This window comes from Kribbella sp. NPDC056951 (assembly GCF_042674205.1).
Lineage (GTDB): Bacteria > Actinomycetota > Actinomycetes > Propionibacteriales > Kribbellaceae > Kribbella > Kribbella yunnanensis.
In genome coordinates this window covers 1-230217 of sequence record NZ_JBHUQZ010000013.1, presented here as the reverse complement: position 1 = coordinate 230217, position 230217 = coordinate 1, and the positions used below count along the sequence as shown (strand labels likewise).

Genomic DNA, 230217 nt, shown 5'->3' with positions numbered 1-230217 from the left:
AACAAGCAAAAATCAACCGCACCACCTACAAAGCCACCATCACCATCGACATCCTTGACACACCACCCTGACCACTAACTAACCGGCCTTGGGGTGAACCCACCAACTGAGCCCACCTCCCCAGAATCCGATCGACCATCCCACAATCCCGGTAGGCGAGCCCCAAAGCCGTTTGCTAACGCTCGCCTCTGCGGCATCCGGCTCCCCGCTGCCGCAACGTCCGAAGGACCCACAGGCGTGGTCTCCGGATCGTCGGACGTTCCGGCGGCTGAGGTTGCGTCGGTCGGCAACTTTGGGGCGCTATCCCTCGAAAAAAGTACCGCCCAACGCATCACCGCACTGCCCACACGACGAGGCCCGGCCCGGTTTGGTGAGGCGCGGTTTGGTGAGGCGCGGGGCGGTGAGGCGCGGTTTGGTCAGCGCGCGGCGCGGATTGGCCAGGCGCGCGGTGGTGAGCGCGCGGTTTGGCGAGGCGCGGCGCGGTTTGGTCAGGCGCGGGGTGGTGAAGGCGCGGTTTGGTGAGGCGCGGCGCGGTCCAACTGTCAGCAGGCCTCTCTCGCACGGCAACCACAGCCCGGTAACCCCAGGCGACGTGAAGCCGCGGTCGCCGACCTCGCCATCCACCTGAGCCACCGCGGCGCTCAGCCACGCTGTCTTTTTGGTCGGCCGGGAGTGGCGATCAGCCACAGCGGACGTCCCCGGCCGAGTCCTTTCGGGCCTGTACCTCGACTCGACCGCCGACGGCGGCCGACAGAAACCAGAGGGCGGGCCACGTGTGTGGCTGGGCTGGTTGGCGAGGCCGGCGACCGCGGCTCCACGTCGTCTAGGGCTGACGGGCTGTGGCTGAGGTGCGTGATGCTCGAGTCTTGCGTTAGTCGGAACTTCTTCGGGTCCAGGCGCCGATTGCGTTCCGACTAACGCGCCAGAAACCCCCGAGAACCCCGAGAACGCGAGCCGGTAATCACCTTGAGCACCCACCAACCACCTGCCCGCCACCGAGGCGGTTGAACCGTGCTCAAGGTCCGGGTGGCGGGGGTTATTGGGGTTGGGTTTGTTGGTGCATGCGGGCGAATTCGGAGCGGAACTGGGGGCGGTCGGTGATTGGTTCGGACCAGGGGATGCGGACTTCTACCGGGCGGCCGGCTACCTGGGCTGTGAAGACGGCGGCGGTCGGGTCTAGGGCGGTGAGCTCTGCGGCGGTGGCGTCGGGCTGGTTGCCTAGGATCTGGACGATCTCCAGGGAGTGGCCGCCGTGGTCGGCGTTCATGTGCTTGAGCACTGCCTCGACGATCTCTGGGGTGAATGGGTGCGTCATGCCTGCTTCCTTCGGGTGGCGAGGGTGAGGAGCAGACCGGCTAGCAGCAGTACGCCGCCTCCGATCGGGAGCCAGATGCCCGCACCACCGGTGTTGGCGAGGGAGCCTGTCGGCTTGGTTGGTGTGTCGGTGACCGGCGGCTGCGTCGTGGTCGGCGCGACCGTGGGCGTCGGGGTTGGCGTGGGTGTGGGTGTCGGCGTGGCTGCCGAGGAGACCGAGAAGTTTGCTGAGGCGGTTAGTCCCGCAGGACCTGTCAGCGTTAGGACGTGTTTGCCGACGGGGAAGTCGGTCGGTACCTTCCAGGCGAAGCGGACCTTGCCGGCCGCGTCCGCCTCCTGCTCGCCCACGGTCGTACCAACGGCCGCAGCCGTGGCCGCGCCGAACTCCAACGGCACCCGTACGTCGAACGCCCGGTTCGCCGTCGATCGGTGATCCGCGCGCAGGTACAGCACGCAGCCGCGCGCGGTCTTCGTGCAGTCGGTCAAGTCGTCCTTCGAGGCCACCGTGACAGTCGTTCGAGCGACCAGATCGGTCCCGATTCGTACGACGATGTTCTCGGAACCGGCGTACGGATAGTTGGTGATCCACGCGGACTGCCCGCTCTTGCCGGTCATGTCGGCACCACCGATCGCGGGCGATGCGGTCTGTCCAGCACCGTTGTCGACCGCCGTCATCACGTAGAACCCGTTCGGCGCCGCGGCCGTGTTCTCGCGACTGTTCCGCAACCCGCTGACCTTGATCGCGAGCTGGGCACCGGAAGTCAGCACGAGCTTGCCACCGGCAACCGATAGCGCCTTGCCGTTCGCCGAGCTGACGGTCACCGTCTGGCCGTTCGCGTTGCTGAAGCTCAATTCCGGCGCATCCGTCGCGGCATCCACCGCAGCCGACACCTTCTGCCCCGCCGGGAATCCGCTGCCCTCGGCAACCAATTCACTGCCCTGCTTCACAGCCGATGTCACCGCAACATGAGGATCAGCCCCAGCCACCGTCAGCACAGCAGCGGCCGACGTCGCCGACCCGGCTGCATTGCTGAACACCGCCCGGAACCGCGCCCCATTGTCAGCAGCCTGTACGGCGTCCAGCTTCAACGCGGTCGTCACCGCAGACGGCGACGCGATCGGCGTCCAAGTCTTCCCCTCGTCACCGCTACGCTCCCACTGCACAGTCGGAACCGGCGTACCGGTCGCCGCCGCCGTGAACTCAACGTTGCCGCCAGCAACGACAACCAAACCCTTAGGCTGACTCGTCACAACCGGCAGCACCGGCTGCGGTCCAGGGGTCTTGAAGGTGATCGTGCGGAAGACGTCCTGCGTCCGATCCCCGCGCAGGTCGATCACTTCGTTGTCCGAGGCAAGCGGTGAGTTGAAGCTCGCGAGGTAGCAAGCCACCGCCTTGCAGTCGATCTTCACGCCCTCATTGGTGAACGTCACAGCCGTCTGCACGGAGGTCTCGAACGTCCCCGCCGCCGTCGTCACCACCCGCTGCGCCCCGGAGAACGGCGAGGGGTTCGACGAACCTGACGTCCCTCGTGGCGTCTGAGCGACGTACAGCGCACGGTTCGGCGCGTAGCCCGCGCCCTTGACCCGGACGGTCTGCTCGTCACTCAAATCAGCATGCGGCTCGACGGTGAGCACAGCCGTGCCGCCACCGAAGACGATCGGCTTGAGCAGTTCCTGCGACGCATTCGGGGCAGCACCACCGGCCGCGTACGTCGCGATGCCGTACGTGCCCGATGCGGTGTCAGCCGGCTTCACGTTCAGCTTGGCCTCGAAAGTGCCGTCCGGGTTCAGCGTCACGAACGCGGGATCCGCCCCTGGGCGGGACGCATCCGGCAGTGCCCACTTCTGATCGAGCACGCGGCGCGCGCCAGCCGGCGCCCCCTCGGACGGTCGCCAGATCTTGTCGAAGCTGCCGAACACCACATACACACCAGCAGGCTTGCCAGGCGTCACCGGCGGCCGGGTCGACAGGTTCGACGCCGGGTCGAAGCCGCTGCCCCGAACCGTCGCCACCACACCAGCCGCCGGAACCGTACCCAGCGGCTTGCCGTCCGGTCCCAGTACGTCGACCTTCGGCTGCCAGGTCGGCGTCGTACTCAGCCGAACCGTGAAGCTGACCGGATCGAGCGCCGTACCAGCCGCGTAGAAGCCGGCGAACGCGGGAACACCAGCCGAAGTCAGCGTCGCCGGCGCACCGACGACCGTGGCGACGCCGTCCTTGATCTCCACCGGCGTGGTCGCGAAGTCGAGCGCCGCGAGCTCCACGTCGTCGTACGTCGTCGGCTGCCCAGTCTCCAGGCTCTTGCTGACCACGTCGGCGATGATCTTCCCGGTACTCCCGTTGAGCGCGATCCGCAGGTCGCGCACGGTCACTTCAAGCAGCGGATTCCCCGCCTGCGCCTCGTGCCCCTTGAAATACACCCCACCTTCGAAGCCCACCTTGTCCGCCGTACCGGTCCCATTCGCAAACCGGAACGACCCGTCGGTACGACGACTCGCGGGCGCCTGCACGGCGATCGACCCATGCGCGATCGGTCCCTCGACGTACGTGCGGAACGATGCCTTGAGCCCCCAATCGAGCGAACCGACCGGCGGTGGCGGGGTGGTCGGCGGGGTGTCCCCCGCAAACGTCACCTTCACGCCAAGCTCGTGCGCCGCGTTAACCGCACCGCCGCCCGGATACGTGTAAACGCCGTAGTTGCGCGGATTCTCCGCGACCTTCTTCGTCTTCACCGTCAACTCGAACGTGCCATCCGGGTTCAGCAAAACCATCCGCGGCTTCTGCGCCGGAAAGTCCGTCGAAACCTGGTCGTACGACGGCTGCGGCACCGCCCACTTCGTGTCGAGCAACGTCCGAGTCGTCGCATCCGCCCCAGTCGAAGGCTGCCAGTTCTCGGCGAACGACCCGAACACCACATACACGCCAGCCGGTTGCCCAACAGTCACCGGCGGCCGCAACGAGACATTCGCCGCCGGATCAAACCCAGACCCCTTCACCACCAGTTCCTCACCCGGTGTGATGTCAGCCGTCTTAGACACCTCGATCTTCGGAGTGAACACCTGCGCGCCCGGCGCCGGTGCGGGGGTGGTCGTCGCGGGAGCGGGGGTGGTCGTCGCGGGCGTGTCGGCGGAGGCGTCGTCCGACGCGGGTGCTGCGAACGCGCTCGGCGCGAGGGCCGCGAGGGTGAGGCCCGAGGCAGCGATCACGACTGCGGCACGGCGGCGCCGAACACCCCGCGACGTTGCGAAACCGAGGCTCGAGGTTGCGCGGTCGGGGCGGCGGGTCATGCCGGGGTCTCCTTCTTGGCGGTCTTGCGGCGGGTGGCCAGGACGAGGGCGGCGCCACCGCCGAGCAGTACGACGGCAGCGATGGCGAAGCCGATGGCCAGGCCGCCGGTGTTCGCGAGACTGCCGGTCGGCTTGTCGTCCTTGCCGCCGCTGGTGTTGTTGTTCGAGTTCGTTGGACTGCTAGTGGTGGGCTGACCAGACGGTTGGGTGCTACCCGCACCGATGAAGGTGACTGGGATGAGGACGTCGGCGCTTCGGTCCGCCGTTCGCGTGTGGTCGGCTCGGGTGCCGATGGCACAGCCGAGCGGAGCCGCCTTCTTGTCGAGGCAGTTGGTGAACTGGTCCCTGGCCTTCACGGTCAACTGCACCTCGAACGAACCCTTGCCACCCGACTGCGTGAACGGCCGCGCCAGCCCCTCGCCGTACGACGGTGGGTTCGACGAGATCCACACCGACGAACCGGACTCGCCCTTCATGTCCACCCCACCGAGACACGGTGAAGGTAGTTGCCCTGGGCCCTTGTTTACGCAGAAGGCGACGTAGATGCCCTTGGACAGGTCGAATCCACTGCCGCGCACGGTCACCTTGGTGCCGGCCGGGTTCAGCCCGGTCGTCACCGATGCGGTCACGGTCTGCCCGTTCGGTCCGCTCGCCGCCTGCGCGGTCAGCGGCGAAAGAACGACCGCCCCCACGACGGCCAGCAACAGCCCCACCCGGAATCTCACACCGAACTCCTCACCTAATTCAGTTTGGTTAGGCTAACCTAACTCAGGTGACCCCACAATCGGGCCCGTCGGCCACCGCTCAGCCGCCGTTCTCGCAACGCTTCCGGGAACGCAGTCAGCTCATGCACCGCGACACCGGTGCGAGCGCCTACCTCGCTGCCCTGACCAAGGGGCACCTCGACCTGAGCGGGTACGCCGCTCTGGTCGCCCAGCACGCGGTGATCTACCGCGCCCTCGAGGAGCTCGGCGAACAACTCGCCGACGACCCGATCGCCGGCCGTTTCGTCTTCCCGGACCTGTACCGCCGCGAGTGGTTGCAGGCCGACCTCGAGCACCTCAAGGCTCGCGGTCTCCCGATCCCAGAGCCGACACCGCAGACAATCCGCTACGCCGAGCGGCTCAGAGAGCTCGCCACCTGGCCCGGCGGCTTCATCGCGCACCACTACGTCCGCTACCTCGGCGACATCGCCGGCGGCCAGTCGATCGGCCGCCAGGTCGCGACGCACTACGGTCTGGTGCCCGGTGGGGACGGCGTACGGTTCTACGTCTTCGACAAGATCTCCCCGAAGCCGTTCCGCGAGAACTACCGGCGATTGCTGGACGAGACGCCGTTCGACGAGACCGAACAGCAGCAGGTCCTGGACGAGGTACTGGTTGCCTACCGCTACAACATCGACGTACTGACCGAGCTCGCCGAACAGGTCCTCCCCCACTACCCTCAGGTCGCGTCGTGACACTCGACCTGTCCCGCGTCTCCCGTACGGCGATCCTCGTCGTACTGCTACTGCTCGTCGCCGTCGGATGCGCCGGACCGGCCGCCTCGGCTGAGCAGCCGACCGCTGTCGATGCCTGCCGCCCACCAGTCAAGGGTTTCGCCGTCACCACGGATGGCGACGGCAAGCCATTGCCCAAGGCAACCACAGCATCGGCTACCGGCGCGGACCCGCACACACTGACCGGGCCGGCCACGGCGACGCTGACCGACCACGCGATCCACCCGGTTGCGTCGACGGCCCAGCCGAAGCTGCCGGTGGACGTGAAGTCGTGTGACGGCAAGCAGGTGCAGGTCAAGGACGCCAGCCGGATCATCGCGGTCGACCTCTACGGCACCCTGGCCGAGATCGTGTTCAGCCTCGGGCTGGGCGACAAGGTCGTCGGCCGGGACACGTCGACCGGGTTCCCCGAAGCGGCTCATTTGCCCAAGGTCACGCCGAGCGCCCACGACCTGAACGCGGAGGCGATCCTGTCGCTGGACCCGACCGTCGTACTGACCGACAAGAGCATCGGGCCGCCCGAAGTGATCGAGCAGTTGCGAGCATCCGGCGTACCGGTGATCTTCTTCTCCGACGCCCGGACCATGGACGGGATGCCGAGTCAGATCCGCGCGGTCGCGGGCGCGCTCGGCGTACCGGAGCGTGGTGAGGAGCTGGTCAAGCGGACGTCGGCCGAGATCACGTCTGCCCTGGCTTTGGCGCCAAGTGGTGGACTCGGACATCAAAGGAAGGCGCTGCGGATGACGTTCCTGTACATCCGCGGTACGGCGGGGGTGTATCTGATGAGCGGTCCGGGTTCCGGCGCGGACGCGATGATCAAGGCGATCGGCGGGATCGACACCGGGACGGATATCGGGCTGGACAAGTCGTTCGTGCCGCTGACGAGCGAGGCGCTGATCCGGGCGCAACCCGAGGTGATCATCGTGATGACCGAGGGGCTGAAGTCGGTGAAGGGGGTTGACGGGCTGCTCAAACTGCCCGGGCTCGGTCAGACACCGGCCGGTCAGCACCGCCGGATCATCGACATGAACGACACCGAACTCCTCGGCTTCGGCCCGCGCACCGGCCGGACCGTCGCCGCCCTCGCCAAGGCGGTCTACACGCCTTGAGCCGGTTACGTTCGGTTGGCCTGCTCGGCTTACTGACCGTTGCGTTGGTCGTGCTGGTGATCGTGGCCGCGGGAATCGGGCAGCTCCGGATCCCGCCGGCCGAGATCATCGGTTCACTACTGCACCGAATAGGTCTGGATGTTGGTCCGATGCCCAGTCATCCGCAGGGGGACAACGCGCTGTGGAAGGTGCGGTTCCCGCGGGTCGCGCTCGCCGTACTGGTCGGTGCCTCGCTGGCGACCGCGGGCGCATTGATGCAGGGCGTCTTCGGGAACCCGTTGGCCGAGCCGTCGGTGGTCGGGGTGTCGTCGGGAGCTGCGGTCGGGGCCTCGCTCGTCATCGTGACCGGGGTGACGTACCTCGGCAACTGGACGATCGCGACGGCTGCGTTCATCACCGGCCTCGGTACGACGTTGCTCGTGCACTCGTTGTCGCGAGCCGCCGGGCGTACCGAGGTGGTCACGCTCGTGCTGACCGGGATCGCGGTGAACTCGTTGGCCTTCACGCTGATCTCGTTCGCCACCTTCATCGCGAACACGAGCGCCCGCGAGCAACTCGTCTTCTGGCAACTCGGCAGCCTGAACGGCGCCACCTGGCCGGCCGTGAGCGCGGTTCTGCCGTTCACCATCGCCGGGCTGATCGCATCCGTCGTACTGGCTCGGCGCTTGGACCTGCTGTCACTGGGTGATCGGTCGGCGGGACACCTCGGCGTGGACGTCGAGCGCCTGCGGCTGACCGTGATCGTCGTCGTCGCCCTGCTGGTCGGGGCGAGCGTCGCGTTCTCGGGAATCATCGGCTTCGTCGGTCTGGTCGTACCGCACCTGATCCGAATGGTCGCCGGCCCAGGGCACCGCCTGCTGCTCCCAGCCAGTGCGCTGGGCGGTGCCGTGCTGGTGATCGTCGCGGATCTGCTGGCCCGAACGTTGATACGCAACGCTGATCTGCCGATCGGCATGATCACCTCACTCGTCGGCGCCCCGTTCTTCTTCTGGCTCCTGCGCCGCACCCGCACCCGCCAAGGAGGCTGGGGATGAGGCGCCGACTCCCGTGCCGCCTGCCAACCGGTACGACGATCGCCGAGGCGCTCGACGTGTCGCTCACCCTCGGCGGTACCCGCATCCTCGACGGGGTCAGCCTGTCCATCCGCACCGGCGAGGTACTCGCGTTGGTAGGTCCCAACGGCGCCGGCAAGTCCACCCTCCTCAGCGTCCTCTCCGGCGACCACACCCCCGACGCGGGAACAGTCCACCTGGCCGGCCAACCCCTCACCCACTGGTCCCCCGTCGAAACCGCGATGCGCCGAGCCGTGATGTTGCAGCAAGCAACCATCTCCTTCCCCTTCACCGTCGCCGACCTGGTCGCCATGGGCCGCGCCCCCTGGTACGGGACCACCCGAGCGGACGACGACGAACCCGCCGTACAAGCTGCCTTGGAGACCGCCGACATCACCGAGTTCCGCGACCGAGTGTTCAGCTCCCTCTCCGGCGGCGAACGAGCCCGAGTCTCCCTAGCCCGAGCCCTCGCCCAACAGGCGCAACTGCTGCTCCTCGACGAACCAACTGCCGCGTTGGACCTCCACCACCAAGAAGCAGTCCTCCAACTAGCGCGAACTCGCGCCGCCCACGCCGATGCGATTGGCGAGGGCGGTGTCGCGGGGAGTGCTGGACCCAAGGGCAGCGCGTCGGCTGATGCGGTTGAGGGTGGCTGCGTCGCAGGAAGTGGTCGCCCCGAACGCGGCGCGTCGGCTGATGCGGTTGACGGAGGTGTCGAGAGCCCGCCCACTTGCGCTTCCCAGTCCAGCTCACGTCACGTGCCTCCACCTCCCGCACACACCTCCGGCGCCGCGGGCACGTCCGCCGGCGCAGGCGAGCTCAGCGGCACAGACTCGCTTGGCGGCGACTCCTACTCCGCGCCGAACCACGTGCCTCGACCGCCGGCGACTGCGCCTCATCACACTGCCTCCCCCGACCACGCGGGTGGTGGCGGGGATGCGGTGGTGGTTGTTGTGCATGACCTGAATTTGGCGGCTGGTTATGCGGATCGGGTGGTGGTGCTTTCGGGTGGGAAGGTTGTTGCGGATGGGCCGCCGGGGGTGGTGTTGACGGCTGAGTTGCTTAGTGAGGTTTATCGGCATCCGGTGGAGGTGTGGGCGCATCCGGGGACTGGCGGTCCGGTGATTTTGCCGCGGCGCTGACGATGGGGTCGGTTTCGTCGTCGAACTCGCCGATGACCTGTTCCAGCAAGTCTTCCAGGGCTACTACGCCTAGCGGCTCAGCGCCGGTGCAGACGACGGCCAACTGAGAGCGGTGGTCTCGCATGGTGCGGATGGCGGTGGCTACGGGGGTGTCGGGGGCCAGGTCGAGGGGGGCCGTCATCAGGTCGGCGGCTCGGAGCGTCGTACCGCCTGTGGTGGTGGCTCGGGCGGCGTCTCGGACGTGGACGATGCCGCAGATCGTCGTACCGGTCATGACGGCTAGGCGGGAGCGGCCTTCGCGGCGGCTGGTTAGTTCTACGTCGCGGGCCGAGGCGGTGGAGACGACGGTGGCTAGGCGATTCATTGGGACCATGACCTGGGCGATGGTGATGTTTTGCAGGGCGAGCATCGCGGTCAGGAGGTCGTGTTCCGGGGCCTCCAACGTGCCGTGGTCGCGGGACGACTCGATCAGCAAGCGGAGTTCGTCGGGGCCGTGGGCGCTGGCTAATTCGTTCTGCGGGGTGACGCCGACGAGGCGGACGCACAGGTTGGCGATCCAGTTGAGCGCGAGCAGGAGCGGGCGAACGACGTACGTGAAACCGCGGAAGGGCAGCGCCAGCGCCTGAGCCGCCCGCTCGGGGTTGCTGATCGCCCACGACTTCGGCGCCATCTCACCGAGCAGCACATGCAGCAGACCGATCCCGCCGACCGCGATGATCAGCGCGATCACATGACCCACGCCCTCGGGGATGTGCGCCAGCTCGAACAACGGATGCAGCAGATGCGCGACCGCCGGCTCACTCAGCGAGCCCAGCCCCAGCGTGCACAACGTGATCCCGAGCTGCGCACCCGCGAGCATCAGCGACAACTCACTGATCCCCGCGATCGCAGCCCGCGCCGACCGGCTCCCCGACGCGGCGACCTCCTCGAGCCGATGCCGTTTGGACGCGACCAGCGCGAACTCGGCCGCCACGAAGAACCCGTTCAGCGCCAGCAATCCGACCGAGATGATGAGAGCGAGCGTCGTACTCATGCCACCCGCTCCATCCCGACGAGACCGGGCACCCGGCGTTCCAACGTCTGTACGACGAGCCTGACGAACTCCACCGGAATCGGCCGCCCCTCGTGGTCGAACCGGTGTGGGAGCTCCACGATGATCTCGTCACCGACCACCGGGATCCGGCCGAGTCGCGCCATCACCAGTCCGGACACGGTCTCGTAATCGTCGGACGAAGGCAGCGCCACCCCGGTCGCCTCCTCGACCTCGTCGAGCCGCCACCGCGCGGGCAGTACCCACGAACCTTCACCGCCCTGGACCGGCGAGGTCTCCGGCAGATCGTCCTCATCCCGAATCGCGCCAACCAACTCCTCGGCGATGTCCTCCAGCGTGACGATGCCCGCGAAACCGCCGTACTCGTCGACCACGATCGCGAGCTGGCGGTGCGCCGTCCGGAGCCGTTCCAGTACGACGGGAACTGGAAGCGTGGACGGTACGACGACCGGCGGCGAAGCGAGTGAGCCGACGGTCACGTGCGCGCGGTCGGCCGGTTCGACCTCGACGACGTCGCCGATCGCGATCACGCCGACCACCTCGTCGACCGAACCCGCGATCACCGGGAACCGGCTGTGCCCGGTGTCCTGCAGCTCGACCACGCGCGTCAGCGGCTCATCCTGGTGCACGGTGATCACGTCGACCCGCGGCCGCATCGCCTCGTCGGCGATCCGCCCACGGAAGTCCAGACCGCGGTCGAGCAACCGCATCGTGTCCTCGTCGAGCAACCCCTGCTCGTACGACGAGACGATGATCCGGTCCAGCTCCTGCGCGGTCGCACCCTGCGGCAGTTCCTCGACCGGTTCGATCCCGACCCGGCGCAGAATCCGGTTCGAGGCGGCGTCGAACACGCGGATGATCGGCCCGGCGACGGTCAGGTACAGCAGGGTCGACCGCGACAACCGCAGCGCGATCGCCTCCGCCTTCGCGATCGCCAGGTTCTTCGGCGCCAGCTCACCCAGCACCATCTGGATCACCGTCGCCAGCAGTAGCGCGGCGATCACCGACACCGAAACACTCACGGCCTCCGGAACCCCGGCCGACCCGAGCACCCCCTCGAGCCCCTCGCCCAGATACGGCTCCGCGAAGTACCCGGCCAGCAACGCCGTCACCGTGATCCCGACCTGTGACCCCGACAACACGAACGACAACCGGGACGTCACCTTCAACGCCCGCACCGCCGCCGCATCACCGCCGTCCGCCAACGTCTGCAGCCGGTTCCGGTCCACCGCCACGAACGAGAACTCCTGCGCCACGAAGTAGCCGGTGGCAACAGTCAGCACGAGGATCAACCCCAGGCCGCCAAGAATCAGCATGCCTCGACCCTAGGTGATCACCCCACCGGGCCGACTTGGCGACACCACCGACAGGAGGTGTGGGGCCGCGCCGCGAGCCCGCCCGCTCACGGCGCGGCCGCCAACCTCTCGGCGGGCCGACACATCCTGTCGTTAGGGCCGGCTCTCCGACTTCTGCGCAGCCTCGATGGCCGGATCCTGCTCGTCCTCGTTCTGGACCTTCTTGAACTCCTTGAGCGCCTGGGCGGCGCCGCGGGTGAGTTCGGGGAGCTTGTTCGCACCGAACAGCAGCACCACGACGATCAGGATCACGACCCATTCGCCGCCCGCGGGCATCTCCAACTGCGGAACCATGACCAGCCTTCTTTCGATTAGTCCCCTCTCAAGCTACGTCGGGATCCGGACCGTAGGCTGGGCCATATGTCACAGGTTCTGCCCGAGGTTTTCGCCGCTGCGGTCCGCCGGGACGGCGCCGGTCCGCTGCTGACCTACTACGACGACGAGACGGGTGAGCGGATCGAGCTCAGCGCGCTGACGACGGCGAACTGGGTGGCCAAGACCGCCAACCTGCTCGTCGACGAGTACGACCTGGAGGCGGGTGAGACTGTCGCGATCGGACTGCCGCCGCACTGGCTCGGGGTGGTCTGGGCGCTCGCGACCTGGTCGGCCGGGGCCTCGTTGACGTCGAAGACCGGCACGCTCGCGATCACCGGCCCCGATTTCACCGCCACCGGCGAGCGCGAGACGATCGCTTCCGCGTTGCTCCCCCTCGGTGGGCGGTTCCGCGAACCGCTGCCGGCCGGCGTCCACGACTACGGGGCCGAGGTCTACAACCACCCCGACGTGTTCGTCCCGTTCGACTCCCCGACCGCTGACTCTTCGGCGTACGACGAACTCACCCACGCCGACCTGATCAGTACGGCGGAGCCGATCGCCGACCGGATTCTGACCACTCGGGAGCTGACGACCCGCGACGGACTTAGGGTCTTGATCGGGGTCATCACCGGTGGCGGCTCGATCGTCTTGTGCCGCAACCTGGACCCCACGAAGCTCGACCGCCGGGTGGCGGACGAGAAGGTCGATCGAGTGCTGGAGGACTAGGTGCGGTTCGAGGGGCGGGTGGCACTCGTCACGGCGGGTGCGCAGGGAATCGGGGCCGCGGTGGTGCGGCGGTTCGTGGCCGAGGGCGGTTCGGTGGTGATCACCGATCTGCAGGAGGACAAGATCGGGGAGCTCGCGGCCGAGCTCGGCGACCGGGCGATCGGGGTACGCACCGATGTGACGAAGCGCGAGGATGTCGATGCCGCGGTGGCCGCAGCGGTCGAGCGATTCGGCCGGCTCGATGTCGTGGTCAACAACGCCGGCGGCTGCATCGTCACGAGCGTTCCCGAGGACACGACCGACGAGGACTGGTTCCGCCAGCTCGACCTGACGCTGGTCGGCGCCTCGCGCTGCATCCAGGCAGCCCTGCCCCACCTGGTGGAGACGCGCGGCAACGTGGTCACCATCAGCTCGGTCAACGGGCTGGCCGCCTTCGGCAATATCGAGTACTCGGCGGCCAAGGCCGGTCAGATCGCGATGACGCTGAACTACGCCGCCCGCTACGGCAAGCTCGGCGTCCGCTTCAATGTCGTTGCCCCCGGCACCATTCGGACGCCGAACTGGGACAACCAGCAGGAGACGCTGGAGAAGTTCAAGCAGCTCTACCCGCTGGGCCGGATCGGCGAGCCCGAGGACATCGCGGCCGCAGTCGCGTTCCTCGCCTCCGACGACGCCTCCTGGATCACCGGCCACACCTTGCCGGTCGAGGGTGGCGTGCTGGCCGGCCCGAACATGGTCGACCTCAGCACGTCGGGTCCGTTCAAGAAGGAGTACTGACCCGCCGCAACGCATGCTCCTGCTCGAACCGGTTCCCGAACGTCCCCCAGCTCGCGGCAGCCTGCGCAAACCCGTCGGCCGCGGACTCCCCGGCGTACTCGGCAAGGAGCGCCTGCGCGGTCAGTACGGCGTACTCCCGCATCGGCAGCAACGGCACCAGTACGTCGGTCAGCGCCGCGGCCTCAGCCGGCAGATCCACCGCCAAAGCCGCGCGCACGAGAGTCGGCACCCGAGCGGGAAGCTCATGACTCCCCGGCAACTCGGTCAGTCCAATCAGCCGGTCGAGGATCTCGCGGACACCTTCCTGGTCCCCGTCCAGCGCCCGACCAGTGGCCGCGGGAGCAGCCGCGACCGCGATGATGTCCGGCCACCCCGCCGCGACGGCCAGTTCATACGCTTCCTCGGCCGACGACCGCCCCGCGGCAACCCCGGTCTCCAGCTCAGCGTGTGCCAGCGCGGCCAGTACCTCGATCCGCCGCAGCGTGATGAACGCCGGCCCCGGGTGATCGAGCTGATCCCGACAGCGCCGCAGTACCTCGTCCGTCTGGCCGGTCTCCATGAGCAGCTCCAGGACCGTGCAGTTCATCAGCTGTTCCGGCTCGGCCAGCCCGCGCCGTACGGCGAACTCCTGCGCCTCCGCCAGTGTCGCGAGCGCGACCTCCGGCCCTTCGATCTGCCACAGCACGAACCCGTAGTTGAGCCACGTCACCGCCGCATCCCGCCCGTTACCGCCGTCGAGCAGCGCGGCCAGCGCATCCTTCATGTCGACCAGACCGCCGGTGTCGCCCTCCCCGACTCGCGCCAGGCCGCGTGACTCAAGGGCTCGCAGCGGTACGGCGTATCCGTGCTCGCGGGCCATCCGTAGTGCCCGGTTCGCCGTGTCGATCGAGTCGCCCCGGCGGCTGGCCACCATCTTGATACTGGCTTGTCCGGCCAGCGCACCGACCAGGTCCTCGCTCGGCCCGAGCTCGGTCAGCATCGCGACTACCCGGTCGATCGTCGCCATGCTCTCGGCCATGTTGCTCATCACGTACGTCGACGCTCGCAACGCGCGCGCCGTACCGGCGATGTCGCCCGTCGCCTCGAACCCGGCGACCGCGGCGTCGTAAGCGGCCCGCGCATCCTCGAGCCGGCCGGCCAGGAAGGCCGCCCAGCCCCAGCGGGTCAGCACCTCAGGCCGCTCCGGGTCGTCGGCCGGGGTCAGCGCGAGCGCACGATCGAGGAGGGTCAGCGCCTGCGCGGTGTCGAAGTTCATCGCGAGCTCGGCGGCCCGGCGTTGATAGCTGCGCGCTCTCGGCGTGATCGTCGCGATCTGGCCCTGATCGTGACGTGCCACGGCGAGGTCGAGGGCGGTCGTCAGGTGATGCGCGACCGAGCTGCTGGTGTCGGCGTGCACCGCACCGCATCGCTCCTCCAGCCAGTCCGCCGCGGCGAGATGGCGCGCGGACCGCCCAGCTCGGGGCAGTTGGCTGTAGGCGACATCGCGGGTCAGCGCATGCCAGAACTGGTATTCGTGCTGCCCGGACATCGACGACTGCCGGACCGGGCGGACGAGCTCCTTGCGAACCAGCTCCTGCAACGAGCGGATGACCTGCTCAACCGGCTGACCCGACAACGCCGCCACCGCCTCGGCCCAGAAGGCCCGACCGATGACGGCCGCATCCGCGAGCAGGGCCTTGCGATCCGGGTCCAGGGAGTCCAGCCGGGCAGCGATGATCGCGGCAATCCCGGTCGGCAGGCTGCTGGCGCAGGGCAACTCCGGGCCGCATTCGTTCATCATCCGAGCGAGTTCTTCGGCGTACAGCGGGTTGCCGTCGGCACGCCGGACCAGGAGGTCGCGGGTCTCGGGCGGGATCGTCCGGCCGGCGAGCATCCGGTCGAGTACCTGCTCGGTCTCGGCGACCGTCAGCGGCGAGACACCGATCGTCAACGCGTTGCGCGTCCAGCCTGGGCCGCGTTCGAGGAGCTCGGGACGGGCGGTGACGATGATCAGCAACGGGAGGTCGCTCAGCCACTCGGCCAGATGATCCAGGAACGCGAGCAGCGCGTCGGACGCCCAATGCAGATCTTCAAACACCAGTACGGCGGGGCCGTGGTCTGCGAACGTTTCGAGCACCTGCCGCCAGGCGGCGAAAGACTCCTCCGGACTGACCGAATCGTTGCTCTCGGCACCGATTAGCGGACCGACCCGGGACCGCAGCCAGGCCCGGTCCGCATCACCGGGCAGGATCGCGTCCAGCTTGTTCGCAACCTCGGTGAGCGGGTCGGTGTCGAGAATGCCGGCCTGGGCCTTGATGATCTCGGCCACCGGCCAGAACGGCGTTTCGCCGTACGGCAGGCAACGCCCTTCGCGCCAGGTGACGAGCTGATCGTCGACGGCACGCGCGAGCTCGGCGACCAGGCGGGACTTGCCGATACCTGGTTCGCCGAGGAGCGTGATGAACTGCGGTTGCCGCTCGGCCACGGTCTTCTCGAACGTGGTGCGCACGAGGGTGAGATCACGCTCGCGGCCGACCATCGGCGTACTGAGGTCACGAAGGACATCGGCACCGAAGCGGGCTCGCGGCGGACCGGCCTGCCAGCGGTCGACCGGGTGACTGATGCCCTTGGCAACGACTGGTTCGAGTTCGCGGTAGCCGAAGACGCGGCTGGTCGCGGCGTGCGCGCCCGGGCCGACGACTACGGTGCCGATCGGGGCCGAGGTTTGGAGGCGGGCGGCCAGGTTCACCACCAGGCCGGTGACGAACGGCTCGCCGAGCTCCGGGCGGGCATTTAGCTGAACCAGCGCCTCGCCGGTCTCGATGCCGATCCGAACCTCGAGTGCGAGTTTCGCGACCGCGTCGAGGACGGCGAGACCCGCGCGGACGGCACGCTCGGTGTCGTCCTCGCGGGACCGCGGTGCGCCGAAGACCGCCAGGATCGCATCACCGGCGAACTTCTCGACAGTCCCGCCGTACCGCTCGACGGTGTCGCGCAGGGTCGAGTGGTACGGCGCGAGCCAGCCGCGGACGTCCTCCGGATCGGCGGACTCCGACGCGCTGGTGAAGCCGACAAGGTCGCAGAACAGCACCGAGACGACCTTGCGCTCCTCGGCTGGAGGCATGGTGGTCCCGGCCCGCCTCAGCCCTGGGCTTCGAGGCTGCGGATCCGCGCGGTCAGCGCCTTCAGCAGCGCCTGCGCGACATCGCCGTTCGCCTTCACGACCGGCGCGAACGCCAGCGCGGACAGGGCGAACGTGGTCAGCCCATCCGGACCCGAGACCACGGTCGCCGACCGCGGCTGACCGTCGATCAGCGAGATCTCACCGAAGTAGTCGCCCGGTCCGAGCGGCTCGCGCTCGACCCCGTTGACCGACACCACGGCCGAACCCTCCAGCACGACCTGCAGACCGGCGTCGTTCGCACCCTGCTCAACCACGTGCCGCCCGGCCGGGACCTGCAGGTTCGTGCCCCGCTCGATCAGCTCGGACAGCGTCTCCTTGGACAGCCCCTCGAAGAGATCGACCTTCGCCAGGAACTGCGGCAAACTCTCGTGACTCATGGATCGCACCCCTCGATCGTTGCCCGCCCCCGCGGACAGCACTGTGAACTGCGGCACACAGTACAACCGCGAGGGAGCGTCCGGGAGGTTTTGGTCTGGATCAGAAGTTGAACCAGTACGCCACCCGCAGCGGCAGCCCCGAGACCGCGATCCCGAACCACGCTCCGCGCCGTACCAGGCACCAACCGTGGTGCCCACGCCTCGCCTGCACCACGATCGCGCCGACCACGAGTAGCCCCAGTACGGCGAGCACCGCGCTGCCGAAGACGGTCCAGCCACCGATAAGGGACCCGACGCCCAGGGCCACCCACACCAGGCCACCGATGAACGACGCCGGGCTGTACGCCGAATCCCGCGTCCGCCACGGTTGCCGGGGCGCCTCCGGCCGCAGGTACGCCGGCATGTCGTCGAACGCATCGGCCATGGCTCGGACTGTAGCCCCGCCCGGGATCAGCGGTTGGCCGGCCAGGCCTTCCAGGCCGAGGCGAACATCTCGTCCACGGTGTGGGTGTTCTTCCAGCCGAGGTCACGAGCAGCCAGCTCGCCCTGCGCGACCACGCGCGACGGATCGCCGGGACGACGCGGACCCTCGGTCGGCGTGAAGTCGATCCCGGTGACCCGGCGAGCGGCGTCCATGATCTGGCGGACCGACGTACCGGTCCCACTCCCCAGGTTGTAGACGGGCTCCAACGCCGTACCGGCCTCGAGAGCACGCGCCGCGGCCACGTGTGCACGGGCGAGATCGGCGACATCGACGTAGTCCTTGACCGACGTACCGTCCGGGGTCGGGTGGTCAGTGCCGTAGATCTGCGGCACCTTCCCCTGCGACAGCAGGTTGCAGACGATCGGGAACAGGTTGTACGGACTCGCGTCGTACACGGTCGGGTCCCCGGAGCCGACCACGTTGAAGTACCGCAACGAGGTGTGCTTCAGCTCAGCCGCGTTGGCCTGGTCGCGCAGCAACCACTCCCCGATCAGCTTCGTCTCCCCGTACGGCGACTCCGGCGCCGGCTCGGTCGCCTCAGTCACCGTCTCGACCTTCGGCGTCCCGTAAACCCCGGCGCTCGACGAGAACACGATGTTCTGCACACCCGTCTCGTCCATCGCCTCCAGCAACGAAACCATCGCCGTCACGTTCTGCGTATACGTGTGCAACGGCCGCTCCACCGACACCCCGGCGTACTTGAACCCGGCCAGGTGCACGACCCCACTCACCCCCACCAGCGCCCCGCGCACCGCCTCAATATCCAGCAAGTTCGCCTGCACGAACGGCACCCCGTCCGGCACGAACTCCGCCTTCCCACTGGACAGGTCATCGACCACCACCACATCGATGCCATCAGCAAGGAACGCCCGCACCACATGCGCCCCGATATACCCAGCCCCGCCACTAACCAGCCATGTCATACAACGATCTTCGCACCCACATCCCAACCTCTTCCCGGAAACGGGCCGATCCCGTACCACTCCTGTCTTGTACGGCGGGGCGGCTGGGGTTTCGCTCATCTGCGGCCGGGATCGTAGGTGCCGGGTACTCGCCGCTGCGGCCGGCTTACAAAGGAGGTGTGGCTGGCCGAGCCTGCGGCTGAGCTGCTTGGCGAGGCCGCGCCCGGGTCCCCGTCGCCTGGGGCCGACGGCCTGTGGCTGAGGCCCCACCGGCCGAATCGAGCCAGCTCACGTGGGCGAAAACACCACGCCGTGGCCTTGAACAAGCCATGCCCTGTCCCAGCCCACCATCTCCTGTTCAAGCCCCCCGGACGGAAACCGCAGATCCACGGAAACCGGCAGAAGCCACCGCGACCCGTCACCTTGCACCCCGCCTCCCCCTCGGCAGCAACCCCACGCAACGTGCACCCGGTCGCGACCGCGTCGCCAACCGCAACCAAAGCCCGCCAGCCCCAGGCAACGTCCACCTCGGTCACCGACCTCGTCTCTCAACCGCAACCCAAACCCGTCCGCCCCAGGCCACGTGCACGCGATCGCCTACCTCGCCAACCGGCCCAGCCACAGGCGACCCCGCCACACCCCCTCTGCAAGCCGGCCGCCGCGGCGACCAGCCACCGCCGTACACCCCCGGCCGCATCCAAGCGACACGTCACCGCCCCAGCTCACTAGTCGGTAATTTTTGGGTGCTATTTGCCCATTTCTTTCCGACTAACGAGCGACGGCAGGAGGCCTCGCGGGGTCGCGAGGTCCTCCTGCCGTTTCGCAGGTCCCAGACAGCTACGTTCCGATGGCTGTTTTGGATTTGGGGCGGAGTAGGAAGGCGCCTAGGTAGAGGACTGCGGCGATGATCAGGAGGCCGTGGAAGCCGATGATCAGGGCGGCGTACTCGAGGCAGCCGCCGAGCATGGCGCCTAGGAGGTTGGCGCCGAACGACGCGGTGCCGTCTTCGGTGTCGGTGAAGCGTTTGGCGAAGATGACGTTGGCGGCGAAGATCGGCGTGAAGGCGATGATCACGGCGACCAGGGCGCGGAGGCCGACGGGCATCGAGAGTAGCCAGTCGTCGGGGAAGATCCAGGACAGGACGAGGCCGCCGAACAGGATCGCGAACATCACCTTCGTGGGTGGTGTTCGGAACCGTCTGGTGACTTCGACGGCGGCGAGCACCGCCACGAGTACTCCGGCGAAGACGATCGCGTTGACGACCCACGTCGTACCGAAGAGCAGGGCGAAGCCGGTGATGCTCTTGGTTTCGAGGAGCATGAAGCCGGCGCCGAGCAGGAAGAGGTCGGTGTAGGGGCGCATGCGCTTGTACGACGATCCGCCGCCGGCGATGCCGACCCCGACCACGCCTGCGACCAGGATCAGCCCGAGGGTGACCAGGTAGAGGGACGGGATGCGGTCGGTGAACAGGTACAGGAACGGGCGGTTGTCGGTGGCCGGCGGCGGGGTGACCGACGAAGCGCCGGCCCATTCGCCCTGGCAGTTCTGGTCGTTGGCGGTGAGGCCGACGGTGACGACGGCCTGCTGCAGGGAGTCGCCGACCTTGTCGACGCAGGGCTTGTGGCCGAACGCCTTCTCGGCGGTCAGGGCGAGGCGGTCGATCAGCCAGGTCTCGCGGTAGTAGTTGTACATCGCGAACGCGCCACCCGGGTTCAGGTGATCACGCGCCGACTCGAACGCCTGCTGGGTGAACAGGTAGCTCTCCAGGCGCAGCGAGCTCGCGCCGTTGACCAGGGTCAGCGAGTCGGGCAGTGCCAGCAGGATCAGGTCGTACTTCTTGTCGGTCCGGGACAGGAACGCCCGCCCGTCGTCGATGTGCGACGACACCCGCGGGTCCTGGTACGGCCGGTCCGGGTGCAGTGCCTTGCCGATGTCGCGGATCTCCGGGTCGATCTCGACCGCGTCCACATGGGTCGCGCCCTTCTTCAGCGCGATCGCGACATCCGAACCGGAACCGGCCCCGATGATCAGGACGTTCTTCGGCGCCTTACCGACGTTCGCCCGCGCATAGGGCAGTCCGTACTGCGGCTCCCACTGCAACCGGGCATCCGCCGGGATCGCCTGCTGGTGCGGTACGCCGTTCACCGTGATCGTCAGCAGCGGCACACCCTCGAACGAGGTCTTGGCCGTCTGCACCTTGTAGTACGGCGACCAACTGTTCTCCGACTTGGTCGACTCGTTGAACAGCACCCCGACCATCACCAGCAACGGCGCGAGCACCAGCGCAGCACTCAGTACGGCGGCCACCAGCGGCTGCGGGGCGATCCCGCGCGACCGCGGAATCATCAACCCGGCAAAGACGACTGTGACGATCAGTCCCCACCAGATCGGCGGCGCACCCAGGAACGACAGCCCGGTGAAGGCGATGATCCCGATCAGCGAACCGACCAGATCAAACCGGTACGCCGTCAGTCGCGGCAGCTCGGTGAAGCATCGGCCGACGAGTTCCGCGGGACCGGCGAGCACCACGGCCGCGGCGATGAAGACGATCGGCAGGATCACCCAGACCGGCGGACCCGACGTACTGAGACTGGTGAAGTAGATGACGCTCGACGACGAACCGCGGTTGACGGTGACGGGTTTCCACGCGATCACCAGAATCAGCAGGCCGAGCATCACCGGCGAGTAGTACGGCAGCCGTTTGGCCCGGCCGGAGCGCAGGATGCCGATCCCGATTCCGAGGAAGGAACCGAGCAGCACGAAGTTCGAGAAGTAGCTGAGGTGGACGACGTTCGAGCCGGTCCAGCGAATCAGCGCGAGCTCGGTGAACAGCATCAGCGCGCTGGCCGCCACCAGCCGGGTCCGGACCCCGAAGGGGCTCGGCCAGTTCGTTGTCGTGACCTGTTCCGTGGAGGAGTCGACTGCCATGTGGCGCGACGTTACCCGAATCACAGTGTGCTACGTCACCCCAGTCCCGCCTCCGGTGGAGTGACCACCGGAGGCGGGCAGCGGTTGCGCCTACTTGGCGAGCAGACAGCCCGCCTTGTTCAGGTCGATGGTGCGGGTGGCGGACAGGCAGGTGTAGAACCACCAGGTCTGCTGGCCGTACGCCGCTCCTTGGTCGACCGTGATGTTGCCGGCAGCGTCGACCTCGCACGGGTTGTTCAGCGTGCAGCGGCCACCGTCTTCGTTACCGGTGTTGTTGACGCCGATGACCTGGCCGGACGAGGTGCTCACGATCGGCGAACCCGACGTACCGCCGATGGTCTCGCAGCCCGGCTGGCGGTACTTGATCGAGCTCTCCATCGTCCAGCTGGCCTCGCGCAGCTTGTAGATCGTCGACTGCACCGAGCAGGTGTAGATGCGCTTCCAGTAACCGGAGACGACGGCCATCCCGGCGCCGGCAGCCGGCGCGGACTGGGAGAGCGTCAGCGCCGGAACGCCAAGCCGGGACTGGATCGCGGCGTACGTCTCGGTGAGGCGGTACAGCGTGACGTCGGTCTTGGTCATCGTCGCGTACAGGACCCGGTTGGCCCGGACGGTACCGGCGTTGCTCCCGCTCGGGCGCAGCAGCGTGAACGAGCGGCTGGACGCGCGGTCCTTGATGACGACGCCAGCGCCGGGCATCCCGCCTTCGTAGCAGTGGCCGTTGGTCAGAATGAGCGCCGGATCGGTCGACACCGAGGACGCGAACCGGACCAGCGATCCGGAGCAGTTACTGAGCGCGGCGATCCCGGTGAAATCGCCACCAGGGGCCCGGACCGCAGCGGGCGCAGGGGCGGGGGCGGGCGCCGCCTGCGCGGCGCTGAGGCCGGTCAGGGTGATGGCCGTGGCCGCGGCGACGGCAAAAAGAGGACGGAACAGTTTCATGGGGGGCGGATCCTCACTGTCGATTTGGGCAGCTACCAGATAACCGATCTCAGCCCCCGAACACCATCACAACCGTGTGAAACCACCTGATCACCGGGTGTACGCAGGGGTTTTCCTGCGCTCCGTGGCCGAACTGCTACCCTTCGTTTTCGGACCCGCTCCGGCTCGAACCATCCCGTCCTCCGGCACGTCGTACCAGGTGACCGTGGGGACGGCGCGGTACGGTCGGCAACAGCCCGCCCGAGCCGAGAACGGAAGGACCTCATGCCGCAGGAGAAAGCAGACCTGCGCAACCTCAGCGAGCCGGTGCGGTTCAAGCGGGCCCTGGCACTGCTGTTGATGACCCTGGTGCTGCCGGGGTCGGCGCAGATCGTGGCAGGCAGCAAACGCGCCGGGCGCTGGGCCTGGCGAATCATCGCGGGTCTGCTCGCGATCGTCATCTTCCTGGTCGTCCTGGGGCTGATCTGGCGCTCCGGGACCATCAACCTGATGGCCCGCCCGGGCACCCTGCGGATCATCCAGGTGCTGCTGATCCTGCTGGCGATCGGCTGGGCCGCGTTGTTCGTGGACGCGTACCGGATCGCCCAGCCGATGACGCTGGAACGCAACCACCGGCTCGCGACGAGCATCCTGGACGCCGTACTGGTGTTCGTGGTCGCCGGTGCGCTGATCTGGGCCAGCGCGTTCGTGAACACGCAGCGCGACTTCGTCGCCAGCGTCTTCGGCAACGGGCAGAAGTCCAAGGCCGAGCACGGCCGCTACAACGTGCTGCTGATGGGCGGCGACTCCGGCGCGGACCGGATCGGCACCCGGCCGGACAGCATGACCGTGGCCAGTATCGACGCCGACACCGGCCGGACCGTCCTGATCGGCCTGCCGCGCAACCTGGCCAAGGTCCCGTTCCCCGCCGGTACGCCGATGGCCAAGCAGTTCCCGAACGGTTTCCAGTGGAGCAAGTGTGCCGCCGAGTGTCTGCTGAACGCGGTCTACACCTACGCGGCCGGCCACAAGAACCTGTTCCCCGGCGACCCCAACCCCGGTGAGACCGCGACCACCCAGGCGGTGTCGGCGGTCACCGGGCTGAAGATCAACTACTACGTGCTGATCGACCTGGCCGGCTTCCGCGACCTGCTGAACGCGGTCGGCGGGATCACCCTGGACATCGGCAAACGGGTCCCGATCGGTGGCGGCAGTTCGCCGATCAAGGGGTATATCGAGGCCGGTAAGAATCAGCACCTGGACGGGTACCACGCGCTCTGGTTCGCCCGGTCCCGGGCCGAGTCGTCGGACTACGAGCGGATGACGCGGCAGAAGTGCGTGATGTCTGCGATGCTGAACCAGCTGTCACCGCAGACCGTGCTGACCAAGTTCCAGGGCATCGCGGCGGCCAGCAAACAAGTGGTCAAGACCAGCATCCCGGCCGGTGAGCTGGGGACCTTCACCGACCTCGCGCTGGACGCGAAGAAGCTGCCGGTGTCAAGCTTCTCCGCGGTCCCCCCGTTGATCCACACCGGCAACCCGGACTTCGACCTGATCCGTACCAAGGTCGCCCAGGCGATCCAGAAATCCGAAGCGCTGGACAAGGCCGCCTCCGAAGGAGACGGTAAGACCACCGAACCGCCGAAGAGCACGTCCACCAAGAAGCCGAGTACGCCGGCGAAGAAGCCGACGACCTCACCGACCAAACCCGCCAACGACGTCGACGACGTCGCTTCGATCTGTAAGGCCTGACCTGATATGCCGTTGTCCCAGTGGCCGCCCGTTTCCGTCGTGATGCCCGTGCTGAACGAGGAACGTCACCTCGAAGAGGCAGTAGGGCGCGTGCTCGACCAGAACTATCCCGGTGAGCTCGAGGTCGTGCTCGCCATCGGCCCGAGCAAGGACCGGACCCAGGAGATCGCCGACAAACTGGCCGACCGGGACCGGCGGATCAGCATCGTCGAGAACCCGACCGGCAAGACCCCGGCCGCCCTGAACGTCGGAATCGCGCACGCGCGGCACGACATCCTGGTCCGGGTCGACGGCCACGGCGCCCTCACCGACGGCTACATCACCCGCGCGGTCGAGGTCCTGGACGAGAGCGGCGCGGACAACGTCGGCGGCGTCATGGCAGCCGAGGGCCGGACCCCGACCGAAATGGCGGTCGCCTGCGCGTACCGCTCCCGGCTGGGCCTGGGCGCCTCGACGTTCCATCAGGGCGGCAAGGCAGGCCCGGCCGACACCGTGTACCTCGGCGTCTTCCGCCGAGCGGCGCTCGAGCGGGTCGGCGGCTTCGACGAGACCATGCACCGCGCCCAGGACTGGGAGCTGAACTACCGCATCCGCAAAACCGGCGGCCTGATCTGGTTCAGCCCAGACCTGTCAGTCACCTACCGCCCGCGCTCCTCGCTGTCCGCGGTAGCCAAGCAGTTCTTCCACACCGGCCAGTGGCGCCGCGAGGTAATCCGCCGCCACCCCGAAACGGCCAGCAAGCGCTACCTAGCCCCGCCGGTCGCCGTCATCAGCATCGTCCTCGGCACCCTCCTAGGCATCATCGGCCTGATCACCGGCAACCCCTGGCTGGACCTAGGCTTCCTAGCCCCCCTCGGCTACGGCCTCCTACTCCTCTTCGGCTCAGCCGTAGAAGGCCGCTACCTCCCCTGGAAGGCCCTGGCCCAGATGCCCCTCATCTGCGCCACCATGCATATGTCCTGGGGCCTAGGCTTCCTGGTCGGCCTCCGCGAAAAGCCGAGAACTGTCTAGTCCAGCAGTCGGTGGCGGAGGCGGTTCAGGTCTTCCGTTGTGAGGCCTCCATGGCGTAGGTACGCCTCAGGGCCTCCGTAGGCCTCGTCGACGTGGTTGAGGATTGCGACCAGGGATTCGGCTCGGGTGTCGCGGAACTCGATCATCTCGGGGTGCTTGGAGGTGTCGGGTTCGGCGGCTAGTTGCTCCTCTAGCCAGGGGGCCAGGCGGGACTGGGTTAGGTAGTAGTCGGCGATGATCTCGTCGCGTGGGACGCCGGCGATGCTCAAAGCCAGTGCTACGACCATGCCGGTTCGGTCCTTGCCGCCGTGGCAGTGGACGACGACTGCTCCAGAGGGTTCGTCTGCGATCGCCTTCACCGCGGCGGCGAACAGCGTCGGCCGTCGGTCCAGCATCCAGGTGCAGGCGGCGATGATCGTGGGCTGACCGTGTTCCGGATCGGCCGGATCCACCAGCAGTTGCCGGACCGCGATCGGCAACCCCGTGAACGGCGTCGGCGCCTCCCCGACTTCACGGTCGCTGCGCAGATCGAGGATCCGGCTGACACCAGACCGGCGTACCGCCTCGACACCATCCGGCGTCAGATACTGCAGACTCTCGGAGCGGATCAGTACGCCGTACCGGATCGTGCGGCCGTCCGCCGTAGGCAATCCACCGACATCGCGAACGTTGCGGCACCCGGGCCAGTCGAGATCCATACCCCCCATCCAAACAGACGCCCGCATGGCCGTCTCGGCGATTATCGTGCGGCCTATGCCACTTCGACGTCAGCTCGCCCTGGCCGCAGCAACCCTCACGATGGCGGCCGGGCTGTCCGCGCCGGCCGCGCACGCAGTGATCGGCGGCACGCCGACCGACCCGCCGCCATGGATGGTCGCCGTGTCGAGCCCGGGGATGCTGACGCGTCCGTCGGGTCAGTTCTGCGGCGGCACGCTGGTCCGGCCGGACAAGGTCGTGACGGCGGCACACTGCGTCAACCTGCTCAAGCTCACCCCCTGGCTGGTCCGCGGCATCTTCGGCCGTGCCGACCTGAAGGGCAAAGACGGCGAAACCGTGTCGGTCAAGAAGATCTGGGTGCATCCCGGTTTCAAGGAGACCAAATTCGGCGACGACAGTGTCCAGCACAACGACGTCGCCGTTCTCACCCTGAGCCGTGCGGTGAACCGCGCGACGCTGCCGATCATCGAGCATGGTGCCGCGTATCCGGCGGGTGCGGCGGCCGAGGCCCTCGGGTGGGGCGGAACCACCGAGACCAGCACGGCCAACACGGTCCTGCGCAAGGCGACGCTGCCGATCGCGGCCGACGCCACCTGCGCGACGGCGTACGGATCGTCCTTCGACGCCGGGAACATGGTGTGTGCAGGGTCGCCGCAGGCCGACACCTGCGAGTACGACAGTGGTGGTCCGCTGATCGTCGACGGCAAGCTGGCCGGACTGACCTCGTGGGCGCGCGGCTGCGCGCGCGAAGGCTTCCCCGGCGTCTACACGCGACTGTCGGCCTTCACGTTGCCCTTGTGATCAGCGGTCCTGTGGGCGGTCAGGGTTCGGACCCGGCACGTACGGCGGCGGTGCCGGGTGCGGGTGGTTCGGTGGCGCGGGTGTTCCGGGCGGTGGCGCGTAGCCGGGGACTCGGCCGACCGGCTTCCGGCGGTTCCGAATCAGGCCGACCGTCACCAGGACAGCTCCGAGCGCTCCGAACACCAGGACCGAACCGATCGCACCGAAGATCGACAGCACGAATGCCACCACCGAACTCCGCGGTCCGACGGCATAGGTCGCGCTGGTCTCCTTGTCGGTGCAGGTCACCACGTAATCCCCGGCCGGGACCGCGTCCTGCGTCCGCGCCACGACGTACCAGCTGTCGCCGTTGACGGTGATCTGCTCGGTGTTGCGCGACTGCACGATCGCCACGTCGCCGGCTTGCGCGTCCTTGACCCGGCACGGCACCTCGAGCACCGGGATCGACGAGTAGATCGTCAGCCCCTTCTCCTCCAGCGTCACCGGCGTCTGACTCTCACCGACCGGTTGCGGCGAGGCCGGTGCGGTCGTGACGATCCGCACGACGAAGAACGCCGTGAGTGCCACGCCGACGACAAAACACCCGATCCCGATCCAGATCAGCGTTCGTCGCGGCGCAGCCGATTGGGCGGATGAGCTGCTCATGGTGAGCACGTTATCCGTTTTACGGAACGCCGAGGAGTCTCAGTCCAGCAGCAGTTGCGGCCGCGGCCACCACGATCAGGACGAAGGGTGCTTTACGCCAGGCGAGGATGCCCCCGACCAGTACGCCGGCCGGTCGGGCGATCCCGGCTGGACCAGTACCGTCGGTAAGCGCGGCAGTCGCGACCAGCGCGGTCAGCAGCACGATCGCGGCAGCCGCGAGCAGGCCCTGAACCCGCTCCGGGATCTCGAACCGACTGCGCAACGCGGGTCCCGCGAACCGCAGCGAGAAGGTGCCGACAGCAAGGATCGCAATAGCTGCCAACAGCAACGGAGTGTTATTCATCGGACCGGCTCCAAAGCGGGGGTTCGGTAGAACAGCAAGCCGGTCAAGGCGAACAGGACCGGCAGGCCGGCGGGCAGGAACGGCGTTGTGGCCAAGGCGACGACGACTCCGACCAGGGCCGCCGTACGAGTCGAGCGATCACGCAGCGCCGGAAGAACGAGCGCGAGCAACACCGCGGGGAAGGCCGCATCCAGGCCGAAGACGTCGGTGTCGGTGATCACCGAGCCGGCTCCGGAACCGACCAGCACGCCGAGGTTCCAGCAGATGAAGATGCCGATCCCACCGGCCCAGTACGCCGCGCGCCGCTGCCGCGGGTCGTCCTGACCGATGGCGAAGGCAACGTTTTCGTCGGTCATCAGGTGGCTTCCGGGCCAGCGCCGCCAGCCGGACCCGATCACGTCGCTGACGGCCAGGCCGAAGGCGACATGACGGGTGTTCACCAGCAGACCGGCGATCATCGCCGCGATCGGACTCCCGCCGGCGACCACGATCCCGACGAACAGGAACTGCGAGGCACCTGCGAAGACGACGATCGACAGCAGCACCGGCACCCACCACGGGAGACCGCCGCCGACGCTGATCGCGCCGTACGAAAGGCCGACGACGCCGTCGGCCAGGCAGACCAGCCCGATATCGCGGGCCAGCCGAGGATTGAGTGTTCGCCAAATCGAACGCATGGACATTATGATGAACACAACGCCGCCCGTTCGTCAATTCGAACGACTGGACCGATGGAGCGAACACCGATGGACAGCAAGGCACCACTGGACGTGATCGCAGCCTCGCTGCGCCGGCACCGAGCGCGAGCCGGCCTCTCGCTCAGCGAGGTGGCCAAGCGGGCCGGCGTTGCGAAGTCGACGCTCTCCCAACTGGAGTCGGCGACCGGCAACCCAAGCGTCGAGACCCTGTGGGCGCTGGCGGTCGCCCTCGACACCCCGTTCGCCACCCTGCTCGACCCACCACGACCGAAGGTCCAGATCATCCGGGCGGGCGAGGGCCCGGTGCTGTACTCCGAGAACCCCGAGTACAGCGCGACTCTGGTCGCGTCGAGTCCGCCGTACGCGCGGCGTGACATCTACCGGATCGAGGTCAGCCCCGGCCCCGGACGCAGGTCGGACCCGCACAACCCGGGTGTCGTCGAGCACGTCATCCTCGGCACCGGGCGCGCCCTGATCGGCCCGGCCGACGAGCCGATCGAACTCCACCCCGGCGACTACATCTCCTACCCGGGCGATCTCCCGCACGTCTTCATCGGCCTGGAGGAACGCACGATCGCCACGCTCATTTCCGAGCACGTGTAACGTTAACTGCTCACCTCTGGACAAATCTGCGCACTTCCGCGCATCATCAACCTCGAGCGCTCCAGCACCGAAGTCCGCCCACTTCGCCTTGGAGGTCCGATGAAACTCAAGTCCCTACTGCTCTGCGCCCTGCTCACCCTCGGCGCCGCCCTCACCCCCACCCAGGCGCACGCGATCGGCGTCACCCCCGGCACCTACGTGAACTACACGTTCGACACCGCCTCGCTGTCCCAGGCCGAGTTCCGGATGACGATCGACGCGTCACCGGGGAAGGCGAACGTCTACTGGGCCAACCAGTTCGGCTTCACCGCCCGCGACGTCGGCGGCTACACCGGCATGCAGACCCACCGCGACGGCGTCGGCATGTTCATCTACTCGCTCTGGAACTCGACCGACTGGCGCGCCGGCGACTCCGGCACCTACTGCATCAAGTTCCAGGAAGACGGCACCGGAGGCAGTTGCCGCCTCGACCGAACCCCCATCGCCGGTCACACCTACGCCTTCGCGATCGCCGACGAAGGCAGCGGCTGGTATGGCGTCACCGTTCGCGACCTGACCGCCGGTACGGCGTTCAAACTCGGCAGCCTGCAAACCGGCGACGGCAACCGGATCAGTACGTCGGGCATGGTCAGCTGGACCGAGTACTTCGACTGGAACAACAGCAAGGCCACCTGCGACGACGAGCCGTACGCCAAACTCACGATGCCGCTACCGACCAGCAACGGCGGTACGGCGCGCTTCACCGGCAGCTCGGAGAGCAGTGGCTGCGCGGCCGACAGCCAGGTGACCATCTCCGGGACAACCGCCGTACAGGAGAACGGGATCGGCAACTCGTCGTCCGGGGAGATCCGTGGCAGCGGTGGTTGCCTGGACATCTCCGGCACCGACAGTACGACGGTCCTGCTCTACAGCTGCACCGGCGGGAACAACCAGAACTGGGTCCACGCGGAGAACAACACGCTGCATGCCATGTTCAGCTGTCTCGACGCCAGCGCAACTCAGGCCGGAACCGTGATCGCCTACAGCTGTCACGGCGGCACCAACCAGCAATGGACAGCGGCAGGCGAGCTAAGGGTCAACGGCAAGTGCCTGACCGCACCCGCGACTCTCGGCAACCCAGTAACCGTTGCCACATGCAACAACTCGGCCAGTCAGCGCTGGACGCTACCGGCCTAGAACGCGAGGCGCCCCGGGACAAATCGAGTCCCGGGGCACTTCGACGTACAGGTCAGAGCTTGCGGCCGACGGCGCCGACGATGCACTCCTCGACCTGGTTCAGCGGCTTGAGCCGCGGGCCGTCCGGCCACCAGTCGTCGCAGAGCACCAGGCCCGGGGCGACCAGCTCCTGGCCGGGGAAGAACTCCATCAGTTCCTTGCGGGTGCGGAACCGGCCGCTGCCCATCGGGCTGTGGATGAACTTGTCCTCCATCTTCTGGGCGACCTCGGTGTGCTCCGGAGTCTCCGGGTCGTAGAAGTGCGAGATCACCGTGTACGACCCGGGGACCACCGCGTCGACGTACTTCTGCATGATCTCCGCACCTTCGGAGCCGATGTAGTGGTGCAGCGTGCCGGCCTGCATCACCGCGATCGGCTGGCTGAAGTCGAGGAAGTCACGCACCTCGGGCGTGCTCAGCACCTCTTCCGGCTCGAAGATGTCGGCGCTGACGAACAGCGTGTTCTCGTTCTCCTCGAGCAGCGCGCGGCCGTGCGCGAGCACCACCGGGTCGTTGTCGATGTAGAGCACCTTGGCGTCGGGCTGGATCCGCTGCACGACCTGGTGGGTGTTCTCGGCGGTCGGCAGACCGGATCCGCAGTCGAGGTACTGCGTGATTCCGGCCTGGCCCGCAAGGAACCGGCACGAGCGGATCAGGAAGTTCCGGTTCGACCAGGCGAGGTCCTGGGCCTGCGGCGCGGCGGCCTGGACCCCGCGCAGTACCTCGCGGTCGACCTCGAAGTTGTCCTTGCCGCCCAAGAAGGCGTCGTACACCCGGGCGATACTGGCCCTGGTGGTGTCCACCCCGACCGGAACCGAACTGGGAGCCTTGCTGGAGTCGGGCATACGAACCTCATCACTGTCTGTCGGGAGCTTTGAAGGAACTCTACTGACAGTAGGGCCCGGTGAACACGTCGTGCACGCGGGTCGCCCTGGACCTCGTCGCGCTCTGTTGTGAAATGATCGCTGACGACCCAAAGATCTCGGGAGGCGAGGCGTGACGGAACCGGCGTACGGCGGGCCTACCGCCCTGCGCATCATGCTGGGTACACACCTGCGCCGGTTGCGTGAGGAAGCCGGGATCAGCCGCACCGACGCGGGCTGGGCGATCCGCGGTTCGGAGTCGAAGATCAGCCGGCTGGAGCTCGGCCGGGTCGGCTTCAAGGTGCGCGACGTCGAGGATCTGCTCACGCTCTACAAACTCGAGGACGAGGTCGAGCGGGACCGGCTGCTGAGCCTGGCCCGGCAGGCGAACAACCCCGGCTGGTGGCAGCGGTACGACGACCTGACGCCGAACTGGTTCCATTCCTATCTCGGCCTGGAGATGGCGGCCGACCTGATCCGGACCTTCGAGCTCCAGTTCGTCCCTGGTCTGTTGCAGACGCCGGAGTATGCACGAGCCGTGGTTGCGCTCGGCCGGCTGGACGAGCCGCTGCCGCGCGCCGAGCAGGACCGCCTGGTCACCCTGCGGATGCGCCGCCAGGAGGTGCTGACGCGGCAGCGACCGGCCCGCTTGTGGGTGATCATCGACGAGGCCGTACTGCGCCGGCCGATCGGCGGCAAGACGATCCTGCGCAACCAGCTCGAGTTCCTGATCGAGCAGTCCCGGCGGCACAACGTGACGCTGCAGATCATCCCGTTCGGCAAGGGCGGCTACACCGCGACCGGCGGCGCGTTCACCCTGCTGCGCTTCAACGAAGCAGAGCTGAACGACATCGTCTACATCGAGCACCTGACCAGTGCGGTCTACCTGGACAAGCGCGAGGACCTCGACGCGTACATCGTCACGATGGACGCCCTGTCCATCGCCGCCGCGCAGCCGCGGGACACCGAGCGGCTGATCCGCGCAGCGCTCGACGAGATCTAGCTCGCCTCGCGCAAGACGGCGCCCGGGCCGGCGAGGATCGCGACCTGGCGCGGCTCCGGCTCATGCCCGGCCTCACATCGCAGTACGACGCTCACGTGCTCACCGCACTCGCGGTGTCGCGGCTCGATCGGCGGACCGCCTGCGGTCGCGAGGTACTGGTCGCCCCACTGGATCATCGCGACCAGGACCGGATAGAGGTCGAGACCGGCCTGGGTCAGGCGGTATTCGTACCGCTCGCGCTGGCCGGGTTCGCGGTACGGGTGCCGGCGCAGCACGCCGCGCTCGATCAGCGCGGCCAGCCGATCGGTCAGCACCTGCCGCGGGATGCCGGACCGGGTCCGGATGTCCTCGAACCGGCGGACGCCGACGAACAGCTCCCGCAACACGTGGAAGGTCCACTTGTCGCCGAGGATCTCCATCGTCCGGGAGATCGTGCAGTTCTCCGTCGAGAAGGCCATCGCCTCCGGTACCCGCATGGTCATGGTTCGAGGATAAGTCTGCTTGACAGACTTAGCCAAGTACAGTCAGGCTGAATCCGTGAATCAGACTCAGCTCGTGAGGTCTCCCGCCGTTCGTCGCGCGGGGGAAGCCGACCTGGATGCGCTCTCCCTGATGCTGACCGGACTCTCCGACCTCAGCCTCTACTTCCGCTTCCAAGCAGGGGTCGGCCGACCACCCCGGCCGGCCCTGCTGCTGCGGATGCTCTGCCCGAACGGCGCCTCCTGGGTCGCCGACCGCGACGACGAGGTCGTCGGCCACGCGATGTGGGCGTGGGTCGCCGGCTCCCCCGGGACGGCGGAATTGGCCGCCGTGATCAGCGACGCCGAGCAGCATCGCGGCCTAGGCGTCCGGATGCTCGCCATCGCCGCCGCCGACGCGATCGCGGCCGGCGCGACCCACTTCCTGTTTGTCGTCAGCTCCGCGAACGACGCGAGCCTCCGAATGGTCCGCCGCCGCTGGCCCGACGCCACCGTCGAACGCGACGGCGCCCTCCTGATGTTCCACGCCCCGGCCCGAGTCCCAGCTCAGATGAGCCAGGCACGCTCGATGGCAGTCACCAGTACGTCGGCCGCGGCAGCCGTGTCATAGGCCGGATCAGTCAGCGACTCGGCCACGATCGCGTCGATCCCGCCGCCGATCACCAGCGCCGCCGTACGCCGATCGAACGGTCCTTTGATCCCGCGCGCCGCCCGAGCCTGATCGAGCAGGTCGGCGACCGCGGTCCAGCGGTCGGCCGATGCGGCTTCCGGTACGACGTTGATCATCGCCTCGATGATCATCCGGACGTGCCGCGGATGCTCCCGCAGATGCCCGACCATCGAACGCACGTACGCCGCCGGTCCGTCGACCGGTGCAGCCGCGGCAACCGCCGTACCGACTACCGTGACGAGTCCCGTCAGGACGTGTGCGTAGGCCGCTTCGACCAGCGCATTCTTCGACGGGAAGTGGTAAAGCACCGCTGCCTTGGTGATGCCCGCGCTCTCCGCGATCCGGGCCAGCGACGTCGCCGGATAGCCGTGCTCGGCGACCAACTCGATCGTGACGTCGATCAGCTGAGTACGCCGGGCCTGCTCGGTGAAGGTCCGTTCGCGCATGACCTCAACTTACCCTATGGTGGAATTACTTACCAAGTGGTTAGGAGAGGTCACCATGGTGCGGAGTGAGATTGCGAAGCCGAAGCGACGTCGCCGGCTGCTGATCGCGCTCGGAGTTGTCGGCGCTCTGCTGGTCGCGGGCGTGTTCGTGCTGCGCACGCCGTCGCCGGTCGGCCACTGGAACAGTGCGGCCGGGTACGAGGACTACCTGGCCAAGTACGGCCGGTCGATGCAGGACATGCCGAAGCCGGCCGCGACCCTCGACGTCCGCACCGACTACGGCCTGGTCCGGGTCTATCGGTTCGCTGGTTCACCGAAGAACCTCCGCCCCCTGGTACTGCTGCCGGGCACGATGTCCGGTACGCCGGTCTGGGCGGACAACATGCCGTCGTTGCTCAAGCTCGGCGATGTCTACACCCTCGACCTGCTCGGCGAGCCCGGCATGAGCATCCAGAACCGGCCGATCACCAACGCCGACGACAAGGCCGCCTGGCTCGATCAGACGCTGGCCGCGCTCCCGGACAAGCAGTTCAACGTGCTCGGCCTGTCGATCGGCGGCTGGACCGCCACCAACCTCGCCGTACGGCGTCCTGATCGGATCGCGACGCTGTCACTCCTCGAACCGGGTCTCGTCTTCGGCAACATCCCAGCCGAGACTGCCATTCGGGCACTCCCGGCGAGCGTGAAGTGGTTGCCGCGGTCCTGGCGCGACAGCTTCAACTCCTACACGGCGGGTGGTGCGCCGGTGGAGCACGTGCCGGTCGCCGACATGATCGAGTCCGCGATGAAGAACTACACGATCCGCCAGCCGCAACCTGGACGGATTACCGAGCAGCAGTTGGCGGACCTCAAGATGCCGGTGCTAGCGATCATCGCGGGAAAGTCGGTGATGCACGACCCGATCAAGGCTCGCGAGGTCGCCGAGCGTGTGCTCAAGAACAAGACGGTGAAGTTCTACCCGGACGCCTCACATGCGATCAACGGCGAGTACCCCGACCAGCTCGCCGCCGATCTGCAGGCCTTCCTCACAACCCACGGAAGAACGTCCTGATGTCGTCCACCAGCAGATCCGGAGCCTCTAACGCTGCGAAGTGACCGCCGCGGCTGAACTCGGACCAGTGCACGATCCGGTGCCGGCGATCGAGCACTCGGCGGATCGCCGGATCGGTCGGGAACACGGCCACCCCGGTCGGCACCTCGGTCCGCGGCGGCGCGGGTTCGCCGCGACCTTCGTAGTACAGGTTCGCGGAGCTCGCGCTGGTGTTGGTGAACCAGTAGATCGACGCGTCGGTCAGCAGGTGGTCGAGCTCGACGGCATCCTCGGGGAGCGCGCGGGCCGGATCGGTCCACTCCCAGAACTTCTCCAGGATCCAGGCCAACTGGCCGACCGGTGAGTCGCTGAGCGCGAACGAGACCGTCTGCGGCCGCGTCCCCTGCAGTTCGGCGTACCCGGTCCCGACGGCACGCAACCGCTCAGCCGCCGCGAGCCGCTCCCTCTCGATCTCGTTGAGGTGCGCGAGATCATCGGGCTGTACGTCGGGAAACGCCAGCCCACCGTTGATGTGTACGCCGATCACGTGCTCGGGGTCGACCGCGCCGAGCCACGGGGACACGACTGAACCGGTGTCGCCGCCTTGAGCGCCGTACCGGTCGTAGCCGAGTCGGCGCATCAGCTCGGCCCAGCCGCGCGCGATCCGCTCGTGGTTCCAGCCGGACTCCAGCGGGATCGAGAACCCGTGACCCGGGACCGACGGTACGACGAGATGGAACGCGTCGCGCGGATCGCCGCCGTACGCGGCCGGGTTGGTCAGCGGGCCGATGACCGGGAGGAATTCGGCGACGGAACCCGGCCAGCCGTGGGTGAGGATCAGCGGTACGGCGTCGCGTTCGGGGGAACGGACATGCAGGAAGTGGATCGTTTGGTCGTCGATCCTTGTCGTGTACTGCGGATACTCGTTGAGGCGGGCTTCCCAGGTGCGCCAGTCGTAGGACTGCCAGCGCTCGACGACCTTTTGCAGGTAGTCGACCGGCACGCCGCGGTCCCATCCGAGGCCGGGGAGTTGCCGGGGCCAGCGCACCCCGCGCAACCGCTCGGCGAGGTCCTGCACGGCCTGGTCCGGGATCTCGATCCTGAACGGGTCCATACAAGGAACCTACGCCGAGCAGGGGGCGGACCTAGTCCTCGACGACGATCGCGAGCGCCGGGCAGACGGCGGCGGCCTGGTGGACGTCGGCGGCGAGGGATTCCGGCGGGTTGTCGGTGAGCAGGACGACGATGCCGTCCTCGTCCCGCTGGTCGAACACATCCATGGCCGCGGTCACGCATTGCCCCGAGGCCACGCACTTGTCCTGATCGACGATGATCTTCATCAGCTACTTCTTTCTCTCGTGGGCCCGCGGGTTACCAGGTGACGGGCAGGGAGTAGACGCCGTACACGGCGCCGTCGTGCTTGAACGGGACGTCGTCGAGCTCGATGGCCCGGCGCAGCGTCGGGATCCGGCGGTAGAGGGTGCCGTAGACGACCTGCAGCTCGAGCCGCGCGAGTGGTTGCCCAAGGCACTGATGAACACCGAAGCCGAACGCGACATGCCGGCGGGCGTCCCGGGTCACGTCCAGCGTGTCCGGGTCCGGGAACATCTCCGGGTCCCGGTTCGCGATGTCGTTGGGGAAGATCAGCCCTTCGCCGGCCTTCAGGAGCTGCCCGTCGAACTCGATGTCCTCGAGGATCGCCCGCCGACGGCCGTTGTGGGTGATGTTCAGGTACCGCAACAGCTCCTCGACCGCACCGGCGATCAGCTTCGGGTCGTCGGTGTCGCGCAGCTTCGCGAGCTGGTCGGGGTGCTCGAGCAGCGCAAGGGTGCCGAGGGCAATCATATTCGCCGTCGTCTCGTGACCGGCGATCAGCAGCAGGACACCGATCCCGGCGGCGTCCTTGCGACTCAGCTCACCGGCGTTGACCCGCTCGGCCAGCCCGGACAGGAGATCGTCCTTCGGGTTCTCCAGCTTGTCGCCCATCAGCTCGTGCAGGTAGCCGCCGATGTTGCCGCGCGCCTTGTTCCGCTCCTCGATCGAGGCCGTCGTGCGCAGCAGGATGCTGCTGTTGACCTGGAAGAAGTCGTGATCCTCGTACGGAACACCGAGCAGTTGGCAGATCACCAGCGACGGGATCGGCAACGCGAACGCCTGGACCAGATCGACCGGCTTCGGGCCGGCCAGCAGGTCGTCGATCAGGTCGTCGACGATCTTCTGCACCTGCGGACGCATCGCCTCGACCCGCTTGATCATGAACGGCGCAGTCACCATCCGGCGCAACCGGGCGTGCTCGGGATCGTCCATCAGGATGAACCCGATCCCGGGCCCGTCCTCGTCGCGCGGCAACTGCACCGGCGCCGAGTTCGGATAGCCCGGTTTGGTGACATCGGAGCTGAGCCGCGGATCGGACATCAGCCGGCGCTGGTCGTCGTACCGGGTGACCAGCCAGACGGACTGACCGAAGACGTCCACCTTCACCAGCGGCGCCTCTTCCTGCAGCTCCCGCAGTTTCGGCGGCGGATCGAACGGACAGCCGGCCGCCCGGGCCATCGGATACTCCGGAGCTTGCTGTGTTGCTGTCATCGCATTCCCTTCCCCAGCGAGGGTTTACGTGTGCACCAGGTGTGCCCGGTGCAGGCGCGTTTGTTTGGGCATGTTCCAGCCGAGTACGGCGACTGTGCGGCCGTCGCGGCGGTAATGGGTGACGAACCGGCGCTCGTCGATCGCCCCTTCGGCGACGGTGATCTCGGCGTCGGCGCTCGGTAGGCCGTGGACCTGGATCTTGGTGCTGAACTGGTCGGTCCAGAAGTACGGAATCGGTGTGTAGCAACGGTTCTCGCCGAGAATGTTCGCGGCGACACAAGCGGCCTGCTCGGTGGCGTTGGTCCGATTCTCCAAGCGCAGCAAGGTATCCAGGCCGTCATGCCGCCACCGCGCGACATCGCCGGCGGCGTAAATCCCCTCCGCCGCCCGACACCGCGAGTCGCACACCACCCCGTTGTCCAGCGTGAGCCCGCTATCCACCAGCCACTCCGTAGCCGGCGTCGCTCCAAGCGCCACCACCACAACATCAGCCGGCAGCAGCTCCCCGTTAGCCAGCTGCACCCCAGTCACCCGACCACCAGCCGACGTGAGCCCACTAACCGCCGTACCCAGCCGAAGCTCAACCCCCTCAGCCACATGCAGCTGACCCAGCAACCCACCCACCACAGCCCCGAACTGACTCTCCAACGGAGCCGCCTGCGGCCCAGCCATAGTCACCGAACACCCAAGCTTCCGAGCAGTAGCAGCAACCTCAGCCCCGAGAACCCCGTCCCCCACAACAACCAACCGTTTGGTTGGTTCACCTGCCAGGTCTCGGCGTAGGGCGTCGGCGTCGCCTAGAGTGCGGAGGACGTGGACGCCGGCTAGACCTTCCTGGCCGGGTAGGCGGCGGGCGCGAAGGCCTGTTGCGATGACTATTGAGTCGGCTGCGAGCTCACGACCCGACTCGGTGCTCACCACTCGCCGTTCGACGTCCAGGGCGGTTGCCGGGTCGCCTAGGACGAAGTCGGCGCCTAGTTTGGCGAGCATCTCCTCCGGGCGTAAGCGGGTTCGAGCCTCGTCCCAGTCGCCGCACAGGTACTGCTTCGACAGCGGCGGGCGGTCGTACGGGAGGTGGGTTTCGGCGCCGAGTACCGTGATCGGGTCCTGGTATCCCTGCCTACGAAGGGCTTCCAGCGTGGACAGCCCAGCCGCAGAAGCACCAACGATCAACACGCTCACTGCGTCACCGGAGCGTTCCAGACCCCGACGATGCCGTCGATCAGCCCAGTCGCCATGTCGTGCCACGACGCGCGGTTGGTCGGCTCACCAACCGCGAGCGCGCGCTCATACTCCGCGCACATCTGCAGGATCAGTAGCCGCGTCATACTCCCGCGCTCCATCCGCACCTCCAGCGGAAGGTCGGCGAGAATCACGTCGAGCCGTTCGATGATCCACTGCATCGACCGCGACGTCAGTAGGTCGTCAACCATCGGCCCACGCAGTACCGGATCATTCATCAACTGCGCGTTGAACCGCGCCAGCCAACTCGGGATCCCGAGAGTCGCCATGTAGTCGGTACTCGGCCGCACCAGACACCCGACCCACACCCGCAGGTCCGAACTGTCCCCAGCCTCGGCGATCAACTCAGCACGACGCTGCTCAACATGCACCGCATGCTTCTGCAGGATCGCCTTGATCAGATCGGTCTTCGTCCCGAAGTGATACCCGACCGCAGTGTTGTTCCCCTGCCCAGCAGCTTCGCTGATCTGCCGGTTGGACACCTCATGCAACCCACGCTCGGCGAACATCCGCTCAGCCGTGACCAGGATCAGCTCCCGGGTCGCGTTCACCCGCTCGGTCCGAACTGTCTTCGCCATCATCACCAGACCACCGGCACCTTCTGCAGACCCCCGACAAGCAACCCCTCGACCGGCGGCAACTCCCCCACCGGTACGCCGAGAGCCAGCGTCGGCAGTCGCCGCAACAGAACCTCCAGCACGACCTGCAACTCGGTCCGCGCCAGCGATTGCCCAACACACGAATGCGGTCCGACACCGAACGACATATGGACATTCGGACTGCGCGACAGATCGAACTCGGCCGCATCCGGGAACACCGACTCATCGCGGTTCGCCGAACCGAGGCTGCAGATCGCCGTCGTACCGGCGGTCAAGGTCCCACCCGGCAGTTCGACATCCTCGTCGACGTACCGAGTCAGCCCGAAGCCGGCGTTCGCGTCGTACCGCAAGGTCTCCTCGACGGCAGTGCGCACCAGCGTCGGATCGGCCAGCAACTGCTCCCAATGAGTGCGATCGGCGAGCAGCATCGCCATCATCTTGCCGATCATGTTCGTGGTCGTCTCGTGCCCGGCGATCAGCAACCCCTTGCCCGTGGCAACGAGCGCGTCATCGCTCAGATACTCCCCGGCGGCATCGGCGCGGGTGATCAGATCGCCGAGCAGGTCCTCACCAGGAGCGGCGCGCTTGGCCGCGACATGACCTGCCATGTACGCCGTGAACTCGGCCTGCGCAGCGTCGATCTCCGACTGGCTGTACCGGCTGACGCTCAGGAACGTGTCGGACCAGTGCGAGAAGCGATCGCGATCCTCATTGGGCACGCCCAGCAGATGGCAGATCACCCAGACCGGGAGCGGGAAACCGAAGCTTGCCCGAAGGTCGGCCGGCTGACCACCCGCGACCATCTCGTCGACGAGCTGCTCGGCCATTGCCTCGATCTGCGGACGCAGAGCGGCCATCCGCTTGGTGGTGAACCACTTGGTCAGCATCCGCCGCCACCGCTGGTGACCTTCACCGAGCCGCGGGATCGGCGACTCCTGCTGGCTCAGCATCGAGATCCGGGCCGCGTCCTTCTCGCTCGAGTTGCGCGCGAAACGCGGATCCCCGATCAGTTGCCGGATGTCGTCGTACCGGGTCAGTAGGGCCGCCTGGTCGCCACTCGGCAGCCGGACGTGGGCCACCGGACACTGCTCCCGCAGCTCCGCCCACTCGGCCGGGGGCTCGATGGCAGCGATGGGTGCCAATGGATAGTCGATCGCTTCACGTTCGGTCACGAGACATCACCTCCGCGTTGATCTCTCCTCCCACCTTGCCTCGCGATCTTGCTTAAGTCAACTGACTGACTTAATGTTTGGTTGCAGAAACCAACTATTTCCTCTCCCGGAGGCTTCCGATGTCCGCAGTTCCCGCCGGCTCGCCGGTGCGCACTGGTGCAGTCGTCCCAGTGCTCGCGTCGGCCGGTATCACGGTCGCGCTGATGCAGACCCTGGTCATCCCGGTCATCCCCGAACTGCCGCGGCTGCTGAACGCCTCGGCCGGCGCGACCGCGTGGGCCATCACCGCCACCCTGCTCGCGGCCGCGGTCGCGACCCCGATCATGGGGCGGCTCGGTGACATGTACGGCAAGCGCCGGATGCTGCTGATCAGCATCGGTCTGCTGGTCGCCGGTTCGATCGTCGCCGCGCTCAGCAGCTCACTTGTCCCGCTAATCGTCGGCCGCGCGCTGCAGGGCTTCGCAGCCGGCGTGATCCCGCTCGGGATCAGCATCATGCGCGACGAACTGCCGTCCGATCGACTCGGTACGGCGACCGCGCAGATGAGCGCGTCCCTCGGGGTCGGCGGGGCACTCGGGTTGCCCGCCGCGGCTTTGCTGGCCGAGAACATCAGCTGGCACGCGCTGTTCTGGGTATCGGCCGGACTCGGCGTAATCATCCTCGGGCTGGTACTGCGCTTCGTCCCCGAATCCTCGGTTCGCTCCGGCGGGCGCTTCGACGTACTGGGTGGTGTCGGTCTCTCGTTCGGCCTGATTTCGTTGCTACTGGCAATCTCTCAGGGCGCCGACTGGGGATGGACGAGCGCTCCGACACTGGGCCTGTTCGCGGTGGCAGTCGTCACTATTCTCGCGTGGGGCTGGTGGGAACGCCGTACCAGCGAGCCGTTGGTCGACCTGCGGACGACCGCGCGACCGCAGGTGCTGCTGACGAACCTGGCGTCGATGGTCTTCGGGTTCGCCATGTTCGCGATGTCCCTCGTCGTACCGCAACTGCTGCAGATGCCTAAGGCAACCGGTTTCGGACTCGGCCAGTCGATGCTCGCATCCGGTCTCGTGATGGGCCCGTCCGGCCTGGTCATGCTGCTCACCGCACCGCTGTCCGCCAAGATCTCCGCCGCCCGCGGCCCCAAGGCCACGCTGATGCTCGGCGCCATCGTGGTCGCCGCCGGGTACGGCGTCGGCAGCATCCTGATGGGCTCGGTCTGGGAGATCGTCCTGGTCTCACTGCTCATCGGCGCCGGCATCGGCCTCGCCTACGGCGCCATGCCCGCCCTCATCATGTCCGCCGTCCCCGTCTCCGAGACCGCCGCCGCGAACAGCTTCAACACCCTGATGCGCTCCATCGGCACCTCGGTCTCCAGCGCAGTAGCCGGCGTAATCCTCGCCAACCTGACCATCAACCTAGGCACCCACACCCTCCCCTCCCAAACCGGCTTCCGCACAGTCCTCATCATCGGCGCCGCCGCAGCCCTCGTAGCCCTAGCCATCGCCGCCTGCATCCCCACCCGCTCCCCAACCCCCACACCCCCAGCAACCCCGGCCTCCGCCGAAGCCCCAGCCACCGCCTAACCACACCCTCACCGAACCCCGCCCCGCCGAAGCCGCCCCTCGCCGAAGCCCCGGCCACCCGAACCCATTTGCCTGGCTAGGCACCCATATCGGGGGTTCGGCACCCATAACCACGGTGCTTAACCCCCAACGGCGGTGGCTAGGCAGCCAAATGGGAATGGGTCAGGCGAACTTGGCGAGGAAGGCTAGGGCGCGTTCGGTGAGGAGTTTGGCGGCGGCCTCGTTGTAGTCGGTGAGGGACGAGTCGGCGAAGAGGTGGGTCTTGCCGGGGTAGAGGAAGAGTTCGGCCTCGGCGGGGTTCGCGGCTACCAGGGCTTGGGCGGCGGTCAGGTCACCGTCTTCTTCGGTGAACCAGGGGTCTTCGTCCATCGCATGGATCTGGACGGGGACCCCGGCCGGCCAGGTCTCGCTGAACTCGCTGACCGGGAGGAACGAGTAGCAGAAGAGACCGCCGAGCGCGCCGGGGCGGGTCTGGGTGAGCTGCTGGGCAGGCATGACACCCATCGAAAACCCTGCGTACACGACGTCTTCGGGCAGGTCCTGGGCATAGGCCACGCCCTGCTCGAGCAGCTTGCCGAAGCCGATGCTCTTGGCGTAGGCCATGCCCTCGTCGATGGTGTCGAACGTGTTGCCGTCGTAGAAGTCCGGCGAGTGGACGGTGTGCCCGGCCTGCCGCAGCTCCTCGGCGAAGGCTTTCACCCCATCGGTGCGGCCCTGCGAGTGGTGAAAGAGAACGACCTCGGTCATCTTCAGCTCCAATGATCCAAATATCTCGAACAATCGGGAATGCTAGTCTGTTCGACCGTGACAGGCAACAACCCCGCGGTCCCGGACTACGAACTCGCGGAGACTCTCGAGCTGACGACCGCCGAGCAGGTGCGGGCGATCGCCGACCCACTCCGTACGACGATCCTCGGCCTCCTGCACGAACGTGCCGCGACCGTCACCGAGCTGGCCACCGCGGTCAAACGACCGAAGAGCACAGTCGCCCATCACGTGAAGGTGCTCGCCGACGCCGGCATCCTGCGCGTCGTCCGGACCCGGAAGGTGCGCGCGATCGAGGAGCGGTTCTACGGTCGCGCCGCCCGCTCGTTCTACGTCGGCCTCGGCCGCCAGGGCGGCAAGCTGCCGGAGGACTTCAACGACTTCGAGGTCGCCGCCGAGGAGTCCAGGACCGCGTACGACGAAGGCCAGCTCCGCTCGTTCATCCGCCATGCCCGGATCCCCGAGGAACGCGCGGGCGAGTTCTGGCGCGGGGTCCACGAGCTGATCGACACGTTCGACAAACTCCCGCGCGCCGGCGACACGACGTACGGGTTCACTGTCGGTCTCTACCCGATCGTCGACTACCCGACGCTGCCGCCGACCGCGGATGAAGGCTAGGGTCGACATTTGTGACGACAATTGACTTGGGTGGAACCGGGACCGCGGCTTCGCAGGTCGTTCTTGGGCTGATGCGGATCAAGGAAAAGTCCGACGAGGAGATCCGCACGCTCGTCGGGACCGCGCGCGATGCCGGGGTGACGATGTTCGACCACGCGGACATCTACGGCGGTTCGCACGGGTGCGAGCAGCGGTACGGCGAAGCGCAGCCGGTGCCGGAGTCCGAGCGGGACCAGATCCTGCTGCAGTCGAAGGTCGGGATCCGCTCGGGGTTCTTCGACTCGTCCCGCGAGCACATCCTGTCGGGTGTCGAGCAGTCGCTGACCGCGCTACGGACCGACTATCTCGACGTACTGCTGATCCACCGTCCTGACACCCTGGTCGAGCCGGACGAGGTCGCGGCCGCGTTCGACGAGCTGCACACCAGCGGCAAGGTCCGCGCGTTCGGCGTCTCGAACCACACGCCTGGTCAGATCGAGCTGCTCAAGAAGTCGGTCCGTCAGCCGCTGGTCGCCAACCAGCTCCAGTTCAGCATCACGAACGCCGCGCTGGTCGCACAGGGCCTGGCCGCGAACATCATGGGCCTCGAGCAGTCGGCCGACCGCGACCTCGGCATCCTCGACTACAGCCGGCTGCACGACATGACCATCCAGACCTGGGGTTCGGTGCAGTCCCCCGAGGGCGGTGGCGTCTTCATCGGCGACCGGTCGAACTATCCCGAGCTGAACGACGCTCTGGACGAGCTGGCGAACGCGCACGGCACCTCCCCCGACGCGATCGCCATCGCGTGGTTGGCGCGGCATCCCGCCAAAATGCAGATCGTCATCGGCACCACCACGCCGAGCCGAGTCCAGGACGCCGCCACCGGCGCCGCGATCCGACTCACCCGCGAAGAGTGGTACCGCCTCTACACCGCCGCCGGCAACACCCTGCCCTAGCGATGAACGTACGACGTACTGCGACGCGGCTGCTGATCGGCGGAGCTTTGGCCGCGGTGGTCGGCTTGGTGGGCGCAATGGTCACCGACTCGGCCACCAAGCTGAGCTATCAGGTCATGGTCACCGAGCCTGCCGCGTCCGGACGTCTACCCGACTGCAAACCAACCCTGCTGATGCTCGACCAGGGCACCGGCGCCGAGCTCCCCTGCTCCGGCACACCTGAGGGCGGCTTCACCACGGCCGAGCGTCAGGAGATCCTCAAACTCGCGACCACGATGGCCGCCGACGGCAGACTCGACACGGTCGACCAATTCAAACTGAGCGAACTAGCCGCCGAGATCGGCCGCCGCCACGACGACCCCACCAACAGCGCCGCCACCTGGGCCTTCGGGATCGTCGGCACTCTCGGCGGCGCTGCCTTCCTGACCGGTATCGCCCTCAGGATCGTCGCGAACGCGCGACGTACAGTCCCGCGAGGTTGAGCGCGAGCCCCCACAACGCCAGCATCACCAGGAACGGCGGCCAGTCCGAACCACCGAACTCACCCTTCCACCACGGCTGGGCCGACCCGTACGGCGTCAGCCACGGCCGTGCATCTGGTGCGGCCGCGGACAGTACGCCGTACAGGCCGAGTGGGATCACGATGGTGAGCACGGCCGCAATCCACCCACGCCCAATCAGCCTTCCCAGCCCGATGCCGACCAACTGCGCAACAACCTGCGTGACGAACGCCCCAACGATCAGCACCACCGCATGCTGCCAACGATCACCAGCCGTCGACGGCACCAACCACGCAACGAGAATCGACGCAACCAACCCCACCGCCGCCAACCCCACGGCGTACCCAAGAGCCAACCGAAACACCGACCGCTCCCGCCGAGCCGCCGCCACCGCACCAATGAACGGCACCCCGACCGAGATCAAACTCTGCGCAACCCCAGAAGCCGACGCAAAAGTCCGATCCGCCTCAGCAGCCCCAACCTGACTCAGCACCGCCCCGAGAACTCCCACAACCCCAGTGACACCGGCTATAACGCGATAAGTCCGCATCGAGCACCCCCAGCTCTAGTCGATGCCCGATTATCCCATGCAACGGGTTCCCGCATATTCGACGACTGCTTTGCGCATGGTTACTGCGCCGGGTGGGGCGCCTTCGGGGGTGAGGGTGTAGCCGGCTTGGCGGTAGAGGGTTTGGGGGCCGGTACTGCGAACGCCGGTGTGCAACGCGATTGTCGCCGTACCGGCTGGGGCGTGAGATTCGGCGTGGGCGAGAAGTTGTTGCCCTAGGCCCTGATGTCGGTAGTCGGGGGCAACCATCAACCGCCCGATCAGCCAGGCCTCGCCGTCCCGACGAGCACGCACGGACGCGATCAATCGACCGCCGGAGCGGATGACCCAGACCTGCCAGTCTGCGAGCGCCGCCTCGACCTGAGCCGCGGTTTCAGTCAGCGCAGGTAGGTCGAGCGTCTGGTTCGCGATCGCCTCGTCGACCCAGCAGGCGCGCTGCAGCACGACCAGTTCCGGCACATCCCCTGTGCGCGCCGGCACGATCCGCCCGTCCTGGTCACGCAACGGACGCAGTACGGCGGCCGCCCGCGCCAGCTGGGTCAACCCACCGCGGGCATACCCCTCCCTCCGCTCGTTCGCGACCACCTCACCCTCGAACACGTCGTCGGCGATCCGCAGATACACGTCACCGCCAATCGAGAGCATCCGCATCGTCGCCGCCACTCCGCGCGCCATCTGGACCGCCCGCGAACCTGCCGACGTATTGCCGTAGCCGACGAAGAGGCACGGCTTCCAGGCCCACTCGCGACTCAGGAAGTCGAAGGCGTTCTTCAGTGTGGCCGGCATCGCGAAGTTGTACTCGGCCGTCACGAACACGAACGCATCGGCCGCATCCACTCGACTACTCCAGGCCCGGGTGTGCGCATGCACGTAAACCCCGGTCGACGGATGCTCCGGCTCATCGAGGAACGGCAGCCCGATCTCGGCGAGATCCGCCACGTCGATCTCAATCTCCAGCTCAGCCGCAGTCGCGGCCGTCGCCCGGACGAACCACTCCGCGATCGCCGGCCCAAGCCGCCCAGGCCGAGTGCTGGCAACGACCACCATGATTTTCATTGACATGTCAAAGACGATAGCAAGCTTCTATGACATGTCAAAGAAAGCTAGGATCACCCTATGACTCAGTGGCTGACCACCGACGAGGAGCGCGCCTGGCGCGCGGTACGGCGACTGCTGACCGTGCTGCCGTCGCGGCTCGGCCGCGATCTCACCCAGCTCGGCGTCTCCACCGCGGACTACGAAGTGCTCAGCACGCTGTCCGAGAAGCCCGATCGCCGCTGGGGTCTCAAGGACTTCGCCGAGAAGATGCAGTGGTCCCGCAGCCGGCTGTCACATCACGCGGCGCGAATGGAGGCTCGCGGCCTGATCGAGCGCGAACCGGATCCGGCCGACGCCCGCGGTTCGATCTACCACCTGACCGACGCCGGCTTCGCCGTACTGGCCGAGGCTGCACCCGGCCATCTCGAGTCGGTCCGGGCCCGCTTCCTCGACCACCTCAGCCCCGAAGAGGTCGCCGTACTCGAGCGCGTCGCCGACCGGATCGCCGACCTGCCCGACTGATCGCTCACTCGTCCGACCAGCGCTCCAGTACGTCGGCAACCCGGGCGAGGACGTCGCGAGCAACGGCGTACTCATCGGGGCCGAACTCTTCGGCGAAGCGTGCTTCCAGATCATGGAGGCGCAGGTAGCCGTCGGTCGCGACGCGGATGCCCAGCTCGCTGTAGGTGACGAGTTTGGCGCGACCATCCTCCGGATCGGGGCGCATCTCGAGGATGCCCAGGGCTACCATCTCGCGGATGAGTTCACCCATGGACTGGCGCGTCATTCCGGCCCGGACCGCCATGTCGGCCGAGCGGGATCCCTCCGATTGGAGCGTGCCGAAGACGGCATTGTGGGCCTGTTTGACCTTCGGATGACCGCGCTTGTGCATCTCGCGGACCATGTCGACCTGGAGCGCGCGGTTGGCGCGGTCGACCAGGGCGATGAACGGTTTGCGGTCGAGTCGGGGCAGCTTGGCGCTTGACACTCGTAAGGATTCCTTCCATTATTTCGACAGGAATCCTTACAGTATCAGGAGCGACCATGAATCAGAAGGAACTGCAGCCGCTGGTGGCGAACCTGTTTGCGCGGGGTCGGCGCCGGACCGTCCGGGTCGCGGTCGAGCAGGAGTTCCTGGTCGCCGACGCCACCACGGGAGCCGCCGTACCGATCGAGCGGGTACGACGCGCGGCGGCCGGCGCGGTCGCGGCGCCGTACCTGAGCTTCGAGCCGGGCGGTCAGCTGGAACTCAGCCTGCCGTGCAGCCTCGACCCGGTCGGCCAGCTGCGCACGATGGTCGCGGACCTCACCCACCGCCTGACCGCCGCGCACATCACCACCTACGCGCTGCCGGTCGACCCGCGCCCCGAGCACGAGGTCCCGCTGCAACTGACGAGCCCGCGGTACGTCGCCATGCATCGACACTTCGATTCGATCGGACCGGCCGGTCGGCGGATGATGCGGCGTACCGCGTCCACGCAGCTCTGCCTCGACTGGTGGCCGGGGCAGGCGGGTCTCGAACAGTGGCGCGTCCTCAACCTCGCCGGTCCTTATCTCGCCGCGACCTTCGCCCGAAGCTCAGGCCCGCACGGGCGGCTCACCACTTGGCTGGAGACCGACCCTGCGCGGACCGGGTTCGACGACCGGCTGCTCGTTGGCGATCCAGTTGCGGCGTACAAGGCCTTCGCTGTTGGCGCCACGGCCTTTGTTGGTACGGCGGCCGAGCACCTCACCACGATGTTCCCGCCGGTCCGGCCGCGGTCGACGTACCTGGAGGTCCGTTTCCTCGATGCGCAAGAGCCGTCCGCGATCGGTCCCGTGGTCAGTGCTTTGACCAGCCTGATGTACGACGACAACCACCGCCGCAGTGTGTTGCGGCGACTGGAAGTGGATCGGGCTGACCTGGGTGAGCACTGGCTCGCCGCGGCCGCCGGGGATCTCGATCTGGAGTTGGTCGCATGAGCGCCATCCTGTTCGTCACCGATCCGCTGGTCGGACTGCAAGCCGATATCGACGCGACCATCGGCCTGATGGCGGCGTCGCAGGACCTCGACCACGACGTCTGGTGTTGTCAGCCGGAGGAACTCGCGGTCATCGACGGCCGCCTGTACGCCCGCGCCCACCGCATCCGCCTCCGCCCTCGCCGCCCCGGCCACGACCACCGGTGGATCGTCGACCCCACCTGGTACGACGAACTCGACACCGCGCTGCTCGATGTCGCCGGCTTCGAGGTCGCGCACCTCCGGATCGATCCGCCGGTCGACGAGCGGTACCTGCACACGACGTACCTGCTCGACCTCGCGGGCACCCGCGTCATCAATCGGCCGGACGGGGTCCGCGCCGTACACGAGAAGCTGATCGCGCTGCGGTTCCCATCGTTGTGCCCATCAACCTACGTCGGTACGTCGGTCGCCGACCTCCGCTCGTTTGTTGCTCGGACCGGAACCGCGATCGTCAAGCCTGTCGACGGATTCGCCGGACTCGACGTCTGGTTGGTCCACGACGACCACGCGGCACTGTCCCTGCTGGAATCGGCCACCCGCGGCGGTCGGCGGCAGGTGATCGCCCAGGAATACCTGCCAGCTGTTGCGCATGGCAACAAACGGCTCTTCCTGCTCGACGGCGAGATCGTCGGTGCCGTCCTCCGCCGACCGGACGCGTCCGACTTCCGCATCGGCCCACCGGTCGCCGTCGCCCCGATCGACGCCGTCGACCTCACGATCGCCGACGCACTACGCCCCGTGCTGATCCAGCACGGCCTCACCATCGCCGGCGCCGACGTGATCGGCGGCCGCCTGATCGAGGTCAACGTCACCTGCCCCGGCGGCATGCACAAAACCGACGCCCTCCTGGGTACCACCCTCAGCCAATCGATCGTCCAGCACCTCACCGCACGCGAAGGAGTACTGACATGAGCACTATCACCATCATCTGCATGGCCCTCTTAGGCATCCTGCTCTTCCTCCTAGGCGCCAACGTCACCCGCCACCGAGCCATGCGAGGCGGTGGCAACCAAGCCCCCACCGACCCCGCCGACCCACTCCTCATCGCTGTCCGCGCCCACGGGAACGCGGCCGAGTACATCCCCACCCTGCTGGTCCTACTCCTAGTCTGCTCATTCCTCTCGAACAGCTGGGTAGTAGAAGCCCTAGCCATCGCCGCCCTCGTAGTCCGCACCACCCACGCCGTCGGCATGCTCACCGCCAAAACCCTCGCCGCCCACGGCCCCCTCCGCGACATCGGTGCCCTAGGCACCTACCTGGTAGGCATCGCCACCGGCATCACCGCCATCGCAACCCTCTAACAACAGGACGTATCCCCCCCACCATCCGTCCCTCCCACGTTCACCACCACCCGGCACAGCCGCCGAACGGAGGTATACGTCCTGTCCGTCCGCAGATTCCACCGCAGAGCCCACTCGACCGCTGAAGCGGCCGACAAAGCAAGAGGGTGGGCTGGGTAGATGGCTGGGCCGGATGGCGAGGTCGGCTACCGCGGTTCACCTTGCCTGGGGCTGACGGGCTGTGGCTGGGGTTCGTGATGGGGGTTGGTTCAGTTGGTCGGAAGATTTTCGGGTGTGGGCGCCGAAAAAGTACCGGCTAACGGGTGGGCCAGCCGGTGTAGGACTCGGCTAGGTAGGTGGCGGCGGCTTCGGAGGTGGTGATGGAGGTCAGTTCGCCTTGTTGGCGGCGGAGGTCGAAGGCGTTGGCGTTGGGGTGGGTGTGGAGCATGCTGGTCATCCAGTAGGAGAAGTGCTGGGCCTTCCAGACGCGGTCGAGGGCGCGGGGGCCGTATTCGTCGAGGGCGTCTTGGCCGTGGAGGGTGCGGTCGAGGACTTCGGCTAGAACTCGTACGTCGGCCAGGGCGAGGTTGAGGCCTTTGGCGCCGGTGGGTGGGACGGTGTGGGCGGCGTCGCCGGCGAGGAGGAGGCGACCGTGGCGCATGGGTTCGGCGACGAAGCTGCGGAAGCGGAGGACGGTCTTGCCGGAGATCGGGCCCTCATTCAGGGTGAGGCCGTCGGGGCCGGCCACGCGGGACTGGAGTTCGGACCAGATGCGGTCGTCGGACCAGGCGTCGACGTCTTCGTCGGGGTCGCATTGGAAGTACATGCGTTGCAGGGTGTCGGTGCGTTGGCTGATCAGCGCGAACCCTCGGGGTGAATGCGTGTAGATCAGTTCCGGCGCACTCTTCGGCGCCTCGGCCAGAATCCCGAACCAGGCGAACGGGTACTCGCGCACGTAATGCCGCCGTACCGACTCCGGCACCTCCAACCGGCACATCGAATGCGACCCGTCCGCACCGACCAGGTAGTCGCACCGCACCTCGTGCTCGCGCCCGTCCGCCCCGGTGAAGAGGATGCCGGGCAGATCCGAGGTCACATCGACAACCCGAGTCTGAGCAACCCCGAATCGCACATCACCACCATCACGAGCCCGCGCATCGGCCAGGTCGACGAACACGTCGGTCTGCGGATACAACCACGACGCCGCCCCGACCAGCCCTTTGAAGTCGATCCGGTGGCTGGTCCCGCCGTACCGCAGCACGATGCCGTCGTGCGCGATCCCCTCCCGGCGTACTCGGTCGGACACGCCGGTCTCGACGAGCAGCCGGACGCTGTCCTCCTCGAGGATGCCGGCGCGGACGGTGTTCTCGATCTCCTCACGTGTACGGCGATCGACGACGACCGAGTCGATTCCCGCCAACGCCAGCAGGTGGGAGAGCATCAGACCGGCGGGTCCGCCACCGACGATCCCGACTTGGGTGCGTGTCAGTTCAGTCATTGAGCACGTCCTGCGCGATCGCGAAAGCGTGGTTGGCGGCGGGCACCCCGCAGTACACGGCCGCCTGCAACAGCACCTCGGTGATCTCCGCATCACTCAACCCGTTGCGACGCGCGGCCCGCAGATGCATCGGCAGTTCGGTCCAGTGCCCGTGCGCGATCAGCGCGGTGATGGTGATCGCGCTCCGCGTCCGGCGGTCGAGCCCCGGCCGCGTCCAGACCGAACCCCAGGCATAGCGAGTGATCAGTTCCTGGAAGTCCGCAGTGAGCGGTGTCTTCGCGGCCTCGGCGCGGTCGACGTGCTCATCCCCCAGCACCTCTCGACGGACCTGCATCCCGGCCTCGTACGTCGGATCGCTCATCGCACCCCTCGTTGGAAGAAGTCGGTCAGGACTCCAGCGACCGCAGCGGGCTCCTCGGCCGGCGGCAGATGCGCACTACCTTCGAACACGTACGACGTTGCTCCCGGCAACCGATCTGCCGAATCCCTCGCCAGCTCAATCGGTACGACGCGATCGTGCCGACCCGCAGCCACCAGTACCGGCACAGTCGCGGTACCCAGTCGCTCCCGACCGTCGAACCGGGCCAGCGCCTCACAAGTCGCGGCGTACGACCGAGCGTCCGCATCGGTCAGGCTTTCCAACAACCCGGCGGCGGTCCGCGGATCGCGGTCGGTGAAGCCGGGCGCGAACCATCGCTCCACCGACCCCGCGATCAACGCCGAGGTCGACGCCGTGCGGACGAGATCTGCGCGCTCATACCAGGCCGCGGCGTCCCCGATCTTCGCCGCCGCCGCGAGAGTCGCGATCCCGGCAAACGGCCCTGGGTCGATAGCGAGAGCGAACCCAACCGCGCCGGCCACCGACACCCCGGCGTACCAGCAGTTGCTCGCGGCAAGCTCCGAGCCGGACTTCCGGAAGCTGTCGGCGGCGGAAAGCTCTGCGGTGATCTTGCGGAGGGTGTCGGCGAGGTCGGCGAGTTCGAATCCGACCGCGGGTGCGCTCCGACCGTGACCGGGGAGATCCCACCCGACGACGCGGAACGACGGCGTCAGGTGCTGGACGCATGCACCCCACAACGCTTCGACCGATGTGCCCAGCGATGGTCCGACGATCAGCAGGTCGCCGGTACCGCCGAAGTCGGTGCAGGTGAGCTCAACCACGATCCCACCGCTCCAAAACCCGATCGACGAACGCAGTCGCCGACCCGAGATACTCCGCCGGGTCGTCTCCCGTACCGCGCTCGGCCAACAACTCACCCGCCGCCTCCTGCGCACGCTGAGCCATCTTCGCGGCATCAACCTCCAGACCACCAACCAGGTCAGCGGTCTGGGACAACGCGGTCACACTCAACGTCAGAACCCTAGTAAACGCAGGCCATTCCGCATGCCAGGCACCATCCGGCCGCTCGTCAACCGCGAGCGCGCTACACGTATGCAAGTGCCCAACCAACGGCGGCACCTGCAACGCCGCACTCCGAATCAGCACGCTCAGCACCGGATTCGCCTTCTGCGGCATCGTCGACGAGGTCCCCTTCGCGGCGGATCGCCGTTCCCGCACCTCCCCGACCTCAGGACGCCCCAAGAACAAGACGTTCCCGGCAATGACCCCAGCCGCCGCACATGCTTCGGCTAACACGTCCGCGATCCGAGTGATCGGCGTACGACGGGTGTGCCAGGGCAGCGCCGATTGCAATCCAAGCTCGGCCGCGAACGCATCAACCACGGCATCCGGTACGTCGGTCGACTCGCCCAGCAACGACCGAGTCCCGGCAGCTCCCCCGACCTGCACCGGGAGTTCGATCGCCCGCACAGCATCCCGGGCGTCCAGTACGCCGACCAACCACTGCGCAACCTTCAGTCCGAACGTGACCGGTACGGCGTACTGCGTAAGCGTCCGCCCAGCCATCACGGTCTCGCGATGCGCGCGAGCCAGCTCAGCCAACGAAGCAGCCGTCAACGTGAGGTAGGTGTCAACGCGCCCAAGCGCATCCTTAGCCAGCAACATCAACGCAGTGTCGAGTACATCCTGGCTGGTAAGCCCCCGATGAACGTACTCGTCGCCAACCAGCGACCGCAGGATGCGTACAAGCTCCACCACCGGACTACCCGCGCTCTCAACCGCCTCCACCGCCGGCCGCGGAACGCCGTTAGCAATCGCGGTGTCGAGCTCGGCAAGAGCCTTGTCGAGGTCAGCAACTACCGCGCCGTCAGCACGAGGGGCGGCGCGGTCGGTCGTAGATGCTGCGCGGGATTGTTCGGTGGTGCGACAAGCCGCCAGCCAGGCTCGCTCGACTTGTAGGAGGGCGTTCCAGAGGCCTTCGTCGTCGAGGCCGGCGGCGCGGTGGCGGCCGGGCTCCAGGAGGTCGCTCATTTGTGGCCTGGATAGGTTAAGAAGACCGACTGGTTCTCGCCTTGGAGGTGTAGGTCTAGCTTCAGGGATCCGTCGGGTGAGCGGGTGGCGATCATGCGGGTCTGGTCTTCGGGGTCGAGGGTGGATAGCAGGGGGTCGGACTCGAGGGCTGGGTTCGGCAGGTAGATGCGGGTGAACAACCTGTCGAGTAGCCCTCGGGCGAACACCGTCACGGCGAAGAACGGTGCGCCACCGTCTACTGACCCCGGCTCGACGGTGGAGAACCAGTACTCCCCCGCCAGGTCTGTGCTGCAACGGCCCCAGCCGGTGAAGACCCCGTTGCGGCGCAGCGATCCGGCGACAACCGGAACGACACCCGCCACGTCGGCTTGCCGGATCTCGATCAGCGCGTCTGGGACCGGTTCGCCGGCGCCATCGTACACGGTGCCGTGGAGGCGGATGCCGGTGCCGACAGCAACTAGTTCGCGGTCGCCGGCGTACGGGAGGGCGTAGTGGAAGAAGGGGCCGACGGTCTGGCCGGGGGTGCGGTCAGGCATGGGTCTCGTCCTCCATCGGCGTGGCGTGGGAGCCCGTCAAGACGATGTCCCAGCGGTAGCCCAGCAGCCATTCGTGCTGGGACAGGTCGTGTGCGTACGTCGCGACCAGGCGTTCGCGTGCGGCCGGATCGGCGATCGACTGGAAGACCGGGTCGAGTCCGAACAGTGGGTCGCCCTGGAAGTACATCTGGGTGACGAGCCGCTGGGTGAAGTCGGTACCGAACAGCGAGAAGTGGATATGGGCCGGCCGCCAGGCGTTGCGGTGGTTCCGCCAGGGATACGGGCCAGGCTTGATCGTGGTGAACGAATAGTTGCCATCGGCATCGGTCAGGCAACGGCCGACACCGGTGAAGTTCGGATCGATCGGGGCCGGGTGCTGGTCGCGCTGGTGGATGTAGCGGCCGGACGCGTTCGCCTGCCAGATCTCGACCAGCTGATGCCGAACTGGGCGGCCGTCGCCGTCCAGTACCCGACCAGCGACCAGGATCCGCTCGCCGATCGGCTCACCACCCGCCTGAATCGTCAGGTCGGCCTCGAGCGGGTCGACGTCGTGTTCCCCGAAGACCGGTGCGAGCAGCTCAGCACCTTCCGGGTCCGCCTGCCGCAGGTCCTTGGTTGGGTACCGCAGTAACGAACTCCGGTACGGCGCGAAGTCCAGCGCCGGACCAGTCGGCTCGACCCGGATCCCGCCCGGCCCGGCGTGGGCGGCGGCGATCTCGGCGGAGATCTGCTCTTGGGCAAGGAGAGGCGCGGCAGGTTCTGTCACCCGCCAATCGTCGCCAGCACGCACCCCATCTGCCACGATGGTCTTCCGCTGAGTGGAAGGAATGGGCGAGATGGCCGGCAGAGTCTCCACCCCCGGCGCGACGGTCGTGTCCCGCGCCCTCAGCCTCCTGTTCGCCTTCGACGACCAGCACCGCCGCCTCACCCTCACCGAACTAGCAACCCTCGCCGACCTCCCGTTACCCACCACCCACCGCCTCGTCGGCGAACTGGTCACCGGCGGCGCCCTCAGCCGCCGCCCCGACGGCCGGTACGTCGTCGCCCGCAAACTGTGGTCAGTCGGCCTACTCGCACCGCTGCCAAGCGGCTTGCGCGAAACCGCCGGCCCCTTCCTGAACGACATCCACGCCGCCACCCGCGCGACCGTCCACCTCGCGATCCGCGAAGGCATCCGCACGCTCTACCTCGAGCGACTCACCGGGCGCGCATCAGTCCCCATCATCAGCACCGTCGGCTCCTACCTACCCCTGCACTCAACCGGCGTAGGCAAAGTCCTCCTCGCCCACGCCCCCACCGAAATCCAGGAGGAAGCGATGACCCAACTAACCCGCTTCACTCCCCACACCATCACCCACCCGGCCCGCCTCACCAGACAACTGGACGAAATCCGAGAACGCGGCTACGCCACCACCACCGAGGAAATGACCCTCGGAGCCTGCTCAATCGCCGTACCCATCCGCCCCACCGGCCCCGAAGGCCCAGTAGTAGCCGCCGTAGGCGTAGTAGTCCCCAACCTCCGCCCCCACCGAGCAGCCCTACTAGCCGCCCTCCAAGTAGCCGCCCAAGGCATAGGCCGAACCATCACCCCCTGACCCCCATCACCCGAAGAACAGGACGTATAGGTGTGCTGGACGCCATCGCCCCGCTGGTGACTGCCCAGCCGGTGTGGCCGGCGGGCATACACGTCCTGTCGGTCGGCAGATCGGGCCTGGCCGGTGTGATCGCCGAGTGCGGGGAGTGCGTCGCCGACTGAAAGAACCCTGCAGCTGGATAGCGATTTCTAGCGGCAATCTCCTTCCACTCGCCACCCGGCCGGCTGTTACTGCACGGCGAGCGAAGCCACCGTGCCGACCGGCGCGAGGGGAGCTGTCCGGATGAGGCTGCACAGGCGCAGGTCCGCTCCAGGTAGTCGGCGGGACACACCTCGGGGGTGCATACCGCGCGCGGGCCCTTGAACACGTCATGCCTTGTTCAAGGCCACCACGTCCTGTTCACACCCCCAGCAACTGCTCCGCGCGGCCACGCCGAACCACCCACGGACAAGTCACAAGAGCCGGATATCCGGTCGGGTGGTTTGGGGTTAGAGGGGGTAGGTGGGGGGTGTGGAGCGGAGGGTTATCCAGCGGGTTTCGGTGAAGGCTTCGAGGTTGGCGGTGGGGCCGCCGAAGCGGGCGCCGGTGCCGGAGGCGCGGATGCCGCCGAAGGGGGCGTTGGCTTCGTCGTTGACGGTTTGGTCGTTGATGTGGACGATGCCGGTGGGGATTTGTTCGGCGATCGCTAGGCCGCGGAGGGGGTCTTTGGTGACTATGCCCAGGGAGAGGCCGTAGTCGCCGGAGGTGGCTAGGTGGATGGCGTGGTCGATCGAGTCGACCTTGGTGACGGGGGCGACTGGGCCGAAGATCTCTTCGGTGAAGGCTGGGGCGTCGATCGGTACGTCGGCTAGCACGGTGGGGCGGTAGAAGAGGTCGGTGTAGGTGCCTCCGGCAACCAGTTTGGCGCCGGCAAAAGTGGACGCGTTGACTAGGCCGTGGATCTTGTCGCGTTGACCGGCGTCGATGACGGGGCCGAGGGCGACCTGGTCGGTGGCTGGGTTGCCGACCGTCAATGAGGCAGCCTTCTCGGCGAGGGCTTCGACGAAATCGTCGTATACGCGGGCGGCGACGAGGTGGCGGCCGGCCGTCATACAGATTTGGCCTTGGTGGAAGAACGAACCCCAGGTGGCCAGGTTGACGGCTGCTGAGACGTCGGCGTCGTCGAGGACGAGGAGGGCGGAGTTGCCGCCGAGTTCTAGGTGGGCTCGTTTGAGGTGTTCGCCGGCCAGCGCGCCGATGCGGCGGCCGACGCCGGTGGAGCCGGTGAACGAGATGACGCGGACGTTCGGATCGGTCACCAGGGCCTGACCGACATCCGCACCACCTGGAAGCATCTGCAGTACGCCGGGAGGTAGTCCCGCCTCCTCGAAGATGCGGGCCATCAACGCGCCGCCGGTGACCGCCGTTCGCGGGTCCGGCTTGAGGATCACCGCGTTGCCAAGTGCAAGGGCCGGTGCGACCGAGCGGATGCCGAGAATGATCGGGACGTTGAACGGCGAGATCACCGCGACGACCCCGACCGGCATCCGGCGGGCCAGCGAGAGTCGTGGCTCCTCTGACGACAGGACCTCACCGAGTGGATGTCCCGGCAGCGCTGCCGCTTGATAGCACTCCTCGGCGGCGACGTGGAGCGAGAAGCCGACGATGCCGGCGGTCGCGCCGACCTCGCGAGTGTTCCAGCCGGCGATCTCGTCGGCGTGCTGCTGCCACAGGTCGCCAGCTCGGCGCATCACCGCGGCCCGTGCCGGGTGTGGGAGTGCTGCCCATGCTCGCTGGGCTTCGGCCGCGGCACGGCCGGCCTCGGCGACGTCGTCGACGCCGGCCTGCCCCATGCGGCCGAGTTCATTACCGGTGGCGGGTTCGATGACGGCGTACGCGCCGGCCTGGCCCGGCTGCCAGCTGCCGGCCTTGAAGACGTGCCCCGACCAGTCGGCGGTGTCCAGAAGCGTCATCTCGCTGCCCTCCAGTGGCGTGCCTGGGCGCCGCAAGCGCCAAAGGACTTTCGACGCGGGTCGCTCAGTTGGTTGCGTCACCGTAGGAGCCGCCCGGAGGGCCTTCAACGCTTGCTTCCACTCAGTGAGAGACGTTCTCCCGCAGAGCGGCAGCTACCGCGTCGACAGCTGGGGTGCGGGCTCGGCGGGTGAGCAGGTAGACGGCACGGCCGACGTCGGCTTCGGCAGGTCGCCGTACGACGACGCCCGCGGTGCCGTGGCGGAGTACGAGATCGGGGAGCAGGGCTGCGGCACCCGTCGTACGGACGAGTTCCAGCAGGATGAGGAAGTCGTCGGAGCTGTAGCGCAGGTCTGGTTCGAAACCGCCGTACTCGCGGCAGACGCGGACCTGCATCTCGCGGTGGCCGGTACCGGGCTGGCACGCGGCCCAGGGGATGTCGGCGAGGTGCGAAATCTTCACGCGGTCCGCCTTGGCCTCCGGGTGATTCTCCGGGAGCACGACCTGGATGTGCTCACGCAGTAAGGGCTCTCGCTGCAGATCCGCGTGGACTGGCCGCGGCTGACCGTCGTACTCGTCGCCGACCACCACGTCGAGCTGCTGCAGCCGGAGCGCCGGTACCGCCTGCTCGACCTCCCCCTCGGTCGCCTCGACCCGGATGTTCGGGTGGGTGACGGCCAGCGCCCGTACGGCGGGGGCCACGATCCGCAGGAAGGCCGACTGGAACGAGGCGATTCGGACGACCCCAGCGACGCGACCTGCCGCGACGGACGCCAACTCGGCCTCGGCCGCCTCGACCCCCTCCAGGAGAGTGGCGGCGTGCCGGACCAAGACGTGGCCGGCCGCGGTCAGGCGGACATTGCGGCCGACGCGCTCGAGCAACGGCGTACCGGCTTCTCGCTCCAGCACGGACAGCTGCTGGGAGACTGCGCTAGGCGTGTAGCCGAGCGCGCGGGCGGCGCCGTGGACGGTGCCGCGGTCGTGCACCTCGCGGAGCAGACGGAGTCGATGCAGATCCAGCATCTGTTCAGGATAGCTACACAATCATGTCCAAGAAGACGGGATGGACGTGAACAGTTGAACGGCTTGATCATCGTTGTCGTGGGCGCCCTCTTCTGTCTCCTTTCCGCTGCCGCCTTCGGCGCGATGGCCGTGGTCGGCAAACTCTCGTACGACGAAGGTGCGTCGGTGGACGCACTTCTGCTGGTCCGGTTCGGGCTGGCCGGGTTGGTTCTGATGGCGATCGCTCTGGCCCGCGGGGTCTTCCGCGGTATCCCTCGGCGCGCGGTGCTGGTCAGCCTCGGCATGGGCGTGTTCGGGTACGCCGCTCAGGCCGGGCTGTACTTCTCCGCGCTGACCCGGATCGACGCGTCACTGGTTGCGTTGCTCCTCTACCTCTACCCGATCCTGGTGATGGTCGGCGCGGTGTTGCTCGGCCGCGAACGCACCTCCCGCCGTCGCGTCTGGGCACTCGGCCTGGCGTTCGGCGGGATCGTCCTGGTCCTCAGCGGCGCCACCTCCGGCCGCTTCAACCTGACCGGCGCGCTGCTGGCGGCCGGCGCGGCAGTCGTCTACACGTGCTACATCCTCGTCGGCGATCGCACGACGGCCGACGTACCGCCGCTCGCTCTCGCGACCCTGGTCTGCATAGGTGCCTTCGGCACCTTCTTGGTGAACGCCATCCTCCGCGGGAACGCAGGCGGGATCACCGAGATCTCCTCGACCGGGTGGCTTTGGCTGGCCGTCTTGTCGCTCGTCAGCACGGTCGCCGCGATCCTGCTGTTCTTCGCCGGAATGGCCCGCGTGGGACCGTCGATCGCATCGATCCTGTCCATCCTCGAGCCGGTGGTGACGGTCGCCTCGGCCGCCCTCGTCTTCGGCGAACACCTCAGCCCGCTCCAGTGCATCGGCGGTGCGATCGTGCTGTCCGCCGTACTGATCGTCCAATGGCCACGCGAGCGGATATCCCTCCGTCGTACCGCTTCTCCGTCCGTAGACGGGGGTGAGAACGGGCAACGCGACGGGATATCCGTTCCTGTTGTGGCGGACGCTTGAGTAAGCGGACTGCAGTCCGTTATGGTGGCGGCATGGAGATTGATGTGGGGTTGGAACGGATCCAGGCGCTGGGGCGTCAGGACTTTTGGCTTGCGGTGTTGGTGACGCAGCGGCGGTCCGGGGAGCCGGCGGCCTCGGTGGTGAATGCGGGGGTGCTGGATCACCCGTTGACGGGTGAGCCGGTGGTTGCGTTCGTGGCTCGCGGCGGTACGGCGAAGTTGGCGAATCTGCGGCGGAATCCGCAGGCCACGCTGGTGTTTCGGGCCGGCTGGGACTGGACCGGCGTGACTGGGCCGGTCGAGCTGGCTGGTCCTGATGACGAGTTGCCCGGGCTCGATGCGGAAGCGCTGCGGCTGGTATTGCGGGACATCTATCACGCGGCCGGCGGTGAGCACCCCGATCTGGACGAATACGACCGAGCGATGGTCGAGGACCGTCGTACGGCGGTCTTCATCCGGCCGGAGCGTTTTACCAGCAACCCTGCGGGCGCTGACCACGAGGAGGGCGAGTGAACGCGATCCAGGTCTGGTCGGATTTGTTGTGCCCGTTTGCTCATGTGGCGATCCATCGGTTGCGGGTGGCGCGTGAGGAACTGGGCATCGACGTACGGCTGGACCATCACACGTTTGCGCTCGAGTTGTTCAACGGACCGCATCCGCGACCTGGTACGGACAGCGAGGCGGTGGGGCTTGGTCAGGTGGCGCCGGAGGTCGGGTTCCGGTTGTGGTCGCAGCCGGACTGGGCTTATCCGTCGACCGTGCTGCTCGCGGCCGAGGCTGTGCATGCGGCGAAGGAGCAAGGGCTGCGGGAGTCCGAGGAGCTGGATCATGCGCTGCGTAAGGCGTTCTGGTTCGAGTCGCGGTCAATCGGGCATCGGCAGGTGATCCTCGATGTCGCGACTGAGGTCGGTATCGACAGCATCGCCTTGGCTGCGGCCCTCGACGACGGGCGGGCGCGGGCCACGATGATGGCCGACCATGCGGTTGCGGTCACCGATGCGATTCAAGGTAGTCCGCAGTTCGTGCTGCCGGATGGGTCGAGTGTGCACAACCCCGGGATCAGTGTCCGCTGGGAAGGTCCGTTCGCGGAGGGCTATCCGATCGCTCAGAACGTCGACCCGGGATGGGCCGAGCGCCTTCTCAAGCAGGCCGCATGATCCGGTTCGAACGCCTGGTGGTCGGCTACCTCGACACCAACTGCTGGATCATCGCGCCCGACCTCCCCGGTCGCCCACCCGCGCTGATCGTCGACCCCGGTGACGACCCGGACTACCTCGCCGCGGCAGCAGCGTCGTACGACGTCGTCGGGCTCTTGATCACGCACGCCCACGCCGACCACGTCCTGGCCCTGCAGCCCCTCGCCGAATCCCTCAACGCCCCGATCATCGGCCACCCCGCCGAGCGCGAGGTCTGGGCCGCCGAGCTCGACCACCTGGCGAAACACGGCTACCTGGACGCCGGCACCGCCACCGCCGACCTGGTCGCCACCGGCAACGCCCCGCGCCCGAACCCCGACGTACCTCTCTGGAACGGCCACCTCGACCAGGAGATCCAGACGATCACGACGCTCAAGCTAGGCCCCTTGGACGTCAACGTCATCCCGACGCCCGGCCACTCCCCCGGCAGCCTGACCGTCCACGCCGCCGGCCACCTCTTCACCGGCGACACCCTCTTCCCCGGCGGCCCCGGCCTCACCAGCCCGGTCTACCCGCTGACCGACTTCGCCGCCATCATGACCTCGGTCCGCAACCTCCTCACCTACTCCGAAGACACCGTCATCCACCCCGGCCACGGCCCCGACACCACAGTCGCCACCGAACGCCCGTACGTCGAAACCTGGCAAGCCCGCGGCTGGTGAGCTCTGGACGGCGGACGCCCGGCGTAGGACCCTGTTCTCCCACCGCCTCGGGCCTACGACGGGAACACCACCTTGTCCGACTCAGTGCTTACTTCGGTTTTGTTGCCGATCGCGTTGGCGATCATCATGTTCGGGCTGGGGTTGAGCCTGACCACGGGGGACTTCGCGCGGGTGGCGCGGATGCCCAAGGCGGTACTGGTTGCGTTGGGCACCCAAGTGGTGTTGTTGCCGGTGATCTGTTTCGGGATGGTCAAGGTGTTCGGGCTGGCGCCGGCGTTGGCGGTCGGGATGATGTTGCTGGTGGCCTCGCCGGGCGGTACGACGGCCAACCTGTTCAGCCATCTCGCCGGGGGTGATGTCGCGCTGAACGTCACGCTGACCGCGGTGAACTCGGTGCTGGCGGTGATCACGCTGCCGATCGTCGTGAATCTGTCGATCGCGCACTTCCTCGGCGACTCGGGGCAGCTCGGGTTGCAGCCGGCGAAGATGCTGCAGGTGTTCGCGATCGTGCTGGTACCGGTTGCCCTGGGCATGCTTGTCCGGAGCCGAAAGCCCGGCTTCGCCGATCGGATGGAAAGGCCGGTGAAGATCGGGTCGGCCGTCGTACTGGCGCTGGTGATCTTCGCGGCGATCTACACCGAGCGCGCCAACTTCCTCGACTACCTGGCCGCGGTCGGCCTGATCGCCGTACTGCTCAACGTGATCAGCCTTGCTCTCGGGTACGTCGTCCCGCGCGTGGCCGGGCTTGGTGAGCGGCAATCCATCGCCTGCTCGATGGAGATCGGCATCCACAACGCCACCCTCGCGCTCACCATCGCACTCAGCCCAGCCCTGCTGAACAACAGCGAAATGGCCACTCCGGTAGCCGTCTACGGCATCGTCATGTTCTTCCCGACCGCCCTCGTCGCCTACCTGCTCAGCAGGCGGACGACGAGGGCGCGAACACTAGCCGAGTAGCCAGTCGAAGACGCCGGCACCGCCGAGGCGGGAGACGGCCGCCTCGGCGGTGGCGCGGTTGAGGTCGGCGACCACGATCACGTTGGCCTCGTAGAACAGGCCGTCGTTCTCCGTCTCGCTCGCGGCGTCCTGGGCGAGGCGGACCGGGTCGTAGACGATCACCGGGAACGTGCGGTCACCGTAGGCCAGGTGACCACCCATGAGCAGGCCGCGGTTCTCCACCTCGAACCAGTCGTAGTCGCCGAAACCGTCCGGGGCGACGAGCCGCCAGCCTGCCTGGGTCATTACTTCTCCTTCGATGGGTGAACGACGGGCTACAAGAACACGATCTTGTCCAGCAGACCCAGGAACTTCTCCGGTGTCATCGGCGCCCTGGGCATGATCTCGAAGTGCCCGGGGGTGTTGCCGGTCCGCCAGACCATCAGCTCGTCACTGATCGTCGCACGGTCGACCTGGAGGATGGGTTTGTAGGCGTCCCCGATGCTGCTGGGGTTCCGGAAGACGGACATGCCGTGCGTCGGTTTCACCAGCCCGGTGGTGGCGTCCACCTTGTAGTCGACATTGGGTCGCATGACCTTCGGGTTGCCGTTGCTGGTGCCGCGGTACAGCGGAGCGTCGGTGGTGTCCTCGTACTTCATCCGGCTCGGCCGCTCGGCCGCCTCGGGTTTCGGCTTGTTGCCGTTCCCCCGTGGTGGCTTGCCCGGCCCGTCCGACTTCGCCTTGCCGCCCTGGTTGCCCCGGTTGCCCTGATTGCCCCGGTTGCCCTGGTTTCCACGGTTCTGCTGGCCCCGGCTGTTGCCTCTGCTGTGGCTGTTGCTGTTGTTGTTGCGTTGGGCCTTGTGGTTGTTCCTGGGTTTCTTCTTGTCCGCGATGTGTTTGATGATCGTGTGGTAGATCACCACGGTCTTCGCGACGAGACGCATCACGAGCACCTGGATCAATCGCCACATCGTGACGATCACGGTGGTGACCACTTTGACCAGCTTGACGGTCGTGTGCCAGGCCCATTTGAGAACGTCCCAGATGTTCTCGACCTTCTCCTCCCAGCTGATCGTCGTGACCGGTTGCTGGTAGGACTGCAGCATCGCCACCAGCACCAGGACGACGAGCAGCACCACGAGGATCACCGGGATCGTGATCACGATGACGAAGTTGCCGTCGGAGTCGTTGTAGCTGACCGGGTTCTGGTTCGCGTAGGCGTAGCCGTTCATCTGCCGGGGATCGCTCATGTCGATCAACGCGTCGACCGATATGAACCGTCCGGTGCTCTTGTCGTACTCCCGAGCCCCTAGGTGCACGAGTCCGGTGTCCGGATCGCTGGTCCCGCCGTGGAAGTCGCGCTGCCCCGGCCAGTTCGCCGGCGCCGTACCGCGGGTCTCGCCGTACGGCAGTACCCGGCGCTTCTGCACAACCTGCGACACCGAGTCGATCGCTGTCAGCGGTGTCCCCTGCAGGTCGCCGAGCAGCCAGCTCAGCTTGCTGTCCGAGGTCCGTACGGCGACCACCCGGTCCCCGAAGCCGTAGTACCGGGTACCGGTCACGTTCTGACCGGCCTTGTCCAGGTGCAGCTCCGTCTCACCGACGTACAGCGTGGTTCCGGACGAGTCCCGGCGGATCAGCCGGCCACCGTCCGCGTCGTACACCGCACTGGTCGAGGCGGTGCCCTTCGTGGTTGCGGCGAGCTTGTTCTCCGCGTCCCATTCGAGGACCTCGTCCGTGCCGTTCGCGGTCCGGCGGGTGGTGTTGCCGACCTCGTCGTACCCGAAGGTCTTCGTCTTCGTCCCGGCCGGACCGGTGCTGGTGACACTGGTCAGCGCATGCGGCTTCGCGCTGCCGTACTCGTAGGTGCTCGTCGTCGTGCCGACAGGTGTGGTCGTCTTCTCCGACTTGCGGTTGCCCGACTTGTCGAACGTCCACTCCTGCGCGTACGGCGCCGGTCCGCCGAGGTCCTGGGCGGCCGTACAGTCGCCGCCGGTGTTGTCCGCCCCCGGCTTGGGGGTCCAGGCCTTGGTCAGCCGGCTCAGGTAGTCGTAGTCGAAGCACTGGGTGTCGGTGGCCTCGTTCGACTCCGCCGGGGCGATGTCGGTGATCTTCTTGATGTTGCCGCCCGGGTCGTACTCGTACCGGGTGTCGGAGACCCGCTTGGGCGACAGCTCCTTGTCGACCACGACCCGGCTCACCCGGCGGGTGATCTGGTCGTACTCGAACTTCTGCTGCACGAACGGACCGGACGCCGTGCCCAGCGTCAGGATGTCGGCGTCTTCGAACGGCGTATACGCCAACTGCCGGACGTAGGTGTCCTGACCCGCCAGTGAGGTCGGCAGGCCCTGGTTGTTGTACCCGAGCGTCAGCGTCTCCGCGCTGAGCCCACCGGCGGCCGGGAGCGACCGCGTGGCGATCTTGTCGTCGTCGTTGTAGGTCTGGCCGACCGTGTAGCTACCGGCCAGCTTCCCTTCCGACGCGGGCAGCGTCAGGGTGGTCCCGCTCGCCCGCCCGGCGGTGTCGTATCCGGTGATCGCGGTCGTGTAGGCCTCGGTCTTGCCGTCCTTGGTGACGTACCGGGTCGAGGACGCCGGCCGTCCGACGGCGACCGAGTCGTACTTCCACTCGCTCTGCATCGGCCCGTCGGGGGCGTTCAGGCGGGTAGCGGTCCGCCGGCCGTTGTCGTCGTAGTTCGTGTACAGCTTGACGCCGCGGGCGTCGGTGGTCGCCACCAACTGGTTGGCGGCGTCGTACTCGAACTTGGTGATGCCCTTGTCCGGGTCGTTCTCCTCGATCTTGCGGCCCTGGACGTCGTACTTGTAGCTCCAGACGTTGCCGCCCGGGTCGGTGACGCTCTTCAGACTGCCGGTCGGGTAATAGGTGTACTTCGTGCTGTCGTAGTCCCCGGTCGCACTGTCGCCCTTGTACTGGCGAAGCTCGACCAGGCGGCCGTCGGCATCCATGATCCGCGTCGTCGGGGTCTGCCCGGTCGGCGGATCGATCGTCTGCCGTCCGGTCCTGATGTCGTGCTCGACCGACCACTTCTGCACGCCCATCGACCGGAAGGTCTGGCTCTTCGGCAGCTCGGCCTCGTCGTAGACCGTCACCTCCTGCTTGGGCAGGGTGGCCTCGTCGACGATCTTCAGCTCACCCTCGGCCAAGGTGGCGGTGTAGTACGGACCGTTGACCTTGGTCTCGAGACCCCGCGAGTCGTACCGGTTGTCGGTCACCAGCCAGCCACCACGCGGCGTCTGCTCGTGCGTCTGCCGGACCCGGCCCAGACCGTCGTACAGGTCGTAGCTGATGTCGTAGACGCCGTTCTTCACCCGGCGCTTCGTGGTGACCGTGGACGGTCCGTCGTCCCGCAGCTTGTACTCGAACTCCAGGTCGGCCGGACCGGTGACCGGGTGCCCGGAGTTCCAGGTCTTGCTGACCCGGCCGATCGCGTCGAGCTGCCGGACGCCGCGGCGGCCGTCGGCCATCTGGACCGCGGTCTCGGCGCCGAAGGCCGGCTCAAGCTCGGTCACCACCTGCTCGCCGTTCGGGGCGATGTCGGTGAGCTTGGTGATCGGTCCGTACGCCGGGCTGTACGTCCGGCGGGTCGGCCGGTTCAGCGCGTCCACGGTCTCGGTCTGACGACCCTGGGTGTCGTACTTGGCCGTGTAGACCAGTTCGTACTTCGGCTGCCCGGCGGTGTCGAACCCGGAGAGCCGCTCGGCCCGGGTGACCCGGCCCCTGGTCGGTACGGCGGTCACCGAGGTGGCGTCGTCGTAGAACAGCCGCTCGTCGGTCAGCACGTCGGCGTTGCTGAACGGCTGGTCGCAGCGCTTCGCGGTCTGCTGCAGGCGGGCCGGCAGCTCGCGCAGGTTCTTCGCCGGGTTCTCGACGTAGGTGTAGCGCGTGCAACTGTCGTCGGTGGTGTCGGCGAGATCGCCGGCCTCGTCCTTGCTGATCAGCCGGCCACCCGTGTCGTAGTTGTTCTGGGTGTCGATCTTCAGCGTGCCGGTGTCGGTCGGCTGGTACTGCGTGAGCTGCTTCTGACCGGAGTACCGCGAGGTCAGCGTTCCCCACGGCCGCGTCATGGTCGCGGTCGGCGCGGAGAGGTAGTAGTCGGCGATGCTCTTGTTCAGTACGGCGGCGCCCCGGTAACTGATCTGTTCGCGGGCCTGACCGGCGTTCTCGTTGAGGTCGTCGACCGCGGTACCGGTGGAGTCGGTGACCTTGACGTCCTTGGTCCCACCGGCCGCCGTCCGGTCACCGTCGAGGCCGCGGAAGTACAGCGTCTCGTTGACCGACTGCGGCTCGTCCGCGCGCCCCTTGATCACCTTGACGCGACCGAAACCGCGCCACTGCGACCAGGTGGACTCCTTCAGATCCGTCCCGGCGTCCTGCTCCTCGAAACGCCAGGCCGGCTTGTCGAGGTACTGCACGGTGGTCACGACCGGCACCGGCGCCTGCCACGGGTCGTTGGCCGCGACCGTGCGATCGGTCTCCTGCACGGACGTGACGACGTACTTGTGGAACCAGTCCGTGCGGTCGGGTGAGGTGTCCAGCAGCGACCACTTCTGCGGACGGCAGCGCCGGTCGTTGTTGTCCGGGGCCGGCAGACCTGTCGGCTGACAGTCGATGTCGCTGTAGTTCACTGCGACGTCGCCACCGGTCCCACCGTGAATCGCGTTGATCCGGAACCACTCCAGCGGCGGAACGGTGTCGCTGCCGGTGTCGACGCGGTTGGCGAGCGGAACGCCGTCGAAGCTGGTCGTGGGCATCTGGACCGGCGTACCGACCAGACCGGTCGGCGTGATCTCCTTGAGCCAGAGCGACGGACTGCTGTTGTCACCGCGCAGGTACTCCTGCCGCAGGGACCACGACTGCACGTCCTCGTGCTTGCTCGTCGCGGCCCGCCACACCTGGGTCGTCACCTTGTCCAGCCGCAGCTGGGTCCAGAACGTCGCTGTGTAATGGTTCTCGCAGTTCGTGGTGCTCGCGCAGGTCAGGTCCCACGGTGTGTCCGGGTACGTCGTCTTCTGCGTCGGACCGCACGGCAACGGCGTACAGCGCTCCGCTGTGGTGAACAGGACCTGGGCGACCGGCTTCTGGGTGAAGACCTGGCCGTCGGTCTGGCCGTACTCGATCCGCTTGATGTTGCCGGCCCGCACATAGCTGCTGACCGAGGCCTTGGTCAGGTTGCGGGCGTAGCGGTCCGTCTCGGTGTTGTAGAACAGGCTCATCGTGTTGCCGTTGGGGTCGACGACGTAGTCGAGGTTCCACTCGTAGGCCTGCTGGCACCACGAGTCGGCGAACGCGGTCTTGTTGCACTGCTCACCGCTGTTGTTGCCGTAGACGGGCACGGTGAAGGCCGACTTGGTCTCCTCCTTGCCGGTCGCCCAGCCGGGCAGGCGGTTCAGGCCGAAGTAGTACTTCGTCCCGTTCGACGAGGTCATCCGCCAGTACTCGCCCTTGTCGGCGGTGGCGACACCCTCGTCGCCGTTGGTCGCGCCGCTGAGCCGCTCGATGATCGCGCCGTCGTCGCCGCGCATCCGCCAGACCTCGCCACTGGCGTCCTTCTTGGCCAGCACCAGGTCGCCGGACTTGCCGTTGACGGAGATGTTCATGCTGTCGCCGGCGAAGCAGAGGTCACCGGTCTTGCGGGTGCCGTTGTTGCCGTTCAGGTCCTTGCCGCAGCTCTTGTACCGGCGCTCGATCGAGCCGCCGCCGCTGACCGTGAACCCTTGACCGATCTGCGTGGTCTGGTTGTTCGTCGCGGACGACAGTCCGTCGAGTGCGCCGGACGAGTAGTTCAGGCCGATCGACGGCTCCGGGCCGCCGGTCGCCGGCGGCGTGTCGAGCGGCATCTGCCACTCGAAGTCACCGGAGGAACCGCCGATGCTCCAGGTCGCGCTGCCGTCGCCGGAGCCCGACTTCTTGTAGTCGCCGGCACCGCTGGAATCGCCGGCCGCGACCATCAGGGTCTGCGGCTGGGCACCGACCGGTACGTCGGCGATCGCGTCGCCGTTGCCGTTGTTCCGGGTCGGCAGTACGACGGTCTTGCCGTCCTGCTGGGTGGTGAAGCGCAACCGGGTGGCCCAGTCGCCGCCGTACGTGTCGCGGAATTCGCGGTAGTCGACGCCGACGGTGACCTGGCCGGACTTCGCCGTACCGTCGGCGCGGGTGACCTTCAGCTCGAGTGCGTCACCGCGCCGGCCGACCAGGTCGACCTTGACCTTGGCGGGGGCGGTGGTCGCGCCCTTGGCGAGGACCTCGCGCGCGGTCGCGGCGGTCGGTGCAACCCAGACCGGCAGCTGGCCGGCCTTGGCCCGCTGGTTGACGCGGCCGCCGTTGAGGGCGAGCTGCCAGGTGCCGTTCGCAGCCGGCGCCGGTACGGCGACCTCGGCGGAACCGGCGGTCGGCCACTTGGTCGCGGTCGTGCCGTGGAACTCACGCGCGGCGGTCTTGGCCGCCGGACGGGGATCGGCCTTGGCGGTCCGGCCGTCGATGGACTTGTACTCGGTGGACTTGAACGCGGGATCGGGCCGGGTCGCGGCCGCCGCGGTCAGACCTTGCTGCTGAGTGGACAGGATCAGCGTGATCGCCAGTCCGGCGGCGATCGCCGTACTGGCGGCTTTGAGTCTCGAGCGGAACCGTCGAGAGGGCATGGGCGGGCCTCCTGGGTAGACGCGAACACCTTGCCGCCTGCGCACGCACGGTCACCAGGTAAGAAGTGGACAACTTCCGGAACTGGCCAGTACTTAACACGCCAGAGCCGTCGCGCGTAAACGAGGAACATGACAGGGTCGTCCTCGTCCGGCGGAGAACTCTGACGTGAGGGTGGTGGGGTAATGCGTCGGCGACGCTTGTCCTTGGGTGCTGTCTTGATTGCCATCGGTGCCGTTCTGGTGTCCGGCCCGGCAAGTCCGGCTCAGCAGGCGCAGGCTGCTGAGGCGCCCGCGATGATGGCTCCGGAATTGGCTTCCCCCGACGCGCGGGCGATGGCGACGGCGTTGCGGACCGGGCAACCGGTCGAGTTGACCGACCAGCGCACCGAGACCGGTCAGGTGTTTGCGAACCCTGACGGCACCAAGACCATGGAGCAGCACAGCCAGCCGGTCCGGGTCCGCAAGGGCCGGGACTGGGTCGCGCCCGACCCGTCGTTGCGGCTCGAGGCCGACGGGCTGATCCGTCCGGTCGCGACCATCTCGCCGCTCGTCCTGTCCGGCGGTGGCGACCAGAACCTGGTCTCGATCGGCAAGCCCGGTTCGCAGATCCGGCTGGGCTGGCCGGCCACGCTCCCGAAGCCCGTGCTGAGTGGGAACATCGCGACGTACCCGTCGGTGATGCCCGGCGTGGACCTGCAGATCACTGCCGAGGTCGACCGGTTCTCGCAGCTGCTCGTGGTGCACAACCGGGAGGCCGCTGCCAATCCCGCCCTTGCCACGTTGAGCTTTCCGATCAGTGCTGATGGTCTGACGCTGCGGGTGAACCCCGACGGCTCGACCTCCGGGACCGACAAGGACGGCAAGCTCGTCTACACCGCCGATCGACCGACCATGTGGGACGCGTCGAGTGTCGAGAAGCCGCGGTTCGCGAAGCTCGGCATCAAGCATGTCGGCGGCCGCTTCGTCATCACCCCGGACCGCAAGCTGCTCACCGACCCGGCCGCGAAGTACCCGCTCTCCATCGACCCGTCGATCTCCGGCACGTCGGTCAACTGGCTGCACATCAACAAGGAGTCCAGCCAGGCCGACGGCTGGACGTACGACCGGAGCAGCAGCGCCAGCGATCCCCTGCGGGCGAAAGTCGGACCGCGGTACGGCGAGCCCGCCAACGTCTACCGGTCGATGTTCCTGATGCGGACCGTGAGCGGCGCCCAGGCGATCGCCGGCAGCACGATCCTGAGCGCGCAGTTCCGGATCACGCTGGACTGGAGTTCGTCGGGGACGGCCAAGCCCGTCCAACTGTGGAGCCTGACCGACCTGGACACCGCGAACAAGAACATCAACTGGGGCACCACGACCCCGTCGTACTGGAAGACCTTGCTGGACACCCGCAGCGGTGCGGCGTGGCCGGAGGAGAAGTCCCTCCCGATGGAGTTCGGCGAACCCGATGTCTCCACCCCGCTGCGGACTCTGGTGCAGAACGTGGCCAACGCGCGGAAGCCGACCCTGTCGCTCGGACTGCGGTCGCCGAACGAGGGCACCACCACGGAAGCGCAGTACCACTGGAAGAAGTTCATCCCCAGCTCAGCCGCACTCGCGGTGACGTACAACACCGCGCCGAAGATGCCGAATGGACTCAGCCTGACCCGGCCGCGCCCGTGCGGTACGGCGGCGGCCCCGACGCCAGTGTTGACCGCGCAGCCGCAGTGGGCCTCGGTCGCGGACGACCCGGACCTCGGTGACAACGTCACAACCACCTTGCAGATCAAGGATCCGGCCGGTGCGGTCGTGCACGAGAGTGCCGTGGGACCGACAGTCAGCGGTGCCGCTTTCGCGTGGCCAGAAACCCCGGTGGGCAAGCTGGCCAACGGTGTCGTCTACAGCTACACCGCCTTCACGAAGGACGCCGCGAACGCGACCAGCCCGAGTACGCCGGCCTGCTACTTCGTGATCGATACGGTGGCACCCGCCGTACCGGTGATCGAGTCGACCGACTTCCCGGATGCCGGCGATCCGGTCACCGAGGCGCGCAAGGTCGGGAAGGTGACCTTCAAGCCGGGCGGTAGCGAGACCGACGTCGACGAGTATGTGTACGGGTTCCAGGCCGATGCGATGGTCAGTCGGGTGAAGGCGGTCGCGGACGGATCCGCGACGATCCCGATCACTGTGCACCCTGATCCGGTGACCGGCGTACCGAGCGCGCGGCTGTATGTGCGGGCGGTGGACCGGGCCGGCAACAGCAGCGGTTCGCGGCAGGCGTGGGAGTTGACGGCGAAGTCGCCGACCGGGCCGGCTCCTTCGGTGCGCGGTGACAGCAACGGCGATGGTCGGGCTGACGTCACTGCGGTGCTGGACCATGGGTTCGGCCGGACAGGGATCTGGAACGTCGTTTCTGCCGGATCTACGTTCTATGCCGGACAGATGGCGTGGGACACCGGTGAGGGCACGGGATTCTCGCTGGCGAAGGTCAAGCCGGTGCAGGGTGACTTCGACGGTGACGGCCGGACCGATATGGCGGTGTTCCGTTCCGGTGCCGGTGGGCGGATGTGGCTGTACAAACTGCCGTCGGACGGGAACGAGTACCAGAATCCACCTGCGGTGTGGACCACCGAGACTGCTGGGTGGCAGCTCAACACGGCGCGCGTGGTGGCGGGAGATGTGGACGGCGATGGGAAGGACGACATCGTCGTACAGAACGCCGGTACGGGCGACAACTGGCAGGCACAGGTCTTCCGGGCCGCCGACAACTTCGCCGTACCGGTGAACTGGGTCGCGGCCACGGCCGGCAACACCTGGTCGCGCAGTGCGCCGCTCATCGTCGACATCGACAAGGACGGCAAGTCCGACCTGCTCAGCGTCCGCAACCTGACCGACTGCCGAACCGCGGTCGACCTCTACCGATCCACCGGTACGGCGTTCGCCGCGGCGACCACGATCTACGACTCCGGCGTGGACGGGTTCTGCTGGGACAAGAGCCGGTTCACCGTCGCGGACCCGGATGGCAACGGCCGAGACGACGTGGTCGCGTTGACCGAGAACACCTCGACCGACGGCACCGTGGTCGTCTTTGCCTCCAACGGAACGAGCCTGACGAAGTCGGACTGGCGCCGGGTGACGGGGCTGGAGTTGGCCAAGATGACGATGGTCAGCGGCGACTACGACGGCGACAAGCTCGAGGACATCGGGCTGCTGTATGCGGCGGCCGACGGTGATCGCGAGGTGTACACGTTGCACTCCACCGGGACGTCGTTCAACGACAAGGTGAAGACGTGGTCGGGCGAGGTCGGTGCGGTGACCGGGCCGAAGTTCGACATCGAGCACCGGCAGTACGAACTGGTCAACAAGAACAGTGGCAAGTGCTTGAACGTCAAGGGCAGCGCGGTAACCGACAACGCGCAATTCATCCAGTTCGGTTGTGTCGGGACCGCGCTGAACGAGCGCTTCCGGCTGATGCCGATCGCGGGGACCGACCAGTACAGCATTCGCCCGGTGCACACCGCGGTCGACACCGGCCCGGTCAAGTGCCTGAGCGCTGCGGCCGGCAGCTCGCAGGACGACACCAACGCCGTACAGTCCACTTGCGGCGGCGGTCTCGGCGAGCCGCGGGCGTGGGAGCAGGTGACATTCGACTACGTCGACGGCAGCGCCTACGAAACAGTCGTCCATTTGCGATTCGCGCACAGCAACAAGTGCCTCGACGTCGCCGGTGCGTCCTTGGACGACAGCGCGTTGATCCAGCAGCAGGAATGCGGACAGTCCACGAGTGAGCAGTGGATCCTGCGGCCTGCCTTCAACGCAACGCAGCTGGGCGGCACCGGCACGACCCGCTACCGGATCGACACTCCGGTCAGCACGACGACGGTCCTCGAAGTACCGAAGTGCGTGACCGCCGCCAGCACTCAGATCAAGATGGGCACCTGGTCCAGCACCAGCCTCTGCCAGAAGTGGACGTTGAAGAGTCTCGGCGACGACATGTACAAGATCGTCGACGGTAACTCCAAGACCCCGCTCGACATCAAGGGCTGCTCGAAGTTGCCCAGAGCAACCATGATCATCTTCCCCGACAACACCTCCGAGTGCCAGAAGTGGCGGATCGAACCCACCCCCGGCGGCACCTACAGCGTCATCGCCGTCAGCTCCGGCCTCTCCCTCGACATCGCCAACGGCAGCTCCGCCGCCGGCGCCGAGGTGATCAGCTGGTTCTACCACGGCGGCAAGGGCCAACGCTGGGCCTTCAAGCCGCAGTAACTCTTCGGTACGGTCGGGCGGTGAGATTCTTCAGCCGCCCGACCGACCCGACCGAGGCCACCCTCCGCCGCCTCTCAAAACGCCTCCGCTGGTTCCGGCCCTCACTCGCCGACGCCCCCTCCGCGAGCGAGCAGCTAACCCATCTGGCCCAACACCGCCTCTGCCCAGCCATCGACGCCGGCGACCCCGCTCCCCTCGTCACCGCACTAGCCGTCATCGAAGAGGCCCTCACCCCATTGGCGGATGACGACCTGGACGACGCGCTCACCCACCTGGTCGAGCTGATCAGCAACTGGACCTCCTGGCCCGAAACCCCGCCCGCGATCCTGGACGCCCTCGAGTCCTCCCTCGGCCCGGAAACCCGCGACCGCTGGAACCGCATCCGCCGCCAAGCCACCCTCGTAGCCGGCTGGCTCGACACCCCCAACCCCAGCGCCGACCACCGAGCTGTCCAGAACGCCGACCTCCGCTTCCTCATCCGCTCCAGCCACCAGTACCTGGACGAAACCGCCACCATCAGCACCGCCGACCGCCTCCGCCACGAACTAGCCACCGGCCAAGGCATGTAGACCTCAGGCCCGTACCGACGATCTCCGGTACGGGCCTGATCCGTTTCAGCAGAGCGTCAACTGCAGGTGCGGTAACCGTAGGCGGCGATGCGCCAGGTGTCGTCACCGTCCCGGAAGGAGTACTTGCCCTCGCTGTTGCGCACCACGGAGAAGCTGCCCTTGTCGCCGTAGTACGTCATGTTCAACTGCTTCCCTGGCTTGTCACTGCCGCTCGTCACCTTGAGCTCGTCGTCCGCGCGGCCGAAGGTGTCGCCGCCGACCTCGCCGTCCATGGTCAGCTTCCACTTGGCCTGCAGCGACCTGGTCGCCGTATCCGTGTTCGGGCCGAACTCACCGTCGACGTCGCCCTTGTCGAAGGGTGTGCCGTCGGACTCCGTGGCACCCTCGGCCCACAGGATCTTCTGCCACAGGCACACAGCGTTCGACTTGTTGTGCTTCCCGAACCCGAAGGCCATCGGCCCCTCGTCGCCCCAGTCACCCTTGTAGGTGTCGTAGCCGCGCACAAAACCATCGTCCTTCGCGGCGGACGCCGGAGACGCGCTCAGGCCGAGTGCCCCCACCGCCAACGCGCTGAAGACGCCTGCGACGAGTCGGATGCGTGTCGATCGAATATTCATGGATTGCCCCGTTCTGTCGATGCTGGAATCTGCGGGGCCGCCGAACAGCCCCTACCTGCCTCAGCATCACCCGCCCACCCCCGGCAGACCTTGCGCGAACCTTGCGGCGACCTTGCCGCACGGACGAGCGGCACCTTGAGCACCCCTCAACCACTTTCCGGCTGCGCACACGGCTGACCCGTGCTCAACGTCATACCGGATCGCGCGGAGGCGGTGTCCTTTGTCAGGTGCCGTCGGCTGAGGCGATTACTGCGTTGGCTTGGGTGGTTAGGGATTGGATGGCGGGGGTCAGGGCGTCGAGTTGGGGTTTGACGCGGCGGATTGTGGTTGCTTGGAGGGATAGGGCTCGGGTTAGTTGGTAGCGGGGCCAGCCGGCTGTGGTGGTGCAGTCGTGCCAGGCGGCTGCTAGGGCGGACTCTTGGGTGGTTGGGATGTAGGGGCGGGCTGGTTTGGCTGGGCGGACCTGGAGGACGCCGCGTTTGTCCCAGCCTTGTGAGGGCTCGGAGCCTGCGGATCCGAAGGGCACTCCGAAGGTGCGGACGTCGGCGGTTTTGCTCGTGAAGCCTTTGCGCTGCAGACAACCGAGGACCGGTACGGCGAATCGGGCCGGCATCTTGTCGGCGTACACGGGCCGCAGTGCCATCCGCAGTTGGTTCCCGAGGTCGTAGTACCGAGCCTGCACATCGGCAGCGTTCGGACCGAGGCGGTCGTTCGCCGAGGCTGTGCAGCGATCCATCGCGTCCGAAAACTTCTGACTAGTACTGCGAACCGCCGGCGGCTCAGCCGTCACGTCCCGACCGAATCCGCGCCGACGCGCTTCCTCAACGCTCGTTGCGCCGAAGGCAGCCGCGGTGAGCTTGAGGTCGTCGAATGCGCCCGAAGCAGGTCGACCACCGACCTCTTGGAGTTCGGGGAAACCAGCCGCAGCCATGCAGCGGTCGCGTTCGACCAGTACGGCGGCTGTGATCACGTCGAGCAGATCGCCGCGGAAGGCGTCGTACGGCTGGCTCGGGGCTTGCGCCTGGGCAGGTGGCGTCGGTACGACGATTGCCGCCGGCGGGGCCGGGGTTCCGCAGGCGGACAAGAGGAGTAGGGGCAGGATCCAGAGCCGGCTACGGCTGCTCCGGGAGCAGCCGTAGCCGTTGTCGGGTGAGCTCATCAGCAGCGGCTGTGGCCGTTGTTGCGGTTCTGCTTGCCGACCGAGCGGAGGTCGCCCTTCCAGCCCATCGGGGCGGTGAAGGTGACGAACCAGCCGCCGGTGCTGGTGATGTCCCAGATCTTGATCGCGCACTCGGTGTCGCGGTTCCAGAACGAGCCGGCGGTGTCCATCAGCCGGATCGACGACTGGCTGCCGCTCGCGCGGTCCCAGTAGTAGTCGTTGCTGTGGTCCATGTCGGGGTTCCAGAACTGCCGGCTGAGGTTGCCGAGGGCGTAGTCGTAGTAGAAGCAGATCTCCCCGCTGTTGCAGGCGACGTTGCCGTCGCCCCGGTCAGCGTTGGCCGGCACGGTGGTGATGGCGGCCGCACCCCCGGCGAGGGCGAGCACCGCGGCGAGACGAGGTAGAAGTTTCACGGGTGGTTCCTCCAGTACGTCGGCGATTTCGGGGCGGAGGCGGTGATCGCCTCGACACCCGGAAACGTAGAAGCCTGGCCCGGTGGTGCGGTAAAACTTCGGATGGGGCCGAATTGTTTGCGCAGGTCGGCGAGGGGGAGCCATGTGGCGCATACATCTGAGTACGGACGACGTCAGGCGGATCCGGATCGCACCGGATATCGATCCGCTCTGGGAGCTGGTGCACAGCATCCAGCTGCTCGACAACGGGGGTCCGGTGATCTTCGGCCCGTGGCGGCGCCGGGTCCGGTTGGCCGGGCTGGCGCGGTGGAGCATGCTGCGGCATCTGTCGCCACCGATGGGGTATTTCGCCGACTTCCTCACCCCGGCGACCGGGACGACCGACCTTCGGGCCGGTATCGAGGAGGTGCTCCGGACGCCGCGCTCGTGTCTGCGCAGCGATCTCGTCACGCTGCACGAGCAGTGTCCGCGGGCGGCCGGCTGGGCGCGTGATCTTGCGGCCGGTGATCAGCAGACGCTGCGTGCGCTTGGCGCCAACCTGATCCAGTTCCACGAGGCACATCTCAAGCCCTCCTGGGCGGAGATCCGCAGTCAGGTCTCCGAGGAGCTAGTACGACTACGCCGACTCCTCTGCGACGAGGGCGTCGACGCGCTGCTCGCATCAATCGGCGGCCACGTCCATTGGGAAGCGCCCGCGCTCGTCCTGCGCAACAAGAAGACCGACCGCGACCTGTACGTCGAGGGTCGCGGCATCATCATCCAGCCTTCGTTCTTCGCGCTCGGCGACACGTCGATCCTCGATGTGCCGGGCGAACCGTTCGTCCTGGCCTACCCGATCCCGCATCGCGTCGGCTGGTGGGACACCCGCACCGAAGGCGCCCGACTTGAGGCTGTCATCGGCAAAACCCGGGCCGAGGTCCTGGACTGCCTCGCGAACGGCGACCGCACGACGACCGAGCTCGCCCGAGCCCTCGACCTGTCCTCGGCAACCGCCAGTGAGCAGACCAAAGCGCTGCGTGAAGCCGGGCTGATCACGAGCCGCCGTACGGGCAAACGCGTCCTGCACGCCCTCTCCCCGACCGGCGCCACTCTCCTGGGCACGTAACCCTCAGGACTCGATTTGGGAACGCTCCCATCGAGCTATTGACAGACCTTCACCTTCCCTCGATTCTCGTGGGAGCGCTCCCAGATGAGGGGGTGCACAGTATCGAGGAGGGGTCAGGCGATGAGCCAGACTAAGCGGTTCCTGGCGGTCACGGTGGCTGCCGTGACAGCACTGGGCATGGTCGGGGCATGCAGCAAGAACACCGAGGGCAGCAAGCCCGCGGCGGACGGCAAGATCACGCTGGTGGTCGACACCTTCGGGGACTTCGGGTACAAGGCGCTGGCCGCCCAGTACGAGCAGGAGCACCCGGACGTGAAGGTCGAGCTGCGCAACGTGCAGAAGCTCGACGACTACAAGCCCAAGCTGGTCCAGTACCTGGCCGCCGGCAGTGGCGCCGGAGACATCGTGGCGCTCGAGGAGGGTGTCCTCAACGAGTTCAAGACCCAGCCGCAGAACTTCGTCAACCTGCTCGATCAGGGTGCCGCCGAGTTGCAGCCCAACTTCCTGCCGTGGAAATGGGACCTCGGCCGGGTCGGCGCCGACGGACCGCTGATCGGGCTCGGTACCGATGTCGGCGGCCTGGCGGTCTGCTACCGCAAGGACCTGTTCGCCAAGGCGAAGCTGCCGACCGAGCGCGACGCGGTGTCCAAGCTCTGGCCGGACTGGAACTCGTTCATTGCCACCGGCAAGAAGTTCGGCGCCGCGAACACCGGTGCGAAGGGCTTCGTCGACTCGGTCACCACGAGCTTCTCGGCGATGTTGTCGCAGGCCGGTGACACCAACTTCTACGACCGCGACAACAAGCTGATCGCCGACTCCAGCCCGGTCGTCAAGGACTCCTGGAACACGTCGATGGCGATGATCTCGGAGGGCGTCAGCGCCAAGATCCCGGTCTGGTCGAAGGACTGGGAGGCCGGCTTCAAGAACGGCAGCTTCGCGGTCACCATGTGCCCGTCGTGGATGCTCGGCATCATCAAGGGCAACTCCGGCGCCGAGAACGCCGGTAAGTGGGACGTGGCCGCCGTACCTGGTGGAGGTGGCAACTGGGGTGGTTCGTGGCTCGCGGTCCCGACCCAGAGCAAGCACCCGAAGGAGGCCTACGAGCTGGCCAAGTACCTGACCTCGCCGGCCGGCCAGGTGGCCGCGTTCAAGGAGGCCGGACCGTTGCCGACGGCACCTAAGGCGCTGGACGACCCGGCGTTCCTGGCGCTGACCAACGACTACTTCTCGAACGCTCCGGTCGGCAAGATCTTCGGTGACGGCGCCAAGACGCTGAAGCCGCTCGTCCTCGGCCCGAAGCACCAGGCGGTCAAGGAGCGTGCCTTCGAGCCCGCACTGCAGGCCGTCGAGCAGGGCAAGCTCACCCCCGACAAGGCCTGGCAGCAAGCGCTCAGCAGCGCTGTCAAAGAGGCGAAGTGACCTCTTCCAGCGTCGTCCGGTCGTCGGCGGCAGCGCATGCCGCCGACGGCCGGGTCCCGTGGCGCTCCCGATTGACGCGCGCGGATGTGAAGTTCGCGCCGTACTTCTTCATCGCGCCGTTCTTCGTCCTGTTCGCGATCTTCGGTGCGTTCCCGCTGGTCTACACCGGCTGGGTCTCGTTGCACGACTGGCATCTGATCGGCGAGCACACGTACGTCGGATTCGGCAACTACAGCACGCTTTTCGCGGACCCCGACTTCTGGAACGCGCTCCGCAACACCGTCGGCATCTTCGTTCTGGCCACCGTGCCGCAACTCCTGATGGCGCTGGCGATCGCGAACCTGCTGAACCGTAAGATCCGCGCCCGGACGTTCTTCCGGATGGGCGTGCTGATCCCCAACGTCACCTCGGTGGCCGCCGTCGGCATCGTCTTCGGGCAACTGTTCGCCCGTGATGTCGGCCTGGTCAACTACGTGATCACCCGCCTCGGCCTGGACGCGGTCGACTGGCAGGCCAACACCTGGTCGAGCTGGATCGCGATCGCCGTGATGGTCGACTGGCGCTGGACCGGTTACAACACGCTGATCCTGCTCGGCGCGATGCAGGCGATCCCGAAGGACCTGTTCGAGTCCGCCTCGCTGGACGGCGCGAAGCCCTGGCAGCAGTTCTGGCGGATCACCGTGCCGCTACTGCGTCCGACACTCGTGTTCACCGTCGTCATCTCCACGATCGGAGGCCTGCAACTGTTCACCGAGCCGGTGATCTTCGGGAACGGGAGGATGCTCGGCGGCACCCTCGGCCAGTTCCAGACCGTCACCATGTACATGTACGAAACGGCCTTCCAGCGCTTCCAATACGGGTACGGCGCCGCGATCGCCTGGGCGCTGTTCGGGCTGATCGTGATCTTCTCGCTGATCAACCTGCTGCTCGTTCGGAGGGCAGCCCGGTGAGCCGGCTGCGCGCTGCCTCGGTGCGGCTGTGGCAGGCCAGCCCGTTGACGTACCTGGCGCTGATCGTCGGCTGCCTGACCTCGCTGTTCCCGATCTACTGGATGTTCGTCGTGGCCACCCGGTCCAACGACGTGATCAACGACGTCCCGCCGCCGTTGCTGCCCGGCGCCGAACTCGCCGCCAACATCGATCGGGTATTCGCCAACGAGCACGCCGCCTTCGGCTACGGGCTGGTGAACTCACTGGTGGTCTCGAGTGTGGTGACGCTGTCGGTGGTGTTCTTCTCCACGCTGGCCGGGTTCGCGTTCGCCAAACTCCGGTTCCGCGGCCGCAACGCGATGCTGCTGGTGATCGTCGCGACGATGATGGTGCCGGTCCAGCTCGGGCTGATCCCGCTCTACATGCTGATGGTGAAGATCGGCTGGAACGGCAGTCTGCAGGCGGTGATCGTGCCGTTCCTGGTCAGTGGTTTCGGCGTCTTCATGATGCGCCAGTACGCCGCCGAGGCGATCTCGGACGAGCTCGTCGAGGCGGCCCGGGTCGACGGCTGCTCGACCTTCCGGATCTACTGGAACGTCGTACTGCCGGTGCTGCGGCCGGCCGCGGCCATCCTCGGCCTGCTCACCTTCATGCAGACCTGGAACGAGTTCATCTGGCCGTACGCCGTTCTGGACGCCAACACTCCCACTGTCCAGCTGTCGCTGAGTTTGCTGGCGACGGCGTACTACACCGACTACGCGCAGGTCTTCGCGGCGACGGCTCTGGCCACGCTGCCACTGCTCGCGGTGTTCATCGTGTTCGGCCGCCAGATCATCGGCGGCATCATGGAAGGTGCGATCAAGTCGTGACGACCGACAGCCAGACCGAGCCCGGGACCGGGTTGCAGTTCCCCACCGGCTTCCTGTTCGGCGCCGCCACCGCCGCTTACCAGGTTGAAGGGGCGGCAACCGCCGACGGGCGCGGGCCCTCGATCTGGGACACCTTCTCGCATACGCCGGGCCGGGTGTTGGGCGGTGACAGCGGCGACGTCGCGATCGAGCACTACACGCGATTCCGCGAGGACGTCGCACTGATGGCCGATCTCGGGTTGCAGGCCTACCGGTTCTCGATCTCCTGGCCGCGGGTCCAGCCGGACGGTCACGGCCGGCTCAACCAGGCCGGCGTCGACTTCTACTCGCGGCTGATCGACGAACTGCTGGCGGCCGGTATCGAGCCGTGGCCGACCTTGTATCACTGGGATCTGCCGCAGCCGCTAGAGGACGCCGGCGGCTGGCCGGTACGCGACACGGCCGAGCGATTCGCCGACTACGCCGGCGCGATCACCGGCGTACTGGGTGATCGGGTTCGGCAGTGGACGACGTTGAACGAGCCGTGGTGTTCGGCCTTCCTGGGTTACGGATCCGGCGTGCACGCACCCGGCCGGACCGACCCGGCGGCAGCTGTCCGGGCCGGACATCACCTGATGCTCGGCCACGGGCTGGCGGCGAACCTGCTCCGATCCGGCGGCCACAAGGTCGGCGTGACCATCAACCTGTACGACGTCGTACCGGTGAGCGAGTCGGAGTTCGACCTCGACGCCGCGCGGCGGATCGATGGTCTGCAGAACCGCTTCTTCCTCGATCCCGTACTGCGAGGTTCCTACCCGACCGACGTGGTCGAGGACCTCGCCGCGGTGACGGATTTCTCGCACGTCCGCGAAGGCGACCTGGCGCTCATCTCGACCCCGCTCGACATGCTCGGCGTGAACTACTACAGCCGGCACGTGGTGACAGGCACGTCAGGCGGCGGTGACGACGGCCACGGTGGTAGCGGTGGCGCCTCCCCCTGGCCCGGCAGCGAGCACGTCGGTTTCGAGAAGGGGGATCTGCCGCTGACCGCGATGGGCTGGGAGATCCATGCCGAAGGGCTCACCAGCGTCCTCGTGCGGCTGGCGACGCAGTACCCCGCGGTGCGGCTGTACGTGACCGAGAACGGTGCCGCGTTCGCCGACGTACCGGATGCGGACGGTTCGGTCCGGGATCCCGACCGGATCAGCTACCTGGACGGCCACCTCCGGGCCTGTCAGGCGGCCATCGACCTCGGTGTCCCGCTGCACGGCTATTTCTGCTGGTCGCTGTTCGACAACTTCGAGTGGTCCTGGGGTTACTCCCGGCGTTTCGGGCTCGTCCACGTCGACTACGAGACACAGACACGAACCCCGAAAAGCAGCGCGTATTGGTACGGCGATCTGATCCGAGGCAGGCTAGCAACATGATCGAACCCCGTCCCACCATCGAAACCGTTGCGGCTCGGGCGGGGGTGGGGCGGGGTACCGCGTCCCGGGTGGTCAACGGCTCGTCGCAAGTCAGTCCGGCGGCGCGGGCCGCCGTACTGAAAGCCATCGACGAGCTCGGGTATGTCCCGAACCGCGCGGCCCGGAACCTGGTCACCCGCCGTACCGACTGTGTGGCGCTGGTGATCTCCGAACCGGGCGAGCGGCTGTTCACCGAGCCGTACTTCGCCGGGATCGTTCGAGGCATCAGCGCGGCGCTGGCCGAGACGCAGCTGCAACTGTGGTTGTCGATGGTGCAGAGCCCGGCCGAGCGTGATCGCGTGAACCGGTTCCTGACCCGAGAACACGTCGACGGCGTGATGATGCTGTCCCAGCACGCCGACGACCCGCTGCCGGGCAAGGTCCTGGCCAGCGGGTTGCCGCTGGTTCTCTGCGGGCGGCCACTGGCCGGGCCGGAGATGCCCTTCGTCGACGCCGACAATGCGAGCGGTGGACGGCTGGCGGCGCAGCATCTGCTCGATCTGGGTCGACGCCGGATCGCGTCCATCGCCGGCCCGCAGGACATGTCGGCCGGCGTGGCCCGGTTGCAGGGTTTCCGCGAGATCGCCGGGGACGACCTGATCGAGTACGGCGACTTCAGCGAAGAGAGCGGCGCCCGGGCGATGACCGCATTGCTGGAACGCGAGCCCGCCCTGGACGCCGTGTTCGCCGCCTCGGACCCGATGGCCTTCGGCGCGATGCGAGCGCTGAAGGCGGCCGGCCGGCGGATCCCCGAGGACGTCGCCGTGATCGGTTTCGACGGCTCACCGGGTGGGCGGCACTCCGACCCGCCACTGACCTCGGTCTTCCAGCCAGCCGAGGAGATGGGTCACGAGATGACCCGGCTTCTCCTCGCCCAGCTGGCCGGCGATCAGCCGCCGGAGACCCAGGTCATTGTCGACACCCGGCTGGAGCTCCGCGGCAGCGCCTGAGCAGCTGGACGCGCCCCCGGTCAGGTGGTCCCGGGGGCGCGCGTCAAGCAGGGCTTAGCCGAAGAGCTCGGCGTGCAGCGAGAACGCCGTGGCGATCTCGGCCTGCGCCCAGAACCGGTGATAGGTGAAGGTCGGTGCCGGACCGCCGTTCAGGTATGACTGCACCTTCGGCCAGTCCGGGTCCGTCTTGAAGTACGACCGCAGGGACAGGAACGTCGAGTTCTGGCCGATCGCGTCACCGTTGGGCATCGTGCCCGTCCAGCCTGGCGGGACGTACGGGCCTTCGCCGGTCGCGGCGTCGTACTTGTCGTCGAACCGGTTGTAGTCGGTCCGCGTCTCCGGAGTCGCGATGCCCTTGGCGTCCTGATGCGCGAGCAGCGCCGCGAGCAGACCCTCGCCGGTGGTCCGCGCCGGGACGTTCCCCGACTTGGCCGCGTAGTTCAGCAGGGTCTTGGCGTACGACGCGGCTACGCCGACGTCCTGACTGTGGTTGAGGACGCTCACCCGCAGGTTCGCGTTCGCACCCGGCGAGCCGGGGTTCCAGGTGTCGGGAGCACCGGTCCAGGCCAGGTCGGACGGGATCTGGAACGCCCCGTTCGCACCGACCGTCGTGTTGGCGAGGGCCCACGGCACCCACTTGTCCAGGATCTTCTTCGCCCTGGCGTCACCGGTCATCTGGTACAGCGATGCCGTCCGCTCCAACTGCCACACCTGGAAGCCGAACCACCGGTTCGACGGCGGGTCGCGCCATACCGGATGCGCGTCGAAGAACATGCCGTAGAACGTCGGCGTACCAGCAGGAGGTGTTCCGTAGTGGCCTTCCCAGCTGTTCGTGACACCGCCCGCGATTCCACCGTCGGCAGACTGCAGCCATTGCAGGACCTCCAGTTGCCGATCCATGCTCTTGGCCCAGTCCTGTTGCCCGGTGGCCGACTTGGGCTTCAGCGCCGGCACCTTCGCCAACGCGTAGGCCGCCAACGGGTTCTGGTAGCCCTGGTGCGAAGCGCCGTCACCGATGCGCCAGGCCCAGCCGGCAGAGGTATCCGTCGCGCCACCCCACGCGTAGTACCAGGACATCAGGTAGTGATCGCTGTCCTTGCCGGTGCCCGCGGGACAGGCAACCGGTCCGACGCAGTTGCCGATCTTCTTGAAGTACTTGTCGAACATCGCGTACCGCAGGTAGTCACCCATCTTCGCGGCCTTCGCCACCTCGGGCGCGATTTCGGCCTGCTTGCCCTGCGCGGTCGCCCATTGGCTGGCCAGCAAAGCCACCTGTACGGCGCGCGCGTCCGCATCCGGCGCGTTGGTGTACTTCCACTGCTTGGCGTAGGAGTTGTCCTTGGTGAACAGGTCCAGATAGCCGTTGGGACCGCCGTGCTTGAACGTGTCACAGGACGGCTGCGGGATCGTCTCCCACACCGACTCCGACGAACCGCGCTGGTAGGTGTTGATGTACGACGGCGCCGTGGTGCCGTCGCCACACCGCCCGAACCCGAGCGTGTTGTCGACGTCGAGCAGCCAGTGCATGCCGTAGATGTCATCGGTCCCGTACGCCGTCTTGAGCTCGGCGGCGATCGGGTCGGAACCGACCGCGATCGACGTGTCGAGTTGGGACGGGTACCCGGTCATCGCGGGGTGTTCGGGCGCGTACGTCGCCGGCTTGGACGCGTTGTACTTGTCGTTGGTGGGCTGGTCGGCCTTGGCCGGGATGATGAACTTCTCCATCGACGCCCAGGCCGACTTGAACGGAGCCCAGTTGCCGGTGATCTTGCCGTAGCTCGCTTCCAGCCAGAGGTAGTAGCTGAAGGCCTCCGACGTGGTCTGGTGTCCGTGGTCCGGCGCCTCGACCATCAGCGTCTCCACCGCGTGATACGGCACCAGCAGGTCTCCGAACTTGCGGAAGTAGCCGCTGGCCGGGTCCTTGATCTTGTTGTACTGCGTGAGAAACGCTTCCTCGAACGGCGAAGTAGTTGCCGACAGCTCCTTTGCCGTCACCGACGCCGCGGTGTAGCCGGTGGCGGTCGCGGAGAAGACGGCAGTCACCAGGTCGCCGCCGTTCGCCGCCGAACTGACTGTCACGTTCTGCGGGGTGTTCCAGTTCGAGGTAGTGAACGTCAGCGAGGCCGGTGCCGCGGTCAGGTCGGTACTGCCCGACGACCGGGCCACCGCGACAGCCACCGAGGCCGGCGGCTGACTCGCCAGGGTCACGCCGAACTTCGCCGTACCGCCCTGTTTGACAGTCAGTGCCTCCGGCGTCGCGACGATCGTCGGCTTGGCGGTGCCGCCGCACGACGTGCCGTTGACCGCGAAGTCCGTGGGCTTGCCGTTCGTTGCTCCGCGGGTGCCCTGGAAGCCGAAGTTCGCGGTACCGCCGGTGCCGATGTTCCGGTTGTGGTCAGCCGCCAGGACGGTGACCTTCGCGCCGGACTGCATGTAGCTGCCGTTCCACAGGTTCGTCACCTGCTGGCCGTTCGGGAAGGTCCAGGTGAGGGTCCAGCCGCTGATCGGGTCGCCTTCGTTCTTGATGGTCACGTCCGCGACGAAACCGCTGTCCCACTCGCTCGCCACGGTGTAGTTCACCGAGCAGGCCACCGCGGCCTGTGCCGTCGGCGCGACGAGCTGCAGCAGCCCGGCTGCCGTGACGATCGCGACGGCCAACGCACGCAGCCGACCGCCTCTCTTTCGAAGCCTCATAGGTTCTTCCCTCCGTCGGGATGCCAGGTGGTGTGGGGCGACACTGATGGGAGCGCTCCCAGTTGCCGCAGCGTAGGAGGCGGACGAGGTGCTGAGAAGACGGCAGGGCGGACCTAAACGTTTCAGATGCGGGAGTGCACAAGGCTGGCTACATTCCATCGCGATGGGAGTGCTTCCGATGTCCGTCCCCCGACATTGGAAGGTGCGTTTCATGCGCTCAAGACACCTGGCGTACGGCGGCCTGGTCGCCGCCCTCACGCTGTGTTCCGGCCTACTGGTCGTGACCGCTCAGGCTGCTGCCTCGCCGTTCTTCGTGGATCCGGGCAGCAGCGCGGCCAAGTGGGTCGCGGCCAATCCGGGCGACTCGCGGACACCGATGATCCGGGACCGGATCGCAGCGACCCCGCAAGGCAAGTGGTTCACGACCACCAACACCGGCACGGTCCGAGGCGAGGTCGACGCCTATGTCGGCGCCGCTGCGGCGGCCGGCAAGGTGCCGATCCTGGTCGTCTACGACATCCCGAACCGCGACTGCGGCGGCGCGAGCAGCGGCGGAGCCCCGTCACACGAGGCCTACCGGGCCTGGATCGACCAGGTCGCATTGGGAGTGGCCGGCCGCCCGGCGGCAATCGTTCTCGAGCCCGACGTACTGCCGATCATGACGAACTGCCAGTCAGCGGATCAGCAGAACCAGACGAAGGCGTCGATGGCCTACGCGGGCAAGAAGCTCAAGTCCGGTTCGGCACAGACCAAGGTGTACTTCGACATCGGCCACTCCGCGTGGCTGGCACCGGCCGAGGCCGCGGCGCGGCTGCGTGGTGCGGACATCTCGAACAGCGCCGACGGGATCTCCACCAACGTGTCGAACTACCGGACCACCGCCGACGAGGCCGGCTTCGCCAAGGCCGTGCTGAACGCGGTCGGCGACTCGCGGCTGCGTGCGGTCATCGACACCAGCCGCAACGGCAACGGGCCGGCCGGGAGCGAGTGGTGTGACCCGGCGGGCCGCGCAATCGGTACGGCGAGCACTGACCAAACTGGTGATGGCCAGCTCGCCGCGTTCTTGTGGGTGAAGCCGCCGGGTGAGTCCGACGGATGTATCGCCCCAGCAGGCCAGTTCGTGCCGCAGCGCGCCTATGAGCTGGCGGTCGCCGGCAACTCGACGCCGACGCCGCCGCCTGGTGGGTGCAGAGTGACGCATCGGGTGACCAGCACCTGGAGCACTGGCTACACCGGCGAGGTCGTGATCGAGAACCGCGGTGCGCCGGTCAACGGGTGGACGCTCACCTTCGCGGCACCAGGTGTGACGGTGACACAGGGCTGGAACGGCACGTGGACCGACACGGGAGACGTCGTACGGGTCGTCAATGCGTCGTGGAACGGGAGTCTCGGCACAGGAGCTTCCACAACGGTCGGGTACAACGCGGACTACAGCGGCGGCAATCCGCCGTTCTCAGCCGCGACTCTGAACGGCGTTACCTGCTCCTAGCGGCACGTCTCGGTGCCTCTCCTCAACGGGGAGGCACCGAGGCCCTGGTCTGCGCGCGGAGCAGAGCGATGTCCGCAGCCCGCAGCGCATCGTCGGCGTCCTTGAACTGCTGGATGCCCGGCAGCACTCCGACCGCGATGCCGAGTGCGGGCTCAGCCGCCAACCTGGTAAGCACTTCCTGGATGCGGACCTCATCCGGCCGAACGCCTTCCAGCAGTACGCCGAACTCGTCCTGCCGAAGCCGGGCGGCCGAATCGCCGTCGCGCAGGACCAACTGAAGCCGCCGTACCACCTCACGCCGTACGTCGGCCCGCACCGGAGGCTCGACAACGCGCGCAAGCAGTACGGCGCAGTCATAGTCGCCAGGGCGGTTCCGGGCTCGCTCCAGGGCCTCGCCCAGTCGATCGAGGAAGAGCACTCGGCCGGCCAGACCGGTCTCGGGGTCCCGCAACGTGTTCCGGCGCAGGGCGAGTTCGGCCTCCTTGCGCTCGGTCATGTCGACGAACGCTCCGACCAAGCGGGCCGGGCAACCGGCGTCGTCGAGAACCGCCACGGCCCGGCACATCATCCACCGGTAGTCCCCTGAGGACGTCTGGACCCGATGCTCGATCTCTAGCGGCGCCCGGGAGCCTCCCAGCTGCGCTGCGATCGCTGCAGACAGGTCGAGGCGGTCGTCCGGATGCACGCGGTCGAGCCACTCGGACGGCGTACCGCCGATCTCGTCCTCGCCGTACCCCAGCGTCTGTTTCCACCGCGGCGAGTAGTAGACCGTCCCGGCCGAGACATCCCAGTCCCACGTACCGTCCTGGGCCGCCATCGAGGCCAGGGCGTACCGCTCCTCGCTGGCGCGCAGTGTGTCCGCCAGTGCGCGCTCGCGGTTGGCCGCCTCTGCCAGCGCCTGTCGCTGGTCGTGCAGCGAGCCCAGCAGGCGCTCGTGATCCAGTGCGACGGCCAGCAGCGTGGCCCAGTGGTTGTACTTGTCCCGGCCGCTGGTCATCCGGGTGTCGACCGTGCCCTCGATGGCGAGCAGACCCCAGTCGCTGCCCCGGGACGTGACCGGCAGAACCAACGTGAGCCGGCTGGTGCCGGTCCCTGCCCGAGTCATCGCGGCGGGTGGGAACTGGCTGGCTCGGGACCTCGATCCGACCAAGCGAGCCAGCGCACCGGAGCTGTCGTCCACGCCAACGATCTCCAGCTCTCGGTCGCCCACCGCCGGACCGGTCCAGAGCCCAAGGCAGGCGGCACCGCGGCCGGCGCGCGGCAACCAGGTCAGGGCGCGCGGACCGCCGCCGTTGCCGCGCAGCAGATCCAGGTCGACCTCGTACTGGTCGGCGATCGCGCGTTCCAGGTAGCCGCTGCGCGCTAGCAGCGGTTGCGTGCAACCCCTCGTCAGAGCCAACGTGATGTCGGTACCTGCGCGGTACAGTGTGGGCAGGTGGTCCGATCCCGCGGCGAGCTCCCACTCGAGATCGCGGACGACTGCGATCAGTTGTTCGAGGGTCTCCGGATGCGGTCGGCGTGCCGAGGTCAGCCTTGCCAGACTGCTGAGCGCGGGGCCGGTCGGCGACCGCCCTTGTTCAGCGGCAGCGGTGATCGGCTCGACAACCGCTTGCAGCCACCGCTCACGGGCCTCGTCGTCGATCTGCCGGCTGTCCGTGACTGACGCCGGGGCAGCGAATCCGGTGTCGGCCAGGTGCCGCAGCCGGGCCCCTGCGGGCGTCGTACCGGGCTGGTCGCGCACACCTGATTCGCCGCACCCGCAGGACTCGCGGATCACGAGGGTCGAGGGGGCGCGATGTACGCCGCTCGGCACGGCTTCCCCGCGCAGTTGCGCCAGCAGGAGATCGACGGCCAGCGCGCCGACCCGGTCGTTGTGCGGGTCGACGGTCGACAGCCTGGGCTGGAATCGCGCACCGCTGTCGGTGTGGTCGAACCCGATGACCGCGTGATCTCGCGGCAGCACGAGTCCCGCCGTACGCAATGCGCGCAGGAACCCGATGGCGTTGCGATCGGTGGCAGCGACAGTCGCCGTGGTCGGCAACCCTGCGGCGAGAAAGCGCGAGGCCGCGTCAGCACCGGCCTGCTCATGGTTGTCAGCGGTTTCCTCGAACCATTCCTGGTCGATCCGATGCTCAGCAAGCGCCGCGAGGTACGTCTCGTACCGCTCCCGGATGTCGCGCTGCGCCGGATTGCCGATGAACCCGATCCGAGTGTGCCCATGGTCGATCAGATGCCGTACGGCGGCCCGCACGCCACCGGCGTTGTCCGGAACCACCACCGGCACATTCGGGCCGACCGTGTCCGTACTCAGCACGACAACCGGGCAACCCCACTCCTGAACCGCCGCGAGCCGGTCCTGCCGGACAGCACTGGCCAGAATGATCAGACCGTCCACCGCACCGAGTGCCACCGGCACCTCTAGCAACGGTTCGTCGGGATAGCGCTCGCGATCCAGACCGGCCGGATAGGTCTGTACGGCGACCACCCGGTGCCCGGTATTGCGCGCGGCCCGGGCGATCCCGGCGATCAGCGCGCCGAAGTAGAACCCGCCGACGACCGGCGAGAGCACGCCGATCGTCCGCCGCGGGATCACGTTCGCCGCACCACGCCGTACTGTCCCCATCCGCACTCCCCTCCGCGCGCCGAACCGGGCGGAATGCGGTCCGGTCCGCCAGGCGACACACTGGTCATTGTGGTCTCACCGCCAGCCGACCGCCCCGGCTCGCCCGCGCGCCGCGCCACGATCGCGGACATCGCCCGGGCGGCTGGTGTGTCGATCGCTGTTGTCTCGTACGCCGTCAACGGCCGCCCCGGTGTCTCGGCCGCGACACGTGAGCGGGTGCTGCGGATCGCCGAGGAGTACCGCTGGCAGCCGAGTGCGGCCGCCCGGTCGATGCACACGGGTCCGCGGGCTGTCGGGCTGGTGGTCAGCACTGCGGCCGGCGGGGTGTCGTCGGCGACCTCGTTCCTCGACCTCGTCACCGCGATCCAGGACGTGTTCGCGGATCACGGGTACGCGCTACTCCTGAAGGTCGTCGACTCCGCCGACGCGGCCGTGTCGACGTACCGGACCTGGTGGGCCGAGCGGCGGTTCGACGTGATGATCGTGACCGACGTACTCAGCCAGGACCCGCGCGTCGAGGCGTTGCGGCGACTCCGGGCGCCCGCTGTCGTGGTGGGACCGCCGGCTGCCGCCCAGGGGCTGACCTCGGTCCACCTCGACGACGAGGAGGCGTACGGACGAGTGGCGTCGTACCTGATCGGTCTGGGGCATCGCCAGGTCGCGGCGGTGACGGGACCGCCCGACCTCCAGCGCACGCAGGTTCGGATGGCGGCGCTCGCGCGGACACTCGAGGGTGCCGGAGGTTCGTTGGTCCGGATGACAACCGACGCCGGCCCGGAAGAGGCTGCTGCCGCAACCCGGCAGCTGCTCACCGGCCCGGTATCACCGTCCGTCATTGTGTACGACTCCGACCAGATGGCGTTGGCTGCGCTCGATGTGGCACGGCGGCTCGGTCTCGCGGTGCCGTGGGACCTGTCCATCCTGGCCGCGAGCGACTCGGCACTGTGCAGGCTCAGTACACCGGCCATCACCGCACTGCCCGCGCCGTTGCGAGAGCTGGGTACGGCGGTCGGCGAGGCAGTGCTGGCAGTACTCGACGGGAAGACCGCGACCGGTCACGTCGTACCGGTCGGAGGGCTGGCGATTCGCGGTAGCACCGGCCCACTGGCCGCATCGCGAAGCACTAACGTGCCACGACCTTAAACGTTTCGCTCCATCCCGAACGCGGAGTCCCTTGTGTGAGGTTCAGGGCAGCTATCGACCGATCCTCGAGGAGGACCGCGTGTCCAGAACTCCCAGGCGGCTGTTCGCCGCCACCACCGCCCTAGCGACCGCCCTGGTCGCCCTGCCGCTCACCGCCCTGAGCGCCAGTGCAGCCGAGCCGCACGTCGACAACCCGTACGCCGGCGCGACCCAATATGTGAACCCCAGCTGGGCAGCGCTCGTCGAAGGCGCGGCAACCCGAGCCTCCGATCCTGCCCTTGCCACCAAGATGCGCGCGGTCAAGACGCAGCCGACCGCAGTCTGGATGGACCGGATCAGCGCGATCGCCGGCAACACCGCCGGTAACGGGCTGCGCTTCCATCTGGACCAAGCCCTGCTACAGAAACAGTCCGGTACGCCGCTGGTCATGAACCTGGTGATTTACGACCTGCCCGGCCGTGACTGCTACGCACTCGCGTCGAACGGCGAACTCCCCGCGACCGCCGCCGGACTGGCGCGGTACAAGACCGAGTACATCGACGCGATCGCGGCGATCCTGGCCGACCCGAAGTACCAGAGCCTCCGGATCGCGGCCACGATCGAGCCGGACTCACTGCCCAACCTGGTCACGAACATCTCGCATCAGCCCTGCCAGCAGGCAGCGCCCTTCTACCGTGAGGGCGTCAAGTACGCGCTGGACAAGCTGCATGCGATCCCGAACGTCTATAACTACCTCGACGCCGCGCACTCGGGCTGGCTCGGCTGGGACAGCAACGCCGGACCGTCCGCGAAGCTCTTCGCCGAGGTGGCCCGGACGACGCAAGCCGGCTACGCCTCCGTCGACGGCTTCGTCACCAACACGGCGAACACGACGCCACTGGTCGAGCCGTACCTGCCGAACCCGTCGCTGACCGTCGGCGGCAACCCGGTTCGCTCCGCCAAGTACTACGAGTGGAACTTCGACTTCGACGAGGCCGACTGGACTGCGCACCTCTACAACCTGCTGATCGCCGAAGGCTTCCCGGCCAGTACGGGCCTGCTCGTCGACACCTCTCGGAACGGCTGGGGTGGCGCCGCCCGCCCGACTGCCGCGTCGACCAGCACGGACCTACACACGTACGTCGACCAGTCCCGCGTCGACCGTCGTATCCACCGAGGGGCCTGGTGCAACCCGTCTGGTGCCGGTATCGGCGAGCGTCCGCAGTCCACGCCCGGTGGCTACGCCGGGTCGCATCTCGACGCGTTCGTGTGGATCAAGCCGCCAGGTGAGTCCGACGGCGCATCCACCGATATCCCGAACGACGAGGGCAAGGGCTTCGACCGGATGTGCGACCCGACGTTCGTCTCACCGAAGCTGGGCAACCAGCTCACCGGTGCCTTGCCGGACGCGCCGCTGTCCGGTCACTGGTTCGAGGCACAGTTCGTTCAACTGGTCCAGAACGCCTACCCGGTCATCGGCGGCGGCCCCAGCCCGACGGACCCGACACCGCCCTCAGCGCCGACCGGGCTGACGGCCGGCTCGGTCTCGAACACCTCGGTCGCACTGACGTGGACCGCCTCGACCGACAACGTCGGCGTCACGGGCTACGACATCTACCGCGGCAGCACCCTGGCCGGCAGCTCCGCGACCACGAGCTTCTCCGCAACCGGCCTCACCGCCAACACGACGTACTCGTTCACCGTCCGGGCGAAAGATGCCGCAGGCAACGTTTCGGCACCGTCGGCGGCCCTGTCGGTCACCACGACCGGCTCGACCACCCCACCAGGCGGCTGCAAGGTCGGCTACTCGGTGAACAGCTGGAACACCGGCTTCACCGCCTCGCTGAAGCTGACCAACACCTCAACGACACCGCTGACCAACTGGGCACTCTCGTTCGACTTCGCCAACGGCCAAACCGTCCAAAGCGGCTGGAACGCCAACTGGACTCAGTCCGGCACGAAGGTCACCGGAACCCCGGTGCCAGGCTCCTGGAACGCCACCATCGCTCCCGGAGCAACCGTCGACATCGGCTTCAACGGCACTCACTCAGGCACCAACAACCCACCAACCACGTTCACCGTCAACGGGCAGACCTGTGCTCTCGCTTGACGATCAACACTCCTAATCCCGCACCGACGGCGTACCAGAGGAGGTCGGGTGCGTTGAAAGTCGAGCCCAGCACAAGGTGGGCGAGACTGCTGCGCTCTTCCAGCTCAGCGGGGATGCCGGTGAGCTGGAAGAACTCCACTGCCCAACTGAAACCCGTGGCCGCGACTGCTGCCCAGAGTGGGCGCAACCAGAAGGACACCAGCGCGTAGATCAGCGTGGTGTAGAGCGCGACGCCCGCGTACTTGGCGAAGTCACCATCGGCGAACGCCCGAACGCCGAGACCCAACGCCAGTACGACGGGTATCGCGAGCCAAGGTTTGAGCACGACACCGATGATCCCGCATGGTCAGGTCTGGTGATCGTCGTCGGGGTGACTCGCCTCCACCAGATCGACCCGCCGGCTCCGCACCATCCAGAAGGTACCGGCTCCGATGATGACGACCACGGCTACGGCTCCGATCACCACCCAGGACGCGCGGTTGTAGTCGTCGGCATCGGCGTCCTTGGGATTGTTCGGTGTTGCCGTCGGCGTGGGCGTGGGTGCCACGGCCGCTGCGGCAAGGCCGGCGGTCAGGAAGAATCCGCTCAGCACGACGACCAGCACCGCAGCGACGCCGGCCAGGCGCCTGCTCAGGTAGCTCATACCTCCCGGTACCCGATTTCCAGGTATTCACCGGTCGAGCAGTTGGCGGGCCTGGGCGGCCATGGTGAGGTCCTCGCGCGCCGGTACGACGTACGCCCGGACCGGCGACCCGGTTGCGGTGATGAGGTGGGCGCCGGTCTCGTTCGCCTCGGCGTCGAGGACGATCCCGAGCCAGTCGAGGGCGCGGCAGGCAGCTGCCCGCACTGGCGCGGAATGCTCGCCTACGCCGCCGGTGAAGACCAGCGCGTCAACGCCGCCCAGTGCGGCGACCATCCGGGCGATCTCGCCGACGAGCCGATGCAGGTACACGTCGTACCCGAGCCGATTGCGGTCGTCGTCCAGCCCAGCCAGGATCTCCTGCAGATCGCCGGAGCCGGTCAGCCCAAGCAGACCGGACTCGTGCTCAAGAGCATCCGCAATCTCGTCGGCCTTGAGTCCGCCGGTCGTCTGCAACCACAGCAGCAGACCGGGATCCACCGAACCCGATCGCGTCGCCATCACCAACCCGTCGACCGGCGTGAACCCCATGGTGGTGTCCACGGAGATCCCGTGGTCGATCGCGCACAACGACGCACCAGCGCCGAGATGGCAGCTCACGATCCGCGGTGCGTCGACCGAGTGCGCGACGTACTCGTGGGAGAGACCGTGGAAGCCATACTTGCGCAGGCCGAATCGCTCCCGCCACTTCCTCGGCAGCGCGTACGTCGCCGCGGCCGCCGGGAGACTGCGGTGGTACGACGTGTCGAAGCAGGCGAGCACCGGACGATCGCCCTGCCGCGACGCCCGGATCAGTTCGAGGGCTCGCGGTTGGTGCAAAGGGGCCAAGGGCACCAATTCCTCGATCGCCGCCTCCACCTCGTCGTCCACCAGCACCGCGCCATCGAACCGCGAGCCGCCGTGGACGACCCGATGGACAATCGCGTCGGCCTTCAGCTCCGACAACGCGTCGCCCGATCCGTCCCAGTCCGAGATGGATCGCTCGTCCAGTACGGCGTCGTTCGGGCCGAGCACTCGCAGTTTGAGGCTGGAGGACCCGGCGTTGACGATCAGGAGGTCCATCGCCAGTCCCGGACCTCCGGCATGTCTTCGCCGTGTTCGGTGACATACGCGCGATGCCGGGTCCGCTGATCCGCGAAGTACTGCCGGGTCGACACCGCCCGCGTCCCGAGCGACGGCACCCGGTCGATCACGTCCATCGCTAGGTGATAGCGGTCGAGGTTGTTCAGAACCACCATGTCGAACGGCGTGGTCGTCGTACCCTCCTCGATGTAGCCGCGCACGTGCAGGTTGTCGTGCCCGTTCCGGCGGTAGGTCAGCCGATGGATCAGCCACGGATAGCCGTGGTACGCGAAGATGATCGGCTTGTCGGTGGTGAACAACGCGTCGAACTCCCGATCCGGCAATCCGTGCGGGTGCTCAGTCGCGTCCTGCAAACGCATCAGGTCCACGACATTGACCACGCGGATCCGCAGCTCTGGCAGGCGTTCTCTGAGCAGGCTGACTGCAGCAAGTGTCTCCATCGTCGGTACGTCGCCCGCGCAGGCCATCACCACATCCGGATCACCGTTGTCGTTGCTGGCGAAGTCCCAGACCCCGATGCCCCGTGCGCAATGCAGAGCGGCCGACTCCCAGTCCAGCCAGTTCGGCTGCGGTTGCTTGCCTGCGACAACGACATTGATGTAATTGCGAGTCCGCAGGCAGTGATCCATTGTCGAGAGCAACGTGTTCGCGTCCGGCGGCAGGTAGACCCGCACGACCTCGGCCTTCTTGTTCACCACATGGTCGATGAACCCCGGATCCTGATGCGAGAAACCGTTGTGGTCCTGGCGCCAGACATGCGAGGTGAGCAGGTAGTTCAGCGACGGGATCGGCTGCCGCCAGCCCACCCGGTTGATCGTCTTCAGCCACTTCGCGTGCTGGTTCACCATCGAATCCACGATGTGCACAAAGGCCTCGTACGACGAGAAGACCCCGTGCCGGCCGGTCAGCAGGTAACCCTCCAGCCAGCCCTGACACGTGTGCTCACTGAGGATCTCGAACACCCGGCCGTCCGCAGCGAGGTGCTCATCGGTCTCCCGGCGGTTGGCCAGCCAGGCCTTGTCCGTCACGTCATAGACCGCGTTCAGCCGATTCGACTCGGTCTCATCCGGCCCGAAAAGCCTTAAATTGCTGGGATTCAGCACGAAGGTATCCCGCAGGAAGGCTCCGAACACCTTCGTCGGCTCACCATCCTCAGCACCCGGCGCCTTCACCGGTACGGCGTACTCCGCGACCGGCGGCAGCACGAGATCACGCGCGACCAGCCCACCGTTGGCATGTGGCGAGGAGCCCATCCGCAACTGCGGACTCGGTGCAAGCTCCAGCAGGCTCTCGACGGGGCGGCCCATTTCGTCGAACAGCTCGTCCGGGCGGTAGCTGCGCAGCCAGGACTCCAGTTGGCGCAGATGGTCTTCGTCCGTGCGGACGCCGGACAACGGCACCTGATGAGCCCGCCAGGTATCCTCGATCGGCTCGCCGTCAACGATCGCCGGCCCGGTCCACCCCTTCGGCGTCCGCAGCACGATCATCGGCCAGGCGACTCTCGTCGGTGGCGTGTCCGCCGACCGTGCCTCGCGCTGGATCTCGTCGATCCGATCCAGACACGCGTCCAGCGCGGCCGCCATCGCCTGATGCACTACCGCCGGATCCGAACCCTCGACGAGATACGGCTCGTGCCCGTAGCCGCGCAGCAGCGAGGTCAGTTCCTCGTCGCCGATCCGCGCCAGCACCGTCGGGTTGGCGATCTTGTAGCCGTTCAGATGCAGGATCGGCAGTACGGCGCCGTCCCGTGCGGGGTTGAGGAACTTGTTCGAGTGCCACGACGCCGCCAGCGGGCCGGTCTCCGCCTCGCCGTCACCAACCACACAGGCCACGATGAGGTCCGGGCTGTCGGCAGCAGCGCCGTACGCGTGACTCAGTGAGTAGCCCAGCTCGCCGCCCTCGTTGATCGACCCGGGGACGTCGGCCGCGACATGGCTGGGGATGCCGCCGGGAAACGAGAACTGCTTGAACAGCCGGGCCATCCCCTGCTCGTCCTGCGTGGTGTTGGGATAGGCCTCCGTCCAACTGCCCTCGAGCCAGGTGTTCGCCACGATCGCCGGGCCGCCGTGACCGGGTCCGATCACCGCCATCAGGTGCCGATCACGCTGCCGGATCACGCGGTTGAGGTGGGTGTAGACCAGGTTCAGCCCAGGCGTCGTACCCCAATGGCCGAGCAGCCGCGGCTTGATGTGCTCCGGCCGCAACGGCTCCTTCAGTAACGGATTCGCCAGCAGGTAGATCTGACCCACCGACAGGTAGTTGGCTGCCCGCCAGTAGGCGTCGATCCCCTGCAGTTCGTCGTCACTCAGCGGCCGGGCCTCGGCCTGCGGCATCGTCACGAATCTCCTCTTTCCGTCAGAAACCCAAGGTCTCCAGCAACTCCGAGACCTCGGGAGTGGACGCGGTCACGTCCAGATGGCAGCTGGCCGACCAGCAACGCCGTTCGGCCACGTCCAGGAGGTGCGGCAGGATCTCGTGATCGACCGGACCGAGCCCGGCCTCGAGAGAGATCACGATCCGGCGGGTCCGCCGGTCGCAGGCATCCACCAGGAGCTCGCGAGCCGCGGACGACACCACCTCGCTCAGCTGCGCCTCGATGACTATCCGTACCTGGGTGCCGGCGCGCTCCAGGCGCACCCCCGGATCGTTCGCTGGTTCGTACGTCTCGTGTTCCAGAACCGTCATGGTTCGCGACCTCCACCACTACATGCCAAACCCGCCCCTGCCTGACGAGTCGTCTGCCGGTACCCAGACCGCCCGGCGGCAATCGCCGTACGGAGGGTCAGCGGGCGTCGCGGTCGAGGAGACGGTTGGTGGCGCGTTCGAGAGTGGCTCTGGTCTTGGGGTCCTCGAGGTCGGTGCCGGCGCGGTGGACGGCGGTGGTGATGGTGTGTCCGTGCTCGTACTGCTCGATCACGCGAGGGTCGACGTACGACGTCCTGGCGACGGCCGGCGTATTGCCGAGATGGTCCGAGACCTCCTCCAGCATGTCGCCGACCGCCTCGTTGAGGGCCTTCTTCGTGGTCGGCGGGTCGGCTTCGGCCAGATCGACGGCGGCATGCACGGTCGCCGTCCAAGTCCGGAGATCCTTGACGGTGTAGTCGTCGCCGACGAGCTCCTGGAAGCGCTCGTTGACATCGTCGGCGTCGATCTCGTGGTAGCCGTCCTTGTCGCGATAGACGAGCAGGAGCGGACTCTTGTGGCGACCGCGTTTCAGCGAACGCACCGCGGTGGCGAGGCGAGTGTCCTCGAGCTCGAGCGTGCGCTGCACACCACCCTTCGCGACGAAGTCGAAGACCACCTTGCCCTTGCTCACCCTCACGTCCTCACGCAGCAGCGTGGCGGCTCCGCGGCTGCCGTAGTCATCGGCGTACTCGGTGTTGCCGGTCCGGAAGACGCCATAGTCGAGCATCCGCAACGCGACGGCCACGACCTTCTGGCGGCTCAGACCGCGGGTACACAGATCCGCGTCGACCGACTCCCGGAACGCCGGCAGCCGGCGGGACAGTTGGCGGACTCGATCGTGCTTGTCGGCATCCTGCGCCGTACGCCAGTCATCGTGGTACAGGTACTGCCGCCGCCCAGCCTCGTCGGTGCCGAGCGCCTGAAGGTGACCGTTCGGGTGCGGGCAGATCCACACCTCCGTCCAGGCCGGGGGAATGGCCAGCGACCGGATCCGCTCGACGACATCGGGATCGCGGATCACGTTGCCCTTGGCATCCAAGTAGGAGAAGCCACGGCCATGCCCCCGGCGACTGAAACCGGGTTTGTCGGGATGACTACGACGAAGTCGCATTCATTCCCCTGTTTGGCTGTTGGGCGCATGAACGGGTTTGGACTGCGACGACTTCCGCTGCCGCAGATAGATGGATCCACCGACGATCGCGGCAACCGCAAGGAACTCGCTCTGCCAGTTCTGGAACGACTCGAACCAGAACTGCGACGTACCGACGTACTGCCACGCACTGACCGCCGTACCACCGTGAAGCTGTTGATCCTCGCTGTAAGCACCCGCCCCGGTCACCGCATGCAGCCAGAACGACAGCAGGAACACGATCCCGAACGCGATCGCCAACGAGTTCTCGTACAACCGCAACACCAACTCCGACCCATGCCGCACCGGCCAAGGAGCCTGCGGATCGTCGCGGTGCTCCCGCGGATCCTCGTCCTGCGGCGAGGCCTCGTCGATCGGCCGCGACTCCGCAGAGCCCTTCTGGATCAGGAATGTCGTCAGCAACACGTACATGCCCATCTGCAAGAACTCCGACTCCCAGTTCTCGAAGACCGTCTCCCCGAACGACGAAGAACCGGCGTACTGGACCAACGACTGCGCCGCCTGCCCATGATCAGCCAACTCCTCGTTCTCATGCGCATGCCCAGTCAGCAGGACGCCGATGAGGAAGAGCGCGAACAACCCCAGATTCACCAACAGCAACGCGCGCACCCGCGCCCAACGCCTCATGGCACGAAGATGACGCAGAACTCGTTGCCCTCGGTGTCCCGCAGTACGACGAAGTCGTGCTCATCGGGATACGGCCACTCATCAGGTTTCGTGGCACCGAGGCCGAGCAGCCGCTCGATGTGATGATCGCGATCGGACGTGTACAGGTCCATGTGCACTGGCGCCGGTTGATCCTGGACCGCGTCGGCCCGCTGGATCAACACGGTCGGCGCGGTGCCGGCCGGATCCTTCAGATGGGCGAACTGATCGCTGTCGCCGATCCGCTCCGGGCGGCTGTAACCGAGGGCGGCCGACCAGAAGTCCGCAGCCCGGTCCATGTCGGTCGCGTTGACGCAGACCGTTGCAAGGCGGAGGTCGCCGATCTCGGCCGGGCGTGCGGTCATGCTTCCTCCAGAAGGTCCGATGTGACCGGCCGGTTCCCGGTCACCGGCCGGCCAAACGACCGTTTCGGCTACGTGAAGATGCTGACGCCACCTGGGCCGACCAGCAGTCCGACCACGATCAGCACGATCCCCCAGGTCAGCGCGCCCCGCACGATCGAGACGATCCCGGAGATCACCAGGATCGCGGCGATGAGCCACAACACGAACATCATCAGATACCCCTTCGCTCAGGCCCCGTGATTGATCCACCGGTACCCGGCCCCATGCGTGATTGAGGGATGGGTACCGCCCCCGCAGGGGCCCTCGAGCTTCATTGCGGTCATGTGAAGAACCGGAGTCCCTGTAACGAACGATTGAACTCCAGCGATGTGCAGTCGAGAGAGCCCTCACCGGCAGTTCGGGACTGACTTGTTGAACGAGACCAACGTGCCAAGCCCCACCGGCACCACGATCGGTCACGACTTCGTGACCGATCCGGGCGACGGCCTGCTCTACTGCACCCGCTGCCCGATGGTCGCCTACGACCTCGCCGACGCCGCCACCGAGCCGGAATGCCCCCTCCCCCTGGACATCTGGTCGGTCTAGGGGCGATCTGTCAGCTAGCTGCCATAGGGTGCTGCTGCCAACGGTCAGCCGCCACCTGGGAGTCCAATGTCTGTCGTCCAACGGGTGGCCTGGGCCGCCCTGGCCGTGTTCCTCCTGGCGTTCACCGTCCTAGAGGTCATCAACCACGGCATCCCCGCACTGATCGCCGCACTCCTCTTCCTGATCGCCCCCGACCTCCCCCTGCTCATCGGCGGCCGCTACTACGGCCTCGTCCACCGACCATGGATCCCACTGGCCATCCTGGTGATCTACAGCGCCGGCCTACTAGGCGACTGGGTCCCCCTCTTCACCGCACCCCTCGGCTGGCTGACCCACATAGCCCTCGATAGAACTTCGGCTACGGCCTCCGCGATCGCGACGGCAACCGCCGTACCTGACAGCTAGCACTTCCCCGGGCGGAAGATGTGTTCCGGCCCCGTTTCGTAGGCGTAGCGGCGCAGGCCGGTGGTGTACTCCACGCGGACACCCTCCAAGTACCCCTCGCCGAGAACGTCAGGCCGCTGAACGTGAACCACCAGCGAGGTCTCCGCTTTCCCAGCGAGCTCGGCGTCGACCGCCAACCTGACCTGGCTCGCATCGCCGATGAAGGGCCCATCGCCGAAGTCCCAACCGGACTTACTGCCCGACTCCATCGGATCGGGAACAAGCAGTGCGCCTGCGTTGTCGAGATTACGTGCGCCGATCAGCTCGACAGCCGTGATCCGGACCGGCGCCGAGCCGGCGTTCGTCAAAGGCATAAGGCCAACGGTCGCGTCCACCGACTCGCCGACCGGAGCGCAGACCTGGTCACCCAGCCCACTCTCGCCCAACGGCCCATCATGCCGCAGCCCGAAGAACCAGCCCCCCGCTGCAACCCCCAGCACCAGCAACCCCACCACAAGAACGCGTGTACGCATCAGCCCCCCAGACTTTGCCCCCATTATCCGGACCGAGGGGTCCGCCAGCGCACCACGACGTGTCGGCCGAACCCCGCAATCCGAAGCCGACAGCTCGTTGGCGGTGGGCGGGATCGCGTTGCGTGCCCGCGCCGGAGGCGCCAGAAGTACTGTCGCCGCCGGAGGCGGTGTCCTTTAGGCGAGGCCCTTGAGGAGTTGCCTTGCCATGACGATTCGTTGGACCTGGTTGGTGCCTTCGTAGATTTGAGTGATCTTGGCGTCGCGCATCATGCGTTCGACGGGGTAGTCGTGGGTGTAGCCGTAGCCGCCGAGGAGCTGGACGGCGTCGGTGGTGACGGCCATGGCTACGTCGGAGGCGAAGCACTTGGCGGCGGCGCCGAAGTAGGTGAGGTTGGCGTCGCCGCGCTCGGACTTGGCGGCGGCGGCGTAGGTGAGCTGGCGGGCGGCTTCGATCTTCATGCCCATGTCGGCGAGCATGAACTGCAGGCCCTGGAACTCGGCGATCGCCTTGCCGAACTGCTTGCGCTCCTGGACATAACCGAGCGCGTAGTCGAGCGCACCCTGGGCGATACCGAGGGCCTGGGCGGCGATCGTCACGCGGGTGTGGTCGAGCGTGGCCATCGCCGTACCGAAGCCGGTGCCGGGGTCGCCGATCAGGCGATCGACCGGGATCCGGACGTTGTCGAGGTAGACCTCGCGGGTCGGGGAGCCCTTGATGCCGAGCTTCTTCTCCGGGGCGCCAAAGGAGACGCCGTCGTCGGACTTCTCCACGACGAACGCCGAGATGCCGCGCGAGCGGGCGTCCGGGTCCGTGACCGCGAAGACCGTGTAGTACTCGCTGACGCCGGCGTTGGTGATCCAGCGCTTCACGCCGTTCAGCACGTAGTGGTCGCCGTCCAGGACCGCGCGGGTCTTCATCGACGCCGCGTCCGAACCGGCCTCGGGCTCGGACAGACAGTAGGAGAACATCGCGTCACCGGCGGCCACCGGCGGCAGGTAGCGCTGCTTGACCTCCTCTGAGGCGGACAGCAGCAGCGGCAGCGAGCCGAGCTTGTTGACGGCCGGGATCAGCGAGGTCGAGGCGCAGGCCCGGGCGACCTCCTCGATCACGATCACGGTCGCGAGTGCATCCGCCCCGGCGCCGCCGTACTGCTCGGGGATGTGCGGGGCGTGGAAGTCCGAGGCCTTCAGCGCGTCGTACGACGCCTTCGGGAACTCGGCCAGCTCGTCCACGTCACCGGCGTTCGGGGCGACCTTGGCGTCGCAGACGTCGCGAACCGCCTCCCGGATCGCCTCGTGCTCCTCGGACAGCGCGTACAGGTCGAATGAGTTACTCACGAGTCACACAGTACGACGGACCGCGCCGTACCGGGAGTTGCCGGACGCCGAAAGTGACCAACAGCGCACGGTGTGATGGCCTTTGGCCATGAGCCGGTCACCGGGCGATAACCGCGGTGGGTAGAGTCCCCGGCATGAGTGAAGCGACCTCCCGCCCGCTGCGGATCGCCGTGATCGGCACCAACTACCTCGGCGCGAACACCGCTGCCGGGATGGCCGAGTTCGGCTTCGACGTCGTCGGGGTCGAGATCGACGAGCACCGGCTGAAGCTGCTGAACGACGGCAAGGCGCCGCTGTACGAGCCCGGCCTGGACCCGCTGCTGAAGAAGCACGTCGACTCCGGCCGGCTGCGGTTCACCAAGGACTACACCGAGATCGCCGACTGGGCCGACGTGCACTTCATCTGCGTCGGCACGCCGCAACTGGAGGGCAGCGAGGCCGCTGACCTGACCCAGGTGCACTCGGTCGTCTCGATGCTCGCACCGCTGCTGACCCGCCCCACGCTGGTCGTCGGCCGCTCGACCGTCCCAGTCGGTACGTCGAAGGTCGTCGAAGCGCGGTTCCACGCCGAGGCCCCCGCGGGTACCGGTATCGAGATCGCCTGGCAGCCGGAGTTCCTCCGCGAGGCGCACGGGGTCGACGACACCCTGCACCCGGACCGGCTGGTCTTCGGTGTGCAGTCGGCGGAGGCGGAAGCGCGGTTGCGCGAGGTCTTCGCGACGCCGATCGGCGAGGGTACGCCGGTGGTCGTCTGCAACCTGCCGACAGCCGAACTGGTCAAGGGCGGCGCGAACGCCTTCCTGGCCACGAAGATCTCGTTCATCAACGCTCTGGCCGAGATGGCCGACGCGACCGGTGCCGATGTCACCCAGTTGGCCGACGCCCTCGGCCACGACAAGCGGATCGGCCGCGGGATGCTGTACGCCGGTCCCGGGTACGGCGGCGGCTGCCTCCCGAAGGACCTGCGCGCCTTCATGCACCGCGCCGGTGAACTCGGTGTCGAAGAGGTCATCACGCTGCTCCGCGAGGTCGACGACATCAACCAGCGCCGCCGCGCCGGTCTCGTCGACATCACCCACGAGATGCTCGGTGGGGTCTGGGCCGGCAAGAACGTCGCCGTTCTCGGCGCTGCTTTCAAGGCCGGTACGGACGATGTCCGCGACTCGCCCGCCCTCGACGTGGCCGGCCGCATCTCCCTGCACGGCGCCACCGTCACCGTCTACGACCCCGAGGCGATGGAGAACGCCCGCAAGGTCCGCCCGACCCTGCGGTACGCCTCCTCCGCCGCCGAGGCCTGCGTCGGGGCTCACGCCGTACTGCACCTGACCGAGTGGCCCGAATTCCGCGCGCTGGACCCAGCCGCCCTCCGCGGCTCCGTCGAGTCCCCCGTCATCATCGACGCCCGCCTCCTGCTGGACGCCGCCAAGTGGCGAGCCGCCGGCTGGACCTACCGAGCCCCCGGCAAGCCCTAACCCCGCGCCCGCTCATCCCCACGCAGCCCCACCCCAGCCACAACCGGTGGGCTTGAACAACAACCGGTGACCCGAGACAAGTAATTACCTGTCCCAACCCCCAACGCCCTGTCTCCAGCCACAACTGGTGGCGCGGTTCGGAGAACAAGGGCCGGGGGCGGTCGTGCTTAACGCAAAACCTCGAGCAGCACGCACCTCAGCCATAACCCGTCAGCCCCAGGGGACGTCGAGCCGCGGTCGCCGGCCTCGCCATCCGGCTCAGCCACCAGCGTGGGCACCCTCCACGCTGCCTGGGGTTGGCGGGCTGTGCCGTACGGCGGCATCGGGGAGCGCTACCCACCGAAATCGGGTGGTAGGACTCCCCGCCTCCTGGAGCGCGGCGGTGGATCCCACAACGGGATGGGTCAGCCCACCAAATCGGGTTCGGTGGGGCGGGCGGGGTTAGGAGACGGTGGCTGTGCGGATTACTCGGCGGCTTAGGGCTACTGCGCCGATTAGGGCTACGGCCACTCCGATTCCTAGGCAGACTCCGGTGATGCCAACCGACTGGTCGGAGATCCAGCCTAGGAGGGGGTTCATGACTACCAGGGCGAGGCTTTGGCAGAGGACTATCACCGACTGGAGGCGGGACTGGTAGCCGCGTTCTACTGAGTTCATCAGGAGCGGCAACACGTGGCCGGTGAAGGCGCCTACGCCGATTCCGCTGATGATGGCGGCGGCGATGGTCAGCGGGATGGAGTCGACGATCGAGAGGCCGATGTAGCCGATGGCGGCGCCGAAGAGGCCGAGCATGGCTACTACGCCGGGGCGTTGGAAGGCGCCGCGGACGAGGATTCGGACTGAGACGACGCCGACGCCGAGGCTGCGGGTGGCGATGACCAGGCCGGCCGTCTTGGCGTCCCATTCGTGGTGACGGGCTAGCAGAGGCAGGACCAGGGAGTCCATCGGCATCAGCAGGCCGGCGGCGAGGGTCATGGTGATGAGCAGGGCCCGGGTGAGGGGTTTGCCGAAGGCTATTCGGAGGCCTTCGGCGATTGACTTGAAGATGCCTGCCTGGCTGGGCGGGGCGGGGGCGGTGGACGTCCGCAGGACCAGCAGTACGGCGATCATGATCGCGAAGGTGATTGCGTCGAAGGCCGCGGCCGCGGTGAGCCCGGACCACGTGACCAGGATGCCGCCGACCGCCGTACCGGTGACTGCGAAGACGACTCCGGTTACCTGGAAGCTGGCGAGTGCCCGCGGGACTTGCTGCGGCGGGACGAGCAACCGCGGCATCGCGCGGGACGACGGGAGGAAGAACGCGTCGATCACACCGACGACGAGTGCCAGGCAGACCAGCAGCCCGACCGGCTCACCAGCGGCCAGCGTCGCCGGGACCAACGCTCCGGTGACGAGGAACATCGCCGTACAGCTGATCAGCAGCACTCGCGGTGCGCCGAAGCGGTCGCCGACTGCGCCGCCTACCAGCAGCAGCGCAGCCCGTGGCGCAGCGGCGAGTAGCAGGATCAGGCCGGCCACACTGCCGCCGTGCTTACTGGCTGACCAGCCGATCGCAAAAGTGATCGTGAGGTCGCCGAGGAGGGACACGGCAGCACCGAACAACCAGATCCAATACCGGACCGGTATGCGTTGCGTGTCCGAATCAGCGGGCGGAGTCACGATCGACGACCTTAGACGACAAACGGGTGGGATCTGACGACTACCCCACGAAGCCGGTCAAAAACCGGCCGAGGTCAGGATTTACGCAGGTCTGTCGCCCCGTCACGCACCGTAGCACCCTTGCCCCGGGCAAGTTCGGCGAGCGACTCCTGGAACGCGATCATCTTGTCCCGCAGCTTCTCGTCCGAGGCGGCCAGGATCCGTACGGCGAGCAGCCCGGCGTTCTTGGCGTTACCGATCGACACCGTCGCGACCGGTACCCCGGCCGGCATCTGCACAATCGACAGCAGCGAGTCCATGCCATCGAGGTACTTCAGCGGCACCGGCACCCCGATCACCGGCAACGGCGTCACCGACGCCAGCATGCCCGGCAGGTGCGCGGCCCCGCCGGCGCCGGCGATCAGCACCTTGAGCCCGCGTTCGTGAGCTGACCGTCCGTAATCGATCATCTCGGTCGGCATCCGGTGCGCGGAGATGACGTCTGCCTCAAAGGGCACATCGAACTCGACGCACACCTCGGCCGCCGCCTTCATCGTCGGCCAGTCCGAGTCCGACCCCATCACAATGCCAATCACAGCAACGTCCTATTCGTCGATCGTGCCGGTCAGATAAGCCGCCGCATGCCGCGCCCGCTCCCGCGTTTCCTCCAACGAGTCCCCGTACGCCGTCACGTGGCCGACCTTGCGCCCCGGCTTCACGGACTTCCCGTAGAAGTGAACCTTCAGCCCCGGATCCCGCGCCATACAGTGCAGCAACCCGCGATGCATGTCCTCGACATCACCGCCGAGCACATTCACCATCACCGTGTACGGCGCTCGCGCAGCCGGCGACCCGAGTGGCAAGTCGAGCACCGCCCGCAGGTGGTTCTCGAACTGCGAGGTGACCGCGCCGTCGATCGACCAGTGGCCGGTGTTGTGCGGCCGCATCGCGAGCTCGTTGACCAGCAGCCGCCCGTCCCGCGCCTCGAACATCTCCACCGCGAGGATCCCGACCACACCGAGCTCACCAGCGATCCGCAGCGCGGTCTGCTGAGCCTGCGCAGCCTGCTCAGCAGCGAGCCCGGGAGCAGGCGCGGTGACCTCGACACAGATGCCGTCCCGCTGAACGGATTCGACGATCGGGTACGCGACCGCCTGCCCGTGCGGCGAGCGCGCCACGATCGCGGACAGCTCGCGAACGAAGTCGACCTTCTCCTCAGCCAGGATCGGTACGCCGCTCCCGAAGGCGACCGCGATCGCCTCATCGTCCGGCCCGTCGACGAACCACACACCCTTGCCGTCGTACCCGCCGCGCGTGGTCTTCAGGATGATCGGGAACCCGCCGACCCGCTTGGCGAAGTCGGCCACCTCAGCAGCGGACGACACCACCTGATGAGCCGGCGACGGCGCGTCGAAGCTGTCCAGCCGGCTCCGCATGACCGCTTTGTCCTGCGCATGCACGAGCGCATCCGGCCCCGGGAAAACTTTTACGTTCTCGGCCTCGAGCGCGCGGAGCAGATCGGTCGGCACGTGCTCGTGGTCGAACGTGACCACGTCGCACTCCGCCGCGAACCGCCGTACCGTCTCGGGGTCCTTGTAGTCGCCCACCGGCGCATCCGCCACCGCCTGAGCAGCCGAAACCGCCGACCCCTCGGCCAGCACCCGCAGCTGCACGCCGAGCGCGATCGCGGTCTCCTGCGTCATCCGGGCCAGCTGCCCGCCGCCGACCATGCCGACCACGGGAGTCCCGACCGGCAACTCATCTCGCGAAAACTTCACGAAGTGGAGCCTAATGTCCATGCTGCACTGATACCTTCCCCGCCCCACCACCCCGGTCAAGCCCCTGTACGGCGGCCACCCGGCCACGCTGGCGATTTCGGCGCAGGACTGGTCGCCGGGTACCGTGGGACAGCCCCCCGCCGTTGCGGCTTGATCACAGAAAGTGCCGGAGACCGTTGAAGCTCGTCACCAAGTTGTACCGCCAGGTCGAGCACCTGGTGCACGAAGTGGCCAAGTTCGGTCTGGTCGGTCTGCTCGGTCTGGTCGTCGACCTGCCGATCTACAACTGGCTGGTCTTCGACAACCCGCTGGTGCTCGCGGACTCCGGCGAGGGCATGCTGCACCACAAGCCGCTGACCGCGAAGCTGATCTCGACCACGATCGCCACCGTCGCGACGTACTTCGGCAACCGTTACTGGACCTGGCGGCACCGCGAGCGCAGCGGCCTGCACCGTGAGTACGTGCTGTTCTTCGTGCTCAACGGCATCGGCCTGCTGATCGCGGCCGGCTGCCTGGCCTTCTCGCGCTACGTGCTCGACCTGCACACCTGGCTGTCCGACAACATCGCCGCGAACTTCGTCGGCCTGGGCCTCGGCACACTCTTCCGATTCTGGTCGTACCGCAAGTTCGTCTTCCGCGAAGAGATCCTCCTCGACGAGATCGAGCACCCGGAGCACGCCCCCGCCAAGGACCTCGACCCCGATACCGGAGAGCTACCGGTCGTCCGCTAGCGGTCGGAACTGAAGATCGTGCCGCCCTCGTCCGGATCGGCCGGTTTCGCGTTGCGACGCTGATGTTCCGGCGGCTGCTCGTCGTCGAGGATGCCGTCGCCCGGCCGCCCTTCAGGGCCGCCGAAGAGCAGGTCGGACATCTGCAGGTGGACGTGCTCGACATGCGGTACGTCGGGCAGTACCACCTGACCGCGTTCACCGGCGGACTCGATGTGGAGGGTTCCGCAGCGCAGGATGCGGTCCATCAGGCCGTGCTCGTACGAGACGTCGTTGATCCGCATCAGCGGGATGTCGCGGCCGGTCCGGGTGAGGATGCCGTGCCGGGTGATCAGCCGGCGGTTCGTCAGCGTGTAGGTGGAGAAGAACCAGTTCAGGAACGGCTTGGCCGCGAACGCCACCAGCAACACCACGCCGACCGCCAGGATCGCGATCCGGGCCGGGGTCTGCAGGTTCCCGGCCGGCACGATCGCCGCCAGGAAGCCGCCACCGCCGGCCACCACGAGCAGCAGGAACACCGGGAAGATCAGTGCCTTCCAGTGCGTCCGGGTGCTGACGACGACGTACTCGTCCTCACCCAACAATTTCGCCGAGATCGCCATGAGCCCAGTCTCACAGTTCGCAGGGGTCGTGTCTCGCGCCGACACGAAAGGGCAAAGGAGGTAGTACAACACTTCACAAATTGCATACAGGTCGGCGAGGATGCGCGAGGGATACATGCGTTTGAACTGACAAACGCAGTTCTGAAGAAGGAGCCGTGATGGGCATCTTGTCGGTACTCGACCGGGAGCACACGGTCGCGCCCCCGGGATACAGCCGCTGGCTGATCCCGCCGGCCGCGCTCGCCGTCCACCTGTGTATCGGTCAGGCGTACGCCACCAGCGTCTACAAGACGTCGCTGGTGAAGCATTTCGATGCCAGCCTGACCTCGGTCGGAGTCGTCTTCAGCATCGCGATCGTGATGCTCGGCCTGTCCGCCGCCATCGGCGGCACCTGGGTCGAGCGCAGCGGTCCGCGGAAGGCGATGTTCGTCTCGGCCTGTTTCTGGGCCACCGGATTCCTGGTCGGTGCCCTCGGCATCGGAACCGGCCAGCTCTGGCTGCTCTACCTCGGGTACGGCGTGATCGGCGGGATCGGACTGGGAATCGGCTACATCTCCCCGGTCTCGACGCTGATCAAGTGGTTCCCGGACCGACCGGGTCTGGCCACCGGCCTGGCCATCATGGGCTTCGGCGGTGGCGCGCTCGTCGCCAGCCCGCTGTCGCGCCAGTTGCTCAGCCTGTACGACTCGGGCTATGACCCGAACAACAGCAAGTCGCTCGCCGACGGCGGTGCCCTGGTGGCGCTGTTCCTGACGCTGGGTGTCGGCTACTTCGTCATCATGATGTTCGGTGTCTTCAACATCCGGGTCCCTGCTGACGGCTGGAAGCCGGACGGGTTCGACCCGTCGACTGTCAAGCAGAAGGCCCTGGTCACCACGGCGAGCGTCTCGGCCGCGAACGCGATCAAGACCCCGCAGTTCTGGTGCCTGTGGGTCGTGCTGCTCTGCAACGTGACCGCCGGCATCGGCATCCTCGAGCAGGCCAGCCCGATGATCCAGGACTTCTTCCGCGGCGCCGACGGCAAGTCGACGGTCGCCGTGGCGGCTGCAGCGGGCTTCGTCGGGCTGCTGTCGATCTTCAACATGGCCGGCCGGTTCATCTGGTCGAGTACGTCGGACATCATCGGCCGCAAGCCGATCTACGCCATGTACCTCGGTATCGGCATGATCGCCTACTTCCTGCTGGCGACCGTCGGCCACAACGGGACCGCGATCTTCGTCCTGTTCGCGGCCGTCATCCTGTCCTTCTACGGCGGCGGGTTCGCCACCGTCCCGGCGTACCTGCGGGATCTCTTCGGCACCTACCAGGTCGGCGCGATCCACGGCCGGCTGCTCACCGCGTGGTCGGTGGCCGGTGTCGCCGGTCCGCTCATCGTGAACGGCTTCCTCGACCGTGAGGGCAAACCGGGCACGTTGACCGCCGAGGCGTATCGACCGGCGCTGTTCACGATGGTCGGCGTACTGGCCATCGGCTTCGTCGCCAACCTGCTGATCCGGCCGGTCGCCGCGAGGTTCCACGAGAAGTCCACAACCAGCGTGGAGGCAGCGAAATGAACCAGACCCCGCGCTTGGTGATCTCCTGGCTGCTCGTCGCCGTCCTGCTCGGCTACGGCATCGTCCAGACCCTGATCACCGCAGCAAAGCTCTTCACTAGCTAGTACGTAGATGTGTGACGTCCCCGGCGGCGAGTGTTCGCTCACCGTCGGGGGTGTCCACGATCAGCCGACCGTCGTCGGCCAGGTCCCGGGCAGTGCCTTCCAGGAACGTCCCGTCCGGCAACTCGACCCGCACAGCTCGGCCCAGCGTCGCCGACAGTTCCCGGTACTCCGGTAGCAGCCCAGTGGGGTCGTCCAGCCAGCTGCGGTAGCGGGTCTCCAGTTCACGCAGTACTGCGGCTGCCACCGTGACCCGATCGGTCGTGGCTGCGTTCTCCAGCGCCAACGAGGTCGCCGCGGGATGCGGCTTCTCCGACTCGCGCAGCGTCACGTTGAGCCCCACACCGACAACGACTGCCGGACCGTCGATCCGCTCAAGCAGGATGCCGGCCAGCTTCCGGTCCTCGACCAGTACGTCGTTCGGCCACTTCACCTGCGCTGGAATCTCGGCCACTCGCCGCACTGCCGCAGCCACTGCCAACGGCACCAGCAAACCGAGCCACGGCCACCGCTCCGGGTCCACGGCAGTGGGGCGCAGCAGGGCTGACATCAACAGCGCAGAACGCGGTGGTGTCGTCCAGGTGCGCCCGAGCCGACCACGGCCGGCGGACTGGTACTCAGTGAGCACCACAAGGCCTTCAGCAGCGCCCTCAGCGGCAGCCTTAGCCACGTCTGCGTTGGTCGACGGTGTGTCGGCCAGTACGTCGATCTGCGTCCACAACGAGCCGGGGCGCACCAGCCGCCCACTCAGATAGCGTGCGTCGAGTGGCGGCCGTTCCAGGTCGTCGAACATCAGCCTGTGTTCTGCAGGCCGGCGGCGACACCAGAGACGGTCAGCAACAGCAGCCGTCGGGTGCGGACGATCTGCTCCTCGGTGAGCGTGTCATCGGTGCGCAGCGTCCGCAGTGCACGCAACTGCAGGTAGCTGAGCGCGTCGACGTACGGGTTGCGCAGCTCGACCGCGCGGCCCAGCACACGACGTCCGGCAAGCAGGCGCTCCTGGTTGAGCACCTTGAGCACCCACTCGGTGGTCAGCGCGTGCTCGTCGAGCATCAGCTGCGTCAGGTCGGCCCGGTCGCCCAGCTCCAGGTAGCGGCCGAGGATGCGGCGGTCTGTCTTCGCCAGCGACATCTCGGCGTTCTCCAGCATCACCTGGAAGAGCGGCCAGTTCTGGTTCGCGTCCTGCAGTACGGCGACGTCGTTGACCGCGGCCAGCGCGGAACCAAGGCCGTACCAGCCTGGTGCGTTCACGCGCGCCTGCGACCACGCGAACACCCATGGGATCGCCCGCAGGTCCTCGAGCGACGAGACCGCGACACCACGACGGGCCGGTCGCGAACCGAGTGGCAACTGCCCGAGCTCCTCCAGCGGAGTCACCCGGCCGAACCACTCTGCGAAGCCATCCGCCTTCACGAGCCGGTGGTACGCCGTACGTGCCGCCTCGTCGAGCGTCTTCTCCATCACCGCGAAGCGATCCGCAGCCACGGCCGCGCGCTCCTCGATGGCCGGAGTGGACGCCAGCAGCGTTGCCGCGGTGACCTGCTCGATGTGCCGCTGGGCGATCGGTGCGTTGCCATAGCGAGCCGGAATGGCCTCGCCCTGCTCAGTCAGCTTGAAGCGACCAGCCACGGAACCAGGGGCCTGGGCCAGCACCGCACGGTTCGCCGGACCGCCACCGCGGCCCAGTGCGCCACCACGGCCGTGGAACAGGGTCAGCCGGATCGCATTGCGCTGGGCCCACGCGGTGATGCGCGCCTGGGCGTCGTACAGGGCGAGGGTGGCCGACACCGGCCCGACGTCCTTGGCCGAGTCGGAGTAGCCGAGCATGACCTCGAAACGGCGGTCGTTCGCAGTGAGGCGGTGCCGGACCCGGGTGAGTTGGATGGCGTTGTCGAGGACCTCTACCGAGTTCTGCAGGTCCTCACCGGTCTCGAACAGCGGTACGACGTCCAGCTCGATCGGACGGCCGTCGAGCGCCGCATCGGCCAGCTCGTAGACAGCTGCCAGGTCACCGGCGTTCCGGGTGAACGAAACGACGTACCGGCGGCAGGCCTCGGGGCCGAAGCGCTGCTGGATCTGACCGATCACCCGCAGGGTCGCGAGGACCTCTTCGGTCTGGTCGGACAGCTCGCCGCCACCGAGCACCTCTTCGAGGGCCTTGGCGTGCACCGAGGAGTGCTGACGAACCTCTAGCTCGGCCAGGTGGAAGCCGAACGAGTTCACCTGCCAGATGAGCTGCTGCAGATCGCCGTATGCCTGTCGGGGCGCGCCAGCGGACACCAGCGAGTCCTGCAGCACCTTGAGCTCGTGCAGGAGGTCAGCGGCCCGCGGGTAGCCGAAGTCGGCGTCACGGGAGCGCGTAGCTGCCAGGCGGCGAGCCGCCAGCAGCAGGAGCTGCCGGTGCGGCTCGGAAGGCGACCTGGTCTCGATGTCCGCGATCAGCTCGGGGTTGACCGCCCGGGCGTCCTCGAGGATCCGCCGTACCGGTGCGGACGGCGGAGTGGTCGCGGCGTCCAGCGTCAGGGCGCGGCCGAGCTCGTCGGTCGCCCGCTCGAGCGCCCGGAGCACGTGGTCGGCCTGGATCTGCATGGCCTCGCGGGTGATCGCCGCGGTGACGTTCGGGTTGCCGTCGCGGTCGCCGCCGATCCACGAACCGAGGCGGACGAACGGCGCGACCACGGGCTGCCGCAGACCGGCGCCCTCACCGGCCAGCGCGTCATCGAGGCGCCGGTAGACATTGCCGACCACGTCGAAGAGCGTCTCCTCGAACACGGCCATCGCCGAGCGCACCTCGTCCAGCGGCGACGGGCGGCTCTCCCGCAGCTGCGCAGTCCGCCAGAGGATGTCGACCTGCTCGATCAGGCGGCGCCGGTTCTCGGCCAGCTCGCTGTCACCGGCCCGCGGGTCGTGGCGCTCCTCGAGCAGGGCTGAGATCCGCCGGATCGTCGCCAGTACGGCGCGCCGACGCGCCTCGGTCGGGTGCGCCGTCAGCACCGGGCGGAACTCCAGCCCGTTGAGCAATGCGCGCGCCTGCTGCTCACCGCTATCGCGGGAGATCTGCTCGACCGCCTGGGCCAGCTCCGAGGTGACCAGCGCGTTGTCGTCGCGGTCGCGCTCGCGCAGCACCCGGGCACGGTGCAGCTCCTCGCTCAGGTTCGTGAGGTGGAAGTAGCAGCTGAACGCGCGGGCGACGTCCTCAGCCCGCTCGTGCGGCCAGGAGGCGACCAACTGCTCGGCCGCTTCACCATCGCCGGCAATCGTGAGCTCGCGGAGCCGCTCGACATCGTTGAGCAACGGCTGACCGGCGTACTCGACGAGCACTTTGCCGAGGATCTCACCCAGCAGACGAACGTCGGCCCGCAGCTCTTCGGGCACCTCGAACCGCGCGCGGGTACGGGTCTCACTACCGGTCTCGGTCACGTTCGCCCACCCTAGCGAACGCACCCAGCTCACGCCCTGCCAAGTCCGCCAACTGGATGCCTATCGTGACCGTATTTCACGCTACTTGACAGTACGTCACTTAGACGTTGCCGAAACCGCCGCCGACGACCTTGGAGACGACCTTCGCGAGCTCGGCCGGGGTGCGGTCGGTGCCGTCGACAACGAGCATCCGGGCGGATGCTTCGGTCATCGAAGCGAGCAGCTCGGCGAGCACCGGCAGGTTGGCGTCCGGGTCGGTGACACCGGGCAGGGACTTCACCAGGGTCAGTCGCAGACCCTCGACCAGAAAGGCTCGGGCGGCCCGGACTCGATCGGCCACCACGGGAGCGGCGCCGTACTGGGCTCCGAAGACGATCCGCCAGGATTGCGGGTTCTCCGCGGCGGTGCTGAGGAAGGCGGTCAGGCCGTCGAGCACGTGTTCCTCGGGTGTGCCGACGGTCGGGTCGGCCGGTAGCGCGGCCACGATCGAGATGACCAGGTGCTGCTCCTCGCGGGCCAACAGCGCGAGCAGCAATTCATCGCGATTGGCGAAGGAGTCGTAGACCACCGGTTTGGTGACACCGGCCGCATCCGCGACCGACTGCATCGTCGTACCGGCGAAGCCTTTTTCGGAGAAGACTTCGAGCGCCGCATCCAGCAGCATCGGCCGTCGCCGCTCCGGCCCGAGATGCTTCGCCCGCCGGCGTCTGTCGGAGGGCTCGACCACTTGACAAAGCTAACAGATCAGGGGAAATTCCTACGGTCCGGTAGGAACTTCCACGGGGGTGGTCGATGACCGATCGAGGGAGTGCCGGCTGGCTGGATGCCGACGGGCTCGCGGACCTCGACGCGAGCGAGCTGGCCCGGCTGGTGGACCGGACATCGGAGCGGGAGCTTCGGCATCGACTCATCGGGGGAGTACGAGAGATCGCGTTGCGCGAGATCTTTCGGCGGATGCCGGAGTACCTCCGGCCTGCCCGCGCGGCCGGGTTCGACGCCGTCGTCGCCTGGCACATCACGGGGGCGGGCGGTCCAGAAGACTCCGACGCGTTCTGGATCCGGGTCAGCGACGGCCGCTGCGAACTCATCGCCGGCGCCGCCGACCCCGACATCTCCATCCGCACCGACCCCGCCACCCTGCTGCGCGTAGTCACCGGCAACGAAGACCCAGTCAACGCCGTACTCAAACAACGCCTCTCCGTCCGAGGCGACCTGGCCCTAGCCGCCCGCCTCACCAAAATCTTCGCCGTCGGCCCCGCCTGACCCGCGTTGCGGCCGATGTCACAGGCAGCGGGGCCTACTGACGCGTAGGCTGCGCTGTCATGGGAGAGACGGTGAACATCCACACCACCGCCGGCAAGATCGCGGACCTCGAGCAGCGGCTCGACGACGCGGTGCACGCCGGATCGGAGCGCGCGGTGGACAAGCAGCACGCCCGGGGCAAGAAGACCGCCCGGGAGCGGATCGCGCTGCTGCTCGACGAGGGGTCGTTCTCCGAGCTCGACGAGTTCGCCCGGCACCGCTCGACCAGCTTCGGGCTCGAGGCCAACCGCCCGTACGGCGACGGCGTGGTGACCGGCTACGGCACCATCGACGGCCGTCAGGTCTGCGTGTTCGCCCAGGACTTCACGGTCTTCGGCGGCAGCCTCGGCGAGGTCTTCGGCGAGAAGATCGTCAAGGTGATGGACCTGGCGATGAAGATCGGCTGCCCGCTGATCGGCATCAACGACTCCGGCGGTGCCCGGATCCAGGAAGGTGTGGTCAGCCTCGGCCTGTACGGCGAGATCTTCCGCCGCAACGTCCGGGCCTCCGGCGTGATCCCGCAGATCTCGCTGATCATGGGCCCGTGTGCGGGCGGCGCGGTCTACTCCCCCGCGGTCACCGACTTCACCGTGATGGTCGACGAGTCGTCGTACATGTTCATCACCGGCCCGGACGTGATCAAGACCGTCACCGGCGAGGACGTCTCCCAGGAGGAGCTCGGCGGCGCCCGGACGCACAACACCAAGTCCGGTAACGCGCACTACCTCGGCAGCGACGAGGAGGACGCGATCGAGTGGGTGAAGTCGCTCGTCGCCCACCTCCCGCAGAACAACCTCGAGGACCCGCCGGTCTACGACGCCCCGGCCGACCTCGAACCTTCCGACGTCGATCTCGCGCTCGACACGCTGATCCCGGACTCGCCGAACCAGCCGTACGACATGCACACCGTGATCGAGTCGGTCGTCGACGACGGCGACTTCCTCGAGGTGCAGTCGCTCTTCGCCCCGAACATCGTGGTCGGCTTCGGCCGCGTCGAGGGCCGCCCGGTCGGCGTCGTCGCGAACCAGCCGATGCAGTTCGCCGGCACCCTCGACATCGACGCCTCCGAGAAGGCCGCCCGCTTCGTCCGCACCTGCGACGCGTTCAACCTCCCAATCCTCACCTTCGTCGACGTCCCTGGCTTCCTCCCCGGCACCGACCAGGAGTGGAACGGCATCATCCGCCGCGGCGCCAAACTCATCTACGCCTACGCCGAGGCGACTGTCCCGATGATCACCGTCATCACCCGCAAGGCCTACGGCGGCGCGTACGACGTCATGGGTTCCAAGCACCTGGGTGCGGACATCAACCTCGCCTGGCCGACCGCCCAGATCGCCGTCATGGGCGCCCAGGGCGCCGTCAACATCCTCTACCGCCGCGAACTAGCCGGCGCCGAAGACCCCGAGGCCCGCCGCCAGGAACTCATCACCGAGTACGAAGACCAGCTCGCCAACCCGTACGTCGCCGCCGAACGCGGCTACATCGACGCGGTCGTCAAGCCGAGCGAGACCCGCGCCGAAATCGTCCGCGGCCTCCGCCTACTCCGCACCAAACGCGACACCCTGCCCCCCAAGAAGCACGGCAACATCCCGCTCTGATCGGAGACCCCCGATGAACCTGCAAATCCTGAAGGGCGACCCGACCCCCGAGGAACTAGCCGCCCTAGTAGCGGTCCTAGCCGCCCGCCCCACCACCGACGCGCCCGCCGAAACCGAGCGCGCCAGCAACTGGGCAACGTACTGGCGCAACAGCCGCACCCCATTCCACCCCGGCCCCGGCCAATGGCGAGCCAGCGCCCACCCGTAACAACCCGGCTCAGCCCTCCGCGCGGCGGGTTAGGTGCGGCGGAAGCGGATGAGGGGGTAGAGCGGGGCGTTGCCGTTCGGGCGGGTGGGGCCTGGGAAGGTGGTTGCGCCGTCTAGGACGAGGCCGTGGGTGGCGGCGTCCGCTACTAGGCGGGTCAGGGAGTCTTGGGCGCGGGTGGTGTTCGGTTCGCGGCCTTCGGCGTAGCGGGTGGCGTCGTTTTTCTCGGTGGTGGTGAGGAAGACGCCGCCGGGGCGGAGGATGCGGGCTACCTCGGCGAGGATCGGGGTGCTGTCGTCGAGTAGGTGCAGGAGCCAGATCGCGATGACTGCGTCGGTACGGCGGTCTGCGACCGGGAGGCGGGTTGCGTCGGCGGCGGCGATGTGGCCGGGGAGTCGAATCTTGGCGTGTTGCAGCATGGCCGTGGAGAGGTCGAAACCGTGCACGAGGTTGCCTAGCGCAACTAGCTCGGCGCCGACGATTCCGGTGCCGACGGCAAGTTCCAGCACCCGCTGTGAACCCGGCGGCAGCAATTCGGCGACTGCCCGTGCCGCGGCTTGGGCGCGCTCCACGCCACCGCGAGTTTCGTCGTACCGGGCGGCCTCGGACTCGTTGTAATCAAGGCGATTCTTCGGCGGTGCCCACAACGACGGCCAGGCGATGCCGACCTGGGCGAGCATGGTGCGAACGAGCGGCAACGAGAGGCCGACGACATTGTGATAGTCGCCCTCGATCCCGGTGACGAAGGGTCCGCCGATGCCGTCGACGGTGAATGAGCCGGCCACGACGAGCGGTTCGCCGGTGGCGACGTACGCGTCGATCTCGTCGTCGGTCAGGTCGGCGAAGTAGACGGTCGTCGACGCCAGTTCGCGCAGCTCCGTCTTCGACTCGGTGTCGAACAGGCAGTGCCCGGTGTGCAGTACGCCGGACTTCCCGCGCATCGCGCGAAGTCGCTCGCGCGCGACTTCCGGCGTACCGGGTTTGCCGTAGGCGACCCCGTCGATCTCCAGCACCGAGTCGCAACCGAGCACGGTCGCGTGATCGTCCAGCTCGGCGACCACGGCTCGCGCCTTCAGGGTCGCGAGCAGCCGGGCGAGCTCACCCGGGCTCTCCGCGGTGACGTTGTCCTCGTCGACCCCGGAGACGATCACCTCCGGCTCGACTCCAGCACTCCGCAAGGTCTGGAGTCGCGCCGGGGACTGCGACGCGAGGACGAATCTCACAGCTTGGCCAGGGCGCGGCGCAGCGGGTCGAGACCGATCGAGCCGAGGTTCAGCGCGTCGGAGTGGAACTGCCGCAGGTCGAACGTGGATCCCTTGCGCTGCTTGGCTTCCTCGCGCGCCTGCAGCCAGAACCGCTCACCCACCTTGTACGACGGCGCCTGTCCCGGCCACCCGAGGTACCGGTTCAGCTCGGCCTTCAGGAACTCGGTCTCGAGGCCACTGTGCGCCCGCAGGAACTCGAACCCGAGATCCGCATTCCAGGTCTCACCCGGCCGCCAGCCGAACGGATTGTCCCGCGGGACCTCCAGCTCGAGGTGCATGCCGATGTCAACGATCACCCGCGCGGCCCGGAAGCCCTGCGCGTCCAGCATGCCGAAGCGGGCACCCGGGTCCTCCAGGTAACCGAGCTCCTCCATCAGGCGCTCGGCGTACAGGGCCCAGCCCTCGCCGTGACCCGAAACCCAGCAGGCGATCCGCTGCCAGCGGTTCAGCAGGTCGGCGCGCAGCATCGTCTGCGCGCACTGCAGGTGATGCCCGGGCACGCCCTCGTGGTAGACCGTGGTGACCTCACGCCAGGTGGCGAAGTCCTCGACACCGTTCGGCACTGCCCACCACATGCGGCCCGGCCGCGTGGTCAGGTCCTCGCTCGGCGGGGTGTAGTAGATCGCCCCGTCCGAGGTCGGCGCGATCATGCACTCGAGCGTGCGGATCGACTCCGGTACGTCGAAGTGCTTGCCGGCCAACTCAGCAACGGCTTGGTCGGACAGCTCCTGCATCCAGTCGCGGAACGCTTCCTTACCGCGGATCTTGCGAGCCGGGTCGGCGTCTAGCAACGCGGCGGTCGCCTGGATGTTGCGGTCCCCGCCATTGAGATCGGCGGCGATCTTCTGCATCTCGCCCTCGACGCGAGCCAGCTCCTCCCAGCCCCACGCGTACGTCTCGTCGAGATCGACCGTCGCGCCAAGGAAGTTGCGGGAAGCAAGCTGGTAGACCTCGCGACCACAGGCGTCCCGCTCCGGCGCTCGCGGCGCCACCTCGGCGGTCAGCCAGGAGCCGAACTCCGCGAACGCCTTGCGCGCGGACTCGGCGGCCGCCGCCACGCTCGGCTTGATCGCAGTCTCCGGGGCCTGCCGCGCGAGCCCACCGAAGTAGTCGTCACCGGCCGGGTCGGTCCAGGTGGCGATCTTGCCGGCCAGGTCCCGCACCTGACGCAGCGCCGAGACTCTGCCCTGCGCAGCCTGGTCGAGCACCGTCTCGCGGTACCCGTCGAGCGCCGTACCGACGAGGTTGAGCCGGATCGCGATCCGCTCCCAGTCGTCGTCACTCGCGGTCGGCATCAGGTCGAAGACCTGCCGCAGGTTCGCCGGGGTCGACGAGATCGCGTTCAGCTGGTGATGCGGTACGCCGGCCTCGTACGTCTCCTGCTCGAGTCCGAGCCGCTCGACGAACGCGTCCTTGGCCACCTCTTCACGCGGAGTCGCCGGCTCGATCGCGGCAGCCTGCGCCAGCGTCCGCCGGGTCAGCTCCAGTACGGCGTCGTACCCGGCCGGGGTGTAGTCCGGCAACTCGTGGTCGTGGCCCTCGATCCCCATGAACGTCGCCTCGGTCGGATTCAGGGTGATGAATTCCTCGAGGTAGCTCTCGGAGAGCTTGTCGATCGGGCTGTCGGTCGCATCAGTCACACGCCCGACCCTACCTCGCACAGGGACTGCGATCCCGCCGTTTTCGCTCAGCCCGGATGGAGTTCTGGCGGAGCCACTTGCCGCCAGGAATCCAGCAGGATGTCGCGCAGCTCGTCCGCGTCCTCGAGCGCGGCCAGCCGGGCGCGAACCCAGTTCGACCCCGCTTCGTGCCGCGGGACCCAGAACTTGTCCGGCTCGGCGAGGATCAACTCGTCCCGCTCCAGTTGCGGGCACCGCACCGCGAACGACGTCTGATCGTCCGGCACGGTCACGAACATCCGCCCGGCCACGTCGAAGGTCGGATGCCCCCACCGCTGCTTCTCGCGAGTCTCCGGAAGGGACAGAGCGATACGGCGGACATCGTCGGCGTCGGGCACGGTAACACCCTCTCAAACGCTGGGGACACCTTCCGACCGGATCCGGCCACTGCTCTTCGACACCGACGAAAAGCGTTGTTAGCTGCGCGCAGAGCTCGCACTGTAAGCACTATCGAACAGTGAGGAGCATCGCGATGAAATCTCCCGGCCTTCTGACGGCTGTCGGCTGCGTGGCGCTGGGTCTGGTGGCCGCCCAGCAGACCCTGCCGGCCAGTGCCGCCGCCCCGGTCGTGTGGGTGGTGAACAACGCCGACCACGTCTTCTCGTCGTCCACGCGCCCCGCCGGCGCTCCAGCGACCGTCGAACTCGACGCCGCCCGCGGCGAAGCCGAAGGGGCGCAGATCCTGATCCGCCCGGACAGCAGGCTCACCGGTGTCCAACTGGGCGCGGCTCAGGCGCTCACCGGCCCCGGTGGCGCACAACTCCCCGCCGGCGCGATCACCGTACGGCGGCAGTACAACCATCCGCGGATCCTCGTCAAGGAGGGCGACGCGAACCTGCAGGACGGCCAGTTGCCGCCGGACGGCAGCCGCAACTACTACGACGCCCTGGTCGACAACTCCGCTGTCGAGGTCGCCGCGAACTACACACAGGCCTTCCATTACGGCGTCACGATCCCGGCCGGACAAGCGCCTGGCGTCTACACCGGCTCGATCGCAGTGCGGAACAGCGCCGGCGACATCACCGTGCCGGTCCGGCTCACCGTGCACAACGTGACAGTGCCGCCGGCGAACCAGTCGGCGTTCAAGATGAACAACTGGTTCACCTCGGTCGGCTGGGACTACACCGGCACCGAGCGCGCCATCCCCTTCCAGTACGACGACGCGGCGCCGTACTCGGCGAATTGGTGGCGGGTGATCGCCAGCTTTGCGCGGATGCAGGCCAAACAGCGCAACAACGTCGTGTACGCCGACTTCCAGGCGCTGCTGATCCGCGGTACCACGATCGATGCCAATGGCAACTACACCTTCGACTGGACGAATTTCGACCGGTTCGTGCAGCTGTTCGTGGACGCCGGTGCGATGCAGTACCTGTACACACCGACTCTGCTGGAATCCAGCCCCGATGCCGCGCACCCCAAGCTGGAGATGCTGAAGAACGTCGACGGCGTCACCACGAAGGTTCTGGTGGAGCCGAACACCAGCGAGAGCACGGCGTACCTGAAGAAGGTCTTCCCGGCCCTCAAGGCGCACCTCGACGCCAAGGGCTGGACCGACAAGTTCTACATGAGCGCGCTCGACGAGCCGACCCACCCGAACCAGGCGGTCGCCGCTCGGTGGCTGTACGAGGTGTACGACGACTACTTCCCCAAGCCCCTCACCAACGAGGCGCACGGCTACACGTTCCTCCCGGACGCGGCCGAGAACATCACCACGATGACGCCGTACACGGAGAACTACGAGGACCACGCCGGCTACTGGCAGAAGGCCCGCCGCGACGGCAAGGAGCTGTGGCTCTACACCTGCATCGTGCCGCAGCACCGGCACATGAACCGGCTGATCGGTGAGCCGCTGGCCAAGACCCGGCTGCTGCCGTGGCTGGTCTGGAAGATCGGCGGCCAGGGGTTCCTGCACTGGGGCTGGAACTACTGGCACCGCTCGACCGGCGACAACAACCGGCCGTACAACACCTTCGACGAGGACCAGACCGGCGACAACTACATCGTCCGGCCGAACAAGGCGGCGTACGACGTCTATGACAGCATCCGCGGTGAGGCGCAGCGCGACGGCCAGGAGGACTTCGAACTGCTGAGTCTGCTGGCCAAGACCAAGCCCCGGACCGCGCAGGCGATCGCGGAGTCCCTGATCACGGACTTCTCGGTGTACGACCGGGCCGGCGCCACCGTGACGAACCGGCACCAGCAGCTGCTGAAGGCGATCGCTTCGGCCGCACCGGACGACAGCGCAGTCACCCCGCTTGCTGACGACTTCTCAGCTGGGTCCGACAACTTCCGCTTCGGCGTGAACCGCGAGCCTGGGAAGCCGGCCGGTCAGTGGAGTGTCCAGAACGGCGAGCTCGTCCAGTCGTACGTCGGTGACTGGATCGTCGGGTCTGCTGCCGTGGAAGGCCGCCGGTACCGCGACGCGGTCGTCGACGCCGACGTCCGGATCACCGCGACCGGGGGCAACGAGGCGAACTGGGCCGGTCTCACCCTGCGCAGCATCAACGGAACTGACTACCAGACCGGGTACCTGGCCGCGATCCGCAACAACGGCGAGCTGTTCCTCTATCGAGGGGACAAGGAGCTGGCCAAGATCGCTGTTCCTGGCTACCAGGCGGGTCAGTGGACGCACCTGCGACTGATTGCCGAGGGCACCAAGATCAGGGTGTACGCCGGGAACTCGCCGGCCGCGTTGATCACCATCACCGACGATTCGTACGCCGAGGGTTCGGTCGGCCTGGTCACCGGTGGAACCGCGGCCCGGTTCGACAACCTCCGGATCAACCCGGGGACCAATCCGGCCGCTGGCGGAACTGTGACTGCGAGCAGTTCATACGAGAGCGACGGTTGGAGCAAGGCCGCACTGGCCGACGGCAATCGCGGATCGTCCTCGGTGAGCAACGGCTGGAGCAGTGACGCCAATGTGTCGGTGAACCACACCGAGACCGTCACAGTTGATCTCGGGAAGGCAGTGCCGGCCGGTCGAGTCGATCTGTTCCCGCGGACCGACACGGCCGCCGGGTTCCCGGTCGACTACACCGTCGAGATCTCCACGGACGGCTCGGCGTGGACCAAGGTCGCGGACCGTACTGGGGCGGCGCAGGCTCCCCAGTCGGCCGACTTCGCCGCTCAGCAGGTGCGCTATGTCCGCGTCACCGGGACGAACCTCCGCAAGGATCCCTTCGGCGCCTACCGGATGCAGCTGGCTGAAGTAGAGGTTGCTGGCGGCAACTACGCCGCGGGTCGCCCGGTCACGGCCACGACCTCATCGGAGTACCTCGACAACGGCTGGCGGCGGAGCGCGCTCACCGACGGCATCACCACCTCCAACCTCGGCTACTCGATGGGCTGGAGCAGCGAGGTCGGCCCGGCCGACGGCACGGCGTCAGCCACCGTCGACCTGGGTGGCGCCACCCGGATCAGCCAGGTGACTCTCGCACCGCGGACCGACCTGAAGGCCGGGTTCCCGATCGACTACGCGATCCAGGTCTCGCCGGACGGCACCACCTGGACGACAGTCGCGAGCCGGACCGCCCAACCACAACCGCTCGAGCCCGTCGAGCTGACGTTCACCAGCACGACAGCCCGCTACGTGCGGGTGGCCGGGACCAAACTCGATCCCGGCCCGTCCAACGAGTACCGCATGCAGCTGGCTGAACTAACGGTCCGCTGACCGACGACGGCCTGGGAGAAGCAGGGAGAGCGCCGCACCGACAGCCACGACTGCGGCGCCGACCCACACTGCGGGCACCAGGCCGTCGACGTACCGATCGGGGGTCTCGTACGAACCGGCCGAAGCAAAGACCGAGGCCAGTACGGCGACGCCCATCGCCACGCCGATCTCGCGGATGGTCGCGTTCGTGCCGGACGCGACACCGCGGTCGATCTCGGCCATCCCGTTCATCACCACACTCGCCGACGGGGCGAACGTGAGCCCCATACCGATCCCGGCCAGCACGAACGGGACGACGTACTCGCCGTAGGTGACGTCGACCGTGGTGACGGCCGCCATCCAGCCCAGCGCCACGGCCAGGAATACCTGACCGCTTCCGATCAGGACCCGCGACCCGACCCGGTCGACGATCAGCCCGGCGATCGGCGCGACCACCATCGGCACCATCGTCCACGGCATCGTGCGGACACCGGACTCCAGCGGGCTGTAGCCCTGCACAACCTGGAAGAACTGCGCGAGCAGGAAGACCGACCCGAAAGCGCCGAGTGAGAAGGTGAACGACACTGCGTTCACGACGCCGAACGAGCGCACCCGGTAGAGCCGCATCGGCAGCATCGGCGCGGGGGTCCGCCGTTCCCAAGCCACGAAGGCGACGAGGAGCAGCAGTCCGGCGATCAGCGAGCCCAGCACGCCACCGGACGTCCAGCCGTCGTCGGCTCCGTTCACCACACCCCACACGACGGACAGCACGCCCACGCTCGCCAGCAGCAGTCCGAGCAGGTCCAGCCGCTGCTTGGCTCCCCACGACTCGGGCAGCACCCGGGCGACCAATACGACGGCAGCGACGCCGATCGGCACGTTCAGCCAGAAGATCCACTGCCAGTTGAGGCCCTCGACCACGGCCCCACCGACGACCGGGCCGAGCGCGACCCCGAGCCCAGAGATGCCACCCCAGATCCCGATCGCCGCACTCCGCAGCCGGTCGGGCACCGCACCGGCGAGCAGGGTCAGCGCCAACGGCATCACCGCGGCACCGCCCACGCCCTGGACCGCGCGGGCCGTGATCAGCATCCACGGCTCGGTCGCGAACGCACAGGCGGCCGAGGCCAGCGTGAACAGCGCGATGCCGGCCAGGAACATCCGGCGCCGGCCGATCCGGTCGCCGAGCGCGGCCGCGGTCAGCAGGAGCGCGGCGAACGCCAGCGTGTAGGCGTTGATGAACCACTGCAGGTCGGACAGCGAGGCGCCGAGCTCGGTCTTGATCACCGGCAGCGCGTTCGTCACGACCAGGTTGTCCAGCGTGACCATGAAGGTCGGGATTCCGACAGCGGCCAGGACCGCGCCCATCCCACGACTGCGGCCCGGCCCCGCGGCGACCGGTACCTGCTCATCGAGAGCGGTCGACGTCATCGTTCAACTCCTAGTTGTAATCCACTGATAACAAGCTCGATCACCAAAGTATGCATCGACTGATAACTTGTCAACCCGGTCCATTGGGCGGTTGAGTTCCGCCTGGCGGGAATTTGTTCCTGCTGTTCTGGTAAGCGCTTGCCAAGGTGGTCGCTTGATCGCATGATGGCCACCTGATTCCGCCATCAGGCAGTTCTGATTCCGCCAAGAGATAGGTGCTCGATGACGAACCTCTTAAGTCGACGCAGCGTGCTCGGAGCCGGAGGAGCAGCGGTCGGAGCGGCCGCCCTCGGTTCCCTGGGTATCGGTCAGGCCGGCGCGTCGCCCACCGGCCGGCTTTGGCAGTCCGAGCGGGTCCGGTACGACTCGAAGTACCGGCTGGTCTACACCGCCGACGACGAGGGCAACCGGATCCCCGACTTCAGCCACGCGGGCTACCGGAACGGCGACAGTCCGATTCCGCACGTCCGCACGGTCAAGACCGTGCAGCCGATCGAGGGCGACAACACCGCACACCTGCAGGCCGCGATCGACGAGGTCGGCCTCCGCACCCCGGACCGCAACGGCTTCCGGGGCGCGCTACTACTCGCTCCCGGCATCTACCCGGTCGCCGGAACACTGCGCGTGAACCGCTCCGGCGTCGTACTGCGTGGCTCCGGCGACGGGGCGGATCCGGCCAAGAACACCGTGATCCAGGCGACCGGCAACACCCCGGTATCGCGCGATGTCGTCGTACTGGGTGGGTCGGTCAGCACCGGCTGGCGCGGTGAGGTCGCCGGAACGCGGACCGACATCACCAGCGACTGGGTGCAGGTCGGATCGCGGTCGTTCGACGTCGCCGATGCGAGCGGGTTGAAGCGTGGCGACAACATCGTGCTGATCCACCCGTGCACCGAAGCTTGGCTCGCCTCCGTCGACCACGGCGGTACGGCGAAGGACGCCGGCTGGACAGTCGACAGCCAGCCGATCACCTACAACCGCTTCATCCGCTCGATCCGCGGCAACACCGTGACGGTCGACGTACCGATCTTCGAGCACCTGCGACGCGCCCGCTCGCAGTCCTACCTGTATGTCTGGGATCGCGCCGGCCTGGTGACCGGCGTCGGCGTGGAGAGCCTGCGGATCGACATCCAGTTCGCGGGTGACCCGGATGTCGACGAGGCGCATGCCTGGGTCGGCGTGAAGGTCCGGCAAGTCGAGGATGCGTGGGTGCGGGACAGCACCTTCCTGCACTTCGCGAAGGCCGGCGTCGAGACGACCGAGGCGACACGGGTGACGGTACGAAACTGCCGGGCGCTCGATCCGGCGTCGGTGATCACCGGTGGACTGCGCTACAACTTCAACTGCGAGTCGTTCTCACAGCAGGTGCTGTTCGTGGACTGCTATGCCAGCAAGGCCCGGCACGCGTTCATCTCGAACGGCGCGAGCAGCGCCTCAGGCATCGTCTTCCTCCGCGGTACGTCGGAGGGCGCGCTCGCCTCGAGTGAGGGCCACCGGCGGTGGAGCCAGGGCCTGCTCTGGGACAACCACCGCGAGGTCGCGCCGAAGGTCGATCTCACCCTCGGCATCTACAACCGCGGCGACTACGGCACCGGCCACGGCTGGGCGACCTCCCACTCGGTCGGCTGGAACTGCGACACCGGCACGACCAAACTCGTCGTACAGAAGCCGCCGACCGCCCAGAACTACGCGATCGGCTGCCACGGCGTCATCACCGGCGACGGCCCCTTCACCCAACCCGCCGGCTACATCGAGGGCGCGAACCGCACCGGGTTGGTCCCGCCGTCGCTGTACCAGGCGCAGTACCTCGATCGGCACCGCTGACCCACGTTGTATGCATTGACTGATAACATCACTGGTGGGGTGATCGCTCACTGATTGACGGAGGACCGGATGACGAGAGTACGGCTGACCGCCGCCGAGCGCGGCGAGGAGGTGCTGCGGGCCGCCGTGGTGGCCTTCGCCACCTCGGGCTACCAAGGCACCAAGACCGACGAGATCGCCCGCCTGGCCGGCGTCTCCCAGCCGTACGTCATCCGGCTCTTCGGCACCAAACAGCAACTCTTCCTGGCCTCGGTCCGCTGGGTCTGCGCCCGCGTCGAACAAGTCTTCCGCGACGCCGCCGCCGATTCCCCCGACCTCGCCAGCCTCGCGCGCGGCTACGAAAAAATGTCCGAGGAACGCGAACTCCTCCTGGTCCTCCTCCAAGGCTTCTCCGCCAGCGCCGACCCCGACATCGGCGACTGCGTCCGCGAAGGCTTCGGCAGCATCTACCACCTCATCCGCGACCTCACCGGCGCCACTCCCCTGGAAGCCCGAGAGTTCCTCAGCACCGGCATGCTCCTCACCGTCATGTCCGCCATGCAGGTCCTGGGCCCCAACCCCCACCCCGCCCCCTGGGCCGACGAAATCACCACCACCTTCACCATCAACCCCAACTAGCCCGACGCAGGCTCGGCCGGCGACGTACGTGGATGGTTGCTCACCGCTCCGGCCGACCAAAGCAGCGTGGCTGGGCGATCCGGGGGCTGAGGTGGATGGCGAGGCCGCGACCGCGTGCACGTTGCCTGAGGTTGCCGGGCTTCGGTTGCTGTACGAGAGCTGTGCGGAACATAAGTGCCCGCATGCGACCAATGGTGGGGCGCATCTTGGCCCGCTCAGGCCCAACACATTCCCCACACCGGCCGAACCACCCGCGACGGCACCTGGATGGCAACCTCTTCGTCAACCGCAACCGAAGCCCGTCAGACCCAGGCAACCTTCACCTCTGGTCGCCGACCTTGCCATCCCGCTCAGCCACAGGCTCGCCCAGCCACCCTTCCTCTGTAAGCCGGCCGCCGCGGCGAGCAACCACCGCCATAGGTCCCGGCCGCATCCGAGCGAGCCGTTAGCCGGACCAACAACAGGGGTCGGTTCAGTCGCGGCCCAGGCGTTGGCCGGCGGCGAACCAGATGGTGATGGTGGCCAGGACTAGAGCGCCGACTGTGACGAGCAGGGAGCCCGGTACGTCGGCACCCTTCACGAGAGCTGCGGCAATAGCGACCAGTGGGGCGATGATCAGTGCGATCGCTCCCGGCACGACCCAGCGGCGTACAGCGCGTCGCTCGACACGCACGTACGACGGCAGTTGCGCGGCGAACGCGGTTGCCAGATGGGTCACCACCACCGCAATCGCGGTCATCACCAACTGCCAACTGATCTCGGCTGGTGCCCGGATGAGCCAGCCGAACGTGATCGTCAGCAACAACACCACACCGGCCAGCGAGTCGGGGAGGATGACAGTTGCCGCGAGCAACGGAATCGCCACGAGTGGGACGAGGTCGAGCTGGTCCCATGCCGCGGTCCCGGGAACCGCGATCGCCAGTGCGCCGGCGGCGGCGATCACGAGTCGCGCCACCAGCACACCGCGGCCGGTGTCGCGTAGCTGCGCCAACCACAGGGTCAACTTCTCGGCAGCTGTCATGAGCGCATCCTGGGGGCGGAGGCTAGGCGGGCGGCATCTCGGAGGACTTCGTCGAGGGTGCCGGAGCCTCGCCAGGGGACGGTGGGGACACCTAGGTCGCCGAGGCGGTCCAGCTCGCGGCGGCGTTCGAGTAAGCGAAGGCGCCAGGCTAGGGGCCACGAGCGTTGGTCGTGTTCGTCGAGGTCGATGACCGAGGCGACATCCGGGGGCAGCGTGTCTACGGCGATGACTGTGCAGCCGGAGTGGACGAGGGTGACGACGTAGCCGAGGACTACCTGACGGAGGAGTGGACTCAGCACCAGGACGAGGCTGTCGGACTTGATGCGGTTCCGCTGGGCTAGTTGGTCCTGGTCCGGCTGGCGGCCTCGGCGGTCGGCGTGGACGAGGGCATCGAGGATGCGGCGCAGGTGACCGCGTCCGCTGCCGGAGCGGACTCCGCGCACCAGGTTGCCGGTATCGACCAGGCGGACCCGGTCGCCGTGCCGCAGGTAGTGCTCCGCGATCGAGGCAGCCGCGCGGACTGCCGTGTCCAGACTGCTCGACCGACCGTCGATTCCTTCACTGATCCCGATCTCGCCACCGGTGTCGAGCAGAATCACCACCTCTGTGTCGCGGTCCGACCAGGTCGAGGTGACATGCAGCTCGCGGGTTCGCGCCGAGACCGACCAGTTGATCCGCCGCAACCGGTCGCCGGTCCGGAACGGCCGGACCCCGGCCAGCTCCGTCCCTTCACCCGGCCGTCTCGACCGATGCAAACCGACGAGCCCGGCCGGCCGCGGCATCGCGTCCACCGCCTCGAACCCTTCGCGCAACGGCAACGTGGTCACCGTCGAGGCACCAGCCGACGTCAGCCGGATCCGATAAGCCCCCAGCACCGACGTAGCCACGACTGTCGGCTTCTCCAAGGCCCGCAACCCCCATCGCTTGGCGCGGACTCCAACCTCCAGCGCCACCCCATCCGAGTCCGTGTGCCGGCCAGCAGGCTCAGCGACGGCTGCCTGGCGAGGCGAGTAGTCGAACCACTTGGACCGCGGCAGCGCCGCAACGACCAGATCGATCTCCGGATCCACCGTCCCCTCGACGCGCAGCCGGTACGTCGTTGCCTGGCCCTCGAACAGCACATCGGCATCCAGTTCGGTGTGCACCTCAGGCTCGGCACGCGGCCGGAAGAACCGTCCCCACACCGCAACGAACGCCAGTGGCAACCCGAACACCGCAGCATCCGGTCGTCGCGCCAGCACGGCGATGACGAGCAGCACCGCGGCGACCACGATCACGCGGACGTGCGCGTGCGTGGGCTGCCACTTCATGATCCGACTCCCCCGGACATGTCGGGCCTCAACGACCAGCGCCGACAACAGTGGGCGGCGTCGGCACGGCACCGAGCACAGCCCGAACCACCGTCGCCCCGGTCACGTCGTGCAGCCACAGCTCCGGCCGCACGGTGATCCGGTGCGCGAGCGCAGGCACCGCAACCGCCTTCACATCCTCCGGTACGACGTAGTCGCGGCCCTGGATCACCGCATACGCGCGGGCGGTCAGCAGCAGCGCCAGCGAGCCACGCGGTGACGCACCGACCAGCACCTGCGAGTCACGCCGGGTCGCCGCAGCCAGGTCGACGCAGTACTGGCCGACAGTGTCGTCGACAGTGACAGTCTCAACGGCCTGCTGCGCGGCCAGCAGACCAGCAGCGTCGGTGACGGCCTCAACTCTCTGGTCCTCGGTCCGGCGACTCATGCGGCGCCGCAGCACCTCCCACTCCTCGGCGGCGGTCGGGTAGCCGAAGCCGATCCGCAGCATGAAGCGGTCGAGCTGCGCCTCGGGTAGCGGGTACGTGCCCTCGTACTCCACCGGGTTCGCCGTGGCGAGCACGTGGAACGGCACCGGCAGCGGGAAGGTCTGCCCCTCGACCGTGACCTGGTGCTCCTGCATCGACTCCAGCAGCGCGGCCTGGGTCTTCGGTGGGGTCCGGTTGATCTCGTCGGCCAGCAGCAGACCGGTGAAGATCGGCCCCGGCCGGAAGACGAACTCCGACTCCTTCTGGTCGTAGACGAACGCACCGGTGACATCGGACGGCAGCAGGTCCGGCGTGAACTGCACGCGCCGGAACTCCAGCCCCAGCGCCTGCGCGAACGATCGCGCGGCCAGCGTCTTCGCCAGCCCCGGGTAGTCCTCCAGCAGCACGTGCCCACCGGCCAGGATCCCCGCCAGGACCAGCTCGAGCGCCTCGCCCTTACCGACGACTGCCTGGCCGACCCGCTCCAGCACCCGCCGGCTGAGGTCGGAGACCTCCGCCAGCCCGAGCTCCCGGCTGCCTGGACTGATGACGTCGACGGGTCGGGTTTCGGAATCGGTCACGGTTCCTCACAGGTTCTCGATGGTCTGGATCGCGGCCTCGATCTCGGCGAGGGTCGCGATGCGTTTGTCGTCGGAGGTGATCAGGTCCCACACTTGCTCGCCGACGAGGGCCCGGGCGCGGTCCGGGTCGAGGTCGGGATCGATCCCGTGCCGGTGCACGAGCCGATCGATGGTCAGCTCCAGCAACAGCGGCTGGATCCGCCGGGCGAACGTGAACGAGCCTTCGCCGTTCCGGCGCTCGCGGCTCGACTCCTGCAACCACGTCGCGATGAACTGCGTCCGGTTGTCGTTGCTGTGTGCCCGTGCCGCCGCGAGCTCCTCGTCATGCCGCGCGGGCCAGTTGGTCTCCAGCATTTGCGGGCCCAACTGCCGCAACGCCACCGACCCGAAGCCGATCGCCAGGGCGGCGGCCACGAACCACAGCGGCCGCGGCGCCATCCCGGCCGCGCCGAACGCGCCGACCAGCAGCAAGCTCGCCACGACGGTGAAACCGACGTGCTGCACCAGCACCTTGTTCAGCCGCATCGACCGAATCGTCGGCTTCTGCACCGGACGCTCATCCTCGTCCAGCGGAGTCCACTTGTACGACGTCATCCGCGCACCTCCCCGCCGTCCGACGGAGCTGCCACGGCACCGACGCGTTGATCAGCCTGAGCCGCGGCCAGGTCGTCCCGCAGCCGGAGCAGTGCCGCTCGAGCCTCAGCCCGGGAGTCCTCACTGGAACCGTGCGTCGAATAGCGAGCCTCGCGGTATAGCTCGCCCAGCCGGATCAGATGCGGTTCGGAGATCCCACCCACACCGAGCACGCGCACAGTGAACTCGGCGGGCGTCTCGGACGCCTCCCGCGCAACTCCGGCCGACGCGGCCGCTTGCTCCAACGCCACCCAGCAAGCGATCACCGCGTCGGTCGCCCGCCCCGAATCGATGGCGGCCAGACCGGTGTCGACCGCCTCCGCGAGCTTCTCCGCGGCGATTCGCTCCCAGTCCGGTTCGGACTCGGTCACGACAGGCAGTTGCACGCGCCGGATGACCCGGTAGATCAGCAGCGCGATGAATACGAGCAAGGCCGCGCCGGCCAGCCAGAACAGGGCCGCGAAGAGACTCTGGATCCAGGCCGGCGCCTCCCGGGACTTGGCCGGCGGTCCGGTCTTCTCCGAGAAGGACGGCATCGTCGGCGCCGTGATGGTCCGGGTCACCGTCGGCGCCGGCTTCGGCGACAAGGTGCTGTCGCTGACCGGCCGCACCGAACCGCCCGCCGAGGCCAGCACGACGAACCCGGCGCCGGCGATCCCGAGGATCAGCACGACAACCAGCGCCAAGCTCCCGCGACGGTGCGTCAACATGCTGGGCAGGCTAGCCGATGAAAAGCGCTTACCAAGCCCGATTTCCCCTTTGTGCCACCAGAGTGCGCACAGAATGCCGGAAGAGTGCGCAACCAGTTCCTGCGCCCCCGCGGCAGGAACCGGCCACCCGGGACTCACCCCCGGGCGGCCGGTGCACACTGCCCCTGCGCCCGAGGGCGGTGTGTGCTCCCTGCGATCACCTAGAGCGTGATCGACCAGTTGGTGAGGGTGCCCGTGTCGCCGGGGCCGTTATCGCCGATCCGCAGCGTCCAGGTACCGGTCGCGGTCTCGTTGGCAGTGACGTCGTACGTCTTGCTGGCCGGCAGCGGGTGGCAGCTGAATCCACCGCTGCGCTGCAGGTAGTACCAGCGGCCGCTCGGGGAGACGAGGCTGATATTCAGGTCCTCGAGGCAGGTGTGGTTGCCCTCGACCTTCACCTTGACCGGGCTCGTGGTGCGTCCGGTCGCGGTCGACTTGACCGTGCTGATCGTGGTCTGGAAGTCGCGGATCGGGTAGTCCGTCGGGTTGGCGAAGGTCCGCCCACCCGGGTCGGGCTCCGGGTCGGGGTTACCGGTCCCGGTGAGCAGGGTCAGGTTCCACTTCGCGAGCGCCTCGGAGACCGGCTGGAAGATCGAGTTGTCCGTGTCGCCCTGCTGGCAGGTGGAGTTCCCACCGGAGTGCAGACCGACGGCCTTGTCGCCGCGCAACCAGCCACCACCGGAGTCACCGCCCTCAGAACAGGCGGATGTCAGCGTCAGCCCCTCAACCACAGTGTTGCCGTAGTCGATGGTCTGGTTGACCGCACTGACCGTGCCGCACTCCCAGTTCGGCGCAGTGTTGCCGGAGTGGCAGACCGTGTCACCGACGATCGCCTCGGCAGCGCCCGTCACTGTGACGGCGGGCGAGCCGTAGGTGTTGACGTTCGGCGAGATCGTCCAGCCGGCTTCGGTCACCGCGACGACGCCCATGTCACCCTCGCGCGCGTTCACACTGCGGCTACCACCGACGTTCGACGTACCAAGCCGGTTGGACTGGCCACTAGCGCCGTACGCCGCCTGGTCCGCATCGTTGGTGCAGTGGCCCGCGGTCACAAAGTGCTTGTTGCCCTGGGCATCCGTCGCCGGGAAGCCGACTGAGCACGGGATCTCGCTGCCCGGCCACCACCCGTCACCCGGGTTCACCTCACCCGCCTGCTGGTGGAACGTCGTCGCCACGGAGTCCACCCGTACGCCGTCCAGTCCGCGGAACGCATCGCTGCCCCCACGCGCCTTGACCACGACCTGGTTCGTCACCGGGTCGATTCCCCAGCTGCGCAGGTTGTTCTGGCTGCGGGCGATCTGGTCGACCTTCGCCAGCAACCCGTCCAGCTGCTGCTGGCTGCGAGTGACGTACTTCGGGTTGGCCCCGGCGGCGCGGACCTGCGCGGCGGCCGCATCGCTGGTCACGGCGACCGTCAGGCGGCCGTTCTCGATCCAGCGACCGGCCTGGCCGGCACTCGACGCGAGCCCCTCCGAGACCTGATGCGGTTCGGGCGGCGCCGCGTTCGACTGGGCCGGCAGGGCGACCAGGCTGCCGCCGAGCAGCAGGATCGCGGTGAATCTCGTTCGCATGGTGCACTCCTCCGATTGGGACGGTGCACCGAACCTAGGAGGGTGACCAGCAGGTGAAAATCGCCGGAACGCCTTTCACAGTTAAGTTTCCGGCGTTAACAGTTCACTCCCAGCTCCACCGGAAGCCGTGCCGACCGGGCCCGAAATTCAGTACGACGTCGTGCACCTCAGGCGCGACATCGACCTCACGTGCCTGCTCCGCACCCTCGTCGAGTTGCGAGAACGCCGTACAGGCGGCTGGGAGCATGTCCGGGTCGAAGCAGACCTCCAGCACGAACTCGCGCACCGGCAACCGGAACTTGCGTTCGTAGTTCGTCGCCGGTGGGTAGGGCGCCACGTTTACTAGCTCGTGCTCGGTGATCACCGTCTCGCCCTTCCGCAGTGGGCGGTCGAAGAGCAGTTCGGCAACGAGCAGTCCGTCCTCAGGACGCCGTACTGTCCGGCCGAGCGAGCAGTGTCGGAGCGGCCAGATGTCCGGCAGCGGGCGATCGTGCTCGTCCAGATGCATGATCACCACCCACCTGTCCGGGCCGTCCGCCTCAGCACGCAGCACCTGCCGGGAGTGGTACGAACGCTCACCGCGATCAGCACCGATGAACACCCGGTCGTGCTGACTGATGCGGGTCAGCCGCTCGTCCCAGCGGATGTCCACCTCGCGCACCGCCGCTTCGACCGCGCCAGGACGAGGCCAGTACGCCGCTACGTCGGGTCGATCAGGCACAGTGCTCAGCCAGCGGCCACGCGGGCGCGGTGGCCCCAGTGACGCGGACAGGTAGCCGGCGGGGACCTCCAGCACCTCCTCCAGCAATGCGACCGCGGCGAGCGAGTCCCGGCGCTCCGGGCGTGACCGGCCGGACTGCCAGTAGCTCAAGGTGGCCATGCTGACCGACACACCCTGCACCAGCAGCCGCTCGCGGATCCGCTCCAGGCCGAGTCCGCGCGCCTGGATGGCCGCGCGCAGCACCTCGGCAAACTCGCGCTCGCCCATGCTCGCGACCTTAAGCACGAGCGGCCTGGGTGACCAGAGCGTGGACGCTTAACTGTTAACACGCAGGCCGGAGCGATTTCGCGGGAAAGCGGGAAATTTCCCGTCCTGGCGGGAAAGTCGGCCTACCCCAGCTCTGGACTGATGAAAACCGTTTTCATATACTCCTGCCATGACCGCCCATCCGAAGACTCCTCTGTCCCTGCTGGTCGGGCTGTCCACGACGCTCCGGCAGCCCGTTCTCGACGCGATGCTGGATGCGACCACAGTGGCCGTGGTGGTCGATCAGGACGACCTCGCTGCGCGCGGTGTGCTCACCTGGCGCGTGCTCGACACAGCCGGCCCGATCGACGCCGGTGAGTTCACCGTCGGCGACGACTGCGGCGCCTGCCAGCTGATCGAGTCCCTGATGCCACTGCTGGAGACCCTGGTCGCGCGGCAGCACTGGGACCACGTCGTACTGTCCGCTCCCCCGGCCATGGAGGCGCGTCCACTCGCGTCCACCCTGGTCGCCCTGCTGCCGGAGATCACCGTCGACACGGTCACCTGCGTAGTCGACGCCGTACTGCTGGTGGAGCAGCTGTCCGGAGACGAACTGCTCGACGAACGCGGTTTGGCGCTCGGACTGCCGGACCGGCGCAACGTGGCCGAGCTGACCGCACGACAGATCGAGTACGCCGACGTCTGCGTGCTGGCCAACGCTCATCGCAGCAAGGCGCCGGACCGGCTGCACAACTTGCTGCTGCACCTGAACCCGCGAACCACGGTGGTGATGGCCGACGCGACCGGCGTACCGGATGGACCGGTGGCACGGACTGGGTTGTTCAACTTCGCAGCTGCCGAGTCATGGGCCGGCGACCTGGCCGCATCCGACCAGGTGCAGCCGAGCGGTGAGGGCGTGACCACCGTGCTCTGGCGGTCGACGCGGCCGCTGCACCCGGCCCGATTGAACGAAGCCCTCGAGGACATCGTCGACAACGTCGTACGGAGCAGAGGCGTGGTGTGGCTGGCGAATCGGCCCACACAGCGCGTGCGTTGGGAGTCTGCCGGTTACAGCGCCTCGCTCGGCACACTGGGCGAGTGGTCGGACACTGAGCACCTAGCTGAGTGCACGGTGGTCGCTACCGGCATGGGACTTGACCCCGCACGTCTGCAGTCGATTCTGGACGCCTGTCTGCTCACGGAGTCCGAGCTGGCCAGTCTGGACTGGAAGGAGCTCGAGGACCCGTTCGCTGGAGTGCTACCCCAGTAGCGGCAGGCGGTCTGCGTGCTGACCGAGCATGTCGAGGTCTGCGTCATCGAGGGGCAACCGGCCGGTGCCCTTGAGCACGTACGTCGTGGTGTCCCAATCGATCACGTCCCACGCCTCCGGTCCGAACAGTCCGTCCAGCGTGCGCGCAGTGACGCGGAGCGCCTCAGGATCGGGCTCCGGTGCGTCGGGAAGGTTCAGCGTCAGATCGAGGTGGTGAACGGTCGCCTCCAACACCAGCGTCGCGACGAAGTCCCTTACGTCCAGCACATGCCCCTGCGTCTCGACACGGCCCTCAGCAACCGCAGCAGCCCGTACGGCGGCCTCCGACACCTCACGCCAGTGCTGCACCAGTACGCCGGGCTTCCGGTACGCCGCCGCCACACCGCGCACGAAACTCGTGTCATCGTCCGAACCAGGCGGGAAGTCACGCCAGTAGCTGACAAAGTCGCGATCCGGGTCAGCCACCGCAGGGCTGGCAAAAGCGATCAGAGCGCGCTGAGCGTCGTACAGGACATGCACCAGCAGCGGACCGACCGGCATACCGGAGCATCTGGTCTCGCGGGCGAAGTCAGCAGTGCTCAGACCTTGCACCGTCTCGGTGAGCCGCCCGTACGCCCGGCCCAGCGTGCCTGCGAGTCCTCGCGGCAACGCACCGCGCTCGGGTGCTCTCATCCCGGCCTCCTACCTGACTAGCTGCGCGCAATCCGTAGATGCTCAGCCGCGACGGCCTCCAGGTGACTGAGGTCAGAGGAGACCGTGGCGAACGTGTATCCCTGCTCCAGACGCAGTCTGGCGTTCTCACCGTCGAACGTGTGGATGCCAACCGCTATTCCAGCGGCCGTCGCAGTCTTGGCGATCAGTGCGAGCGCCTCCTCGAACGGACCGGCGATCTCAGGGTCCCCCGGGTAGCGCGCACCGAGCGACAGCGCCAGGTCGGCCGGACCGACGTACAGACCGTCCAGTCCGGGCGTCGCACAGATCTCGGCGACGTTCTCGAGCGCCTGGGCAGTCTCGATCATCGCGAGCACGACGGTGGTCTCGTTGGCCTCCGCCGGCACCGCACTGATCCGCAGTGCCGACCGCATCGGCCCAAACGACCGCCGACCGAGCGGCGGGTACTTAGCCGACCGCACCGCCCGCGCCACGTCCTCGGCCGTGTCGATCAGCGGAATGATCACTCCGAACGCACCTGCGTCGAGAGCACGCCCGATCGGCGTCGGGTCGTTAGCCTCCACCCGCACCAGCCCTGTCGACCCACCGGCATCAACAGCGAGCAGTCCGTTCAGCAGCCCCTGGTAACCGATCAGACCGTGCTGGCCATCCAGTACGACGTAGTCGTAGCCCGCCCGCGCGATCCGCTCGGTAGCGGGTGGCGCATCCAGCGTCACCCAGTACCCGACCTGCTGCTGCCGATTCCGAAGCCGCTCTGCGAAGGTCACGCCTCTACCCTAGACCGGCGGGACTCCGTGTCGTCTGGTGGAGAAGTGGCGGTCCTTGGACTGGGCGGCGCCGAGGCGGGCGATCAGGTCGTTGCGCAGGTCCTCCGGTTCGACGATCGCGTCGATCACCAGGTCGGCGGCCAGGCGGAGGATGTCGATATCGGTCTCGTACTCCTCGCGGAGTTTCGAGACGTACTCGACTCGCTCGGTCTCGTCGGAGATCTCCTGGATCTTGTTGTAGTACACGGCGTTGATCGCCGCCTCCGGGCCCATCACCGCGATCTTCGCGGTCGGCAGCGCGATACACGCATCCGGCGAGAAGCCCGGACCACACATCGCGTACAGACCGGCGCCATACGCCTTGCGGACGATCACCGAGACCGTCGGGACGGTCGCCTCCGACACCGCGGTGATCATCTTCGCGCCGTGCCGGATGATGCCGGCCCGCTCGACCTCGCTGCCGATCATGAAGCCCGGTACGTCGCACAGGTAGATCAGCGGCACGTTGAACGCGTCGCACAACCAGATGAACCGGGCCGCCTTGTCCGCCGAGTCGACGAACAGTACGCCGCCCTTGACCGCCGGCTGGTTGGCCACGAATCCGACCACCTGGCCGGCCAGCAGGCCGAACCCGACCACCAGCTCCGGCGCGTAGGCGGGCTTGATCTCGAAGAACGTGTCCGCGTCCGTGATCGCGTCGATCACGTCGTGGATGTCGAACCCGACACTCTCCTCGACCGGCACCAGGTCGCGGGTGAAATCGCGGCCCGGCTCCGAGGCGTCGTACGACGGAGGCCGGGCCCGCCACGAACCGGGCAGGTAGGAGAAGTACTGCTTGGCCAGCTCGATCGCCTCGGTGTCGTCGGAGGCGAGCAGGTCACCGCAGCCGGACACGCTGGTGTGCATCCGGGCGCCGCCCATCTCCTCCAGCGTCACCTTCTCGCCGACGACCATCTCGGCCATCCGCGGTGAGCCCAGGTACATCGACGCGTTGCCGTCGACCATGATCACCAGGTCGCAGAACGCCGGGATGTACGCGCCGCCGGCCGCGGACGGGCCGAACAGGCAGCAGATCTGCGGCACCTTGCCGGACAGCGCGACCTGGTTGTGGAAGATCCGCCCGGCGCCGCGACGGCCCGGGAACAGCTGCACCTGGTCGGTGATCCGCGCGCCCGCGGAGTCGATCAGCCAGAAGATCGGCAGCTCGTCGCGCAGCGCGATCTCGGTGATCCGGACGATCTTCTCGACCGTCCGCGCACCCCACGAGCCTGCCTTCACGGTCGGGTCGTTCGCCACGATCAACGCCGGCCGCCCATCGACCAGCGCGCGCCCGGTGACCACGCCGTCAGCCGGCAGACCGGCGTTCAGCGCGTTGGCGAGCTGCGCCTCCTCGACGAAACTGCCCTCGTCGACAAGCAGCGCGATCCGGTCGCGGACATAGAGCTTGTTCTGACTGTCGAGCTTGGCCTTGGCCTTGTCCGACGGCGCCAATGTCGCCTCGCGGGCAACCTTGACCTCGGTCCAGTGGTCGCGGGTCATCTGGCCATCATTCCACTGGGAGGCCGAGGCCCCGGGCGATCAGCATGCGCTGGACCTCCGACGTACCCTCGCCGATCTCGAGGATCTTGGCGTCGCGGTAGAACCGGGTGACCGGGTACTCCTCCATGAAGCCGTAGCCGCCGAAGACCTGGGTCGCGATCCGGGTCGCGGTCACCGCGGACTCGCTCGCGTACAGCTTCGCCACCGACGCGGCCTGCTTGAACTCCTGCATCGGCGCGCCCGCATCCTTCAGCGCGGCCGCCTTGTAGACCAGCAGCTCGGCCGCCTCGGCCATCACCTTCAGGTCGGCGATCTGGAACGCGACCCCCTGCTTACGGCCGATCGGACCACCGAACGTCTGCCGCTCCCCGGCGTACTGAACAGACATGTCCAGACAGGCCCGGATGCACCCGAGCGCCACCGCGGCGATCGCCACCCGCCCGTCGTCCAGCGTCGCCAGGAACTGCGCGTACCCCTTGCCGCGCTCACCCAGCAGGTTCGCCTCCGGCACCCGTACGCCGGTCAGCGCCAGCGGGTGCGTGTCGCTGGCATGCCAGCCGAGCTTGTCGTACGCCGGTTCTGCCACGAACCCCGGCGTTCCGGCCGGGACGATGATCGTGGAGATCTCCGGCTTACCGTTCTCCCGCGTTCCCGTCCGTGCGGTCACCGTCACGCACGACGTGATCGTGGAGCCCGAGTTCGTGATGAACTGCTTCGACCCGTCGATCACCCACTCGCCGTTCTCCAGCGTCGCCCGCGTCTTCGTCGCCCCCGCGTCCGACCCGGAATCCGCCTCGGTCAGCCCGAACCCGGCCAGCTTCTCCCCGGCCACCAGCTCCGGCAGCCACCGCTGCTTCTGCTCCTCGGACCCGAACGTCAGGATCGGGTTGATCCCGAGACCCACCGCGGCCTCGAGCGTGATCCCCATCGACTGGTCGACCCGGCTGATCTCCTCGATCGCCACACACAGGCTGGTGAAGTCGCCGCCAGAACCGCCGTACTCCTCCGGCGCGGTCAGCCCGAACAGCCCGAGCTTGCCCATCTTCTGCACGACCTCCACCGGGAAATAGTGCTTGCGATCCCACTCCGCCGCGTGCGGCCCGATCTCCGCCTCCGCGAAGTCACGCACACTGCGCCGGAACTCGCGGTGCTCCTCGGACAACTCGAACATGCCAACTCCTCTGTGCTTGACGCTTACGTAAACGTAAAGCACAGTGGGCCGGGTGCACAATATCCCGGTGCCCGAAACGTGGACGATCGCCGAACTCGCCGCCGAGTACGACGTCACCCTGCGCACCATCCGCTTCTACGAGGACCGCGGCCTCCTCACCCCCGAACGCCGCGGCACCGTCCGCATCTACCACCCCCGCGACCGCGTCCGCCTAGGCCTCATCCTGCGCGGCAAACGCCTCGGCTTCTCCCTCGACGAGATCGCCACCATCGTCGACATGTACGACGCCGAACCCGGCGAAGCCGGCCAGCTCGAATACCTCCTGGCCCAGATCACCACCCGCCGGGCCGACCTCGAACAACGCCGCCAAGACCTGGAACAAACCCTCCAGGACCTGGCCGAAGTAGAAGCCCGCTGCCAAGCCGACCTCAAAGCCCTCCGAAACCGCTCCTGAATGCCTGACGAGCTCTCCAACAGCTCGATCCTGGGCCGTCTCCTCGAAGAGATCTCCTGGGAAGGCAGGCTTGTCCGCGGCTACCGCCAAGGCGGGCGCGGCCGTGAGAACGTGCTGACAGCCGAGGTCCTCGGGCCCCTGTCCTACCTGCCGCGCGCGATCTTCCTCGCAGCCGTTCTGCGCAAGGCCCACGGCGCCGACGAAACCCGCGAACTCGTCGCGACCGAAGCCGAGGAAGCAGCCATCACGTTGCTCCCCGACGAGTCCCGCCTGTCACCCGGCGGTGTCGCCGTCCAGCCAGACGGCATCCTGGTCACGCCCAGCTGCCATGTCCTGATCGAAGCCAAAGGCATGGGCAAGTCCGCCTTCCAGTCCGAGCAACTGTCCCGCGAGTTCGTCTGCGTTCACCGAGACGCCGGCCAATCCCGCCCGCTGCTCCTCCTCATCACCCCGGAGCCCCCACCGCTCCCCGTCAAAGGCCACGGCCGCCTCCCCATCGAAGCCGCAATCGCTCTCCACCTCGAGAGCGTCCTGGCCCGCACCACAGGCCTCACCACAACTCCCGACGACCTGGCCGCCACGATCCCCGACACCGTCGCCTGGCTCACCTGGGACGACCTAGGTGCCGCCGTAGCCGACGCCGGTCAGAACCTCCCACCTCTCCCACCGAGCGTCGCCGCAACCATCCACCGCCTCCGCGACGACCTCCTCCGAGCCCTCGCCTGGCACAAATCCAAGCCGTGAGGTCAGGACCTCAGAACTGAGGTCGGCGGGACCAGCCGGCGGTCGGTGCGGGAAATCAGCAGGGTTGTACGGGTTCGGTCAGGGGTGAACTCGATGCCGAGGATCAGCACCGGCGTTCGCTGATAGGTGTACAGCGTCATCCCCGGTGCGATCCGGCCGGCGCCGATCCGGCCCGAAACCAGCAGACCCGGACGATCGGCGAGATCAAAGGTCTCATCGACCGTGTACACCACGAACCCCGGCGGATCGGGCCGAATCGGATGCTTCCGAGGAAAGCCTTCCTCCGTCGCGGGCCCGTGGGACACGCCCGTCATGACATAGTCGCCACACCGCTCACAGATGTAGCTGTCACCTAACGACATCCCGTCCTCGGCGCCGTACATGTCGTCCAGGCACTCGTGCTCGTCCTCAGCCATGCAGCAAGGGTCAGACCCACCGTGCGCATAGCAAGCGACGTCCGACCGATGCGGACAGAAGTAGGCCACTGGGCAGCAATACTTCACGGCAGCATCCTAGGCAGCACCAGAGCTCGGCCTCGTTGGGCCGCAGCGAGATCGGCGTCGAAGGCTTCGATGCGTACGGCGAACTCGTCCGGCTCGTCGAAGTGGACCCGGCGGCGCATCCACGGAGTACCTGGGGAGGCCAGGAGGACTGTCACCCCCTGTGGGGCACCAGAGAGCATTGAGGCGCCCGTCGAGTACCGGATCACCAGTGGCTGGCACTGTGGGTCTGGTGGGCCGCTTGGTTGCGGTAGGTGTGGCTCGCCCTGCAGGCCTTGCTCGAAGTAGGGCGCCAGAAGGTCACCGCCGGCAGCGCGCCAGCGATCGATGAGGCGCCGGAACGCGGCCTCGCGGCGGAGCGACGTACCGGCGGCCACGATGTCGCTGCCGGCGCCCGCGAAAGCTTGCGCGAACTCGTGGATCGGCGTTATGGCGGCCATGCTCAGCGACCACGTCGAGCGGACAAAGATCATCGCGTCACGAACCAGCACACCGGCGGCTCGAGCTGCGGCCGGCCTCCCGTCCCACCGTCGACGGTGGAGATTCTCCTCGGACCAACCGGATGGCCGCTTGGCGACATCGACCGGGAGGATCGCGTCAAGCGCGCGCCCGGCGGCCGACAGATACCACTCCGGATCCCAGATCCCGACTGTGGCGGACCTGGCTCGGACGACACCATGCTTGCCGATAGCAACTGATGGCTTCCCGTCAGGCCATTCGAACCTCGCACCTGACCGGTCGTTGTGCTCGAACCACAGAGCCTCGACGTCAGTGAACTCCACATGAAGCTCGGCAGGCTCTTCCTGACTGGTGGCGAAGCGGCGCTCGGCGAGCAGTGTGACGGTGGCTTCGAACCGAGCTTGGGTCCGCTCGACAGTCACCGCCGTAACCTTGGCGGTTTCCAGCTGGTAGTCCACCGCGAGTTCGGCGACGACGGAGGAAACCAACTGTTGTTCGGCTGGCCACACCACACCCGCGCCGTCTCGCGCGGAGACAGCGGCACTGGCGACCGCAGGCAGCGGCCAGCCGGCCGGACGGCCGACGTGCTCGATCGCCCAGCGGTATCGGTCCGGCTCGAACTCGGCCATCCAGCGGATGCACCGATCGGCTTCCTCCTCTCGACGCACCGCGCCACGTAGGCAAGCAGCGACGAAGAGTCCGGACGTGTTGTTGTCCCAGAGATTCGCGATCCGGTTCACGACTACACGGTCGAACGTCCGAGCATCGGCCGAGACCGACCCGATCCGCTCCCAGGACTGATCGAGCAGATCGGCCCAGCCATCGAGTAGTTGTCCCATGGGCTCAGACGGGCAGGCGGCGTTGCCAGTTGAGGGGGCCGACTTGAATGCGCTGGCCGGAGGTACCGGACCAAGTGACGGGGAGGTCGTGCGTGCGGAGAGTGGCGACGATCTGGTGGCCGACCTCCACTGCACGGGTCTCCCAGGTGGTCTCGTCGGCGTCGAAGGCGCCGTAGGCGAGGAACACGACGGCGGGATTGTCAGCAAGCTGCTCGGCGTCTTGCTGGTGGAAGAACGTATACGCCGAGGACTCCCGATCAGCAGGCCGTTCGTCGAAGATCTCGCTGGCCCCGCAGCCCTGGCAGCAGGTGAAGTTCATCCGGGCGACTACCCCGGCTGCCTCAAGGTCTGCGAACGCCGCAGCAAACCGGTCGGCGTCCGTGACCTCTGCCCACTCTTGCTGCTCTCGGAGCCGTTGCTGCCATACCTCGTCGACGAGTTGAGTCACCTGCTCAGCCGTCAGCACGCCGTCGTCTTCGGCGTACTCGATCGCATATTCCACAACCTCGGCACGCGAGTGGAATCCAGGGACGACCCAGCCCGCAACCTGCTCCCGCAGCTCTTCGACTTCTTCCATGCCCGGAAGCGTAAACGGCGCCACGGACAACCTCAGCCGAGTGCCAACTGACCGTCGGGCGTGGCTAGACGGCCAGCGGCATGGTTCGGAGGGCTGCGTCGTAGCGGGCGAGAGCCAAGCGGGCGAGTCTCGGGTCGGCGCCGAGGGGAGCCGTGACTCGGTGCGGGCCGGCCAGCTTGTGGAGGCGGTCGGAGAAGTGGCCGGGGGCTAGGAGGTAGTTGGCTACGGCTAGGCGGCCGGGGGTGGTGGCTAGGACTGCGGGGAGGCGGCGGCCTCGGCCTGCTAGGTAGCCGATGGTTACTGGGCGGTGGATGCGGGCGTGTAGGAGGGCTGCGGTGTGTTCGCAGTCTGCTTGGGCTCTGGGGTCGGAGGAGCCTGCGGCGGCTAGGACTACGTGGTCGGTGCGGGAGAGGTCGCCTAGGCGGTCTACGAGGATGTCGGCGATGAGGGGGTGGGGGCCTAGGGCGGGGGCTGCGGTTAGGCCGGGGTGGCGGGCTACCTGGTCGGCTATGTCTACGTGGACGTGGTAGCCGCTGGAGAGGAGGAGGGGGACCAGGACCGCTTCGGGGGCGTCGGTCATGACGCGGTCTACCAGGCCGGGCATGGCTGGAACGTCGACGTCTACGAAGCCGAGGGACATCGAGAGCTCGGGGCGGAGGCGGGCCATCTGGCGCACCAGGTCGTGGACTACGCGGATGCCACGGGGGTCTGCGGTTCCGTGGGCGATGGCGATTAGGTCGGTCATGAGGGGACCCCGGCTGGTTCTACGGCTAGGCGGTAGCCGCGGCGGACTACGGTGCGGACTAGTTCGGGGCGGCCTACTGCTGTGCGTAGGCGGTTGACCGTTACCTCTACTGCGTGGACGTCTTCGGCGCCTGGCAGTACGGCGAGGAGGTCGGGGCGGGAGACCACGTCACCGCCGGCGGCTACCAGGGCTGCCAGTACGGCGCGGGGGCCGGGGCCTAGGGGTAGTACGACGCCATCCAGTACTGCGGCGCCGCCGCGAATCACGAGTTGGCCGAACTCGGTGTCGATGGAGCGAGCGTTGTCGTCGGTGAGGCGGTCGGTGACTATGCGGATGAGGGCGCCTAGGCGGTAGCGGTCGGGCACCAGTGGTTCTAGACCTAGGTGGTAGAACGGGGCGGCCGTGACTGGGCCGACGCAGGCGTTCAGTACGCGGCCGGTTCGCAGTGCCGACACCAGGGCGTCGTACTGGCCGTTCAGCGCGGCTGCGTCCAGCATGGCCTGCGCACCGGGGGCTGAGGTGTGCACTACGGCGTCGACTGCACCTGTGCAGACCTGTCCAATCATTCGCTCGACGATGACCGGATCCGGCGCCGGCCCCCAGCGATACACCTCAAGACCGCGCACCGACGCCCCGGCGCCCCGCAGCGTGTCCATCAGCCCCGGGTCCGACAAACCATGCAGCTGTACGACGATCTTTCGTCCGCTGACGCCCTGGGCGCGCAGCCACTCGACGACCTCGATTGTCGTCTCGGAGCGTGCTGACCAGTGCTCCACGAGTCCCGCGGCTCGGATCGCGCCTCGCGCCTTCGGACCGCGGGCCAGGATCCGCGACTGCTCCAGCGTCACCAGCAGATCCGCAGCGAGCCCAGCAGTGTCCGCAGCCTCGATCCAGCCGCGGAAACCGACCGCGGTGGTGACCACGACGTCGTCCGGCGGGTTGGCGATCACTCGCCGGGTCGCCTCGATCAGAGCGTGGTCGTCGGCGACCGGAGTGATCTGCAGGGTCGGTGCGTGCAGCACCTTCGCGCCCCGGCGTTCGAAGGACGCGATGAGGTCGTCCGCTCGCCGGTGCGCGGTCACTGCGATCGTGCAGCCGCTGAGCGGACCCGGCTTGCTGTTAGCCGTCACCGTTCTCCCCCACCCGAACCATCCCGTCGACGATCTCGACCGGATAGACCGGCAGCGACACCTCCGGGTCATCCAGACACACGCCGGTGCGCAGATCGAAGACCTGCTTGAACATCGGCGAGGCCACGGTCGGGACATCGCCGCGACTGCCGACGATGCCTCGCGACATCACGTTGGCGCCGCTGAACGGGTCCTGGTTGCCGATGGCGAACACCGTCCCGTCGTGCAGCCGGAACAGCGCGATCTGCACCTCCCCGACCAGCGCCGCGACACCACGGTCCGGCAGCAATACGTCGTACCGGCAGAGCACTGTGGACTCCAGAGCCATGAGACTCACCGCCGTACCTCCAATCGGGGACCGGCTAGCAGCACCGGCTCCAGCTGTCCGCGCTCGGCCGGGGTGGCCGGGCGCGGCTGGTTGCGCTCGACCACGTAGCGCAGGTCGGCGTCGGGCTGATCCGGAGCGTTCACGAACGACACGAACCGGGCCAGCTTCGCCGGGTCGTCCAGCGTCGCCCGCCACTCGTCGACGTACGCACCGACGTGTTCGGCCATCGCAGCGTCCAGGTCAGCGCCAATGCCGAGGCTGTCGTTCAGTACGACGTCCCGCACGTGGTCGAGGCCGCCTTCGATCTCCCGAACCCACACCGAGGTCCGCTGCAGCCGGTCACCCGTCCGGACGTAGTACATGAGGAAGCGGTCGATCGCCTGTACCAGCTCCTCTTCCGACAGATCAGAAGCGAGCAGTTCGGCGTGCCGGGGTGTCATACCGCCGTTGCCGCCGACGTACAGGTTCCAGCCCTTCTCCGTCGCGATCACACCGACGTCCTTGCCGCGAGCCTCGGCGCACTCCCGCGCGCACCCGGACACACCGAGCTTGAGCTTGTGCGGCGACCGCAGCCCGCGGTAGCGCAGTTCCAGCGCGATAGCCATCCCCACCGAGTCCTGTACGCCGTACCGGCACCAGGTGGATCCGACACACGACTTCACCGTGCGGAGCGCCTTGCCGTACGCATGGCCCGACTCGAAGCCCGCATCGACCAGCCGCTTCCAGATAGCCGGCAACTGCTCGATCCGCGCGCCGAACAGGTCCACGCGCTGCCCACCGGTGATCTTGGTGTACAGCCCGAAGTCCCGGGCCACCTCACCGATCGTGATGAGCCCCTCCGGCGTGATCTCGCCACCGGGAATGCGGGGGACGACGGAGTACGTGCCGTCCTTCTGCATGTTCGCCATGACGTGGTCGTTGGTGTCCTGCAGCGGCGCACGCTCACTGTCGAGCACGTGGCCGGCCGGGTCCACACTCGCCAAGATAGAAGCGACTACCGGCTTGCAGATGTCACAGCCGCGCCCAGTGCCGTGGCGCTCGACAATCTCGCTGAACGTGCGCAGACCGGTCACCCGGACCACATCGAACAGCTCGGCCCGCGACAACGCGAAGTGCTCGCACAGCGCCTTACTGACCTCGACACCGGCCTTGGTCAGCTCGCTGTTCACCAGGGTCTTCACGATCGGCAGACAGGAGCCACAGCTCGTCCCGGCCTTGGTGCGACCGCACACCGACTTCACATCGCCGCAGCCCTCGTCCCGGACGGCGCACCGGATCGTCCCAGCCGACACGTTGTTGCAGGAGCAGACCGGTGCGTCGTCCGGCAGCTCCAGCTGAGCCGGTGCGGCGCCTTCCGGCAGCAGGAACCCGGCCGGATCCGCACCGAGCTCCCGGCCGACCATAGGCCGCAGACCCGAGTACGCCGACGCGTCGCCGACCAGGATGCCGCCGAGCAGCGTCCTGGCGTCGTCCGACAGCACGAGCTTCTTGTAGACGCCGGCCACCGGGTCGGCGTACACGATGTCCAGCGCGCCTTCAGTGGTACCGAACGCGTCACCGAAGCTAGCTACGTCGACTCCGAGCAGCTTCAGCTTCGTCGACGTATCCGCCCCAGGGAAGGTCGCTGAACCACCCAGCAGGCGGTCGGCGACGATCTCGGCCATGGTGTTGCCAGGGGCAACCAAACCCCAGACCCGGCCCTCGATACAGGCGACCTCACCGATCGCCCAGACGCCAGGCGTCGAGGTCCGGCAGGCCTCGTCCACCACGACGCCGCCGCGCTCACCGATCTCCAGACCGGCGGCCCGGGCCAGCTCGTCGCGCGGCCGGACACCGGTCGCGAACACGACCACGTCAGCCGGCAGATCCGGTCCCTCGGCCACAGCCATCGCACGAGCGGCACCCTGCGAGGTGAGCTTCACCCGCGTGGTCGCCGTGGACGTGCGGACGTCGACGTCCAGACCGCGGATCAGCCGCGCGAGCGCCGACCCACCGCCCTCGTCGACCTGCAACGGCATCAGCCGCGGCGCGAACTCGACCACAGTGGTGGCTGCCCCGAGCGCACGCAGCGCACCAGCCGCCTCCAATCCGAGCAGACCGCCACCCACCACGACACCGTTGACCTGGTCGCGTTCCGACTTCAGCCGCTCGACGTAGACTCGCAGTGCGGCCACATCGTCGATGGTGCGGTACACGAAACAGCCCTGTGCGTCGCTGTTCTTCACCGGAGGTACGAACGCCGACGAGCCTGTCGCCAGGACCAGTTCGTCGTACGCGATCGACTCACCGCGCGCAGTGCTCACAGTCTTGGCAGCCACATCGATAGCGGTCACCTGAACGCCCTTGCGCAGCACGACCGCAGGGTCGTCCCACAGGTCCGGATCGCCCAGTGCGAGGTCGTGCGGGTCGCGTCCGGAGAAGTAGCTGGTCAGTGCGACCCGGTCGTACGGAAGGCGTGGCTCTTCGGCCAGCACGGTGATCCGCCACTGGACGTCGGTGTCACGCGCGCGCAGCGCCTCCACCAGCCGGTGGGCGACCATTCCGCCACCCACCACCACTACGTGCCGGGCCTTGCTCAGCTCTGTCATCGTCGCCCTCCTGGCCGGTACTGGTTCGGTCTCGCCGCGGCGGAACCGGTCAAGCAGGTCACCGACGGCACCGGTGCAACTGCCGCACCCGGTGGTCGCCCGTGTAGTGGCGGCGATGCCGGCAACACTGTCGGCACCTCCACGCCAGGCCGCTTCGAGCGCAGCCCTCGTCACTCCGTTGCACCGACAAACGGTGACTGTCTTCTTCGCCGGTACGGCGGGCTCCGCAAGCAGCCCGTCTGCCACGACCGGCGTACCGCGGTCAGCCAGCAGCACCAGCTCCGCCGCAACCTCCGGCGCACCCACTGCGACCGCCGACCGCACCACACCGTCCCGCAGTACGGCGCGCACCAGCCGCTCGTCGTCCTCGAGCCGAACCTCTTCGCCCGCCTCGTCGGCAGCCCCCAGCACCAGTACGTCGAGCGCCCCGGCCGTCAGCCGGATCACCTCCGGCCGCAGCGCCGCCGCCGTACCGGTCAGGTGTGCCGCCAGCGCTTCGGCGTGGGACCAGGCGGACTCCACGGTTCCGGTGACGCGGCCGTCGATCTCGGCGCAGTCCCCGATCGCATGCACGCTCGGGTCGTCCGGACTGGTCAGCGTCTCGTCGACAACGATCCCGGTCCGGACGGTGAGCCCGGCAGCCAGTTCGGTCCGCGGTTTCACCCCGCAGGCAACGACTAGCTGGTCACCGAAGACCTGCCGCCCGTTCTGCAGCAGCAGGGCCCGGAACGCCCCAGGTGTGTCGACAACCTCAGCGTTCAGCAGCACCTCGACACCGGCACGCCGTACCGCCCGGGTTACTCGCCGTCCGGCGGACAGCGGAACCGTCTTGTCCAGCAGGGCTTCCCCGTCATGCACCAGCGTCACCGCAACGCCACGCTCGCGGAGCGCACACGCAGTCTCGACGCCGAGCACCCCACCACCGAGTACCACCACACGCCGGACCCGGTCGATCGCATCGACAAGCGACCGCGCGTCCGCCGCCGTCCGCAGCACCTGCACGCCAGCGGCGAGCTTCACCGGCACCAGAGGCTCAGCACCGGTTGCGAACACCACGTGGTCGTAGCTGTGCGAGACACCCGCCGAGTCCGTCACCACGCGACGTGCACGGTCGACTGCCACGGCAGTCACCACGGGCTCGTCGCCCACGACAGGTGCTGAGGCGCGGCCGGCGACGTACTCGGTCAGCCGGCTGCGGTTGTACGAACCCTCGTCGCCCAGCACAGTCACGTCGTACGACGGCAGCAGCGCCGCGAGCCGTCGTCCGGCCATCCCGCCGCCAACGATGACCACCTTCATGCGGACACCCCCGTCACCGGTAGTGCAGCCGCACGCAGCGAAACCGCACAGGCCTTGAACTCCGGCATCCGCGACACCGGATCGAGCACGTCGTTCGTCAGCTCGTTCACCGCACACGCACCGCCGTAGTGGAACGGCACAAAGACGGTGTCCGGCCGTACGTCGGTCGTCACGCGCGCCGCCAGCACCATGGCGCCCCGGGCTGTCCGCAACTCGACCGGACGGCCGTCCGAGATCCCGAGCTGCGCAGCGACGCGCGGGTGGATCTCCGCGAACACCTCCGGCTCGGCCTCGGCCAGCTCCGGCACCCGACGTGTCTGCGCACCACTCTGGTAGTGCTGCAGGAGCCGCCCAGTCACCAAGTACATCGGTGCTGCGCCGTTCAGATCGTCAGCCACCGGACGGTGGTCGACCGGAACCACATGCGCGCGACCGTCCGGCGTACCAAACCTGTCTGCGAACAGGCGCGGCGTACCGGGGTGGTCCACCGCAGGTACTGGCCAGAACAGCTCCTCGTTGTCGAGCCGCGACCAGGTGATCCCGGAGTAGTCGGCCTTACCGCCTGCGCTGGCCAGCCGCAGCTCCTCGAACACGGCGGCCGGGTCAGTCGGGAAGGACGCCGTACATCCGAGCCTCGAGGCCAACCCTGCAAACACGTGCAGGTCGCTGCGCACCTCACCAGGGGGTGTCACAGCGGCCCGGCGCCGCAGTACTCGGCCTTCGAGGGACGTCATCGTCCCGTCCTCCTCAGCCCACTGCGTGACTGGGAAGACCACGTCGGCGAGCAGTGCAGTCTCAGACGGTACGACGTCCGCTACGACCAGCAAGTCCAACGCAGCAAGGCGTTCCCGGACCGATGCGAGGTTCGGAGCCGACACGAGGAGGTTGCTCCCGTGGACAAGCAGAGCGCGCGGACCGTCCGTCGTACCCAAGGAGTTGATCAGCTCGACTGCACTCTTACCCGGTCCTGGCAGGTCAGCCGGGTCCACGCCCCACACTGCTGCGATGTGCGCACGCGCGGCGGGGTCCGCGATGCTGCGGTAGCCCGGGAGCTGGTCGGCCTTCTGACCGTGCTCCCGGCCACCCTGGCCGTTCCCCTGCCCAGTGATGCAGCCATAGCCGCTGCCAAGCCGCCCGGGCAGTCCGAGCGCCAGTGCGAGGTTGATGCAGGCCGTCACCGTGTCGGTGCCCTTGCTGTGCTGCTCTGCGCCACGGCCAGTCAGGATGAACGCCCCGGCACCACCATGGACCGGAGCTGCCGCCGCCAGTACTCGAGCGGCTCGCCTGATCGTCAGAGCCGGCACACCAGTTACCCGCTCGGCTCGCTCGGGCCACCAGGCAGCGGTCGAGCGGTAGAGCGCGTCTGGGTCATCCACTCGCTCTGCCAGGTAGCTGGTGTCAGCAAGCCCTTCCTGCAGCACCACGTGCGTGAGTGCGAGCACCAGCGCCAGATCGGTGCCAGGGGTGGCCTGCAAGTGCAGTGCGCCCGGCAGAGCTGCAGTCGCCGACCGACGCGGGTCAACAACCAGCAGACCACCTTCAGAAGGCAGGTGCGAGACGGCCGGCGGCATGGTGTCGGCGATGTTGCTTCCAACCAGCAGTACGGCGTCCGCGCCGTCCAGGTCCGCCAATGGGAACGGCAGACCGCGGTCGATGCCGAAGGCACGGTTCGTGGCCGCTGCGGCCGACGACATACAGAACCGACCGTTGTAGTCGACGTTCGCCGTACGGAGAGCCACGCGCGCGAACTTGCCCAGCGCATAGGCCTTTTCGTTGGTCAGCCCGCCGCCACCGAACACCGCGATCGCATCTGAGCCGTGAGCGGCCTGCAGCGACTGGATGCGGTTGGCAACGAAGTCCAGCGCGTAGTCCCAGGTCACCGGGACCAGCTCACCGGACGCGTCGCGCACCAGGGGTGTGGTCAGGCGGTCCGGGACTGTGAGGACCTCTGCGGCGGTCCAGCCCTTCCGGCAGAGCCCGCCTTCACCGCGCGGACGCACCTCCACCGCCCCCGGCCGGTCGGCCGGGAGCAGGCTGGTGGCGCACTGCAGCGCGCAGTACGGGCAGTGAGTGGGGACTGCGGTCACACGCGCTCCTGGCTGAGCGGGCCACCCTTGCGCAGGTAGCAGAAGTACGTGACGGCCAGGCAGACCACATAGAAGCCGCAGAAGACGTAGAGCGCCGGAATCAGCGAGCCGAAGTTGCTGGTCGACATCGCGAACCCACGCGGTACCAGGAAGCCGCCGTACGCGCCGATGGCCGAAGCGATACCGATACAGGCGGCCGCCTCCCGGCGAGCGCGGCCCGGGTCGCCCGGCGTGGTCAGCCGGAACACCGCGGGGATCATCCGGTACGTCGATCCGTTCGCGGCACCGCTGGCGACGAACAGGAACAGGAAGCTGACCATGAAGCCCGCGAAGCTGCCCGCGTTCAGGGCGACGATCGCGGCCAGGATGCCCAGGCCCATCACCACGAACGCGCAGACCGTCACCCAGGCGCCCCCGAGCATGTCGGCCAGCTTGCCGCCGAACGGCCGTGCGACCGACCCGACCAGTGCACCGAGGAAGGCGATGTGCGCCACGGTGATCTCGGGGAACGTCGTCTTGATCAGCAGCGGGAACGCCGCCGAGAAGCCGATGAACGAGCCGAAGGTCCCGATGTAGAGGAACGAGATGATCCAGGTGTGCGGGCGCTTCGCCGCAGTGATCGACGTACGGAAGGAGGAGGTCGCGACCGACAGGTTCGCCATCACGCGCCAGGCCACGAAGGCGGCGACCAGGATGAGCGGGAGCCAGAGCAGGCCGGCCCGGTTCAGCGTCAGACCGGCGCCGATCGTGATGGCCACCGGCACCAGGAGCTGGACGACCGCGACACCGAGGTTGCCACCGGCCGCGTTGATGCCGAGTGCGAAGCCCTTCTCCTTCTCGGGGTAGAAGAACGAGATGTTGGTCATGCTGCTCGCGAAGTTGCCGCCACCAACACCTGCGGTCGCCGCGACCAGCGCCATCAGCCAGAACGGCGTCTCCGGCCGGCTGATGAAGAACGCCAGCCCGGCGGTCGGGATCAGCAGGAGCAGGGCGGACACGATGGTCCAGTTACGGCCACCGAACTTCGGTACGGCGAAGGTGTACGGCAACCGCAGCGTCGCGCCGACCAGGCTCGGCAGCGCGACCAGCCAGAACAGCTGGTCGGTCGTGTAGGTGAAACCGGCCTTCGGCATCGACACCACGACGATGCTCCACAGCTGCCAGACCGAGAAGCCGAGGAACTCGGCGAAGATCGACGGCCACAGGTTGCGGCGCGCGACGGCGCGGCCCTTGGACTCCCAGAACGTCGCGTCCTCGGGGTCCCACTCGTCGATCCAGCGCCCACGCCGCGGCGCATCGACCGTGCCGACCGTACCTGTCCGGTCACCGGTGGTGACCTGCGGTCCTGCCTCGAGCGTCATCGTGCGTCTCCTGTCGTCCGACCTCACTGATTAGGCCAGGACGCTATGACCGGGGTGTTTCCACGTGGTCATCTCGTTGTTACGCCGCCGAAACGGCTCCCGCACACCAGTCGCTGACTGGTGAGAGAAGGTGGGTACTGTGCCTCTACCGACGGGCGGAGGGGAACTGACCGTGAACAACAAGGTGCGACCGCGGGGGCGGTGGGCGTGGCGGGGCGCGATCGCTGCGGTGCTGATCGGGTGGCTGGTGCTGGGCGCGATCGGCGGGCCGACGGTCGGGAAGCTGAGCGAGGTCCAGGAGAACGACAACGCCAACTTCCTGCCGAAACAGGCCGAATCCACGCTGGTGGCCAACGAATCAGCGAAGTTCGTCGACTCCACAGCGCTCCCGTACTTCGTCCTGGTCGAACGCGATGCCGGGATCACCCCGGCGGATCTGACCGCGGCGCGCGGGTTCCTCGCGAAGGTGCCTGCGCTTGACCTCGGCGGCGGTAAGAAGCTCGGCGACTACCTGGCCTCGCCGCCGCAGACCGTCATACCGTCCGCGGACAAGAAGGCACTGCTCCTCACCGTCGAACTGGATGGTGATCGGGCCGACGAAGTGGTCGCCGAGGGCGAGACTGTGTTGTTCGCCACTGCGGACACGATGCGTGACGAAATCAAGAAGGATCTCACTCCGAGTGGTCTCAAGGTCTACGTGACCGGGCCTGGTGGGGTATTCGCAGACTTCGTCGTCGCGTTCAGCGGGATCGACGGGATTCTGCTCGGGGTCGCGCTCGCGGTGGTGTTCCTGATCCTGCTGATCGTCTACCGCAGTCCGATCCTGCCGATCGCCGTACTGCTGACCGCCGTCTTCGGGCTCGCGCTGGCCGCCTCAGTCGTGTACCCGCTGGCGAAGAACGGCGTACTGGAACTGAACGGGCAGAGTCAGGGCATCCTGTTCATCCTCGTGGTCGGCGCGGCGACGGACTACTCGCTGCTGCTCGTCTCCCGATACAAGGAAGAACTGCACGACTACACCAGCAAGTACGACGCCATGCGGATCGCCTGGCGGGCTTCGATCGAGCCGATCGCGGCGAGCGCTGCCACGGTCATCCTCGGTCTGCTGTGTCTACTGCTGTCGCAACTGGGCAGCACGAAGGGGCTCGGGCCGGTCGGGGCGATCGGGATCTTCGGGGCGCTGGTCGCTTCGATGACGTTCCTGCCGGCGATCCTGCTGGCGTTCGGACGGCGGATCTTCTGGCCGTCCATCCCGCAGCTCGACCACGTGCACGCGCGCGATCAGGTCGGCGGCCGCAAGCTCTGGGGTCGAGTGTCGGGGCTGGTCGGACGGCACCCGCGCCGAGTCTGGGTGATCAGCGCGCTGGCGTTGCTGGCGTGCGGGGCGTTCCTGCCGACGTTCAAGGCCAGCGGGATCTCGCAGGAGGACCTGTTCCTGAACAAGGTCGAGTCCGTGACCGGTACGGAGGAGCTGGGCAAGCACTTCGACGCCGGCGCCGGTACGCCGGTGCAGATCCTGACCCCGGTTTCGCAGGCCGAGCAGGTGGTGCAGATCGCGACCCAGGTCGACGGGGTCGCTGCCGCGTCCGCCTCGGCGGCTCCCGGCGTACCGCCGAAGGTTGTCGACGGCAAGGTTCTGGTCCAGGCGACGCTGAAGGTGAAGGCCGACTCCCCTGCCGCGACCAAGGTCGTCGAACACCTGCGCACCGAGCTCGACAAGGTCAGCCCCGACGTCCTGGTCGGCGGCAACACCGCGATCAACCTGGACGTCCTCGACGCCAGCAACCGCGACCTGCGGGTGATCATCCCGACCATCCTCGCCGTCATCTTCCTGGTCCTGATGCTGCTGCTCCGCTCGGTCCTGGCTGCGGTCCTGCTGGTCGTCGCCAACGTGATCTCGTTCGCCGCGACCCTCGGCGTCAGCGCGATCGCCTTCAACCACATCTTCGGCTTCCCCGGCGCGGATCCCGCGATCCCGCTCTACGGCTTCGTCTTCCTCGTTGCCCTAGGCATCGACTACTCGATCTTCCTGATGACCCGCGTCCGCGAGGAATCCGCCGACCAGGGCACCCGCCCCGGCATCCTGACCGGCCTCGCCGTCACCGGCGGCGTCATCACCTCAGCCGGCGTGGTCCTGGCCGCCACCTTCTCCGCGCTCGCCGTCCTCCCCATCCTCTTCCTCGTCCAAACCGCCTTCCTGGTCGCCTTCGGCGTCCTCCTCGACACCACCATCGTCCGCTCCCTCCTAGTCCCCGCCCTCGCCCACGACATCGGCCCCAAGATCTGGTGGCCCAGCAAACTCTCCCGAGAGACACCTCACCGCGGTTAGCCTCGGGGGATGGAGACCTTCCAAGGTGTGATCGAGGTGAACGACGGGGGCGGGGCTTGGGTTGAGGTCCCGGACGGGGTGATCAAAGGGCTGGGTGGGGGTGGGCGGATTCCGGTGCTGGCGACGTTCGACGGGGTCGAGTACCGCGGTTCGATTGCGTCGATGGGTGGGTGTATGGCGCTCGGCGTGCTGAAGGGGATTCGGGCTGAGCTGGGTAAGGGTGCCGGCGACACGATCACCGTGACGGTTGAGCGGGACACGGCTGAGCGGACGGTCGACGTACCGGAGGACTTTGCTGCTGCGCTTGCCGAGGCCGGACTGCGTGACGCCTTCGACAAGCTGAGCTACAGCCATCGCCGCGAGCACATCCAAGCGATCCTCGACGCCAAGAAGCCGGAGACCCGCACCCGCCGCATCACGAAGGCGCTGGAGATGCTCCGCTAGCTCTGCTCCCGGAACGCGGTCCAACCGGTGGGTGGGAGTTCGGGCGGCTCAGGCAAGAGTTGGCGGATGGTGGTGGCGCCGGGAGCGTAGGCGGCCTCGGGGAGGCTGCCGAGGACGTCCGCGTAGACCGAGCGGAGGACTTCGGCTTGGGCGGACCACGAGAAGCGGTGTCGCAGCTCGGGATCGTTCGTGATGCGTTGGGAAATGCGGTCGCGGTCGGCCAGCACCTTGCGGACCGCTTCGACGAAACCGTCGACGTCGCCGGCCGGATAGACCGCGCCTAGGTCCAGCTCGTTGACCAGGTCTGCCTGGGCTGGGGTGTCGCTGGTGATGATGGGGAGGCCGGCCGCGATGTACTCGCAGAACTTGTTGGTCACCGCGATGTCGTGGTTCGGGGCGTGCAGCAGCGGGCTGATGCCGATGGTCGCGGAGCGGACGTAGGCCGGGACGAGTTCGGCGTCGACGAACGGCAGCACGTGGACGCGGTCGCCGACACCCAGCTCGGTGGCACGGGCGCGCAGTTCGGTGGTGAACGAGTTGAGTCGCGCGACAATCGCGAGGTGGGCGCCGGGCAACTGCGGTAGCGCCTCGACCGCCGTACCGACGCCGCGCGCCCGGTGCACACCACCGAGGTACACGAGCAGCGGGACATCCGCGGCCAACTGCAACTGCTCGCGCAGCCCCTGAACCTCAGCGTCCTCCGGCGGCTCGATCGGTGCATTCAGTACGACGTCCGGCAGCGCAGCCAGCTTGTGATCGCGCTGCAGCCAGTGGGCCAGCGGCTCGGACACCGTGATGATGCGGTCGACATCCCCGAGGAACTCGCGCTCGAGATCGCTGTACGCCGCCACCCGTCGCGGCGGCACATTCGGCACCCCGGGGACGTACTCGTGTGCGTCATAGATGATCTTGACCGTCCGCCCGTCCAGAGCCGCCCGGTGCGCCGCACGCGCCGCGATCCCCAGCATGTAGACGTCATGCACGTGGATGACCTCCATCTGCATGCGGTCGAGCAGCGGCCCGAGCGTGAGCTCCTGGTCGACCACCTCCGGCAGCACGCTCCGCCAGCGCCCCGACGGCAGTGCGCGATGGAGCGCGATCCGTCGCGCCCGCTGCTTGCCGTTCCCCAGTCCGGCCTTGCGGCTCGCCCGCCGTACCAGGACCGCCCGGGCGTCGAGAACCGTGCTGTGGAGGCGCAACGACCGCCAGCGCACAGCCCGCCGTACCCGATCAAGAGGGGACCGCCGGACCGCGCCCGTACGCTCACTGTCGCGCTTGTCGCGACCGCGGTCACCACGCAGCTCACGGGTCGCGTACTGCCAGCGGCCCTTCGCCAGCGTGTATTCCGCCTCCGTACTGAACCACGGCTTCAGACTGGCCAGCCGCTTGCGCCACCCGGTCAGCGTCGCCTTCGACTGCACCCGCGGCGCGACCACCTGCACCTTGCCGAGTGCGCGGGAGCCCCGATGGTGGCGGCCGGCGATACCGACACAGGTGACATCGAGATCCCAGTTGGCCACCGTCTGCGCGTACTTGAGCACGCGCGAGTCGATGACGATGTCGTTCCCGGCCATCATCACGACCTTCCGCCGTACCCATGGCGGCTTCCAATCAGCCGGTACGGCGCTCGCTCGGTCGACGAGCGCGGTCAGCGCCTGACCGGAGCGGCGGCCGTCATGGACCTCCGCGACGAACGTCGGTCCGAGCGCGGCGATGGCGCGGGCGCGGTCCCGATCCGCGATGAGGTCGAGCAGAACCTGTTCCAACGTGTCCGGTGTCGCGTCGACGATCGGCAGTTCCCGTCCAGTCGCCTCGACGACGCGACCGCGGACCGACTCGGACACGTACGACACGACGATCCGCCCGGCCGCCATCGCCTCGCAGGCCGCGACACCGTAGTTGCCGATCCGGAACTGGTCGATCACGATGTCGGCGTCGCCGTACACGGCCGGCATCTCCGACGGGTCGACGCCCTGTACCCGGCGATAGGTGATGAGGCCTCGGCGGTCCAGGTCCACCATGACCGGGTCGATCAGATCGGACCCCTTGATCGCGGCTTTGCTCGGCGCGTGCGCCACCACCGGCCGCTTGCGCTCCAGCACCGGGGAGTCGCTGCGCCAGGCGTCGACATCGACCACGACCGGACACCAGATTGCCTTGGGCACGTAATCAAGCAGGTCAGGTGTGGAAACGAAGACCGGGCCTGGGTACGACGTGAACAGCTCGACCGCGCGAACGGCCTTCCGCTCCAGCACCTCCACGGTCGCGTCCTCCATATCGGGGAACGGCGACCAGCGCTCAGTCTGCACGTGCCGGCTCGGAATGCGCACGTCGGTGCCGTGGGCAAGCAACCCGACCTGCACGCCTTTGCGCAGCAGATGCTGCATGTCGCCGGCCGCGTCCGGACCGTGCACCACGCCGAAGACCGGCCGTGCTGCCTCGATCAGCACATGCGTGTAGTTGCGAACGACGTGGTGGTAGAACTCCAGCTGCCAGGGCCGATGCCGCCGATAGGTGCTCCACGAAACCCGATAGTCGACCGGGTAGTCCAGAACCCCGTTGGCAAAGGCGAACGCGGTCACCTTCGTCGTCGGCGACTGCCCTTCGAGCGCGCGAGCCCACTGAGTCCCTTGCCCCGCGAAGTTGACCGGGCCGATCAGCACGCGCGCGGCGGCATCGAGCCGCGCCGGCATCGCCGCCCCGTTGTTCTCCGCACCTATGTCTGTATTCCGAACCACGTGTCGTCTTCCGCCCCTCACAACGTCGCTCGACCCGGCATCGGGGCGGCTGCCGGGCCGTTCAGTGTCTGCGTTTGGCTCCAAACACGCTTCAGCGCGGCGGAACGGTTGCTTTTGGCCGAGAAGTGGTTCTCGGTACTCCACAACCGCTAACCTCACCGAAAGAGTCGAGGATGTGAGGAGCCCCGCATGGCTGACAGCACCACGACGGACCACGGCAAGTTCGCGTTGCCGACCAAGAACCTGCCCGCCCCACAGGTCCGGGACCTGCCCGATCCACCCACCAGAACCTGGAAGGTGATCGGCCCCGGCATGGTCGGCGCGGGGGTGGGACTGGCCTCAGGAGAGTTCATCCTGTGGCCGTACATCTCCAGCCAGGTCGGCCTGGTGTTCCTCTGGGGCGCGCTGGTCGGCGTCGTGATCCAGTGGTTCCTGAACATGGAGATCGAGCGGTACACGCTGGCCACTGGTGAGACAGCGTTGACCGGCTTCAACCGGTTCGGCAAACACTGGGGCCTGTTCTTCGCGATCATGACCTACTTCGCGAACATGTGGCCCGGCTGGGCAACCAGCTCGGCAGCGATGCTGACCTACCTGTTCGGCGGCGGCGACCCACGCTGGATCGCGATCGGGATCCTGCTCACCATCGGCCTCATCCTGACCTTCGCCCCGGTCGTCTACGTGATGCTCGAGCGGCTCATCTTCGTCAAGATCCTCGCCGTCGGACTCCTCGTCGTACTGGCCCTGATCTTCGCCATCCGCGGCAAGACCTACGCCGCCCTCGGCGACGCCGTCACCGGCCCGCAGTTCCCGGTCGAGCAACTCGGCTTCGCCCTGATGATGGGAGCCATCGCGTACGCCGGTGCCGGCGGCGGCCAGAATCTTGTGCAGAGCAACTGGATCCGCGACAAGGGCTTCGCCCAAGGCATCCACGTCCCGCGCCTCACCTCACCCGTGACCGGCCAGACCGAAGCCGACCCGAACGCCAACGCCTACACCTTCACCCCCAACGACGCGAACATGGCCCGCTGGAAGCGCTGGTGGAAGTTCGCCAACATCGAGCAGGCGATGACCTTCGTCGCGATCACCGTGCTCACCATCGTCTTCACCTCGATGCTCGCGCACGCCACCCTGTTCGGCGACGAGAACGTCAAGAACAACATCAGCTTCCTCAAGATCGAGGGCACCACCCTGCAGACCCTGGTCGGCGGCTGGTTCGGCTACCTCTTCTGGGCGATCGGCGCCTTCTCCCTTTTCGCCGCCGCAGCCGGCATCGTCGACTACACCTCCCGCCTGACCGCCGACATGATCAAAGCCCGCTACCTGCGAACGTCGACAGTCACCGAATCCAAACTCTACTTCGGCCTGGTCTGGGGACTAGTTGCCTTCGGCATCATCGTCCTCCTGGCCGGCCTCACCCAGCCCCTGGTCCTGCTGGTCATCTCAGCCTGCACCGCCGGCACCATGATGTTCGTCTACTCCGGCCTGCTCTGGTACATGAACTCCCGAGCCCTCCCCAAGCCCATCCGCATCACCCCGCTCCGAACCGCCGTCCTGGCCTTCGCCTTCCTGGCCTTCGGCTTCCTAGCCGTCTTCACCATCATCGACCAACTCAAGAAGCTCTAAAACCTCCTTCACCTGCGGCAACCCATACCGCCGATACAACTCCAACGCCAACAACCACTGCTCCCGAGCGGGCTCGGCCTCCCCGAGCCCGCTCAACGCACGCCCCAACTGATGCCGAATCCGCGCTTCCAACTCACCGCCGCCACTCAGCTCGAGTCCCTCCTCGAGAACGCTGCGGGCTGCGTCGTACGCCGCCAGCTCGACGTCGGCCGTCCCGAGGTGCAGAAGAAGCTCGGCTACACCGACCTTGTTGCCGGAGGCCCGGACCGCAGCCAGCTGCCCCCGCAACCAACTCCGGGCACTCTCGCTCCTGCCACACTGCAGATAGCTTTCTCCAATCGCGGAGGACAACAGCTCGGCGAACCCCTGCCTGCTGCTCATGAGCGACACAGCCATCTCGAACGACTGGTCCTGCTCCGCAAATCGGCCCTGGCGGCCGGCGAGGACTCCGAGCAGCAACCGCGCCTCGCCCTCCATCATCGGGTCGGCGATGCGCTGCCCATGCTCCAGTTGCGCGTTGGCAAGTTCCATCGCCTCATCCAGTTGCCCCAGTCGCTCCAGGCAATGGGCGAGCGAGCCCCTGCTAAGGCTCAGATGAGACTGCTTTCCCAGCGCAGTGTCCACCTCGATCGCGACCCTCAAGTGGGATGCCGCAGTCTCCAAGACCGAAGTGGCTGTGTAGTGAGCTCCGACGCTGTAACTGAGCATGGCCAACGCCACCGGAGGAGCACAGGCGGGGTCGTCCCGGAACGCTGTCAGGGCCAGCTCGTCCAGTTGGGCTCCCTCCACGTGGCGACGACGGACGGCCCAGAACAGGAACATGCCCATCGCGAGCCTGACGACAGCCACGCGGTCGGGGTGCGGGCCAGCCATCAATCGACGCGACGCTGCGAGAATCTCAGCCGCCTCGACATTCAGCCAGACCATGACCTCGTCGTACTCAAGGTCCTCAACTCCGGCAACCCATTGCTCGTCGAACACTTCCCTCGACAGTCCACCGAAGCCGAACCTCACCCGAGACTGCCAGGCCATCGCGACATAGAGCGCGAACACACGGTCGCGGGCAGCCGCTCGCTCCTCCGTCGTCGTGGTGCTCGCTGCCAACTCCCGGGCGTACGCACGGACGAGGTCGTGGAACTGGTAACGCCTTGGACCAGGCGAGTCCAGCAGGTGCAGGTCGACGAGGTGCTCCAGCAGCGGTTCAACTTCCGCCTCCGGGCGATCGACCAAACGACCAGCGACCTTCAGGTCCAGTTCCTCGCCCTCGTACAGACCGAGGAACCCGAACACCCCCGCAGCCGCCACGTCCTGCGCCGACGCGCCCGTCAGCGAAAGCCCAAGAGACGCTCGTACGCCGGACTCCTCACCACTGAGAACATCCAGCCGAGCGGTCTCGTCTGCCATCCGTCGAGCCAGATCGGCAACCGTCCAGGTCGGCTCGGCGGCTAGTCGGGAGCCAGCGATTCTGAGGGCCAGCGGCAACGACCCACAGAGTGCCACCACCTCACGCGCGGTACGAACATCGCTCTCGATCCGGTCCCGGCCGGCTGCTGACGTCAGCAAGGCCAGGGCCTCGTCCGATGGCAGCACGTCAAGCGCGAACGGTTGCGCGCCTGGCAGGCCGACCAGGGCACGGCGGCTGGTGACGATGACGGCGCAGGTCGACGAGCCGGGGAGGAGTGGTAGAACCTGTTCGACGGTGGCCGCGTTGTCCAGCACGAGCAGGAGCTTCCGGGTGGCGCAGGCTGTTCGGAAGAGGCCGGCAGCCTCGTCTGCTGTGTCGGGCGGGCGTTGGAGTGCGAAGCCAAGCTGTTGCAGCAGGGTGTTGAGTGCCCCCAGTGGCATCACCGGTTCGCCGACTCCGAAGCCGCGCAGGTTCACGTAGAGGACACCGTCGGCGAACCGGCCGGCTAGCTCGCGCGCGACGCGGACGGCGAGAGCTGTCTTGCCGACGCCACCCATCCCAGCCAGCGCCGAGATGACGACGACACCAGGCTCTCCCCCACCACTTGTCAACAGATCGGACAGCGTCGCGATCTGCTCCCGGCGCCCAACGAAGTCCGCCACGTCGGTCGGCAGGCGGCCACTTGTCTTGGGGCGTGCGGCTGCGGCCTTCAGTTCGGCTCGTTCGTCGGCGTCGAGGCCCAGGCCTGCCGATAGCAGATCGACGGTCTGCACCCACGGATAGCGGCGGCGACCCGCCTCGAGGGTCTTGATCGCCCCCACGCTGACCCCCGACACCGCCGCCAGCCGCTCCTGCGACAACCCCGCCGCCTTGCGAAACCTCCGCAGTACCGGCCCGAACTCAGGCATCAGAACCCAGCAACGAACGGACTTCGGCGGCCTGCGGCAACCCATAACGCCGGTACAACTCCAATGCCGACGACCACTGCTCACGAGCGGGCTCAGCGAGACCGAGTCCGCTTAGTGCTGTGCCGAGGGCGTGGCGGATTTGGGCTTCTAGTTCGTCGTTGCTGCCTTGGATTACGTTGAGGGCTTCGGTGAGGGCCAGGCGGGCCCCGTCGTGGGACTCGAGGGCTGTTTCGGCTACGCCTAGCCAGTGGAGGTGTTCGGCTATGGCGGCTTTGTCGCCGGAGCGTTTGCTGTCGGGGAGGTGGTCGCGGAGCCAGGTGCGGGCGGATTCGGGGCGGCCTGAGCGGAGGTAGCTGGCGCCTATGTCGGGGAGGAGTAGGTGGAGGATTTCTGGGCGGCTTCGGCGGAGGGTGGCGGTTGCCAGGTTGAAGGCCTCGTCTTGCTCGGCGAAGTGGCCACGGCGGCCAGCTAGGGAGCCGATGCTGAAGTGTGCGTCGCTCTCGATGATCTCGTTGGCTAGTTGGAGCGCGCCCTCTAGCCCGGATCGGGCCAGCTCTGTTGCTTCGTCCAGCTGGTCTAGTCGCTCCAGGTCCTGAGCGAGAGCGATGGTGCACACGACGTGGTTCAGCGGATCGGTCTCCATCGGTGCTGCTGCGATGGCGACCCTCAGGTGAGCTGCGCCGGTCTCGGAGTCCGACCTGGACGAGTAGTGCGCTGCCACGTGATAGCTGATGCGGCTCAGGGCGAGCTCGGAGGCACAGGTCGGGTCTTCGCGGAGCGCGGTCAAGGCGAGTTCGCCGAGTTCTGCGCCCTCGGTGTGCCGGCGACGGATGATCCAGAACCGCGTCATGCCGCCCGCGAGTTTGACGAGGGTTGCGCGGTCTATTGTCGGTCGGCGGGCCGCGGCCAGGATCTCGCCGGCCTCGGCGTCCAGCCATGCCATGACTTCGTCGTACTCAAGGTGCTCGACGCCGGCAGTCCACTGCTCGTCGTACCAGGTCCGCGAAACGCCCAGCTTCACTCGCGCCTGCCAGGCCATCGCCACGTAGAGCGCCAGCACGCGCTCGCGGGCCGCTGTGCGGTCAGCGGGTGCGAGCTCCCGTGCGTACGCGCGGACCAGGTCGTGGAACTGGTAGCGGCGTGGGCTGCCCGACTCCAGGAGATGCAGGTCGACGAGGTGTTCGAGCAACGGCTCGACCTCCGCCTCCGGGCGATCGACCAGGCGAGCGGCAACCTTCAGGTCGAGTTCGTCGCCTTCGTGGAGGCCCAGCAGCCCGAAGAGCTCCGCTGCGGCCACGTCCTGCGCCGACGCGCCCGCCAATGACAACGCAATAGACGCCCGTACGCCGGACTCCGCGGCACCGAGCACGTCCAGGCGAACCGACTCGTCGGCCAACCGCCTGGCCAGGTCGGCGACCGTCCAGGTCGATTCGGCTGCGAGCCGGGTGCCTGCGATTCTTAGTGCCAAGGGCAACGATCCGCAGAGCGCCACCACCTTCAGCGCTGCCTGCGGATCGCGCTCGACCCGCTCCCGGCCGGCTGCCGAGGTGAGCAACGCCAGAGCTTCGTCCTCCGCCAGGACACCGAGCTCCAGCGGCCGCGCGCCCGGCAGCCCGACCAGGGCACGCCGACTAGTGACGATCACCGCGCAGGTCGCCGTACCGGGGAGCAGTGGGACGACCTGTTCGACAGCTGCCGCGTTGTCCAGGACGACGAGCAGGTTGCGGGTCGCGCAGGCCGTGCGGAACAGGGCGGCGGCCTCTTCGACGGATTCCGGCGGGCGCTGGAGGGCGAACCCGAGCTGCTGCAGCAATGCACTCAACGCTTCCAGCGGCGTCATCGGTCCGCCGACACCGAAGCCACGGAGGTTCACGTAGAGGACGCCATCAGCGAACCGATCAGCGAGGTCGCGGGCGACACGCACCGCCAAGGCGGTCTTGCCGACTCCCCCCATACCGGCGATCGCCGTGATGACGACGACGCCAGGCGTCTGATCACCACCGCTCAAAAGATCGGACACCTCGGCGATCTGCTCCGCGCGACCGACGAAGTCCACCACATCGACAGGCAGTGGATCACTGCCGGCCTTGGGCCGGGTGGCCGCGGCCATCAGTTCGGCGCGCTCGTCGACATCCAACGGCAGACTGTCGGCCAGTAGCTCGACGGTCTGTGCCCGCGGATACCGGCGACGACCAGCCTCCAGCGTCTTGATCGCCTCCACGCTGACGCCCGACACCCCCGCAAGCCCCTCCTGCGAAACCCCAGCCGCCTTCCGGAACCTCCGCAGTACCGGCCCGAACTCAGTCATCGGAACCCAGCAAAGCGCGGACGTCGTCAGCCTGCGGGGATCCGTGTCGCACCAGCAGGTTCAGTGCGGATCGCCACTCGACTGAGGCCTCGGTTGGGCGGCCGGCGGTGTGGAGGACTTGGCCCAGGAGTTGGCGGACGCGGGCTTCGGGTTGCCAGGTGCCTTGCATGATCGTGAGGGCTCCGCGCAGGTTGGTTTCGGCGGCGGTGAGGTTGCCGTGGGCGAGGTCGACCTGGCCGAGGCCTTCGAGGGCTTCGGCGACTGCGTGTTCGTAGCCGGCGGCCAGGGCTGAGGTGCGGCACATTTCGAAGTAGGCGGCGGCCTCGAGGAGTTGGCCGGAGTCGCGGTAGGCGATGCCGACGTGCAGCAGGATGTAGTGCGCCGTCTGGGGCGTGCCGCGGCGGCGTACGACGTCGACGGCTCGCTGGAACTCCTTGTCCTGCTCGTCCGGTCGGCCTTGGCGGCCGGCGATCGTGCCGAGGATCAGGCGGCCGTCGGCCTCGGTGATCTCCTCGCCGAGCTCAACGGCTCGCGCGACACCTGCCTGCGCCGAGGCGGACGCCTCGTCGAGTCGTCCGAGCTCCATCAGGTACTCACCGAGGAAGATCTCGCCCTCGGCCAACTGCTCGCCGTACTCGATCGTCTTGGGTGCTTTCAGCGCCATCCTCATGTAGTCGACGGCGAGCGAGTACAGCCCGGCCGCGCCGCACTGCTGGGCCAGCTCGTACGGCGTGAGGGCGGCCGCGAACGGGTCGTCGCCGGACTCGACCGTGCCGAGCGCGATCGTCGCCAGCATCACGCCGTCGTAGTACCGGCGCCGGACATGGCAGTACGGCAGCAGGCCGAGCACGACCTTCGGCACCAGCGCACGTTCCGGACCCGAGCCGCGCGCAGCCCGCCGTACCGCACCGATGATCTCTTCGATCTCTCCGTCGAGCCACCCGAAGATCTCGTCCATCGAGAGTCCCTCGGCGCCCTCCGTCCAAGTGCTGTCGCTCCAGTCGGTGGTCAGGGCGGTCGTGAAGTTCAGCTCGCGGCTTCGCCAGGCGAGCGCCAGGTACATCCGCAGCACCCGCAGCCGCGCGGCATCCCGGTCGGCCTCCGTGGTCAAGGCTGCGGTGGTCTCCGAGACGTAGCTGCGGACGAGGTCGTGGATGCGGTACCGGTGTGGGCCTACGGACTCGATCAGGTAGAGGTCGACGAGGCGTTCCAGGCGGCGGCTCGCGTCCTCGACGGGGAGGTCGAGCAGGGCCGCGGCGACGCGGACGTTGAGTTCGTCGCCCTCGTGGAGTCCAAGGAGCTTGAAGGCCTCAACGGCTTCCGTATCGCGGTCTGTTGCCGCGGACAACGAGAACTCGATGCTCGCCCGTACGTCGCGATCCGCGGTAGCGAGTTCGTCGAGCCGATGCCGACTTGTCTCCAGCCGGTGGACCAGGTCGGCGACGGCCCAGGTCGGTTCGTCGGCGAGGCGGGCTCCGGCGAGGTGCAGGGCGAGCGGGAGACCGCCGCACAACCGGACGATCGCCAGGGCGTTGGCCTGGTCGCGCGCGATGCGGTCGTCGCCGACGATCTGGGTCAGCATCTCGATACCGTCCTGGTCGGGCAGCACGTCGAGCAGCACGTGGGCGACGCCCGGCAGGGCGGTCATCGCGCGGCGACTGGTGATCAGTACGGCGCAGGTCGAGGCCCCCGGCAACAAAGGTGCGACCTGGGCCGCGTCGGCCGCGTTGTCGAGAACCACCAGCACCCGGCGGCCGGTGAGCGCCGATCGGTAGCGAGAGGCGGCTTCGTGGGCGTCGGCCGGATTGTCAGGCCCTTGAACGCCGAGGCTGTCCATCAACCGGCCGAGCGCCTCCGGCACTGTCAGCGGCCGGCCCGGACCGAAGCCGCCGAGGTTCAGGTATAGCTGGCCGTCCGGGTACTGATCGGCGATCAGGTGCGCCATGTGGATGGCGAGCGCGGTCTTGCCGATGCCGCCCATCCCGCCGATGGCGGAGGTGACCACGACTCCGGGCCGCGACTCCTGGGCGGTGAAGGTCTTCTCGAGTTCCGCGACCTGGTCTTCGCGGCCGACGAACGCGTAGACATCGTCCGGCAGCTCGCGCGGGATGGTGACCCGCGCCTTCGTCCGGGCGCCGGCCGTGAGTAGTTCCGCCCGCTGCGCCGCGGCCAGGCCCAGCCCGTTGGCCAGCAGTTTCAGCGTGCTCGACCGCGGGTACCGCCGGCGGCCCGATTCCAAGGTCTTGATCGCTTCGACGCTGACGCCGGACGCCGCCGCCAGCCGCTCTTGCGACAGACCGGCGGCCTTGCGGAACCTTCGCAGTACCGGGCCGAACTCAGGCATGTCGGTCGTAGGGCTGGGCGGCGCCATTGACCGTGGTGAAGAGGGAGTAGACGGACGTGGTGGCGGTGATGAAGAGGCGGTTCCGCTTGGCGCCACCGAAGGTCAGGTTGGACACGGTCTCCGGGACCAGCAGCTTGCCCAGCAGCGTCCCGTCCGGGTGATAGACGTGTACGCCGTCCGCGGCCGAAGCCCAGACCCGTCCGGCGGTGTCGATCCGGATGCCGTCGAAAGCGCCGTTCCCACACTCGGCGAACACCTCGCCACCGCTGATCCGATCACCCTCGACGGTGAACACCCGCATGTGCGCGCGTTCGGTGTCAGTGATGTACAGCAGCGATTCGTCCGGCGAGAACGCCAGACCGTTCGGCCCGTCGAAGTCGTCTGCGACCCGAGTCAGTACGCCGTCCGCCACGCGATACACGTGACATCCGCCGGTCTCGATCTCCCCGGCATACCCCTCGTAGTCGCTCTGGATCCCGTACGACGGATCCGTGAACCAGACCGAGCCGTCACGCTTCACCACAACGTCGTTCGGACTGTTCAGCCGATGACCGTCGTACCCGTCGGCGAGCACGCTGATCCGACCGTTGTGCTCGGTCCGCGTCACCCGCCGGTTGCCGTGCTCACAACTGACGAGCCGGCCCTCCTGGTCGAGCGTGTGACCGTTCGTGTTCCCGGCCGGCGCCCGGAAGGCCGAGACCTGGTACGACGTCTCGTCCCACCTCAGAATGCGGTCGTTCGGAATGTCGCTCCAGAGCAGATACCGCCCGGCCGGGACGTACACCGGCCCCTCGACCCACCGCCCGCCGGTCCACAGCCGCTCCAGGTGGTGGTCGCCCCGGATCCCGTCGAACCGGTCGTCGAACTTCTCCCACTCCGCCGGAACGGTCCCGGCCAGCGGTTCGAGAATGCCCGTCATCACCACTCCTGGAGAACTCGGCTGCATGTCCAGGGGTGAGCCTATGCGTTCGCGGCGTACGGCGGTCGTGCTCCCCGAGCGGTGAGGTGCCACGACCAGACCGAAGTAGTTGCCGTGACGAACAACCGGTTGCCGCGGGGCCCACCGAAGGTCAGGTTCGAGACGACGTCGGGCAGTATCAGCTTGCCGATCAGCGTTCCGTCCGGGGCGAAGCAGTGCACGCCTTCGTGGGTCGCGGCCCACACCCGGCCCGCCTCATCCACCCGGATACCGTCGAACCGGCCCGCCGTACAAGGCGCGAACACCTCGCCGCCGGTCAGTTTCGCGCCGTCCACCTCGAACCGGCGGATGTGCGAGCCGTGGGTGTCGGCGACGTACAGCTCGGTCTCGTCAAGCGAGAAGGCCAGCCCGTTCGGCCGGCGGAAGTCGTCGGCGACGACGGTCAGTCCGCCGTCGGGGTCGATCCGGTAGACGTAGCAACCGTCCAGTTCCTGCTCGCCACCGTTCCCCTCGTAGCTCGAGGTGATGCCGTACGGCGGGTCGGTGAACCAGACCGAGCCGTCGCGCCGGACAACGACATCGTTCGGACTGTTCAGTCGCAGGCCGTCGAGGTGCGAGGCGAGTACGACACGGCTCCCGTCGTACTCGGTGCGGATGACCTGACGCTCACCCTGCGAACAGCTGACCAGCCGGCCAAGGCCGTCGATCGTGTTGCCGTTGACGAACCCGGACGGCTGCCGGAAGACGCTCGTCTGCCCCGAGACCTCGTCCCAGCGCAGCAGCCGATCGTTCGGGATGTCGCTAAAGATCAGGCTCCGCCAGGCCGGCACGTACGCCGGTCCCTCCAGCCAGCGACCGCCGTCGTACAGGCGCTCGACGTACTCGTCACCCGCGACGCCGGCGAATCTCTCGTCGAGCACCACCAGCTCTGCCCTGATCCGGGCCGGCGCCTCACCGAGCACGATCGTCATCGCTTCCTCCTGAATGCTGTTCTGTTAGGGTTTACTTAGACAGAATGACATATAGCAAAGGGCAGCAATGACCGTAGACGATACAGATCGCTTGTTGTTGGCCGCATTGCAGGAGGACGCCACACAGTCGTACGCCGCCCTCGGCCAGACGGTGGGACTTTCCGCCGGGGCGGCCCACGAGCGGGTCCGGAAGCTGAAGGCGAGCGGCGTGATCCGGCGTACCACCATCGAGGTCGATCCGGTCGCTCTCGGCCGGCAGGTGACGGCCTTCGTGCTGCTGGATGCGAATGCCTGGATGGGCGACGAGCCGACCCTCGAGGCACTCCGGGCGATCCCGGCCGTCGAGGAGGCCCATGTCATCGCCGGCCCCGCATCGATCCTGGTGAAGGTGCGGACAGCGACGACAGAGGATCTGCAGGCGAGCCTGCGCGCCCTCCACCAGGTGGACGGCGTGACCAGTACGCAGACGGTCGTCGTACTGGAGTCCTTCTTCGAGCGACAGCCCGTAGTGATGTGAGCAACGCCCTGTCTCATTCAGCGGTCAGTTGACCCTAGAGTGGGCCAAGGCTTGAAGGGAGTCGTCCGTGTCGAACAAGCAGATCACCAAGGTGCTGGTCGCCAACCGCGGCGAGATCGCGGTCCGGGTCGTCCGGGCGGCGGCCGATGCCGGGCTGGGCAGCGTCGCCGTGTACGCCGACCAGGACCGGGACGCGTTGTTCGTCCGGCTGGCCGACGAGGCGTACGCGCTGGACGGGTCGACGCCGGCCGACTCCTACCTGAACATCGCCAAGATCCTGGATCTCGCGACCCGCTCCGGCGCGGACGCGGTGCACCCGGGGTACGGCTTCCTGGCCGAGAACGCCGAGTTCGCCCAGGCCGTGATCGACGCCGGGCTGATCTGGATCGGCCCGCCGCCGTCGGCGATCGACTCGCTCGGCGACAAGGTCAAGGCCCGGCACATCGCCGAGAAGGTCGGCGCGCCACAGGTCCCCGGTACGCCGAATCCGGTCGCCGATGCCGACGAGGTGGTCGCGTTCGCCACGGAATTCGGCTTGCCGATCGCGATCAAGGCGGCGTACGGCGGCGGTGGGCGCGGCATGAAGGTCGCCCGCACGCTGGAAGAGGTCCCGGAGCTGTTCGAGTCCGCGACCCGCGAGGCGGTCAGCGCGTTCGGTCGCGGCGAATGCTTCGTCGAGCGGTACCTGGACAAGCCGCGGCACGTCGAGACCCAGTGCCTGGCCGATGCCCACGGCAACGTTGTGGTCGTCTCCACGCGGGACTGCTCACTGCAGCGCCGCTACCAGAAGCTGGTCGAGGAGGCGCCCGCGCCGTTCCTTTCGCCGGAGCAGCTGGAGACGCTCTACAGCTCGTCCAAGGCGATCCTGCGCGAGGCCGGGTACGTCGGCGCCGGGACGTGCGAGTTCCTGGTCGGCCAGGACGGGCTGATCTCGTTCCTCGAGGTGAACACCCGACTGCAGGTCGAGCACCCGGTCTCCGAGGAGGTCACCGGGCTGGACCTGGTCCGCGAGATGTTCCGGATCGCCAACGGCGAAGAGCTCGGGTACGACGACCCGGTGGTGACCGGCCACTCGATCGAGTTCCGGATCAACGCCGAGGACGGCGGCCGCGGCTTCCTGCCCGCACCCGGCACACTGACCCGCTGGAAGCCCCCGAGCGGCCCGGGCGTCCGGATCGACGGCGGGTACGACGAGGGCGAGACCGTGCCCGGCGCATTCGACTCGCTCGTCGCCAAGCTGATCGTCACCGGTCGCGACCGCACTCAGGCGCTCGAGCGGTCCCGGCGGGCACTGCGTGAGTTCGTCGTCGAGGGCATGCCGACCGTGATCCCGTTCCACGCCACGGTTGTGTCGGACCCGGCGTACGTCGGCGATGACGGGTTCAAGGTGCACACCCGGTGGATCGAGACCGAGTTCGACAACCAGCTCACGCCGTACGACGGCCCGACCGCCGAGGCGCCTTCGGACGCTGCCCGGGAGAAGGTCGTTGTCGAGGTCGGCGGTAAGCGGCTCGAGGTCGCACTGCCCGCCGGGTTCGGAATGTCGGCCGGTGGCGCTGTTCCGAATGGCGCGAAGAAGAAGCCGGCACGCCGTACCGGTGGTTCGGGGAAGGCGGCCGCGTCCGGCGACTCGCTGACGTCCCCGATGCAGGGCACGATCGTGAAGCTGGCCGTCGAGGAAGGCGCGACAGTTGCCGAGGGCGACCTGATCGTCGTACTCGAGGCGATGAAGATGGAGCAGCCGCTGAACGCGCACAAAGCCGGCACCGTGACCGGCCTGTCCGCCGAGGTCGGCGCCACCGTCTCGGCCGGCGCCGTCCTCTGCGAGATCAAGGACTAGTAGCTCAGCGTGCCCTTGACGATGTAACCACCGTCGCCGGTCACCGGTGCGAGCAGGACGATGAAGCACTCGCCCTTCTCGACGCCGGTGGCCAGCGTGTGGCTCGGCTTCTTCTTCGTGAAGGTCTGGACGTCGCCCAGGTCCGCGCCCTCACACCGCTCCACGAAGACCTTCGTGTTCTTCTCCAGCGTGGTCAGGTTCAGCTTGATGTCCCCGCCGGTGGAGACGTAGGTCCCGCCGCTGCCCCAGTTCTTGCCCACGACCAGGTGCTGATACGGCTGCGTCGTCTGCGCCTGCACCGGCGCCGCCTGCGCCGCCACCGGAACCGCCGCCAGCGCCAGCACACCCAAAGTCGTCCCGATCATCTTCATGTCACTATCCCCTTCGCTATACCGAGTATGTAGATACTCAGTATGCACATCAGAAGGTCATTTGGTGACGTTGGGCGAGTAGGCGTACCAGACCGTGGCCGACGACGCGACGTACGCGCGGTACGCCCGGCTGCGGTTGGTGGTGATGCTGTAGCTCGCCGCCCCCGCCGAGTTCGGCACGATGTAGCCGAGGTCCTTCCAGACCGAGGAACCCGGATCCTTGGACTGGAACAGCACCCGCCCGTGGTGACGCACGAACCCCTTGCTCTTGGCGCTGTAGTACGTCGGCCGCGCAGTCAACGTGGTCTTCGTCCCCTGCCGCGTGGCGGTCAGCTTGACCGCCGCGCCGTACTTGGCGATCGAACTCGCGGACCGAAGGTCAGCCACCTTCCGCCCCTTCGCATCCGTCGCGTAGCCCATCGGGTTCCAGCTCATGCTGTGCCCGGGATAGGCGGCATTCACGGTAATGGCGCAGTTCGGATAGCCCCACGTGCAATTGACGTCGTACGACGAACCGTCGACACCATCCGCCCGCCCGCGCCAGTTGGCCTCGAACGCCGTCTTCGGGCAACTGCTCCCCCACCCGAAGGTCACCAGCTGATCGGGACTGCTGATCGTCAACTTCGCCGGCACCCCGAACCGGCAAACCGGCGCCGCCGCAGCCTGCGCCGACCCCGGCACCCCAACCAGCCCGGCCGCCACGACCCCCGCCGCCAGCACCAACCCACGAACCCGCATGAACCCTCCCCAGCCCGACCGAATCGCCGCAGCATACCGGTCTACACCTGAACCGCCAACCATTGAATGTGCAAGTGAAACCCTCCGGATGGCATAGTCACCGGGTTCGGGTGACGGTGAGGAGCTGGATATGTGGCGGGCGCGGGCTCGGTATTGGTTCGACAGCACGATGTCTCGGGGTACGCCGGCGTTGGTCGGGTGGCTGGGGTTGGCGTCGACGTTGCTGGTGCTGGTGGTTTCGGTGCTGGTGATCTGGCTGGTACCGGATGACGTGCAGCAGCACGGTGGGTGGCCGGATGTCTTCTGGATGACGTTGATGCGGGCGATCGACGCCGGCACCGTGAGCGGGGACTCCGGGAGTCCGGTGTTCATGTTCCTGATGCTGGCGATCACGGTCGGCGGGATCTTCGTGGTGAGTGCGTTCATCGGCGTACTGACCGCCGGCCTGGAGGGCAAGATCGCCGACCTGCGGAAGGGTCGGTCGAAGGTCGTCGAGCGTGGGCAGACCGTCGTACTGGGGTGGTCCGAGCAGGTGTTCACGGTGGTGACCGAACTGGTGCAGGCCAACCACAGCAAGCGGCGGTCGTGTATCGCGATCCTGGCCGACAAGGACAAGGTCGAGATGGAGGACGCCCTGCGTGCCCGCGTTCCGGACCTCGGGCGGACGGTAGTCGTCTGCCGGACCGGGAACCCGTTGCGGCCGACTGATCTGGATCTGGTCAACCTGGCCGAGGCGCGGTCGGTGATGGTGTTGCCGCCGCCGGTCGAGGACGCCGACATCCAGGTGATCAAGGTTCTGCTTGCCCTCGGCAACCGAGCCGCCGGCGGTCCGCAGGTGGTGGCCGCGGTCAACGATTCCGACAACCTCGCCGCGGCGCAGCTGGCCGGTGGTCCTCGGACCCAACTGGTCGGCGCCGACGACCTTGCGGTTCGGCTGATCGTTCAGGCGCATCGGCAGTCCGGGCTGTCTGCGGTCTGCACCGATCTGCTCGCGTTCGCGGGGACCGAGTTCTACCTGCGCTCGGATCCGTCGGCTGACGGGCACTCGTTCGGTGAGGTCGCGCGGAGCTTCGACCGCGGCGTACTGGTCGGTCTCCGAACTGCCGCCGGCCGGGTCGACCTCAACCCGGCCGAGGGCCGGATCGTCGATGCGACCGACGAGCTGATCCTGCTCGCGGACGACGACAGCCTCATCCACCGGTCGCCGACACCGCTCCCAGTCGTCGCCGAAGCGATCGCTCCGGAAGTACGCCGTACGGCGGATCCCGCGCGCACGTTGATGATCGGCTGGAACAAGCGGGCGCCGAAGATCGTCGCGCTGCTCGACGAATTCGCCGCCGCGGGATCACACCTGCAGGTGGCCGGGCCGGATGAGGTCCGGCTGGGCGAATACGACCACCTCACGGTTGGTACGACGTACTGTGACCCGACGAACCGGGTTGAGCTGGAAGCGCTCGACGTGGGCAGCTACCAGCACGTGATCGTGCTGTCGGCCGACGCGCGCGGTGAGCAGGAGGCCGACGCGCGCACCCTGCTGACGCTGCTGCACCTGCGGGATCTCGGGCAGCGTCTGGGCGATCCGTACTCGATCGTCAGCGAGATCAACGACGAGGCGAACCGCGAGATCGCCCAGGTCACGCGGGCCGACGACTTCGTGGTCAGCGAGAAGCTGATCAGTCTGCTGCTCACGCAGCTGACCGAGAACCGGCACGTGGCCGGGGTGTTCGCGGAGCTGCTCAGCCCGGACGGGGCCGAGATCTACCTGAACCCGGCGACCGACTACCTGCTCCCCGGGCAGACGGCGAATTTCGCCACGCTCGCCGAGGCGGCCCGACGCCGCGGGGAGACGGCGATCGGGTACCGGGTGCATGCCGAGTTCCACCGGCCCCCGGCGTACGGGGTGGTGCTGAATCCGGCTCCGGACGCTCCGCTGACGCTCGGACCGGCCGACCGGGTGGTCGTGCTGGCTGATCACGGTGCGGGAACAGCTGCGGGATTAACAGACAGTTCTCAGGTTGACGCTGTAAGTTCCCTCCAGACATCTCGGTGAGGGAGGGTTTGCATGTCCAAGAGGACCCACGAGCAGCAGCTCGCGGCGCGGAAGGCCAAACGGCAGGCCGAGCGGCAGGCTGAGCGGGCCCGGCAGCGGCGGAATCTGGCCATCACGGTCACGGCCGTGGTCGCCGTCGTCGCAGTCCTGGTCGGCGTCTTCGTGATCTTCGGTCCGAAGGGCAGCGACACCCCGGCGGCGAGTTCGGACACGCCATCGGCGCCGTCGTCGGACGGTGGCGGTCCGGACAACAAGCCGAAGAGCATCCCGACCGCCCTCGCCGCACCGCTGAAGCGCCCGACGCCGCTCCCGGCCGAGGTCGACTGCAGCTACAAGAAGGGCGCCGAGGCGGCCAGCAAGAAGGTCAACCCGCCGGCCGACGGCAAGGTCAAGTCCTCCGGTACGTCGAAGGTCAGCCTGAACACGTCCATCGGCGACCTGCAGGTCACGCTGGACAGCGCCCTGGCGCCGTGCACGGTGAAGAGCTTCCTGAACCTGGTCGGCCAGAAGTACTTCGACAACACCTCTTGCCACCGCCTCACCGTCGGTGAGGGCCTCCAGGTCCTCCAGTGCGGGGATCCGAGCGGCAGTGGCAGCGGTGGTCCCGGGTACAGCTTCGCGGACGAGGTCTTCCCGACGCTGAAGTACGGTCGCGGGATCCTCGCCATGGCGAACTCGGGGCCGAACACCAACGGCAGCCAGTTCTTCGTCGTCTACGGCGACGCGTCCGGTCTAGGACCGCAATACACCGCCTTCGGCACCCTCGACGAGCCCAGCCTCAAACTCATCGACAAGGTCGCCCAGGCCGGCGTCAAACCCCAGAACGGCCCGACGGACGGTTCCCCCATCACCCCCGTCAAAATCAACACCGCCACCGCAGCAGCCTGACCCAACCAGCCGCCGCCGAAGGACACCACCTTCGGCGGCGGCTGCTTTGTTGGCGCCTTCGGCGCGCACTCCCGCGGTTGCACCCCCACGCGATTTCGCGAGGGAACGTGATGAGCAGGAGGAAGAACATCGCCAACCGACTTCCGCCCAAGGGGTCGGGCTCCGTGGTGGCACCCTCCGTGATTCGCGAGGAAAACGTGGTGAGCAGGTGGATGGCATCGCCAAAGGCGGACCGCTGACACTCACCAACTCTCGCGACGGCGGTCTCCGCACGCTCAAGCACGCTGGTAGATGTGCCCCGGCGGGTGGTTGGTGAGTGGGGGCGGTCCGCCCGGCAACGTCACCTCCCCCGGCGGGTTGACTGCGAACTACATGTGGCGCGGCACCCACCTGCCGTTCGGCGTCTCCAGCCGCCCGAAGGACAGGACGTATTCGGCTACGTATACCCGCTCGCACGCCTGGCTCCAGCGCCGGCACTCCCGATCAACCCCGACACCTCCTGTTCTTGTGCAACCACCACCGCGTGGCATAGCCCCACCCACGCTCAACTGATCCCACGAGGCGGTTGATCGGTGGCGCATGTCTGCGAAACCACATCAACAGCGCCTCACGCGGTTCGGCGGAACCGCGTGAGGCACTAGCGCCGGAGGCGCCAAGAGGGCTGTCGCCGCCGTAGGCGGTGTCCGTTTGGTCAGGCTAGGAGGTGGTAGCGGGAGCGGGGCCAGGCTAGGAGGGCGTGGACTTGGGTGATGCCGGATTGCTGGAGGAGTTCTACTGGGCCCTCGCGAAATTTGTAGAGGTTGGTGGCGGGGTCTCGGGTGGTGTTCCAGTTGTCGTCGGCATAGGCCTGCATGGCTTTGCGGTAGCGGGGGTCGTGGGAGACGGAGTCCAGGATGAGGAGGTTCTTGAACCAGATGGAGTTGAAGGCGGCGCCGTTCTTGGCGAGGATCTCGCGGGTGTTGTAGAAGGCGAGCGAGGCGTTCGCGACGGACTTTGCGTCGCGCAGGTAACGCTGGTCACCGGTTGCCTTGTACAACAAGACGCCGGCACCGAGCATCACGCCCTGGTTGTAGCTCCACTGCGTCTTCTCGATGTTGCCAGCCAGGTCGATGTGGTCCCAGTAGAGACCGTTCGGCGCGAGCATGCAGTCCTGGGCCCACTGGTACATCCGCTTGGCCCAGGTCAGATATGACCGGTCCCGCGTCAGCAGATACAGATGCGCACCGAGCTCGGCACCCGGGCCGTTCGACACGGTGTTCCGGTCCTGGCTCCACGGAGCCTGGGTCCAATACACACCACCCGCACACGGGTGCGCCGGGTCGGTGTCCCACCCATGGACGACGAGCGTGAAGATCTCCTTCGCCCGGGCGAGCGCCGTACGGTCGCCGGTGCGTTTGTAGTTCTGGATCAGGTGCAGGCCGATCCATTCGTTGTCGTCGTAGAACTTGTCGCCACCGCCGCCGAGCGGCGCGCGCACGTAGGAGTCGTACCCCTTCGGCGTCGTCGTCGCGTTCCAGTACGGCGAGTAGGCGTCGACCCGGCGTTCCGCCTCGGCGGACGCCTTCTGGCCGGAGCCGGGAATGCCGGCGATGTCCTCGGCCGCGACCGCGGCCTGCGAGTACGGCCAGATGTACGAGTAGGGGTTGGGGTGCTGGTTCGGATACTCCTCGAGCAGCAGCCCCTGCCCGGCATCGAAGTACTTGTTGATCGCGTCGTACGACGCCTTGGCACGGGCCGCGTTGCTGGTCACGGCATCGGCCGTGGACACCTGCAGCGTCCCGACGATCGCGGCCGCCACCAGGCCGGCCACGATCCGAGTTGATATACCCAATTTCCTGCGCATCGACCGGCTCCTCTGTGGGCGGTGACGGATGACATCGATGTCATGTTCTAACCGTCGCAGGGAGAATTCGTCAATGGGTCAGCGACCGACCGGTGCCACGGGAAGACTTGGCATATCAAGTGGAACGACCGGGAACACGATCCACGCGGACTTCAGATGCAGCCGCCCACGCAGCTGATCGGCACTCAGTTCACGACGCCCCTTCGACCCAACTGCCTCCACCCGCGCCGCGCGACCGCCGATCGGTCCGACCCCGGTACGGCGGATCACCCGCAGCGTGCGGATCGTGCCGACGTCGAACGCCGCCTGGACCGCGGCCGTCTTCCGCGTGACCGTCCACGTCACGTTCGGATTCCCGTTCCCCGGGTACGCGTCCCAACTGTCCAGCTTCATCACCTGGTACGGGACCTGACCAGCCGCGGTCGCACCACCGTTCGACGACGAGAACTCGGCGATGATCGGCTTGCCCTTGTACAGCCGTACCTGCCCAGCCGTGGCAGCGATCGCGGCATTCGTCGAGTTCTTCTCGTCGTTGTAGCCGCCGTAGACCTGGCAAGCGATCGTGTCGCAGAGGTCATACGCCCGCCTGGCACTGCGATTGCGATGGAAAACCGAATAGGTGCGTGCGGCAACCGCCTGCGCCTGCAACGCGGCCGGACGCCAGCTGGACAAGGCCTCTCGCGGTACGACGCCGCGCAGGTAATGCTCGAGCGAGACAACGTTGACCGTGTCCAGGTGCTTGCCGGGTGCATCGATCGCCCGCAGTCCGCCGCGATATCGCCGTACCGCACCGGATGGCAGGATGAGACTCGTCAGCGTCGCGCCCTCGAACTGGGTCATCGAGCTGAACTTCTTCCACAGCGTCCACTGGCGGGTCTTGGTGTTGTACGAACTCACCTTGGTCCCGTGCTCACCGTGCGGGTCGATCGACCACTGATTCCGGGTCGATGCCTTGGGCAACGTGTAGAGCTTGTCCCGGGCCAGGTCGCGGATCCGCAGATTGTTGACCGCGGCAACCCGTACGCCGTCGGTCGTGTCAGCGCTGATCCGGATCCGGACCCGGCCGGTCGCCTTCCCGACGGTCGTCCCCGGGTAGTAGAAGTCGAGGATCTCCTTCGCCGACTTCCCCGCGATGGCCGCGCCCTGAGCGCCGTACTGCGACATGCCGCGGCCGTGGCCGAACCCGCGACCGGCGATCGTGGTGTCCACGCCGGCGGTCGGCTCGAACTCCCTGGCCTCAGCGGTCGCGCTGATCACAGTTGACATGATGATGACGGCGGCAACGACACGCTTCATGAGCCACTCCGGTATTGGACGAGAACCGTACGGCGGTGTGCGTGGTAAGTGAGCCAGCCGTGCTGGTACTTCTGCCGCAACCCGCCTTTCACCTGGTAGATATCGGTCATCGGCAGGCCGAGCCGCGACCGCTCCGCGCCGATCGCGACGTACTTGCGGTAGATCAGGCCGGTCACCGGACGGACGCCGTACGGCTTGGTCCAGTAGAAGCCGCCGTCGCGGAACGACTGCACTCGCGTGCCGCCGACGCGGCCGTTGTGGACCTCGGTGGTCGGCAGACCGAGGCCTGTGTCGGGGCCCATCCGGCGGTACCGCTGCCGGAAGACACCCGCCGTCGAGTGGGCACCGGTGGAGACGGAGTAGAAGATGTCGCGGGTACCGAAGTACGTCGCCCAGCCGGTCCGGGTGCGGTGTTCACCCCAGAACGGTTGCCCGAGGCTCCGGAATCCGATCGTCTTCGCGAACCGGTAGATCGGAGTCGAGACCGTGCCGCCCATCAGCGTCTGAACTCGTTGCTTCAACCAAGGGAGTTTCGCGTACAACTGTTGCCCAGGGCACGCGGTCGCCTTGGTGTCGCGATGGCCGGAGATCGTGTTCACCCGATGCCGGGCGAGCACGATACTCGCGGTCGGCGAGCGGTAGTTGGCGTCGAGCTTCCAGGCGATTACCCGGGCCGTTGCCTCCAGCATCGAAGCCGGTGGCGCGGCCTTGTCGAAGTTGCCGATCAGCGAGACGCCGAACGAGTTCGAGTTGAACGACTCGGTGTGCGCGCCGAGGACGGGCAGCTGCGCGCCGCCGTACCGGCCCTCGAAGGCGCGACCGAAGCGGTCGACGAGGAAGTTGTAGCCGAGGTCGCACCAGCCGCGACTCTTCACGTGATACGCGTACGTCGCGCGCAGCATCGCCGGGACCTGCGCCCGTGTGTAGTCGTTGCGATCGGCGGTGTGGTGGACGAACGCGGCGAGCACGGTCCGGGTGTACTTCGGTCGCGAGCAGCCTTTGTTGACGTTGCGCAGCTTCTCGTCGGCACCCCAGCGCTTGCGGCTCCAGACATTCGGCATCGGGTACGGCGTTCGGCTCGCGGCCGGCTCGATGTCCTGCGCGTCGGGCGACTCAGCGCTGTCGGCGGGGAGCACACCCGGTTGGATCAGAGTCACCTTGGCCCCGCGGATCGTCGTACCGGCGGCGTCGACGGCGCTGGCCTGGATACCGGTCGCATCGCCGACCCACAGTGGTTCGGTACCGGGGTTGCCTTCCGGGGTGTCCGGGCCGTGGCCGTCCTCGACGTGCAGCGCCTGCCAGCCGGTCCACTGGTCGCCGTGCTTGATCCGGACCTTGGCCTGAACGTTCTGCACGCCGGCCGGCCAGGTGACACCGACCATCGCGAACGGCGTCGTCTCGGCGGCCACCGACGGTCCGGTGATCGCAATCTCCTGGTACGTCGGCATGGTCGGATCCGCCGGCGTGGTGAGGGCGGCCGGCGGGTGCGGGGCGACCAGTGCGAGGCCGGTCGCGGTGAGCGTGAGGAGTCGGAGGGTCTTGCTCATCGAACAGCCTTCCGGCGGGGGCAATGCGGTCGCTGGGCGGCGGTAATCGATTATGCGCGCAGCGTGACGGCATTCCGGGGATTGAGGTCACCCTGCGTGGCGTGCCCGGCTTGCGATGTTCGATAGGCTCGTCGTAAAGCCCCAACGTTTGAAGAGGCCCGACATGGAATTCATCCTGATCATCGCTGTGGTGGTGATCGCGGTGCTGGCGTACCGCTCGTACCGTCGGACCCAGCTGCAGACCCGCAAGCAGCACGAGATCACCGCGGCCGAGCTCGAGTCGGTCAAGCGGACCGCCGACGAGGACATCACCCGGTTCGGTGAAGAGCTGCAGGACCTCGACCTCGACATGGTCGGCAAGGACCTCGGCGACGGCGCCCGGCAGGACTACCAGCGCGCCCTCGACGCCTACGAGTCGGCCAAGCAGGCCGTCGGCCAGGTGACCGAGGCCGAGCAGATCAAGCACGTCATCGAGATCCTCGAGGACGGCCGCTACGCCGCGGCCTGCGTGCGCGCCCGGGTGAACGGCGAGCCCCTCCCGCAGCGGCGCCCGTCGTGCTTCTTCAACCCCCAGCACGGCCCCTCGGTCGTCGACGTCATGTGGTCGCCGCCCGGCGGCGCCCCGCGCGAGGTTCCCGCCTGCGCCGCCGACGCCGAGCGCGTCCGCGCCGGCGCCGAACCCGACGTCCGCAAGGTCATGGTCGGCCCGCAGCGCGTCCCGTACTGGGAAGCCGGCCCGGCCTACTCGCCGTACGCCCAAGGCATGTTCGGCGCCATGGGCGGCGTGATGACCGGCATGTTCCTCGGCACCATGCTCGGCGGCATGTTCGCCGGCGGCGGCTACGGCGACTTCGCCGGCGGCGACATGGGTGGCGGTGACATGGGCGGTGGAGACATGGGTGGCGGCGACATGGGCGGCGGCGACTCCGGCGGCTGGGACTTCGGCGACTGGGGCGGCGGCGACATGGGCGGCGGCGACTTCTAACCCTCGCTTTTCAGGCCCCGGCAACCCCAGATGGGTTGTCGGGGCCTTTTCTATCCCCCCGCTCCGGGCACGCGCGCTCCTCCGTCGCGTGCTCCGCCCGTGCGCCCCACCCACCCGTCCACGCGGCTACCGCCGCTTCCCTCCGACAGCAATCCCGCCGACCGTTCATTCGCAACCGCCGCCGCTCCAGCCCGCTCCTGCGTCGCGTGCAACGCGGCTAGCGGCCAGGTGGTCGGGTGGCGTGCCCGGCGCCGTACGAATGCGCCCGGGCGAGCGGACCGCAAGTACTCCACAAATGACGTTGCCGAGGTGCGGCTAGGCGTAGCAGTCGCCATCGAGGGCAATTGTGGAGCCCTGCAGGTCCGCCCTACATACGGAGATCCCCCGCTCCGGGCACGCGCGCCTCGTGCTTTTGCATCAATGTGCAAAGCGGATTCGCAGACAGCGGCTACGCCCGAGCGGTAGTCTCCGCCTGCGCGATCGTGGGGTGACGGTCGCCTTTCTCGAGGAGACCCAATGCGTTACCGCACGCTGCTGCTGGCTACCGGCGTCCTGGCCTCCGGTCTGCTGGTCGGCCCGAACGTCGCCGAGGCGGCGCCGCAGGCGATCACCGCGCACTGCTCCTGGATGCTTCCGGCCAACCTGACGCTGCGCGCGCCGAGGCAGAACATCTGGGTCAAGAAGGGCCCCGACTGCCCCAAGACCGCGAACACCGCGACGTGGATGGGACGAACCGCGGCCGGCACCGCCATCTACGGCGCTGGCTTCGGCGTGGACGGCGGCGGTTGGATGGACGTCGCGTACACCGCGCCCTGCGGCCAGGCACTCACCTGGACCGGCTGGGAAGACGGCTACGCCTACGACGCCAACAACCGCCCGGTGGCCATCCTCCGCTCCGCCAAGACGCTCACCAAGTGCGGCGCCGCCGTCCAGCTCACCGGCGTCCGCAAGAGCACCCGAACCACGCTGACCGCGCGCCCGACGTACTACAACGAGAAGACCGGCAAGTTCGTCCGCCACCACGGTCGCGTCCTCTTCCAGAAGCGCGACGTCGGCTCCAACACCTGGACCGATCTTGGGTGGGCGTACCCGAACGCGACGACCGGCGCCTCGTCGTACACGATCACCACCAACCGCAGCCGCGACTACCGCGCCTTCGTCCCCTCGGGCAAGACCGTCACGTACGCCTACTCCCTCACGAAGCGAGTCTGAAATGCGTCTACGAAACCTCATCACGGGCACGGCGCTGATCGCGTCTGGCCTGGTGGTCGGCCAGCAGTCGGCCCAGGCGGCCCCGGTCTATCCGAAATGCGCCTTCGGGATTCCATCGAAGCTGTCGCTCACTGCGCCGGACGCCTCCGCGTCGTTCCCACTCGGCTCAGGCTGTCCGAGGACGTTGTTGAACGGGACCTGGAACGCCGTCCTTCCGGATGGCACGTCCCACCTCGGCGTCGGCTGTTCGGGCGACACCCAGCCGTGTAATTTCCCGATGCGGTGGATGGAGATCGGAGTCACCTTGCGCTGGGTCCCCGAGAACCCCGGCCTGGGCTACAACGGACGCAAGGTCGCCGACCTGCTCCCCACCTCGTCGCTGACGAAGTGCGGCGCTGCTATCAAGCTCACCGGCGTGCGAAAGGGTACGAAGACCACGGTGTACGCGCGGGCGACGTACTACAGCACGAAGAGCAAGGCGTTCACGCGCCACCACGGCCGCGTGCTCTTCCAGAAGCGGGACGTCGGCTCCAACACCTGGACCGATCTTGGGTGGGCCTACCCCAACGCCAAGACCGGCGCCGCGTCGTACACCATCACCACCAACCGCAGCCGCGACTATCGCGTCTACGTGCCGTCCAGCAACACCGTCTGGTACGCCTACTCCGCTACGAAGCGGGTCTGAGGGGCTCTGAAAGGGTGCGCCCCGGACCGGGAATGGTCCGGGGCTACTGCGTTATCGGGTGATCTTGATCGGGACCGACAGGGCCGAGGGGGCAGTTGTTGGCCCTAGCAACAATTCGCCGGTGTAGGTCTGGCCTGCGGTCATTGGTTTGTTGTAGGTGACGTGGAGGGTTACCGGAGTGCCGGCTGGGACCGGGCCGGTGGGGAGGCCGGTGACGGTCAGGTCGTTGCCTTGGATGGCGTTGACGTTGAAGGTGAAGGACGGCGTACCGGCTACGGCGAAGCCGTGGACCCAGATCTGGTAGTTGCCGTCGGGTGGGCTGATCAGGTCGACCGACTCGTTCGCCGTACCACCGGCCGACGAGGCAACGATCTCCGACGGCGCGAACACCCCGTCGTTGTTGGCATCCCGGACGACGTACAGGTCGAGGTCGTTACCGGCCATCGCCGTGCTCACGCTCAGCCGGGAGGCATGTGACAGCGTGATGTTCCGCTTGAAGGTCGAGGACGCCGGGTCGTCCGGGTTGTCCTGGTGAGCGGCTTCGGTCGTCGTACTCGGCTGGCTGAGGCCGAACGCCGCCGCCTTCAAACCGTCCAGCGCCACGCTCGACTCGAACTTCACATCGAAGGCACCGCTGTCACCACTAGCAGTCTGTACGACGGATGCCGGGGCAACCGACGCGCTGCCGACCTGCACCTTGAACGGGGCGTTGAACTTATCGCCCTGCCAGCCAACCTGGTGAACCGCGAACGCCTGCAGGCCTTCCTGCGCCGGCGCGGTCACCACATCGGCCGGTCCGCCGGTGGCCGTGTCAAACCGCCAGACACCCGCGCGGACGTTGGTGTTCGGGCTCTTCCCAACCGTGTTCAGCGTGTACGGCGCGCCCCACACCGAGTCGGGTACCACCTGGAAGTGGTTCTCGGAGCGACCCATGATCAACGTGTCGAGATCGGTCGCCGGTCCGGCGTCGTTCCACGAAGTGTTGACCAGGAACTTCGTCCCCTCGGCCGGCGACTTCGGCACATCCAGGTAGAAGAAGCGCCAGTCACCGGACTCGGCTCGCCAGGTCCAGTCGTTCGCACCGAACACCGAACCGTTGTTGTAGGTGTAGTTCTGCTGAGCCCGAGCGACATCCTCACCACCGAAAGTGGTTGCCCCGGTCAACTTCCCCGCCGCGTCCTGTGCCGCCTTGGCTGCAACCGCGACAGACACCGGCACGACCATCGAGTCCGACCCACGCGTCAGTACGACGGCGCCCGAATACATCCCGTACGGCGTCCTCGGCGGAACCTTGATCGTCGCGTTGAAGGATCCCAAAGCGTACTTAGGAGCGGTGATCCACTTCCAGTCGCTGTTCTTGTACCAGTCGATCGAGATCTTGAAGTGCGTCACCGGAATCGCAGCGTTCTTCGCGGAGTGCTGCAGTCCCAGGAAGAGCCCGTCGGCCATCCGCGACGCCGGGTCGCGGACCAGCGACTGCAACGCGTTCGCACCGGCCCGGTGGTACATGAACCGGCCGTACTCGCCCTGCTGCATCTCCGACTTCGCGAAATCCAGATCCAGGAAGCCGTCGATATTCGAGCTGGTCGTCTTGTCGGTGTGGTTGACGACGCCGTTGTGGTCCTTGTCGGTCCACAGCTTGCCGTCGTGGTTGACGTCGGTCCAGTTGTAGGTGAGCAGTCGCCAGCCCTGGTCCTCGGTCAAGTTGTTGTCGCCATCGAATTCCGATCGCGGATACTCAACCTTGATCAACATCAGATCGGCATCACGATGCTTCTTGACCTTAGATGTCAGATCAAGCAGGTAGTCCGGCGCATTGAAGTTCCCCGTACTCTCCTGCTTCAGATCCTTGCTGGTGAAGGAGAACGTGTCGTTCGCCGTGCGCACCAACTGCCGGTCGCTGACCTGCCAGACGCCCGGCCCCTTGACATTGAACTTCTGCGAGTCCGTGCCACCCGGTGCGATCACATTCGCGAACGCCGGGTACTCGGTCCCGCGGTAGTCGCCGACCCGCCACTCCGACGGGGAGACCACGGCCCGGCGCCCGAGCGCGCTCGCCACGGCCTTGCCGGCGTCGACCGAACCCGCGCCCTGCACGTTGGCGTCGTACCCAAGGTCCTTCGCGGATGTCTTCAGAATGTCCTTGGCAGTCTTGTAGAAGCCGGCCGGCAGGCTCGTGCCGTGCGCCTTCTCGTAGGCCTGGTAGATCAGCGCGGTCGCACCGGCCGCCACCGGGGTCGAGCGGCTGGTACCGCCCCAGGTGGTCCAGGCCTCGCGGCCGTCGAGGATGGTGTTCAGAGTCGCGTCACCCGGCGAATAGGCGCCGTCGGCAACTACATCGACACCGTTCGCGGCGTTCGACTGGAAGCCACGGTTGGACCACTCGACCACGTCGTTGTCCATGATCTGCTTGGTCCGCACGATCGAGTCCCAGCCGGTACCACCGAACTGCGTCGACGCGCCGACCTGGATACCTGCGGTCGGCGACGAGCCCGTCGTACCGAAGCCTGGAGCGCCGTTACCGGTCGAGAACAACGGCGTCGTACGAGAGCCCTCGTGGATCACGTCGGCTTCCTGGCTGGCCGCGTCCCAGCCGTCGTTGTCGACGGTGGACTGCCCGTACGAGTTCGACGTGACGTCGACGCCCTGGCGGGTGGACAGCAGATACCCGAACTGCGTGGAGAAGTCGAAGCCGAGGTAGATGTCGCCGAACGGCGCCAGCTTGGCGTGCGGCGCGCCACCGAGAACGGCACCGGCGTACTTGCCACCGGGGATGTCCTTGAACGTCGGCGCCTTCCCGTTGATGACGGCCTGACCGACGATGTTCGACGCAGTCAACGTGCCGTGGCCCTCGATCTGCGGATCGAAGTCACCCGTCCAGGCCAGCAGATCGCCAGACCCGTACGACGTGTCGTGGACTCCGAACGCGTCCTGGCCACCGGGGACCTCGGTCTTGCCGTCGGAGATGAAGTACAGCAGTCCGCCGGACAGGTCGGTGTACCCGTCGCCGTTCATATCCCGGTACGCCGCGGGCGAGGCCTTGGTGACCGGCTTCTCGTCGGCGAACGAGTGGTCGTCGTCGAGGTCGACGTACACGGTGTCGTACACGCCCGCGGTGTGCGGGTCGGTGACCAGGTAGGCCGGGCGCTCGCCGTACAGCTGGAGCAGGTAGTCGTCCGGGTGGCTGCCGACCTTGACCTTGCCGGACTTGCTCCACGACGCCGGGAAGTCGTAGGTGTGCTTCACAGTCCCGGTCGGGGCGGTGAAGTTGCGCGACGGCCCGGTCTTGGTGGCGTAGTCCACTGAGCAACTGGAGCCAGCAACGACACAGGTCTCGGTCGTCGTCTTGGTGTACCAGGACAGACCGTCGTCCACCTGCGAAGGCGCGGAAAGCCACTGCAGCGTGCCATAGGGGTCGAAGGCCTTCGGCCAGCCGTTCCACCCCGCTTTGGTCCCGGTCTGACCGGTCCAGGTCTGCCAGGTGTTCAGCAGATCCGGGTGACCGAAGTCGGTGCCACCATCCAGTACGCCGACAGTGATGCCCTGGCCGGTGATTCCGGCGTTCCAAGCCCCGGTGAAGTCGTGGGTCTTGGCGTCCAGCAGGTTCTGCTTACGCAGCTTCTCGAAGTTCGAACCGCGCGGAGCCGGCGCCTCGTCGTACGGCACCTCACTGCTCTGCAGCTTGGCCCGAGCAGCCTGCTTCTCGGCCTGCGTCGGCGCCTTGTGCAGCTCCGGATCCGGATCACCGAGCGGCTGCCCGGTCTTCCCGAGCTCCACCGGCCGCACCGATACCACCCCCGGTACGGCGGCCAGTTTCGGCAGCGCCTGGACCGGAATCGAACCGAGCACCAGCCCGCTGTCGCCGGTCGCGGCCACTCGGGCGTTGTCCAGGACTGCCTTCGCCGCCGCCGGATCGCCCTGCACGGTCGCGAACACCGCCACCGGCGCGGTCTCGCCCTTCTTGACCTTCGCCTCGAGCTTCGGATCCAGCTTCGCCAGCAACGCGTCAGCCGCAGTCTTCACCTGCAGCGGACCCGGTGGCGGTGTGTCCGCCTGGGTGGCCGCCCGCACCGGCGCCGACACCGACGCCAGAACCAGACTCGTCACCGCCAGCACGGCAGCACCACGTGAAACACGTCGTCGTCTCATACGTTCCCCTCCGGAACACGCGCGGTCCCCCGACCGATCATCCGGAATGTAGACCCGCGCTCACCTTCGACGACAGCGATTGGAGCTGCGCATTTTCGGCGTACTCCGAGCATCAGTAACTATTCGTGTCCGATACAAATCGCCCCACCCGATTTCCCCCGGAACGACGCCCTTCACCCCGATCACACTCCGTGAAACAGGTGAACGAAGGTTTACCCCTGCTTTTTCTTCCAGGTGTAGAAGTTGTTCGCGTCCCGGCCGATCCCGCTGTTGATCTCGAAGTGCATGAGGTCGCCGTTCTCCCCGCCGAGGTCGGTTCCGCCCCACTTCATCGCCGGATCGGCCGCGCGGATCGCCTCGACGATCTCCTTGCGGATCGTGAAGGTCCGATCGGCCGGATCGCCGTGCCCCTCGTCCGGGCCGAACGGCGCGTCCATCATGTTCGGCTTCTGCTCGCTGACCGGCTTCTTCAACTTGGGATTGGGTTTCCAGTTGGGGTTTGCCTCCGGCTTGGCTGTGAGCTGCGCGTGGTCGGCCGCGATCAACTCGCGCAGCCGCGCCTCGCGTTCCCCGGCCGGTGGCGGCGGATCGCCGAAGACACCGCGGATGGACACGTCCTTGCTGTCATGGAGCCGCGCCTGCAGCGCCGCGGAGTCCTTGGCGAGGGCGAAGTAGTCGCGCATCGCCTTGGCCTCCTCCTTGTGGGCGTCGTACGACGCAGTGCCGCCCGCCGGAATGGTCGACGCCCGTCCGAGCATTAGCCAGGAGATCCGTTGGTAGATCGGCGCCAGCTTGAGGTCCAACGCCTTCTCGCCGCTCTCGTTCATCAGATACGGCATCGTCGCGTAGTTCACGTCGATCGCCAGGCCGAACGTGTGCAGACCGTGCTCACCGGCCTGCAGGCCACCGATATCGGTGATTCCCCAGTCCGAGGCCTCCATCGGCCGACCCTCGGTCGCGGTGATCTTCTCGCGAGCGCTCGCGTCCGCCTTGAGCAGGGCGGCGGCCATCCGCGGATGAACCGCAGCCACCGTCACCCCGAAGGCGCGGACCGTCTGCATCGACGCCAGGAGCTCCGGGTAGGACATCCCCGTCAGGTTCTGGCTGCTCCCTTCGATGAAGTTCGTCGAGTTGGCCGCGGCCTTGGCCGTCGCCTTCTCAGACGTCGGCCCGGCGGTGGCCTCGGGGATGGTTGGGGCGGGGATGCCGAGGTACTCGCGGATGGCGTTCTTCTGGTCGATGGGGATGCCGGCCAGGGCGCTCTCGACCTTCGCGGCCTGGGCCGGCTCGACCTCGCCGCCGATCCGCTTAACCTGACCGGCGGTCAGCATCGCGCGCAGCCGGTCGGCGCCCACCTGGCCCGCCGCCTTGAGCTTCTTCAGCATGAAGGCGAGCCGGTCGTCGGGCTGCTCCGCTGCCCAGGCCGCACCGGCCGCGGCCTCCTGCCCATTGAGCCAGCTGTACGACGTCATCGCCGACGTGACCGGGGTCCCGCTGACCCCGGACAGCAGCGTCCCGAGCCACGGCGTGTCGACACCTACCGCCGTACCGAGGCCGTTGGCCAGCGACTGCCAGTGCGCCTTGCCGAGCATCGCCAGCGCATTCTCCTGGTCGGCCACGGACAAGCCGTTCAGGAGCTCGTACGCCGCCTGCAGGTCGTCGCCACGGATCATGTCGTGCAGCCGCTCGGCGCGCGCCGCAGCAGCCCCCGGCACGCTGGCCATCTTCAAAGCGAGCGAGAGCCGTGGAACGTCGACCGCCGGCGCACTGCTGCCTCCCAGGAGGTCGCCGAGCTCCTTCCGGTTCTTCGCGCTCGTCCCGCGCAGCACCTTCACGATGTCATCGGTGGAGAACCCGTTCAGGACCGTGAGCGCGGTCGGGAAGTCCGGCGGCTTCGCGGCCAGGGCTTCGATCGCGGCCCCGGCGTGCTCCCGCAACCACGGCCCGACCTTGCCGTTGGCGGCATTGCCGGCCTTGGCCAGCGCTGCCTGCGGCTGGGCCGACTCGTCTCCGGCAGGCCGCGGTGCAGGCGTCCGCGCCCGCTCGTCCTCCGCTACAGCGCGCTCCCCAGCCACCGTTCAATGCTAGGAAGCGCCACCCCGATCGACAGTGCCCCGAAGGGCACTGTCGCGGGCAGCGTCAGCTCCGCAGGTGCAGGCGGCGGGCGGCCTCGGCGATGGAGCCGGAGACCGACGGGTAGACGGTGAACGAGGCCGCAACCTGGTCGACTGTCAGGCGGGCGGCGACGGCCAGGGCGATCGGGTGGATGAGCTCGGAGGCGCGCGGGGCGACCACGACACCGCCGACGATGATGCCGGTGTTCGGCAGGCAGAAGAGCTTGACGAAACCGTCGCGGACGCCCTGCATCTTGGCCCGGGCGTTGTCCGCGAGCGGGACCTTGACGACCATCGCCGTACTGCCGCCGGCGTCGAGCGTCGCCTGGGTGAGGCCGACGGTGGCGATCTCGGGGGCGGTGAAGACGTTCGCCGAGACGGTGGACTGGTCGAGCGGGGCGACGGCGTCGCCGAGGGCGTGTGCCATCGCGATCCGGCCCTGCATGGCCGCCACCGAGGCCAGCATCAGTACGCCGGTGCAGTCGCCGGCCGCGTAGACGCCCCGGGCCGTGGTCCGGGAGACCCGGTCGACCTGGACGAAGCCGCCGTCGGTCAGCGACACGCCCGACTCGATCAGGCCCATTTCGTCGGTATTCGGCAGCGAACCGACCGCCAGCAGAGCGTGCGAGCCCTCGACCGTCCGGCCGTCTGTCAGGGTGACCACGACACCGTCGCCCTGGCGCTTGACCGACTCGGCCCGGGACTTGCTCAGCACGGTCAGGCCACGCCGCTTGAAGACCTCTTCGAGGACCTCGGCCGCGTCGGCGTCCTCACCGGGCAGCACCCGGTCCCGGGACGACACGAGGACCACGTCGCTCCCCAGGGCGTCGTACGCGCTGGCGAACTCCGCACCGGTGACACCGGACCCGACCACGATCAGCCGCTCGGGCAGCTCGTCGAGCTCGTAGACCTGCTCCCAGGTCAGGATCCGCTCGCCGTCCGGCTCGGACCCCTTGAGCACACGAGGCCTTGCACCAGTGGCGATCAGCACCACGTCGGCCTCGAGCCGCTCGTCGCCGACGACCACCGTCTCCGGCCCGTCGAGCCGACCGCGGCCCTTGATGATCCGGATCTGGTCCGAGGCGAGCCGGCGCCCGATGCCCTCCGACTGGGCGGTCGCCAGCGCCTTGACCCGCCGGTTCACCACCCCGAGATCGACCGAGACGGAGTTCGCCGGGTCGTCGTCGCCGTCGTCGACCCGCAGACCGAGCTCGCCGGCCTCCTCCACCTCCGTCATCACCTCGGCGGTGGCGATCAGCGTCTTGCTCGGAACGCAGTCGGTCAGCACCGCGGAACCGCCGATCCCGTCGGAATCGACGACCGTCACCTCCGCCCCTAGTTGGGCGGCTGCACTAGCCGCTTCGTACCCGCCTGGACCGCCACCGATGATCACAACTCGCGCCACGAGAGGCCATTGTTCCGTATCCTGATTTCTCGTGACCCTGTACGCCGCGTTTGCGTCGAATTTGGACCCGAACCTGATGGCCGAGCGGTGCCCGTACTCGCCGCTGCGCGGCACCGGCTGGATCGTCGGCTGGCGCCTGACTTTCGGTGGCGAGGAGCTCGGCTGGGAAGGCTCGATGGCCACGGTCGTCGAGGACCCCTCCGACCCCGCCAACCAGGTGTTCGTGGCCCTCTACGACATCCACCCCAAGGACATCGAGCGCCTGGACGAGTGGGAGTGGATAGACCAGGGCGTCTACCGCAAGATCCAGGTCCGGGTGCAGACCCTGGACGGTGAGCAGCTCGCCTGGATGTACGTCCTGAACGCCTACGAGGGCGGTCTCCCCTCAGCCCGCTACGTCGGCATCCTCGCCGAAGCCGCCGAAGCCGCCGGCGCCCCCGACGACTACGTGGCCGAACTCCGCAGCCGCCCCTGCCAATCCTCCGGCCACTGATCCCGCAACGTCCGAACATCCGGAGACCAGGCCTGCGGGTCTTTCGGACGTTAGCGGGGCACCTGATTTAGCGTCCGACGATCCGGAGACCGGCTCTGCGGGTCTTTCGGACGTTAATCTGCCCTGGTGACTGATGAGCTGCGGGCGGCCGCTGAGGCCTGGCTGAGTGAGGATCCTGACCCGGACACGCGGGCTGAGCTGGAGGCTCTGCTGGCGGCGGGTGACACGGCTGAACTGGCTGACCGGTTCGCCGGAACGCTGGAATTCGGTACGGCGGGCCTGCGGGGTGCCGTCGGCGCCGGGCCGAACCGGATGAACCGGGTTGTCGTGATCCGCGCCGCCGCCGGACTCGCGGCGTACCTGAAGGCGAACGGGCTGACCGACGGCCCCGTCCTGATCGGGTACGACGCCCGGCACAAGTCCGACGTGTTCGCGCAGGACACGGCCGCCGTGGTCCGCGGCGCCGGGCTGGACGCTGTGCTGCTCGACCGGCACACGCCGACTCCGGTCATCGCCTTCGGCATCAGGCACCTGAAGGCGGTCGCTGGTGTCGTCGTGACGGCCTCGCACAACCCGCCGCAGGACAACGGGTACAAGGTCTACCTCGGCGACGGCTCGCAGATCGTCCCGCCGGCCGATGCGGAGATCGCGGCTGCCATCGCGGCCGTCGGTCCGCTCGAGTCGGTTCCGCGCGGCGACGACTGGCAGACCACCGGCGATGAGCTTTTGAACGCCTACTTGGACCGCATCGCCGAACTGGTCCCAGCCGACGCACCCCGAGACCTGAACGTCGCCTACACACCCCTCCACGGCGTCGGTCGCACCCTCGTCGAAGACGCAGTAGCCCGAGCCGGCTTCGCCGCACCATCCGTAGTCGCCACCCAGGCCGACCCCGACCCAGATTTCCCCACAGTCAGCTTCCCGAACCCCGAAGAGCCCGGCGCCATCGACGCCGCCCTGGAGTTGGCGAGGGCCATCGGCGCAGACATCGCCGTAGCCAACGACCCCGACGCGGATCGCTGCGCAGTTGCAGTCCCGGACCCGGGAGTGGGGAGCGCCACAGGAGCGGGAGGCGGCGGAGCGGCGAGCGGCGGCTGGCGGATGCTCAGGGGAGATGAGCTCGGCGCGCTCCTCGGCGAGCTCCTCCTGTCGCAGCGCCCGGACGGCGTCGCTGCGTGCTCGATTGTTTCGTCGTCGCTGCTGGGCAAGATCGCCAAGGCTTACGGCGTTCGGTACGTCGAGACATTGACTGGGTTCAAGTGGATCGGGCGGGTACCGGAGCTTGTCTTCGGGTATGAGGAGGCGCTCGGCTACTGCGTCGACCCAACCGCCGTGAAGGACAAGGACGGGGTCTCGACACTTGTCCGGGTGCTGGAGATGGCGGCGCGCGCGAAGGCGGAGGGCCGCACCTTGATCGATCTGCTGGATGATCTTGCGATCAAGTACGGGCTGCACGCGACCGACCAGTTGTCAGTCCGCGTTGAGGACCTGAGCCTCATCCAGACCGCGATGAGCAACCTGCGCGCGACTCCCCCGACGACGCTCGGCGCGCACACCGTCGTACAGACCGATGACCTCGCACAGGGGTCAGCGGAGCTGCCACCGACGGACGGGCTTAGGTACACGTTGTCCGACGGGGCCCGCGTCGTCGTGCGGCCGTCCGGGACCGAGCCGAAGCTGAAGTGCTACCTGGAAGTCGTCATCCCGGTGCAGGACGGCGATGTGGCCGCGGCAAGGGTCGCCGCGGCCACAGATCTCGCCGGTATCAAACAAGCACTCTCGACAGCCCTGGGGCTGTAGGGAGGAACCTCTCAGTGCGCCGCGGCGGCTTCGGCCTGCTCGGCGCGCAGGGAGGCCTGCAGCGACGAGTGCAGGATGCGCAGGGTGCTGGTCGACTGCATCAGCGCGTCCCGCTCGTCCGGGTTGCGGCCGGCCAGGCTGGTGATGTCGTTGATGGCCGCGTCGATCCGGCTGATCCGGTCGGCGACCGAACCCTCCTGGCTGCTGGCCCGGCGGATCGCCTCGGAGGTGACCGTCCAGACGTCCTCCTTGTCGTTGGTACGCCGCGACATGTCGACCATCTGGCTCAGTGCGGCCAGGTCGCTGCCGATCTGGGTGCGCTCCGCCGGATCGGCGATCCCGGCGGTCGCCTGGCGCAGCCGGGTGACCTGCCCGGACAGCTCCGACCAGGTGGCCCGACCGCTCTTGATCTTGTCCAGCACCTTCGCGTACTCGGTGTTGAACTCGTCGTAGTTCACTGTCCTTGACTCCTGCCGTTCGACCGTTCGACTCAGAACTGTAGGGCGTGCGGATCCGAAACAAGTAACCACACGATCGCAGATCGTAGGGTTGTCGCCAAAACGCAACAGCCGCCTGGTACGGCAACGCGTACCAGGCGGCTGAGTTACGAAGGAATCAGGAGACGCGGGCCGGCGCCGATTCGTAGGTGTTGCAGCGGGCCGCGGTGGTCGTCGAGCTGGTCGCGTAGAAACCGTGCTCCGACCACCAGCCGTGGTTCTTGAACGAGCCGTGGTCGCGCGGGTAGCCCTTGGCGTCACCCATGTTGTTGACCATCCAGCGCCACTGGTTGTAGAGCGCGCCGGTCATCGGGTAGAAGCGGCGGTTCGCGCCGATGTAGGCCGAGCCGAGGCAGGACGCCTGCAGCTCACGACGCCGGCTCTCCTCGAGCTTGGCGCTCTGCGTCTTCATCGCGCGCTGACGCCACCAGGAGGCGTCCATGATGCCGGTCTGCTCCTGGATGTGGTGGCCGTACTCGTGCGCCATCGTGTTGGTGGCGTAGGTGCGCGCGTACGTCGAGTTCTGCTTCCACAGGCTGACCATCTGGTTGGCCGGGAAGTAGATGTTGTTCTCGCAGTAGAACGCCCGGGTCATCCGCTGCACGCCGCACCGGGTGTTGACCGTGGACGCGGTGGTGATGTGCAGCTTCGGCGCCGCCGTCGACCGCGCGCCGGCCTTCGCCAGGATCGGCTTCCAGGCGGCGTACAGGCACTTGTAGACCTGCGTGGCGTACTTGTTGACGCCGGCCACCGTCCGCATGGAGACGTTGACCTCCTTGCAGCGCGACGCGGGGATCGGCCCGGTCTTGTAGAGCTTGTTGTAGCGCACGATCTTCAGCGCCGACGGGCCGGTGTAGCCGGCCTTCGCGGTCGGCGCCTCGGCGTGCACGTGCTCGTCGGTACCCGACTCGGCGGCCTTGCCGACAACGGGAACCGGACGGGTGCCGGTCTCGTTCGTCGGGGCCGCCTGGGCGCCGGCCGGCACGACAACCGCGAGACCGGTCAGCGCAGCGACACCGGCCAGGCCGCGTCGGGTGGTACGGGAGAGGTTGACCATGAGCTCCACTCTCGAAAATTCAGGGACTGTCAGGGCCCATCTTGCGGGGACCGGGGGTTCATCCACCGGCCGGGACACGAACTCGGACGTCAACGATTCGGTCCCAGTTCCCACGAATTTTCGTCAGCTCCGGAGTTGCCCGCCGAGAAACGCCAGCTGGGCCGGTAGCATCCGCCGCCAATATCCCTGTGTGTGCGCACCCGCTTGCTGCCCACCCGCGGCACCCAGTTCGGTCCGCAATTGCGCGGCTGCCTTGGCGAACGGATCGTCCCGCCCACAATCGATGCGTACGGCAACATCCTGCAGGCTGACCTGGCGGCCGAAGAGCTGGCCGCCATCGAAGTCCTCGCGGCTGTCGAAGGAGCCTGGGGCAACATCTTCGTAGCGCCGCCACACCGCTGGGCTGAGCGCCGCGACTGCGACTGCGCGAGTCCCCGGCCGGACCCGACGCTGCCACGCATGCAGGGCCGTGTACAACAGGGCGCCGTACCCGCCCATCGACCAGCCGAGGACGCCGTACCGGGCGGTGTCGAGACCGCGATTCGCCAGCAGGGGCAGGAACTCCTGGTCGAGCATGAAGCCCGGATCCTCGTCGGTCACCCGGCGATGCCAGTAGGTGTCCGGCCCGCCGTCGACCGTCGCCAGCGCGAACGGCGGTGACCCAGCCTGTACGGCGGCAGTCAGGTACCGGTCGATGCCGAGATCGCGGACGGCCGAGGTGTGATCACCACCACGTCCGTGCAACACCAGTACGACGGGCAATGCGTCAGACGCCTGATACCCATCGGGACAGATGATCGAGTAGCCAACTGTCGTGCGGCGACCGAACGATTCGAAGGTGCCCGACACCACAGGACCAGCCGGTACGTCGGGCACAACGCCATCCGGACCGGTCAGTCCGAGAACGTCGTGCACGCGAGCGCGTCCCGGGATCAGCCCGGTTTCCAGGCCGGCCACACCCGCGACGCCGACGACCCCGGCCGCCACACCTGTGCTCAGTAGCGCGCGACGGGACAGAACCATCGTCAGCGGAACAACGCCGCCACGAAGCCGACCACGGCCAGCACACCGATCGCGATCAACTCGGGCCGGGCCCAGTTCGTCTTGACCTCACCGCCGTCGACCGCGCCGTACTGCTCCATGTGCGCCTCGATCCGGCCGACGACCAGATCCGCACGCGACAACGAACTGTCCGGCGAGAGCTTGCGCCCACCGACGCGCTGCTTGCGCAGATCGCGCATCACGAGCTGTACGCCGGGAGCGCGGAACCGGCCCACCGGCGTGTGCACCCGAAGGATGTCGGCGACATCGGCGCCGGTCACCTGGTTCCACGGAATCACCCGGTCCCGCAGGTGATTACGCAGTACGAGGGTTTCCTTGCCGAGTGTCACCGACGGGCGGATCAGACCGCAGTACGCGAGCACCATCAGGATCGCGATCACGCAGCCCACCATGACCCCGGTGGCGGTCCGCCATTCGAGCACGATGTCCAGCAGCCCGACCGCTCCGATGACGATCACGATCACGCCGGAGATCCGGTTGGACGTGGACAGGTACTGCTCGGTCTCGGCCTCGTTCGACTTCACGTGCACAACGTAACCGGTTGTCCGGATCGGCACAGTGCCTGGTCGAGGGACATTGGTGCCTCTAGCGGCGTTCCAGTCGTTCGCTGGCAAGGCGGAGGAGGAGCGCGATGCGGAGCATCTCGCGACGACGACAACGCCGCCAGCGGGCGTCTGGGGCGTCGCTAGAGGTGCCAAATGTTCCTCGACCAGGCACTATGCTGGCAAGGGTGACCACTACCGACACAGGCGTCGACAGTCTGGCCGACGTGACCTCGTCCGAGGACCGGCTGCGCCGGTTCCTGCTCGGGCTGCCGGGCGTCGACCAGGTCGGCGCCGAGGCGAGGGCCGCCACCTTGAGCACGCGGTCGATCAAGACCACCGCCAAGGCGTATGCGCTGGACCTCGCGATCCAGATGATCGACCTGACCACGCTGGAGGGCTCGGACACCCCGGGCAAGGTGCGCGCCCTGTGCGCGAAGGCCAAGCGCCCCGACCCGTCCGACCAGACCGCTCCGCAGGTAGCCGCGGTCTGTGTCTATCCGGACCTGGTAGCGACGGCGAAGTACGAGCTGCGCGGGACGGGCATCAACGTCGCGAGTGTGGCAACCGCCTTCCCCAGTGGGCGTTCGAGCCTGGCGATCAAGGTGCAGGACACCAAGGACGCGGTCGCGGCCGGTGCCGACGAGGTCGACATGGTGATCGACCGCGGCGCCTTCCTGTCCGGGCGCTACGGCCTGGTCTTCGACGAGATCGCGGCGATCCGCGAGGCCGCCGGTGACGCGCACCTGAAGGTGATCCTGGAGACCGGCGAGCTGGTCACCTACGACAACGTACGGCGCGCGTCCTGGCTGGCGATGCTGGCCGGCGCCGACTTCATCAAGACCTCCACCGGCAAGGTGTCCCCGGCCGCGACGCTGCCGGTCACGCTGGTGATGCTGGAGGCGGTCCGCGACTACCACGAGTCGACCGGCCTGCACATCGGCGTCAAACCGGCCGGCGGGATCCGGACCGCGAAGGACGCGATCAAGTACCTGGTCACGGTCAACGAGACCGCCGGACCGGACTGGCTGGACCCGGAGCTGTTCCGCTTCGGCGCCTCCAGCCTGCTGAACGACCTGCTGATGCAACGCACCAAGCTGGCCACCGGGCACTACCCGGGCCCCGACTACTTCACCTTGGACTGACAGGCATGAGCAGATTCGAGTACGCACCGGCCCCGGAATCGCGGGCCATCGTCGACATCAAGTCGTCGTACGGGCTGTTCGTCAACGGCGCCTTCGTCGAGGCGACGGACGGCAAGCCGTTCAAGACCGTCAGCCCTGCTTCGGAAGAGGTACTGGCCGAGGTCAGCGAGGCCGGACCGGCCGACGTCGACAAAGCAGTCAAGGCTGCCAGAAAAGCGTTCGAGAAGGTCTGGGGCCCGATGGCGGGTCGCGACCGGGCGAAGTACCTGTACCGGATCGCGCGGCTGATCCAGGAGCGCGCGCGTGAGCTGGCCGTGCTGGAGTCGCTCGACAACGGCAAGCCGATCCGCGAGTCGCGTGACGTCGACATCCCGTTGGTGGCCGCGCACTTCTTCTACTACGCCGGCTGGGCCGACAAGCTCGAGTACGCCGGCGCTGGCGACGATCCGCAGCCGTGGGGTGTGGCCGGTCAGGTCATCCCGTGGAACTTCCCGCTGCTGATGCTCGCGTGGAAGATCGCACCCGCGCTGGCCGCGGGCAACACCGTCGTACTGAAGCCGGCCGAGACGACTCCGCTGACCGCGCTCGCCTTCGCGGAGATCTGCCAGCAGGCGGATCTGCCGCCGGGTGTGGTCAACATCGTCACCGGCGCCGGTCGTACCGGCCAGGCGCTGGTCGAGCACCCGGATGTGAACAAGGTCGCCTTCACCGGTTCGACCGCGGTCGGTCGCGCGATCGCGAAGTCCGTCGCGGGCACCGACAAGGCGATCACGCTGGAGCTCGGTGGCAAGGCGGCGAACATCGTCTTCGAGGACGCCCCGATCGACCAGACCATCGAGGGCATCGTCAACGGCATCTTCTTCAACCAGGGCCACGTCTGCTGCGCGGGTTCGCGGCTCCTGGTCCAGGAGAGTGTGTACGACGAGGTCCTGGCCCGACTGAAGCGTCGGATGAGCACCCTGCGGGTCGGCGATCCGCTGGACAAGAACACCGATATCGGCGCGATCAACTCGTCGGCCCAGCTGGCGAAGATCCGTGAGCTGTCGCAGATCGGCGAGGACGAGGGCTCCGAGCGCTGGTCGCCGGAGTGCGAGCTGCCGACCCAGGGCTACTGGTTCCCGCCGACCGTCTTCACCGGCGTCTCGCAGGCGCACCGGATCGCCCGCGAGGAGATCTTCGGGCCGGTGCTGTCGGTGCTCACCTTCCGCACCCCGGCCGAGGCCGTCGAGAAGGCGAACAACACTCCCTTCGGGCTGTCCGCCGGGATCTGGACCGAGAAGGGTTCCCGGATCCTCTGGATGGCCAACCAGCTGCGCGCCGGCGTGGTCTGGGCCAACACGTTCAACCGCTTCGACCCGACCTCGCCGTTCGGCGGCTACAAGGAGTCGGGCTACGGCCGCGAAGGCGGCCGTCACGGCCTGGAGGCTTACCTTGCCCACTAAGGACACTGGACGGCTCGAGGTCCGCAAGACCTACAAGCTGTACGTCGGCGGCGCGTTCCCGCGCAGCGAGTCGGGCCGGTCGTACGTCGTCAGCAACACCAAGGGCAAGTTCCTCGCGAACGCGTCCCAGGCCTCCCGCAAGGACGCTCGGGACGCGGTCGTCGCGGCCCGCAAGGCGTTCGGCGGCTGGTCCGGCAAGACGGCGTACAACCGCGGTCAGGTGCTCTACCGGATCGCCGAGGTGATGGAGGGCCGACACGAGCAGTTCAGCTCCGAAGTCGCCGCCTCCGAGGGCCTGTCGATCTCCAAGGCCCGCGCGGTCGTGGACGCATCGATCGACCGCTGGGTCTGGTACGCCGGTTGGGCCGACAAGCTGGCGCAGGTCGTCGGCTCCAGTAACCCGGTGGCCGGCCCGTACTTCGACTTCTCGTTGCCCGAGGCAACCGGTGTGGTCGCGGTCCTCGCTCCCCAGGACTCCAGCCTGCTCGGCCTGACCTCGGTGATCGCCCCCGCGATCGTCTCCGGCAACACGGTCGTCGCAGTCTCGTCGTACGAGCGTCCACTCCCCGCCATCACCCTCGGCGAGGTCATGGCCACCTCCGACCTCCCCGGTGGCGTGGTCAACCTGCTCACCGGCTCAGCCTCCGAGATCGGCCCCTGGCTGGCCGCCCACATGGACGTCAACGCCATCGACCTCTGCGGCATCGAGGACCCCGACGAGGCCCGCGACCTCGAAGCCGCCGCCGCCGAAAACCTCAAGCGAGTACGCCGCCCCGCCGCCGAGGACTGGACCGAATCCCCCGGCCTCTCCCGCATGACGCAGTACCTCGAACTCAAAACCGTCTGGCACCCCATCGGCGTCTAACCCCACCCCCCGTTCCATCCCGCCCCCACCTCGTCCCCACCCCCGCCTCGTCCTCGCGCCCCCGCCTCGTCCCCATTTGGTGGGTGCGCCCACCAAGCAGGGGGTTCCCACCCCGGAATTCGGTGGGGGAACCTCCCGTTTGATGGGGAGGGTGCACCCACCAAACGGGCCTCAGCGGATGGTGGTTCGGGTGAGGGGTGGGTTGGGGTTGGGGTAGCAGGTGACCGGGGAGTTGATGGTGACGAATTTCCACTTGATCTTCGCGGTCAGCGTGAGGCCGGGGTCGTCGTACGAGGTGCCTTTGAGGCGGGTCTCGACGACGGCGCCTCGGCGGCCGGCTTTGAGGCGGACGGTGAGGGTGGGGAGTTGGTAGGCGGCGCCGCCGGGGATGGGGCCGGCGACCGAGATGACCGCGGTGCGGCCGTCGAGGCGGACGCTTGGGGTGGAGTTGAGGCCGGAGCCGCCGGTCAGGGTGGCGCTCACGTACGACGAGTTGGGTGGGATCGGAACGCGGAGTGAGAGGTCCCGGACCTCTTTGAGTTTGAAGCCTTTGACCTCGCCGGGGAGTTGGCCGGGTTTGAGGTCGACGGTGATCGAGAAGCGGTGGTTCGGCTTGATGGTCGCGGGCGCCTTCGCGTCGACGCCTTGGCGCAGCGACAGCAGGTGCTTGCCGAACTTGGTGTTCGCCCGGCAGGAATAGCTGGCGACGGGTTGGGCTGCCGCCGGGACGCTGCCGAGGACTGGCGGAAGTACGGCGGCACCGATGATCAGTAGACTGCGGCGAGTAGCCATATCGCTACTCTAAGCAATCATCGCCGGCTGTGAGGAGGCTCGTCTCACTGTCCGAACAGGAACCAGCCACCGGCCCCGGCCGCCACGAAGAACACCGGCAGCATGGCGGCGAACCACACCCAGAGGCGACGGCGACGCCGTACCGGTGGGTTGGTGGCGATGGTCGTCGAGTCCTCGTCGTCGGTGATGCTGGTCCGCTCCTGGGCGCGCAGCGGCGCCTCCTGCTCCAGCCGGTACGCCTCAGCCTCGAGCCGCTCGGCGAGCAATTCGGCCCGCTCCCAGCGATCGGCCGGGTTGTAGGCCAGTGCCCGCGCGAAGATGTCGTCGAGCCCGCCGACCCCATCGTGCAGGACCGGATACAGGCTGTCCGGCAGCAGGTCCGGGTCGCGGTTGAGCACGTCGGGAATCGAAGAGACGGAGTACGGCGGACGCCCGGTCAGCAGCGCATAGGTCACCGCACCGATCGCGTAGATATCCGCCCGCTCGTCGAAGCCGCCGTCACCGCGCCCCTGCTCAGGCGCCATGTACGACGGTGTGCCGACCGCCTGCGTGAGTCCGGACGCCTCGGCGGCCCGCTTGGCCAGCCCGAGGTCGGCCAGCACGATGCGGTGCGTACCGCCGCCGGACTCGATGCCCACGTTCTCGCGGAGCAGCAGGTTCGCCGGGGTGACGTCACGGTGCACGACACCCTCGTTGTGCAGCGCGGAGACCGCCCGGGCCAGGTCCGCGCCCCACCAGAGCGCGTCCACCGGATCCAGCCGCCCCTGCCGCAACAGGTCGCCGAGCGTGCCACCGCCGACGTAGTCCATGACGAAGTACGGGCGGCCGTCCGGCAGCCGGCCCAGGTCGAAGACTCGGACCACCCGGTCACTGGCGATCCGGCGCATCAGCCGCGCCTCGGACAGGAAGCGTTCGCGCACGTCAGCGCGCGACGCCCAGTTGTCGGCGAGGATCTTGACCGCGACGTCCACGTCGAGGTCGTCGTCATACCCTCGCCAGACCGTCGCGAACGCGCCCGCGCCGATCTGGTCCTGCAGCCGGTACCGTCCGATGACATCCATCGAGAGCTATTGTCGGTCACGACCGGTTCGCACGGGGACACCACTCTCTGGGGGAGTATGAACGAGGAGCTCGAAGCACTCGCGGCGCGCACTCTGGCTGACAAGTCAGCCATGCCCGAGCTGCTGCACGCCATCCGGCCGCTGGTCCAGCGCCGGGTCGCGAAGTTCCTTCCGTACCGCGAGGACGCCGAAGAGGCGGTCCAGGACACCCTGCTCACGGTGGCGAACAAGCTGCACACCTTCAAGGGCACCGGCAGCTTCGCCGGCTGGGTGACGATCGTGGCCACGAACCAGGCCCGCCAGACCTACCGCTCCCTGAAGCGCCGCTCGGTCGAGCAGACCGCCGAGTACATGCCGGAGGCCGTCGACCCGCGCACCACGTCGGTCATCGCCGGCTCCCGACTGGACCTGCTCGAAGCCCTCGAACACCTCGAGTCGAGCCACCCCCAGCTCGTCCAGCCCCTCGTCCTGCGCGACCTCGGTGCCCTGACCTACGCCGAGATCGCCGACGAACTCGACGTACCGCTGGGAACCGTGAAGGCCCGCATCCACCAGGCCCGCAAGGCCGTCGCAGAACGCCTCACTGTGCGCTGACCCAGCCCCGCATCAGCGCTGTAGCGGCGGTCCGCTGGGCCGTGGGCAGGTTGGCGATCGTTGCGTTGTGATTGCCGGCCGGTACGACGTAGGTGTGGCAGTCGTGGGGGCACGGTTCGAACTGTTCGGCGGACCAGGGGTCGTTGGCGCCGTAGACGAAGAGGAGGCGGCTCGCCGTGGTCCGGACCCAGCGGTCGATGTCGGGCATGGCGTTCGGGTCGTGCTTGGGCGGCGCCTTCAGGGTCGCGGGGGCGGCGCCGGCTTCGGGGTAGTGCAGGAGGCCCTTGAGCCAGGTGGTGCCGGCGGAGACGTCGGGCCAGTTCAGTTGGGCGGCCGCTTGGTAGAAGTAGGCCTGGTACGGCGCGACTCCGGCGTCGGAGTATGACGACCAGTCGACGATCTGGTCGATGAACGTGAAGAGCTGCTGGTCGGTCGCATTTCGGCCCGGGATGAGCAGGCAGCTCGCCTGGGTGCGGTACTGCCAGAACTTGAACGGTGTGTCGAGGACCGCGGCCTCGAAGGCGCGGTCGGCTGAGCCGTAGGCCTGCTCGTAGGTCAGCTTGAGCTGCGTGAGCTTCGGGAGCAGGGTGGCGCGGCGGTAGAGGGCGTTGCGCTGGAGCGTCCGGAGCGCTTCGTTGCAGGCGCGGTCGGTGCCGGCGTGCTGGATGAAGTCGACGTAGGAGTCCTGGTCGTTGACTGTGTCCTGAGGTGCGACATACGCGATCGTGGCGTCGACGTCGGTCGGGTAGAAACGGCGGTGGTAGACCGAGGTCATTCCGCCCTTACTCGCGCCGGTCGAGAGCCACTTGCCGCCGTACAAGGGTTTGAAGGCCTCGACGATTCGGTGGTGATCGGTGGCGGCCTGCCAGATGTCGAGCTTGGTCCAGTCCTTGCTCGCGGGGGTCGAGCGGCCGAAGAAGCGCTGCTCGACGCCGAGTTGGTTGCCGTCGGCAAGCCTGGTCGGTTCGGCGGCGGACGCGCCGGTGGTTCCGGCGTACCCGGTGGTCTGCAGGATGGTCGGGCGGTCGAATCCCTTGTGCCACAAGGTGATCCGCTGCTCGAACCGCTCACTCGTTGTGGCGTGGTGGTCAGTGGGTTGGGAGTACCAGAGGACGAAGAACGGCTTGCCGTTCATCAGCTGGCCGCTCTCGATCCGGAGCCCGGCAATCGTCTCCAGCCGAGCCCGAACCGCAGCGACCGAGTCCATGGCCGCTGCGGGAGTCACCGGGAGCAATGCGACCACGATCAGTAGGCGGAACCATCGCATCCGGTGACTCCTCGAGCGCTAGCCGACACTCTGAGTGACCAGGCTAGCTGTATCGGCGGCGAACCTCCACTGCCCTGCGCAGGTCGTCGAGGTAGTTCGCGACCGCACGCCGGATCCCCGAGGTGACGGTCTCGTCCTGGCTGAGGGTCTCGGCGGCACCGATCAGGTCTTCGTCGATCGCGTACTTCGGGACGATCCGGTTCGCGGTCAGCATCAGCACCATGCCGGCCCGGATGTCGGCCGTGGCGGCAATCTCGGTGAAGAACCTGCCGACGTACGGCGCGGTGATCGCGGCCTGCCCCGGATGCCAGAACCCCTCAGCCGTGGCGAGCAGTTCGCGCACGCCGATCTCCGGGTCGCCCATGATCCGGCTCCAAGCCTGCTCCTTGCCGGCCGGTGAAGCCGCCCGACAACGCGCGGCCTCAACCGCACCTTCGGACGACTGGTCACGCGCATGCTCGGCAGCAATCTCCGCCTCACCGGCCGCATCAAGCCGCACCAGCCGAAGCAGAATCGCCCACCGCAGATCCTGCCCAATCACCAGCCCCCGCGGCACCGCCCTCGCACCAACCAACCAGCCCTGCAACAACTCCACGTTCTTTGTGACTGCGACGAAACCGCGGGCGGTTGCGAGTTGCAGGCTGCTGCCCGGTTCGACACTCGCGAGCTTGGCTTCCAGCGCATCCGCGACCACACCGCGCGATTCGTCGTACGGGAGGTAGCCGCCGAGGACTCGCTCGGTCAGCCAGCGGACCAGTGACTCGACTGCGACGTCGCTGTCCTCGGCACCGATGGTGGTGGCGAACAGGTCGAGCGCACGACGCGGATCGAGGTCGCCGGTCAGGGTTGCGTCGCGTACGGCGTTCCAGATGACGGCTCGCGTCGTACTGTCGGCGATCTTCGGCAGTACGACGGGCAGGTTGGCCAACGTGGTCTCGTCGAGCCGGACCTTCACCCAGGTGTCGTCCTGCGCGTCCGGCACGATCACCGCGATCTCGTTGCCCAGCGCAACTTCCGCAACGTCCTGATCCAGCACCAGCTCGACGATTGTCGGCGTACCCTCGAAGTCGTACCCACCAACCGTCAGGGTGTGCGGCCGCCGCGAGTCGTCGGGGCTCAACCGATGCAGCAGTACGCCGGAAGCCGTGCGTTCCGCGGTGAGCGTGTCCAGACCAGACGTGCGCAACCACTGCTCGGACCAGTTCGCGAGACCGCTCGCCCCCGCCTCGGTCAGCTTCGCGATGAACTCGTGCAGATCCGCATTGCCGTACTCATGCGCTTCCAGGTGCGCGTTGACGCCCTTCAAGAACACGTCATCCCCGAGATACTTCGCCAGCTGCTTCAGCACCGCAGCACCCTTGGCGTACGAGATCCCGTCGAAGTCGTCGAGCGACTGCCGAGCGTCCTTCAGGCTGTCCGGCGCGACCGGGTGGGTCGAGCTGCTCTGGTCGGTCTGCATCCCCCACCACTTGCGCACAAACGCGAAGTCCGTCCAGTTCCCCTTGTACGCCGTCGCTTCCTCGGCCACGCGGTGTGCCATGTACTCGGCGAACGACTCGTTCAGCCACATGTCGTTCCACCACTTCATGGTGACCAGGTCGCCGAACCACATGTGCGCCATCTCGTGCACCAGCACGCGAGACCGGGTACTGCGCTCGGCCTCGGTCGCCTGGGCGCGGAACAGGAAGTCATCGGAGACCGTGACACAGCCCGGGTTCTCCATCGCGCCAAGGTTGAAGTCCGGCACGAACACCTGCCAGTACTCACCGAACATGTACCGCTGCCCGAACATCCGGTGGTACGCGTCGAACGCGTCCCGCGTGGTCCGGAAGAGGTCCTCCGCATCCGCCTCCAGCGGCTCCTTGAGCGACTGCCGGCAGGCCAGTCCGAGGGGGATCCCGTCGTACTCGCTGCGGATCAGGTGGTACGGACCGGCGGCGATCGCGACGAAGTACGTCGACAGTGGCTTGGTCTCGGCCAGCGCCCACTCCCCTGGCGCGGTTCGCGTGGCGGCGCCGTTGCCGAGCACCACCCACTCCTCGGGGCACTTCACCGTCACCGTGTACGGCGCTTTGAGGTCGGGCTGGTCGAAACACGGGTAGTACCGCGGTGCCGACTCCAGCGACGACATGCCGTAGGTGTAGACGAGTCCATCGGCTGCATCGACCGACCGGACCAGGCCCTCACCATCGACGGAGTACTTCTGCACGGTGTGGATCACGAGCTCGTTCTCGGCCTGCAGACCGGTCAGCGGGAAGCGACCGTCAGCCAGCAGCTCCGGATCCAGCGACTGCCCGTTCAGCTCGACCGACAGCAGCCGCTCCGGTTTCACATCCACCCAACTCGCCTCGCCGGTGGCGGTGAACGTGATCCGGCTCGTTACCTCGAAGGTGTCGCCGGGATCGGTCAGGTCGAAGTCGATCAGGTAGGACCCCAAGGTCAGGTCCACGGCCCGCTGCCGGGCTTCCTCCACTGTCAAGGCGCGCATGTACTGCACGCTATCCGAGCGGGGTTCCTTCCGCCGTCCTGGCCGCGAGCTGCGCAACCGCCCGGATCTGCGGATCGGCGGTCCCGGCTGCGATCCGCGCGAGCAGGTCGGCGTCCTCGGGCTGCGCGAGCATCGTGAGCACGTTCAGCGCGCTCAAGTGGTCGAATCCCGCGGCGATCTCCGCGCCTGCCGCGACGGGCGGGCCACCGAGGATGCGCAGGGCCACCTGACGAGTCTCGTCGGCCACCTCCTCGAGCGGGTTGCCTCCGCTCACCTGCGTGTACGCCGCGGCCACCTGGTACATGTTCAGCGCCCGGCAGACCATGGCGAGGTTGCTGCTGTGCAACAGCGCGCTGTAGGCCTGCAGGGGAATGTCAGTCATGCCAGCACGCTAGTCGCTGCGGGTGGTGCGCCAGCCGCCGCCCGGAGATGCTCGGCGAGCAACTGCGCTCCCTCCGGCGCGTTCGCGGCGTAGCAGAGGAGATGCGCGCGGGTGGACCACGCGTCCTCCAGCGGGCAGATGTCGATCGAGGTGATCGCATCGACCGCCCGACGCGGAACGATCGCCAGACCGGCTCCGGCACTCGCCAGGATGATTACGGTGTGCAGCGTCGGCACGAGAGTGCGGTACCGCGGAACCGGGGCGTGCGGGCCCAGGCGCTCCTCCATCCACAGCGTCAGCGGGGAACCCCGGTCCAGCGCGATCAGCGGATGCTCGGCAACCTCGGCGTACGCGATCGAGCTGCGTCCGGACAGGACTCCACCGGCCTGGCCGATCACCACGAGTGAGTCGTCGGCGAGCGGTTCGGTCCGCAACGGGGTCGGCTCGTCGTCCAGGATCACGCCGAGATCGGCCTCCCCGGCGGCGAGGATACGGACGCTGCGGACAGTACGGCGTTCTTTCACATTCACGTCGTACTCCGGATGGTCGCGCAGGAAGGTGGCGAGCGCGGCCGGGACGAGTTGGTGCATGGCCGAACCACCGGCCACCAGGCGGACCGGTTCCGTGCCCGAGACGGCGTACGACGCGACTGCGCTGTCCAGGCGGGTGGTCTCGGCCAGCACCTCGCGCGCATGCCGAGCCAGCGTGGCACCGGCGGGAGTCAGCCGGACGCCTCGGCGCTCGCGGATCAGCAGCGGGACACCGGCCTGCGCTTCGAGAGCTCTGACCCGCGCGCTGGCCGAAGGCAGGCTGAGGTGCATCGCCCGGGCGCCGCCGGTGATCGAGCCTTCGGTCGCCACGTGCGTGAAGAGGCGGAGGTCGTCCAGGTCGTACCGCATGGGATTCAGCCTACGCCTCAGCCTTAGGCTGGCTACGGGGATCGCGCATTGTGGACTGCCTAGCCAGGCCTGATCCTCAAAGAGTGCTGATCATCCTGCTGGCCGGTGTCGCCGCCGGCGCCCTGAACGCCGTGGGCGGTGGCGGGAGCTTCGTGGCACTGTCCGCGCTGGTGGCGGGCGGCATGCCACCGGTCACCGCGAACGCGACCACCACCGTCGCGATGCTGCCCGGCAACGCGACCAGCGCCTGGGTCTACCGCCGCGATGTACACACCTTCGCCAAACCGTCCCCAGCTCGCCTCACGGCGGCCAGCGTGCTTGGCGGTGCGGTCGGCGCCGCGCTCCTGCTGTTGTTGCCGTCAGCATCTTTCGACGCCGCGGTCCCCTGGCTGCTCGCGTTCGCCACCCTGGTGCTTGCCTTCGGCAAACGGCTGACCCGCGCGATCCGGCTCGGTACGCCGGGACCGGCCGCGATCCTGTCCGGACAGTTCCTGCTATCGATCTACGGCGGCTACTTCGGCGGTGCCGTCGGGCTGATGATGCTCGCCTTCTGGACGGCCACCACCTCACTCGATCCAGCCAAGGGCAACCCCCTGCGCGTCCTCCAGGTCGCCGCCGTCTACCTGACCTCCGGGCTGATCTTCGTCTTCGCGGCCAACGTCCTCGACCAGCCGATGCACCTGATCGCGATGCTGTGCGGCGCGATCATCGGCGGCTATCTCGGCGCACATCTGGTACGGCGACTCCCGCATGTCGTGCTGCGCGCACTCGTCCTCACGACTGCGGTCGCGATGACGATCCTCTTCTTCGTGCGAGCGTTCGGATGAATCGGGCCCAGCTCGCCATGGCCTACCAGGCCTGCGAAGTCTCCGACCTGGCTCGGTCGGCGGCTGAGCTCGACGATCCGGCCGCCGCGTTGGCCCAGGCCGAGCTGGTGCTGACCGCGGCGCGCGAGCTCGTGGTCGCCGCAACCAGGCTGGCGTGCCCGACTGCCGACGTACCGACTGATCCGTTGCAGTTGTTCGCTTACCAGCACCCCGATGAGGCGGCTGGGGATGTTGCCGACTGGCTCGATCAGTCGAGAGGGCGCTGACCGACCTGCTTGCGCTCGTGGTTGATGAAGAGGCCGGCCGCGGTCGAGACGCTGGTCAGCAACCACACCGCGACTCCGGCATCGTCGGTCACCCCGATGATCGGCAGCAGGTCCGGCAGGATGTCGAACGGCGAGACCAGGTAAATCAGCGCGAGCACCCATAACGTCATCCGGCTCTTCGGCAACTCGCCGTACTCGCCCTTGCGCGCCGCCCGGATCAGCCGCGGCAACGCCCGCGCCCGCTCAATCACATCACCCACCGGTACGGGTTCCCCCTTGGCGATCTTCCGCGCCCGAACCTTCCGCCGCCGAACAAACCCGAACGCGGAAACCCCGGCCCCGATCACCAGCAGCCCAACCCCCACCGCAACCGCCGGCAGCCCGACGACATCGCCGTCCCGGAACAGCAAAGTCCCGACCCCGAGCACCGCCAACAGCCCACCGAAATACACCATCCACCCACTGTAGAGCGCAGACCCGGACCTGCACGCCATCACAACTGCGCCCGCGCTCCCGCCCCCACGCTCAGCCGCCCCCAACCCACCCCACTTGTGATGGCCCCCCGGTCCGACTGAGCCCCGTCGGCTGCGACGACGAGGTCCAGCTGACACACCGTTCTCCCAACTGACACGCTGTTTCAGCCCGACCCGCATTCCGGTGGCTGGCCAGCGAAATTGGGGGGTTCTGCACCGTTAACCAGAGTGCGGAACCCCCAACGGGAGTGGCCAGCCAGGGAAATGGGTCAGTCGATGAGGGACTCGACGATGGTGGTCATGCGGTCGACGGGGATGGCGAAGCCGATGCCGATGTTGCCGGAGCGGGAGCTGCCGAGGGTGGCGATGGCGGTGTTGACGCCGACGACCTGGCCGGCGGCGTTGACCAGGGGGCCGCCGGAGTTGCCGGGGTTGATGGCGGCGTCGGTCTGGATGGCGGACTGGCGGGTGTTGTTGTCGCCGAACCGGGCCTGGCGGTCGACGGCGCTGACGATGCCGGCGGTGACGGTTCCTTCCAGGCCTAGTGGTGAACCGACGGCCAGGACCGGGTCGCCGACATGCAGCTGTGCGGACCGGCCGAGCGTGAGCGCGCGCAACCCCTCGGCGTCGGCCGGCGCGACCTGGAGGACGGCGAGATCGTTGTTCGCGTCCACGCCGAGAACGTCCGCGTCGACCTGGCGGCCGTTCGACAGGACCAGGGATACATCACTCGCTCCTTCCACCACATGGGCATTCGTCACCACGTGTCCTTGGGTGTCGACCGCGAACCCCGACCCGGTCGCCCGGCCCGCCCGCACCGACACCACGCCCGGGAGCACACTCGCCGCAGCCGCCGAGATCGACCCCTGCTGCGCCCCACCCGCCGGAGCCGCCGCCTGCGGCAACTCCGCCGGCCCGGAGCCCGGCGTACCGTCCAACCACCCGCCGGTCACCGCCCCCGCCAACCCACCGGCAACCAACGACATCGCCAACGTCCCCAGTACGACGCCTGCCAGCTTGCGAGGTGGAGCCGTCACCCCGGCCTGAGGTGCCGCCGCCACCGGAGAGGGGGGAGCCAATGGCGAGGCGGAGACCGGGGTGACGGTGAATGGGAAGGCAGCCGAAGCTGCCGCGTGCCGAGGAACCGCGTCAGGTGGCGAAGCGGGCGGAGGCGCCGGAGGAGCCGCGGATCGGGAGGCGGGCGGAGCCACGCCGTGGTGGGCGGACGCTGCCCCCTCATCCCCCTCCCCACCCATCGGGTGGGAGCCAGGAGGTGGTGGGCCCGGGATGTAGTCGGGACCGCGGAACGGGTTTCCTAGGTGTGGGGGCATGGGGGCTCCTACTACGGGAGGCGGGAGAACCAGAGGAGGGAGGCGAGGGCGGCCAGGAGGGCGGCGGCCAAGGCGATTCCTGCTACCAGGTTGGTGATCTCGCGGGGTTCGGTGGTCCAGCCGATGGAGGACTGGAGGTCGGAGTAGACGTCGCGGAGTTGCTCGTCGGACTCGGCTTCGTAGAACGAGCCTTTGGTGGTGTCGGCCAGTCGTTCCAGCGCTTGCGTGTCGGCTGGGACCGGGATCTCGCGGCCGTCGATGTTGACCGTGCCTTCTGGCGTACCGTAGGCGATCGTCGACACCGGGACACCAGCTTGTACGGCGGCCTGCGCGGCCTCGTCGACTGGGCTGCCTGAGGTGTTGCCGCCGTCGGACAGCAGCACGATCCGGCTTGGCGGCGGGTCGTCGGGGTCGATGGTGCGAACCGCTTGCAGGCTCGTCAGTACGGCGTCGCCGATCGCGGTGCTGTTACTGAGCTGCAGACTGTTGATCGCGTCGACCGTGGCCTGGTGGTTGGTGCTCGGGGCCGCCACCACCGTCGCCGTACGGGCGAACGACACCAGCCCGACGTTGAACTTCTCCGGCAGGTCCTGCACGAACTGGACCGCAGCCGCCTGAGCGACCTCGAACCGGTTCGGCGCGACGTCGGTCGCGGCCATCGAGTTCGACACGTCCATCGCGACCAGCACGGTGGCGCGTTCCCGCGGCACGCGGATGTCGGCCACCGGGCGGGCGATCGCGATCGTCAGCACGGTGAGTGCGGCGAGGAAGGCCGCGGCCGGCGCGTGCCGGCGCCAGCCGGGCCGCTTGGGGGCGACCTTTTCCAGCATCGGCAGGGTCGCGAACCGGACGGCGTACTTGGTGCGTCGGCGCTGGGCGATCAGGTACGCCGCGACCAGGGCCGCGACCAGCACCAGCAGCCAGAGCCACAGGGGTTGCTCGAATCTCATCGGATACCGGTCCTCGAAGTCGGGTGCCGGCGGACACTGGCCCGGCGGCGGGCGGTGGCGAACGCGGCGACGTCGCGCACCCAGTCGTTGTCGGTCCGCAACACCAGATGCGCGGCCCCGGCCCCACGAATCGCCTGCGTGGTCCGGTCCCGGTGCGCGGCCATCGCGTCGGCGTACCGGCGGCGCAGCTTCCTGCTACTCGTCTGTACCTCGCGCCGCCTGCCCGTCTCGGGGTCGACCAAGGTGAGCAGGCCGACCTCAGGCAACTCCAGCTCCCGCGGATCGAGAACCTCGATCGCCAACACCTCGTGCCGAGCGGACAACCGGCGCAGCGCATCAGCCCACCCGAGCGCGCCTTCGGCAGACGCGGGATCATGCGGCGCACGCTCATCGCGGCCAAGACGGTTCCCGTACTGCGCGGACGCGCCCCCTCCGAGCACACCGCCGCGCGAGTGGGCGGCACGGCCGATGGATCCACCTCCTACGATCGTCGGGGTGAAGGGGTCGTCGTGGAAGTCGGAGACGACTACGCGGAGGCCGGGGCGGGGGTGTTCGCGGTTCAGGCGGGTGATGGCTCGGGCTAGGTCGGTCGGTGGGTACTCGCCTGGCGTTGCTCTGGGCAACGACAGGAGGGTGCGTAGCGACCGGCGGAGCTGGACGCCGCCGCCGGCCGCCGGCAGTCGGCGTACTTCGTCGCCGACGGCGATTCGGACGCCGAGGCGGTTGCCGGGACCGCTAGCGAGCAGACCGAGGGCTCCGATGATCGCGATCGCGAGGTCACGCTTCTCGCTGAGGGCGGTGCCGAAGTCCATGCTGGCCGACGCATCGAGCAGTGCCCACGTCTCCAGTTCCCGCTCGGCCAGCGGCGCCCGCACGTGCGGGTCCAGCGAACGGGCGGTCACGTTCCAATCCATCCGGCGTACGTCGTCCTGCCCGGCCTGGTACGGACGCGCCTCGTTCGGTTCACTCCCGGGACCGCTGCGCAGCCCGGTGATCTCGCCGTGCAGAAACCCTTCCAGCTTCCGCTTCACCGTCAGTTCGAGCGCCCTTAGTGCACGCTCACGACCGGCGAGCAGGTCAGGGCCGCTCATCAGGCTGCCGATCCCTGAAGGGCCGTGTCAGAGTCGGACGGTACGACGTGGGGCTGCTCGATCGTGTGCAGAATCCGCGCGATCACCGACCGCGGGTCCACGCCATCCGCGAGGGCGTCGAACGTGAGCACCAACCGATGCGACATCACGTCGAGCGCGACGTCGCACACATCAGCCGGCAGCACGTAGTCCCGACCACGCAGCAGCGCCAACGCACGCCCCGCCGCGACCAAACCGAGCGTCGCCCGCGGGCTCGCGCCGAACTCCAGTACGCCGGCCAGATCCGCCAGCCCATACTGGTTCGGAGCCCGCGTCGCATGCACCAGACGAACGACGTACTCGGCCACCGCGTTGTGGACGAACACCTCTTCCGTTGCCTGCTGCAACTGATGCACCTGCTCCGGAGTCAGTACGGCGTTCGCGTGCGGACGGCGAGCGCTCATTCGCTGCAGGATCGTCAGCTCCTCGAGCGGACTCGGATAGTCGACGGTGATCTTCAGCAGGAAGCGGTCCCGCTGCGCCTCGGGGAGTGCGTACACGCCGTCGGACTCGATCGGGTTCTGGGTCGCGAGGACCAGGAACGGATCGGGCAGCTGGTAACTCGTGCCGCCGATACTGACCTGGTTCTCGGCCATCGCCTCCAGCAACGCCGACTGCACCTTGGCCGGGGCCCGGTTGATCTCGTCGGCGAGGACCAGGTTGGCGAAGATCGGGCCGAGCTCGGTGTCGAACCCCTCGGTCGACGGCCGCCAGATCCGGGTCCCCATGATGTCGCCCGGGACCAGGTCGGGAGTGAACTGCAACCGGGCGAACCGGCCACCGATCACCTCGGCCAGCGTCCGGACCGCGAGCGTCTTGGCGACCCCGGGTACCCCTTCGAGCAGGCAGTGGCCCCGGGCCAGCAACCCGACCAGCATCCGCTCGACCAAATGGTCCTGTCCGACGACGACCCGCTTCACCTCGAACAACGCGTGTTCGAGGGAAGCGGCCGTCACGCCGGGACGCGCGACGTGGGTCTCACTCATGCGTCGTCTGCCGGGTTCTGCTCAGGCTGCGTCGGGTTCTGGTCGGGCTGCGTCGGATTCTGGTCGGGCTGCGTCGGCTGCGCCTGGCCCTGTCCCTGGCCGCCGCCCTGCTTGTCGGGGCAATCGCGCCCGTCCCGCGTCCCCGTCCCACTACCCTGCTCCGCGGTCCCACTGCCCTGCTGCGGCGTCCCGGTGCTCGGGTTGTCGCCCTGCGCGGCGCTCGGCGTGCCTTCCTCGACGGTCACGTAGCCCTGGTCGGGCGCCGGGTCGTTCCCCGCCGCGTAGGCGATGCCGCCGACACCGAGCGCTGCCACGGCTACCGCCGTACCGAGAAGGATCCGCTTGCCTGGGATGTTCATGAAGTCTCCTTGGGATCGAGTGATCACCACTTCATCAAGCAGCCCCGAAAACGACCGGAAAGCAGAACGAAAGTCCGGCGAAAGACCAGACCGGCGGACGACGCCGATCCCGCTACCTTGGTGTCGTGCGACTACTGGTGGTGGAGGACGAGGAAGGCCTGGTCAGCGCGTTGCGCTCCGGACTCGGGCGGGCCGGCTATGCCGTCGACACGGCGCTGACCGGGGCCGAGGCGGTGGAGAAGCTGGCGACGACGGCGTACGACCTGGCGATCCTGGACATCACGCTGCCGGACACCAGCGGGCTCGACCTGTGCCGGGCGGTCCGCCGCGGCGAGATCGAGGTGGCCTCCGGGCGAGAGCTGCGGGTGCTGATGCTGACCGCGCGCGCCTCGCTGGCCGATCGGGTCCGCGGGCTGGACGAGGGTGCCGACGACTACCTGACCAAGCCGTTCGCGCTGGTCGAACTGCTGGCCCGGATCCGCGCGCTGTTGCGCCGCGACGTGACGAACGGGAGTACGCAACTGCACGTCGGCGACCTCGTCCTCGATTCGTCCCGCCACCTCGCCACCCGGAACGGCCGCGAACTCGCGCTGACCCTCAAGGAGTTCGGCGTACTGCGGTATCTGATGTCGCGCCCCGGTCATGTCGTGTCGGCCGAGGAACTGCTCGAACATGTCTGGGACGAGAACGCGGATCCGTTCACCCAGAGCGTCCGGGTGACTGTCGGGACGTTGCGCCGCAAACTCACCCAGGACGGGGAAGAGGCGGTGCTCGAAACCGTGATCGGCCGCGGCTATCGGCTGCGAGGTGAGGACACATGAAGGTTCCCGCGTGGGCCCAGACGATCCGCTTCCGGCTGACCCTGACGTATTCCGCGGTGCTGATCGCCCTGTCGGCGTTGCTGCTCGGCGGGGTCTACTTCGCGCTCCGGGCCTACCTGGACCCGAAGCCGCTGAACCCGATCACGGTGAACAAGTATTACAAGAGTCCCGATGGGCAGGTGCACATCAAGGACGGCTACACGATCGAGGCCGCCGATATCGCCAGTGTGCAGTCCGCGGTCAACTTCCAGACGCTGGAGACCCTGCGGTCCTATTCGGCCGCCGGTATCGGCGCACTGTTCCTCGTCAGCCTCGGGACCGGCTGGTGGTTGTCCGGGCGGGCGCTCCGGCCGGTACGGCGGATCACCGCGACCGCGCAGGAGATCTCGGCCACCGACCTCTCTCGCCGGATCGCGCTCGAAGGTCCGCGGGACGAGTTGCGGAACCTCGGTGACACCGTCGACGACATGCTCGAGCGGCTGGAGTCGGCGTTCGTAGCGCAACGACAGTTGGTCGACGACGCCTCGCACGAACTGCGCAATCCACTCGCGGTGATCCAGGCGAACGTCGACGCCGTACTGGCACATGACGACACCCCACCCGAGGACCGGGCCCAGGCGACCGCGATCGTCAGTCGCGCTATCCAGCGGATGACCCGTCTCGTCGAGGACCTCCTTGCCTCCGCTCGCCGGTCGTCCCCGGCGTTCGTCGACGCCGACGTGGACCTGGCCGCGATCACGAGCGAGGCGGCCGAGGAGTACGAACTGCTCGCCGCCGATCGCGAACTCCACGTCGTACGGCGGCTGTCCCCCGGCCCGATCACCGCCGGCGACGCGTCGGCGCTGCGGCGTGCTGTCGACAACCTGCTTTCCAACGCGGTTCGCCTAGCGCGAGGCGGCAGCCAGCTGGTGCTCGCGGTAGGCAGCCAGAACGGCTGGGCCTGGATCGCCGTCCGCGACGAAGGACCCGGCATCGCCGCCGACGACGCCGACCGAGTCTTCGACCGCTTCTTCCGCGCAGGCACCCGGCAATCGCCCGCCACCGTCCCCTCAACCGGCCAACGCCGAGCAGGCCTCGGCCTGGCCATCGTCCGCCAGATCGCCGAATCCCACGGCGGAACGGTCGCCCTGCACTCCGAGCTGGGCGTCGGAAGCACCTTCATCATCTGGCTCCCCGACCGCGCGCTCACCGACGACGTACGCCGTACTCCCACCCCACCGCCCGAGGATCCGCTCGGCCCGCGCCTCTGACCACGCCCCCTCCACAACACGCCCCACAACACACCGTCAGACCCGCGCTCAGGCGCCCCGCCGCGGCACCAACCCCCCGCGCGACCGAAGCCACCGTGCCCCGCCACCGAAGCCACCGTGCCCCGCCATCGAAGCCACCGTGCGAGTGTGGGGAGATGGTCGGCGAGTGCGGGGTCCATGCTGTCGGCAAGGACTTTCCGAGGGCACAGTCCTCACATTCGCGGTAGCCGGGCGTGGCAGTTCGGTTGGGGTGGAAGGGATAGCTGCTCGCGGGGCGGTCGGGCAGGCTCGGCTCGGCGGTCGAAAGGTTCTTGAAAGCGCGGCCCGCTGCACTGATGGAACTGAATCCCTGGGAGGCGTCATGCGTCGAGTGCTGACTGTGCTGGTGTTGCTGGGTTTGCTGGCGGCTGGGTTGCCGGCTCAGGCGGTTCCGATCGGGGGTGGTACGCCGATGGCCCCGGGCTACGCGTTTTATCCGCGGGTGATTCGGCTGGAGCATCAGGCGCAGGGGAACGGCACGATGGTGGCCGCGCTGGTGACTAACGACGGGGACTGGATCGGCGCGATTCACCACAGCACGGACAACGGGCTGACGTTCAAGCAGGTCGGGCGGGTTGCCGATCCGCTCAACCACACTGGTATGTGCTGTCACACCTTGTACGAGCTGCCGCAAGCGGTTGGTGCGATGCCGGCCGGGACGCTGTTGTGGGCGGCGTCGATGGGAGCCGACGCGGGTGCGGGCCGGCGCATGTCGGAACACGTTTGGAAGTCCGCGGACCAAGGGCGGACCTGGACTTTCCTGGCCGAGGTGGACGTGTCGCCGAACGGGTCCGGGACGTGGGAACCGGAGTTCACGGTCACGACCGACGGTCGGCTGGTGATGTTCTACTCCGACGAGACCGATGGTGTGCACAGTCAGAAACTCGTCGAGCATGCGACCACCGACGGCGTGAACTGGACGGCACCGCGGGATGTCGTGGCGCTGGCCGACACGGCGGCTCGGCCGGGGATGGCCGTCGTACGGAAGGTTCCGGACGGGACCTACCTGATGAGCTACGAGATCTGCGGGCCTGGGCACAACTGCGAGGCCTACGTCCGGTGGTCGACCGATGGGTGGAACTGGGGTTCGCCGACCGATGCCGGCTCGCGGGTGCGTACTGCGGATGGGCGGTACCCCGGCAGTACGCCGACGATCACGGTGGTGGGGAATACCGTCGTACTGAACTCGATGCGGGTGCGGAACGCCGACGGGAGTTTCGCAGCAGGCGACGGGCGGATGTTCTTCGGGAACGGGGCCAGTGGGCACGGGGACTGGTTCGAGATCACGGCGCCGGTGCAGATTCCGGATCCGGGGAACGGCGTGTGCCCGACGTGGAGCAACCCGCTGCTCGGATCGGCGGATGGGAAGTCGGTGTTCCAGATCGCGACCGACTACGACGCGGGCGGTACGTGCCGCGCCTGGCCGGGCGCGGGAGCCGCCGTACCGGTGGGGAGCCGGTCAGCGGTTGAGTCGGGGCGGGTGTTCGTGACGCAGTACCAGCAGCACCTGTTTGCCACGGCCTCCACCGGCACGTTGCGGCACTGGTTCTGGGACAGCCGGGACGGGATGCACAGCGACACCTGGGGTACGGCGGTCGCCGGGCAGCCGGTCGGATTCCTGTACGGCGAGCAGCAGCACGTGTTCTGGCGATCGACGAGCGGGGCTTTGGAGCACTCGTTCTGGGACCCGGCGAGTGGTAGCTATCACGACACCTGGGGAACCGGTTTGGGCGGCGACCCGGCCGCGCTGGTGAACGGCAACGCTCAGCACACCTGGGCGGTCGATGCCTCCGGCAACCTTCAGCATTGGTGGTGGGCACCTGGACAGGCTGTCCAGCGCAACACGTGGGGTAGCGGGCTCGCCGGACGACCGAGCGCGTTGCTGGTGCAGGATGCCGAGCACATCGTCGTACGGACGACCGACGGGCGCATCCGGCACACGTGGTGGACGGGACCGCAGGGGTTCCGGAGCGAGACCATCGGCAACGACGTCACCGGCGACCCGGTCACCGCGCAGATCGGCGATGCGCAACACATCTGGGCGACCACTGCGAACGGCGAACTCCGGCACTGGTGGTGGAATGCTCGGGAGGGTTGGCGAACCGACGTCTGGTCCACGGGTGCTGTCGGCCGACCCGCGTTCCTCCAGGTCGGCGACGCCCAGCACGTGTGGCACCGCACCACCACCGGCGACCTCATCCACGTCTACTGGTCCCCCAGCACCGGCCTCGTCCGTGAAACCTGGGGCACCGGCATCACGGGAGATCCGACGGCCGCTGCGGTCGGCTCAGCCCAACACGTCTGGTCCCTCGACGCCGGCAACGCCGCCCAGCACTGGTGGACCGAAGGCGCCACCATCCGTCACGACACCTGGGGCTGAGGGTGTTTCCAGAGCAGGAGTACGACGGCGGCTGCTAGAAGCCCCGCGGTGATGATGGTGAACAGGACGAGGTGGAACGTGTAGTCGAGACCGCGATCAACAGTTGATACCCGGTGGGGTTGATCGCGGTCGTAGATGACATCGATCTGACGTGGAATCGCCTTGTAGTGGCTGAAGCGTGAGACGCGCTGGTCGATCGCCTCACCGGCACGCGTCACGTACCGCACATCGATCCACCTCGGCGGTTTCCCAGCCCGCGGGTGGTCCACAGCCACCACGGTCGCCGTCACCACCTCACCGCGCTGCCGCAACCAGTACACGTCGGACACCAGCGTCCACCCGATACTCCCGCACAGAATCGCCGCGCCGAGCAGCACAACCACCCACCCGGACCTCCGCCGTACCTTCACCCACACCTCCGCATCGCCACCACAGACCGCCTCATCGGGTGGCGGCTCCGCGGGCGCGGCCGAGGAGGTTGAGGCGGAGGTCTAGGAGGGACAGGAGGATCAGGAAGGCGCCGACACCGCCGTACAGGAGGACTGGGCGGGTGTAGGCGAGGGGCCAGTCTGCTGCTTGCATGCGGGTGGGTTTCTTGCGGTCGTAGCGGACGTCGAGCTTCTGGCCGGGCTCGGCGTCGTGGTAGTTCGCGGTCTTCGCGACGACCGCTTGGCCGTCGCGGGTGACGTAGGTGACCTTGATCTTGTCGGTGCTGCGACGGCTGTGCTGCACTTCCCCCACCGTCGCCGTGACTACCTCCCCGCGGTGCCGCAGCCAGTACAGGTCGGCGACCTGCACCAGCCCCACCACCAGGAACACGAGTGCCGCCACCGACGCGGCGATCACTCGGCGATTGATTGTCACGCGGACACCATGCCTGATCGGGCGGGTCAGCTCCCGTTGTACGGCGACGCCAGGAGGGGGCGGGTGTTGGTGAGCACCTGGGCGTAGTTGGCGCGGATTTCGGTGGCGTCGAGGGTGATGGCGGGTTCGGGTTTGCCGACGGGGACCTGCCAGGTCGGGAGGGTGCCGGTGAGCGCCCAGGCGGCTTGGCGGGCGGCACCGAGGGCGACGTACTCGGCTGGTTCGGGGAGGACGACTTCGGCGCCGAGGAGGGCTGGAGCGAGAGCCTGTACGGCGCGGGAGCGGGCACCGCCGCCGAGCAGCAGGAGGCGGTTGACGGGGATGCCTTGGGCGCGGAGGGCGTCGACGGCGTCGGCCAGGCCGCACAACAGGCCCTCGACCGCGGCGCGCGCCATGGTGGCGGGCTGGGCGGTTGCTCTCGTGAGGCCGTAGACGAGGCCGGTCGAGTGCGGGAGGTCCGGCGTGCGTTCACCGTCGAGGAACGGCAGCAGGACGAGTCCCTGGCTGCCGGGCGACGACAGGACAGCCTCGTCGAACTCGGGCAGCGTCATCCCCAGCAACTGCGCGGTCGCCGACATCACGCGAGCCGCGTTCAGCGTGCAGACGAGCGGGAGGTATTCGCCGGTCGCGTCTGCGAAGCCGGCCACGAAACCGCTCGGGTCCGCGGTCGGGTGGGCGGAACGGGCGAACGCCGTACCGCTGGTCCCGAGCGAGATCGCCACATCACCAACCTGCAGATCCAACCCGAGCGAGGCCGCCGCGTTGTCCCCGGTCCCCGCAGCCAACGCAGCACCCGACGCCGTCCGCCCGACAATCTCAGCCGGCCCAGCCACCCGCGGAAGCTTCAACGAGCGCCCAAAAGCCCGCTCAACCAAAGCCTCCCGATAGCTGTTAGTAGCAGGCGACCACCACCCCGTACCCGAAGCGTCACCGCGGTCAGTGGTGATCCCGTCGATCCCCGACCGATCAGCAGCCAGCCGATGCGTCATCCAGTCGTGCGGCAGTACGACGGCCGCCGCCCGCGCGAACGCATCCCGGCGTACCGGGTCGGTCTCGGCGTTGTCGCGGAGCCAGCGGAGCTTGGTGACGGTGAACGACGGGACTGGCATCGAGCCGACTGCTTCGGCCCAGGCTTGTGGGCCGCCTAGCTCGGTGATTAGTTCGGTGGTGGCGTCGGCGGAGCTGGTGTCGTTCCAGAGGACTGCGGGGTGGACTACCTCGCCGGCCTCGTCCAGGAGGACCATGCCGTGTTGCTGGCCGCCGATGGCGATCGCTTCGACGCCGTCGAGGAGCCCGTCGGAGGCGATCTCCCACGCCTTCCACCACTCGTGCGGGTCGACCTGAGTGCCGTCGGGGTGCGGCGCCCGCCCTTCGCGCAGGACTGCGCCGGTTTCGGCATCGCACACGACCACCTTGGTGGCCTGGGTGGAGCAGTCCACCCCAGCCACCAGTCTCGGCTCGGTCATTCAGGCTCCCTGATTAGTTTGGGGACCAGCCTAAAGCGATTCGAGCGTCGCGCGCGCCCCCATCTCGTGGAGCGACCGCACAGCGGCGGTGTACTCCGCGACGAACCGGGAGTCGGACGCCAGGTCACCGAACAGGTCCGGGTCCGAGATGAAGACCAGCGGGTCCTCGCGGTTGTGCTGCGCCCGCTCGACGAGCTTGTCGCGCAGCCGGTCGACAACCTCGATCGGCTCACCCTGCTCATCGACACCCTCGGCGTACCGGGCCCACGACGCGACCACCAGCGCCGACCGCTTGATCTCGCGCCCGGCCGCGAGCTGCTCGCGGATGACTGGGACGAGCCACTTCGGGATCCGGTCGGAGCTCTCCGCGCACAACCGCGCGAGCGTGTCCTTGACCTCCGGATTCGCGAACCGCTCGATCAGCTGATGCCGGTAGCGGTTCAAATCAACCCCGGGCACCGGCGGCAGCGTCGGCGTACCTTCTTCGGTCATGTAATGAAGTAGGAAACCCACGAACAGCTTGTCCTGGCACACCTCGTGCGCATACCGGTAGCCGGCCAGATACCCGAGGTAGCACAAGGCCTGATGCGACGCGTTCAGCAGCCGCAGCTTCATCAGCTCATACGGCTCGACGTCGTCGACGATCTGAACACCGACCTCTTCGTACGGCGGCCGCACGCCCCCGAAGTCGTCCTCGAGCACCCATTGGGTGAACGGCTCACACACCACCGGCCACCCGTCCTCGACCCCGAAAACCTCGGACAACGCGGACCGATCACCGTCCGTGGTGACCGGCGTGATCCGATCAACCATGCAGTTCGGAAAGCGAACCTCGTTCTCCAAGTGATCGGCTAGCGCGGGATCCTTCAACCGCGCAAAAGCCGCGAGCATCTTCCGGGCGACATGCCCGTTCCCCGGGATGTTGTCGCACGACATCACCGTGAACGGCGGGATCCCGGCCGCCCGTCGCCGGGCCAGCGCCTCGACGACGAACCCGAACGCACTCCCCGGCACCGCATCCGGTTCGAGGTCGGCCTCCAGCCCGGAGGTGTCCAGCTCCCCCGTCACCTGATTCACGTGGTACCCACCCTCGGTGATCGTCAGCGACACGATCCGCGTCGCCGGGTCGACCAGCCGATCCAGTACGGCGTTGGCGTCGTCCGGCGCGAACAGGTAGTCCACGAGAGAGCCGATCACCCGCGGTTCCAGCGTCCCGTCCGGGTGCTTGATCACCAGCGTGTACAGGTGATCCTGCCCGGACAGGACGTCGTACATCCGGCGGTCCTGCCGCAGTACGCCGACCCCGACGATCCCCCAGTCGAGCGCCTTCCCGTCGTTCATCAACGCATCGAGGTACATCGCCTGATGCGCCCGGTGGAACCCACCGACCCCGAAGTGCACGATGCCCGGCGTCACCGCCGTACGGTCATAAGACAGTACGGCGAGGTTGCCGAGGGCACCCAATGCCGCCGTGTTCAGCTGGGTCACTTGACCGCTCCCAGCGACAGGCCCTGAACGAGCTTGTCCTGCGCGGCGAACCCGGCGATCAGCACGGGCAGCGAGACCACGATCGACGCGGCACACACCTTGGCGAGGAACAATCCTTGGCTGGTCACGAACCCAGTCAAGAACACCGGCGCCGTCTGCGCCACCGTCCCGGTCAGGACGCGGGCGAACAGCAGCTCGTTCCAGCTGAAGATGAAGCAGATCAGCGCCACCGAGGCGATCCCCGGAGTCACCACCGGCGCGACCACGGATCGCAGAGTCCTACTCAGCGACGCTCCATCAACCGAGGCCGCCTCGAGGATCTCCACCGGCACCTCGGACAGGAAGCTGCGCAGCATCCAGACGGCGATCGGCAGGTTCATCGACGTGTAGAGAATGATCAGCAGCCAGATGTTGTCCAGGAACCCGACCGACTGCGCGAACAGGTAGATCGGCAGCAGACCGGCCACCACCGGCAGCATCTTCGTGGACAGGAAGAAGAACAGGACGTCGGTCCACTTGCGCACCGGCCGGATCGACAGCGCGTACGCCGCCGGGAACGCCAGCAGGATCACGAACGCCGTGGACAGCACACTCGCGGTCAGCGAGTTCGCCAGCGACGGCCACGGGCCGGTGTCGAAGAACGCCCGGTAGCCATCAATCGTCAACGGAGCCGCGACATCCGGCGGATTCTTGGCGGCGTTCTCCTCGGAGTGGAACGAGGTCAGCAACATCCACAACACCGGCAGGACGAACAGGATCCCGATGATCCACGCCAGCCCACTCAGCGCCCAACCACCACCGCGATTCTTCTTCCCCGTCACGATCGTGACAGCGCCGCTCATCGTCCGGTCTCCTCTCGGAACAGCGTGGACACCGACCGCAGTGCGAACGTCGCGATCGCGATCGTGCCGATCACCACGATGACGCCGGCGGCCGAGGCACGTCCGTAGTCGTGAGCGGTGTAGAAGGTCTGGTAGATCGTGTACGGCAGGTTCGACGTACCGAGACCGCCCGAGGTGATCGTGAAGACCGCGTCGAAGTTCTGTACGACGTAGATCGAGCCCAGCAGCGCGGACAGTTCGAGGTACTGGCGCAGGTGCGGCAGCGTCATGTAGCGGAAGATCTCCCACTGGTTCGCGCCGTCGATCCCGGCCGCCTCGATCACGTCCAACGGCCGGCTCTGCAGCCCGGCCAGCAGGATCAGCATCATGAACGGCGTCCACTGCCAGACGAGCGCGAAGATGATCGACCACAACGGCTGGTTGCTGATCCAGTCCGGCTGTGGCGCGTTCTCGCCGAAGATCCACTTCAGCACTCCGTTGAACAACCCGTACGTCGGGTTGTACAGCGCGTGCTTCCAGAGCAGCGCGGCCGCCACCGGTACGACGAGGAACGGCGTGATCATCATCGTCCGAACCGCGCCCCGGCCGCGGAACTTGCGGTCCAGCAGCAGCGCGATCCCCAGCCCCAGCAGCAGACTGATCAGTACGACGCCTGCCGTGAGCAGGATCGTCACCCAGATCGCGTGTCGCGTGTTCGCGTCGGTCAGCACCCGGCGGAAGTTGTCGATCCCGGCGAACCCGCGCTCGTCGGGGTAGTAGGCGTTCCAGTCCATGAAGGACGTGATCAGCGTGACCACGAACGGCAGCTGGGTCACGACGATCATGAAGACCAGCGCCGGCAGCAAGGGCGCCCGCCGAGCCCAGTCCCCGGTCTTGCGCATCAAGCTCTGGTCCGGGGCCGCGTGCTTACGCTGCGGGCGGGTTTCGGTGTCAACAGACATGGTTCACTCCCCTCACTTCGCCGCGCGCGAGCGGTACCGCTCGGCCACGTCGTCGGCGAGCACCTGCCCGCGTTTCAGCGCTTCGTCCACGCTCATCCGCCCGGCGATCGCCGAGCTCACGTCCTGACTGACCTGGGTACCGAGATCCGGGAACTCCGGGATGTCGACGAACTGGATCCCGATCGCCGGCCGCGGCTGCGTCCCCGGGTTGCGCGGGTCCGCGGTCTCGATGGCTTCCTTGGTCGGTGCCGCGAAGGACCCGGCCTCCTTCAGGTACGCCGGGTTCTCGTACGTCGACGCCCGTTTCCCGGCCGGGACCCGGGACCACCCGAGCTTCTCGCCGACCAGCTGCTCGTACTCCTTGCTGGACGCCCACGAGATGAACTTCCAGGCGTTGTCCTGCTTCTTGCTGGCTTCCTGGATGCTCCACGACCACGCGTACAGCCAGCCCGAGCTGTCGGTCTCCTTGACCGGTGCCGGGGCGTAGCCGATCTTGCCCTTCACCGGCGAGTTCGGCGCCTCCAGCGATCCGGCGGCGGACGTGGCGTCGTACCACATCGCGACGTTGCCCTGGATCAGGTTGTTCAGGCATTCGGTGAAGCCGGCCTGGGGCGCGCCCGCCTCGCCATGGTTGCGGACCAGGTCGACGTAGAACTTGGTGGCCGCGGTGAACTCCGGCGAGTTCACCTGTGCCTGCCAGTCCTGCGTGAACCAGGTGCCGCCGAAGGTGTTCACCACGGTCGTGAGCGGCGCGAAGATCTGGCCCCAGCCGGGCTGACCGCGCAGGCAGATCCCGCGCATGTTGGGCTGGGCCTTGTCGACCTTGGCCGCGATATCCGCGACCTCGTCCCAGGTCGGCTTGGCCGGCATCGTCACGCCCTTGGACTCGAGTACGTCCTTGCGGTACATCAGGAACGACGACTCGCCGTAGAACGGTTCGCCGTACACCTTGCCGTCCTCGCCGGACAGCGACTCGGTCATCGGCTTCAGGATGTCGTCCTGGTCGAACGACGGGTCCTTCGCGATGTGGTCGGACAGCGGCGCGATCCACTTGCTCTTGGCATAGATCGGGATCTCGAAGTTGCTCAGCGTCGCGACGTCGTACTGACCGGCCTGGCTGGAGAACTCCTGGCTGATCTTGTCCCGGACGTCGTTCTCCGGCAGCACGGTGAAGTTCACCTTGATCCCGGTCTGCTTGGTGAAGTTGTCGGCGGTGAGCTGCTGCAGATCGACCATCTGCGGGTTGTTCACCATCAGCACGTTGATGCTGTCGGCGCCACCACCACCGGCGCCACCGCCCCACCCGGCACAGCCACTGACCGCACTCACCAGAAGTGCGACACCGACCGCTCCGGCACGTTTTCGCTGTCTCGGCACGAGCCACTCCCTCACCGCTCATTTGAGCAAGCTTCCGCTCACTGCCACGAGTGAAACGGAATCGGGGTTGACCTGTCAAGAGTCTGTGCAACACTGGTGCACAGCTCCGCTCATATGAGCGGCCTGGTTGTGGGGAGGCGAGATGGAGCCCATCGCGGGCGGTCCGGCACACCTCGTGCTGACGGCGTCGATCGCGCGCCGGTACTACGTCGACGGCCGATCGAAGGTCGAGATCGCCGACGAGTTCCGGCTCAGCCGGTTCAAGGTCGCGCGGTTGCTGGACCAGGCGCGCAGCAGCGGGCTGGTGCGGATCGAGATCAGCCATCCGGGGAATGTCGATCTCGACCTGTCCGCCCGGCTCCAGGAGACCTTCGGGCTGCGCCGCGCGATCGTCGTCGACACCCCCGAGGACGAGCCGGCCGCGCTACGTCTGCAACTCGGCAAGGCTGCGGCGGAACTGCTCACTGAGATCGTCACCGCGGACGACGTACTGGGGCTGGCCTGGGCGCGCGCCGTCACGGCGATGACCGACCAGCTCACCTCGCTTGCGACCGTCCCCGTCGTTCAGCTCACCGGGGCACTCACCCGGCCGGATGTCGAGGCCAACTCGGTCGAGCTCGTCCGACACACCGCGCGGCTGTCCGGCGGACCGGCGTACCTGTTCTATGCGCCACTGGTGGTTCCGGATGCGACCACGGCGCGCGCGTTGCGGCAGCAGCCTGAGGTCGCTGAGGCGATCGGTCATTTCGACACCGTCACGAAAGCCGTTGTGGGCCTGGGATCCTGGGCCGCCGGTCAATCCACGCTGTACGACGCCATGGACGCGGACGCGTGTGAGCAGCTGCGGAAGCGTGGTGTCGTGGCGGACATCTCCGGGGTGTTCGTCGATGCGAAGGGTGTTCCGGTTCAGAGCAAGGTCACCGATCGGGTGATCGCGATCAACGCCGACCAGATGAACGCGATCGACGAGGTGATCGCGATTCCGTACGGTCTCGGCAAGGCCGACGCGGTTCGCGCCGCGATCCGCAGTGGGCTGGTGAACGGGATCGTTACCCACAGTCCACTCGCACGCGCCTTGCTGGACGAGGTCACCTAGCCCACCATGGGCGAGGTGGAAACCCCCTTACTCGGTGGCACCGCCAACCGGGGACTGGTCGTCCGGGTCCGCGACACCGTCCGCCGACCGCTCCGAGCCGGCAGTACGGCGACCCACGCCGTACTGCGGTATCTGGAGGACGTGGGATTCGCCGGCGCACCGCGGTTCCTGGACATCGACGCGCAAGACCGTGAGGTGCTGTCCTACGTGCCGGGCGAGACGGTCACGCCGCCGTACCCGTCCTGGTCCATGACGGACGAGGCACTCGACAGCGTGGCGGTGCTTCTGCGCGACTACCACCAGGCCGTTGCGGGATTCCCGGCAGCCGACCTCACCTGGAACGAGCCTGTCCCGACGGAGTACGTCGACGGCCTGATCAGCCACAACGATCCAAACCTGGACAACATCGTCTTCCGAGACGGGATCGCGGTCGCCCTGATCGACTTCGACCTCGCCGGCCCGGGCTCAGCCCTGTGGGACGTCGCCGCCGCGATCCGCCTGTGGGCGCCACTCCGGCCGGAGGACGACATCCACGACGTACGGCGAGGTCGGGTCCTCAGTCGGTTGCGCCGCTTCGCGGACACCTACGAACTGACCGAGGCCGATCGCGCTCGGCTCGTCGCGGCAACGGCCGACAACCACGTCTGGTGTATGGACTACGTCCGCCGCGGCTCCGAGACTGGACACCCCTGGTTCCACCAACGCTGGACCACCGGCGAAGCCGCCCTGACCGCCCGCACCGACGCATGGTTCACTCAACACTCTCAGAAGCTGCAGAACGCTCTCCTGAGCTAGCTTCCTGCCGACCCTGGTAATAGTTCTCCTGCAACCTGCGGATGAAGTGCGGCACGAACACCAGCGCCGCGCTCGGGAACGGCATGGCCTCGCTGTCCTGCACGATGAACAACACGAACTTGACCGCCACCAGCCCGATCACCACGACCCAGCCGTGCTGGCAGATCCACGGCCCGTCGTCCGCGATCAGCCCCCATCGCGTGGCCGCTCCGATGGCGAACAAGGCGGCGATGAGCCCGTCGGCGGTTGCCGTCGCGGCGAGCACCCAGCCGTGCAGGCCCGCCCACCGGCTCTGCTGCGTAGTGATCATCACGACCTCTAGTACGCCGACAACCGCGATCAGCGCGTAGAAGACGGCTCCCAGTTTCAGCTTCGGCACGTCTGGTTATCGGTGGGCGGGCGCGGACGTTACCGGCGGGTGGCGGAGAATGGGCGGGTGAGTGCGCGTGTGGTGTTGCTGGCCGGGCCGTCGGGGGCCGGGAAATCGCGGTTGGCGGAGCTGACCGGGCTGCCCGTCGTGCGGCTGGACGACTTCTACCGGGACGGTGACGACGAGGCGATGCCGCGGTCCCCGCTCGGCATCGTCGACTGGGACGACCCCGCCTCCTGGGACGGCGGCCGCGCGGTCGCCGCCCTCGAACTGCTGTGCGCGACCGGCCAGGCCGATATGCCGATCTACGAGATCTCCGCCGACGGGACCGTCGGGCACCGGGAGTTCAGCACCGAGGGATCCCCGCTGATCATTGCCGAGGGCATCTTCGCCGACCAGATCACCGGCGAACTCCGGGACCGCGGCCTGCTCGCGATCGCGATCTGTGTCCGACACCACCGCCTGGTCACGTTCGTCCGCCGCTTCCAGCGCGACCTCCGCGAGCACCGCAAACCGCCGTTCACCCTGCTCCGCCGCGGTCTCCTACTCCTCCGCGACGACCCCCAGGTAGTCCGCCGCTGCGTCGACGCCGGCTGCGCCCCCATGACCCCGAAGGTCGCCCTCCGCCGAATCACCGCGTTGATTGCCGGACCCACACGCCATCACAATTGACCTTTCGGCGCCCGTCTGCGCTCAGCGCGGCACCGCGAGCGCATTTGTGATGGCCTACAGGTCCACCGCGGTTAGGCCGCTGTTCACCTTTTCCTGCTCGGATAGCGGTCGTGAACCGCTCGGCTCCTGGTATAGCCGTTGTTGTGACCGCCCTGCTGCTCGGTGTGACCGGCTGCGGCAGTGACGCGGGCGCCGCGGTGCGCCCCGCCGACGCCCCCGCTCCGACCAAGATCGTCGAGCAGACCGTCAAGAGCGCCCTGGCCGGGATGATCGTCCTGCCACGCGGCTTCGTGGCCGACCCGAAGCACACCACCGGCCCCTTCAGCACCGAGACCTACCTGGCGAACTTCTCCGCCGAACCCGCCCTCGACCGCGCCCTCCTCCTGAACTCAGGCTTCGTCGAGGGCTACCGCGCCAGCCGTCTCAGCCCCGACAAGAAGAAGCGCTACGTCGTCGAGCTCTTCAAGACAGCAACCCCGGCCAAGGCAAAGGTCCTCCAGGAAGGCTTCTGGAGCCAGGAGCCCCGCAACCATCCCTTCCGCGTCCCCGGTGCCCTCAGCAACGCACACGCGGCGTACGACGCAGGCACGGAGAAGAACGAGGCCATCGCCGAAGCCAGCTTCGTCTCCGGCTCCCTGGTCGCGCTCCTCTCCGTCCGCCAATCCGCCCCACTCGGCACAACGATCCGCCCCGACACCGCCCTCATCTCCGACCTGACCCAACGCCAACGAACCCGCCTCACCACAGGCTCCAGCTAGCCGATTCGGTCGATCACCAGCGGGCCGGCCTCGTACGACGTTGAGACCTCGACTGCATCGGTCAACGACTCGAGGGCCCGCTCGAAGCGGCTCGCGTCGTCCGCGTGCAAGGTCAGCAAGGGTTGGCCGGCGGTAATGGTGTCACCGGGCTTTGCGTGCAGTTCGATGCCGGCGACTGGGGAGACCGGGTCCTCCTTGCGGGCGCGGCCGGCGCCGAGGCGCCAGGCGGCTACACCGACGGCGAGTGCGTCTAGCTTGGACAGGACACCGGACGACGGCGCCGGTACGACGTGCTGTTCCGGAGCGACCGGGAGTTCGGCAGCGGGGTCGCCGCCCTGGGCCGAGATCATCGCGCGCCAGGCGTCCATCGCCGTACCGTCGCGCAGTTTTTCCGCCGGGTCGACGTCGGTGACGCCGGCTGCCGCGAGCATCTCGACGGCGAGGGCGATCGTCAGCTCGACGACATCGGAGGGACCGCCGCCGGCCAGGACCTCGACGGATTCGCGGACCTCCAGTGCGTTTCCAGCGGTCAGGCCGAGCGGAACGGACATTTCGGTGAGCAGGGCAACGGTTTTCACGCCGGCATCGGTGCCGAGGGCAACCATTGTCTCGGCCAATTCGCGCGCGTCGGCGAGGTCCTTCATGAAGGCGCCGGTGCCGACCTTCACGTCCAGCACGAGTGCACCGGTGCCCTCGGCAATCTTCTTGCTCATGATCGAGCTGGCGATCAGCGGGATCGCCTCGACGGTACCGGTCACGTCGCGCAGCGCGTACAGCTTCTTGTCGGCCGGAGCGAGGCCGTCGCCGGCCGCGCAGATCACCGCACCGACGTCCTCGAGTTGCCGCATCATCTCGTCGTTCGACAGTGCCGCGCGCCAGCCCGGGATCGACTCGAGCTTGTCGAGCGTGCCGCCGGTGTGACCGAGGCCGCGACCGGACAACTGCGGTACGGCGACACCGCACGCGGCCACCAGCGGTGCGAGCGGCAGCGTGATCTTGTCGCCGACGCCGCCGGTCGAGTGCTTGTCGGCGGTCGGGCGATACAGCTTCGCGAAGTCCATCCGCTCGCCGGAGGCGATCATCGCCGCGGTCCAGCGGGCGATCTCGCGGCGGTTCATCCCGTTCAGCAGGATCGCCATCGCCAGCGACGACATCTGCTCGTCGGCGACATCACCGCGCGTGTAGGCGTCGATCACCCAGTCGATCTGCCCGTCGCTCAACTCACCGCGATCCCGCTTGGTGCGAATCACGTCGACCGCGTCGAAGCTCACTTCTCCTCCAGAAACTCGGGCCCGAACGCCTCAGGCAACAACTCACGCAACGGCCGGCTCCCGGACGCCGTCTCGATCTGCAGACCGGGTCCACCGTGCTCGTGCAACAACTGCCGGCACCGTCCGCACGGCGTCAGCAACTCCTCGTTGTGGTCCACACAGGTGAAGGCGACCAGCCGCCCACCCCCGGTCCGGTGCAACTCCGACACCAGCCCGCACTCGGCACACAACGTCAACCCGTACGACGCGTTCTCGACGTTGCACCCGGCAACCACCCGCCCGTCCTCCACCAGCGCCGCCGCCCCCACGGCGTACCCGGAGTAAGGCGCATAAGCCCGCCGCATCGCGTCCACCGCGGCATCCCGCAGCACCTTCCAGTCCACATCCACCACCCCAGCATCCCATTTGGTGGGTGACCCACCCTCTAGGAGGTTCCCACCCCAAATTCCGGTACGGGAACCTCCCGTTTGGTGGGTGAACCCCAAGGCCGGTTAGTTAAGGCGGGTTGGGTGGTGTCAAGGGGTGTGTTGAACGTAAAGCAGCGGAGCTCTGTTGGGTAGACAGGTTTGTCC

At 67.7% G+C, this 230217-nt stretch carries 204 protein-coding genes; 78 read left to right on the top strand and 126 right to left on the bottom strand.

Annotated elements, in window-relative coordinates:
* Window positions 1-1036: 1036 nt before the first annotated feature.
* The 3 genes from ACFTSF_RS35300 to ACFTSF_RS35290 are packed head-to-tail and all read right to left on the bottom strand — an operon-like array spanning window position 1037 to window position 5327.
* Window positions 1037-1315 (bottom strand): DUF2470 domain-containing protein, encoded by a 279-nt coding sequence (locus ACFTSF_RS35300; protein WP_380159193.1) that lies wholly within the window; start codon window positions 1313-1315, stop codon window positions 1037-1039.
* On the bottom strand, window positions 1312-4602 hold the full coding sequence (locus tag ACFTSF_RS35295; RefSeq protein ID WP_380159191.1) for an HtaA domain-containing protein: 3291 nt from the start codon (window positions 4600-4602) through the stop codon (window positions 1312-1314). The genes ACFTSF_RS35300 and ACFTSF_RS35295 overlap by 4 nt, the downstream gene beginning before the upstream one ends.
* Window positions 4599-5327, bottom strand: a complete 729-nt coding sequence (locus ACFTSF_RS35290) for a hypothetical protein (protein WP_380159189.1) — start codon at window positions 5325-5327, stop codon at window positions 4599-4601. Before ACFTSF_RS35290 ends, ACFTSF_RS35295 begins: the two co-directional genes overlap by 4 nt.
* A gap of 47 nt (window positions 5328-5374) precedes the next feature.
* Between ACFTSF_RS35290 and ACFTSF_RS35285 the strand changes: the two genes are divergently transcribed.
* The 4 genes from ACFTSF_RS35285 to ACFTSF_RS35270 are packed head-to-tail and all read left to right on the top strand — an operon-like array spanning window position 5375 to window position 9403.
* Complete coding sequence (locus tag ACFTSF_RS35285; protein WP_380159187.1) at window positions 5375-6061, top strand: heme oxygenase (biliverdin-producing); 687 nt, start codon at window positions 5375-5377, stop codon at window positions 6059-6061.
* Window positions 6058-7209, top strand: coding sequence for a hemin ABC transporter substrate-binding protein (locus ACFTSF_RS35280; RefSeq protein WP_380159185.1), 1152 nt, complete (start codon window positions 6058-6060; stop codon window positions 7207-7209). Before ACFTSF_RS35285 ends, ACFTSF_RS35280 begins: the two co-directional genes overlap by 4 nt.
* Window positions 7206-8243 carry a FecCD family ABC transporter permease gene (locus ACFTSF_RS35275; RefSeq protein WP_380159183.1) on the top strand — a complete coding sequence of 346 codons (1038 nt, stop codon included), beginning with the start codon at window positions 7206-7208 and terminating at the stop codon, window positions 8241-8243. Before ACFTSF_RS35280 ends, ACFTSF_RS35275 begins: the two co-directional genes overlap by 4 nt.
* Window positions 8240-9403 (top strand): ATP-binding cassette domain-containing protein, encoded by a 1164-nt coding sequence (locus tag ACFTSF_RS35270; protein ID WP_380159181.1) that lies wholly within the window; start codon window positions 8240-8242, stop codon window positions 9401-9403. Before ACFTSF_RS35275 ends, ACFTSF_RS35270 begins: the two co-directional genes overlap by 4 nt.
* On the opposite strand, the gene ACFTSF_RS35265 is transcribed toward ACFTSF_RS35270, so the two are convergent.
* From ACFTSF_RS35265 to ACFTSF_RS35255, 3 genes are all read right to left on the bottom strand, one after another.
* Window positions 9324-10436 (bottom strand): hemolysin family protein, encoded by a 1113-nt coding sequence (locus tag ACFTSF_RS35265; RefSeq protein WP_380159179.1) that lies wholly within the window; start codon window positions 10434-10436, stop codon window positions 9324-9326. The two genes, ACFTSF_RS35270 and ACFTSF_RS35265, sit on opposite strands and share 80 nt — an antisense overlap.
* Window positions 10433-11770, bottom strand: coding sequence for a hemolysin family protein (locus tag ACFTSF_RS35260; RefSeq protein ID WP_380159177.1), 1338 nt, complete (start codon window positions 11768-11770; stop codon window positions 10433-10435). Before ACFTSF_RS35260 ends, ACFTSF_RS35265 begins: the two co-directional genes overlap by 4 nt.
* A gap of 132 nt (window positions 11771-11902) precedes the next feature.
* A complete protein-coding gene (locus tag ACFTSF_RS35255) occupies window positions 11903-12103 on the bottom strand; it encodes a twin-arginine translocase TatA/TatE family subunit (RefSeq protein WP_344157458.1) in 201 nt (66 codons plus the stop codon).
* 66 nt (window positions 12104-12169) lie between these two features.
* On the opposite strand from ACFTSF_RS35255, the gene ACFTSF_RS35250 reads away from it, so the two are divergent.
* Window positions 12170-12850, top strand: a complete 681-nt coding sequence (locus ACFTSF_RS35250; protein WP_380159175.1) for a TIGR03089 family protein — start codon at window positions 12170-12172, stop codon at window positions 12848-12850.
* On the top strand, window positions 12851-13627 hold the full coding sequence (locus ACFTSF_RS35245) for an SDR family NAD(P)-dependent oxidoreductase (RefSeq protein ID WP_380159173.1): 777 nt from the start codon (window positions 12851-12853) through the stop codon (window positions 13625-13627). It begins immediately after the preceding gene.
* Here the strand turns inward: ACFTSF_RS35245 and ACFTSF_RS35240 are convergent.
* The 6 genes from ACFTSF_RS35240 to ACFTSF_RS35215 all read right to left on the bottom strand — a co-directional run bounded on the left by ACFTSF_RS35240 (window position 13611) and on the right by ACFTSF_RS35215 (window position 22423).
* Complete coding sequence (locus ACFTSF_RS35240; protein WP_380159171.1) at window positions 13611-16730, bottom strand: ATP-binding protein; 3120 nt, start codon at window positions 16728-16730, stop codon at window positions 13611-13613. The two genes, ACFTSF_RS35245 and ACFTSF_RS35240, sit on opposite strands and share 17 nt — an antisense overlap.
* Before the next feature lie 17 nt (window positions 16731-16747).
* Window positions 16748-17167, bottom strand: a complete 420-nt coding sequence (locus ACFTSF_RS35235; protein ID WP_344157444.1) for a cyclic nucleotide-binding domain-containing protein — start codon at window positions 17165-17167, stop codon at window positions 16748-16750.
* Window positions 17168-17267: 100 nt separating this feature from the next.
* Window positions 17268-17591, bottom strand: coding sequence for a hypothetical protein (locus ACFTSF_RS35230; RefSeq protein WP_380159169.1), 324 nt, complete (start codon window positions 17589-17591; stop codon window positions 17268-17270).
* Between the two features lie 26 nt (window positions 17592-17617).
* Window positions 17618-18574: a UDP-glucose 4-epimerase GalE gene (gene galE / locus ACFTSF_RS35225; RefSeq protein WP_380159168.1), complete on the bottom strand. Its 957-nt coding sequence runs from the start codon at window positions 18572-18574 to the stop codon at window positions 17618-17620.
* Window positions 18575-19390: 816 nt separating this feature from the next.
* Window positions 19391-21481, bottom strand: coding sequence for a spermidine synthase (locus ACFTSF_RS35220; protein ID WP_380159166.1), 2091 nt, complete (start codon window positions 21479-21481; stop codon window positions 19391-19393).
* Between the two features lie 90 nt (window positions 21482-21571).
* On the bottom strand, window positions 21572-22423 hold the full coding sequence (locus ACFTSF_RS35215; RefSeq protein ID WP_380159164.1) for a serine protease: 852 nt from the start codon (window positions 22421-22423) through the stop codon (window positions 21572-21574).
* Between the two features lie 264 nt (window positions 22424-22687).
* On the opposite strand from ACFTSF_RS35215, the gene ACFTSF_RS35210 reads away from it, so the two are divergent.
* Complete coding sequence (locus tag ACFTSF_RS35210; RefSeq protein WP_380159162.1) at window positions 22688-24154, top strand: LCP family protein; 1467 nt, start codon at window positions 22688-22690, stop codon at window positions 24152-24154.
* 6 nt (window positions 24155-24160) lie between these two features.
* Window positions 24161-25165 (top strand): glycosyltransferase family 2 protein, encoded by a 1005-nt coding sequence (locus ACFTSF_RS35205; protein WP_380159160.1) that lies wholly within the window; start codon window positions 24161-24163, stop codon window positions 25163-25165.
* On the opposite strand, the gene ACFTSF_RS35200 is transcribed toward ACFTSF_RS35205, so the two are convergent.
* A complete protein-coding gene (locus ACFTSF_RS35200) occupies window positions 25162-25863 on the bottom strand; it encodes a tyrosine-protein phosphatase (RefSeq protein ID WP_380159158.1) in 702 nt (233 codons plus the stop codon). The genes ACFTSF_RS35205 and ACFTSF_RS35200 overlap by 4 nt on opposite strands.
* Window positions 25864-25918: 55 nt before the next feature.
* Here ACFTSF_RS35200 and ACFTSF_RS35195 point away from each other — a divergent pair, with 55 nt between their 5' ends.
* Complete coding sequence (locus tag ACFTSF_RS35195) at window positions 25919-26683, top strand: S1 family peptidase (protein ID WP_380159156.1); 765 nt, start codon at window positions 25919-25921, stop codon at window positions 26681-26683.
* Here ACFTSF_RS35195 and ACFTSF_RS35190 read toward each other — a convergent pair whose 3' ends face one another.
* From ACFTSF_RS35190 to ACFTSF_RS35180, 3 genes are read right to left on the bottom strand one after another with little or no spacing between them, the layout of a single operon-like run.
* Window positions 26684-27328, bottom strand: coding sequence for a hypothetical protein (locus tag ACFTSF_RS35190; protein ID WP_344157419.1), 645 nt, complete (start codon window positions 27326-27328; stop codon window positions 26684-26686).
* Between the two features lie 19 nt (window positions 27329-27347).
* On the bottom strand, window positions 27348-27671 hold the full coding sequence (locus ACFTSF_RS35185; protein ID WP_380159153.1) for an AzlD domain-containing protein: 324 nt from the start codon (window positions 27669-27671) through the stop codon (window positions 27348-27350).
* A complete protein-coding gene (locus tag ACFTSF_RS35180) occupies window positions 27668-28348 on the bottom strand; it encodes an AzlC family ABC transporter permease (RefSeq protein WP_380159152.1) in 681 nt (226 codons plus the stop codon). Before ACFTSF_RS35180 ends, ACFTSF_RS35185 begins: the two co-directional genes overlap by 4 nt.
* Window positions 28349-28402: 54 nt before the next feature.
* On the opposite strand from ACFTSF_RS35180, the gene ACFTSF_RS35175 reads away from it, so the two are divergent.
* Window positions 28403-28972, top strand: a complete 570-nt coding sequence (locus ACFTSF_RS35175) for a helix-turn-helix domain-containing protein (RefSeq protein WP_380159150.1) — start codon at window positions 28403-28405, stop codon at window positions 28970-28972.
* 99 nt (window positions 28973-29071) lie between these two features.
* Window positions 29072-30148 (top strand): ricin-type beta-trefoil lectin domain protein, encoded by a 1077-nt coding sequence (locus tag ACFTSF_RS35170; protein ID WP_380159149.1) that lies wholly within the window; start codon window positions 29072-29074, stop codon window positions 30146-30148.
* Between the two features lie 52 nt (window positions 30149-30200).
* On the opposite strand, the gene ACFTSF_RS35165 is transcribed toward ACFTSF_RS35170, so the two are convergent.
* Window positions 30201-31031: an SAM-dependent methyltransferase gene (locus ACFTSF_RS35165; RefSeq protein ID WP_380159147.1), complete on the bottom strand. Its 831-nt coding sequence runs from the start codon at window positions 31029-31031 to the stop codon at window positions 30201-30203.
* A gap of 193 nt (window positions 31032-31224) precedes the next feature.
* Between ACFTSF_RS35165 and ACFTSF_RS35160 the strand changes: the two genes are divergently transcribed.
* The gene (locus ACFTSF_RS35160) at window positions 31225-32052 is read left to right on the top strand and encodes a helix-turn-helix domain-containing protein (RefSeq protein WP_380159201.1); all 828 of its coding nucleotides are present in this window, start codon (window positions 31225-31227) and stop codon (window positions 32050-32052) included.
* Here the strand turns inward: ACFTSF_RS35160 and ACFTSF_RS35155 are convergent.
* A complete protein-coding gene (locus ACFTSF_RS35155; protein ID WP_380159146.1) occupies window positions 32049-32534 on the bottom strand; it encodes a winged helix-turn-helix transcriptional regulator in 486 nt (161 codons plus the stop codon). The two genes, ACFTSF_RS35160 and ACFTSF_RS35155, sit on opposite strands and share 4 nt — an antisense overlap.
* A 73-nt stretch (window positions 32535-32607) precedes the next feature.
* On the opposite strand from ACFTSF_RS35155, the gene ACFTSF_RS35150 reads away from it, so the two are divergent.
* Window positions 32608-33141 (top strand): GNAT family N-acetyltransferase, encoded by a 534-nt coding sequence (locus tag ACFTSF_RS35150; protein ID WP_380159145.1) that lies wholly within the window; start codon window positions 32608-32610, stop codon window positions 33139-33141.
* Here the strand turns inward: ACFTSF_RS35150 and ACFTSF_RS35145 are convergent.
* On the bottom strand, window positions 33078-33647 hold the full coding sequence (locus ACFTSF_RS35145) for a TetR/AcrR family transcriptional regulator (protein WP_380159143.1): 570 nt from the start codon (window positions 33645-33647) through the stop codon (window positions 33078-33080). The two genes, ACFTSF_RS35150 and ACFTSF_RS35145, sit on opposite strands and share 64 nt — an antisense overlap.
* A gap of 55 nt (window positions 33648-33702) precedes the next feature.
* On the opposite strand from ACFTSF_RS35145, the gene ACFTSF_RS35140 reads away from it, so the two are divergent.
* Complete coding sequence (locus ACFTSF_RS35140; RefSeq protein WP_380159141.1) at window positions 33703-34698, top strand: alpha/beta fold hydrolase; 996 nt, start codon at window positions 33703-33705, stop codon at window positions 34696-34698.
* On the opposite strand, the gene ACFTSF_RS35135 is transcribed toward ACFTSF_RS35140, so the two are convergent.
* Genes ACFTSF_RS35135 through ACFTSF_RS35110 form a run of 6 tightly spaced genes read right to left on the bottom strand, consistent with a single transcriptional unit; the run spans window position 34673 to window position 40276 of the window.
* Window positions 34673-35791 carry an epoxide hydrolase family protein gene (locus ACFTSF_RS35135; protein ID WP_380159139.1) on the bottom strand — a complete coding sequence of 373 codons (1119 nt, stop codon included), beginning with the start codon at window positions 35789-35791 and terminating at the stop codon, window positions 34673-34675. The two genes, ACFTSF_RS35140 and ACFTSF_RS35135, sit on opposite strands and share 26 nt — an antisense overlap.
* A 31-nt stretch (window positions 35792-35822) precedes the next feature.
* Window positions 35823-36017, bottom strand: a complete 195-nt coding sequence (locus tag ACFTSF_RS35130; RefSeq protein WP_344157386.1) for a ferredoxin — start codon at window positions 36015-36017, stop codon at window positions 35823-35825.
* 31 nt (window positions 36018-36048) lie between these two features.
* Window positions 36049-37263: a cytochrome P450 gene (locus ACFTSF_RS35125; protein ID WP_380159137.1), complete on the bottom strand. Its 1215-nt coding sequence runs from the start codon at window positions 37261-37263 to the stop codon at window positions 36049-36051.
* Window positions 37264-37287: 24 nt separating this feature from the next.
* Window positions 37288-38445 (bottom strand): NAD(P)/FAD-dependent oxidoreductase, encoded by a 1158-nt coding sequence (locus ACFTSF_RS35120; RefSeq protein ID WP_380159135.1) that lies wholly within the window; start codon window positions 38443-38445, stop codon window positions 37288-37290.
* Window positions 38442-39083 (bottom strand): TetR/AcrR family transcriptional regulator, encoded by a 642-nt coding sequence (locus ACFTSF_RS35115; RefSeq protein WP_380159133.1) that lies wholly within the window; start codon window positions 39081-39083, stop codon window positions 38442-38444. Before ACFTSF_RS35115 ends, ACFTSF_RS35120 begins: the two co-directional genes overlap by 4 nt.
* Window positions 39084-39085: 2 nt before the next feature.
* Window positions 39086-40276, bottom strand: a complete 1191-nt coding sequence (locus ACFTSF_RS35110) for a cytochrome P450 (protein WP_380159132.1) — start codon at window positions 40274-40276, stop codon at window positions 39086-39088.
* Window positions 40277-40395: 119 nt separating this feature from the next.
* On the opposite strand from ACFTSF_RS35110, the gene ACFTSF_RS35105 reads away from it, so the two are divergent.
* A complete protein-coding gene (locus tag ACFTSF_RS35105) occupies window positions 40396-41844 on the top strand; it encodes an MFS transporter (protein WP_380159130.1) in 1449 nt (482 codons plus the stop codon).
* 162 nt (window positions 41845-42006) lie between these two features.
* Here ACFTSF_RS35105 and ACFTSF_RS35100 read toward each other — a convergent pair whose 3' ends face one another.
* Window positions 42007-42591 carry a dienelactone hydrolase family protein gene (locus ACFTSF_RS35100; protein ID WP_380159128.1) on the bottom strand — a complete coding sequence of 195 codons (585 nt, stop codon included), beginning with the start codon at window positions 42589-42591 and terminating at the stop codon, window positions 42007-42009.
* A 57-nt stretch (window positions 42592-42648) separates the two neighbouring features.
* On the opposite strand from ACFTSF_RS35100, the gene ACFTSF_RS35095 reads away from it, so the two are divergent.
* From ACFTSF_RS35095 to ACFTSF_RS35085, 3 genes are read left to right on the top strand one after another with little or no spacing between them, the layout of a single operon-like run.
* On the top strand, window positions 42649-43227 hold the full coding sequence (locus ACFTSF_RS35095; protein ID WP_380159126.1) for an ArsR/SmtB family transcription factor: 579 nt from the start codon (window positions 42649-42651) through the stop codon (window positions 43225-43227).
* 11 nt (window positions 43228-43238) lie between these two features.
* Window positions 43239-44165, top strand: coding sequence for an aldo/keto reductase family oxidoreductase (locus ACFTSF_RS35090; RefSeq protein ID WP_380159124.1), 927 nt, complete (start codon window positions 43239-43241; stop codon window positions 44163-44165).
* 2 nt (window positions 44166-44167) lie between these two features.
* Window positions 44168-44647 (top strand): hypothetical protein, encoded by a 480-nt coding sequence (locus ACFTSF_RS35085; protein ID WP_380159123.1) that lies wholly within the window; start codon window positions 44168-44170, stop codon window positions 44645-44647.
* On the opposite strand, the gene ACFTSF_RS35080 is transcribed toward ACFTSF_RS35085, so the two are convergent.
* Together ACFTSF_RS35080 and ACFTSF_RS35075 are read right to left on the bottom strand one after the other, a co-directional pair.
* Window positions 44604-45158, bottom strand: a complete 555-nt coding sequence (locus tag ACFTSF_RS35080; protein WP_380159121.1) for a hypothetical protein — start codon at window positions 45156-45158, stop codon at window positions 44604-44606. The genes ACFTSF_RS35085 and ACFTSF_RS35080 overlap by 44 nt on opposite strands.
* Window positions 45159-45245: 87 nt before the next feature.
* Complete coding sequence (locus ACFTSF_RS35075) at window positions 45246-46295, bottom strand: GNAT family N-acetyltransferase (protein WP_380159119.1); 1050 nt, start codon at window positions 46293-46295, stop codon at window positions 45246-45248.
* Between the two features lie 54 nt (window positions 46296-46349).
* Here ACFTSF_RS35075 and ACFTSF_RS35070 point away from each other — a divergent pair, with 54 nt between their 5' ends.
* A complete protein-coding gene (locus tag ACFTSF_RS35070) occupies window positions 46350-46793 on the top strand; it encodes a MarR family winged helix-turn-helix transcriptional regulator (RefSeq protein WP_380159117.1) in 444 nt (147 codons plus the stop codon).
* Window positions 46794-46797: 4 nt separating this feature from the next.
* On the opposite strand, the gene ACFTSF_RS35065 is transcribed toward ACFTSF_RS35070, so the two are convergent.
* Window positions 46798-47259 (bottom strand): MarR family winged helix-turn-helix transcriptional regulator, encoded by a 462-nt coding sequence (locus ACFTSF_RS35065; RefSeq protein WP_380159116.1) that lies wholly within the window; start codon window positions 47257-47259, stop codon window positions 46798-46800.
* 56 nt (window positions 47260-47315) lie between these two features.
* Between ACFTSF_RS35065 and ACFTSF_RS35060 the strand changes: the two genes are divergently transcribed.
* The 3 genes from ACFTSF_RS35060 to ACFTSF_RS35050 are packed head-to-tail and all read left to right on the top strand — an operon-like array spanning window position 47316 to window position 49575.
* A complete protein-coding gene (locus ACFTSF_RS35060; protein WP_380159114.1) occupies window positions 47316-48233 on the top strand; it encodes a glutamate-cysteine ligase family protein in 918 nt (305 codons plus the stop codon).
* Window positions 48230-49186, top strand: a complete 957-nt coding sequence (locus ACFTSF_RS35055; RefSeq protein ID WP_380159112.1) for a hypothetical protein — start codon at window positions 48230-48232, stop codon at window positions 49184-49186. The genes ACFTSF_RS35060 and ACFTSF_RS35055 overlap by 4 nt, the downstream gene beginning before the upstream one ends.
* Window positions 49183-49575 carry an MAPEG family protein gene (locus ACFTSF_RS35050; protein WP_380159110.1) on the top strand — a complete coding sequence of 131 codons (393 nt, stop codon included), beginning with the start codon at window positions 49183-49185 and terminating at the stop codon, window positions 49573-49575. The genes ACFTSF_RS35055 and ACFTSF_RS35050 overlap by 4 nt, the downstream gene beginning before the upstream one ends.
* Before the next feature lie 295 nt (window positions 49576-49870).
* Here the strand turns inward: ACFTSF_RS35050 and ACFTSF_RS35045 are convergent, their stop codons facing one another.
* Genes ACFTSF_RS35045 through pcaH form a run of 6 tightly spaced genes read right to left on the bottom strand, consistent with a single transcriptional unit; the run spans window position 49871 to window position 54725 of the window.
* Window positions 49871-51052, bottom strand: a complete 1182-nt coding sequence (locus tag ACFTSF_RS35045; protein ID WP_380159109.1) for a 4-hydroxybenzoate 3-monooxygenase — start codon at window positions 51050-51052, stop codon at window positions 49871-49873.
* A complete protein-coding gene (pcaC, locus tag ACFTSF_RS35040) occupies window positions 51045-51413 on the bottom strand; it encodes a 4-carboxymuconolactone decarboxylase (RefSeq protein WP_380159108.1) in 369 nt (122 codons plus the stop codon). Before pcaC ends, ACFTSF_RS35045 begins: the two co-directional genes overlap by 8 nt.
* Entirely contained in the window at window positions 51410-52213 is an 804-nt protein-coding gene (locus ACFTSF_RS35035) for an alpha/beta fold hydrolase (protein WP_380159106.1), read from the bottom strand. Before ACFTSF_RS35035 ends, pcaC begins: the two co-directional genes overlap by 4 nt.
* Window positions 52206-53423 carry a lyase family protein gene (locus tag ACFTSF_RS35030; protein WP_380159104.1) on the bottom strand — a complete coding sequence of 406 codons (1218 nt, stop codon included), beginning with the start codon at window positions 53421-53423 and terminating at the stop codon, window positions 52206-52208. The genes ACFTSF_RS35035 and ACFTSF_RS35030 overlap by 8 nt, the downstream gene beginning before the upstream one ends.
* Window positions 53420-53959 carry a protocatechuate 3,4-dioxygenase subunit alpha gene (gene pcaG / locus ACFTSF_RS35025; RefSeq protein ID WP_380159102.1) on the bottom strand — a complete coding sequence of 180 codons (540 nt, stop codon included), beginning with the start codon at window positions 53957-53959 and terminating at the stop codon, window positions 53420-53422. The genes ACFTSF_RS35030 and pcaG overlap by 4 nt, the downstream gene beginning before the upstream one ends.
* Complete coding sequence (gene pcaH, locus ACFTSF_RS35020; RefSeq protein ID WP_380159100.1) at window positions 53952-54725, bottom strand: protocatechuate 3,4-dioxygenase subunit beta; 774 nt, start codon at window positions 54723-54725, stop codon at window positions 53952-53954. Before pcaH ends, pcaG begins: the two co-directional genes overlap by 8 nt.
* A 70-nt stretch (window positions 54726-54795) precedes the next feature.
* Here pcaH and ACFTSF_RS35015 point away from each other — a divergent pair, with 70 nt between their 5' ends.
* Window positions 54796-55554 carry an IclR family transcriptional regulator gene (locus ACFTSF_RS35015; RefSeq protein WP_380159098.1) on the top strand — a complete coding sequence of 253 codons (759 nt, stop codon included), beginning with the start codon at window positions 54796-54798 and terminating at the stop codon, window positions 55552-55554.
* 488 nt (window positions 55555-56042) lie between these two features.
* On the opposite strand, the gene ACFTSF_RS35010 is transcribed toward ACFTSF_RS35015, so the two are convergent.
* Both ACFTSF_RS35010 and ACFTSF_RS35005 read right to left on the bottom strand, forming a co-directional pair.
* Window positions 56043-57506, bottom strand: a complete 1464-nt coding sequence (locus tag ACFTSF_RS35010) for a benzaldehyde dehydrogenase (protein ID WP_380159096.1) — start codon at window positions 57504-57506, stop codon at window positions 56043-56045.
* Between the two features lie 121 nt (window positions 57507-57627).
* Entirely contained in the window at window positions 57628-58527 is a 900-nt protein-coding gene (locus ACFTSF_RS35005) for a LysR family transcriptional regulator (protein ID WP_380159094.1), read from the bottom strand.
* 54 nt (window positions 58528-58581) lie between these two features.
* Between ACFTSF_RS35005 and ACFTSF_RS35000 the strand changes: the two genes are divergently transcribed.
* From ACFTSF_RS35000 to ACFTSF_RS34980, 5 genes are all read left to right on the top strand, one after another.
* A complete protein-coding gene (locus tag ACFTSF_RS35000) occupies window positions 58582-59559 on the top strand; it encodes a DMT family transporter (RefSeq protein WP_380159092.1) in 978 nt (325 codons plus the stop codon).
* Between the two features lie 32 nt (window positions 59560-59591).
* Window positions 59592-60071, top strand: coding sequence for a pyridoxamine 5'-phosphate oxidase family protein (locus ACFTSF_RS34995; protein WP_380159090.1), 480 nt, complete (start codon window positions 59592-59594; stop codon window positions 60069-60071).
* A complete protein-coding gene (locus tag ACFTSF_RS34990) occupies window positions 60068-60715 on the top strand; it encodes a DsbA family protein (protein WP_380159088.1) in 648 nt (215 codons plus the stop codon). Before ACFTSF_RS34995 ends, ACFTSF_RS34990 begins: the two co-directional genes overlap by 4 nt.
* The gene (locus ACFTSF_RS34985) at window positions 60712-61416 is read left to right on the top strand and encodes an MBL fold metallo-hydrolase (RefSeq protein WP_380159086.1); all 705 of its coding nucleotides are present in this window, start codon (window positions 60712-60714) and stop codon (window positions 61414-61416) included. The genes ACFTSF_RS34990 and ACFTSF_RS34985 overlap by 4 nt, the downstream gene beginning before the upstream one ends.
* Window positions 61417-61518: 102 nt before the next feature.
* Window positions 61519-62373, top strand: coding sequence for a bile acid:sodium symporter family protein (locus tag ACFTSF_RS34980; RefSeq protein WP_380159084.1), 855 nt, complete (start codon window positions 61519-61521; stop codon window positions 62371-62373).
* Here the strand turns inward: ACFTSF_RS34980 and ACFTSF_RS34975 are convergent.
* Window positions 62362-62658, bottom strand: coding sequence for a hypothetical protein (locus tag ACFTSF_RS34975; RefSeq protein ID WP_380159082.1), 297 nt, complete (start codon window positions 62656-62658; stop codon window positions 62362-62364). The two genes, ACFTSF_RS34980 and ACFTSF_RS34975, sit on opposite strands and share 12 nt — an antisense overlap.
* Before the next feature lie 29 nt (window positions 62659-62687).
* Window positions 62688-69011, bottom strand: coding sequence for an RHS repeat-associated core domain-containing protein (locus ACFTSF_RS34970; RefSeq protein WP_380159081.1), 6324 nt, complete (start codon window positions 69009-69011; stop codon window positions 62688-62690).
* A gap of 216 nt (window positions 69012-69227) precedes the next feature.
* Here ACFTSF_RS34970 and ACFTSF_RS34965 point away from each other — a divergent pair, with 216 nt between their 5' ends.
* Both ACFTSF_RS34965 and ACFTSF_RS34960 read left to right on the top strand, forming a co-directional pair.
* Window positions 69228-73259: an RICIN domain-containing protein gene (locus ACFTSF_RS34965; RefSeq protein WP_380159079.1), complete on the top strand. Its 4032-nt coding sequence runs from the start codon at window positions 69228-69230 to the stop codon at window positions 73257-73259.
* A gap of 20 nt (window positions 73260-73279) precedes the next feature.
* The gene (locus ACFTSF_RS34960; protein WP_380159077.1) at window positions 73280-73828 is read left to right on the top strand and encodes a hypothetical protein; all 549 of its coding nucleotides are present in this window, start codon (window positions 73280-73282) and stop codon (window positions 73826-73828) included.
* 56 nt (window positions 73829-73884) lie between these two features.
* Here the strand turns inward: ACFTSF_RS34960 and ACFTSF_RS34955 are convergent, their stop codons facing one another.
* The 3 genes from ACFTSF_RS34955 to ACFTSF_RS34945 form a co-directional block, all read right to left on the bottom strand.
* Window positions 73885-74445 (bottom strand): peptidoglycan-binding protein, encoded by a 561-nt coding sequence (locus ACFTSF_RS34955; protein WP_380159075.1) that lies wholly within the window; start codon window positions 74443-74445, stop codon window positions 73885-73887.
* Between the two features lie 223 nt (window positions 74446-74668).
* A complete protein-coding gene (locus tag ACFTSF_RS34950) occupies window positions 74669-75604 on the bottom strand; it encodes a hypothetical protein (RefSeq protein WP_380159073.1) in 936 nt (311 codons plus the stop codon).
* Window positions 75604-76017: a hypothetical protein gene (locus tag ACFTSF_RS34945; protein WP_344157272.1), complete on the bottom strand. Its 414-nt coding sequence runs from the start codon at window positions 76015-76017 to the stop codon at window positions 75604-75606. Before ACFTSF_RS34945 ends, ACFTSF_RS34950 begins: the two co-directional genes overlap by 1 nt.
* 142 nt (window positions 76018-76159) lie before the next feature.
* On the opposite strand from ACFTSF_RS34945, the gene ACFTSF_RS34940 reads away from it, so the two are divergent.
* The 6 genes from ACFTSF_RS34940 (at window position 76160) to ACFTSF_RS34915 (ending at window position 82734) form a co-directional block, all read left to right on the top strand.
* On the top strand, window positions 76160-77122 hold the full coding sequence (locus tag ACFTSF_RS34940) for an ArsR/SmtB family transcription factor (protein WP_380159071.1): 963 nt from the start codon (window positions 76160-76162) through the stop codon (window positions 77120-77122).
* Window positions 77123-77242: 120 nt separating this feature from the next.
* Window positions 77243-78541, top strand: coding sequence for an extracellular solute-binding protein (locus tag ACFTSF_RS34935; protein WP_344157267.1), 1299 nt, complete (start codon window positions 77243-77245; stop codon window positions 78539-78541).
* Window positions 78538-79491 (top strand): carbohydrate ABC transporter permease, encoded by a 954-nt coding sequence (locus ACFTSF_RS34930; RefSeq protein ID WP_380159069.1) that lies wholly within the window; start codon window positions 78538-78540, stop codon window positions 79489-79491. The genes ACFTSF_RS34935 and ACFTSF_RS34930 overlap by 4 nt, the downstream gene beginning before the upstream one ends.
* Entirely contained in the window at window positions 79488-80339 is an 852-nt protein-coding gene (locus ACFTSF_RS34925; RefSeq protein ID WP_380159067.1) for a carbohydrate ABC transporter permease, read from the top strand. Before ACFTSF_RS34930 ends, ACFTSF_RS34925 begins: the two co-directional genes overlap by 4 nt.
* Window positions 80336-81745 carry a GH1 family beta-glucosidase gene (locus ACFTSF_RS34920; RefSeq protein WP_380159065.1) on the top strand — a complete coding sequence of 470 codons (1410 nt, stop codon included), beginning with the start codon at window positions 80336-80338 and terminating at the stop codon, window positions 81743-81745. Before ACFTSF_RS34925 ends, ACFTSF_RS34920 begins: the two co-directional genes overlap by 4 nt.
* A complete protein-coding gene (locus tag ACFTSF_RS34915; RefSeq protein ID WP_380159063.1) occupies window positions 81742-82734 on the top strand; it encodes a LacI family DNA-binding transcriptional regulator in 993 nt (330 codons plus the stop codon). The genes ACFTSF_RS34920 and ACFTSF_RS34915 overlap by 4 nt, the downstream gene beginning before the upstream one ends.
* A 54-nt stretch (window positions 82735-82788) precedes the next feature.
* Here ACFTSF_RS34915 and ACFTSF_RS34910 read toward each other — a convergent pair whose 3' ends face one another.
* Window positions 82789-85428 (bottom strand): glycoside hydrolase family 48 protein, encoded by a 2640-nt coding sequence (locus ACFTSF_RS34910; protein WP_380159061.1) that lies wholly within the window; start codon window positions 85426-85428, stop codon window positions 82789-82791.
* Window positions 85429-85639: 211 nt separating this feature from the next.
* Here ACFTSF_RS34910 and ACFTSF_RS34905 point away from each other — a divergent pair, with 211 nt between their 5' ends.
* A complete protein-coding gene (locus ACFTSF_RS34905) occupies window positions 85640-86917 on the top strand; it encodes a glycoside hydrolase family 6 protein (RefSeq protein ID WP_380159059.1) in 1278 nt (425 codons plus the stop codon).
* A 22-nt stretch (window positions 86918-86939) separates the two neighbouring features.
* Here the strand turns inward: ACFTSF_RS34905 and ACFTSF_RS34900 are convergent, their stop codons facing one another.
* Complete coding sequence (locus ACFTSF_RS34900; protein ID WP_380159057.1) at window positions 86940-89540, bottom strand: substrate-binding domain-containing protein; 2601 nt, start codon at window positions 89538-89540, stop codon at window positions 86940-86942.
* A 69-nt stretch (window positions 89541-89609) separates the two neighbouring features.
* Between ACFTSF_RS34900 and ACFTSF_RS34895 the strand changes: the two genes are divergently transcribed.
* Both ACFTSF_RS34895 and ACFTSF_RS34890 read left to right on the top strand, forming a co-directional pair.
* Window positions 89610-90683 (top strand): LacI family DNA-binding transcriptional regulator, encoded by a 1074-nt coding sequence (locus ACFTSF_RS34895; protein ID WP_380159056.1) that lies wholly within the window; start codon window positions 89610-89612, stop codon window positions 90681-90683.
* Window positions 90684-90762: 79 nt separating this feature from the next.
* Window positions 90763-92772, top strand: coding sequence for a glycoside hydrolase family 6 protein (locus ACFTSF_RS34890; protein WP_380159054.1), 2010 nt, complete (start codon window positions 90763-90765; stop codon window positions 92770-92772).
* On the opposite strand, the gene ACFTSF_RS34885 is transcribed toward ACFTSF_RS34890, so the two are convergent.
* The 9 genes from ACFTSF_RS34885 to ACFTSF_RS34845 all read right to left on the bottom strand — a co-directional run bounded on the left by ACFTSF_RS34885 (window position 92744) and on the right by ACFTSF_RS34845 (window position 99552).
* Window positions 92744-93097, bottom strand: a complete 354-nt coding sequence (locus tag ACFTSF_RS34885; protein WP_380159052.1) for a DUF2809 domain-containing protein — start codon at window positions 93095-93097, stop codon at window positions 92744-92746. The genes ACFTSF_RS34890 and ACFTSF_RS34885 overlap by 29 nt on opposite strands.
* Before the next feature lie 21 nt (window positions 93098-93118).
* Entirely contained in the window at window positions 93119-93415 is a 297-nt protein-coding gene (locus ACFTSF_RS34880) for a hypothetical protein (RefSeq protein WP_380159050.1), read from the bottom strand.
* A 27-nt stretch (window positions 93416-93442) separates the two neighbouring features.
* On the bottom strand, window positions 93443-94474 hold the full coding sequence (locus ACFTSF_RS34875) for an acetate/propionate family kinase (protein WP_380159048.1): 1032 nt from the start codon (window positions 94472-94474) through the stop codon (window positions 93443-93445).
* Window positions 94462-96828: a phosphoketolase gene (locus ACFTSF_RS34870; RefSeq protein WP_380159200.1), complete on the bottom strand. Its 2367-nt coding sequence runs from the start codon at window positions 96826-96828 to the stop codon at window positions 94462-94464. The genes ACFTSF_RS34875 and ACFTSF_RS34870 overlap by 13 nt, the downstream gene beginning before the upstream one ends.
* Before the next feature lie 22 nt (window positions 96829-96850).
* A complete protein-coding gene (locus ACFTSF_RS34865; RefSeq protein ID WP_380159046.1) occupies window positions 96851-97180 on the bottom strand; it encodes a hypothetical protein in 330 nt (109 codons plus the stop codon).
* Between the two features lie 97 nt (window positions 97181-97277).
* The gene (locus tag ACFTSF_RS34860; RefSeq protein ID WP_380159044.1) at window positions 97278-98291 is read right to left on the bottom strand and encodes a DNA topoisomerase IB; all 1014 of its coding nucleotides are present in this window, start codon (window positions 98289-98291) and stop codon (window positions 97278-97280) included.
* Window positions 98292-98957, bottom strand: a complete 666-nt coding sequence (locus ACFTSF_RS34855; protein ID WP_380159043.1) for a DUF6766 family protein — start codon at window positions 98955-98957, stop codon at window positions 98292-98294.
* On the bottom strand, window positions 98954-99340 hold the full coding sequence (locus ACFTSF_RS34850; RefSeq protein ID WP_380159041.1) for a VOC family protein: 387 nt from the start codon (window positions 99338-99340) through the stop codon (window positions 98954-98956). The genes ACFTSF_RS34855 and ACFTSF_RS34850 overlap by 4 nt, the downstream gene beginning before the upstream one ends.
* A gap of 68 nt (window positions 99341-99408) precedes the next feature.
* Window positions 99409-99552, bottom strand: a complete 144-nt coding sequence (locus tag ACFTSF_RS34845; protein WP_344157226.1) for a GPGG-motif small membrane protein — start codon at window positions 99550-99552, stop codon at window positions 99409-99411.
* Between the two features lie 214 nt (window positions 99553-99766).
* On the opposite strand from ACFTSF_RS34845, the gene ACFTSF_RS34840 reads away from it, so the two are divergent.
* Together ACFTSF_RS34840 and ACFTSF_RS34835 are read left to right on the top strand one after the other, a co-directional pair.
* Window positions 99767-99925, top strand: a complete 159-nt coding sequence (locus ACFTSF_RS34840) for a hypothetical protein (RefSeq protein WP_380159039.1) — start codon at window positions 99767-99769, stop codon at window positions 99923-99925.
* 66 nt (window positions 99926-99991) lie between these two features.
* A complete protein-coding gene (locus tag ACFTSF_RS34835) occupies window positions 99992-100330 on the top strand; it encodes a hypothetical protein (RefSeq protein ID WP_380159037.1) in 339 nt (112 codons plus the stop codon).
* Here ACFTSF_RS34835 and ACFTSF_RS34830 read toward each other — a convergent pair.
* On the bottom strand, window positions 100327-100842 hold the full coding sequence (locus ACFTSF_RS34830) for a hypothetical protein (RefSeq protein ID WP_380159035.1): 516 nt from the start codon (window positions 100840-100842) through the stop codon (window positions 100327-100329). The two genes, ACFTSF_RS34835 and ACFTSF_RS34830, sit on opposite strands and share 4 nt — an antisense overlap.
* 174 nt (window positions 100843-101016) lie before the next feature.
* Window positions 101017-102180, bottom strand: a complete 1164-nt coding sequence (locus tag ACFTSF_RS34825) for an acyl-CoA dehydrogenase family protein (RefSeq protein ID WP_380159033.1) — start codon at window positions 102178-102180, stop codon at window positions 101017-101019.
* A gap of 134 nt (window positions 102181-102314) precedes the next feature.
* Between ACFTSF_RS34825 and ACFTSF_RS34820 the strand changes: the two genes are divergently transcribed.
* Window positions 102315-103652, top strand: a complete 1338-nt coding sequence (locus ACFTSF_RS34820) for a UDP-glucose dehydrogenase family protein (RefSeq protein WP_380159031.1) — start codon at window positions 102315-102317, stop codon at window positions 103650-103652.
* Window positions 103653-104093: 441 nt separating this feature from the next.
* Here the strand turns inward: ACFTSF_RS34820 and ACFTSF_RS34815 are convergent, their stop codons facing one another.
* The 3 genes from ACFTSF_RS34815 to ACFTSF_RS34805 all read right to left on the bottom strand — a co-directional run bounded on the left by ACFTSF_RS34815 (window position 104094) and on the right by ACFTSF_RS34805 (window position 107068).
* Window positions 104094-105311 (bottom strand): MFS transporter, encoded by a 1218-nt coding sequence (locus tag ACFTSF_RS34815; protein WP_380159030.1) that lies wholly within the window; start codon window positions 105309-105311, stop codon window positions 104094-104096.
* A 74-nt stretch (window positions 105312-105385) separates the two neighbouring features.
* Entirely contained in the window at window positions 105386-105871 is a 486-nt protein-coding gene (purE, locus tag ACFTSF_RS34810; RefSeq protein ID WP_380159198.1) for a 5-(carboxyamino)imidazole ribonucleotide mutase, read from the bottom strand.
* Between the two features lie 24 nt (window positions 105872-105895).
* A complete protein-coding gene (locus tag ACFTSF_RS34805) occupies window positions 105896-107068 on the bottom strand; it encodes a 5-(carboxyamino)imidazole ribonucleotide synthase (protein ID WP_380159028.1) in 1173 nt (390 codons plus the stop codon).
* A gap of 176 nt (window positions 107069-107244) precedes the next feature.
* Between ACFTSF_RS34805 and ACFTSF_RS34800 the strand changes: the two genes are divergently transcribed.
* Window positions 107245-107799: a GtrA family protein gene (locus tag ACFTSF_RS34800; RefSeq protein ID WP_344157200.1), complete on the top strand. Its 555-nt coding sequence runs from the start codon at window positions 107245-107247 to the stop codon at window positions 107797-107799.
* Here ACFTSF_RS34800 and ACFTSF_RS34795 read toward each other — a convergent pair.
* On the bottom strand, window positions 107796-108398 hold the full coding sequence (locus ACFTSF_RS34795; RefSeq protein ID WP_344157197.1) for a PH domain-containing protein: 603 nt from the start codon (window positions 108396-108398) through the stop codon (window positions 107796-107798). The genes ACFTSF_RS34800 and ACFTSF_RS34795 overlap by 4 nt on opposite strands.
* A gap of 158 nt (window positions 108399-108556) precedes the next feature.
* Between ACFTSF_RS34795 and ACFTSF_RS34790 the strand changes: the two genes are divergently transcribed.
* Complete coding sequence (locus tag ACFTSF_RS34790) at window positions 108557-109951, top strand: OFA family MFS transporter (RefSeq protein ID WP_380159026.1); 1395 nt, start codon at window positions 108557-108559, stop codon at window positions 109949-109951.
* 96 nt (window positions 109952-110047) lie between these two features.
* Here the strand turns inward: ACFTSF_RS34790 and ACFTSF_RS34785 are convergent, their stop codons facing one another.
* From ACFTSF_RS34785 to ACFTSF_RS34775, 3 genes are all read right to left on the bottom strand, one after another.
* Window positions 110048-110845 (bottom strand): biotin--[acetyl-CoA-carboxylase] ligase, encoded by a 798-nt coding sequence (locus tag ACFTSF_RS34785; RefSeq protein ID WP_380159024.1) that lies wholly within the window; start codon window positions 110843-110845, stop codon window positions 110048-110050.
* Window positions 110845-113472: a phosphoenolpyruvate carboxylase gene (locus ACFTSF_RS34780; protein ID WP_344157188.1), complete on the bottom strand. Its 2628-nt coding sequence runs from the start codon at window positions 113470-113472 to the stop codon at window positions 110845-110847. The genes ACFTSF_RS34785 and ACFTSF_RS34780 overlap by 1 nt, the downstream gene beginning before the upstream one ends.
* Window positions 113473-113572: 100 nt before the next feature.
* Complete coding sequence (locus ACFTSF_RS34775; RefSeq protein ID WP_344157185.1) at window positions 113573-114199, bottom strand: TetR/AcrR family transcriptional regulator; 627 nt, start codon at window positions 114197-114199, stop codon at window positions 113573-113575.
* Window positions 114200-114264: 65 nt separating this feature from the next.
* Between ACFTSF_RS34775 and ACFTSF_RS34770 the strand changes: the two genes are divergently transcribed.
* Genes ACFTSF_RS34770 through ACFTSF_RS34760 form a run of 3 tightly spaced genes read left to right on the top strand, consistent with a single transcriptional unit; the run spans window position 114265 to window position 116580 of the window.
* Window positions 114265-114735, top strand: coding sequence for an SCP2 sterol-binding domain-containing protein (locus ACFTSF_RS34770; protein WP_380159022.1), 471 nt, complete (start codon window positions 114265-114267; stop codon window positions 114733-114735).
* A 59-nt stretch (window positions 114736-114794) separates the two neighbouring features.
* A complete protein-coding gene (locus ACFTSF_RS34765) occupies window positions 114795-116372 on the top strand; it encodes an acyl-CoA carboxylase subunit beta (RefSeq protein ID WP_380159020.1) in 1578 nt (525 codons plus the stop codon).
* A 13-nt stretch (window positions 116373-116385) separates the two neighbouring features.
* Complete coding sequence (locus ACFTSF_RS34760) at window positions 116386-116580, top strand: acyl-CoA carboxylase subunit epsilon (protein ID WP_380159018.1); 195 nt, start codon at window positions 116386-116388, stop codon at window positions 116578-116580.
* A 29-nt stretch (window positions 116581-116609) separates the two neighbouring features.
* Here ACFTSF_RS34760 and ACFTSF_RS34755 read toward each other — a convergent pair whose 3' ends face one another.
* From ACFTSF_RS34755 to ACFTSF_RS34745, 3 genes are read right to left on the bottom strand one after another with little or no spacing between them, the layout of a single operon-like run.
* Window positions 116610-117800, bottom strand: coding sequence for a Maf family nucleotide pyrophosphatase (locus ACFTSF_RS34755; protein WP_380159016.1), 1191 nt, complete (start codon window positions 117798-117800; stop codon window positions 116610-116612).
* A complete protein-coding gene (locus tag ACFTSF_RS34750; RefSeq protein ID WP_380159014.1) occupies window positions 117797-119482 on the bottom strand; it encodes a DUF885 domain-containing protein in 1686 nt (561 codons plus the stop codon). The genes ACFTSF_RS34755 and ACFTSF_RS34750 overlap by 4 nt, the downstream gene beginning before the upstream one ends.
* A 47-nt stretch (window positions 119483-119529) precedes the next feature.
* On the bottom strand, window positions 119530-119859 hold the full coding sequence (locus ACFTSF_RS34745; protein WP_344157163.1) for an MmcQ/YjbR family DNA-binding protein: 330 nt from the start codon (window positions 119857-119859) through the stop codon (window positions 119530-119532).
* A gap of 134 nt (window positions 119860-119993) precedes the next feature.
* On the opposite strand from ACFTSF_RS34745, the gene ACFTSF_RS34740 reads away from it, so the two are divergent.
* On the top strand, window positions 119994-123194 hold the full coding sequence (locus ACFTSF_RS34740) for a discoidin domain-containing protein (protein WP_380159012.1): 3201 nt from the start codon (window positions 119994-119996) through the stop codon (window positions 123192-123194).
* On the opposite strand, the gene ACFTSF_RS34735 is transcribed toward ACFTSF_RS34740, so the two are convergent.
* Window positions 123180-124604, bottom strand: coding sequence for an MFS transporter (locus tag ACFTSF_RS34735; RefSeq protein WP_380159011.1), 1425 nt, complete (start codon window positions 124602-124604; stop codon window positions 123180-123182). The two genes, ACFTSF_RS34740 and ACFTSF_RS34735, sit on opposite strands and share 15 nt — an antisense overlap.
* Window positions 124605-124826: 222 nt before the next feature.
* On the opposite strand from ACFTSF_RS34735, the gene ACFTSF_RS34730 reads away from it, so the two are divergent.
* Together ACFTSF_RS34730 and ACFTSF_RS34725 are read left to right on the top strand one after the other, a co-directional pair.
* The gene (locus tag ACFTSF_RS34730; RefSeq protein ID WP_380159009.1) at window positions 124827-126428 is read left to right on the top strand and encodes a hypothetical protein; all 1602 of its coding nucleotides are present in this window, start codon (window positions 124827-124829) and stop codon (window positions 126426-126428) included.
* Between the two features lie 69 nt (window positions 126429-126497).
* On the top strand, window positions 126498-127046 hold the full coding sequence (locus ACFTSF_RS34725; protein WP_380159007.1) for a TetR/AcrR family transcriptional regulator: 549 nt from the start codon (window positions 126498-126500) through the stop codon (window positions 127044-127046).
* A 472-nt stretch (window positions 127047-127518) separates the two neighbouring features.
* Here the strand turns inward: ACFTSF_RS34725 and ACFTSF_RS34720 are convergent, their stop codons facing one another.
* The 7 genes from ACFTSF_RS34720 to ACFTSF_RS34690 all read right to left on the bottom strand — a co-directional run bounded on the left by ACFTSF_RS34720 (window position 127519) and on the right by ACFTSF_RS34690 (window position 134366).
* Window positions 127519-128067 carry a hypothetical protein gene (locus ACFTSF_RS34720; RefSeq protein WP_380159005.1) on the bottom strand — a complete coding sequence of 183 codons (549 nt, stop codon included), beginning with the start codon at window positions 128065-128067 and terminating at the stop codon, window positions 127519-127521.
* A complete protein-coding gene (locus tag ACFTSF_RS34715) occupies window positions 128064-129377 on the bottom strand; it encodes a DUF58 domain-containing protein (RefSeq protein ID WP_380159003.1) in 1314 nt (437 codons plus the stop codon). Before ACFTSF_RS34715 ends, ACFTSF_RS34720 begins: the two co-directional genes overlap by 4 nt.
* Before the next feature lie 28 nt (window positions 129378-129405).
* Window positions 129406-130392: an AAA family ATPase gene (locus ACFTSF_RS34710; RefSeq protein WP_380159197.1), complete on the bottom strand. Its 987-nt coding sequence runs from the start codon at window positions 130390-130392 to the stop codon at window positions 129406-129408.
* A 39-nt stretch (window positions 130393-130431) separates the two neighbouring features.
* Window positions 130432-131019, bottom strand: coding sequence for a hypothetical protein (locus ACFTSF_RS34705; RefSeq protein ID WP_380159001.1), 588 nt, complete (start codon window positions 131017-131019; stop codon window positions 130432-130434).
* Complete coding sequence (locus ACFTSF_RS34700) at window positions 131016-131768, bottom strand: DUF4129 domain-containing protein (protein WP_344157135.1); 753 nt, start codon at window positions 131766-131768, stop codon at window positions 131016-131018. Before ACFTSF_RS34700 ends, ACFTSF_RS34705 begins: the two co-directional genes overlap by 4 nt.
* A 200-nt stretch (window positions 131769-131968) precedes the next feature.
* Complete coding sequence (locus ACFTSF_RS34695) at window positions 131969-133378, bottom strand: proprotein convertase P-domain-containing protein (protein ID WP_380158998.1); 1410 nt, start codon at window positions 133376-133378, stop codon at window positions 131969-131971.
* Window positions 133379-133481: 103 nt separating this feature from the next.
* Window positions 133482-134366, bottom strand: coding sequence for a helix-turn-helix domain-containing protein (locus ACFTSF_RS34690; RefSeq protein WP_380158997.1), 885 nt, complete (start codon window positions 134364-134366; stop codon window positions 133482-133484).
* A 169-nt stretch (window positions 134367-134535) separates the two neighbouring features.
* On the opposite strand from ACFTSF_RS34690, the gene ACFTSF_RS34685 reads away from it, so the two are divergent.
* The gene (locus tag ACFTSF_RS34685; RefSeq protein ID WP_380158995.1) at window positions 134536-135615 is read left to right on the top strand and encodes a CobW family GTP-binding protein; all 1080 of its coding nucleotides are present in this window, start codon (window positions 134536-134538) and stop codon (window positions 135613-135615) included.
* On the opposite strand, the gene ACFTSF_RS34680 is transcribed toward ACFTSF_RS34685, so the two are convergent.
* The 4 genes from ACFTSF_RS34680 to ACFTSF_RS34665 are packed head-to-tail and all read right to left on the bottom strand — an operon-like array spanning window position 135604 to window position 139764.
* Entirely contained in the window at window positions 135604-136287 is a 684-nt protein-coding gene (locus tag ACFTSF_RS34680) for a maleylpyruvate isomerase N-terminal domain-containing protein (RefSeq protein ID WP_380158993.1), read from the bottom strand. The genes ACFTSF_RS34685 and ACFTSF_RS34680 overlap by 12 nt on opposite strands.
* Window positions 136288-136304: 17 nt before the next feature.
* Window positions 136305-137054, bottom strand: coding sequence for an aldolase/citrate lyase family protein (locus tag ACFTSF_RS34675; RefSeq protein ID WP_344157120.1), 750 nt, complete (start codon window positions 137052-137054; stop codon window positions 136305-136307).
* A 9-nt stretch (window positions 137055-137063) separates the two neighbouring features.
* Window positions 137064-138593, bottom strand: a complete 1530-nt coding sequence (locus ACFTSF_RS34670; protein ID WP_380158991.1) for an acyl-CoA carboxylase subunit beta — start codon at window positions 138591-138593, stop codon at window positions 137064-137066.
* A 7-nt stretch (window positions 138594-138600) separates the two neighbouring features.
* Window positions 138601-139764, bottom strand: coding sequence for an acyl-CoA dehydrogenase family protein (locus ACFTSF_RS34665; protein ID WP_380158989.1), 1164 nt, complete (start codon window positions 139762-139764; stop codon window positions 138601-138603).
* Window positions 139765-139831: 67 nt separating this feature from the next.
* Between ACFTSF_RS34665 and ACFTSF_RS34660 the strand changes: the two genes are divergently transcribed.
* Window positions 139832-140218: a MerR family DNA-binding transcriptional regulator gene (locus ACFTSF_RS34660; protein WP_344157110.1), complete on the top strand. Its 387-nt coding sequence runs from the start codon at window positions 139832-139834 to the stop codon at window positions 140216-140218.
* Window positions 140219-140962 carry a hypothetical protein gene (locus tag ACFTSF_RS34655; protein WP_380158987.1) on the top strand — a complete coding sequence of 248 codons (744 nt, stop codon included), beginning with the start codon at window positions 140219-140221 and terminating at the stop codon, window positions 140960-140962. It abuts the gene before it with no gap.
* 2 nt (window positions 140963-140964) lie between these two features.
* On the opposite strand, the gene ACFTSF_RS34650 is transcribed toward ACFTSF_RS34655, so the two are convergent.
* From ACFTSF_RS34650 to ACFTSF_RS34610, 9 genes are all read right to left on the bottom strand, one after another.
* Window positions 140965-141378: a hypothetical protein gene (locus ACFTSF_RS34650; RefSeq protein WP_380158985.1), complete on the bottom strand. Its 414-nt coding sequence runs from the start codon at window positions 141376-141378 to the stop codon at window positions 140965-140967.
* Window positions 141379-141461: 83 nt separating this feature from the next.
* A complete protein-coding gene (locus ACFTSF_RS34645; RefSeq protein WP_380158983.1) occupies window positions 141462-142760 on the bottom strand; it encodes a hypothetical protein in 1299 nt (432 codons plus the stop codon).
* Between the two features lie 4 nt (window positions 142761-142764).
* On the bottom strand, window positions 142765-143337 hold the full coding sequence (locus ACFTSF_RS34640) for a DUF6891 domain-containing protein (protein WP_380158981.1): 573 nt from the start codon (window positions 143335-143337) through the stop codon (window positions 142765-142767).
* A 64-nt stretch (window positions 143338-143401) separates the two neighbouring features.
* Entirely contained in the window at window positions 143402-144082 is a 681-nt protein-coding gene (locus ACFTSF_RS34635) for a sirohydrochlorin chelatase (protein ID WP_380158979.1), read from the bottom strand.
* Window positions 144079-145212: a uroporphyrinogen-III synthase gene (locus ACFTSF_RS34630; protein WP_380158977.1), complete on the bottom strand. Its 1134-nt coding sequence runs from the start codon at window positions 145210-145212 to the stop codon at window positions 144079-144081. The genes ACFTSF_RS34635 and ACFTSF_RS34630 overlap by 4 nt, the downstream gene beginning before the upstream one ends.
* Entirely contained in the window at window positions 145202-145540 is a 339-nt protein-coding gene (gene nirD, locus ACFTSF_RS34625; protein WP_380159195.1) for a nitrite reductase small subunit NirD, read from the bottom strand. Before nirD ends, ACFTSF_RS34630 begins: the two co-directional genes overlap by 11 nt.
* A gap of 5 nt (window positions 145541-145545) precedes the next feature.
* Entirely contained in the window at window positions 145546-149427 is a 3882-nt protein-coding gene (nirB, locus tag ACFTSF_RS34620) for a nitrite reductase large subunit NirB (protein ID WP_380158975.1), read from the bottom strand.
* On the bottom strand, window positions 149424-151514 hold the full coding sequence (locus tag ACFTSF_RS34615; RefSeq protein ID WP_380158973.1) for a molybdopterin oxidoreductase family protein: 2091 nt from the start codon (window positions 151512-151514) through the stop codon (window positions 149424-149426). Before ACFTSF_RS34615 ends, nirB begins: the two co-directional genes overlap by 4 nt.
* A complete protein-coding gene (locus ACFTSF_RS34610; RefSeq protein ID WP_380158971.1) occupies window positions 151511-152875 on the bottom strand; it encodes an MFS transporter in 1365 nt (454 codons plus the stop codon). Before ACFTSF_RS34610 ends, ACFTSF_RS34615 begins: the two co-directional genes overlap by 4 nt.
* A gap of 139 nt (window positions 152876-153014) precedes the next feature.
* Here ACFTSF_RS34610 and ACFTSF_RS34605 point away from each other — a divergent pair, with 139 nt between their 5' ends.
* The gene (locus ACFTSF_RS34605) at window positions 153015-155204 is read left to right on the top strand and encodes an MMPL family transporter (protein ID WP_380158969.1); all 2190 of its coding nucleotides are present in this window, start codon (window positions 153015-153017) and stop codon (window positions 155202-155204) included.
* Between the two features lie 9 nt (window positions 155205-155213).
* Window positions 155214-155648, top strand: coding sequence for a YdeI/OmpD-associated family protein (locus tag ACFTSF_RS34600; RefSeq protein WP_380158967.1), 435 nt, complete (start codon window positions 155214-155216; stop codon window positions 155646-155648).
* On the opposite strand, the gene ACFTSF_RS34595 is transcribed toward ACFTSF_RS34600, so the two are convergent.
* Window positions 155645-158386, bottom strand: a complete 2742-nt coding sequence (locus ACFTSF_RS34595) for a glycosyltransferase (protein WP_380158966.1) — start codon at window positions 158384-158386, stop codon at window positions 155645-155647. The two genes, ACFTSF_RS34600 and ACFTSF_RS34595, sit on opposite strands and share 4 nt — an antisense overlap.
* Window positions 158387-158575: 189 nt before the next feature.
* Here ACFTSF_RS34595 and ACFTSF_RS34590 point away from each other — a divergent pair, with 189 nt between their 5' ends.
* A complete protein-coding gene (locus ACFTSF_RS34590) occupies window positions 158576-160012 on the top strand; it encodes an Nramp family divalent metal transporter (RefSeq protein ID WP_380158964.1) in 1437 nt (478 codons plus the stop codon).
* Here the strand turns inward: ACFTSF_RS34590 and ACFTSF_RS34585 are convergent.
* Genes ACFTSF_RS34585 through ACFTSF_RS34565 form a run of 5 tightly spaced genes read right to left on the bottom strand, consistent with a single transcriptional unit; the run spans window position 159971 to window position 168867 of the window.
* Entirely contained in the window at window positions 159971-162325 is a 2355-nt protein-coding gene (locus ACFTSF_RS34585; RefSeq protein ID WP_380158962.1) for an NB-ARC domain-containing protein, read from the bottom strand. The two genes, ACFTSF_RS34590 and ACFTSF_RS34585, sit on opposite strands and share 42 nt — an antisense overlap.
* Entirely contained in the window at window positions 162318-164633 is a 2316-nt protein-coding gene (locus ACFTSF_RS34580) for an NB-ARC domain-containing protein (protein ID WP_380158960.1), read from the bottom strand. Before ACFTSF_RS34580 ends, ACFTSF_RS34585 begins: the two co-directional genes overlap by 8 nt.
* On the bottom strand, window positions 164626-166977 hold the full coding sequence (locus ACFTSF_RS34575) for a helix-turn-helix domain-containing protein (protein ID WP_380158958.1): 2352 nt from the start codon (window positions 166975-166977) through the stop codon (window positions 164626-164628). Before ACFTSF_RS34575 ends, ACFTSF_RS34580 begins: the two co-directional genes overlap by 8 nt.
* A complete protein-coding gene (locus tag ACFTSF_RS34570) occupies window positions 166970-167896 on the bottom strand; it encodes an SMP-30/gluconolactonase/LRE family protein (protein WP_380158956.1) in 927 nt (308 codons plus the stop codon). The genes ACFTSF_RS34575 and ACFTSF_RS34570 overlap by 8 nt, the downstream gene beginning before the upstream one ends.
* Before the next feature lie 41 nt (window positions 167897-167937).
* A complete protein-coding gene (locus ACFTSF_RS34565) occupies window positions 167938-168867 on the bottom strand; it encodes an SMP-30/gluconolactonase/LRE family protein (protein WP_380158954.1) in 930 nt (309 codons plus the stop codon).
* 67 nt (window positions 168868-168934) lie between these two features.
* On the opposite strand from ACFTSF_RS34565, the gene ACFTSF_RS34560 reads away from it, so the two are divergent.
* Complete coding sequence (locus ACFTSF_RS34560; protein WP_380158952.1) at window positions 168935-169384, top strand: Lrp/AsnC family transcriptional regulator; 450 nt, start codon at window positions 168935-168937, stop codon at window positions 169382-169384.
* A gap of 67 nt (window positions 169385-169451) precedes the next feature.
* On the top strand, window positions 169452-171224 hold the full coding sequence (locus ACFTSF_RS34555; protein WP_380158950.1) for an acetyl/propionyl/methylcrotonyl-CoA carboxylase subunit alpha: 1773 nt from the start codon (window positions 169452-169454) through the stop codon (window positions 171222-171224).
* Here ACFTSF_RS34555 and ACFTSF_RS34550 read toward each other — a convergent pair.
* Both ACFTSF_RS34550 and ACFTSF_RS34545 read right to left on the bottom strand, forming a co-directional pair.
* On the bottom strand, window positions 171221-171595 hold the full coding sequence (locus ACFTSF_RS34550) for a hypothetical protein (protein ID WP_380158948.1): 375 nt from the start codon (window positions 171593-171595) through the stop codon (window positions 171221-171223). The genes ACFTSF_RS34555 and ACFTSF_RS34550 overlap by 4 nt on opposite strands.
* A 57-nt stretch (window positions 171596-171652) precedes the next feature.
* Window positions 171653-172333 (bottom strand): hypothetical protein, encoded by a 681-nt coding sequence (locus ACFTSF_RS34545; RefSeq protein WP_380158946.1) that lies wholly within the window; start codon window positions 172331-172333, stop codon window positions 171653-171655.
* A 130-nt stretch (window positions 172334-172463) separates the two neighbouring features.
* Between ACFTSF_RS34545 and ACFTSF_RS34540 the strand changes: the two genes are divergently transcribed.
* Together ACFTSF_RS34540 and ACFTSF_RS34535 are read left to right on the top strand one after the other, a co-directional pair.
* Entirely contained in the window at window positions 172464-174383 is a 1920-nt protein-coding gene (locus ACFTSF_RS34540; RefSeq protein WP_380158944.1) for a hypothetical protein, read from the top strand.
* A gap of 12 nt (window positions 174384-174395) precedes the next feature.
* Window positions 174396-175271, top strand: a complete 876-nt coding sequence (locus ACFTSF_RS34535; protein WP_344157044.1) for a peptidylprolyl isomerase — start codon at window positions 174396-174398, stop codon at window positions 175269-175271.
* Window positions 175272-175962: 691 nt separating this feature from the next.
* Here the strand turns inward: ACFTSF_RS34535 and ACFTSF_RS34530 are convergent.
* The 3 genes from ACFTSF_RS34530 to ACFTSF_RS34520 all read right to left on the bottom strand — a co-directional run bounded on the left by ACFTSF_RS34530 (window position 175963) and on the right by ACFTSF_RS34520 (window position 179957).
* Entirely contained in the window at window positions 175963-177114 is a 1152-nt protein-coding gene (locus tag ACFTSF_RS34530; RefSeq protein ID WP_380158942.1) for a glycoside hydrolase family 76 protein, read from the bottom strand.
* Between the two features lie 78 nt (window positions 177115-177192).
* On the bottom strand, window positions 177193-178410 hold the full coding sequence (locus ACFTSF_RS34525; RefSeq protein WP_380158940.1) for a SpoIID/LytB domain-containing protein: 1218 nt from the start codon (window positions 178408-178410) through the stop codon (window positions 177193-177195).
* Window positions 178407-179957, bottom strand: coding sequence for an N-acetylmuramoyl-L-alanine amidase (locus tag ACFTSF_RS34520; protein ID WP_380158938.1), 1551 nt, complete (start codon window positions 179955-179957; stop codon window positions 178407-178409). The genes ACFTSF_RS34525 and ACFTSF_RS34520 overlap by 4 nt, the downstream gene beginning before the upstream one ends.
* 163 nt (window positions 179958-180120) lie before the next feature.
* On the opposite strand from ACFTSF_RS34520, the gene ACFTSF_RS34515 reads away from it, so the two are divergent.
* The 3 genes from ACFTSF_RS34515 (at window position 180121) to ACFTSF_RS34505 (ending at window position 182839) form a co-directional block, all read left to right on the top strand.
* Window positions 180121-180942 carry a hypothetical protein gene (locus ACFTSF_RS34515; RefSeq protein WP_380158936.1) on the top strand — a complete coding sequence of 274 codons (822 nt, stop codon included), beginning with the start codon at window positions 180121-180123 and terminating at the stop codon, window positions 180940-180942.
* A gap of 516 nt (window positions 180943-181458) precedes the next feature.
* Complete coding sequence (locus tag ACFTSF_RS34510) at window positions 181459-182154, top strand: hypothetical protein (RefSeq protein WP_380158934.1); 696 nt, start codon at window positions 181459-181461, stop codon at window positions 182152-182154.
* Between the two features lies 1 nt (window position 182155).
* Window positions 182156-182839 (top strand): hypothetical protein, encoded by a 684-nt coding sequence (locus ACFTSF_RS34505; protein ID WP_380158933.1) that lies wholly within the window; start codon window positions 182156-182158, stop codon window positions 182837-182839.
* A 51-nt stretch (window positions 182840-182890) separates the two neighbouring features.
* Here the strand turns inward: ACFTSF_RS34505 and ACFTSF_RS34500 are convergent, their stop codons facing one another.
* From ACFTSF_RS34500 to ACFTSF_RS34490, 3 genes are all read right to left on the bottom strand, one after another.
* Complete coding sequence (locus ACFTSF_RS34500) at window positions 182891-186988, bottom strand: S8 family serine peptidase (RefSeq protein ID WP_380158931.1); 4098 nt, start codon at window positions 186986-186988, stop codon at window positions 182891-182893.
* Window positions 186989-187200: 212 nt separating this feature from the next.
* Window positions 187201-189063, bottom strand: a complete 1863-nt coding sequence (locus tag ACFTSF_RS34495) for a hypothetical protein (RefSeq protein WP_380158929.1) — start codon at window positions 189061-189063, stop codon at window positions 187201-187203.
* Between the two features lie 64 nt (window positions 189064-189127).
* Window positions 189128-190507 carry an NAD(P)H-quinone dehydrogenase gene (locus tag ACFTSF_RS34490; RefSeq protein ID WP_344157014.1) on the bottom strand — a complete coding sequence of 460 codons (1380 nt, stop codon included), beginning with the start codon at window positions 190505-190507 and terminating at the stop codon, window positions 189128-189130.
* A gap of 31 nt (window positions 190508-190538) precedes the next feature.
* Here ACFTSF_RS34490 and ACFTSF_RS34485 point away from each other — a divergent pair, with 31 nt between their 5' ends.
* Both ACFTSF_RS34485 and ACFTSF_RS34480 read left to right on the top strand, forming a co-directional pair.
* Window positions 190539-191000 (top strand): gamma-glutamylcyclotransferase, encoded by a 462-nt coding sequence (locus tag ACFTSF_RS34485; protein ID WP_376038079.1) that lies wholly within the window; start codon window positions 190539-190541, stop codon window positions 190998-191000.
* Between the two features lie 126 nt (window positions 191001-191126).
* Window positions 191127-192800: a phospho-sugar mutase gene (locus tag ACFTSF_RS34480; RefSeq protein WP_380158927.1), complete on the top strand. Its 1674-nt coding sequence runs from the start codon at window positions 191127-191129 to the stop codon at window positions 192798-192800.
* Between the two features lie 11 nt (window positions 192801-192811).
* Here ACFTSF_RS34480 and ACFTSF_RS34475 read toward each other — a convergent pair whose 3' ends face one another.
* The 4 genes from ACFTSF_RS34475 to ACFTSF_RS34460 form a co-directional block, all read right to left on the bottom strand.
* Window positions 192812-193258 (bottom strand): hypothetical protein, encoded by a 447-nt coding sequence (locus ACFTSF_RS34475; RefSeq protein ID WP_344157005.1) that lies wholly within the window; start codon window positions 193256-193258, stop codon window positions 192812-192814.
* A gap of 157 nt (window positions 193259-193415) precedes the next feature.
* Window positions 193416-194354, bottom strand: coding sequence for a neutral zinc metallopeptidase (locus ACFTSF_RS34470; RefSeq protein WP_380158925.1), 939 nt, complete (start codon window positions 194352-194354; stop codon window positions 193416-193418).
* A 123-nt stretch (window positions 194355-194477) separates the two neighbouring features.
* The gene (locus ACFTSF_RS34465) at window positions 194478-195377 is read right to left on the bottom strand and encodes an alpha/beta hydrolase (protein ID WP_380158923.1); all 900 of its coding nucleotides are present in this window, start codon (window positions 195375-195377) and stop codon (window positions 194478-194480) included.
* Between the two features lie 2 nt (window positions 195378-195379).
* A complete protein-coding gene (locus ACFTSF_RS34460; protein WP_380158921.1) occupies window positions 195380-195940 on the bottom strand; it encodes a PH domain-containing protein in 561 nt (186 codons plus the stop codon).
* A gap of 206 nt (window positions 195941-196146) precedes the next feature.
* On the opposite strand from ACFTSF_RS34460, the gene deoC reads away from it, so the two are divergent.
* From deoC to ACFTSF_RS34445, 3 genes are read left to right on the top strand one after another with little or no spacing between them, the layout of a single operon-like run.
* Window positions 196147-197103, top strand: a complete 957-nt coding sequence (gene deoC, locus ACFTSF_RS34455) for a deoxyribose-phosphate aldolase (protein ID WP_344156994.1) — start codon at window positions 196147-196149, stop codon at window positions 197101-197103.
* 5 nt (window positions 197104-197108) lie between these two features.
* A complete protein-coding gene (locus tag ACFTSF_RS34450) occupies window positions 197109-198545 on the top strand; it encodes an aldehyde dehydrogenase family protein (RefSeq protein WP_380158919.1) in 1437 nt (478 codons plus the stop codon).
* Window positions 198535-199410 carry an aldehyde dehydrogenase family protein gene (locus ACFTSF_RS34445; RefSeq protein WP_380158918.1) on the top strand — a complete coding sequence of 292 codons (876 nt, stop codon included), beginning with the start codon at window positions 198535-198537 and terminating at the stop codon, window positions 199408-199410. Before ACFTSF_RS34450 ends, ACFTSF_RS34445 begins: the two co-directional genes overlap by 11 nt.
* Before the next feature lie 171 nt (window positions 199411-199581).
* On the opposite strand, the gene ACFTSF_RS34440 is transcribed toward ACFTSF_RS34445, so the two are convergent.
* Together ACFTSF_RS34440 and ACFTSF_RS34435 are read right to left on the bottom strand one after the other, a co-directional pair.
* The gene (locus tag ACFTSF_RS34440) at window positions 199582-200202 is read right to left on the bottom strand and encodes a hypothetical protein (RefSeq protein WP_380158916.1); all 621 of its coding nucleotides are present in this window, start codon (window positions 200200-200202) and stop codon (window positions 199582-199584) included.
* Between the two features lie 44 nt (window positions 200203-200246).
* Window positions 200247-201263 carry a serine/threonine-protein kinase gene (locus ACFTSF_RS34435; RefSeq protein ID WP_344156982.1) on the bottom strand — a complete coding sequence of 339 codons (1017 nt, stop codon included), beginning with the start codon at window positions 201261-201263 and terminating at the stop codon, window positions 200247-200249.
* A gap of 57 nt (window positions 201264-201320) precedes the next feature.
* Between ACFTSF_RS34435 and ACFTSF_RS34430 the strand changes: the two genes are divergently transcribed.
* Window positions 201321-201857, top strand: coding sequence for an RNA polymerase sigma factor (locus tag ACFTSF_RS34430; protein WP_344156979.1), 537 nt, complete (start codon window positions 201321-201323; stop codon window positions 201855-201857).
* Here ACFTSF_RS34430 and ACFTSF_RS34425 read toward each other — a convergent pair.
* From ACFTSF_RS34425 to ACFTSF_RS34410, 4 genes are read right to left on the bottom strand one after another with little or no spacing between them, the layout of a single operon-like run.
* Window positions 201844-203124 (bottom strand): S28 family serine protease, encoded by a 1281-nt coding sequence (locus ACFTSF_RS34425; RefSeq protein ID WP_380158914.1) that lies wholly within the window; start codon window positions 203122-203124, stop codon window positions 201844-201846. The genes ACFTSF_RS34430 and ACFTSF_RS34425 overlap by 14 nt on opposite strands.
* A gap of 43 nt (window positions 203125-203167) precedes the next feature.
* A complete protein-coding gene (gene pepN / locus ACFTSF_RS34420) occupies window positions 203168-205612 on the bottom strand; it encodes an aminopeptidase N (protein ID WP_380158912.1) in 2445 nt (814 codons plus the stop codon).
* 10 nt (window positions 205613-205622) lie between these two features.
* Entirely contained in the window at window positions 205623-205994 is a 372-nt protein-coding gene (locus ACFTSF_RS34415; RefSeq protein ID WP_380158910.1) for a hypothetical protein, read from the bottom strand.
* The gene (locus tag ACFTSF_RS34410; RefSeq protein WP_380158908.1) at window positions 205991-206893 is read right to left on the bottom strand and encodes a LysR family transcriptional regulator; all 903 of its coding nucleotides are present in this window, start codon (window positions 206891-206893) and stop codon (window positions 205991-205993) included. Before ACFTSF_RS34410 ends, ACFTSF_RS34415 begins: the two co-directional genes overlap by 4 nt.
* A gap of 83 nt (window positions 206894-206976) precedes the next feature.
* On the opposite strand from ACFTSF_RS34410, the gene ACFTSF_RS34405 reads away from it, so the two are divergent.
* On the top strand, window positions 206977-207720 hold the full coding sequence (locus ACFTSF_RS34405) for a sulfite exporter TauE/SafE family protein (RefSeq protein WP_380158906.1): 744 nt from the start codon (window positions 206977-206979) through the stop codon (window positions 207718-207720).
* On the top strand, window positions 207717-207986 hold the full coding sequence (locus tag ACFTSF_RS34400; RefSeq protein WP_380158905.1) for a hypothetical protein: 270 nt from the start codon (window positions 207717-207719) through the stop codon (window positions 207984-207986). The genes ACFTSF_RS34405 and ACFTSF_RS34400 overlap by 4 nt, the downstream gene beginning before the upstream one ends.
* Here ACFTSF_RS34400 and ACFTSF_RS34395 read toward each other — a convergent pair.
* The 6 genes from ACFTSF_RS34395 to ACFTSF_RS34370 all read right to left on the bottom strand — a co-directional run bounded on the left by ACFTSF_RS34395 (window position 207968) and on the right by ACFTSF_RS34370 (window position 213215).
* Complete coding sequence (locus ACFTSF_RS34395) at window positions 207968-208441, bottom strand: YkvA family protein (protein ID WP_380158903.1); 474 nt, start codon at window positions 208439-208441, stop codon at window positions 207968-207970. The two genes, ACFTSF_RS34400 and ACFTSF_RS34395, sit on opposite strands and share 19 nt — an antisense overlap.
* A 287-nt stretch (window positions 208442-208728) precedes the next feature.
* Window positions 208729-209496, bottom strand: coding sequence for a S1C family serine protease (locus tag ACFTSF_RS34390; RefSeq protein ID WP_380158901.1), 768 nt, complete (start codon window positions 209494-209496; stop codon window positions 208729-208731).
* 305 nt (window positions 209497-209801) lie between these two features.
* The gene (locus ACFTSF_RS34385) at window positions 209802-210740 is read right to left on the bottom strand and encodes a VWA domain-containing protein (RefSeq protein WP_380158899.1); all 939 of its coding nucleotides are present in this window, start codon (window positions 210738-210740) and stop codon (window positions 209802-209804) included.
* Entirely contained in the window at window positions 210737-211831 is a 1095-nt protein-coding gene (locus ACFTSF_RS34380; protein WP_380158897.1) for a DUF58 domain-containing protein, read from the bottom strand. The genes ACFTSF_RS34385 and ACFTSF_RS34380 overlap by 4 nt, the downstream gene beginning before the upstream one ends.
* A complete protein-coding gene (locus ACFTSF_RS34375) occupies window positions 211831-212856 on the bottom strand; it encodes an AAA family ATPase (protein WP_380158895.1) in 1026 nt (341 codons plus the stop codon). The genes ACFTSF_RS34380 and ACFTSF_RS34375 overlap by 1 nt, the downstream gene beginning before the upstream one ends.
* Window positions 212853-213215 carry a hypothetical protein gene (locus ACFTSF_RS34370; RefSeq protein ID WP_380158893.1) on the bottom strand — a complete coding sequence of 121 codons (363 nt, stop codon included), beginning with the start codon at window positions 213213-213215 and terminating at the stop codon, window positions 212853-212855. Before ACFTSF_RS34370 ends, ACFTSF_RS34375 begins: the two co-directional genes overlap by 4 nt.
* 125 nt (window positions 213216-213340) lie before the next feature.
* On the opposite strand from ACFTSF_RS34370, the gene ACFTSF_RS34365 reads away from it, so the two are divergent.
* The 3 genes from ACFTSF_RS34365 (at window position 213341) to ACFTSF_RS34355 (ending at window position 217705) form a co-directional block, all read left to right on the top strand.
* Complete coding sequence (locus ACFTSF_RS34365; RefSeq protein WP_380158891.1) at window positions 213341-214036, top strand: response regulator transcription factor; 696 nt, start codon at window positions 213341-213343, stop codon at window positions 214034-214036.
* Window positions 214033-215286: a sensor histidine kinase gene (locus tag ACFTSF_RS34360; RefSeq protein ID WP_380158889.1), complete on the top strand. Its 1254-nt coding sequence runs from the start codon at window positions 214033-214035 to the stop codon at window positions 215284-215286. The genes ACFTSF_RS34365 and ACFTSF_RS34360 overlap by 4 nt, the downstream gene beginning before the upstream one ends.
* A gap of 361 nt (window positions 215287-215647) precedes the next feature.
* Window positions 215648-217705, top strand: coding sequence for a hypothetical protein (locus ACFTSF_RS34355; protein ID WP_380158887.1), 2058 nt, complete (start codon window positions 215648-215650; stop codon window positions 217703-217705).
* Here the strand turns inward: ACFTSF_RS34355 and ACFTSF_RS34350 are convergent.
* From ACFTSF_RS34350 to ACFTSF_RS34320, 7 genes are read right to left on the bottom strand one after another with little or no spacing between them, the layout of a single operon-like run.
* Window positions 217687-218115: a DUF3592 domain-containing protein gene (locus ACFTSF_RS34350; RefSeq protein WP_344156934.1), complete on the bottom strand. Its 429-nt coding sequence runs from the start codon at window positions 218113-218115 to the stop codon at window positions 217687-217689. The two genes, ACFTSF_RS34355 and ACFTSF_RS34350, sit on opposite strands and share 19 nt — an antisense overlap.
* A gap of 31 nt (window positions 218116-218146) precedes the next feature.
* On the bottom strand, window positions 218147-218569 hold the full coding sequence (locus ACFTSF_RS34345) for a DUF3592 domain-containing protein (protein WP_380158885.1): 423 nt from the start codon (window positions 218567-218569) through the stop codon (window positions 218147-218149).
* Between the two features lie 26 nt (window positions 218570-218595).
* Window positions 218596-220035 carry an FGGY family carbohydrate kinase gene (locus tag ACFTSF_RS34340; protein WP_380158883.1) on the bottom strand — a complete coding sequence of 480 codons (1440 nt, stop codon included), beginning with the start codon at window positions 220033-220035 and terminating at the stop codon, window positions 218596-218598.
* A gap of 30 nt (window positions 220036-220065) precedes the next feature.
* Entirely contained in the window at window positions 220066-221523 is a 1458-nt protein-coding gene (locus ACFTSF_RS34335) for a mannitol dehydrogenase family protein (protein ID WP_380158881.1), read from the bottom strand.
* The gene (locus tag ACFTSF_RS34330; protein WP_344156921.1) at window positions 221520-222365 is read right to left on the bottom strand and encodes a carbohydrate ABC transporter permease; all 846 of its coding nucleotides are present in this window, start codon (window positions 222363-222365) and stop codon (window positions 221520-221522) included. Before ACFTSF_RS34330 ends, ACFTSF_RS34335 begins: the two co-directional genes overlap by 4 nt.
* A complete protein-coding gene (locus ACFTSF_RS34325) occupies window positions 222362-223306 on the bottom strand; it encodes a carbohydrate ABC transporter permease (protein ID WP_380158878.1) in 945 nt (314 codons plus the stop codon). The genes ACFTSF_RS34330 and ACFTSF_RS34325 overlap by 4 nt, the downstream gene beginning before the upstream one ends.
* 12 nt (window positions 223307-223318) lie before the next feature.
* Window positions 223319-224683 carry an ABC transporter substrate-binding protein gene (locus tag ACFTSF_RS34320; RefSeq protein WP_380158876.1) on the bottom strand — a complete coding sequence of 455 codons (1365 nt, stop codon included), beginning with the start codon at window positions 224681-224683 and terminating at the stop codon, window positions 223319-223321.
* 142 nt (window positions 224684-224825) lie between these two features.
* Between ACFTSF_RS34320 and ACFTSF_RS34315 the strand changes: the two genes are divergently transcribed.
* Window positions 224826-225779: a sugar-binding transcriptional regulator gene (locus ACFTSF_RS34315; RefSeq protein WP_380158875.1), complete on the top strand. Its 954-nt coding sequence runs from the start codon at window positions 224826-224828 to the stop codon at window positions 225777-225779.
* 6 nt (window positions 225780-225785) lie between these two features.
* Window positions 225786-226574 carry a phosphotransferase gene (locus ACFTSF_RS34310; RefSeq protein WP_380158874.1) on the top strand — a complete coding sequence of 263 codons (789 nt, stop codon included), beginning with the start codon at window positions 225786-225788 and terminating at the stop codon, window positions 226572-226574.
* On the opposite strand, the gene ACFTSF_RS34305 is transcribed toward ACFTSF_RS34310, so the two are convergent.
* Entirely contained in the window at window positions 226531-226953 is a 423-nt protein-coding gene (locus tag ACFTSF_RS34305) for a hypothetical protein (RefSeq protein ID WP_380158872.1), read from the bottom strand. The two genes, ACFTSF_RS34310 and ACFTSF_RS34305, sit on opposite strands and share 44 nt — an antisense overlap.
* Before the next feature lie 57 nt (window positions 226954-227010).
* Between ACFTSF_RS34305 and ACFTSF_RS34300 the strand changes: the two genes are divergently transcribed.
* Window positions 227011-227616: a uridine kinase gene (locus ACFTSF_RS34300; RefSeq protein WP_380158870.1), complete on the top strand. Its 606-nt coding sequence runs from the start codon at window positions 227011-227013 to the stop codon at window positions 227614-227616.
* A 143-nt stretch (window positions 227617-227759) separates the two neighbouring features.
* A complete protein-coding gene (locus ACFTSF_RS34295) occupies window positions 227760-228374 on the top strand; it encodes a hypothetical protein (RefSeq protein WP_380158868.1) in 615 nt (204 codons plus the stop codon).
* Here ACFTSF_RS34295 and ACFTSF_RS34290 read toward each other — a convergent pair.
* Window positions 228371-229645 (bottom strand): thymidine phosphorylase, encoded by a 1275-nt coding sequence (locus ACFTSF_RS34290; RefSeq protein WP_380158866.1) that lies wholly within the window; start codon window positions 229643-229645, stop codon window positions 228371-228373. The two genes, ACFTSF_RS34295 and ACFTSF_RS34290, sit on opposite strands and share 4 nt — an antisense overlap.
* Window positions 229642-230034 carry a cytidine deaminase gene (locus ACFTSF_RS34285; protein WP_380158865.1) on the bottom strand — a complete coding sequence of 131 codons (393 nt, stop codon included), beginning with the start codon at window positions 230032-230034 and terminating at the stop codon, window positions 229642-229644. The genes ACFTSF_RS34290 and ACFTSF_RS34285 overlap by 4 nt, the downstream gene beginning before the upstream one ends.
* Window positions 230035-230217: the final 183 nt, after the last annotated feature.

What these genes read in the sequence shown, in the direction of transcription:
- ACFTSF_RS35300 (WP_380159193.1), bottom strand. Translation starts at nt 1,315, where the DNA reads ATGACGCACCCATTCACCCCAGAGATCGTCGAGGCAGTGCTCAAGCAC.
- ACFTSF_RS35295 (WP_380159191.1), bottom strand. Translation starts at nt 4,602, where the DNA reads ATGACCCGCCGCCCCGACCGCGCAACCTCGAGCCTCGGTTTCGCAACG.
- ACFTSF_RS35270 (WP_380159181.1), top strand. Translation starts at nt 8,240, where the DNA reads ATGAGGCGCCGACTCCCGTGCCGCCTGCCAACCGGTACGACGATCGCC.
- ACFTSF_RS35265 (WP_380159179.1), bottom strand. Translation starts at nt 10,436, where the DNA reads ATGAGTACGACGCTCGCTCTCATCATCTCGGTCGGATTGCTGGCGCTG.
- ACFTSF_RS35260 (WP_380159177.1), bottom strand. Translation starts at nt 11,770, where the DNA reads ATGCTGATTCTTGGCGGCCTGGGGTTGATCCTCGTGCTGACTGTTGCC.
- ACFTSF_RS35255 (WP_344157458.1), bottom strand. Translation starts at nt 12,103, where the DNA reads ATGGTTCCGCAGTTGGAGATGCCCGCGGGCGGCGAATGGGTCGTGATC.
- ACFTSF_RS35250 (WP_380159175.1), top strand. Translation starts at nt 12,170, where the DNA reads ATGTCACAGGTTCTGCCCGAGGTTTTCGCCGCTGCGGTCCGCCGGGAC.
- ACFTSF_RS35240 (WP_380159171.1), bottom strand. Translation starts at nt 16,730, where the DNA reads ATGCCTCCAGCCGAGGAGCGCAAGGTCGTCTCGGTGCTGTTCTGCGAC.
- ACFTSF_RS35235 (WP_344157444.1), bottom strand. Translation starts at nt 17,167, where the DNA reads ATGAGTCACGAGAGTTTGCCGCAGTTCCTGGCGAAGGTCGATCTCTTC.
- ACFTSF_RS35230 (WP_380159169.1), bottom strand. Translation starts at nt 17,591, where the DNA reads ATGGCCGATGCGTTCGACGACATGCCGGCGTACCTGCGGCCGGAGGCG.
- galE (WP_380159168.1), bottom strand. Translation starts at nt 18,574, where the DNA reads ATGACATGGCTGGTTAGTGGCGGGGCTGGGTATATCGGGGCGCATGTG.
- ACFTSF_RS35220 (WP_380159166.1), bottom strand. Translation starts at nt 21,481, where the DNA reads ATGGCAGTCGACTCCTCCACGGAACAGGTCACGACAACGAACTGGCCG.
- ACFTSF_RS35215 (WP_380159164.1), bottom strand. Translation starts at nt 22,423, where the DNA reads ATGAAACTGTTCCGTCCTCTTTTTGCCGTCGCCGCGGCCACGGCCATC.
- ACFTSF_RS35210 (WP_380159162.1), top strand. Translation starts at nt 22,688, where the DNA reads ATGCCGCAGGAGAAAGCAGACCTGCGCAACCTCAGCGAGCCGGTGCGG.
- ACFTSF_RS35205 (WP_380159160.1), top strand. Translation starts at nt 24,161, where the DNA reads ATGCCGTTGTCCCAGTGGCCGCCCGTTTCCGTCGTGATGCCCGTGCTG.
- ACFTSF_RS35200 (WP_380159158.1), bottom strand. Translation starts at nt 25,863, where the DNA reads ATGGATCTCGACTGGCCCGGGTGCCGCAACGTTCGCGATGTCGGTGGA.
- ACFTSF_RS35195 (WP_380159156.1), top strand. Translation starts at nt 25,919, where the DNA reads ATGCCACTTCGACGTCAGCTCGCCCTGGCCGCAGCAACCCTCACGATG.
- ACFTSF_RS35190 (WP_344157419.1), bottom strand. Translation starts at nt 27,328, where the DNA reads ATGAGCAGCTCATCCGCCCAATCGGCTGCGCCGCGACGAACGCTGATC.
- ACFTSF_RS35185 (WP_380159153.1), bottom strand. Translation starts at nt 27,671, where the DNA reads ATGAATAACACTCCGTTGCTGTTGGCAGCTATTGCGATCCTTGCTGTC.
- ACFTSF_RS35180 (WP_380159152.1), bottom strand. Translation starts at nt 28,348, where the DNA reads ATGCGTTCGATTTGGCGAACACTCAATCCTCGGCTGGCCCGCGATATC.
- ACFTSF_RS35175 (WP_380159150.1), top strand. Translation starts at nt 28,403, where the DNA reads ATGGAGCGAACACCGATGGACAGCAAGGCACCACTGGACGTGATCGCA.
- ACFTSF_RS35170 (WP_380159149.1), top strand. Translation starts at nt 29,072, where the DNA reads ATGAAACTCAAGTCCCTACTGCTCTGCGCCCTGCTCACCCTCGGCGCC.
- ACFTSF_RS35165 (WP_380159147.1), bottom strand. Translation starts at nt 31,031, where the DNA reads ATGCCCGACTCCAGCAAGGCTCCCAGTTCGGTTCCGGTCGGGGTGGAC.
- ACFTSF_RS35160 (WP_380159201.1), top strand. Translation starts at nt 31,225, where the DNA reads ATGCTGGGTACACACCTGCGCCGGTTGCGTGAGGAAGCCGGGATCAGC.
- ACFTSF_RS35155 (WP_380159146.1), bottom strand. Translation starts at nt 32,534, where the DNA reads ATGACCATGCGGGTACCGGAGGCGATGGCCTTCTCGACGGAGAACTGC.
- ACFTSF_RS35145 (WP_380159143.1), bottom strand. Translation starts at nt 33,647, where the DNA reads ATGCGCGAACGGACCTTCACCGAGCAGGCCCGGCGTACTCAGCTGATC.
- ACFTSF_RS35140 (WP_380159141.1), top strand. Translation starts at nt 33,703, where the DNA reads ATGGTGCGGAGTGAGATTGCGAAGCCGAAGCGACGTCGCCGGCTGCTG.
- ACFTSF_RS35135 (WP_380159139.1), bottom strand. Translation starts at nt 35,791, where the DNA reads ATGGACCCGTTCAGGATCGAGATCCCGGACCAGGCCGTGCAGGACCTC.
- ACFTSF_RS35130 (WP_344157386.1), bottom strand. Translation starts at nt 36,017, where the DNA reads ATGAAGATCATCGTCGATCAGGACAAGTGCGTGGCCTCGGGGCAATGC.
- ACFTSF_RS35125 (WP_380159137.1), bottom strand. Translation starts at nt 37,263, where the DNA reads ATGACAGCAACACAGCAAGCTCCGGAGTATCCGATGGCCCGGGCGGCC.
- ACFTSF_RS35115 (WP_380159133.1), bottom strand. Translation starts at nt 39,083, where the DNA reads ATGGCGAAGACAGTTCGGACCGAGCGGGTGAACGCGACCCGGGAGCTG.
- ACFTSF_RS35105 (WP_380159130.1), top strand. Translation starts at nt 40,396, where the DNA reads ATGTCCGCAGTTCCCGCCGGCTCGCCGGTGCGCACTGGTGCAGTCGTC.
- ACFTSF_RS35100 (WP_380159128.1), bottom strand. Translation starts at nt 42,591, where the DNA reads ATGACCGAGGTCGTTCTCTTTCACCACTCGCAGGGCCGCACCGATGGG.
- ACFTSF_RS35085 (WP_380159123.1), top strand. Translation starts at nt 44,168, where the DNA reads ATGAACGTACGACGTACTGCGACGCGGCTGCTGATCGGCGGAGCTTTG.
- ACFTSF_RS35075 (WP_380159119.1), bottom strand. Translation starts at nt 46,295, where the DNA reads ATGTCAATGAAAATCATGGTGGTCGTTGCCAGCACTCGGCCTGGGCGG.
- ACFTSF_RS35070 (WP_380159117.1), top strand. Translation starts at nt 46,350, where the DNA reads ATGACTCAGTGGCTGACCACCGACGAGGAGCGCGCCTGGCGCGCGGTA.
- ACFTSF_RS35060 (WP_380159114.1), top strand. Translation starts at nt 47,316, where the DNA reads ATGAATCAGAAGGAACTGCAGCCGCTGGTGGCGAACCTGTTTGCGCGG.
- ACFTSF_RS35055 (WP_380159112.1), top strand. Translation starts at nt 48,230, where the DNA reads ATGAGCGCCATCCTGTTCGTCACCGATCCGCTGGTCGGACTGCAAGCC.
- ACFTSF_RS35050 (WP_380159110.1), top strand. Translation starts at nt 49,183, where the DNA reads ATGAGCACTATCACCATCATCTGCATGGCCCTCTTAGGCATCCTGCTC.
- ACFTSF_RS35045 (WP_380159109.1), bottom strand. Translation starts at nt 51,052, where the DNA reads ATGACTGAACTGACACGCACCCAAGTCGGGATCGTCGGTGGCGGACCC.
- pcaC (WP_380159108.1), bottom strand. Translation starts at nt 51,413, where the DNA reads ATGAGCGATCCGACGTACGAGGCCGGGATGCAGGTCCGTCGAGAGGTG.
- ACFTSF_RS35030 (WP_380159104.1), bottom strand. Translation starts at nt 53,423, where the DNA reads ATGAGCGACCTCCTGGAGCCCGGCCGCCACCGCGCCGCCGGCCTCGAC.
- pcaG (WP_380159102.1), bottom strand. Translation starts at nt 53,959, where the DNA reads ATGCCTGACCGCACCCCCGGCCAGACCGTCGGCCCCTTCTTCCACTAC.
- ACFTSF_RS35015 (WP_380159098.1), top strand. Translation starts at nt 54,796, where the DNA reads ATGGCCGGCAGAGTCTCCACCCCCGGCGCGACGGTCGTGTCCCGCGCC.
- ACFTSF_RS35010 (WP_380159096.1), bottom strand. Translation starts at nt 57,506, where the DNA reads ATGACGCTTCTGGACACCGCCGACTGGTCGGGGCACGTCTTCAAGGCC.
- ACFTSF_RS35005 (WP_380159094.1), bottom strand. Translation starts at nt 58,527, where the DNA reads ATGCTGGATCTGCATCGACTCCGTCTGCTCCGCGAGGTGCACGACCGC.
- ACFTSF_RS34995 (WP_380159090.1), top strand. Translation starts at nt 59,592, where the DNA reads ATGGAGATTGATGTGGGGTTGGAACGGATCCAGGCGCTGGGGCGTCAG.
- ACFTSF_RS34985 (WP_380159086.1), top strand. Translation starts at nt 60,712, where the DNA reads ATGATCCGGTTCGAACGCCTGGTGGTCGGCTACCTCGACACCAACTGC.
- ACFTSF_RS34975 (WP_380159082.1), bottom strand. Translation starts at nt 62,658, where the DNA reads ATGACCCAGGCAGGCTGGCGGCTCGTCGCCCCGGACGGTTTCGGCGAC.
- ACFTSF_RS34970 (WP_380159081.1), bottom strand. Translation starts at nt 69,011, where the DNA reads ATGCCCTCTCGACGGTTCCGCTCGAGACTCAAAGCCGCCAGTACGGCG.
- ACFTSF_RS34955 (WP_380159075.1), bottom strand. Translation starts at nt 74,445, where the DNA reads ATGAATATTCGATCGACACGCATCCGACTCGTCGCAGGCGTCTTCAGC.
- ACFTSF_RS34950 (WP_380159073.1), bottom strand. Translation starts at nt 75,604, where the DNA reads ATGAGCTCACCCGACAACGGCTACGGCTGCTCCCGGAGCAGCCGTAGC.
- ACFTSF_RS34940 (WP_380159071.1), top strand. Translation starts at nt 76,160, where the DNA reads ATGTGGCGCATACATCTGAGTACGGACGACGTCAGGCGGATCCGGATC.
- ACFTSF_RS34935 (WP_344157267.1), top strand. Translation starts at nt 77,243, where the DNA reads ATGAGCCAGACTAAGCGGTTCCTGGCGGTCACGGTGGCTGCCGTGACA.
- ACFTSF_RS34915 (WP_380159063.1), top strand. Translation starts at nt 81,742, where the DNA reads ATGATCGAACCCCGTCCCACCATCGAAACCGTTGCGGCTCGGGCGGGG.
- ACFTSF_RS34910 (WP_380159061.1), bottom strand. Translation starts at nt 85,428, where the DNA reads ATGAGGCTTCGAAAGAGAGGCGGTCGGCTGCGTGCGTTGGCCGTCGCG.
- ACFTSF_RS34905 (WP_380159059.1), top strand. Translation starts at nt 85,640, where the DNA reads ATGCGCTCAAGACACCTGGCGTACGGCGGCCTGGTCGCCGCCCTCACG.
- ACFTSF_RS34900 (WP_380159057.1), bottom strand. Translation starts at nt 89,540, where the DNA reads ATGGGGACAGTACGGCGTGGTGCGGCGAACGTGATCCCGCGGCGGACG.
- ACFTSF_RS34880 (WP_380159050.1), bottom strand. Translation starts at nt 93,415, where the DNA reads ATGAGCTACCTGAGCAGGCGCCTGGCCGGCGTCGCTGCGGTGCTGGTC.
- ACFTSF_RS34875 (WP_380159048.1), bottom strand. Translation starts at nt 94,474, where the DNA reads ATGGACCTCCTGATCGTCAACGCCGGGTCCTCCAGCCTCAAACTGCGA.
- ACFTSF_RS34870 (WP_380159200.1), bottom strand. Translation starts at nt 96,828, where the DNA reads ATGCCGCAGGCCGAGGCCCGGCCGCTGAGTGACGACGAACTGCAGGGG.
- ACFTSF_RS34865 (WP_380159046.1), bottom strand. Translation starts at nt 97,180, where the DNA reads ATGACGGTTCTGGAACACGAGACGTACGAACCAGCGAACGATCCGGGG.
- ACFTSF_RS34860 (WP_380159044.1), bottom strand. Translation starts at nt 98,291, where the DNA reads ATGCGACTTCGTCGTAGTCATCCCGACAAACCCGGTTTCAGTCGCCGG.
- ACFTSF_RS34855 (WP_380159043.1), bottom strand. Translation starts at nt 98,957, where the DNA reads ATGAGGCGTTGGGCGCGGGTGCGCGCGTTGCTGTTGGTGAATCTGGGG.
- ACFTSF_RS34850 (WP_380159041.1), bottom strand. Translation starts at nt 99,340, where the DNA reads ATGACCGCACGCCCGGCCGAGATCGGCGACCTCCGCCTTGCAACGGTC.
- ACFTSF_RS34845 (WP_344157226.1), bottom strand. Translation starts at nt 99,552, where the DNA reads ATGATGTTCGTGTTGTGGCTCATCGCCGCGATCCTGGTGATCTCCGGG.
- ACFTSF_RS34835 (WP_380159037.1), top strand. Translation starts at nt 99,992, where the DNA reads ATGTCTGTCGTCCAACGGGTGGCCTGGGCCGCCCTGGCCGTGTTCCTC.
- ACFTSF_RS34830 (WP_380159035.1), bottom strand. Translation starts at nt 100,842, where the DNA reads ATGCGTACACGCGTTCTTGTGGTGGGGTTGCTGGTGCTGGGGGTTGCA.
- ACFTSF_RS34820 (WP_380159031.1), top strand. Translation starts at nt 102,315, where the DNA reads ATGAGTGAAGCGACCTCCCGCCCGCTGCGGATCGCCGTGATCGGCACC.
- purE (WP_380159198.1), bottom strand. Translation starts at nt 105,871, where the DNA reads ATGGGGTCGGACTCGGACTGGCCGACGATGAAGGCGGCGGCCGAGGTG.
- ACFTSF_RS34795 (WP_344157197.1), bottom strand. Translation starts at nt 108,398, where the DNA reads ATGGCGATCTCGGCGAAATTGTTGGGTGAGGACGAGTACGTCGTCGTC.
- ACFTSF_RS34790 (WP_380159026.1), top strand. Translation starts at nt 108,557, where the DNA reads ATGGGCATCTTGTCGGTACTCGACCGGGAGCACACGGTCGCGCCCCCG.
- ACFTSF_RS34785 (WP_380159024.1), bottom strand. Translation starts at nt 110,845, where the DNA reads ATGTTCGACGACCTGGAACGGCCGCCACTCGACGCACGCTATCTGAGT.
- ACFTSF_RS34770 (WP_380159022.1), top strand. Translation starts at nt 114,265, where the DNA reads ATGACCGATCGAGGGAGTGCCGGCTGGCTGGATGCCGACGGGCTCGCG.
- ACFTSF_RS34765 (WP_380159020.1), top strand. Translation starts at nt 114,795, where the DNA reads ATGGGAGAGACGGTGAACATCCACACCACCGCCGGCAAGATCGCGGAC.
- ACFTSF_RS34760 (WP_380159018.1), top strand. Translation starts at nt 116,386, where the DNA reads ATGAACCTGCAAATCCTGAAGGGCGACCCGACCCCCGAGGAACTAGCC.
- ACFTSF_RS34740 (WP_380159012.1), top strand. Translation starts at nt 119,994, where the DNA reads ATGAAATCTCCCGGCCTTCTGACGGCTGTCGGCTGCGTGGCGCTGGGT.
- ACFTSF_RS34735 (WP_380159011.1), bottom strand. Translation starts at nt 124,604, where the DNA reads ATGACGTCGACCGCTCTCGATGAGCAGGTACCGGTCGCCGCGGGGCCG.
- ACFTSF_RS34730 (WP_380159009.1), top strand. Translation starts at nt 124,827, where the DNA reads ATGACGAACCTCTTAAGTCGACGCAGCGTGCTCGGAGCCGGAGGAGCA.
- ACFTSF_RS34725 (WP_380159007.1), top strand. Translation starts at nt 126,498, where the DNA reads ATGACGAGAGTACGGCTGACCGCCGCCGAGCGCGGCGAGGAGGTGCTG.
- ACFTSF_RS34720 (WP_380159005.1), bottom strand. Translation starts at nt 128,067, where the DNA reads ATGACAGCTGCCGAGAAGTTGACCCTGTGGTTGGCGCAGCTACGCGAC.
- ACFTSF_RS34715 (WP_380159003.1), bottom strand. Translation starts at nt 129,377, where the DNA reads ATGAAGTGGCAGCCCACGCACGCGCACGTCCGCGTGATCGTGGTCGCC.
- ACFTSF_RS34705 (WP_380159001.1), bottom strand. Translation starts at nt 131,019, where the DNA reads ATGACGTCGTACAAGTGGACTCCGCTGGACGAGGATGAGCGTCCGGTG.
- ACFTSF_RS34700 (WP_344157135.1), bottom strand. Translation starts at nt 131,768, where the DNA reads ATGTTGACGCACCGTCGCGGGAGCTTGGCGCTGGTTGTCGTGCTGATC.
- ACFTSF_RS34695 (WP_380158998.1), bottom strand. Translation starts at nt 133,378, where the DNA reads ATGCGAACGAGATTCACCGCGATCCTGCTGCTCGGCGGCAGCCTGGTC.
- ACFTSF_RS34690 (WP_380158997.1), bottom strand. Translation starts at nt 134,366, where the DNA reads ATGGGCGAGCGCGAGTTTGCCGAGGTGCTGCGCGCGGCCATCCAGGCG.
- ACFTSF_RS34685 (WP_380158995.1), top strand. Translation starts at nt 134,536, where the DNA reads ATGACCGCCCATCCGAAGACTCCTCTGTCCCTGCTGGTCGGGCTGTCC.
- ACFTSF_RS34680 (WP_380158993.1), bottom strand. Translation starts at nt 136,287, where the DNA reads ATGAGAGCACCCGAGCGCGGTGCGTTGCCGCGAGGACTCGCAGGCACG.
- ACFTSF_RS34670 (WP_380158991.1), bottom strand. Translation starts at nt 138,593, where the DNA reads ATGACCCGCGACCACTGGACCGAGGTCAAGGTTGCCCGCGAGGCGACA.
- ACFTSF_RS34665 (WP_380158989.1), bottom strand. Translation starts at nt 139,764, where the DNA reads ATGTTCGAGTTGTCCGAGGAGCACCGCGAGTTCCGGCGCAGTGTGCGT.
- ACFTSF_RS34655 (WP_380158987.1), top strand. Translation starts at nt 140,219, where the DNA reads ATGCCTGACGAGCTCTCCAACAGCTCGATCCTGGGCCGTCTCCTCGAA.
- ACFTSF_RS34650 (WP_380158985.1), bottom strand. Translation starts at nt 141,378, where the DNA reads ATGGCTGAGGACGAGCACGAGTGCCTGGACGACATGTACGGCGCCGAG.
- ACFTSF_RS34645 (WP_380158983.1), bottom strand. Translation starts at nt 142,760, where the DNA reads ATGGGACAACTACTCGATGGCTGGGCCGATCTGCTCGATCAGTCCTGG.
- ACFTSF_RS34640 (WP_380158981.1), bottom strand. Translation starts at nt 143,337, where the DNA reads ATGGAAGAAGTCGAAGAGCTGCGGGAGCAGGTTGCGGGCTGGGTCGTC.
- ACFTSF_RS34635 (WP_380158979.1), bottom strand. Translation starts at nt 144,082, where the DNA reads ATGACCGACCTAATCGCCATCGCCCACGGAACCGCAGACCCCCGTGGC.
- nirD (WP_380159195.1), bottom strand. Translation starts at nt 145,540, where the DNA reads ATGGCTCTGGAGTCCACAGTGCTCTGCCGGTACGACGTATTGCTGCCG.
- nirB (WP_380158975.1), bottom strand. Translation starts at nt 149,427, where the DNA reads ATGAAGGTGGTCATCGTTGGCGGCGGGATGGCCGGACGACGGCTCGCG.
- ACFTSF_RS34610 (WP_380158971.1), bottom strand. Translation starts at nt 152,875, where the DNA reads ATGACGCTCGAGGCAGGACCGCAGGTCACCACCGGTGACCGGACAGGT.
- ACFTSF_RS34600 (WP_380158967.1), top strand. Translation starts at nt 155,214, where the DNA reads ATGGAGACCTTCCAAGGTGTGATCGAGGTGAACGACGGGGGCGGGGCT.
- ACFTSF_RS34590 (WP_380158964.1), top strand. Translation starts at nt 158,576, where the DNA reads ATGGCTGACAGCACCACGACGGACCACGGCAAGTTCGCGTTGCCGACC.
- ACFTSF_RS34585 (WP_380158962.1), bottom strand. Translation starts at nt 162,325, where the DNA reads ATGCCTGAGTTCGGGCCGGTACTGCGGAGGTTTCGCAAGGCGGCGGGG.
- ACFTSF_RS34580 (WP_380158960.1), bottom strand. Translation starts at nt 164,633, where the DNA reads ATGACTGAGTTCGGGCCGGTACTGCGGAGGTTCCGGAAGGCGGCTGGG.
- ACFTSF_RS34575 (WP_380158958.1), bottom strand. Translation starts at nt 166,977, where the DNA reads ATGCCTGAGTTCGGCCCGGTACTGCGAAGGTTCCGCAAGGCCGCCGGT.
- ACFTSF_RS34570 (WP_380158956.1), bottom strand. Translation starts at nt 167,896, where the DNA reads ATGACGGGCATTCTCGAACCGCTGGCCGGGACCGTTCCGGCGGAGTGG.
- ACFTSF_RS34565 (WP_380158954.1), bottom strand. Translation starts at nt 168,867, where the DNA reads ATGACGATCGTGCTCGGTGAGGCGCCGGCCCGGATCAGGGCAGAGCTG.
- ACFTSF_RS34560 (WP_380158952.1), top strand. Translation starts at nt 168,935, where the DNA reads ATGACCGTAGACGATACAGATCGCTTGTTGTTGGCCGCATTGCAGGAG.
- ACFTSF_RS34550 (WP_380158948.1), bottom strand. Translation starts at nt 171,595, where the DNA reads ATGAAGATGATCGGGACGACTTTGGGTGTGCTGGCGCTGGCGGCGGTT.
- ACFTSF_RS34545 (WP_380158946.1), bottom strand. Translation starts at nt 172,333, where the DNA reads ATGCGGGTTCGTGGGTTGGTGCTGGCGGCGGGGGTCGTGGCGGCCGGG.
- ACFTSF_RS34540 (WP_380158944.1), top strand. Translation starts at nt 172,464, where the DNA reads ATGTGGCGGGCGCGGGCTCGGTATTGGTTCGACAGCACGATGTCTCGG.
- ACFTSF_RS34535 (WP_344157044.1), top strand. Translation starts at nt 174,396, where the DNA reads ATGTCCAAGAGGACCCACGAGCAGCAGCTCGCGGCGCGGAAGGCCAAA.
- ACFTSF_RS34530 (WP_380158942.1), bottom strand. Translation starts at nt 177,114, where the DNA reads ATGCGCAGGAAATTGGGTATATCAACTCGGATCGTGGCCGGCCTGGTG.
- ACFTSF_RS34525 (WP_380158940.1), bottom strand. Translation starts at nt 178,410, where the DNA reads ATGAAGCGTGTCGTTGCCGCCGTCATCATCATGTCAACTGTGATCAGC.
- ACFTSF_RS34520 (WP_380158938.1), bottom strand. Translation starts at nt 179,957, where the DNA reads ATGAGCAAGACCCTCCGACTCCTCACGCTCACCGCGACCGGCCTCGCA.
- ACFTSF_RS34515 (WP_380158936.1), top strand. Translation starts at nt 180,121, where the DNA reads ATGGAATTCATCCTGATCATCGCTGTGGTGGTGATCGCGGTGCTGGCG.
- ACFTSF_RS34510 (WP_380158934.1), top strand. Translation starts at nt 181,459, where the DNA reads ATGCGTTACCGCACGCTGCTGCTGGCTACCGGCGTCCTGGCCTCCGGT.
- ACFTSF_RS34505 (WP_380158933.1), top strand. Translation starts at nt 182,156, where the DNA reads ATGCGTCTACGAAACCTCATCACGGGCACGGCGCTGATCGCGTCTGGC.
- ACFTSF_RS34500 (WP_380158931.1), bottom strand. Translation starts at nt 186,988, where the DNA reads ATGAGACGACGACGTGTTTCACGTGGTGCTGCCGTGCTGGCGGTGACG.
- ACFTSF_RS34470 (WP_380158925.1), bottom strand. Translation starts at nt 194,354, where the DNA reads ATGGTCAACCTCTCCCGTACCACCCGACGCGGCCTGGCCGGTGTCGCT.
- ACFTSF_RS34465 (WP_380158923.1), bottom strand. Translation starts at nt 195,377, where the DNA reads ATGGTTCTGTCCCGTCGCGCGCTACTGAGCACAGGTGTGGCGGCCGGG.
- ACFTSF_RS34450 (WP_380158919.1), top strand. Translation starts at nt 197,109, where the DNA reads ATGAGCAGATTCGAGTACGCACCGGCCCCGGAATCGCGGGCCATCGTC.
- ACFTSF_RS34440 (WP_380158916.1), bottom strand. Translation starts at nt 200,202, where the DNA reads ATGGCTACTCGCCGCAGTCTACTGATCATCGGTGCCGCCGTACTTCCG.
- ACFTSF_RS34435 (WP_344156982.1), bottom strand. Translation starts at nt 201,263, where the DNA reads ATGGATGTCATCGGACGGTACCGGCTGCAGGACCAGATCGGCGCGGGC.
- ACFTSF_RS34430 (WP_344156979.1), top strand. Translation starts at nt 201,321, where the DNA reads ATGAACGAGGAGCTCGAAGCACTCGCGGCGCGCACTCTGGCTGACAAG.
- ACFTSF_RS34425 (WP_380158914.1), bottom strand. Translation starts at nt 203,124, where the DNA reads ATGCGATGGTTCCGCCTACTGATCGTGGTCGCATTGCTCCCGGTGACT.
- pepN (WP_380158912.1), bottom strand. Translation starts at nt 205,612, where the DNA reads ATGCGCGCCTTGACAGTGGAGGAAGCCCGGCAGCGGGCCGTGGACCTG.
- ACFTSF_RS34415 (WP_380158910.1), bottom strand. Translation starts at nt 205,994, where the DNA reads ATGACTGACATTCCCCTGCAGGCCTACAGCGCGCTGTTGCACAGCAGC.
- ACFTSF_RS34410 (WP_380158908.1), bottom strand. Translation starts at nt 206,893, where the DNA reads ATGCGGTACGACCTGGACGACCTCCGCCTCTTCACGCACGTGGCGACC.
- ACFTSF_RS34400 (WP_380158905.1), top strand. Translation starts at nt 207,717, where the DNA reads ATGAATCGGGCCCAGCTCGCCATGGCCTACCAGGCCTGCGAAGTCTCC.
- ACFTSF_RS34395 (WP_380158903.1), bottom strand. Translation starts at nt 208,441, where the DNA reads ATGGTGTATTTCGGTGGGCTGTTGGCGGTGCTCGGGGTCGGGACTTTG.
- ACFTSF_RS34385 (WP_380158899.1), bottom strand. Translation starts at nt 210,740, where the DNA reads ATGAGATTCGAGCAACCCCTGTGGCTCTGGCTGCTGGTGCTGGTCGCG.
- ACFTSF_RS34380 (WP_380158897.1), bottom strand. Translation starts at nt 211,831, where the DNA reads ATGAGCGGCCCTGACCTGCTCGCCGGTCGTGAGCGTGCACTAAGGGCG.
- ACFTSF_RS34375 (WP_380158895.1), bottom strand. Translation starts at nt 212,856, where the DNA reads ATGAGTGAGACCCACGTCGCGCGTCCCGGCGTGACGGCCGCTTCCCTC.
- ACFTSF_RS34370 (WP_380158893.1), bottom strand. Translation starts at nt 213,215, where the DNA reads ATGAACATCCCAGGCAAGCGGATCCTTCTCGGTACGGCGGTAGCCGTG.
- ACFTSF_RS34360 (WP_380158889.1), top strand. Translation starts at nt 214,033, where the DNA reads ATGAAGGTTCCCGCGTGGGCCCAGACGATCCGCTTCCGGCTGACCCTG.
- ACFTSF_RS34355 (WP_380158887.1), top strand. Translation starts at nt 215,648, where the DNA reads ATGCGTCGAGTGCTGACTGTGCTGGTGTTGCTGGGTTTGCTGGCGGCT.
- ACFTSF_RS34340 (WP_380158883.1), bottom strand. Translation starts at nt 220,035, where the DNA reads ATGACCGAGCCGAGACTGGTGGCTGGGGTGGACTGCTCCACCCAGGCC.
- ACFTSF_RS34330 (WP_344156921.1), bottom strand. Translation starts at nt 222,365, where the DNA reads ATGAGCGGCGCTGTCACGATCGTGACGGGGAAGAAGAATCGCGGTGGT.
- ACFTSF_RS34325 (WP_380158878.1), bottom strand. Translation starts at nt 223,306, where the DNA reads ATGTCTGTTGACACCGAAACCCGCCCGCAGCGTAAGCACGCGGCCCCG.
- ACFTSF_RS34315 (WP_380158875.1), top strand. Translation starts at nt 224,826, where the DNA reads ATGGAGCCCATCGCGGGCGGTCCGGCACACCTCGTGCTGACGGCGTCG.
- ACFTSF_RS34310 (WP_380158874.1), top strand. Translation starts at nt 225,786, where the DNA reads ATGGGCGAGGTGGAAACCCCCTTACTCGGTGGCACCGCCAACCGGGGA.